This window comes from Amycolatopsis sp. WAC 01416 (assembly GCF_003947485.1).
Lineage (GTDB): Bacteria > Actinomycetota > Actinomycetes > Mycobacteriales > Pseudonocardiaceae > Amycolatopsis.
Genome location: NZ_QHHX01000002.1, coordinates 909,233 through 1,138,972, shown reverse-complemented (window position 1 = coordinate 1,138,972; position 229,740 = coordinate 909,233). Strand labels below are relative to the sequence as shown.

The following is a 229,740-nucleotide window of genomic DNA, read 5'->3' as shown; positions in this document are numbered from 1 at the left end:
GCGCGGGCCTTCGGGGCGCGTGGCCAGGTAGCGGTCGATGTCCCGGTGGAACTCGGTGAGCAGGGCCGGGAACTCCAGTTCACCGAGCCTCGCCTGGTACGGCGGCGTCACCTCGACGACCTCGGCGCCCGCCTTGACCAGCGAGTTCTTGGTTCGCGTCAGCACGGCGTCGACGTCCGGACCGAGGACCGGCAGACGCCAGAGCCCGATCCGGGAGCCCTTCAGCACGCCGGGCCGGAGGTGTGCGGCGTAGTCGGTCGGCTGGTTCGGCGGGTACGCGCCGGTGGCCGGGTCGCTCGGGTCACGGCCTTGGAGCGCGGACAGGGTCAGCGCGACGTCGACGACGTGCCTGGCCATCGGGCCCGCGGTGTCCTGTTCGGCCGAGATCGGCACCACACCGGTGCGGCTGACCAGGCCGAGGCTCGGTTTGTGCCCCACCGTCGAGGTCATCCCGGCCGGGCAGACGATCGAGCCGTCGGTCTCGCTGCCGATCGCGACCTGGGCGAGCGACGCGGCGATACCCGCGGCGGACCCGGCGGACGACCCACAGGGGTTGCGATCGAGCACGTACGGGTTGTTCGTCTGCCCACCGACGCCCGACCACCCGGAAGTGGGTTTGGCGGCACGGAAGTTCGCCCATTCGGACAGGTTCGCCTTGCCGAGGACCACCGCGCCCGCGTCACGCAGACGGCGGATCAAGGTCGCGTCCTTCGTGGGCTTGCTGCGCAGCGCGCGCGAACCCGCCGTCGTCTGCATGGAACGGGTGTCGACGTTGTCCTTCACCAGGACCGGGATGCCGTCCAGCGGCCCGCGCGTCTTGCCAGCGCGACGCCGGACGTCGCTCTCCGCGGCCTGCGCGATCGCGGCCGGATTGACCGCGATGACCGCGTTCACCTTCCGGTCGACCTTGTGGATGCGATCGAGATAAGCCGAGGTCAGGCTGACCGCGGTCAGCCTTCCGGAGGACATCCGGGCCTGGAGCGCGAGGATGTCGGCGGCGTCGAGATCGAGAGGCCTCCCGGCGGCGGATGCCGCCGGCGCGGCTGTTGCCGCGATGGTCGCGGCGACCAAGGTCGTCAGAACTCTGAACACCGGTCGCCGCACCATCAGGTCTCCTTCGTCTAGAGAACCGGAAGCAGGGTCCGCAGCTCGTACGGGGTCACCGCGCTGCGGTAGTTATCCCATTCAACACGTTTGTTGCGCAGGAAGAAGTCGTAAACGTGCTCTCCGAGCGCTTCGGGCAGAAGTTCCGATTTCTCCATCTCGGACAGCGCCTCGCCGAGGTTCTGCGGGAGCTGGGCGTATCCGGCCGCACGACGCTCGGCGTCGGAGAGCTGCCAGATGTTGTCCTCGGCGGGCGGAGGGAGCTCGTAACCCTTCTCGATGCCCTTGAGACCGGCGGCCAGGATGACCGAGTACGCCAGGTAGGGGTTGCACGCGGAGTCCAGCGTGCGGATCTCCACGCGACGTGACGACGCCTTGCCGGGCGAGTACATCGGCACCCTGACCAGTGCGGAACGGTTCGCGCGGCCCCAGGAGACGGTCGTCGGGGCCTCGCTGCCACTGATCAGCCGTTTGTAGGAGTTCACCCACTGGTTGGTGACCGCCGAGATCTCCTTCGCGTGGTGCAACAGCCCCGCCACGAAAGCTTTACCCGTCGCTGACAACTCGTACGGGTCTTCGGCGTCGTAGAAGGCGTTGCGATCACCTTCGAACAGGCTCACGTGGGTGTGCATCCCGGAACCCGGCTGGTTGGTGAACGGCTTCGGCATGAACGTCGCGCGGACACCTTGGGTGAGCGCGACCTCCTTGACGACGTACCGGAAGGTCATCACGTTGTCGGCCATGGTCAGCGCGTCGGCGTACCGGAGGTCGATCTCCTGCTGACCGGGCGCACCCTCGTGGTGGCTGAACTCGACCGAGATTCCCATCGCTTCGAGCGTCTCGATGGCGTGGCGGCGGAAGTGCGTCGCCGTCGCGTGGCTGGCCTGGTCGAAATAGCCGCCGTTGTCCGCGGGCTCGGGTTCGCTGCCGTCGTCCGGCAGGCTCGCGAGCAGGAAGAACTCGATTTCGGGATGGACGTAGCAGGTGAAACCCGCTTCGGCCGCCTTCGAGAGCTGCCTGCGCAGAACGTGCCGGGGATCCGCCCAGGACGGGGAGCCGTCCGGCATCGCGATGTCGCAGAACATGCGCGCCGAGTACGGGCCGCCGTCCGGGGTCTCCCACGGGAGGACCTGGAACGTGGCCGGGTCGGGCTTCGCGACCATGTCGGACTCGTAGACCCGGGCGAATCCTTCGATGGCCGATCCGTCGAAGCCGATCCCCTCGCTGAAGGCGCCCTCGAGTTCGGCCGGCGCCACCGCGACGGACTTGAGAAACCCCAGCACATCCGTGAACCAGAGCCTGACGAAACGGATGTCGCGCTCTTCCAAGGTACGGAGCACGAACTCCTGCTGGCGATCCATGGCCGCACCCTAACGAGAACGTGTTAACGACATGTTTCGCGACGCGCCGATCGACCGGAAGTGGTGGATCACCCCACGAGGACCGGTTCGGGTTTCGCGGCCTTGGTGATCGCCAGCGAAGCGACCGAAGCGAGCACGGCCAGGCCTGCCGCGATGTACCAGGCGAGCGCGTAGCTGCCCGACGAATCGCGGATCGCGCCGGCGCCGAAAGCCGCCAGACCAGCGCCGAGCTGGTGGCTGGCGAAGACCCAGCCGAAGACGATCGGCCCGGCGGCGCCGTATTGCCGGACACAGAGCGCGACGGTGGGCGGGACCGTCGCCACCCAGTCGAGTCCGTAGAAGACGATGAACGCCCACATGCTCGGCTCCACCGTTCCGCTCAACAACTGCGGGAGCAGGGCGAGTGAAACGCCGCGAAGGGAGTAGTAGACGCCGAGCAGGATCCGCGGGTCTACCCGGTCGGTGAGCCAGCCGGAGGCGATCGTGCCCGCGACGTCGAAGATCCCGACGAGGGCGAGCAGGCCGGCGGCGGTCGTCTGTGGCATGCCGTGGTCGTGCGCCGCGGGGACGAAATGGGTGCTGACCAGGCCGTTCGTCGTGGCGCCGCAGATCGCGAAACCCACGGCGAGCAGCCAGAACGTCCTTGTGCGTGCCGCCGAGCCGAGGACCGAGAGCGCGCGACGGGCGGAACCACCCTTGCGAGTGACGGGATCGGCTTCGCCGGGCTCCGCGCCGTACGCGGTCGTTCCGACGTCGGACGGGTGATCGCGGACCACCAGAAGGACGACGGGGACGACGGCCAGCGCGGCGATGGCGATGACGAGCGACGCCGTGCGCCAGCCTTCGTCGACGGCGAGGTTGGCCACGATCGGGAGGAAGATCAGCTGGCCGGTGGCGCCCGCCGCGGTGAGGACCCCGGTGACGACGCCGCGGCTGCGGACGAACCAGCGGGCGGCGACCGTCGCGGCGAAACTCATCGCCATCGAGCCGGTGCCGACGCCGACCAGGACACCCCAGCAGAGGATGAGCTGCCAGCTCGCGTTCATGAACACCGTGCCGCCCGCTCCGATCGCGACGACGCATAGCGCTGTCGAGGCGACGCGTCGCATGCCGAAACGCTCCATGAGAGCTGCCGCGAAGGGCGAGAAGAGGCCGTAGAGCACGAGGTTCACGGAGACGGCCGACGCGATCGTCGCGCGCGACCAGCCGAATTCGTTGTGAAGCGGGTCGATGAGCACGCCGGGGGCCGCGCGGAAACCGGCGGCGGCGAGCAGGGCGATGAAAGCGGCAGCGGCGACGAACCACGCGCGGTGGAGCCGGGTCTCAGGTTGCACAGGTACAGCGTCATCGGCGACGGCCCTCGACGGAAGCGGCTGGAAGGACACTGTGCGAAAGATTCGGGCCAAGGCCATAGGCTCTGGCCATGCGCTGCCGTCACCTCGTGCCGGCGCTGCTGCTCACCATCGGGCTCATCGGCGGCTGCGCGGGGTCACCCCCGTTGCCGCCTGCCCAGGACTACGTGAGCGCGGCGGCCGACTCCCTCGTCTCGTTGCGCAGCGTGCGGTTCACGCTCGGAGTGAACGGCGTCGTCACCGGGCTGCCGGTGCGCGGGCTCGACGGCGAGGTCAGTCTCGAGGGTGGCGCGGTCGGTAATGCCGACCTGCAGGACGACTTCGGACGGAGGAAGGTCCAGTACCGCCTGTCCGGCTCGGAGATCACGCTCAGTGGGCCTGGCGGGGAGCGGGTGCTTCCGGCTTCGGCGCCGTACACGCCTGAAGCGATGCTCGGGGCTGAAGGCGGGCTTCGGCGGCTGCTGACCGGGGCGACCGACCTGCGGGGCGAGCGGTGGGAGCGGGTGCAGGACACCGATTCGTTCCGGATCGCCGCGAAGGTGCCGGCCGCGGTGATCGGCGGGATCGTGCCGGAGATCAAGTCGGACGTGTTCGTGAAGCTGTGGATTTCGCGGGACGAGCCGCGGCGGCTGGTGCGGGTGTGGCTGCAGGTGCCGCCGACGAAGCCGGAGGAGTTCGCGGTGATGTTGGAGTTGGCGTTGACCAGGCATGACGCAGTGGTCGTCGGGGGCGGGCGATAGCAAAGGTCCCCTGCTCTCTTCGGCGGGAAAGGCCTGGTCAGGGGGTCGGCGATAGCAAAGGTCCCTTGCTCCCCCGCTAAGAGCAGCGGGTGTCGGGAGCGGGTAGTTCGCCGTCGATCAAGTACGCGAAGCCGGCGCTGTCGACGCACTCGTTGCCGTCGAGGAAGACAGTGTGCTGCGCGCCCTCGAACGTCAGCAAAGCTCCCTTGAGGTCTCGGGCCAGGTTCACGCCGGACGCGTACGGGGTCGCCGGGTCGTCGGTGGTCGAGATGACCAGCGGCCGCGGCAGGCCGTCGATGTCCGGCTTGTGGACCTTGGAAGTGGCGGGCACCGGCCACACCGAGCAGATGTCGAGTTCACTCATGTCCGGGGTGCCGCCGGCCAGGAACGGCGCGCCCTGGAGCATCCGCTGGTGGGCGCCCTCGATGACGCGTCTGTCGGCGATCCGCGTGCTGTCGACGCAGCGCACCGCGAAGTACACGTCGAAGATCCCGGTGTACCGGCCGTCCGTCTCTCGGCCGTAGTAGTTGTCGGCGAGCGCGACCAGGGTTTTGCCGCTCCCCCGTTTCAGCTCGGCGAGCCCGTCGTTGAGGAACTTCCACGCGTCAGCCGAGTACAACGCGGCACTGGTCCCGGTGATGGCGTCCTCGAAGGAGAGCTTGCGGGTCCCCGCGGGCACCGGTTCGGTGATCAGCGGCCGGACCAGATCCTGGAAGACCCTCGTCACCGCATTCGCGTCACGGCCGAGCGCGCAGTCCTCGCGAGCGACGCACCACTTGCCGAATTCGGCGAACGTGTTCTGGAAGCCGGCCATCTGCGTGACCAGCGATTCCGCGGTGTCGAGTTCGGGATCCACCGCACCGTCGAGGAGCAGCGCCCGCACCTTGTCCGGGTAGGCCTCGGCATAGGCGGTCCCGATCTGCGTGCCGTACGAAAAGCCCAGGTAGGTGAGCTTCTCGTCGCCGAGAGCCGAGCGCAGGACGTCGAGGTCGCGGACGACGTCCCTGGTCCCGATGTTGGCGAGCAGCTCTTTACCGTGCTTCGTGCGCTCGGCACACTTCGCGGCGTACGTCCTGGCGTCGGCCAGTTGCTTCGCGATCCCGTCGGGCGTCAAGTCGCTTTCGGAATCCTCGGCGCGGTCCGCGTCGCGTTCGGCGTCGGTGAGGCAGACGAGCTTCGGATCGCTGATCCCGACACCGCGCGGATCGAATCCGACGATGTCGAATCGCTCGGCGAGTGCCGCCGCCGGCCGGGACTTCGCGATCCGCGCGGCAGCGGAGACGCCTGATCCACCGGGACCGCCGGGATTGAGTACGAGGGAGCCGATCCGCCTTTCGACCTTCTTAGTCTTGTGCCGGAGAACGCCGATCGAGATCGTCTCGCCGTCCGGCTTCAGGTAGTCGAGTGGCACGGTGAGCTTCGCGCAGTCGAACGCCTTGTCCGCGAAAGACGCGCACGCGCCCCACGTCAGCTCCTGCCGAGTGAACTTCTCAAGCGCCTTCGGGTCCGGTGTCGGTGACGCGGTGGCCGTAGGAGACACCGTCGGCGCGGGCTGCGGCTGCTGCGTCGTGCAGGAAGTGACCAGCACGGCGACAACGAGCACGGCCGGAACGCGGCGAAGGCTCATCTCGCGATCTTCGCAGCGTCCCGGCCGGTCAGGGGCCTTCGCGCCGAACTCGTTACTTGGCGGTGCAGCGGGTGCCTTCGTCCGGCAGGACACCGTCCACCAGGTAATCGATGCCGATCTTGTCGACGCACGAGACGCCCTGGAGGAAGACCGTGTGCTGGTTGCCCTCGAACGTCAGCAAAGCTCCCTTGATCGCTTTCGCGAGGTTGACGCCCGCCTGATACGGGGTCGCCGGGTCGTTCGTGGTCGAGATGACCAGCGTCTTCGGCAGGCCTTCGACGTTGGGCTGGTGCGGCTCCGAGGTGTTCGGCACGGGCCAGAAGGCGCAGGCGTCGCGCGCGGAACCGTCCGGTTTGCCGTCGTCGAGGAACGGTGCCGCCTGCGCGTATCGCTTCTGCGCGTCGAGGAGCTTCGCCGGATCGGTGACCCGCGGGTCGTCGACGCACCTGATCGCGACGAACGCGTCCTGCGTCGTCCCGTAGCGGCCGTCGGCGCCGCGTTCGTTGTAGAGGTCGGCCAGTTTCTCCAGGCCGTCGCCGCGCTGACGCTTCAGGTCGTTGAGCGCGGTGTTCAGCGGTTCCCAGAGATCTTCCTGGTAGAGAGCCTGTATCACCCCTGTCGTCGCGTCCTCGTACGACAGTTTCCGGCCGTCGCTGACCGGCACCGGGAAGTCGATCAGCGGCCGCACCAGGTCCTGGAACGCCTTCGTCACGCCGGCGGCGTCGCGCCCCAGCGCGCAGTCCTCGCGCGCGGCGCACCAGTTCGAGAACTCCCCGAACGCCTTGCCGAAGCCCTGTCCCTGCGCGACGAGCGACTCCACCGCGTCCTGCTCCGGGTCGACGGCTCCATCGAGCACCAGCGCGCGGACGTTCGCCGGGAACGCCTCCGCGTAGGCGGATCCGATCCGCGTCCCGTAGGAGTAGCCGAGGTAGTTCAGTTTCGGATCGCCGAGGACCGACCGCAGGACGTCCATGTCTTTCACGACGTCACGGGTGCCCACGTTCGCGAGCATCGAGGGGCCGTGTTCGGTCCGCTCGGCACACTTGGCCGCGAAGTACTGGGACTCGGTCTCCTGCTTTTTCACTCCCTCGGGCGACCCGTCCGTCTCGCTGTCGTCCGCCCGGTCCGCGTCGCGTTCGGTGTCGGTCAGGCAGCGGATCTGCGGCTGGCTCGCGCCGATGCCGCGCGGGTCGAAACCGACGATGTCGAAGCGTTTGCCCAGCGCGTTCGTCGACGTCCGGGAGGCGAGACCGGCCGCGGCCGCCATCCCGGAAGCGCCGGGGCCGCCGGGATTGACCACGAGCGCCCCAATCCTTTCGTCGGTTTCCAGTGCCTTCCGGCGCAGGAGGCCGAGCGTGATCGAGTCGCCTTCAGGTTTCGCGTAGTCGAGCGGGACGGTCAACCGGGCACATTGTGCGTCCTTCACTCGAAACGCCGCTTTCGCGTCATCGGATGTCGCGTAGGGTGCACAGTCGGCCCAGGTCAGGCTCTGTCCGTAAAACTTCTCGAGGCCGGGCGGCACCGGCCCGGTCGGAGCGTGCGACTCGGTGGCCGGAGGCGGCGGCTGGGTTCTACCCTCTCCCGACGAGCACGCGGCGGAAGTGACGGCGAGCAGGCCGGACAGCGTGATCGCGGCGAATCGACGGGCACGGGACCTGGCGCTGACATGAGTGGACACGGTTGGATCGTGCCATCGGCCGTGGAACTCGGCCGCACCACCACCGCGTTGGTGATACGGGTGCGTACGGCAGAAGAGCAGACGGGAGCACAGGGGTGGCAGCACTGATCAGCCGGGTGGGCAAGAAGCTGCGCCGGATCATCCAGCGGCCGGGCAGCGTCGAGCTGACCCGCTACGAAGCGCTGCTGCCGGCCATCGAGAAGCTCGAGCCCGAGTTGGAGAAGCTCTCCGACGAGGAGCTGACAGAGCGGGCCGGCAAGCTTCGCGACGCCGCTTCCTTCGGCAACGACCAGCTGGTCGAGGTCTGCGCGCTCGGTCGTGAGGCCGCGCGGCGGGCCCTCGGCGAGCGCGCCTTCGACGTCCAGCTGCTGGGCACGATGGGCCTACTCAGCGGGCATATCGTGCAGATGGAGACCGGTGAGGGCAAGACGCTGGCCGGTGCGCTGGCCGGCGCCGGGTACGCCCTGCGCGGGAAGCACGTCCACGTCGTCACGGTGAACGATTACCTCGCCCGTCGTGACGCGGAGTGGATGGGTCCGATCTACGACCTGCTCGGCGTTTCCGTCGGCTGGATCGAGCCTGCTCACTCCCGCGACGAGCGCCGCGAGGCGTACGCGAAGGAAGTCACGTACGGCGCCGTCAGCGAGATCGGCTTCGACGTGCTGCGCGACCGCCTGGTGACCCGCGAAGAGGACCTGGTCCAGCGCGAGCCCGAGGTGGCGATCGTCGACGAAGCGGACTCCGTGCTGGTCGACGAGGCCCGCGTGCCGTTGGTGATGGCGGGGTCGATCGACCACACCGACGCCGATGAAGAGGTCGCGAACATCGTGCGGCGGCTGCGGCTCGGGCTGCACTACGAGACCGACGCCGACGGCCGCAACGCCTGGCTGACCAAGGCGGGCGCGTCGGTGGTCGAGAAGGCGCTCGGCGACGACATCAACCTCTATGACGAGACGGGCTCGGACAGGCTGCCCGCGGTGAACGTGGCGCTGCACGCGCACGCGCTGCTCACCCGCGACGTCGACTATCTGGTGCGCGACGGCAAGGTGCAGCTGATCAACGCCGCGCGCGGCCGCGTCGCCGAACTGCAGCGCTGGCCGGACGGTCTCCAGGCCGCTGTCGAGGCGAAGGAGCAGGTCAAGGCGACCGACCGGGGCGAGATCCTGGACTCGATCACCGTGCAGGCGCTGCTCGCGCGGTATCCCGAGGTCGCGGGGATGACCGGTACCGCGGTCGCGGTCGCCGAGCAGCTGCGCGAGTTCTACAAGCTCGAGGTCGCGGTCATCCCGCCGAACACGCCGAACATCCGCGAAGACCAGGAGGACCGGATCTTCGGGTCGCCGTCGCAGAAGCTGCGTGCGATCGAGGAGGAGATCCGGCGGGTGCACGAGTCCGGGCGGCCGATCCTCGTCGGCACCCAGGACGTAGCCGAGTCCGAAGAACTGGCCGAGAAGCTGGCGAAGGCCGACCTCGAATGCGTCGTGCTCAACGCGCGCAACGACGCCGAGGAAGCCGAGATCATCGCCGACGCCGGCAAGAAGGGCGCGGTCACCGTCTCGACCCAGATGGCCGGTCGCGGTACCGACATCCGGCTGGGCGGCAAGGACGGCGACGGCCGCGACGAGGTCGTCGAACTGGGCGGCCTGCACGTGATCGGCACCGCCCGGTACCCGTCGAGCAGGCTGGACGGCCAGCTGCGCGGCCGGTCCGGACGGCAGGGCGACCCGGGCAGCGCGGTGTTCTTCGCCAGCCTGAACGACGAACTCGTGCTGTCGAACGCGCCGGACATCCCCGAGGGCATCAGCTCCGACGTGGGCAGCGGCGAGATCGTCGACCCCGCGGCGCTGCGGCAGATCAACCACGCGCAGCGCGTCGCCGAGGGTGTGGACCTGGAGATCCACCGGAACACCTGGCGCTACACGCGGCTGATCGAGCGGCAGCGCGGCGAGCTGCTCGAGCACCGGGACAAGGTGCTGAGGACCGCACACGCGGCGGAGGTGCTGGAAAAGGCGCACCCCGAGAAGTTCAAGGAGCTTTCGGAGGCCGTCGACGACGAGGCCCGTGTCCACCAGCTGTGCCGAGAGGTGCTGCTGTTCCACATCGACCAGCTGTGGTCCGACCACCTGGCGTTCCTGACGGACGTGCGGGAGAGCATCCACCTGCGGGCGCTGGCGCGGGAGACGCCGATCGACGAGTTCCACCGCGCGGCGATCCCCGAGTTCCACAAGATCATTCCGGAGGCGGCCGAGCGGGCGGCAAAGACGCTCGAAGAGGCCGAGATCACCGAGAACGGGATCGACCTCGGTGACGCGGGCGTGCGGCGGGCGAACACGACGTGGACCTACCTGGTGCACGACAACCCGTTCGACTCCGACTTCGAGCAGACCATCAAGAAGGTGCGGAGCATGATCAAGCGGAAGTAGCGCGCGGTCCTGAGCAGGGAGCGGGGGACCTTTGCTATCACTCTCTTTCGGAGAGCGATAGCAAAGGTCCCCCGCTCTCTTTTCGCCCGGCCGTCCCCAGGTGGGCGATTCGGCACATCCAGTCGTCCCCGCGGACGCCGGTGGGTGAGAATGTCGGCATGCCGCAACTGCGCATCGCACTGGCCCAGGTCAACACCACCGTCGGGGACCTCGAAGGCAACGCCGAGCTCACCGTCGAGTGGACTCGCAAAGCCGCCGAAGCAGGCGCCCACATCGTCGTCTTCCCGGAGATGTCCCTCACCGGCTACCCCGTCGAGGACCTCTCCCTCCGCCCGACCTTCGCCTCTGCCTCGAAGCAGATGGTCGAAGCGCTCGCCAAGCGGCTCGAAGACGCCGGATGCGGCGAGGTGCTCACGTACGTCGGATACCTCGACCTGGACGAGACCGGCCCGCGCGACGCGGCGGCCGCGCTGTACCGCGGCGAGGTGGTCGCCCGTCAGTTCAAGCACCACTTGCCCAACTACGGCGTCTTCGACGAGCACCGCTGGTTCAAGCCGGGCCACGATCTCGAAGTCGTCCGCTTCCACGGCGTCGACGTCGGCATGGTGATCTGCGAGGACGTCTGGCAGGACGGCGGCCCGATCTCCGCGCTGGGCAAGGCCGGCGTGGATCTGGTGGTCGCGCCCAACGCTTCGCCTTACGAGCGCGCGAAGGACGACATCCGCCTGCCGCTCATCGCCCGCCGCGCGGCCGAGGCCGGCGCGCCGCTGGTGTACACGAACCAGATCGGCGGGCAGGACGACCTCGTCTTCGACGGCGACTCGATCGTGGTCGGCGCGGACGGCCGGTTGCTGGCGCGTGCGCCGCAGTTCGTCGAGCACCTGCTCGTCGTCGACACGGACCTCGAGTCGGGTGGGCACACCGCCGAGGGCGAGTTCGAAGGCCTCCGGGTCAAGCGCCGCGTGCTCAGCGAGGACCCGGTTCCGGCGTACAGCGCGAGCAACGAGTCCGCGATCAGCGAGCCGCTGTCGGACGAAGCCGAGGTGTGGCACGCGCTGGTCGTCGGCCTGCGCGACTACGTGCACAAGAACGGCTTCTCGTCGGTGACGTTCGGATTCTCCGGCGGCATCGACTCGGCGGTCGTGGCGGCGCTGGCCGCCGACGCGCTGGGCGGCGACAACGTCTACGGCGTTTCGATGCCTTCGGAGTACTCCTCGGAGCACTCGAAGGGCGACGCCGAGGACCTCGCCCGACGCATCGGCGCGCACTACCGCGTCGAGCCGATCGCGGACATGGTCAAGGTCTATGTCGAGCAGCTTCAGCTGACCGGCCTCGCCGAAGAGAACATCCAGGCCCGTGTCCGCGGCATGCTGCTGATGGCACTGTCCAATCAGGATGGTCATCTGGTGCTCGCCACCGGCAACAAGACCGAGCTCGCTGTCGGCTACTCGACGATCTACGGCGACGCCGTCGGGGCGTTCGCGCCGATCAAGGACCTGTTCAAGACCCACGTCTGGCATCTGGCCAAGTGGCGCAACGCGGAAGCCGAGAAGAACGGCGAAACCCCGCCGATCCCGGAGAGCTCGATCACCAAACCGCCGTCGGCCGAGCTGAGGCCGGGTCAGCTGGACAGCGACTCGCTGCCCGACTACCTGATGCTCGACGACATCCTCGACGACTACATCGAGGGCGACCGCGGTTACGTCGACCTGGTCGACGCGGGCTTCGAGCCGGAAACCATCGACCGCGTGGTGCGGATGGTCGACAAGGCCGAATACAAGCGTCGCCAGTACCCGCCGGGCACCAAGATCACGTTCAAGGCGTTCGGACGGGACCGGCGGCTGCCGATGACCAACGGCTGGCGCGAGGGAACTGTCGTGGCCCGCTCAGCTCAGCGCGACCTGCTTCCCGGCTGAGTTCGTCAGCACGGCCACCAGGCCGGGCTTCGTGTCACGCCGGACGAGCATGTCCATCCCGAGCGCGCGGACCGCGGCTTCGACCGCGGCCGGCTCGGGGTGGACGCCGGTGACCATGAGCAGCGGAATGGACGGAAGGCCCCGTGTCGTCGGATGCGGGGTGTTCCCCCAGTCGATGAGGAACGGCGCGAGTCCGTCGAGACCGCCCGCACCGGTGAGCCGCCAGGTCAGCAGTTCGCCGTCGTCGGTGGTCCGCGACATCTCGGACGCTTCGCCCGGGTCGTAACCACGTTCACGAGCTTCGGCGATCGCTGCGTCGATGCCTTCCGCCCGTGCTGCCCAGGTGACCAGCGCGGGCGCGGTCAGCTCGTCGATACCGAACGGGCGCGGTCCGATGTGCTCGGGCTGGTCCGGGTCGGGACCGACCACCTCGAGATAGGCGCCGGCACCCAGATCGGCCAGGTAGTTGGCCGTACCGAAACCGATATGCCTTCCGCCGCGTACAGGCGTGACGCCGGTCAGCTCGGCGACGCGCGCGACGGCCTCTTCGAGGTCCGGCCCGGCGTACACGAGGTGATCAAGCACGAGGTCGCTCATGCCCATACTCCTACCGCAGCCGCCGCTCCGGCGGCACCGCGGCATGGCGGTGAACCCGAAAACTGTCGGACCGGTCTCGTACCCTGGGCACATGACGGCACCGGGCTACTCCGTGTTCGGCACCGCGATCGGCGACTGCGGCATCGCGTGGAGCGAACGCGGGGTCGTCGCGGTCCAGCTTCCCGAGGGCAGTGAAGAGAAGACGAGGGCGCGACTGACCACGCGCCTTCCCGAAGCGGCCGAATCCACGCCGCCGGGCGAGATCCAGCACGCGATCGACGGGATCGTCTCGTTGATGGACGGCAAGCGCACGGATCTCACCGGTGTCGAGCTCGACTACGAAGGAGTACCGGACTTCCACCACCGGGTTTACGAGTTCATCCGCACGATCCCCGCGGGCAAGACGCTGACGTACGGCGACATCGCGAACATCCTCGGCATGCCCGGCGGAGCACAGGCCGTGGGGCAGGCGATGGGCCGGAACCCGTTCCCGATCATCGTGCCGTGCCACCGTGTGCTCGCCGCGGGCGGCAAGGACGGCGGGTTCTCCGCGCGCGGAGGGGTCGCCACCAAGCGCCGGATGCTGGTCATCGAAGGCGCTTTGGCGGACGAACCGACGTTGTTCTAGTCGCTAGGGGTTCTAGTCACCTGAGGTTCTAGTCGCTTTGGGCAGGCGACCAGGGCTTGAGCCAGGGCGTCTCCGGCCAGCCTTCCGCAGCGGCCATCAGCGGGATCGCCGTCGCGCCGTCGATGTGCTCGCGGATGATGTCGGCGTGCCCGGCGTGCCGCGCGGTCTCCTCGATGAGGTGGAGCAGCACCCAGCGGACCGACCACGCGTCGACGTCCTGCGGGTACCAGGGCACGCCCTTCGGCACCGGGACCGGCTGGCCGAGGTCGGCGATATTGGCGATGACGTCCGCGGTGCGGCCGGCGACCTCGTCGTAGCGCGCGAGGACGGTTTCGACCGTCTCGTCCGGGGTCATCACGTAGCCCGCTTCGTACTCCTTCATCGTCTCGTCCATCGGCTTCGAGGGCTTCTGGAGAAGGATGTCGATCCAGCCGTCTTCGACTGTCGCGGTGTGCTTGATCAGGCCGCCGACGCTCAGTGAACTTCTGGTCGGGACGGCTCTGGCCTGTTCCTCGGTGAGTCCGTGCGCCGCGATCCGCAGGACGTGGCGCTGCTGCTCCAGGTACGCGAGGAGGCCTTCGCGCTCGTCGGCGACCGGGGGAACGTTTCCAGCCATGGTGGCTCCTTCCGTCGGGAAGGGGATCATGGCATTCGGCACCGGCTTCTTGCGGCGATTCGGCCCGGAAGAGAGCAAGGGACCTTTGCTATCACTTCTCTCGACGTCGAGACAAGCGATAGCAAAGGTCCCTTGCTCCCCCGCTAGCCCTGCGGGCGGACGAACGGAAACAGCACCGTCTGCCGGATCGACGCCCCGGTCAGCATCATCAGCAGCCGGTCGACGCCGATGCCGAGCCCGCCGGTCGGCGGCATGCCGTGTTCTAGCGCGAGCAGGAAGTCCTCGTCCAGCTCCATCGCCTCGACATCCCCGCTCGCGGCGCGCAGCGACTGGGCCTCCAGCCGTCGCCGCTGCTCGAGCGGGTCGGTCAGCTCGGTGTAGGCCGTGCCGACCTCGGAGCCGAACGCGATCAGGTCCCAACGCTCGGCCAGCCGCGGATCGACGCGATGTTGCCGGGTCAGCGGCGAGACGTCGGTCGGGTAGTCGGTGTAGAACGTCGGCAGTACGGTCGCGCCTTCGACCAGATGCTCGTGCGCCTTCAGCACGAGATCGCCGTGCCCGGCGTCCTCGTTCACCGGCACTCCCGCCGCGCGGCAGAACCGCTGGAGTTCGGCGACAGAGGTGCCCGCGTCGATCTTCTCCCCGAGCGCCGCCGAAACGGCTTCGTGGACCGGGATCACCGGCCAGTCACCGGAAATGTCGTACTCGACGACCGTCCCGTCCGGCCCCGGACGGCGAACGACCTGCGCGCCGTACGCGGCTTCCGCGGCGCACTGCACGAGTTCCCGCGTCAGCGTCCGCATCGTGTTGTAGTCGGCGTACGCCTGATACGCCTCCAACATGGTGAATTCGGGGTTGTGCGTCGCGTCGACGCCTTCGTTGCGGAAGTTCCGGTTGAGCTCGAAAACGCGCTCGACCCCGGCCACGCACAACCGCTTCAGGTACAACTCGGGGGCGATCCTCAGGTACATCCGCATGTCGTAGGCGTTGATGTGCGTGATGAACGGGCGGGCGTTGGCGCCGCCGTGCACGGTCTGGAGCATCGGCGTCTCGACTTCGAGGTAGTCACCCTGGTGCAGCCGTTCCCGCACGGCGCGCACCACGGTCGAGCGCATCCGCAGCATCGCCGTCGAATCCGGGTTCACCGCGAGGTCGAGGTAGCGCTGCCGCACCCGCGTCTCCGGGTCGGTGAGGCCCTTTCGCTTGTCCGGCAAGGGATGCAGGCTTTTCGCCGTCACGGTCCACTCGTCGACGAGCACCGAGAGTTCACCGCGCCGCGACGTCACGACCTGCCCGCTCACGCCGACGTGATCGCCGAGGTCGACGCCCCGCCGCCAGCCGCCGAGGTCGAGCACGGAGGCGTCGAGCATGAGCTGGATTTCGCCGCTGAAGTCCTTGACCCGAGCGAAGCAGAGCCCGCCGAGGTTACGCATGGCGAGCACCCGCCCCGCGACGCGGACCCGGTGGCCGGTGTTGCTGTCCGGGCTCAGATCGCCGAACTTCGCGACGACGTCACCGAGCAGATCTTCCCGGGCGAAACCGACCGGATACGGGTCGATCCCGGCTTCCCGCAAGCGATCCAACTTCGCTATCCGCACACGAACTTGGTCGGGTCGCCGCACCTGTTTCGGCGCGGGAGTGGCCGCGTTCGCTTCGATGCGGTGGACCTCGGCCACGAATTCATCGGTGACCGTCTCAAGTTTCAACGCCCGTGCCGACCGTCCGGTGGGGACGAATCCTTCGAGCGCACCGGCGACGATGCCGACCCGCGGCAGCCGTCGAGCCGAGGAGTAGCAAAGGAATCGCGGCTCCCAGTCGGGGCCGTACTTGGCGTTGGACCGGTAGAGCGATTCCAGTTGGAAGAACCGCGACGCCATGCTGAGCACGCCGCGCCAGGCACGCAGCACCGGGCCCGCGCCGATCCGCTCCCCCTCGGAGAAGACCGCGCGGAACATCGCGAAGTTCAGTGAAATCCGTTGTGCGCCAAGGTGTGAACTGGCCGCCACGACCTCGGCGACCATGTATTCGTTGAGCCCGTTTTCGGCGTCGCGGTCACGCCGCATCAGATCAAGGGAAAGACCGCGACGGCCCCACGGCACGAAGGACAGCATGCCGCGAAGCTCGCCCTTGGCGTCGTACGCCTCCACCATCACGCTGCGGCCGTCGCTCGGATCGCCGAGCCTGCCGAGCGCCATCGAGAACCCGCGTTCGGTCTCCGCACCCCGCCACTGCTGCGCTTGCAGCAACAGCCTCGCCATTTCGTCGGCCGGGATTTCGCTGTGGCGCCGGACTTTCGTGGTGTATCCGGCCCGTTCGATCCGTTTGACCGCTTGGCGGACCGAGCGGCGCTCCGGCCCGGCGAGGCTGAAGTCACGCACGTCGAGGACCGCTTCGTCACCGATCTCCAGCGCGCGCAGGCCCGCGTCGGCATAGACCTTCGCGCCGCGTTCGCTCGCGCCGAGCACGCCGGGGGTCCAGCCGTAGGTGCGCGCCTCGTTCAGCCAGGCGCGGACCGCGTCGGGCCAGGCGTCGGGATCACCGATGGGATCCGCGCTCGCGACGCTGGTGCCCGCGAGCACGCGATAGGCCACGGCGGCGCGGCCGTTCGGCGAGAAGACGACACTCTTCTCGCGCCTCGTGGCGAAATAGCCCAGAGAGTCGTCTTCGCCGTGTTCAGCCAGAAGGCGACGTACGCGCAGTTCTTCCTCGTCCGTCCTCAAGCGACGGCTGCGCACGCCGCGGAACAGCGTGTACAACGCCGCCGTGGCGACGGCCGTCGCGCTGAGGTCGAGCACGAGGTCGAGCCAGGCGGGCCCTTCGCCGATACCGACCCGACGCAGCTGGATGTTCTCCCCGGTCGTGTGGTTGACGACCCAGGCGAAGCGCGCCCAGGTGTCGGCGAGCCGGCCGGGAAAGGCTTCGCTCAAGCCCCAGCCGACGAGAATGACCGCGGCCAAACCGCCGAAAAGCACCGTGAAGCCGTCGCGCCAAGCGCCCGGCGCGAGCCTGGCGGGGAACGCGGGACGCAGAATCCAGAGGAAAACGATCATGCCGACCGAGATCAGATCGGCGACGGCCAGCACCCACACCTGGTGCGGAATGTGCCGGACCTGCCACGGCCCCAGTTTCAGCAGCTCGGGCCACCACAGCAGGGCGGCCTGGAAGGCCAGCGTCACCGCCAGTCCGCCGACCTGGAACAGCAGGAGCGTGTAGAGGGCCGCGCGTTTGCGGCGGCGGAGCGCTGCGCCGAGGACGACAAGCAGCAGGACGATCACGAGGCTCGCGTTCGTCGGGATGCTCAAGGCCGAGAAGGCGACGTCACCCGTCCTGAGCACCGGGCCCTTCACGCCGCCGGCGAGCAGGAGGATCACCGAGAACACGGCCGCGAGCTGCACGAGGGTGGCGACGATTCCGCCGGCCCTCGCCTTCCACGGCGAGACTCGGCTCACTGGGTTTCCCATTCTGGCCCTTCGCGCTACACACAGGTGATCGACAGCTGTTCTTACTTGACGTCACACAACCCTGTGTGGTTGTCAACGATCATCATCCTCTGGTCTGAATTTCCTCATCCGGGGGCGTGACGCCGTGGTGTGAAGCTGGTCGCAGGGCCTTGGGACGGCCATATCCGCATGTCACGCTTGGCCTGTTCAGCTCCACGACCCGGGGACCTCTTCGAGGCCTCGAGGGAAGGACGGTCGACAAGGATGTCTGCCACCGAAAAGGATTCCGGCGAGCTCGTCGCTCCGTACGGGACCGGCGCGGCGCCCCAGCCCACATCTGGGAAGAAAGTCCGCGTACATCACCTTCGCGACATGAAGGAGCGCGGCGAAACCTGGCCGATGCTCACCGCCTACGACATGTACACCGCCGCGCTGTTCGACGAAGTGGGCATTCCCGTGCTGCTGGTCGGGGATTCCGCGGCGAACAATGTCTTCGGTTACGACACTTCGCTTCCGGTGACCGTGGAGGAACTGCTTCCGCTGGTCCGCGCGGTGACCCGGTCGGTGAAGCGGGCGCTGGTCGTCGCCGATCTGCCGTTCGGCTCGTACCAGCTTTCGCCGCAGCAGGCGCTGGAGACGTCGGTGAGGTTCATGAAGGAAGGCCGCGCGCACGCGGTGAAACTCGAAGGCGGGCGGAAATTCGCTCCGCACGTCGAGGCACTGACGTCGGCCGGTGTCCCCGTCATGGGACATATCGGATTCACACCGCAGAGTGAACACAATCTGGGCGGCTACCGGGTCCAGGGACGCGGCGAAGCGGCCGAAGCGCTGCTCGCCGACGCGCTGGCTCTGGAGGAGGCCGGCGCCTTCGCGGTCGTCATGGAGATGGTGCCCGCCGAAGCGGCGAAGCGGATCACGCACGAACTGAAGATCCCGACCGTCGGCATCGGCGCGGGGCCGGACTGCGACGCGCAGGTGCTCGTCTGGCAGGACATGGCCGGGCTTCGACGCGGCAAGACCCCTCGCTTCGTGAAGAAGTACACGGACCTCGCCGGCGTACTGGCCGGCGCCGCGTCAGCGTTCGCGGAGGACGTCCGGCGAGGTGAGTTCCCCGCTCCGGAGCACTCGTTCCACGACTGAGCTGCCTCTGACCTGCGAAAAGAGAGCAAGGGACCTTTGCTATCACTCCCGTTGAGGACGGGCGATAGCAAAGGTCCCTTGCTCTCCTCGGCGGCGACTGTGTGGATTTCGGGGCATCCAACACACCAAAATCCACACAGTCAGTCAGCACCGCTACGCGGCGTACAGGGTGTGTGGATATAGGGACACTCAACGTCCCTATATCCACACACCCCGCCCGCCGAGGGACGCGATAGCAAAGGTCCCTTGCTCTCTTTTCGGGTGGGCCGTGCACGACGACCCTCCTTTAGTCGTTCACGTATATGAACTTCAATCATGTCCTTGACTAGCATTCGTAAAGAGGCTTAACGTCTAGCCCGTCGCCGCCACGACCGAGCTTCGATCCCTCGACGAGGAGGACCACGGATGCGTGTTCGTGAGCGGGTTCTGGCCATCGCGACCGGTGCCGCCTTGCTGTCGATGCTGGCGGCGTACCCCGCACAGGCCGCGACGGTCCGCGTAGGGACTTCGGAGCAGCTGACGGCGGCGCTTGCTTCGGTCACTCCGGGCACCGTCATCGAACTCGCGGCCGACACGACCTTCGTGGGTAACTTCAAGGCGGCGAAGAGCGGGACTTCCAGCAGCCGCATCACGCTGAAGGGGCCGCGAAGCGCGGTCATCAAGGCCTCGGCGGGACGCACGCTCGAACTCACCGGCAGCTACTGGAACCTGACCGGCTTCACCCTTACCGGTGGCCAGAAGGGCCTGATGGCGACGGGAGTCAAGAACACCGTCGTCGACGGCATCAGGGTCACCGGCGTCGGCCACGAAGGCATCCATTTCCAGTACACGAGCACCGACAACGTCGTGAAGAACTCCGAGGTGACCGACACCGGCCGCGAGTACGCGGGCTACGGCGAAGGCATCTACTTCGGTTCCGCGAAGGGCAACTGGCCGGGCGGGACGCCCGACCGGAGCGACCGCAACAAAGCGCTGAACAACAAGATCGGCCCGAACGTGCGGGCCGAGTCGATCGACATCAAGGAAGGCACCACCGGCGGTGAACTGCGCGGCAACGTCTTCGACGGGACCGGGCAGAGCGGCGAGCACTTCGCCGACAGCTGGGTGGACATGAAGGGCAACAACTACGTGGTCGCGGACAACCGGGGCAGCAAGGTCTTCGTGCACGACGCGACCTACGGCGGCTTCGAGGTCCATGTCCAGCTGGACGGCTGGGGCCGCGGCAACACCTTCTCCGGCAACACCGCGGACGTGCGGTCCCCCTACGCGTACGGCTTCTATCTCGTGAAGGCCGCGACGGGGAACAAGGTCTGCGCGAGCAACAAGGTGACCGGTGCCGGGAAGGGATTCGCGAACGTGGCCGCCACGGCGGGCTGCTGACGCGACCGAAGACCGGGGGCCCGCTCAGCCCGGCGGCGGGGGCGGGCCCCCACCCTTCGGACACTCGCCGATTCAGGCAGAGTGTCCTCATGGATGACCTGTACCCGCCGATCCACGTGCGCGCCGAGGGCATGCTCGACGTCGGCGACGGGCACCGGATCTACTGCCAGGAAGCCGGGAACCCGGACGGCAAACCCGTGGTCGTCCTGCACGGAGGCCCTGGTAGCGGCATGTCCTCGATGGCCCGGCGGCATTTCGACCCTGAGGCCTACCGGATCATCCTGTTCGACCAGCGCGGTGCCGGCCGCAGCACTCCACACATCGGCACGCCGGACGTCGATCTGTCGGTCAACACCCTCTGGCACCTCGTCTCGGACATGGAAAAGCTGCGCGAACGGCTGAATCTCGACCAGTGGCAGCTCTTCGGCGGCTCGTGGGGCGCGACCCTCGCCCTCGCCTACGCCGAAACGCACCCGAGCCGCGTCAGCGAGATCATCCTGCGCGGCGTCTTCACCGTCCGCGGCAGCGAGCTCGACTGGATCTACAACGGCGGCGCTGCGAACCTCTTCCCCCGCGAGTGGGAAGCCTTCCTCGCGCCGATCCCCGAAGACCGCCGCGACGACCCGCTGTCGGCGTACCGCGAACTCGTCTATCACCCCGATCAGGCAGTCCGGGAGCGTGCCGCCATCGCCTGGAGCACGTGGGAAGGCGCGATCGTCTGCCTGCGCCCGGACCCGGCCTTCCACAACCAGTACGCGTCACCGGACTTCGCGGTCACGTTCGCTCGGCTGGCGCTGCACTACTTCTGCCATGGGGCATGGCTTGAGGAAGGACAGCTGATCCGGGAAGCCGGAAAGCTTGCCGGCATTCCCGGCGTGATCGTGCAGGGGCGGTACGACGCGGTGTGCCCGCCGGCGACGGCTTACGAGCTGCACCGGGCTTGGCCGGACTCGAAGCTGGAACTGGTGGAGGCGGCCGGGCACGCGGTGACGGATCCGGGGATGTTGGCCGCGCTTCGGGAAGCCACGGACTCTTTCCGACGAAGCTGACTCGGCCTGCGAATGGCCGATGACAAGCCGGGTTCAGACCAATAGCGTTCCCCTTGATCATCGTCCTTGGGGGGATCCGGGTGTCTTGATCGTCGCGTTACGTCTCGTCGTGGCCGCGGCACATCTTCGCTGTGGCACGCGCGCGGTTCGATGCCTTCTGGAGCTCTCTTCGCCACGAAGAAAGCAGGTCTGATGCGTTCTCGAAGATCCATCGCCGCCGCGACAGCCGTCTTGACCGCTCTCGGCACCACGGTCGTCACGGCACGCGTCGCCGAAGCGGCACCAGTGCTGCCACCCGGGTTCGTCTTGACCGACACACCGACCGGGCAGCCTGCCGGTGAGCTCACCGATGTGGCCTATCTGCCCGACGGCAGCGTCCTCACCACTGGCAGGCAGGGCTCCCTGCGCTGGACGCCGAAGGGCGGACAGCCGAATGAAATCGCGTCGCTCCCGGTCTACACCGGGGGTTCACTCGGCTTGACGAGTATCGCGGTTGCCCCGGATTACGCCATCAGCCGGACGATCTATACCGCGCGAGCAGTGTCGACCGGCGGCGACCGGGCTTTCCGGGTCAGCCAATGGCAGGTACAGGGGACGGACGCGCCAACCGGGCTCACCGACGAAAGACCTGTGCTTCAACTCCCCGCGAACTCCGACAGCCGGGGAATCCAGGATCTCGCCGTCGATCCGCTGGGCAACGTGCTCTGGATCGCGGTCGGCGACAACGCCGCAGAGCAGGCGCCCGGGACCGCCACCAAGGACACCGTGGACAAGTTCGCACTGCGCGCGCTGGACCCGGGCCAACCGACCGGGAAGATCCTGCGGGTCACCACCAACGGTGCCGGTGTCATCGGCAATCCCTTCTACGACGGGAACGCGCCGGATTCCTGGCGCAGCCGCAACTATCTCAGCGGACTCCGGGATCCGCGGATCACGCTCGACCAGCGTGGCGGGATCGTCGTCACGGATAGCGGATGGGCGGCCCGGGACGAGGTGAACATCGCCCTGCCCGGCCAGAACCTGAAATGGCCGTGCTGGGAAGGAACCGGCAAGACACCCGGTTACCGCGACCTGGCCGAGTGCGGCAACGTGCTGAACACCGCGCCGCTGACGGAAACGGCCCGCCAGGCGAACGGCGACATTCTCGGCGGGGTCTTCTACGCCGGTACGTCGTATCCGGAGCCCTACCGTGCACGCCATTTCGTGGCGGACAAAGGCGCGGGAACCCTGTCGACGCTGAGATTCGACAGTGGCGGGCAGGTGGTCGATCAGCCCGCGGTGCTCGCGTCCGGGATCGGCAACCCCGCCGCCCTCGCGACCGCGCCCAACGGGGACATCGTGATGGCCGACGCGAGCACCTCGACCCTGCGGCGGTTGAGCTACCGTCCGGCCAACAAGGCTCCCACGGCGTCCTTCGACGCCTCCTACGATCCCGGTCCACGCACGGTGTGGTTCGACGCGAGCACTTCGACGGATCCGGACTTCGACAACCTCGGTTATGAATGGGACTTCGGCGACGGCGCAACCGGGACCGGACGCCTGGTACCGCACGTCTACGACCCTGGGACTCAGAAGGTGACCGTCACCCTGACCACGAGGGACATCCACGGGACGGCGACGAGCACGACCCAGTCCGTGACCCCCGGAACCGCCGGCCCGACGGTCACGATGTCCTCACCGGGGCCGGACGCGCGCTTCCAACCGGGCGAGACGATCACGTTGACGGCGAAGGCGACCGATCCCGCCGACGGGTGGCTCAACGTCAGGTGGACCGCTGAGCAGGTGGTCTGCCCGGTTCAGGACAGCTGCACGACCAGCGTGCTGCGCACCGGGTCGGATGAGATCTTCTCGCCGACTTACCCGTCGGACAACGACAGCAAGGTCGTCATCACCGCGTACGCGAGCAACAGCCGCGGTGTCGTGAGCAGGGTTCGGTACGTCGCCCTGCCGCGGCTGATAAGGCTCTCGATCACCGGGTCGCGGGAAGCCCGGTACGACGTGGGCAACGGCCAGGGCCAAGCCGTCGACAGGCTGGTGACCGTCGGCTCCAGGGTCTCGGTCACCGCACCGTCCACCGCGTTCGACGGAGCGCCGTTCACCCGGTGGGCTGACAACTCCAGTACGTCACCGAATCGCGAGTTCATAGTGCTTCCGGGCGGAACGCAACTACGTGCCGATTACCAGTCGCCCATCGAAAAGCGCTACGCCGAAGACGCCACCCTTCCGGGGAGGCTGGGTGCCGCGACGGGGATCGAGGTCATCGAAGCCGGTATTCACTGGAAGCCTTACGCCTACGGTCGTCTTTACTGGACACCGCGGACCGGCGTAACCGCCGTTTCCGGCGCGATCCACGAAAAGTACGTCGCTCTCGGCGCGCATGCCTTCCTCGGAGTCCCGAGCACGGACGAAGCCCCGGGTAAAACGACTTACGGTCGCTTCAATCAGTTCGAGGGCGGGCCTGCGACCGGTACCGGGACGATCTATTGGGAACCGGGCTTCGGCGCGGTGGCGATCTACGGTCCCGTCCGCGACAAGTGGCTCGAGACCGGAGCGGAGGCTGGCCTGCTCGGTCACCCGATCACCGATCAGGCGACGACGCCGGACGGCACCGGCAGATACAGCCACTTCGTCGGCTCGTCGATCTACTGGACGGCCGCGACCGGAGCGCATTACGTCAAGGGCGAGATCCGGAACAAGTGGAGGGCGCTCGGGTGGGAGAGGTACTTCGGCTACCCCACCACCGACGAGAGCGGGACTCCGGACGGCGTCGGCAAATACAACCACTTCAGCCAGGCTGGTTCGATTTATTGGACACCGTCGACCGGTGCTTACGAAGTCCATGGGTTGATTCGCACACGCTGGTCGGCGGTCGGCTGGGAGAACGGACTCGGCTACCCGACCACCGACGAGACCTGGACGCCCGGCAACACCGGCAAGTACAACCACTTCGCGCAGGGCGGCTTCGCGCACTCGATCTACTGGCGTGCGGGAACGAACGTCGCCTGGGAGGTCAAGGGATTGATCCGTCAGCGGTGGCGCGAACTCGGTTGGCAGACGTCGTATCTCGGCTTCCCGATCAGCGGCGAGTACAACACGCCAACAGGTAAGCGAAGCGACTTCCAGTACGGCTACATCACCTACAACGGTTCAACGGGAGCGATCGAAGACCGTCGGTACTGAGTGAAAAGAACGCCGGTGCGGCTTTCTGGCCGCACCGGCGTTCGTCTACAAACGACCACCGGAGGTCGTGTCGCCGGAAAGCCGTTGCGCCAGATAGACCGGAACCGTCGAGGCCAGGATCAGGACCGCCGCCACGACGTTGACGATCGGTGCCTGGTTCGGCCGGAACAGGTTGTTCAGGATCCAGATCGGCAGGGTTTCCAGTCCGGTGCCGAGGGTGAACGTCGTGACGATGATTTCGTCGAACGACAGCGCGAACGCCAGCAGGCCGCCTGCAAGGAGGGCCGACCGCAGCATCGGGAAGGTCACCAGGCGGAACGTCGTGAGGCCGTCGGCGCCGAGGTCCATCGACGCCTCTTCGAGGTTCCCGCCCATTCGCCGCAGGCGCGCGACGACGTTGTTGAACACCACCACGATGCAGAACGTCGCGTGCGCGACGATCGCGGTGAACAGGCCGAGGTCGATGCCGAGGATCGTGCGGAAGGCGTTGTTCAGCGCGATACCGGTGACGATGCCGGGCAGCGCGATCGGCAGGATGATCAGCAGCGACACCTGGTTGCGGCCGAAGAAGCGGTACTTCTGCAGCGCGAAAGCCGCCATTGTGCCTAGCACCAAGGCGATCGCGGTCGCGGCGAGTCCTGCTCGGACACTCGTGCCGAGCGCGTTCAGCGCGCCCTCGTTGTCCGCGGCCCGGCCCCACCATTCGAGGGTGAAGCTCGACGGCGGCCAGCCGAAGGTGGTGTCGGCGTTGAAAGAATTGAGCAGGACCACAAGCAGCGGGAAGTAGATCACCGCGAGGCCGAGCACCAGCGCCACGAGCAGAAGGTATTTGGTCGTCCGGGAAAGCCGCATCGCGCGCTCCTACAGGTTGTCCAGCGCGCCCGTGCGGCGCACGGCGGCGAGGTAGGCGAGCATGATCACCACGGGTACGGTCGCGACGGTCGCCGCGAACGGCAGGTTGTTGGCCGCGCCGATGTTGTCGTAGACGACGTTGCCGAGCATCTGCGACGTGCCGCCGACGATCTTCACCGCGATGTAGTCGCCCAGCGACAACGAGAACGTGAAGATCGAGCCGGCGACGACGGCCGGGAACGTCACGGGCAGCACCACCGAGCGGAAGGTCCGGAACGGCCGGGCGCCGAGGTCGCCCGAGGCGTCCACCAAGGAGTTCGGCAGCCGCTCCAGACCCGCGTAGATCGGCAGGATCATGTACGGCAGCCAGAGATACGACAGCGTGATCACGGTCGCGAGCACGCCGTAGCCGGGGGTGTCGAGGCCGAAGGGGTTCAGCAGCCAGTGCAGGACACCGTTGCCGGACAACATGGTCCGCCACGCGTAGGCCTTCACCAGGTAGCTCGCCCACAGCGGCGTCATGACGGCGATCACCAGGAGCCGCCGCGCCCTCGGTGAGGCGAATTTGGCCATGTAGAACGCCATCGGGAAGGCGATGATCGCGGTGACCACCGTGACCAGCGCGGCGATCCCGACCGTCCGGAGGGTAATCGTGCGGTACACCGCGTCACTGAAGAGGGTGACGAAGTTGTTCAGCGACCACTCGGTCACGACCTGGCCGGTGAAGACGTCGGTGCTCCAGAACGCGGTCACGAACAACGCGGCGAGTGCGCCGAGGTAGGCGAGGCCGAGCCACAGCATCGGCGCGGAGAGCAGGATTCCCAGTCGCAGCTTGGGTTTGCGGTACAGGAAGGCAGAGGTCTTCCGCCGCGGCGAATCGAGGGTGGTCGTCATGTTTTTCCACCTAGGAATGGGACCGGGAGCGGCCGGCGTGGGGGGCCCACCGGCCGCTCCCGGAGTTCGGGAGTCAGCCCTTGATCTCGGTCCAGGCGCGGGTCCACTCGCCGTAGTCCTTGCACTTGACGTCGGTGCGGCCGTCGAGGCACTGCGTGATCGGCGTCGTCCAGTAGGCGATCTTCGAGGCGTACGCGGCGTCACCGGCGTGGAAGGTCTCGCAGTGCGCCTTGTTCTTGGTTTCGGCGCACGCCTTGGGGTTCGAGGGCGATTCGCCGAAGTACTCGGCCACCTGCGCGTTGGCGTTCGGACTGACGATGTGGTTCAGCCACTTGTAGGAGCACGTCTTGTGCGGCGACTTCGCCGACACCATCCAGGTGTCCGACCAGCCGGTCGCGCCTTCGGACGGCAGCACGGATTCGACCGGCGCGCCCTCGCTCTTGGTCAGGTTCACCGTCACCTGCCAGGCGGTGCCGACGACGGCGTCGCCGCTCTTGAGCGCCTGGCTCTCCTTCAGATAGTCCGACCAGTACTCCGCGACCATCGGGCGCTGCTGCTTGAGCAGGTCGACGGCGGCCTGGAACTGCTTGTCGTCCAAGGCATACGGGTTCTTGATGCCGAGTTCGGGTTTGTGCGTCTGCAGGTACAGCGCGGCGTCGGCGATGTAGATCGGCGAGTCGTAGGCGGTGATCTTGCCCTTGTACGGGCTGTTCGCGTCGAACATGACCGACCACGACGTTGGCGCCGGGTTCACCTTGTCGGTGCGCCAGGTGAGCAGGTTCGCGCCCCAACCGTGCGGCACGCCGTAGGAAACGTTGTTCACGCTGTTCCACGGGCGGTTCTTGAGGAAGTCGAAGACGTCGGCGTAGTTCGGCACGAGCGCGGTGTTCACCGGTTCGACGTCTCCGGACGCGATGAGCCGCAGCGAAGCGTCACCGGAGGCGGAGATGACGTCGTACTGTCCGGTCTTCATCAGGCTCACGGCCTCGTCGGAGGTGCCGAACGCCTTGACGTTGACCTTGCAGCCGGTCTCCTTCTCGAAGCCGGTGACCCAGTCGACGGCCGGGTCATTGGAGCCGTTCTCCGCGTATCCGGGCCAGGCCAGCACGTTGACCTGGCCTTCCGGCTGGCCGAGCTGCGCGAGCGCGTCGAGCTTCGGCGGGGTGAAGCCCTGCCCACCGGGCGCGGCCGCGGTCGAACTGGATCCGGAGGTTCCGCAGGCGGCCACGAGCAGGCCGGCGCCGAGCAGGCCGGCGAGCGCGAGTTTCCTGTTCTTCATTGAACAACCTTTCGGTGCTGGGGAGAGCTAACCGGCTTCGGGGACGCGGAAGCTGTGTTCGTGCCGCCAGCTCAGGCGGACACGGCCGCCATCGAAGTCCGCGGGTTCGGCGGTGTTCTGCCGGACCACGGAGAGCTGGCCGCCGGCGTCGAGGGTGACCTCGTAGCGCACGGTCGCGCCGGCGTAGACGGTGTTGGTGACGGTGCCGGTGGCGCTGGTTTCGCCGACGTCCGCGGATTTCGAGAGATCGGCGTCGATGCGGATCTTTTCGGGGCGGATGCTGAACACCCCGGGTTTGCCGATGATGTTCTCGGCGCCGCCGCCGCTGAGCAGGTTCGAGGTGCCGACGAAGCCGGCGACGAACGGCGAGGCGGGCCGTTCGTAGACCTCGACCGGTGAGCCGACCTGTTCGATGCGGCCGGCGTTGAACACCGCGATGCGGTCGCTCATCGTCAACGCCTCGTCCTGGTCGTGGGTGACGAAGATGAAGGTGATGCCGACGTCGCGCTGGATCTGTTTCAGCTCGGTCTGCATGGTGTGGCGCAGTTTCAGGTCGAGGGCGCCGAGTGGTTCGTCGAGCAGGAGCACCTTCGGCCGGTTGACCAAAGCCCTGGCGAGCGCGACGCGCTGACGCTGGCCGCCGGAGAGCTGGTCGGGTTTGCGCTCGCCGAACTCGCCGAGCCGAACGGTGTCGAGAGCGTCCTTCGCGCGTTGACGCCGCTCCGCGCGGGGGACACGCTTCACCCGGAGGCCGTACTCGACGTTCTGCTGCACGGTCATGTGCGGGAAGAGCGCGTAGTCCTGGAAGACGGTGTTGACGTCGCGGTCGAAGGGCGCGAGGCGGCTGACGTCGCGGCCGTGCAGTTCGATCTTGCCCGCGGTCGGCAGTTCGAAGCCGGCGATCATGCGGAGCACGGTCGTCTTGCCGGAGCCGGACGGGCCGAGCATCGAGAAGAACTCACCGGGCGGGATGTCGAGGTCGACGCCGTCGACCGCGTGGACCTGGCCGAACTCCTTGCGCAGCCCGCGCAGCCGGATGGCCGGAACCGCGCCTCCACCTGCGGAAGTGATAGCAAAGGTCCCTTGCTCCCCCGCGGCGGTCGTTGGCGCTTGATGAGGCATGGCGTGCCTTTCGGTGGTCGTCACAGCGCGCTCATCACGTGCTTGACGCGGGTGTAGTCCTCGAGGCCGTAGAGCGAGAGGTCCTTGCCGTAGCCGGACTTCTTGAAGCCGCCGTGCGGCATTTCGGCGACCAGCGGGATATGCGTGTTGATCCACACGCAGCCGAAGTCGAGCTTCCCCGCCAGCCGCATCGCCCGCTGGTGGTCGGTGGTCCACACCGACGACGCGAGCGCGTAGTCGACGCCGTTGGCCGCGGCGAGCGCTTCGGCTTCGGTCTCGAAGCGCTGCACGGTGATTACCGGGCCGAAGACCTCCGTCTGGCTGATCTCATCGTCCTGCCGGACGCCGGAGATCACCGTCGGTTCGTAGAAGTAACCCTCGTCCCCATGCCGTTTACCTCCACAGTGGACCGTCGCGTGCGCGGGCAGCCGGTCGACGAAACCGGCGACCCGGTCGAGCTGGGCGGCGTTGTTGAGCGGCCCGTAGGTGACCGACGTGTCGTCGGGTTTGCCGGTGGTCGTCGCCCGCGCCTGCCGGGTGAGGGCGGCGACGAACGTGTCGTGGACTTCGTCGGCGACCAGGACACGCGTCGCCGCCGTACAGTCCTGACCCGCGTTGAAGTACCCAGCAGCGGCGATGCCCTCAGCAGCCGCTTCGATGTCCGCGTCCGCGAAGACCACTACGGGCGCTTTACCGCCGAGCTCGAGGTGTACGCGCTTCACGTCCTTCGCGGCCGAAGCGGCGACTTCGATCCCGGCGCGGACGGAGCCGGTGATGGACACCATCGCGGGGATCTCGTGCTCGACGAGCGCGCGTCCGGTGTCGCGGTCCCCGCAGATCACGTTGAGCACGCCGGGCGGCAGGAATTCGGCGCAGATCTCGGCGAGGAGCAGGGTCGACGCGGGTGTCGTGTCGGCCGGTTTGAGCACCACGGTGTTGCCCGCGGCGAGCGCGGGGGCGATCTTCCAGACCGCCATGAGGAGCGGATAGTTCCACGGCGTAACCTGCGCGCACACGCCGATCGGCTCTCGGCGGACGAAAGAGGTATGCCCTTCCATGTATTCGCCCGCCGACCGTCCTTCGAGGACACGCGCGGCCCCCGCGAAGAACCGCAACTGGTCGACGATCATCGGCAGTTCCTCGGCCGCGGTGAGCGCGATCGGCTTGCCGGTGTTCGCCGATTCGACGAGTACGAGGCCGTCCGCGCGCGCTTCGACGGCGTCGGCGATCTTCAGCAGCGCGAGCTGGCGCTGCGCGGGCGTGGTGCCGCGCCAGGTTTCGAAGGCGGCGGCCGCGACTTCGAGCGCGCGGTCGACGTCTTCGGGGCCGGCGACGGCGGCGGTGCAATACGGGCGGCCGGTGACGGGATCGACGATGTCGGCGACCTGGCCCGACGCGGATCCGCTGTACTCACCGCCGATGAAGTGCTTCAACTGCTGCACGAGAGCTCCTGGCTACTGGGCCTGGGGGCGTGAGGCGATAGCAAAGGTCCCCTGCTCCCTTGTGGGGCGGCGCGGGAGCTAAAACATATAAGTCCAGATGTTAAATGACAAGACGATGGGGCAAGATTGGTTCCATCGGGTAGCGGTACGGGCGAAGGGCCACCATGCGTAAGGGGATGTCGCACAGCGCGCGATCAGCGATGTTCGCGCCGCTCGACCAGATCGGCCGGGCGGAAGCGGTCACCGCGCGGCTGGTCGACGCCATCACTCTCGGGCTGCTGGCCGACTCGGAGCAGCTGCCGAGCGAAGCCGAGCTGGCGTCGCAGTTCGGTGTCTCCACCGTGACGGTTCGCGAAGCGCTCGTGGCCTTGCGGCAACAGGGGCTTGTGGAGACGCGACGCGGCCGAGGCGGCGGAAGCTTCGTGAAGACGCCTGCCAACCCTTCGGCCGCTTCGTGGCGAGAGCGCCTTCGCACGGTTTCGCTGTCCGAACTCCGTGACGTCGGCGATCACTATCTCGCCATCGCGGGCGCCGCGGCCAAACTCGCCGCCGAGCGGAGTTCGCCCGAGGACATCGAGCGTCTCGAACTGGCGACCGAGGACATCCGCACCGCCACCGGCGCGGAGGCATCGCGCGCCGAGCGCCAGTTCCATCTCGAAGTCGCCGCGGCCGCCCAATCACCGCGGCTGACCAGAGAAGAAGTGCAACTGCAGAGCGAACGAGGCGGATTGCTGTGGCTGCCGCTCGAGCCGCACGGCACCCGCGAGAACGCCTACGCCGAACACCGCGCGATCGCCGCCGCCATCGCGGAGGGCGACGGCGAGCTGGCCAGAAAGCTCACCGAGGAGCACATCCTCGAAGCGATAGACCGGCTGGCGGACGTGCATTTAGACCTTCTGGCCCCTTAAGCTGCGGCATCCGCGCATCCGAGGTGAGCATCGTGAACGACACACCGTCCGCCGGTTCCGAGGTCGTGGAACAGGTATCCACCCTGGTCGAGGACGTCTTCGGCCGACTGAAGCCGGTACTGGCCGGCGCCGAAGGGCTCCTGGCCGCATCCGCCGATGCCACCGCCGGAGACCTGACCCGCCTCCGGCCGCAGGTCTTCGACGTCCTCGGCGGCCTGGTCGTCGGTGCCGGGTTCATCAGCGCGCCGAACGCGCTGACCGATCAGGAATTCGCCTTCGAATGGTGGACCGAGACCGGCGACGCCGAGCCGGCGCAACTGGTCATCAGCCTCGATCCGGCCAGTGAGAACTTCCTGGACTACACCCGGCAGTCGTGGTTCACCGTCCCGCGTGACACCGGCCGCCGCCACATCAACGGCCCATACGTCGATTACCTCTGCACCGACGAATACACGTTGACCTTCACGGTCCCAGTCCAGCGCGCCGGGACTTTCGCGGGGGTCGTCGGCGCGGACATCTACGTGCGCGAAGTCGAGCGCCTGCTGGCACCGAAGCTACGCGCGCTCGGCGGCCGCGCGGCGCTGGTCAACGCCCAAGGCCGGGTGATCGTGTCGAACAACGCGCGCCAGGCGACCGGTTCCCTGGTGCGCGACATCGACGTCCCGGCCTGGTGGTCCGCCGGCGCGGAGCCGGTCACGACGGAGACCGGCACGCACCTGCGACGCTGCGGAGACTCGCCGATCGCCCTGGTCAGGTCCGAGCGCTGACCTGCAGCGCGAGCCAGAATTCGGCGCGCACGCCAGGGGAATCGAGATCACGGCCGGTCAGTTCGGTGACCTTGCGCATGCGATTGCGCAAGGTGTGCCGGTGCACGCCGAGCCGCGCGGACGCCAGATCCCAATGACCGTGGTGTTCGAGCCAGCAGGTCAGTGAGGCGACCAGCTCGCCACGACCGGTCTTGTCATGGTGTCGCAGTGGCGCCAGCAGACTGTCCGAAAACGCTTGCGCCGCTTGGGAATCGACCATCTCCAGAAAACCGCGCCCAGCGTGTTCGGCGAACCGGACCAACGGGGACCGTTCGGCCTTCGCCGCTTCCGCCGCCTGTTTCGCCTGCCGGAGCCCGGCCGGGAAATCCACTGTGGACACCGGATCGGACAGCCCGGCGTGCAGCCCGCCGGTCCGGGACACCAGCAGGGTGACGGTTTCCACGTCGCCGAGCGCGACCACGAACGCCCCGGACTCGCCGAAGAACACCGACTCCCCGGACACTTCGGCGTCGAGCGAGTCGGCGAGCGACCGGCGCGCGCCCGCGGCACCGGTGACGGCGAGCACGGACCACGGCGCTTCCGGGACACCGCCCCAGAGTGACTTCATCGTGCGCGTGGCGAGCTCGGTGTGCCCGGCGGCGAGCAGGTCGATCGTCCCCGACCTCAGCCGTCGCAAGGCACCGACGTGCTCGCGGTTCTGTTCCAGGGCAAGGGAAAGCAAGGATACAGCGGTGTTGACGATGTGCTGCCCCGCGGCGTCGAGCGGTTCACGGGTGCCGACGGCGAGCACGCCTCGGGCACGGGTGTCCAGCGTCTGCAGGACGACCTCGTACTCCCCCGCCACCGTCACCAGCGTGCCCGCGCGCAGCCGCGCGAAGTCATCCTGGAGTCCGTCGGCGAAGGGTCTCGCGGATGGCGAAGCCTCAGTGACCGCACCGGACGAGTCGAGCAGGAGCACCCAGCCGTCGACCAGCTTCGCCAGTTTGCGCACCACCCCGCCGGGCCCGCCCTTGCCGACGGCCGTCCTGGTCAGCTCCTGCTGCCCCTTGCCGGTGCGCACGAGCGAGGCGTATTCGTCGGCGGCGACCGCACGGGAGACCGCTCGCGTGATCGCGATGAACGGCGTCTTTCTCGGCACTTCGAGCACCGGGAGCCCGACCTCTTCGGCGGTGTCCACAAGGGACTGCGGGATGCTTTCGTGGCTGAGGCCGACGCCGAAACCGAGCCCCGCCACGCCGGCGTCGACGAGCCGCCGGATGTACCCGGGCGACGTGGTCTCGTCGAGGGCGAGACCGGTGGTCAGCAGCAGCTCGCCACCTTCGAGGAAGGCCTGCGGATCGGTCAGTTCGGTGGGGTGGACCCAGCCGATCTGCCGGTCGAGCCCGGCCTCCGCCGCACGCACCCGCAGGCCGAGCGGGCGTTCCGCCACCAGTGCGGCGAGGGTCAGTGCCATGTTGTCCAACTCTACGCCTCGATATAGACAAGATGTCGAGCTGACGCGGACCGGGCGGGCTCCCATCCTGGAGGGCGACCCCGTCCCTCGCGTCCGCAGGAGTCTGGCCGTGACCGTCACCACCGAAACCCAGCGCAGGCTGCGCACCGAGATCCCCGGCCCCGCCTCGCGCGCACTGCAGGAGCGACGTGCCGCCGTCGTCGCCGCGGGCGTGAGTTCGGTGCTGCCCGTCTACGTCACCTCCGCCGAGGGCGGCCTGCTCACCGACGCCGACGGCAACGTCCTGATCGACTTCGGTTCCGGCATCGCGGTGACCAACGTCGGCCACGCCGCCCCGGCCGTCGTGGACCGCGTCCGCGAGCAGGTCGGCCGGTTCACGCACACGTGTTTCATGGTCACGCCGTACGAGGGATACGTCGAGGTGTGCGAAGCACTCGACAAGCTGACGCCGGGCACCCACGAGAAGCGTTCGGTGCTGTTCAACTCCGGCGCCGAAGCCGTCGAGAACGCGGTGAAGATCGCCCGCGCCGCGACCGGGCGTCAGGCCGTCGTCGTGTTCGACCACGCCTACCACGGCCGCACCAACCTGACGATGGCGCTGACCGCGAAGTCCATTCCCTACAAGCACGGTTTCGGCCCGTTCGCGCCCGAGGTGTACCGCGTGCCCGGCTCGTACCCGTACCGCGACGGGCTGTCCGGTCCCGAAGCCGCGCGGATCGCCATCGACCGCATCGAGAAGCAGATCGGCGGCGACCAGGTCGCGGCCGTCGTGCTGGAACCGGTTCAGGGTGAAGGCGGCTTCATCGAGCCCGCTCCCGGCTTCCTGCCCGCGCTTTCCCGCTGGTGCACCGAAAACGGCGTCGTGTTCGTCGCCGACGAGGTGCAGACCGGTTTCTGCCGCACCGGCGAGTGGTTCGCGTCCACGCACGAAGACGTCGTGCCCGATCTGATCGCCACCGCCAAGGGCATCGCGGGCGGGCTACCGCTCGCCGCAGTCACCGGCCGCGCGGAACTGCTCGACGCCGTCCCGCCGGGCGGGCTCGGCGGAACCTACGGCGGCAACCCGATCGCGTGTGCGGCGGCGCTCGGCTCGATCGAGGTCATGCGCCAGGAGAACCTCGCGGCGTCGGCGAAGCGCATCGAGAACACGGTGCTGCCGCGGCTGCGCGCGCTGGCCGAGGAGACCGGTGTGATCGGCGACGTCCGCGGCCGCGGCGCGATGCTGGCCGCCGAGTTCGTCAAGCCGGGCACCACCGAACCCGACGCCGACCTGACCAAGCGGATCGCGCAGGCCTGCCACCAGGCAGGCGTCGTCGTCCTCACCTGCGGCACCTACGGCAACGTCGTCCGCCTGCTGCCGCCGCTGTCCCTGTCCGCCGAACTGCTCGACGAGGGACTGTCCGTCCTCGAGCACGCTGTCCGCACGGAGGCCTCCAAGTGACTACATTCCCCTTCTGGGTAGCCGGAAAGCCGGTCACCAGCGGCGAGACCGTCGTCGTCCGTCACTCCTTCGACGGGAGCGAGGCCGGGTCGCACCACGTTCCGTCCACTTCGGACATCGAGACCGCCGTGCAGGCGGCGCACGACGTCCAGGAGGAGTTCGCGACGCTGCCCGCGCACGTCCGAGCGGGCGCGTTGGACCACGTGTCCCGAGTTTTGGGTGAGCGGTCCGAAGAGCTCGCACAGCTGATCACCGCCGAGTCGGGCAAGCCGCTGAAGTGGGCGCGCGGCGAGGTCGGGCGCGCGGCGTCGACGTTCCGCTGGGCCGCCGAGGAGGCCCGCCGGTTCTCCGGTGACCTGCAGCGCCTCGACACCGACCCGGGCGGCACGGGACGGCTCGCGCTGGTCCGCCGTGTCCCGAAGGGCCCGGTGCTGGGCATCACGCCGTTCAACTTCCCGCTGAACCTGGTGGCGCACAAGGTCGCGCCGGCGATCGCGGTCGGCGCGCCGATCGTGCTCAAGCCCGCGCCCGCGACACCGCTGACCGCACTGCTGCTCGGCGAGATCCTCGCCGAGACCGGCCTGCCCGCCGGAAGCTGGTCGATTCTCCCGGTCAGCAACGAGGAATCGGCCAAGCTGGTCTCGGACCCGCGGCTGCCGGTCGTGTCGTTCACCGGTTCCGTGCCGGTGGGCTGGGGCATCCGCGACAGCGTGCCGCGCAAGCACGTCGCGCTCGAACTCGGCGGCAACGCGGCGGTACTCGTCTGTCCTGATTGGACGGATCTGGACTTCGCGGCGCAGCGGATCGCGACCTTCGCCATGTACCAAGCGGGCCAGTCGTGCATCTCGGTGCAGCGCGTCTACGCGCACGCCGACGTCTACGACGAGCTCCGGGCGAAGGTGCTGGAGCAGGTGCGCGCGCTCGGGACCGGCAACCCGCGGACGGACGGCGTGGACGTCGGACCGCTGATCAACACCGCCGCCGCTTCCCGAGTGGAATCGTGGATCACGGCGGCCGTCGAGGCGGGCGGCGAGTTGCTGACCGGCGGGAAGCGCGACGGCGCGACCGTCGAGCCGACGGTGCTCGCGAACGTGCCGGAGGACGCGTCGGTGATGGCCGACGAGGTTTTCGGGCCGGTCGTGTCGATCACGCGCGTGGACTCGGTGGAGGACGGGGTGCGCCGGATCAACGACTCGCGCTTCGGCCTTCAGGCGGGCGTGTTCACACGCGACCTGCCGACGGCGTTCGACGTGTCCGCGAAGCTGCGCGTCGGCGGCGTGCTCGTCGGCGACGTGCCGAGCTTCCGCGCCGACCAGATGCCCTACGGCGGCGTGAAGGACTCCGGCGTCGGCCGCGAAGGCCCCGCGTCGGCGATGGCGGACTTCACCGAAGAACGCGTCACCGTCCTGACCGGCCTGACCCTCTGATCCCTCTCGCAATTCGGCACCTGGTTGCGATGGTTCGTTGCGCGAACTATCGCAACCAGGTGACCAGTTGCGTGAGGTGAGAGTGGGCTTCGACGAGCGAAGGGCCGTACCAGGTCAGATAGCGCCCGGAGACCAGGACGTGCTTCGCGCCGGGGAACGCTTCGGGGCCGTCGTCCGCGGTGAACTCGTAGGGCTCGTCGGGCAGCACGAGCAGGTTCGCGTCTCCGGCCGCGAAGCGCGCTTGGAGCTCGTCGAGCTTCGGACGCGGGTAGCGCGCTTCGTCGTCCGCGTAGACGTTTCCGATCCCGACGCGATGCAGGACGTCGCCGCCGAAGGTGTCCCTGCCGAGCACGATCCACGGCTTCCGCCAGACCGGCACGACCGCCCGGAACCGCTCCGGCAGCGTCTCCCGCCAGATCTCTTCGGCTTCGACCAGCCAATCCGGCTCGGCGAGGTCGTAGGCCTGCGTGAGGATCCGCCGGATCGAGGCGAGCGCGCCGGGCACGGTCGCCGACGCCTCCATCACCCAGACCGGAATCCCGTTGGCACGTAAGCGTTCTACGTCCTCCGGCCGGTTCTCCTCGGAGTTGGCCAGCACCAGATCCGGCTCGAGTTCGAGCACCTTGTCCACGTTCGGGTACTTCGAGCCACCCACCCTCGGGACGTCCAGATCGACCGGATGGGTGCAGTAGTCCGTGGCGCCCGCGAGCCTTCCCGGCGCGCTCACCTCGACAGCCTCGGTCAGCGACGGAACGAGCGACACCACCCGCGACGCCGGTTCGCGCAGCGGGACCACTTCGCCGAGATCGTCGATCATGCGCGCTCGAAGGACAGTTTCCGTTTGTCGACGTCCACTGCCGTGAGCCGGACCCGGATCCGCTCGCCTTCCGGCGGCTTCTCGCCCGCGCATTTGCCCATCACCGGCGGATTCTCGATCAGGATCTCCGACTTGGAGTCGTCGGCCCGTAGCACGATCGCGTCGAACTCCTCGCCGATGTGCTCGACCATGACCCACGCCTCGACCTGGTCGATGCAGGCACGTTCGACCTTCGCCGCCAGCGTGTCGGAGGCGGTCATCTGCTCCGGCACCTCCGAAAGCGCCGCGCGAACCCACGCGGGCACTTCACGACCGGCGCTCACGGCGAGGCAGATCTCGGTGGCGAATCGGTCGACCAGCCGCCGGATCGGCGCGGTGACGTGGGCGTACGCGCCGCCGATCCCGGCGTGCGTGGTCAAGGCGGGCAGTTCGCCGTCGAACGCGGTGTATCCGGCGCCGCGCAAAAGCCTGGTGGTGTCGGCGAAAAGTGCCATGGAGGCGGGCTGACCGGGGTCGAGCGCGGCCAGGAACTCCGACACGCTCTTGCCTTCGGGCCAGTCGATGTTCAGCGCCTGCGCGGACCGGCGCAGCCATTCGACCGCTTCGGCGTCGGGCTGGGGCAGCGTGCGCAGCACCCCGATCCCGGCGCCGATCATGATCTTGGCCGCGGCCATGCCGGTGAGCAGCGAGATCTCGGCGTTCCACGCGTCGACGTCGTTGCGCGGCCGCTGGATCAGCGCCCAGCCGCCGTCGGGATCGCCGCTGATCTCCTGCTCCGGCAACTGCAGTTCGACCGCGCCGCGCCGGATCGCGAGCTCGCGGCGAAGGCGGCCCAGCTCCGGCAACGCGGCGACCGACGGATGCGGACTCCCCGCGTCGATCGAAGCCTGGACGGTCTCGTAGTCGAACTGTTCGGTGGACCGGACGAGCGCCCGGCGGACGTTGGTCGCCGTCGGCTCGCCGCGCTCGTCGACGTCGATGGTCCACAGCACCGCCGGCCGGGTCTCCCCCGGCAGCAGGCTCGCCGCGCCCTCGGACAGCACCGGCGGGTGCAGCGGGACGTTCCCGTCGGGCAGGTAGAGCGTCTGCCCGCGGCGGCGCGCCTCCTTGTCGAGCGCGCCACCCGGCGGGATGAACGCGGCCAGATCGGCGATCGCGTAGTGGACGCGGAACCCGCCGCCCTCGGCGCGCTCGATCAGCACCGCCTGATCGAGGTCCTTGGAACCGGGCGGATCGATGGTGACGAAGGGCAGACCGGTGGCGTCCTCGCGTTCCCCCGCCGACTCGAGCGGGTCGACGACCGCCGCTTCCGCCTCGGCGAGCACGTCGGGCCCGAACGACTCCGGCAGCGAGAACTCGGCTCGAAGGTGACCGAAGTCCCCTCCTGCCGCGTGTGTCCTGATCACGAGTGGAGGCACCACCCAACCCTATCCCGATCCGGCGCCGTTGATCGCCCGTTCGGGTGCGGGCCGGTCGGGTGTACGTTACGGACCGAAATGAAAACCGATACCCTTTTCAAAACGACAGGAAGGTCCGTGGCGTGAAGATCGCGTTCGTCGGGAAGGGCGGCAGCGGGAAGACCACGCTGGCGTCGCTGTTCACCGCGTACCTGGCCGGCGGCGGGAAACCGGTTCTGGCGATCGACGCGGACATCAACCAGCACCTCGCCGTCGCGCTCGGCGCGAGCGAGGAAGAGGCCATCGCGTGGCCGACGCTGGGCGACAACATGGGCCTGATCAAGGAATACCTGCGCGGCGACAACCCGCGGATCGCCGACGCGGCCTCGATGATCAAGACGACCCCGCCGGGGCGCGGGTCGCGGCTGGTCCGGCCGTTCGAGGACAACCCGATCTTCCAGGCGTGCTTCCGCGAGTTCGGCGGCGTACGGCTGGGCGTCACCGGACAGTTCGACGAGGACGACCTCGGCGTCGCGTGCTACCACTCGAAGGTCGGCGCGGCGGAACTGCTGCTGAACCACATGATCGACGACGCGGGCGAATACGTGGTCATGGACATGACCGCCGGCGCCGACGCGTTCGCGTCCGGCCTGTTCACGCGGTTCGACGTGACCTTCCTGGTGTGCGAACCGACCGTGCGCAGCGTCGGCGTGTACCGGCAATACGCCGACTACGCGCGCGACTTCGGCGTGCGGCTGGTCGTCGTGGGCAACAAGGTCACCGAAGACGAGGACATCGAGTTCCTGCGCGAAGAGGTCGGCGACGCCCTGCTGGGCTGGATGGAGAACTCGCGGCACGTCCGCGCCGCCGAACGCGGCCGCGCGCGCCCCATCGGCGAACTCGAGACGCACAACCTCGCGACGCTGGACTCGATGCTCGCGACCGTCGACGGCGAGCAGCGCGACTGGGCGCGCTACCAGCGGCAGGGCGTCGAGTTCCACCTCCGCAACGCGCGGGCGTGGGGCAGCGGGCGGGCCGGGGAAGACCTCACGGCGCAGGTGGATCCGGAGTTCACGCTGGGCCCGGCTTTGGCGGGGCAGGACGCCTGACCTGCTGTTTTAGCGGGGAAGAGAGCAAGGGACCTTTGCTATCGCTTGGTTGCCTACGCTAAGCAACGCTAGCAAAGGTCCCTTGCTCTCCCGCCTGATCACGGGGCACGGGCGAGTGGGCCGACCGGTCTTGATCAACGGAGGATCGGGGACACTCAACGTCCCCGATCCTCCGTTGATCAAGACCGAAATCTGGCGCACGGGCGAGTGTGGAGGCCTGCTGCGACATCCCCGCGGAAATCCTCGTGAGTACCACTCACGAGGGTGACCTCAGGCGCTCAGTCACCGTTCCATTTGGCGTCCTCGGCGTCGGCCTGCCGCGTGCGTTCCTTGGCGATGTCCAGGGCGCGCCGGGCCGTCGCCTCGTCCGGGTACGGGCCGAGGAGGTCGACGCTCCGGCCGCGTTCCAGGTGCTCGACCTGGTTCGTCTTGGTGTTGAAGTACCAGCCCTGATCCGGGTTCGGGTCGCTCGACATACGACAAGCCTGACATCACCCGGACGTCCTGTCATCACTTGCGATAGCGGTACGGGATCTCCGTCGGATCACCGGTCGGGCCGAACTCGGCGCCCTCGGACCGCGCCACCTTCGAGCTTTCCGGCGCGTTCTCAGCGAGCTCGTCGAACCAGCCGCGGTTCATCGGGACGCCGCGCGGCGGGGTCGCGGGTTCCGGCGGAGGTGAAGCGGGCGACACGGGCTGCGGCAGAGGAGGAGCGATCGCGGACGACGGCGGAGTCGTGACAGGCGGCTCCGGTTCGGCTTGGGACGGCGCGGCGGACTGCGCTTCCGGAGTGGCCGGAGGCACGCTCATCTGCGGAGGCGGAGGCGGCGTCTGGTTCGTCGCCGGAGGCTGCATCCGGGTTGGCTGAGGCAGAGCCGGAGGCGAGGCAGGCGGGGGTGCCTGAGGCCCAGCGGGGGCAGAGGGCTGGGCCGGAGGTAGCGCTTGGCCGCCCGGCGACGCCGGCCCCCCGGGCGGAACAGGCGGAGCAGGAGGCACGGACGGGGTGACCGTGCGCCACACCGGTGCGGGTCCGATGTTCATCGGCGCCGGGGCGCGTGGCGGCTGCCCGGTCGCGGGCGGCGCGGCCTGCGAAGGCGGCGGAGGGGCCTGACGCTGCGCGGGCTTCGGGATCGGGTCGAGGCACGAGACGAGCACCGTGGTGTTCGCCGGGTCTTCGATCTTCCGGCCGCTGCGCTCGCGGTAGATCATCTCGCCTTCGGTGTCCATCTCGACCAGGTAGCCGGCCTCCGCCAGCTGTTCCTCGTCGAGGTCGACGAGCTTTTCGTAGCGCGACGGGACGACACGGTAGATCGGCCAGGCGAGACGGGCGTTCTCGTGATGGAACTGGGCCAGCAGGGCGGCCATCTGCTGCTGCCATGGCAGCGACATCCCCTCGGCCAGCGAACGCGGCAACACGACATAACCGGGGTCGACGCCCGGCCAGCCTTGGTTCAGCTGATCGGCCAACGGCGTGCTCGACGCCGGCCGGGCGGCGTGCCGCGCGGGTTGGGCGGTACCGAAAAGGTCGCGGGGATCGACCTCCGGGCCGTTGGCCGCCGCGGGCTTGCCTCGCCTTCCGAATTTCCGTGCCACGTTCTTCATCCTCTGCCAGTGTGCGGCCGCTTGCCGGTGGACAGGCCGCCACTTCGGGTGAATCCGATGGTCCCGCGTTCGCGATACCACGCTTTCACCATGCTAAACGCCAGGACGGACCGCCTGCGCGACCACTTCGGCCTCGTCGAAGGAGAAGTCCCGGATGTGCACCGGCACCCCGGTCTGCTGCGCCTCGACGATCTTGCCCTCGCCCAGGTACATCATCACGTGGTGGATGGTCGCCGGATTCGACGGCACGGTGGCGAGGAACAGCAGGTCGCCCGGCTGCGCCTGGCGGACCGGCAGCATCGCGCCGCCCTTGTACTGGTCCCGCGAAACACGCGGGATGATGATCCCGGCCGACTCGTACGCCCGCAGCATCAACCCGGAACAGTCGTAGCTGTTCGGCCCCGTGGCGCCCCAGACGTACGGCTTGCCCTGCTCGCCGAGCGCGAACTTGATGGCCTGCGCGGCGGCCTGGCTCGGCGGCACCACGCTGCCCACGCTCGACCCACAGCCGACGACGTCGACGATCTGGCCCTCGTTCTGCACGAGGAGGGCCGCCATCGGCTCCCAATTGTGGTACCGGTCGGGGAAGCCGGACCGCTCCACCCGCTGCGCGGCGTCACCGGGACGCATGTTCTCCCAGTTCGGCACCGCGAGCAGTACGTCGTAGAACTTGTTGACTTGGTACGGCGGGTCGGTGACCTGCGCGACGGTGCCCCAGCCCATCGACGGCCGCATCTGGAAGATGCCGAGCGAGTCGCGGTCGCCGTAGGTCAGGTTGCGCAGCTTGGACTCGGTCATCCCGGCCTGGATCGCCACCTGCCACGCCCGCGGGGACAGCGTCCGCTGCTTGCCGATCGAGATGATCAGCGCGACGATCCCCTTCTGTTCTTCGTCGAGTTTGTTCACGTCCGAAGAACCGCGGTCGGCCTGCCCTGGCAGGGTCGGCCCGATCGACGCGTCGCAAGAGGTCTTGACGACGCCGCCCGCCTGGGCCTCCATGTGGTCGGTCACCACCTCGGTGACCTTGCTCGTGGTGACCACCGCGGCGAAGACCGCGGCGATCAGCACGCCGACGATGATCCCGATCTTCATCGGGTCAGCCCGCTTGCGTGAACTTGGTGACCCGCCATCCCGGGTTCGTCTTGACGACGGTGACCCGGACCTTGGGCCCGTCCGTCGGGACGTCGACCTCCATCGATCCGGTGACCGAGGACGCGACCTGCGGCTCCCCGGAGACCCTGGTCGCGGTGATGTTCGCGGGATCCACGGTCGTCAGTTCCCCGGCCAGGTACTCCTCGGTGGTGTACGGCTTCAGTCCGTTCAGCCACTGGTCTGTCGTCGTGCCGTCGGGATGGTTCGCCCATGCCGTCACCCACTCCTTGGCGACCCGGACCCCGTCCTGGTCGACCGGCGCGGAAGACGGCGGCGGCTGGGTGGTGATCCTCGGCGGCAGCGTCGACGTCACGGTCACCGGCGCCGCGACGCCGGGACGCGAAGTGGCTGTCGCCGAAGCACCCGGCCCGGTGGCCGTCTGTCCCGGTTTTCCGATGGCCTTCGGCAGCACGATGCCCAGCGCGGTGAACAGCACCGCGAGGATCACCAGCGTGCCGATGAGGTGGCGGGGCGAGCGCAGCGGCCAGCCCCACAGTCTGCGGTAGACCGCGGTGCGCCCGCGGTTGGTCCGGATCGGCATGGGTCACCGACCCACTGCGTGGTCTGTGTCGCGGACTTCCTCGCGGACCTCGAGCCCGCGCGAAGGGCGGTACAGCACGTAGACCGGCTTGCCCGCGACGACTTCGGGATCGACGCGGCGAGGGCGCGGAGTCGAAGGCCCCGCCTGCGCCGGCACGGTGCCCGAGTGGTCGGGCGTGGTGTAGCCGCCGCCCGCGGTGTTCATCCGTGACGGCACCACGACCGGCTCCGGTTCGTCGCTCCAGCGCCGGTCGGCGACCGGCGAGGTGTCGACCCGGCGGCTCGGTACCTGGATGGGGCTCCGCCCGCCCGAGGTGAACATGGAGTCGCCCGGATTGCCCGCGGACGGGTTGTACTGACCGAACACCGGAACGCCTCCGCCGCCACCGGCGGGAAGCGCGGCCGTGCCGCCACCGCCGCCGACAGCGCCGGGCCACGGCGCTCCCGACCAGGCCGCGGCGGGCCGGATCGCGCCGGAGCCGTTGTCGAGCCGCTGGGAGCTGGCGAAGATCGTCGCTTCGGGCCGGAACCGGCCGCCGCCGACCGTCGCGCCCACGGGGCCGCGGAGGTCGCCGTCGACCACATCGTCGGTGTCGCGGACGTTCTGCCAGAACGCGTCCTGCGGGGTCGGTTCGTTGTTCTTCTTGCGGAAGCGGGAAAAGAGGCCGCCGCGGGGCGAGGGCACCGCGCCGCCGACCATGCCGACGGACATCTCGACCATCTGCCACAGCCGCCGCACGGGGCGGCCGATCATGAACAGCAACACGGTGATGATGCCCGCGAGCGCCATCTTCGTCAGCAGGGAAAGCGAGTTCCCCGCGGTGAAGATCGCCTCGAGCAGGAGCGTGTGCACGCCTGCCAGCACGGAAAGCACCATGAGGTTGAAGGCGACCGCGCCGACGACCTTGAGAATGCGCTGCATGATCTGCGGCTGGAGCAGCGCGATCAGCCCGATCAGCGGGGCCGTCAGGACGAAGATCCTGATCAGGACCTGCGCGAGCAGCACCGTGGCCTTGGCCAGCAACTGGAACAGCGAGTAGAAGATGCCCTGGCCGAGGGAAAGGAAACCGGCGCCCACGCGGCTGCCGTCCTCACCTGTGAAATAGCCCGTCGCCGGGCCGAGTTTGGTGGAGATGTCCTTGAACGCCGCCTTCTTGGAGTCGACCAGCGCGGTGTCGGCGTCGCCGCCCTGCTGGATCTGGCCCCAGGTGAAGGCACGCGCGTCCAGGAGGGCCGGGCCGTACTGGATGGCCTGCGGCGAATCCGGGCTGCCGAACTCCCCGCGGAGCCAGTTGTCGTAGACGACCCGGCAGTGCAGTTCGGTCGGGACCCGGTCCCACGGCTGGCGAGCCGCGACGGCCTCCGGGGTCGCCTGACACGGTTGCGCCGAGGGCGGCGGCGGCTGGGTCGGCGGCGGCGTCTTGGGCTCGTCGATGAAGCCGGCCTGGATGTTGGTGGTGGTCTGCACGATCGCGTTGTCGATCGGATCGAGGAAGCGCAGCAATGCCAAGGAGGACGCGGCCAGCCAGACCGCGGCGAGCCCGTACAGCGCCCGTTTGCTGACCGCCGCGAGATCACCGCGCCAGATGTTGCGGAACAACATGATGGACATGATCAGCGCGGCAAGGCCGAACAACTGGGCGTAGATGTTGTTGTAGACCTTCTCGGCCCCGGCCTTGACGGCGTTGTACAGCGGGCTGAGCAGGCTGCCCTGCAAGACGGTGTAGTGCAGCGAGTTCGTGGCACCGACGAGGTTCTTGCCGATGTTGAACAGCTGGTTGCCCGCCCAGGTGTCGATCGTCGAGTTCGGCGAGGTGATCCCGGCCAGCGGGCCGCAGTCGGTTTCGAACGTGTCCCAGACGTGCCCCGCGTACCCGTAGACGTTGTACGGGCTTCCGCCTTCACCGCGCGCCGTCGCGGGCGGGTCGAGCGCGCCGACCATGCCCGCGCCGGGCCGTTCCGGGTTCGGCGCCTCACCACAGGCGGCGGCCGAAGCCGCCGGAGCGGTCGCCACGGCCTGGAGGCCCAGGATCAGCATGACGACGAACATCGTCGCGCGGCGGCTGGGTCTGGTCTTGCCGGGCCGCGGCCCCTCTTTGAGGCGGCGGCGCAGCGCGTGCCAGCCGGCGGCGAACGCGAGCACGCACGCCAGCGTGATCACCGTGTTCATGCGGCATCCCTGCCGGTGCCGCCCTTGCCGGCGCGCGCGTGCTGCTCGCCCTTTTCCCCGTTCGTGATGTGTCCGTTTTGGACGGCGCCTTGCACTTCCCCGGTCTCGGCCGCCAACGGGTCCGGAGCGCCGAGCAGTTGCTCCTCGGTCAGCCCGACCTCGAGTTCGGCCGCGAGTTCGAGATCCTCTTCGAGTTCGAAATCGTCTTCCTCCGGCGGAGCGGCCACGAACTGCTTCTCCTCCGGGACGGCGAGTTCGTTGCCCGGCCTCGATGGTTTGGCGTCCGGCGAACCCGGCGTGGTGTCCATGACCCGGCGCAGGTGCTCCAGGTGCGGGCCGGAGAAGTCGACGCGGATCCGCTCCACGCCACCGGCACCGTCACCGAAGATGAACTGCCGGGGCTCGACGTCCCGCTGGAGATCGCGGGACGAGCCGGGACGGCGGCCCAGCGCCGCGACGACCTGCTCGTAGCCGACGCCGACCGGGACCTTCAGCAGGCGCAGCGCGTCGGCCTGGGCGTCGTCGTCGTCGAGACGCCCCACGAACACCGAGTCCAGCAGCGCCACGAAACCCTGGATCTTCAGGAAGTCCGCGGGGATCTGCGAGGACAGCAGCACGCGGACGTTCCACTTACGCGAGTCACGTGCGAAGCGGTTCATCAGCACGCGACCGGTCGGGACCTCGGAGAGGAAGAACGCCTCGTCGATCCAGACGCCCTTGCGCAGTTCCTTCGGCTTCTCGTACACCGACCGCTGCGTCAGCCACGCGGCGAGGTTCAGCATCTCGACGCCGAGCGATTCCGCGTCCGTCCAGTACTCGCGCGGGACGCCGTCCTTGGGCAGGGTCAGGCCCGCCATGGTCAGCACGGTCATCCGGTCGTCGCGGGTCTCGGCGTACGGGTCCGCGTCGGTCTCCGGGATGAGCAGCGCCATCCGCTCGCGCATCTCGTCGAGGAAGTCCGCGACGACGACGGCGTGCTCGTGGTGCTCGCTGGAGTCCCGGCGCAGCGCGTCGATGACCTGGCCGGGGTCGGCTTCGAACCGGCCGCCGACCGCGCGAACGGCGCGCAGCAGCACGATCCGGGTCTGCGCCATCCGCGAGACCTCGTACGGCAGGACACCGGAGAGGACGTCGAGCACGAGACGGCGGCGCGTCGCGCCCGCGAGGGCCTTCTCCCGCCGCCACGAGCGCTCGGGGTCGTCCTCGTCCATGAAGTGCTCGATCTGCGGCTCGGCGACCACCCGGTACGGGTTGAGGATGCCGGGCTGCGCGTTGAGCAGGTTGATGTTCCGCGCGTACGGCCGCAACTCGGGCAGATCGCACAGGCGCGACAGCGGGCCCGACGGGTCGAGGATCGTCCAGTGCGCGCCCGCGCGGAGCGTCTTGTAGACGATGCCGCCGCCGAGGAACGACTTACCGCCACCGAGACCGGCGACCATCGCGGTCAGGCCGGAACCGTCGCGGATCTCCTGCGCCATCCACGGGTCCCAGGCCACCGGGCGCCGCGTCGCGGTCACTGTCTCGCCGAGCAGGATGCCGCGGCGGTCGCCCACCTCGGCCGTCGCCGTCGGCACCGACGACGCCGCCCACACGACCGAACCGCGCCGCATGTACGCCGCCGAAGCCAGCGGCTCGCCGGGGATGAACTCCCTGGCCAGCGCGTACTGGGCTTCGGGATGCTCGACGGCGATCTTCGGCTTGTAGAGGTCCAGGAGCTGCTGGGCCAGGCGCAGCGCGTCCCGCTCCGTCGGCCCGGACACCGCGAGCCGCCACCACGAACGCACCCGGGTGGCCAGCGCGGTGAAACCCGACGTCATCTCGTCGTCGATCTCCAGCACCCGGCCCGCCTGGCGCGCCAGCGACTGCGGCGGCTCCAGCTCGTGCTCGTCGGTGTAGTGCTTGACCTGCGAGCGGACCTTGTTCATCTGGCGTTGGAGCTCACCCGCCACTTCCTCGGGGCGCCGGACGTAGATCCGCGCGGACACCTCGACCGCGGCGGGCAGCCGGTCCGCGTGCTGGATCCACGGGTCGTCGACCTCGGGGATCTGGAGACCGTGCATCTGGCCGACGGTGAGGACGGCGAGATGCCGCGAGACCCCGGCGTTCGACCCGGTGCGGCCGCGGACGGTGACCGTCGGCGCGTACGGCTCGGCGTGGAAATCCGCCGCGTCGGTGAAACTGGCGAGATCCTCGGGCTCCCAGGCGGCGCCGGGGACCGCGGGCATGTTGCGCGGCGCGGGCAGGCCCAGCGAGCACGAGCGGTGCATCAGCCAGGACATCTCCTCGGCGTGCACCGGACGGCCTTCGAGCCCGGCCGAGCCGATCACCTGATCGAGGTGCTCGACCTCGGAGTCGAGCGCGGCCAGCTCGGCGTCGACGGCCTCGGGCAGGATCTTGCGCAGCACCGGGGCGGCACTCTCGACCGCACGGTCGATCATCCGCCTGGTCTGCACCTGGACGCCGAGGTAGACCTCTTTTTCCGCCATCGAGCGGCCCATCAGCTGCTGCTGCTCGCCGATGAGGTAGTCGTCGAAGGACAACGCGCCCTGCACGTCCTGGGGACGGCCGACGGCGTTGTGCACGTGGGCCTCGGCCCACATGCGGATCGGGTACGGCCGGTTGGTCACCCGCAGGTGCAGCCAGCGGCCCTGAAGCTCCGCGTACTGCCCGGCGATGGCCGCGATCAGGTCGCGGCGCTGCGAATCCGACCGGAACGACCAGCGCTGCGGCGCGAGCCGATACCAGGCGTAGACCTCATAACCGGTGCGTAACAGGTGCCCGTCGATGCTTCGCGCCGCGATCGACGGGGTATAGGTGGGTATGGCCGCCTCGCCGGGCAGCCGCCTTCCCTTGCCGGCCTTCTTGGGCTGCGCGGAGCGGACCTGCTGGGGCGGGTTCCAGGCCCCTTGCTGCAGATCTCGATCACGTTTTCCTCGGCTTCCGCCGCGACCGAACAACGACTACCTCCCGGCCCGAGCCGCAGGGCGGCTCCGACGCGCTCGTGGTGTTCCCTGAGCTCCGGCGCCGCCGCCGTAGCCGTGCTGCTGGTACTGCCGTCTCCTGCGCTGCTTCGGTAGCGGGCGGGTCGCCCGTACCCGGACGCGGGACGCGCTGGCGGCGCCCCCCGTGCCCGTGGTCCGTTCTCTAGGAGTGTTGAGCTCTTTCGCCGCCATCCCGGCCACGGCGCCGAGTGGGCGCTCGTGACTGATCTTGGACGTGATCAATCTGGTGATCACGATTGTGGCGACGAAGGCCCAGGCGGTCGAGAAGAACCCGAAGCTCCAGCCCGCCCACCGTTCGACGGTGAGCACGAGCAGGAAGACCGGGATACCGACGAGCCACGCGACGTAGCGGGCTCTCCAGGGAAAAGTCGCTTTCGGCGGGCCGAGCCACACGGCATCGACCCGGTAAACCTCGTCATCGGTGCGGATACGCAACGCGAGCCCTGCCTCAGCCCGTGAAGAGGCCGGCGATCCACTGGCCCACGTTGACTCCGGCGCCGCTCACCGCGAGGCCGATGATCGCCAGCGCGATCACGACACCGGCGAGTCGGCGCATGACACCGGCGTTGTCTCCCTTGCCACCGCCCAGCCACAGCAGGAGGAGCGCGACGGCCAGCAGCACCAGGGGGATGATGTTGTCGATCAGCCAGGTGCGGACGTTGCCGGTGCCGAGCTCGCCGGCGGCCAGCGTGTCGAGGGTGGTCATGGTCATCATCGCATTACTCCCGGTGCGCGGAGAGGGGGTTCGCGCGGTTCTGGCTCGGTGGTGCTTCGAACATCATGGCGTCACGAGGCGTAGTGGTCAAAGCGCGCTCTGTAGATATCGATTTATCCACTGATCACAGAGCGAGGCACAGCACCACGACCATCCTCGGTCTCCATCATCGTTGCAAGGGTCGTCTGGTTTAACCCCGGCCACCCGTATTTCGCAGTGTGCTGACGGCCTCACTCGGTTGCGAGGCATCTTGCTCACTGTGAGTACGGGTCGGTCGCGGAGAATCGGGCCTCGACCAGTGTGACATGACTCGTTCGGTGGCTTCTCCCGAGTCCGCTGGGTGAACACGCATTCGACAAAAATCATGAGTGCCGATCAAGCGAAAGTCACACTTCCGTTACCCAAAGCGAAAACAGGGCAGGCATTTTCGCTACATAGCGTAATTATCGGCCGGTAGAGAACACATTCGCGGGAAAAGCGCCGGCTTCGACGGCCTTGCGGCTCAAAGGCCCGCACAGCTCGTGAAGGCGCTTGGTCTTCTCCTCGCCGAGATGCTCCCAAGGCCCCGCCGACGCCGCGTTCGTCGCGACTTCGAGCCGCTCGCGAAGATCGTTCCCGGCCTCGGTCAGACCGCCCTCGGCGTCCAGGATGCCCTGTTCGCGGAGCTTGGCGGCCGCGTCGTCCCACTGCTCGTCGCTCCAGCCGCGGGACGCCTTGGCGGCGGCGGGCAGGAACCCCTTGCCGGTGGCGGTGTGCGTGACGAGGGCGGCGAGCCCGTCGAGACCGTTGACGACCAGCGCGGCGATGTGGCCGTCACCGCGATGCTCACGCAACAGGGTGATGGCGTGCCAGAGCACGAGATGCGGCTCGCTCGGCCAGTCGAGGCCCGCGTGCCCGGCGTACAGCGGCCTGCCGTCGCGCTGGCAGCCCCCGGTCGCCTCGCGAGCCAGCTCGGCCGCCTCGGCGACCTCTTCGGAACCGAGAGTCTCCTTGCCGAGAAGCCTGGTCAACGCCGCGTCGACGGCCTCGAAGCGAGCCTCGATGATCCGGTCCGGGCCGGCCAGCGTCCACGCGCGCGGGATGTGGCGGGCGACCAGCTCGGGATTGAAGTTGTAGAAAGTGGCCGCGACCACGGCGGAACTCACCGCGCCCATGGGCGCCGCGCGGCCCGCGAAATAGGTCATGCGCCCCGGCCGGAGGCCCGCGTCGGTGAGCGCGGCTTCCGTCTCGGGGGCGAAGTAGGTAAGGGAATGCAGTACATCGAACGTCCCGCGGAACCGTCCCGTGACCCGACTCGCTTCACCCATGGGGGCACCCTACCGGCAAGTAGGCGAGGGGCGCAGCGTCCGAAGGGGCGGCGGGGGTGTGCGGCAGGGGCTGGGGTGGGCCGTGGCGGGAGCGGCTGCGGCGGGAGCAAGGGACCTTTGCTATCACTTCGCAGGTGGGGGCGGGTTCGGGAGTCCGTGAAGGCCTCCTTCACTACCTTGAGGGTAGGTAAGGAGGCCCTCACGGACTTTCCTACTCACCCCAGGCCTGGCTGAAGTCCGTGAAGGACTCCTTGAGGGACTCTGGGTCCCTCAAGGAGTCCTTCACGGACTTCGCGGACTTCGCGGCCCGGTCCCAAGTGTCAGAACCGGCACGACATATCGGCACAGCCCAGCACAAGCCCGGGCCCAAAGAAAAAGAAGTACGGACGAGCCGGCGTGTAAGCCGGATCCTGTCCTCGCCTCGCCTTGCGGCTGAGCGAGTGGCGGCCATCCATCTAGGCCCGCCGTCGCCGACGGGCTCGAGCGGCCTACCCGCAGGCTCGGGCGGGCAGCCCTCGATCGCCTGCGCAGGAGCCTCGCGGCTCCCTCTTGACCTTGCTCCGGGTGGGGTTTACCTAGCCGTCCTGGTCACCCAGGACGCTGGTGGTCTCTTACACCACCGTTTCACCCTTACCTCCGCCCGCGAAGCGAACGGAGGCGGTCTGTTTTCTGTGGCACTGTCCCGCGGGTCGCCCCGGGTTGCCGTTAACAACCACCCTGCCCTGTGGAGTCCGGACTTTCCTCGAACCGGTCTCCCGGCTCGCGGCCGCCCCGCCGACTCGTCCGTCGGCGAATCCTACTGCACGGGTGCGGGGAGGCAGTTCAGGTTGCGTTGCCCGTCGGGTTTGACGACGAACCAGAGGTGGTCGGTGCCCTGTCCGGTCCATTCGCCGGGGCGCGCGTTGGCGAACTTGTAGAGGGGCCTGCCCGCCAAGGTCACCTGTTCGGCGCCTTCGGGACGTTTGATGGTGTCGATGAGGGCCGGGTCGATGCCGGTCACCTGCGGCGTGCCGGTGGTGGTGATGGGGGTCCACACGACGGCACAGTCCCCGAGACACGCCGAGCGGGCCTTGTGCGGGTTGTCGCGTTCGTAGCGGAAGAGGACGGCGCCGGTCTCGTCGAGGATGGCCTGACCCATTCGTGTCATGTAGACGGCGGTGAGCCGAGTGCCGGACGGAGTGTCCGCGGGGGAGCTGGGCCGCGCGGTGCCGGGCGACGGGACACGCGGGCTGGGGAGGGCTTCGGTCACCGGAGCACTCGCCGTCCGCGACACGGGATCAGCCGCCTGCCACCACATCGCGGCGCCCACGACGAGCGCCGCGATGACGACGAGCATGGTCAACCGTGATCGGCGCATCGGGCGTCTCCGTTTCTTCCTGCGGGTCGACGGGGTTCTGCTCCGCGATCTCGTTGGTCCAGTGGAGGACGCCGGACGGGCTGTCGAGGCCGACGACGCCGACGAGGCGTCCCTTGCGGACGAAGCCGGTGACGGGCCGTTCGCCACCGACGGGCGAGGCGAGCGCGACGGTGTCGGTGCCGAGCTTCGGGATTCCGCCCGCTTGGATGCGCATGCCGTGCTGTTCGGACCAGAACCGCGGCACCGGCGCGAAGGGCCGCGAAGCCTGCGGGCCGGCGAGGAGGTTCTCGGCGGCCGCCCGGCCCATCTCGACGGCGTTGAGCCAGTGTTCGACCCGTCTCGGTGCCTCGTCGAAACGCAGGTTCGGCCATTGCGCGACATCGCCGGCGGCGACGATGTTGTTCATCCCCAGCACATGACACGTGGGCGAGCAGACGACGCCGTCGTCGAGCGGCAGCTTCGAGCCGCGCAGCCACGAGATCGAGGGCACGGTCCCGACGGCCACGACGACGCACGAGACGTCCAGGATCCAGCCGTCGGACGAGTGCAGCCGCAGACCGTTCGCCGTCGTCTGCCAGTTGTCGATGGACGCGCCCAGCGCGAGCCGCACGCCCCGCGACCGGTGCAGCGCCGAGAGCTTCTGCCCGATGTGCTTGCCGACGACCTCGCCGAGCAGGGTCGCCGACCGGCCGATGATGGTGACCTCGCGGCCGATCTCGCGCAGGCTCGCGGCGACCTCGCAGCCGATGAACCCGCTGCCCAGCACCGCGACGGGCCCGTTGTCGGCGGCGAGGTTGTCGCGCAGTTCCGCGGCGTCGGCCAGTGTCCGGACGACGACCACCCGCGGATGTCCGTGCGGCACACCGGAAAGCCGCCGCGGTTCGACGCCGCTGGCGATGACGAGCCCGTCGTACGGGAGCTCCTCCGCCCCGGGCAGATGGACGATCTGGCGGCCGGGCTGCAAATGCGTCGCCGGGGTGTTGAACCGCCATTCGGCGTCGATCTCGTCGGGCCGCGCGAGCATCATCTCCGCCGGACCGGTGGCGCCGGTCAGCAGCTGCTTGGACAACGCGGGCCGGTGATACGGCAGTTCGGGCTCGTTGCCGACGATGACCAGTTCGCCGTCGAACCGCAGTTCCCGCAACCGTTCCGCGCACCGCAGCCCGGCGAGCCCGCCGCCGATCACGACTATCCGTTCGCTCATTGTCCCGCCCCTTGCAGTCGGATCGCGCGCATCGGACAGGCTCGGGCCGCGGCCTGGACCAGCGGCACCTGTTTGGCGCCGGGTTTCCGGAGGTAGCGCAGCTGACCGTCGCCTTGTAACTGGAAGACCTGCGGAGCTTCGGCCTGACAGATGGCGTAGCGGTGGCATTTCTTGTCGTCGACGGAGATCCGCACCCGTTCGGCCCTGCCGGTTTCGCCTTCGAGCAGTCCCAGCCGGACCAGCGTCCGCGGCGGGAGCACGCGGAGCACGGAGAGCACGACGGCGGGGGTGAGCACGGTGATCCCGCCGAGCCAGACGGCCGCGAGCTGCCCGTTCGCGGACGCGCCGAGCCAGGAATGGATCGCCAGCAGCCCGACCGCGAAGTAGCCGGCCTGGTGGAACCGCTGCCCGCCGCGACCGTTCGCCCGGCGACCCAGCGCGGCGGTGACCGAGACGGCGATGAACAGTTCCAGCCCGACGACGCCCGCCGCGTGCCGTGCGACCCCGCCGCCGGCGAACGGGATCAGCAGCGCGAAGACGCCGAACGAGTCGTCGTCGAGGAAGAGGTAGGACAGACCGTGGACGACACCGGTGGCGAGGCTGAACGTCGCGAGGACGACGTGACCGCCGCGCAGTGCCTCGTGGCCGGTGACGCGCCTGATCCAGCCGGTGGCGCTCAGCACGCCCCACGCCAGTGTCAGGCACATCGTCACGTAGGCGAACCGGCCCGAAAGCGCGGCGATGTCCCGCACCCCGCTGTCGTGCGGCGACGGGGCCGGGATGACCGCCAGGAGCGAGGCCGTCATGCGCGCCTGCCCGGCGAGCCGAGAACCCGGACGAGCCCGAACGTCGCTCCGCCGGCGATTCCCGCCATGAGCACGCCGAGCAGGAGGTCACCGCCGTCGAGTTCGTTGCCGCCGGTCGGCACGACCATCAGCGACGTGGTCTCGGCGATACCGGTGCTTTCGAGCAGGGTCATATGCCGCATGACGGTGTCGACGGCGGTCTGCGCGAACGAACGCATCGCGTCGTCGCGGGTGGCGGCGCGGACCTGGGAGGCGAGCCCGAAAATGCTCCCGTGCGCGGCGCGGGAGCGATTGACGTAGAGGCGGTCGAAGTCGGCGCCGCCCGCCGCGGTGATCTCGCCGATCCAGGAGCGCTGTTCTTCGGTGGGCTCGGCGGGAAGTTCGACGCGGACCTTCGAAGCGAGTGTGCGGACCTGCGCGTCGAGACGGTCGTGGTCCTCGGCGAGTTTGCGGCCGACCTCCCGCACTCGCTGCCCGCTCCCGCGCTGTTCCGCCTGACGGCCGGCCGGGCCTTCCCACAAACTCCCTTGACGTACTCGCACGAGCAGTTCCCGGTCATGGGCGTCGATTTCCGCGAAGGCAGGGGCAGGCGTTCCCACCCATATCACCAAGCAGGCGATCACCACTCCGAGCAGTCGATAGATCATTTCACCCGTCCCCGTCATGGAAGTGCCTCACTGGAAGTACGGCGAACCGGAGCGGCCGGTTCGATCTCGATACTCGCAGCCAGTGTGATGTGCATCACACGACACATTTAGAACCGTTTCCCACTGGCATACGTACCGGCCGACTAATAGCGAACAGAGCACTACTGCACATGGCTCACGGCGATAGTCTGCGCTACGGTGTACGAACCTGTGAAATCCTCCACCGTTGGGGAGGTAGCGAACTTTATGGAAGCAGTGGGCAGAGGATGCCGGATCGGCGGCGACCACCGGCCGAACGAGCTTTCCGATGAGCTGGTTTCGTTGCTGTACAAGGATTTCCGGGAGACTCTGTTCAATCAGGTGCTCTATCTGACGGGTCATGATCAACAATGGACGGAGGATGTCGTCCAGGAAACACTGATCCGCGCCTGGCAGCATTCCGACACGTTGAACCGCGAGCCGGGAATGCTGCGCGGCTGGCTGCTCACGGTCGCCAAGCGGATCGTGATCGACGGCTGGCGAAACCGGCGGGCGCGACCACAGGAGGTGGAGCTGGACAGTTCCGAAAACGCCGAAATAGCGGACCGGACCGAGCAGTCACTGTCCGCACTCGTCATTTCCGAAGCGCTACGATATCTGGACGGCAAATACCAGGCCGTCATCTACGAGACGTATCTGACCGGACATACCGTCCGGGAGGCGGCGGTGATATTGGGAATCCCGGAGGGAACGGTCAAATCACGGCTGTACGCGGCCATGAGGACATTGCGACGGTCGTTAGGAGAACTGGGTTCGCGATGAGGAAGCGAAAGGTGAAACACACCGATGTGGCGGCGTACGTACTCGGTGTGCTCGATCAGGCCGAGGCGTACGCCTTCGAAAAGCATTTGGAGGGCTGCGGGCGCTGCCGCCGCCAGGTCGCGGAATTCACGTCGGTGGAAGTCGCGCTGGCGAGGGCCGATCCGCGCTACCTGTCCCCCGTCGCCACGCGGTGCCGCGGGCGGCTGTCGATGATCGCGGCCAACCTCGTCGTGGTCTTCCTGGCGTGCGTCGTCGCGGCCTTGATGTCGTCGCAACGGTCGGCCCGGCGGGTCTCGTCGGATGCGGACATCTCGACCCCTGCTCCCCTCGACGACCAGCGATTACTCCCGATACCGCTTACGTTGAAGTAGTCTGCCGCAAGCCGACACGAAGGTCTCTACGGTGCATACCGAAGTAAATCCCGAGAGCCCCTTCGGCGGGCCTTCGGTACCGAAGCGCCGAGCCGCCGGGCTACTGGGTCGAGACAGCGAACTCGACACGATCACCGGGCTGTTCCGGGCCGCCCTGCACGGCCGCGCGGTCAGCGCGGTGGTGGTCGGAGAGTTCGGCATGGGCAAGTCGTCGGTGCTGACAGCCGCCGGTGAACTCGCGAAAGCGGCGGGCTTCACCGTCGCGATCGCCACCGCGTCCCGGCTGGAGACGCATCTGAGCGGCGGTGTCGGCCGCCAGCTCCTCGAAGCGCTCACCCACGCGCCCGCCGAACCCGGATCGCCGCGGCCGCGCACGCCGCACGCGGCCGAGATCCTGCCGGACCGCCGTCCCCGGAACGAACAGGAACAGACGGAGGCGCTCGACGCCTTCTTCCGCACCGTCCGCCACGCCGCCGAACAGGGACCGGTCTTCCTCGGCATCGACAACATCCACCTCGCCGATCCGTGGTCGATGCGCTGTCTCGCCTACATCCGGCATCGCGTCGAGCAGTTGCCGGTGATGGTCGTGCTGACGTCGCTGATCGGACATCTGCAAACCGGCGAGGTCGCGCTGCTGGAGATGTCCGGGTGCACGCCGGCGACGATCCGGCTGCGCGGGCTGGGCGCGGGACACGTCGCCGAGTTCCTCCGCGTCTCCCCCGGACGGTTCGCCGAGGAATGCCGTGAGCTCACCGGCGGCAACCCGTTCCTGCTCAGCGCGCTGCGGCGCCGCCTGGTCCCCGGGATGGATCTGGACACCGCGGGGTCGGCGATGATCGGCGAGGTGCTGCGGGTGCGCATGCACGAGTACACCGCCGCGCCGAAGATGCTCGAAGCCGTCGCGATCCTCGGCGAGGACGCGAGCTTCGACCTGCTGGCGCGGCTCGCCGGGGTCGACGAGATCACCGCGCTGGAGGCCATCGACACGATGGTGCGTATGCATCTGCTGACCAACAGCCACCGGCCCGCGCTGTCCTACCGGTTCGTCCGCAACTCGGTGCTCGCCGACATGCCGCTCACCACCAGGGCGGTCAGCCAGTCGCGAGCGGCACGGCTCCTGCACGACTCGGGTGCCGCGCCGGAGCGGGTCGGCGCGCACCTCCTGGAGGCGACCGCGATCAGGATCCCGTGGGCGGTCGACGTGCTGCGGCTGGCCGCGCGGCATTCGGTGGAGGGCAACCCGGAGTTGGCGGTCCGGTTCCTGGTGCGGGCCCTGGAAGAACGGCTCAGCGAACGCAAGCGGATGGCGATCCTGCTCCAGCTCGCGCACGCGGAGTTCCACTGCGACCCGGACCTCGCGCCCGCCCGCGTCCGCGAAGCCATCGATCACATCGACGACCGCGAGACCGCCGCGTTCGTCGCGACGGCCATGATCCTTTCGCTGTGCTGCGGCCCGGACGCGCGGCTGGCGATCAACTCCGCGGGACAGTTCGCCGCGCGGCTCGACGCGGGCGGGCCCGACGCCGTCTGGCCGTTGCTGTGCATGACCTATCTCGCCGAAGCGGGCAGCAGGCTCGGGCCGCCGCCCGACTTCCGCGATTTCGAGCGGCAATGGGCACCGCTGAACGATCCCGCCGCGCGACAGAGCCGATCGGGCTTGCTCGCGCTCGACACGGTGCGGAGCGGGACGTCCTCGGCGAACGCCGTCCGGCATTTCGGGGAGGCGCTGTCCGGCGAACAACCCGAACTGTTCGAACAGCCCTACTTCTTCACGCTCGCGACGGCCGCGCTCGCCGACGAACCCGCGCTCACCGACCGGCTCTGCCAGGTGCTCGACACCAAACGCCTGCCTTGGGACTTCCACGTGCCGAAGGGGGCGCTCGCCACGCTCGCCCGCGGGATCGCCCTGCAAGCGGGCGGCGATCTCGCGCGGGCGAGCGTCCACTACGAATCCCTGGTGCGGCAGTTCGACGAACGCGGCGTCACCGGTCATTGCCCGATCGCGGTGCTGTGCGCGGCGAGACTGATCGAGGTCTCGGTCGACCTCGGCCGCCACGACGTCGCGAACGCGGTGCTGGACAAGCTGGATTTCGGGGCCACCCAAGCACTTTTCACGCACAACTACCTGCTCTACGCCCGCGGCAGGCTCCGGGCGGCCACCGGCGAGCCCGAACTCGGCTACGAAGACCTGCGCGGCTGCGGCCGCCGTCTCGAACACCACGGCATGCGCTTCCCCGGGTTCGCCCCCTGGCGGGCGCACGCCGCCCGCACCGCGCTGCCGCTCGAGCGCACCGACGCGGCGGCCCGGCTCGCCGAGGAGGACCTCGACGCCGCGGAACGCTGGGGAGCGCCGAGGATCCTCGGCGGCGCGCTGACCACGGCAGGCCTCGTCCGCGACGACGGTCTCGGCGAGGAGGCGGAACGCCTGCTCACCAAGGCCGTCGACGTCCTCGGCGGGTCGACCGCGAAACTGGCGCTGGCCGAGGCGCTGACCGAACTCGGCGTGCTGCAGGCCCGGCACGGGCAGGCCGAGAAGGCGGTCGGCACACTGCGGCCGGCGGTGCGGTCGAGCAAGCACTGCGGGGCCCGGCCGCTCGAGCGGCGGGCCACCGAGGCGCTGCGGAACGCGCGAACGAGCCTCGCGACGGCGAAGGACAACGAACACGGCCTCACCAAACAGGAGTACCGCGTCGCGCTGATGGCCGCACAGGGTCTCACCAACCGGGAGATCGCCGAGGCGCTGCACCTGACCCGCCGCACCGTCGAACTCCATTTGTCCGGGGCGTACCGCAAACTGGAGATCACCGGTCGTCCCGAATTGAGTTCCGCGCTCGGCCGTTCCCAGCGCGTGGACGGTGATTGACGGTTTCCGGGGGCGGCGGGTTCACTCCGCGACATGCCGGGAATCGAATCCGAACCACTCAAACTCGCCTATTGGGTCCCCAATGTGAGCGGCGGTCTGGTCACGAGCGACATCGAGCAGCGCACCGACTGGGGATACGAGTACAACCGGGATCTCGCCGTCCTCGCGGAGAACAGCGGGTTCGAATACGCGCTGAGCCAGGTCCGGTACACGGCCAGCTACGGTGCCGCCTACCAGCACGAATCGACCGGATTCAGCCTCGCGCTGCTGCTCGCGACGCAGCGGCTCAAGGTGATCGCGGCGATCCACCCCGGACTGTGGCATCCCGGCGTGCTGGCGAAGTTCATCGCCAGCGCCGACGTGATCTCCGGCGGTCGCGCGGCGGTCAACGTGGTCAGTGGCTGGTTCAAGGACGAATTCACGAACCTCGGTGAACCGTGGCTGGAACACGACGAACGGTACCGTCGTTCGGAAGAGTTCATTCGCGTACTGAAGGAACTCTGGACGAACGACCACGCCGAATTCACCGGTGATTTCTACCGGATCCACGATTTCGACATCAAACCCAAACCGGTCGGCCGTCCGCATCCGGAGATCTTCCAGGGCGGCAACTCCACCGCGGCGCGGAAGCTCGCGGGCCGGGTGTCGGACTGGTACTTCAGCAACGGCAAGGACTTCGACGGTTTCAGCGAGCAGGTCGAGGAGGTCCGCGGTTACGCGGCCCAGAACGACCACGCCGTCCGCTTCGGGCTCAACGGCTTCCTGATCGCGCGGGAGACCGAGAGCGAGGCGAAGGCCGTGCTGCGCGAGATCGTCGAGAAGGCGAACTCGGACGCCGTCGAGGGCTTCCGCAACGCCGTCAAGCAGGCGGGAGGCTCCACTTCGGACAAGAAGGGGATGTGGGCCGACTCGGAGTTCAAGGATCTGGTGCAGTACAACGACGGCTTCCGCACCGGGCTGATCGGCACGCCGGAGCAGATCGCGGACCGGGCCATCGAGTACAAGAAGCGCGGAGCGAACCTGCTGCTGCTCGGCTTCTTGCACTACCTGGAGGACGTCGAGCACTTCGGGAAGCACGTGCTGCCGGTGATCCGGGCTAAGGAAGCGGACCTGGACCGAGGCGCCGCCACCCCGGAACCCCTCGTCACTTCCGCCCCCTGACCCCTACGCAATTCGGCACCTGGTTGCGATCGTTGCGCGTGCAAGGATCGCAACCAGGTGCCGAATTGCGGGGTCTTACGGCAGGTAGACGGTCTGGCCGGGGTGCATCGTCGGGCCGCAGTCCTTGAGCGGGCCGCCGAAGCGCGCCGCCTCGACGTCCGGCAGGGTCTTCGCGGCGTACTCCTGGACGGCCTTCAGCTTCTCGGGGCTGGAGACGGCGTCCTTGCGCACGAAGTCCCCGTTGCGCGGCCCGCTGCCCGGGTACACGAAGATCGGCTCGTAGTCGCGGTCGATCCGCGGGTCGACGGTGATGCCGTTGCCCGCGGCCCACGGGCCCCACGAGTGGATGAAGGTCGGCTTGACCTTCTCGAACACGTAGTCGCGCAGCCCCGGCAGGTCGCCGTTCTTGAGGAAGTCCGCGACGTCCGCCTCGACCAGCCCGGCCATGTCGACCAGGTGCAGGCGGCTGGTCATCGACGAGCCGCCGAGGTCGGGCAGCAGCAGCGACGCCTGCTGGAGGCCGAGGATGTCGGCCATGGTGTTGAAGCCGCGGCCGAAGCGGTCGGCGATGAGGCAGGCGGGCACCGTCGGGACCTCTTGGAACTTCTTCGACGCCGACGCGAAGCCCATCCCGGACGGGATCGCGGCGGCGACCAGCACGAGCACCACGACGGTCCGGAGCACGGCACGCGACCGGCGCAGCAGTTCGCCCGCGGCGAGCGTTCCCGCCAGCACGGCGAGGATCCAGATCGGGGTCGCGAACCGGTGCTGGCCCATCCAGTCCGGGACCATCACGCCGTACGCGATGATGCCCAGCGCCAGCGGCACCAGCAGCGCGATCAGGCCGCGCCGCCACTCCGCGCGGATCAGCGCGTACCCGATGGTCAGCGCCAGCAGGATCGTTCCGGCGACACCCGCGTAGCCGACCAGTTCGAAGGGCTGCTTCAGCGCCGAAAGCCCGGGCAGGCCCTGGCCTTTCGCGATGGACGGGTTCGCCAGCAGCCTGCCGAACTCCGTGATCCGCCAGGCCAGGTACGCCCCGAACGGGATCGCGAACGCGACCACCGACACCACGACCAGTTTGACGCTCTGCCCCAGCAGCGGCTTCCGCAGCTGGAACAGGACGACGAGCGGGTACGCGCCGCCGTAGATCAGGCCCTCGGGGCGGGTCAGCGCGGCGAACGCGACCAGCACCCCGGACCAGATGGCGACCTTCGCGGTGAGCACCGTGTCCTTGCGCACGGCCACGAACAGCAGCGCGGCGAGCCAGGCGACGGCCATCCCGAACAGGGAGTTCTCCAGGCCGGAGATCGTCCAGATGACGAACGACGGGATCGCGGCCAGCGTCAGCCCGACGACCAGCGTCGCCAGCCAAGCGAAGCGCGCGAAGATCTGCTTCGCCACGATGTGGCACGCGGCCAGCGTCCCGGCGGTGAACAAGAGCCCCAGCAGCTTCGGGAACAGGACGTAGTCGGGAACGCCGAACAGCATGCCGCTGTCGAAGACTCCGACAAGCTTGCCGAGCACCAGCGCCACCAGCCACGTCGAGTTCGACCAGCCCTCGACCGACGGCTGCCCTTGCTGCAGCACCGGGCCGAGTCCGTCGGCGAAGCTGCGCGCGTACGAGAAGGTGATGGCCGCGTCGTCGACGATCCAGTGGCCGTAGAGGGTGGCGTGCCAGGCGACGGCCGCGACACCGGCGAGCACCGCCAGGTACGGCGCGACACGGGCGGCCAGGCCACGACGGGCCGGCGTCTCCGCCGGGTCGGGCACGTCTTGTTCGGAAGCTTCGCTGAGTGCGCTCGCCGTCATGTCCCCGTCTTTGCCTTTTCGCTCACGTGCCGTCGCCGAAACTGTAGCCAATACCCCATCGGCCGCCTTCGACACGTCATATCCAGGCGTGATCCGCGCCACACTCCCCTATCAGGAAAGATGCGAGATGTCGTTCACCAGCCGCACCGACGCGTTGCCGTCCGGGTAGAACTCGACGATCGAGAGCGACGCCAGGTCCAGATGCAGGCGGAACAGCAGCGACGGCCCGGCGTCCAGGCCCATCCGCAGCAGGGCCTTGATCGGCGTGACATGGCTGACCAGCACAAGCGTCCGCCCGCCGTACTTCGCGATCAGTTCGTCGCGGGCCTTGCGGACCCGCCGGTGCACGCCGTCGAAGCTTTCGCCGCCCGGCGCCGCGATCGAGGTGTCGGAAAGCCAGCTGGTCTGGAATTCGGGGTCGCGCTCCATCGCCTCTGTGAAGGTGAGGCCTTCCCAGTCGCCGAAGTCGGTCTCGATCAGCCCCGGGTGGGTCTCGACCCGGCCGCCGAGCGCGTCCGCGATCGCCTGCGCGGTCTGCTGGGTGCGGATCAGCGGCGAGGCGATGATCGGCGCGGCCTCTCCGTCGACGACCAGGCCCTCCATCGCGCCGAGACGTTTCGCGGCGGCGGCCGCCTGCTGTTTGCCGTGCTCGGTCAGGGGCACGTCGCCGCGGCCGGAGTAGCGCTTCTCGACCGACATCGCCGTCTGGCCGTGCCGCACGAGGAGCAGCTTGGTCGGCGTCCCGGTCGCGCCGGTCCAGCCGACCGGGCTGACCCTGTCCTGCTTCACGGTCTTCGGTGCTTCCGGCCGCTTCTCGGCCTCACGGCCCGCGTCCATGGCCTCGTTCGCGAGCCTGTCCGCGTGGGAGTTCTCCGCGCGCGGAATCCACTCGTAACGCACGCGGGAAAACCTGGCGGCCAACTCCTTGGCCTCGGCGTTCAGCGGCTGCATCGACGGGTGCTTGACCTTCCAGCGCCCGGACATCTGTTCCACCACGAGCTTCGAGTCCATCCGGACGTCCACTGTGGACGCACCGAGCTCGGCGGCCGCGGCGAGCCCGGCGATCAGGCCGGAGTACTCGGCGACGTTGTTGGTCGCGATGCCGACGTACGCCTTGCGCTCGGCCAGCACCTCGCCGGTGGTCGCGTCCTTGACGACCGCGCCGTATCCGGCGGGTCCGGGGTTGCCCCGCGAGCCGCCGTCGGCTTCGACGAGTACGTGGTCGGTCACAGGCCGGACTCCAGTGTGCGCACCAGGATGGCGCCGCAGTTCTCGCACTGGATGACGTTGTCCTCGGGGGCGGCCTTGATCTCGGCGATCTCGCGGCGGTCGATGTCGAGCTGGCAGGCACCGCAGCGGCGGGACCGCAGCAGCGACGCGCCGATGCCCTTCTGGGCCCGGACCCGTTCGTAGAGCTTCATCAGGTCTTCGGGGAACCGCGGCAGGAGCTTGGCGCGGTCCTCGTCGCGGCGCGCCGTCGTGGTGTCGAGGTCGGCGAACTGCTCGTCACGACGGCGGATGGCTTCGGCGACCTCGTTCTCGGCCTTGGCGACCTCCGCGCTGGTGCGCTGGGCGTCGAGCTCGAGCGCCTCGCGACGCTCCATCAGTTCGAGCAGGTCGTCCTCGAGCGCGGACTGGCGCCGGTTGAGGCTGTTCAGCTCGTGCTCGATGTCGGTCATCTGCTTCGCCGCGACGGAACCGGATTCGAGGAGCTTGCGGTCGCGGTCGCCGCGAGCGCGCACCGACTCGATCTCCTTCTCCTGCCGGGCGATCTCGCGGTCGAGGTCGGACGCCGCGGTCTGGACCGAGACCAGCGCGTCACGTCGTTCGCGCACCGTCTTCTCGCCCGCGTCGATCTCGGCGATCTCCGGCAGGGTGCGGCGGCGGTGGGCGGTACGCGAGAGTTCGGCGTCCACCTTCGCGAGTTCGAGCAGCTTGCGCTGGACGGCGGGGTCGGCCTTCACGGTGCTCCTTGGATTCTTAGTGCGCGGTTCGGGTGGCCCGTAGCGTCCACGGGTCGGTGCACCTCGTGGAGACGTGAACGCCGACGTTACCCGCAAAGGCGGCCCGGACGACGGCCGAGGCTTGCTCGCACCACGGCCACTCGCTCGCCCAGTGTGTGACGCCGACCAGGGCGGGGACTTCGGCGATCTCGGCGAGGTGCTCGCCGGCGGGATGATGCCGGAGATCCGCGGTGACGTACGCGTCGACACCGGCGGCGGTGGCACGCTTGAGATAGCTGTCGCCGGAACCGCCGGAAACGGCGACGCGGCGGATCGGGCGGGCCGGGTCGCCCGCGCCGTAGACGCCGGGTTCCGTGCGCGGCAAGGCGTTCGCGACGCGTTCGACGAAGACGGAAAACGGTTCGGGCGCGGGCAATTCACCGATGCGGCCGATGCCGGTGACACCGTCTTCGCGGGGGTCGAGCGGGCCGAGGACGGTCAGTCCGATGGCGTCGGCGAGCGCGTCGGAGACGCCGGGTGACGCGGAATCGGCGTTGGTGTGCGCGCAGTAGAGCGCGACGCCCGCGCGGATGAGACGGTGCACGAGACGCCCTTTGGTGCTGTCGGCCGGAACGCCGTGGACGCCGCGTAGCAGCAGCGGGTGATGCGCGACGATCAGCTGCGCGCCGCCTTCGATGGCCTCTTCGATGGTCTCGTCGACCGGGTCGACGCAGAACAGCACCTTGTCCACGTTCTCGGCCGGGTCGCCGCAGACGAGACCGACGGCGTCCCACGATTCGGCGAGTTCGGGCGGGTACGCCTGCTCGAGGGCGGCGATGACTTCGGCTAGCGCGGGCACCCGGCGATTTTCGCATGTAGCGTTTCCGGGCATGCGACTTCGGGTGCTCTACGCCGCTTCGTTGCTTCTTGCGGTGTTACCCGCGACGGCGTCGGCGTCTCCGGGACTCTGGAAGCTGACCGACCTTGCCGCTCAGCGCGTGCAGATCGCCGACAAGGTCGCGGCCGCGAAGTTCGGCACGCCTTCGCCGATCGACGATCCGGTGCGCGAACAGCAGATCCTCGACTCGATGGCCGCGAAGGCCCCGGGCCTCGGTCTCGACGCGGACGGCGCGGTGCGGTTCTTCCGCGACCAGATCGAGGCGAACAAGGTCGTGCAACGCGGCCTGTACGCGCGGTGGACCGAACACCCCGGCACGCGGCCGCCCGGACGACCCGACCTGGCGACCGAGGTGCGGCCGGTGATCGACCGGCTGAACGCGGGCCTGCTCGCCGAACTCGGCTCGACCCGGGACGCGCGGACGCGACGGTCGTGCGACGTGCGGCTCGCGGTCACGGTGCGGCTGGTCGACGCGCGGCGTGGCCAGGACCGGCCGCACTCGGTCGCGCTCGGGGAGTCCGTGCGGTCGGCCTGCTCGCACGCTTGATCGCGGCGGCGGGAGCAAGGGACCTTTGCTATCACTTCGGCCGCCGCGTGTTGCGAAAGCCACTTTCGCAACCTTCAACGTTGCGAAAGTGGCTTTCGCAACCTCCCAAGATGTCTCACCCGGGCCGCTCACCTGCGGAAAGAGAGCAAGGGACCTTTGCTATCGCCTCCGGGTCAGTCCAGCGCCTTCGCGTCCTTGTTGATCGCCCAGCGCCCGGCCGCGCGCATCACGCGGCCCGTCCACAACATCGCCCGGTAGGCCTTCGCCGGGTGATCGGGGACTTCGGTGTGGCCGACCTGGTACGGCGCGACGGACGCGTTCGACCGGAGGTGCAACGGCATCCTGGTCATCGCCTCTTTCGGCGATCTCGCCTGGACGAAGTGGTGCTCCGACAGGATCCGCCCGACCTCGTAGGGGTGCGGATGCGTGACGGTGATGCGATACCAGCGGAGCCCGGTTGCCGCGGACTCGACGATGGGTGTTGGTGCGCTCATACGCGACCTTCCTGCGTGTTTCTCTCCAGGAGGTCTACTCCCGCTTCGTCCCGGCTTTCCAGCTTCGCGCGCCCGGTAGCCGTTCGGAGCCGGTGAGCGGTCGATCTCCGTCGGCCTTCACACTGATCGGGTGCTGCACATCGTCTTCGTCTGTTCCGGCAACATCTGCCGTTCCCCGATGGCCGAGCTCGTCTTCCGCGCGAAGGTCGAAGAAGCCGGTCTCGATCACCTCGTGCGGGTGTCCAGCGCGGGCACCGGTGGCTGGCACGTGGGCGAGGCCGCGGACAAGCGGGCGCGCGCGAAGCTGGCCGAACACGGTTATCCGACCGGTCACGTCGCGGCCGAGGTCGACCGCGGGCATCTTGCCGCCGATCTGCTGCTCGCGGCGGACGAGAGTCACCTGTCGTTCCTCCGGCGAAAGGTCGCGGACCAGGAGAAGGTCCGCCTGTTGCGCGAATTCGATCCGTCCGCGCCCGAAGGCGCCGAGGTCCCGGACCCGTACTACGGCGAGGACGACGGTTTCGAGGACGTCCTCGGCATGATCGAGCGGTCTGTTCCCGGCCTGCTCGACTGGGTGCGCGCACACGCCTGAGGCGGACCGCTTACCGTGGTGGGGTGCGGTTGAAGTTCCTGCTGAAGCCCGGGTGGCTGGCGTTGACGTTGGTGGTGTTCACCTTCGCCGTCACCTGCTTCACCCTGCTCGCGCCGTGGCAGTTCTCCCGCAACACCGAACGCGAGCACCAGAACGCGGCGCTGCGGGAGTCGTTCTCCGGGCAGCAGCGGTCGCTGGACCAGCTGCTTCCCCACGGCGCCGCCCCTGATCAGCGCACCGAATGGCATCTGGTGGCGATGAAGGGGACGTACCTTCCCGAAGGTGAGGTCGTGGCCCGTCTGCGCTCCGTACAGGGCGAAGCGGCCTACGAGGTCCTGACGCCGTTCCGCACCGTCGAAGGCACGATCGTGCTGGTGGACCGCGGGTACGTCCGGCTCGACGACAAATCGCGCGCGCTTCCGTTCGCCCCGCCTCCCACCGGCACGGTCGACATCGTCACGCGGGCACGTCACGACGAGAGGGACGGCAAGAACCGCGACGCGTTCGCCGACGAGTCGACGGGCGGGAAACTACAGAGCTACGTCGTCGATTCCCAGGTCGTCGCGCGGGCCGCGAAGCTGGACATCCGGCCGGGCTACTTCCAGCTCGACGTGAACCAGCCCGGCGTGCTGGGCGCGCTGCCGCTGCCGCAGACCGACGCCGGACCGTTCTTCTCCTACGCGCTCCAGTGGATCGCTTTCGGGGCCATGGCGTTGATGGGCTGGCTGTACTTCACCGTCCGCGAGCTGAAGCCGGGTGGTGTGCTGACCACGGAACGGCCGCAGCGGCGCAAGAGTGTCGCGGAGATGCTGGCCGAAGACGAACGCTCCGAAGTGGCCACCTGATCCGACGTGAAAATGGCCCTTCTACAGGTCCATTTGGCGTGTTCGGATGCGATCATGCTGATTCACCCGTGGGACGCCGCCCACGACGACGGGGAATGGCAGGCCTGGCTCTCCGCACACGACTTCGGCCAGCTGATCGCCGGAGGCGCGGGCCGTGACCTGCCGATCGTCAACCCGGTTCACTTCGTCTTCGACGGCGACCGGACGGTCCTGCTGCACCTCGCGCGGCCGAACCCGGTCTGGCCGCTGCTGGAGGAACACCCGCGCGCGCTGCTGTCGGTGATCGACGACCACACCTACATCCGCTCCGGCTGGAACACCCCCGCCGACCCACCGCACGGCGTGCCGACGTCGTATTACGCGTCCGTCCAGCTCGAATGCGACGTCCGGCTGATCGACGACGCGGCGGAGAAGGCCGCGCTGCTGGACCGGCAGCTCGCGCACTTCGAGCCTTCCGGGGACCGGGTTCCGGTGAGCGCCACCGAGGCGCCGGACAAGCGGCTGCTCCCCGGCATCCGCGGGATCGAACTGACCGTGACCGGGGTGCGGGCGAAGTTCAAGTTCGGCGGCAACAAGCAGCCGGCCGACCGCGCGCGGATCGACGCGGAGCTGGCGCGACGGGACGGCCCGATGGATGCGCGGGCGCGGGCACAGCTGGCGCGGCGGGAGCGATAGCAAAGGTCCCTTGCTCCCTTTTCGCAGGTCAGCGCCCCCGGCGATAGCAAAGGTCCCCCGCTCCCCCGACCGCCGAAAACCGCAGGTCAGCGCCGCCGTCGCCGAAGCCCGACGAGACCGGCCAGCACGACCGAGCTGATCGCGCCCAGCCAGCCGACCACCCGCGAGAGTTCCACGGCCCGCGTCACGTGCCCGGCGTCCGGGTTGCGGCCGATGCCGAGCACCGGCAGTTCCTCGACGCCGTGCGGGTACACGGTCCGCCCGCCGACGCGGATCTCGAGCGCCCCGGCGAACGCTGCCTCGACGCGGCCCGCGTTCGGGCTCGGGTGTGCGGTCGTGTCCCGGCGCCAAGCGCGCCACGCCCCGCCCGCGGAGCCGCCGACGACCGGGGCAGCGAGGACGGTCAGGCCGGCCGCGACCCGGGTGGGGACGAGATGGACGATTTCGTCCAGCCGCGCGACGAACCAGCGGTAGCGCTCGGGTCGTCCCCTGCCGAGGCCGCGCAGCAGACTGATCGCGCGCGAGCCGAGGAGGCCGGGGACGCCGGCGAGCGCTCCCCACACCAGCGGCGCGATGACGACGTCCGCGGTGTTCTCGGCGAGCGTCTCCACCGAGGCGCGCGAGAGGCCGATGACACCGAGCTCGTCGGCGACGCGGGGGTCCAGTGTGGACAGTGTGCCGCGTGCGGTTTCGAGTTCGCCTTCTTCGAGGTCCCGCGCCAGCGACGTGCCGTGCGCGGCCAGGCCGGCGGCGCCGAGGACGGCCCAGGTGGTCACCGCGGTCGTGGTCGCCTGCAGAACGGGGCTGCGCCGCCCGGCGCGTTCGGCGAGCACGCCCGCCAGCACCGCGGAACCCGCGAGACCACCGGTCCAAAGTACTCCGACCGCCGGATGCTTCGACCGGACCTTCGCGTCCACCGCCGAAGCCGCCCTGGCGAACGCCGTCACCGGACGCCGTGACCGGGGATCCCCGATCGCCCCGTCGGCGGCCACCCCCAACACCAAGCCGATCGCGCGCGCCGCGCTCACCGTCGCCCCCCGCATGCAGTATCCCTCGAAGACCTGCAGAGATTACTCGAAGATCATCCGTCCAGAAGGACGGCCATCTCGTCACGCGCCTGGATGACGATGTCCCGCATCGCGCGTTCGGCCCGGTCAGGGTCACCGGCGTCGATGGCCGCCGCGACCTCGACGTGCAGCGCGACGGCCTCGGGCTGCGGCTCCTCCGGCATCAGCCCGTGCCCGGTGCGCCCGGCGAGCACTTCGGCGACGACCGCCGAAAGCTGCGCGAACATCGGGTTCCGCGACGAGGACAGCAGCAGATCGTGGAAGGCGACGTCGTGCCCCAGGAAGGTCTCGAGGTCCCGCTGGTGCGCCGTCTCCTCCAGTCGCTTCGCCAAGGCCCGGAGACGGCCGCCCTCTTCCGGTGTCGCCCGCAGCGCGGCGTACCGGGCGGCGCACGGTTCGACGCCGGAGCGCAGTTCGGTGAGGGTTCGCAGCGCGGTCTTCCGCTCGGATCCGTCGAGTTGCCAGCGAAGCAGCCTCGGGTCGTAATGGTTCCAGTCACGCGGCTCGCGCACGATCATCCCGACCCGGCGCTTGCTGCTGGTCAGGCACATCGTTTCGAGGACGCGCACCACCTCGCGCGCCACCGTGCGGGACGCGTCGAACCGTTCTTGGAGCTCCTCCGAACGCAGCACGGAGCCCGGCGGAAGCCGCCCGTTCGCGATCGCGGAGCCGAGCGCGTCGAGTACTTCGGCATGCCTGTCGTTGCCCACCAGGTGACCCTAACGTTCTGACTCGATTAAGTAGTACTTCATCTTGCTTAAGTAGTACTTTTGAGCTGTACTCGTCCCGGCTACAACGACGTGGGAGGTACGGATGACCGTCATCGTGGTGATGGGCGTTTCCGGCTCGGGCAAGACGACCGTGGGCACGGCACTCGCCGAACGCCTCGGCGTCGACTACGCCGAAGCGGACACGTTCCATCCGAAGGCGAACATCGACAAGATGAGCTCCGGCCACCCGCTGAACGACGAAGACCGGCAACCCTGGCTCGAAGCCATCGCCGCCTGGATCTCCGACCACCAGTCCTCCGGCGGCGTCGTGACGTCTTCCGCGCTCAAGTTCCGCTACCGCGACATCCTGCGTGGCGGCGGCGACGTCTGGTTCCTGCACCTGCACGGCGACCACGACCTGCTCGCCGCCCGGATGAAGACCCGCTCCGGCCATTTCATGCCGGTGTCCCTTTTGGACTCCCAGCTCGCCGACCTCGAGCCGCTGCGCCCGGAGGAGCGCGGCCTCGTCGCCGACATCGCGAAAAAGCCGGAAGAAATCGTCGAAACCGCCCTCTCCGCTTTCGAGGACCGCTCATGACCACCACCCTCGCCGCCGCCTGGACCGGCCACGACACCCGTCTCATCGGCGCGACGGTGCTCGCCATCGCCGTGATCGTCGTCCTGATCACCAAGGCGAAGCAGCATCCGTTCCTGGCCCTCATCCTCGGCTCCGGCGTGCTCGGGCTCGTCGGGGGCATGCCGGTGGACAAGCTGATCAAGAGCTTCAGCTCCGGCGTCGGTTCCACCGTCGCCTCGGTCGGCGTGCTGATCGCGCTCGGCGCGATGCTCGGCAAGCTGCTCGCCGATTCCGGCGGCGCCGACCAGATCGTCGACACCATCCTGCGCCGCGCGGGCGACCGCACCCTGCCGTGGGCGATGGCGCTGGTCGCCGCGCTGATCGGCCTGCCGATGTTCTTCGAGATCGGCCTGGTCATGCTGATCCCGGTGATCCTGCTGGTCGCCAAGCGCACCGGGAAACCGTTGCTGCTGCTGGGAATCCCCGCGCTCGCCGGGCTTTCGGTGCTGCACGGCCTCGTCCCGCCGCACCCCGGCCCACTCGCCGCCGCGGGCGCGTTGAACGCGAACGTCGGCCTCACTCTGGCCTTCGGCCTGCTCGTCGCGATCCCGACGGTGATCATCGCCGGACCGCTGTTCGGCAGGCTGGCCGCGAAGATGGTCCCGGACGCCGTCGCGCCGGAGCGGCTCGTCCCGGAATCGTCCTCTTCGGACGGACGGCGGCCCGGCTTCCTCGCGACGCTGTCCACGGTGCTGCTGCCGGTCGTGCTGATGATGGGCAAAGCACTCGCGGACATCCTGCTGGAAAAGGAAAACCACGTCCGCCGTGTGCTGGACTTCATCGGCGACCCGCTGGTGGCCCTGCTCGCCGCGGTCCTGCTCGGCATGCTCACCCTCGGCAAGTCCGCGGGCTTCACCCGGGACAAGCTGTCGTCCACGGTGGCCGATTCGCTCCCGCCGATCGCCGGCATCCTGCTCATCGTCGGCGCCGGCGGCGGGTTCAAGCAGACCCTCGTGGACGCCGGAGTCGGCAACGTCATCACCAGCCTGGCCACCGGCGCGAACCTGTCGCCGCTGCTGCTCGGCTGGCTGGTCGCGGTCGCGATCCGGCTCGCGACCGGCTCCGCGACGGTCGCGACCGTGTCCGCCGCCGGCATCGTGGCCCCGCTCGCCGCGACCATGGACCCGTCGCACAGCGCACTGCTGGTGCTGGCGATCGGCGCCGGTTCACTGTTCTTCTCCCACGTCAACGACGCCGGGTTCTGGCTGGTCAAGGAGTACTTCGGGCTTTCGGTCGGGCAGACACTGAAGAGCTGGTCGATCATGGAGACGGTCATCTCCGTGGTCGCGATCGCGCTGATCCTGCCGCTGGGCGCCCTCCTGTAGCCGAACGCGCGTGAAGGCCCCCTTCCCTCGGCTGAGCCGAGGGAAGGGGGCCTTCACGCGCTTCGCGAAAGTTCCGGTTGACACGTGACCTTTTGGTCACCTATTCTTTCGAAGTGCCCGACGACGACCTGGTTTTCAAGGCCCTGGCGGATCCGACCCGTCGGTTCCTGCTCGACCGGTTGTTCGCGCGTGACGGCCGCACGCTGACCGAACTCGAGTCCGAAGTGGACATGAGCCGGTTCGGTGTGATGAAGCATTTGAAACTGCTGGAAGAAGCCGGACTTGTCGTCACGCGCAAGGAGGGCCGGGAGAAGAAGCATTTCCTCAACCCGGTACCGATCCGGCAGATCCACGACCGGTGGATCGACAAGTTCACCGAGCGCAACGTGACCGCGTTGCTCGACCTCAAAGCCGAACTCGAAACCCCAGAACTCGAACCCGAGGAGCCGTCATGACCGACACCATCACCGCCGCCACCCAGGTCTACCGCGTCTACATCAAGGCCACCCCGGAGAAGATCTGGGACGCGATCACGAAGCCCGAATGGTCGCGGAAGTACGGCTACACCGGCCTCGTCGACTTCGACCTGCGGCCGGGTGGCAAGCACGCCACCCACCCCACACCGGAATACGTCGAGGCGGGGTTCACGAACGATCTGGTCGACGGCGAGGTCCTCGAGGTCGACCCACCGCGCAAGCTGGTCATCACCTGGAAGCTGCTGATGGACCCGTCCTTCGAAAAGGAGCCGTACACCAAGCTCACCTATGAGATCGAAGAGACGAAGACCGCGGGCACCCGGCTGACCGTCACCCACGACGTCACCGACGCGCCCACGACGGCCGCGCTGGTCAACGGCTCGCAGGAGGACGTCAACGCCGGGCCGGGCGAGAACGCCGGCGGCGGCTGGGCGTGGATCCTGTCGGACCTCAAGACGCTGCTGGAGACGGACGAGCCGCTCGTCCCCGCCGCTTCCTGAGACTTCCGGCAATGCGCATGAAGGCCTCCTTCCCTCGGCTGAGCCGAGGGAAGGAGGCCTTCACGCGTGTTCAGACCCGTTTGGTCGCGGCCTTAAGGGAGGCCTTCGCGGCGGTAGAAGCACCGATGGTGTCCAGTGCGAACAACGCCGCGCCGACCACGGGAGCCACGTCGACGACCCGGATCGAAGCCTGCGGCGCCACCTTCAGGCACCGCCGCTCGATTTCCGCGATCACCTGCGTGCCGACCCCGGTCAGCACTCCCCCGCCGAGGATGACTTCGGGCGCTTCCCCGGTCAGTTCGAGCCGCCGAAGGATGACCCCGACCAGCAGGGCGACCTCTTCGACGAACCGGTCGACCACGTCCTGCGCCACCTCGTCGCCGTCCGCCGCGACGGCGAACAGCAGCGGGCACAGGCCGTGGATCGCGTCGGAGTGCAGCTCCTCGAAGTGCAGTCGCTGCACCACTTCCAGCACCGAAGACGTCTCGAAGTGCGCGGTGACGGCGGCCTGCAAAGCCGTACCCGGACCACGGCCGTCCTCGGCGCGGACGGCCCACCACAGTGCCTCCTCGCCCAGCCGGTAGCCGCCGCCCCAGTCGCCGGAGATCTTGCCCAGCGCGGGAAACCGGTGCTCACGGCCGTCGGCGCTGACACCGGCGCCGTTGATCCCGGCGCCGCACACCACCGCCACACCCGTCCCGTCGGAACTGCCCGCGCGCAGCAGCGCGAGCGTGTCGTTGCCGACGATCAGCGTGTCGCTCCAGCCGCGTGCGGCCAGCGCGGCGTGCAGGATCTTCTCCTCCCGCGGGAAATCCAGCCCCGCGAGGTAGGCCGACGTATGTGTCGCGAAAGGACGTTCGTCGGGAATCCCCGCCCCGTGAAGGGCTTCCAGTACCAGTTTCTCCAGCGCGCGGACGCTGCCGTCGACCCCGATGTTCTGCGGGGAAGCGCCCGGCCCTCGCGACTGTCCGAGCACCCGTCCGTCCCGGGAGACGATCAGGACGTCGGTCTTGCTGTTGCCGCCGTCGATCGCGACGACGACGTCTCGTGAGCCGGCCGTCATGCCCCCGCCCACGGCAGGAACTCACGGTTGACCTGCACCAGCGTGTCGGCGAGCTGATCCGCCTTGGCGTACTGGCCGACGAGCGGATGCGCGAGCAACGCGTCGGCCACCCGGTCCCGGCCGCCCTTGATCGCCGCGTCCAGCGCGAGGTGCTCGTACGCGGTGACCCCGGCGATGAGCCCGGCGAACCGCTGTTCGACCCGCGGCTGCGCGATCGGGCGAGGACCGTTGCCGTCCACAAGGGACGGAACCTCGATGACGGCGTCGTCCGGCAGGAAGTCGAAAGTGCCTTCGTTGCGGACGTTGACGACGTGCTCCTCCGCGGGCCCGCCCGAGGTGAGCGCGTGCACAAGCTGCACCGCGGCCTCGGAATAGTAGGCGCCGCCCCGCTTTTCCAGCTGCTCCGGTTTGGTCACCACCTCCGGGTCGAGGTACACCTTGAGCAGTTCCTCTTCGACGTCGCTGACGACGTCCGCGCGCGGCCGCTCGGTGCGCTGCTTCATGACCTGCTCGTCGTGCCCGTAGTAGTACTTCAGGTAGTACGACGGCACGACGTTCATCCGCCGCATCCACTCGACCGGCGCGGTGACATGCTCGCCGAGGAATTCCGCGTGCTCCGCCAGCAGTTCCGGCAGCCGGTCCTCGCCGTTGACGAGCACCTTCCGTTCCCAGCTCAGGTGGTTCAGTCCGGTGTGGACGAGTTTGACCTCGTCGACGCCGGCACCGAGCAGATGCGCGAACGTGCGCTGGAGGTGGATCGCGACGTTGCACAGCCCGACGGCGCGGTGGCCCTCGTTCAGCAACGCGCGGGTGACGATGCCGACCGGGTTCGTGAAGTTCACGATCCAGGTGTCGTCACCCGCGACTTTCCTCACCCTGTCGGCGATGTCGAGCACGACCGGCACGGTGCGCAACGCCTTCGCGAGGCCGCCCGCGCCCGTGGTCTCCTGCCCGACACAGCCGCAGGCGTGCGGGAACGTCTCGTCCCCGCGCCGCGCGCGCTGCCCGCCGACCCGCAGCTGGATCAGCACCGCCGACGCACCGTCGACACCCTCTTCGAGACTCGCGGTGGTGCGGACGCGCGCCGGATGCCCGGCGTGGTCCAGTAACCGGTTGCTGAAGTCAGCGACCGCCTCCACCCGGTACGCGTCCGGATCGATCAGCACGATCTCGTCGACGTCCAAAGTGGACCGCCGTCCGGCGATCCCGTCGATCAGCTCGGGCGTGTACGTGGACCCACCACCGACGACTGCCAGTTTCATCCCTTGACCCCTGTGAATGTGATGCCCTTGACGAAGGACTTCTGCGCGAACACGAACAGCACGATCACCGGCAGCATGATCAGCGCGGTGGCCGCCATGGTGAGGTTCCATTCCACGTGGTGCATCCCGCGGAACGACGCGATCGCCAGCGAAAGCGGCCAGCTGTCGCGGGTCTCACCGGTGTAGAGCAGCGGACCGAAATAGTCGTTCCAGGTGAAGAGGAAGCAGAACATCGCGGTGGCCGCGATCCCCGGCTTCGCCATCGGGATCAGCACCTTGAGCATCGCCTGGAACTCGTTGCAGCCGTCGATCTTCGCCGCTTCGAGATAGTCCTTCGGAATGGTGAGGAAGAACTGCCGCAGCAGGAAGATCGAGAACGCGTCGAAGAAGAAGTACGGCACGATCAGCGGGACCAGCGTCCCGGTGAACCCGAGCCGCACCCACAGGTCGTACAGCGGCACGACGGTGACCTGCGGTGGCAGCATCATCGCGGCCACGGTCAGCATGAAGAACAGGTTCTGCCCGCGGAACTTCAGCTTCGAAAGCGCGTACGCCGCCGGGATCGCCGAGATGAGCGCCCCGAGGGTGGCCAGCGTCGAATACAGCATGCTGTTGCCGAAATACTGCAGCAGCGGCGCCTTTTCGAACACCTCGATGAAGTTCTCGAAGTGCCATTCCTTCGGCCAGAAGTTCGACGAAAGCGCCTGGTCGCTGGACATCACCGCGGTGAGGAACACGAACAGGATGGGCAGCATGAAGATCACGCCCATCGCGATGCCCACGCTGTGGGTCGCGATCCAGTACAGCTTCTTGTCCCATTGGCGCCGCACCCGCACCCTCGGCGGTTCGGTCACCGGCTCCCGCCTGCGGGTCTCCGAAAGCGTGATCATCCGCCTTCCTCCTGATGCTGGGACTTGCGGAGCTGACGCACGAGAATCCAGGTGAATCCCGCCGAGACGATGAACAACAGCACCGCCATCGCGGCCGCGTAGCCCATGTTGAAGTACCGGAAACCCTGGACGTACAGCCAAACCGGATAGGTCAGTGTCGAGTTCTGTGGTGCGCCGATGAACTTCGTGTTGCCCGCGACGTCGGCCGCTCCCGCGGCCGCGGATCCCGCGACGATCGCCTGCGTGAAGAACTGCAGTGCGAAGATCATCGAGTTGACGATGCCGAACAGCAGCACCGGCGAGATCGACGGGAGCGTGACGTGCCAGAACCGGCGGACCGGCCCGGCGCCGTCGAGCTGGGCGGCCTCGTACTGTTCCTGCGGCACGTCGAGCAGCGCCGCGAGGATGATGATCATCAGCTCGCCCGAACCCCACATCACCAGCAGGGTCAGCGCGGGCTTCGACATCGCCGGATCGTTGAACCACAGGCCGCCGTCGATGCCGACCGCTCCCAGGAACGCGTTGACCGGCCCGTATTCCGGGTTGAACAGGAACACGAACGCCAGGGTCGCCGCGGCGGGCGGGGCCAGCGACGGCAGGTAGCAGAGCGTCCGCACCAGGCCGACACCCGACTTGAGCCGCGAGATGATCGACGCCACGCCGAGTGCGAACACGACCCGGCAGAACGTCAGCACGATCACCAGCCACAGCGTGTTGTACGCGGCGGTGCCGACCAGCTGCTCGCTGGTGAACATGCGGATGTAGTTGTCGAAGCCGATGAACTCGGGCGCGTTGATCAGGTCGTACCGGGTGAACGAGTAGTACACCGTGGCGATCAACGGGTAGCCGAAGAAGATCAGGAACCCGAGCATCGCCGGGGCGATGAAGTAGAAGACTGTGCGACGGCGGCGCGCTGCGTTCCCCTTCCGCGTCCGGCTGGACGCGGAAGAGGAACCGACCGCCCTGGAGTCCAGGGTCGTGGTCATGCGATCAGCCGCCGGCGCGTTTCTGGGCCAGCTCGTCGTTGATCTGAGCGTCGACCTGCTTGAGACCCGCGACCATGTCCGGGATGTTGCCCGCCTGCCACTTCTCGGCGAAGTCGTTGACCGCCTTGAGGTGCGCGTCGCCGATCGGGGTCGACGGGTTCGGCGTCAGCTTGCCGCCGTTGTACAGATCGAGGAACGTCTTGAACTCCGGCGTGACCTCGAGCTTCGGGTCGGTCAGCGCGGCCTTGGTGCTCGGCACGTTCTTGAGGCCGTTGGACAGCTCGACCAGCGTCGCCGTGTCGAGGGTGACCTGCTTGATCAGTTCCCAAGCCGCGCCGGGGTTCTTGGCGCCCTTGGGGATCGCGATGATCGTGCCCGTGGTGAACGCGCCGCCGTAGCGGTCCGGCTTGCTGTCGAGCACCGGCGGGGCCGCCGTGCCGAACTTGAGCTCCGGCGCCTGGTCCTTGATGAAGGCCGTGCGGTACTCGCCGTCGATCATCATCGCGAGCTTGCCGCGCTGGAAACCGTGGTCCGCCGAGTACTCCTCGCCGAGACCGGCCTTGAACTGCTCGACCTTGGCGTGGCCGCCGTAGAAGTCGACGAGTTGCTTCTGGAAGTCGAACATCGCCTTCCACTCGGGGCTGTCGGCGATATGAGACTGCCCGTCCGGGCCGAGGTAATTGGCGCCGAAGTTCGGAGCCCAGTACTGCGCCATGTTGGCGTAGAAGGGCATCGACGGCATGAAGCCGGCGACCTTGATCGAGCCGTCCGGGTTGAACTCGGTCAGCTTCTTGGTGGCCTCGAACAGTTCCGAGGTCGTCTTCGGCGGCGACGTGATGCCCTTCGCCGCGAACATGTCCTTGTTGTAGTAGAAGCCGTAGACGTCGGCGAGCAGCGGCATGGCGCACCGCTTGCCCTGGTACTCGGTGTAGCTGCGGACCGCGTCGGGAATCTGCGTCAGGTCGATCTTGTCGCGGTCGATGTAGGGCTTGAGATCCTGGAAGCTGCCCGTGGAGCACCATGCGCCGAGGTTGTCGGTGAAGAACGAGATCGCCACGTCCGGCGGGTTGCCACCGCGGATGGACTGGGTGATCTTGTCGTCGTCCTGCTGACCTTCGTGCTTGATCTCGATGTTCGGGAACTTCGCCTTGAGCTTGTTGAGCCCGGCGGTCACCACGTTGTACTCGCGGTCGGTGAACTTGCTGTAGACGGTCAGCGTGAGCTTCGCGTCCGCGGCCGGGGCGGCCGCCGCGTCGCCCGACCCGCCGTTCGGGCCGCTTGCGGCGCCCGAACAGGCGGACACCAGCGCGGCGACGGTGACCGCGCCGAGCACTATCGAGCCGCGCCAACGGCGGCCACTTCTCCGAACCTGGGTCGTGGAACTCATGACCCTCCTCCTAGTTGGTTGGGGCGGGAGACGGTGGTTCTGTTCGTGAATCCGGGATCGCCACGATCGGATTTGGCTCTCCCGCCCCGGACCGTCTCGGCCCGAGGAGCGAAGGGGTGTTGACGCCGAAGACGTCCCTGCGGACGGTGGCGAGCGCCGATTGGAGCGCGCCCGCGCGGACCGCGTTGCCCTGCACCGAAGCGACCCCGACCGGGGTGCGGGGCAGGACCAGTTCGTGCAACCTTTTCGCGACCAGCGCGGCGAATTCGTCGCCACCGGCACGGCTGGTGTCACCGGAAAGGAGCACGAGTTCGGGGTCGACGACCGCGATGAGACCGGCCGCGCCACCCGCGACGCGACGGGCCAGGTCGTCGAGGAAAGGTTCGTTGTGGTTCTCGCGGGCCTTGGTGACCGCGTCCGCGCCGTCCTCGGCTTCGATACCGTGCGCGGCGGCCAGCTCGACGACGGCCGGGGACGCGACGAGGTCACCGAAGCGATCTCCGGCGCGGGGCTTTTCGTTCGGTGTGGCGACGGAAACCGGATCGGGCACCCGCATCCAGTCGATCTCGCCACCACCGCCGGTCGCGCCGCGCAACAGCCTGCGGCCGACCACCACCGCGCCACCGACGCCGTCGCTGAGCCAGATCATCACGAAGTCGTCGAGCCCGACGGCCTGGCCGACGGTCATCTCCACGATCGCGACGAGGTTGACGTCGTTCTCGATGGTGACCTCGACGCCCAGTTCGCGGCTGAGCCTGCGCGGCACGTCGAAACCGAGCCAGCCGGGGATGTGCGGCGCCGAGGACAGCAGGCCGGTGCGCGGGTCGAACGCGCCCTGCGCGCCGATGACGACATGGCGGAGATCGGTGGCGGCGAGACCGGCACTGTTCGCGACGCTGGTGAGCGCCGCGCCGAAGGTGCCGACGACGTCGGCGCCCTCGTGAACCGGCAGCGGGACCTGGTACTCGGCGAGCACCGCGCCCGTGACGTCGGCGACCACGAAATCGGCTTGCTGCGGCGTCAGGTCCACGGCCGCGACGTAGGCGACGCCGCCGTTGACCTGCCAGAGCTGCGCCCTCGGCCCGCGGCCCCCACCGCGCACGCCCGCCTTGGTGACGACGTCGTCCTGCTCGAGGCGGGTGAGCAGCTGCGCCGTCGCGGGTTTCGACAGGCCGATCGCGACTTCGAGCTCCGAGCGCGTCAGCGGGCCGTCCCTCAGGAGGACCTCGATGGCCGCGCGATCGTTGATTTCGCGCAGCATTCGCGGACTGCCGGCTCGCACTTGGGCTCGCTCCCGACTTCGTTAGGAAACTTTACAGACGGTTTCCGGGGACTGTAGTGAGCCGAACCACAGCCGTCAACGGCGCGGGGAAACGGGGAGGTAACGCTTGGCGTGTTCCGCACAGCGGGTATACGTACCGGTGCGGAGGGTGTCCGGTTCGAGGCAGGCGGGTGGACCTGCTTCGTGAGTGGTAATGCCGCACGGATCGCCGCTCACGGCGCCTCGGCGGGCGGTATCGCGTGATCAAGTGGACGACACGCGTGATCCGGCGGACGACACGCGTGACCAGGTGGACGGCACACGCGTGTCGTCCATCCAGACACGTGAAGGCGCCGCTCACGGCGCCTCGGCGGGCTGACGATGGAGGATTTGGGACGTTCAGCGTCCCAAATCCTCCATCGTCGCGAAGGGGCTTCGATCCTGGGCCTTGTTCAAGCTCAAGCCTGAGCCGCGTGCGCCAGGGTCAGACGCCTGCCCAGGCCGCCAGCATCACGCGCGCGATCGACGAGTTCCCCGGCAGCACCAGCTGCCGCGTACCACCGGCGATCGGGGTCGGCACGGCGCCGGCGTTCCGCAGCTGGCTGTTCGCGAAAGCGGCCCGCACCTCCGCGCGCGAAACCCAGAAGGCCTCTTCGATCTCGCCCTCCGCGGGCACGATCGTCGAGGAGATGTCGGCCCGCGCGGTGAAGCCGAGCATGATCGACCGCGGGAACGGCCACGGCTGGCTGCCGAGATAGCGGATGTCACGCACGTCGACGCCGACCTCTTCGCGGATCTCCCGCTCGACACAGCCTTCGAGCGACTCCCCCGCCTCGACGAAACCGGCGAGGATCGAGTAGCGGTCCGGCGGCCAGATCGGCTGCCGTGCCAGGAGGACGTGCTCGCCGTTGACGCCGGCGTCGTCGTGCACGAGGCAGATGACCGCCGGGTCGGTGCGCGGGTACTCCTCACGGCCGCAGCCGGTGCACTTGCTCGCCCAGCCCAGCTGGACGACCTCGGTCGGGCTCCCGCAGCGCGTGCAGAACTTCGCCTGCCGGCGCCAGGCCTGCAACGCCTGCGCGGTGGTGAACAGCCCGGCCGACGCGTCGTCGAGCAGGTCGCCGTAACCGCGCAGGTCGACCCAGATCTCGCCTTCGTACCGCGGGACCTCTTCGACGACACCCCAGCTGCCCGCCATTTCGACGGTCTCGGTCTCCCCGGAGGGGCGGCCGGGCAGCGACCAGTAGTCGATGCCCTGCCACTCCCCGAGGAACACCGCATCGACGGGCGGCTCGGGGCCGACGTCCTGCGTCTTGCGGGTCGCGAGCGTGCCCGAAGCCTCGATCACCGGAGTGCGCGCGTGCTCGTCGAGCAGCACGACCCGGGCGTTCGGCCAGCGCTCGGCGAGCCTGTCCGGGTTGGTGCGCAAGGATTCCTGACGGTCCGCCATGGAGCGCGAAAGCGTCGGGAGCGCACCCAACTCGAACGGTGTCTCCATCAGGAGGGCTCCCCGACCGTCACGTCGCCCAACGCCTCCAGCTTCGGTGCGAGGACGTCGGCGTCACCGACGACGACCCCGGTGAACCGCTTGGGCGCGAAGAACTCCAGTGCGGCGTTCGCGACGTCTTCGGCGGTGACCGCGGCGAGCCGTGCCGGGTGCTCGCCGAGCCACTCGACGCCCAGTCCGGTCGCGGCGAGCGCGGCCAGCTGTGCGGCGAGTCCGCCCTGCGACGACGCGGACGTGACCAGCGAGCCGATCGCGTACTGCCGCACCGACTCGACCTCGTCGGCGGTCGGCGGCACGAGACCGAGCCTGGCCAGCTCGTACCGGGTCTCCATGAGCGCGGCCGCGGTGGCGTCGGTGGCGGTGTCCGCGTCGATGTTCACCACGGCGGTCTGGTCGGTGAACTCGAATCCGGAGTGCGCGCTGTAGGTGTAACCCTTGTCCTCACGGATGTTCTCGACCAGCCGCGACGAGAAGTACCCGCCGTACACCAGGTTCGCCAGCTGAAGTGCCGGGTACCGCGGGTCCGTGCGCGACACGGTCTGCGCCGACAGCCGGATCTGCGACTGCACGGCACCGGCCCGCGGCACCAGCAGGACGTTGCCGCCGGCGAGATCAGGCAGCACGGGCAGGCGGACGGCGGAGCGGTCCGAAGCCCAGCCGCCGAACGCCTTCTCCAGGTCGCCGATGACGGTCTCCGGGTCGATGTCGCCGACGATCACCAGCACGGATCCCCGCGGCAGCACCGAAGCCCGGTGCAACGCGCGAACCTGTTCCGGCGTCACGACGGCCACGTCTTCGGCCTGCGGGACCTCCCGCACCGCGGGGTGGTCGCCGTAGCGGTGCTTCTGCAGTGCCTCGCGGGCGATCGTCCTCGGCTGCGTGCGGGAGACGGCGATCCGCTCGATGAGCCGCTCACGTTCCCGCTCGACCTCGGCGTCTGCGTACGAAGCGCCGGTGAGCGCGTCGGCGAGGACGTCGAGCATCGTCGGCAGGCCGTCGGCGAGCGAGGTACCGGTGATGGCGAGCCGCTCCGGGTCGACGCCGGACGCGAGGTCGCCGCCGATCAGCGCCAGATCGGCGTCGATCTCGATGCGGTCGCGGCGGGCGGTGCCGGTCAGCAGGGTCTCGGCCAGCACTTCGGCGGTGGCCGGGTGCAGTTTGTCTTCACCGGCGAACGGGATCCACACCCGCAGTTCGACCAGCGGCACGGTGGGCTTGCGGACGGCGAGCACCCGCAGCCCGTTGCTCAGCGTGGTGTCCACATGGGACAGATCGGCGGCGGCGCGCTGCGTCCCCAGCGGCGGGACCGGACGCGGCCCGGCGGCCGTGCGGCCGATCTCCTCGGCGGTGCGGTGCGGTGCGCTCACTGCTCGGTACCTTCCTGGTCTGAAGATCCACTGCCCGGGCGGACGACGAGCACGGCGCGCGAATCCGGCCGCAGCGCCTTCGCCGCCGCCGAAACGGCCTCCCCGGTGACCGCCGAGATCTTCTCGGCGAGCCGGTACACCAGCGACGCGTCGCCGTACAGCAGCTCGAAAGAGCCGAGCGCGAGCGTCCGGGACACCAGCTTGTCGTGCTCGGAGTGCAGGCTCGCGGCCCAGCGCGCGGTGACCTTCTTGATCTCCTGGTCACCCGGCGGCGTGGCCGCCAGCTTCTCCAGTTCCTCGTCCAGCGCGGTGAGGACCTGGTCGGTGCTCACGTCCGGCGGGTGGATCGCGGTGATGGTGAAGGTGTCCGGGTCACGGGCCTCGAACGGGCCGAACAGCCCGACGGCGAGGCCGATGTCGACCACCAGCGGCTCGCGGTGCACCAGGCGCTGCTGGAGCCGGGAGCCGTCGCCGTCGGTCAGCACGCCGGCGAGCACGAGGTTCGCCAGGTAGCCGTCGAGGTCGTTGATCGGATCCGGCATGCGGTAGCCGACGCCGACCGCGGGCAGCGGGGCGTGCGGATCCACCTGCTCGCCGCGCAGCTCGCCCTCGGGGGCGGGCTCGGCGAACGAGGGACGCTCGGGCGCGGGCCGGTGCGGCACGTCGCCGAAGTGCTTCTCGATCAGCTCGCGGGCCTGCTCGACGGTGAAGTCACCGGCGACGGTCAGCACCGCGTTCGCGGGCGAGTAGTAGGTGTCGAAGAAGGCCGCGCAGTCGTCCAGGGTGGCCTGTTCGAGATCCTCGAAACCGCCGTAACCGTTGTGCGCGTTGGGGAACGTGGAGTACAGCACCGGCGGGAGGGTGATCCACGGGAACCCGCCGTACGGCCGGTTCAGCACGTTGAGGCGGATCTCCTCCTTGACCACGTCGATCTGGTTGGCCAGGTTCTCCTGCGTCAGCTTCGGCGCCCGCATCCTGTCCGCTTCGAGGAACAGGGCACGCTCGAGAGCCGCGGCGGGGAGGACCTCGAAGTAGTCCGTGTAGTCCGGATGGGTGGAGCCGTTGAAGCTGCCACCACTCGACTGGACGTGCCGGAAGTGCGCGAGCTTCTCCAGGCTCTCGCTCCCCTGGAACATCAAATGCTCGAAGAGGTGCGCGAAACCTGTGCGCCCTTCGGGCTCGGAACGGAAGCCCACGTCGTAGTGGACGCTGACACCCACCACCGGAGCGGTCGCGTCGGGCGCGAGCACCACGCGCAGACCGTTGTCGAGGGTGAATCGGACAAGCTCGGGATCGGCCATGCGCACCACCCTACGGGCTACTCAGGCCTCCAGGCGACGACCCTGGCGGGTCGCGGCGAAGGTTCCCACGAGTGCGGCGGTGAAGTCGCTCACCCGCGAGAGGTCCGCCTCGTCGGTGCCTTCCCTGCCACACCAGTAGATCTTGGGCGGGCCCTTCAGTCCGGCGAATCCGCCGACCCAGTCTTCTTGTTCGCCGAGAGCGAGCGCATACGGCAGCGCCCGCGAGAGGAGCACCTCGCGTTCGAGCTTCGGGACGGCCGCCGCCTTGGTCTCCAGCAGCGCGTCACGGACGCCGAGCAGCCGCCGGTGCAGTGTGACGCCGGCCCCGGTGCGCGCCGGGAGCCACCGGGCGGCGACGGCGAGTACCGCGCCCGCGGCGATGACGATCAGCCCGAGCTGGGCGTAGCCGACGGTCAAGGCCAGCAGGACGGTGAGGAACAGCCCGTAGAAGCAGACGCGCAGGCCGATGCCGGTGAGCCTGCCGGGCAGCCGGGAGTACCAGCGGCGTTCGACGACGCTGGCGTCCAACGCGTCTCGCACCCTTTCGATCCCGACCCTCGCGGACTGGAGCTCCGACAGCAGCACCGACTCCCGTCCCTCCGGCAGCAGGACGTCGAACACCGCGCGTTCGTAAGCGGTCAGCTGCTCGTCCGGCGGATTGCGGCGGACGAGCCGCCAGCCGGTCAGCTCGCCGGGCTCCTCGGTCACCCAGAGGTAGTTACGGACGGCGAGGTCGACGACCGTCGCGGCCAGGTCGACGGCGTCGGCACGCCCCGTGAGCACGGTCCCGACCTGCCCGGGCAGCACGCCGTCGGGTGACGAGAACGCGGCCTGGTCGTCCTTCCCGGTGAGCAGCCGGACCGGAAGCGCGTCGCCCGGGTGCTTGTCGCGCCTTCGCAGCAGGCCCAGCGCCACGGCGGCCACGACCAGCGCGAGCGCGAAGCCGCCCCAAGCCCAGCCGACCGGAGAGGTGAGCACGAACGCTCCGGCGAAGGTCTTCGACGGCTCCAGCCGTGCGTTCGCCGGGACGGTGCCGCCGGGCAACTCGACCGAGATCTCCATCCGCTGTCCGGCCGCGAGACTCTGCTGGCTGAACCGGGTCAGCCCGGAATGCGCGATCTGGGCGGCCCCGCAGTGCGCGCGCGAACCCTCGGGCCCGGCGTAGCAGGTGACCGCGTTCGGGATGGACGGCGCGGCGAAGCTCGCGCGCACGAGTTCGAGCCGGGCGTCCCAGCCGCCCGCGACCTGCCAGCCGACCCGAACCAGGCCGTCCGCTTCGGTGACCGCACCGTCCACTGTGTACCGGACGATCGAGGTGCCGCCCCTGAGCTTGACGGTGAACTCGTCTTCGGTCAGCTCGGAGTTGCCCGCGCCCTCGATGACGACGTCGCGGATGCCGATGATCCGGTCGCGGTCGTGCGGGGCCGCCGTGCGGAGCGGGATCCGGCGGGTCATCGTCGCCTCGCTCGGCACGGACACCGCCTCGACGACCGAAAGGGCGCCGTCGCGTTCCACCTTGAGCGAGATCTCCGCGCTGTTGGGCAGCGAGGGCAGCTGCGGTTCGCCTTGCGCTCCCGCCGGTGCCGCGCCCAGCACCAGCAGAACGAGCGCCAAGACCACGCAATTCGGCACCAGCTTGCGATAGTTGCGCGTGCAAGGATCGCAAGCCGGTGCCGAATCGCGAGTCTTCATGATCAGGCGGGGACCGGTTCCGGGCGGAGCGAACGCAGGTGCCCGGATTCGGCGAGCAGACCGTCCAAAGCGGACAGGAACGACGGAAGGTGCGCGGCGAACCGGCGCAGATCCCGATCGCCCTCGAGGCCGCCGAACCAGTACAGCCCGGCCGAGCCGTCCGCCGACGGGTCGAGCCCCTCGAACGTGCGAAGCCAGTGCTCGGTGTCGCCGAGCACGATGGCGTACGGCAGCGACCGGGAGAACACCAATTCCCGGTCCGCCACGGGGATGTCGGCGACCTTCACGGTGTGCAGGTACTCGAGCAGGCCACGCACCTGGCCGACCAGCCGCCTGCCACGCGAGGTCCGCGGCGGCACCCACGAGGCGCCCAGCAACGCGGCGACCCCGGCGAGCACGACCGCCACGCCGAGCAGCGCGTGCCCGGCCGTGAAGGTCAGCACGACGGTGCCCACGAGACCGAGCGCCACCAGGCCGATGCCCGCCCACGCGAGCTTGCTCCTGCCCTTGTCCGGACGGCGGGAGAACCAGCCCTTGCGCACGACGTCCGCGTACATCGCCTCTCCGGCGACGCGGAGGTCGACGGTGCCGCGGCCGCGGAGTTCCGACAGCAGCACGGAATCGGTGCCCTCGGGAAGGAGCGCGGTGTAGATCTCGCGCTCGAAGGCGGCGAGGTGCTCATCGGGCGCGTTGCGGCGACTGATCTGCCAGTCGACCGTGCCCGCGCCGCGCACCTCGGCGATCCACAGATAGTTGCGGACCGCGAGGTCGACCACCGTTCCGCTGACGTCCACGACGTCGACCGTCTCGTCGACGACCGTGCCGACCTGACCGGGCAGGACACCGTCGGGCGAGGCGAAGGAGACCCGATCACCGTCTCGCATGAGGACGTCGACCGGGCCGGTTCCCGCCGTGAGCGCGCCCTTGTCGCGACGGCGCAGCAACCAGACGGCGAGCGCGCCGAGGATCAGCGACAGCGCCAGCGCCCCGAAACCGAGACCGGCGACGGTGGTGAGGGCGAACGCTCCGCCGACCGAGGCGATCTGCTCGAACCGCGCGTTCGCGGGCACCGTGCCGGCCGGAAGTCCGACGGCGAGGTCGACCCGTTCGCCCGCCGCGAGTTTGTCCTGCTCGACGCGGACGACGCCGCTGTGGTCGATCTCCGCGAGCGAACACTGCCGGTCCGAACCGAGCGGCCCGGCGAAACAGTCCACTGTGGGCGTTTCCTGCGTCGGCGCGCTGAACGAAGCGGACACGCGGGACAGTTCGCCGTCCCAGCCGCTCGCCACCTGCCAGCGCACCTGCTGCGCGCCGTTGACGTCCGCGACCGCTCCGTCCACTTTGTACTTGAGGGTGGCCGCTCCGCCGTCGAAGGTGGCGACCAGCTGCTCACCGTTCGACTCGGCCTTCCCCGCGCCTTCGACCGAGACGTCACGGACGCCGTAGACACGGTCCTGCTCTTCACCGGCGGGAACCTTCAACGGAATCCGGCGTACCAGGTGCTGTCCACCCGGGACGGTCACCTGCTCGGTGATCGACACCGAACCGTCGCGTTCCACCTTCACCGAGACGTTCGCGGCCGCGCCGCCCGGCGGCTGGAGCAGCCCGAGCTGGCCGCGTGCGCCGATCGGCGGCGGCTTCGGCAACTGCGGCGCGTTCGTCAGCGAAGGGCCCGCTTCGGGCGCCTCCGGAACGTTCGTATCCGACGGCGGGGCCATCAAGGCCGAGCTCGCCGCGACGGCCACGACCGCCGTCCCCCATTTCGTCAACACAGCCACACACCTTAGGGCAGCCGATCTATGCTGACCGCCGAAACGCCGAATCGCCCCACCTGGGCGAACGGCGTTGCCGAACCGCATGGGGGATCCACTCGATGAACCAGCAGCCGCCCGGCGCGCCTGATCCGCGGCGCCGGCCGACTCCGCCGCCACCGCCGCACGGTGGCCGCCCGCTTCCGCCGCCGGGCGCGCGTCCGCTGCCGCCGCAAGGTGGCCGTCCGCTGCCGCCGCCGGGCACGCGTCCGCTGCCACCGCAAAGCGGCCGCCCGCTCCCGCCACCCGGAGCACGGCCACTGCCGCCGCGCGGCGGTCCGGGCCCTGTCCCGCCCGGCCGCCCCGGGCAACCGCCGGTCTCCCGGCCGACGCCGGTCCCGCCGCCGTTCCGGCCGGGTCCGCCGAGCGGCGGGATGCCGCTGCCCCCGCCGGGCGCGGCCCCGCTGCCGCCGCCGCGGATCGGCGCACCTGTCCCGTTCCGGCCCGGCGCGGTCGGCCCGCCGCAGCTTCCGTACGGCCCGCGTTTCGCTCAGCCCGCGTTCACGCCGTACGGCGGATATCGCGCCAAGAAGTCCAACGGCGGGGTGATCGCGGCGGTCGCGATCGTCGCCGTGATGGCGGTCATGGGCGGGTTGCTGATGGTCGTCACCATCGCGAACGGCGACTCGCGTCACACCGCGGATGTCGGGTACTCCAGTTATTCGACGACGTCCTCTTCGGACTACACGACCACCACGTCCAGCGACACGTCGACGGCGACGAGCACCCGTTCACGCGATTCGACCGCCTCGCGCGAAACGTCGGCGGGCTCGACCCGGGAGACCTCGGCCAGCCGTGCCCCGTCCGGCCCGCAACCGCACTACAAGCTGGCGGACAACCCGCTGTGGCTCGATTCCCAAGTCGGCCTGCCGAACCAGCCGTGCAACCTCTCGCGCTGGGCGAACAACCCGGACGCGGCCGCGGCGTTCTTCGAAAGCGCGCGGCCCTGCCTGGACAGCGTCTGGCAGCAGGTCATGAAGTACACGAAACTGCCGTTCCGGGTCCCGACCGTGAAGTACCCGTCCGGCAAGAACTGGTCAAGCCCCTGCGGCGACGCCAGCAACGGCTCGGTAGCGGCGTTCTACTGCTCGCAGAACGAGACGCTTTACATGCCGTACGAAGGCCTTCAGGTCCCCCAGTACGGCAACCGGCCTGGGGTCTATCTGGCCCTCTACGCCCATGAGTACGCGCACCACATCCAGGCGCTCTCCGGTATCTCGAAGGCCTATTGGGACGCGCGATACGAAGCGGGCACCGACTCGGCGGCGGGCCTGGAGATGTCGCGGCGCAACGAACTTTCGGCGCAGTGTCTGTCCGGGACGTTCCTGGGCTCGACGGTCGGCCGCGGCGGCTCGGTCGACCAGGCGATGTACCGCGACGCCTGGCAGACCCAGGACCGCGGCGACCACAACGGCGGCCCGCGCGACCACGGGTCCGACGCGCACGCCGTCTCGTGGTGGCAGCACGGCGCGCAGAAGAACCGGCTGTTCCAGTGCAACACGTGGGCGGCCAAGCCGGCCGACGTCTCCTGACCCGCTCGGGTTTCGCGCGGCTCGGTCCGTGAAGGGCGCGAGCGGGGAATCGAGAGCCGGGCATGCCCCCAATGCGGCATTGGGGACACTGAGCGTCCCCAATGCCGCATTGGGGGCATCGGACCGGGGGCGTGGGTCAGCTGGGCGGTGTGAAGGGGTTCTCCGGGGCGGGGTCCGCGATCGGCTGCGGCGGGGCGACCGGCTGCGGCTGGGCGACCGGCGCGGGAGCGACGGGCTGCGGATAGTGCTGTCCAGGCGCGAAAGGCTGCGCCACAGGCAACACCGGCTGCCCAACAGGCGCCACCGGCGCGAAGGTCTGTCCCGCCGCGAAAGGCTGCGCCACCGGCGGCCCGTACTGAACCGCCGGTTGCAGCTTCGCCTGATCCCGCTGCCGCCGCTCCGCCAGCACCGCCGACAGGTACGCCCACGACGGCACTCCCGGCGGCACCGGCGCCCCGATCACCGAAGCGACCTGCTGCGCGAGCCCGTACCCGAGGGCTTCGACCGCTTCGGGGCGAAGCTCGCTCGTGCGGCTCAAGTACTGCCGGACGGCCAGCGCGAGGTCGTTCGGCAGCCGGGTCAGGTCCAGCTGCGAAGCCCAGTGCGCCAGCTGCGGCGGCATCCCGACATACGGCGTGCGGGAGGCGGGCATGCGTTCCCGGATCACCAGGGTGCCGGCGAGGTAGTCGCCGACGCGGCGGCCGTTGGGCGACAACAGCGACGTGACCACGGCCACGACGCCGAGCATGCCCAGCGCCCAGAAGTCGACGAAGAAGCCGGCGAGCCCGCGGACCAGCGCGTGCCGGAACCGGACAGGGCCGCCGTCGGTGCGGACCACCCGCAGGCCGAGCGCCATCTTCCCGAGGGTGCGGCCGCGGGTCAGTGTCTCGGAGATCACCGGGTAGCCGACCATGATCAACACGAGGGTCACCAGGAACAGGGTCAGCGCCAGCGCCTCGTCACCGAACGCGGCGACCTGGCTCAGGACCAGCATCGCGACGACCAGCGCGATCAGCTGGAGGGCGACGTCGAGCATCATGGCGAGACCGCGGCTGGCCAGTTTCGCCGCGCGCACGTCCAGGACGACGGCCTCGCCGGTGACGAGTTCGGACTCTTGTTCCACCTGGCAAGCGTAGTGACGAATAGGCTGGGCGACCAAAGACGATCGCCGGGAGGGCTCCGAGTTGGACGTGGACGTGTTCGTCGCCGCGCATCAGGCCGAATGGAACCGGCTGCGTGACCTCGTCGGCCGCGCCGGGAAACTCAGCGGCCCGGACGCCGACGAGCTGGTGACGCTGTACCAGCGCGTCGCGACGCATCTTTCGATCATCCGCTCGGTCGCGCCCGACCCGGTGCTCGTCGCTCAGCTGTCCGGTCTGGTCGCGAAGGCCCGCTCCGCCGTCACCGGCTCGCACAGTCCCGCTTGGCGTGAGGTCGGGCTGTTCTTCACCCAGCGGTTCCCGGCGGCCCTGTACCTGAGCAGGCGTTGGTGGCTGGCGTCGGCGGCGGCGTCGATCGCGGTGATGGCGATCGCGGCGGTGTGGATCGCGGGCGACCCGCAGGTGCTCGCGTCGCTGGCCTCACCCGAGGAGTTCAAGGACTTGACGGCGCCCGGCGGGAAGTACGAGACGTATTACTCGTCCGACCCCGCGGGGTCCTTCGCCGCGCGCGTCTGGACGAACAACGCGTGGGTGGCCGCGACCTGCCTGTTCCTCGGCGTGGTGCTGGGGCTCCCGGTGATCTACGCGCTCTGGGCGAACTCGCTGAACCTCGCGATCGGCGCTGCGCTGATGTCCTCGGCCGGACGGCTCGACGTGTTCTTCGGCCTGATCCTGCCGCACGGCCTGCTGGAGCTGACCGCGGTGTTCGTCGCGGCCGGGACGGGGCTGAAACTCGGCTGGACGGTCATCGACCCGGGGCGCCGGTCCCGGACGGCCGCGCTCGGCGAGCAGGGGCGATCGGTCGTGGTGATGGCGCTGGGGCTGACCGTGGTCCTGCTGATCTCCGGCGTGATCGAAGGCTTCGTGACCCCGTCGGGCCTGCCGACCTGGGCCCGCATCGGCATCGGAGTGGTCGCCGAGGTCGCGTTCTTACTGTACGTGTTCGTGGTCGGGCGCCGGGCCGCGAAAGCGGGCGAAGTGGGTGATGTCGACTGGCGATACGCTGGAGATTCTCGACCTGAAGCCGGCTGAACTGGTTAGCTCCTCCCATGGGGAGAAAACGGTTACGCGTTCTGGCGATCGTCGTTTTGTCCGTGCTCGCCTCGACGCTTCTCGTCGGCGCGTCCCAGGCCCGGACCGGATCCGCGCCGTCGGGCAAACAGAACTGGGTGGTGAGCGTCGGCGGATTCCGCACCGACGCCGACCGCAACTACATCCGCCTCGGCTACCTCGTGTTCAACCCGGCCGACAACACCGTCGCGCACAACTTCTGGACCTGGAACCAGGCGGATTTCCCCGCCCCCGTCAACAGCGGCGACGTCTATTACTGCGGCGACTGGGCGCCGGGGTCCAATCCCCGCAACAACTGCCCGATCAAGACCGCGCCGGGCTTCACCGGTGAACCGAACGGCCACTTCACCGGCACCTATGCCGAGAACTCCGGGCAGGTGGCCATCACCTGGACGAAGAGCACTGTCAACGGCACCACGACCACTGTGAACCTCGCGGAGACGTGGGCGGTTTCGGAACCCCGGCCGGGCCTCGGCCGATTGCAACTGGTGAGCGACGACTACTCCATCACCAGCGGCATCGCCTATGGCAGCAACGCCTCCCTCGCGCAGACCAGCAAGGCCCCGATGAGTTCGGTCCGCGCGACCCAGCGGTCGTACCTGCTCGAAGGGCAAGGGGTGAACCGCCGCGCGATCACCAACTGGACCAGAGGCGGCAGTGGCGCCCTCGGTGTCGGTCCGGGTTGGAACAAGTGCGACGACGGCTCGTGCCTCGGCTTCGTGCAGTACGACTCCGGCTGCGCCCCGACCTCCTGCTGCCTCCCAGGCGACGGATACGAGGCGTGCGCACAGAAGATCATCGATACCGGCGACAGACGGTTCTACTACCTGAGCGATGCCTTCGGCGGACGGCGCAACAGTTACGAGTTCTGGTGCGAATGCCTGTCCTACAACGGTTGCTACCTGGGCAACAGTCACGTCCGCCCGCTGCTGCAGGTGATCGACGACGCGGGGGCGTTCCAGGGCTGGGTCGGCGCCGAGGTCAGCCCCGACCGGAGCGGTTCGCGGGATCCCGCCGGCGAGTACTACTCGAGTTTCGCTCTGGTGGCCTAGGCCGGAAGCGCGTGAAGGCCCCCTTCCCTCGGCTGAGCCGAGGGAAGGGGCCTTCACGCGCCGCTCGGCAGGTGCAGCTGTCCGCTCAGCAGGTGCAGCTGCCCTCGAAGGTGATGCTGTTCCCGTCCTCCAGGCTCGCGCTGCCCGCGAACCGGATCTCGAATTCGCCCGGTTCGGTCAGGACGATCTTCGGGCTCGCGGCCGACCCGTCGGCGCCGGTCTTCGCGGTCGCCGTCTCGGCGCCGCCTTCGAAGACCAGCACGTTCTTCGCCCGCGCCGCGCGGACGAAGAAGTTCACCGGCACGTCGGCCGCGGGCTGCCCGCTCTCCCCGATCACGCGCACCACGAACGGCTGACCAGGTGTCTTCGTGGACAGTCGCTGCCCGTTCCCCGACAGGATCGCGAGGGTCCGTACCCCGGCCGCCCAGGTGTTGGACAGTCCTGGCAGTGAACAGACTTCCTGATACAGCCGCGCTCCGGCGATCGGCGCCTCCGCGGTGAGGCAGCGCGCGGTCGCCACGTTCGCCAGGAGCACCAGCCCGGGCAGCCCGGCGTTGCGGCGCCACTGCTGGTGACGGTCTTTGCCGTCGCACGCCGCGAGTTTGACGCCGACCCCATCGACGGGACTGATCGCCGCGAGGCACTGTCCACTCGCGACATGCTTGTACGAAAGCGCCGCCTTGTCGTACACCCATTGCGCGCTGGCGTCCTTCGCGTCGGCGAGGGCGAGCTTGCCGTCGGCCGCGGCCAAGGAGAGGTTCCCGCCTCCGTCGGCGAGGTGGACCGGTGTCCCGGCGGGTTGTGCGGAAGCGGGTGACACGAGCAGCGCCAGCGGCAGCACCGCGAGGAACAGCACGACCTTGCGCAAGCCTGACCCCAATCCTGTCGGTCCGGAACTCCTTCCGAGCTAACCGCCCGCGACACCCACCGCCAACCGGCACCACTCCATCGGGTTCAGCCGAACCGCACGTGGGTCTGCCACAGCTTGAACAGCTCAAGGTCGCCGACGACGTCCCCTGCGTCCCGACGCTGGTAGAGCGCCAGCAACAACTCCGTCAGCGAGCCACGCACGGTCACCGCGGCATCGCGTCGCCCCCGCTCCCAGGTGACCGCCGAGCCGTCGAGGTCGAGGAACCAAGCGTGCTCCCCCGACTCGAAACCCACCGACCGGCCTGCCCCGAGGATCTCCCGCTTCTCCGGCCTGAACTCGAAGTGCAGCGGCAGCGCTTCGAGCTCCATCCACTCGTCGATCGCGTCGAGCACGACCTCGGGGGTGGCGCGGAACTCCAGCTCCGCGGCCAGGGTCGCGTCAGCGCGGTGGACCAGCGTCTCGTGGGTGAAGCGGCGCGCGTAGAACGACGCGGTCCGGTAGTGGAACGGCACCCAGACCTCGGCTTCCGGTCCCGCTTCCCGCAGCGCCGACGCCAGCCGGGAAGCACCGTCCACCAGCCAGGATCCGGGCAGCTGCCCGGAATCGTCGCCGTCCACCCGGCGCACCTGGTCGTCGGGCACCGGCGACGTCGCCCGGCTCCGGACGATCTCGTCCGCCCATCGGTGCCCGGCACCGAGATGCCGAACCAACGCGCCCAGCGTCCAGCCCGGACAGGACGGCACGGGTGTGGTCAGGTCGGCGTCGGCCAGTTCCGTCGCAAGCAGTTCGGCCTGGGTGACGATCTCCGCGCAGTGCCGGTCGAAATCCATCGGTTCCTCCTGATGATCGGTTCACCAGGGGGTCGGAGCCGGTTCGCGGCTCTCGACATCAGAGCCGTCCGGCCGCCTTCAGCGCGAGATACCGGTCGGCCAGCCGCGGCGGCAGGTCCTCCGGGACGGCCTCGGCGACCTCGACACCGTGCCGCGCCAGCCGCGCGGTGACCTGGCGGCGTTCGGCCAGCACCCGCTCGGCCGCGGCCGCGTCGTAGACGGCTTCCGCGTCGCCGCGGCCCGCCGCCATCTCGGCGACCCGCGGATCCGCCACCGAAGCGATCATCAGCTGGTGTCGCGAGGTCAGTTTGGACAGCACCGGGAACAGGCCTTCTTCCAGCGGCGCCGCGTCGAGCCCGGTCAGCAGGACGACCAGCGCGCGCCGCCGGGTCCGCCGCAGGACCTCCGCGATCATCCCGCGCGCGTCGGTCTCGACGAGTGACGATTCGAGCGGCGCCATCGCGTTAACCAAAGCGGGCAACAAGTCGCTCGAACCCCGGACCGCGGCGTGGACCTGCCGGTCGTAGGCGAGCAGGTCGACGCGGTCACCCGCCCGCGCGGCGAGCACGGCCAGCAGCAGGGCCGCGTCCATCGCCGCGTCCAGCCGCGGCGCGTCCCCGACCCGGCCCGCCGAAACGCGGCCGGTGTCGAGCACCAGCACCACGTGCCGGTCGCGTTCGGGGCGCCAGGTCCGCACCATGACGTCGGACGCGCGCGCCGAAGCCCGCCAGTCGATCGACCGGACGTCGTCGCCGATCACGTACTCGCGCAGGGAGTCGAATTCCGTGCCCTGGCCCCGGATCAGCACCGCGTTGCGACCGTCGAGCTGTTGCAGCCGCGCCAGCCTCGACGGCAGATGCTTGCGGCTGTGGAACGGCGGCAGCACCCGCACGGTCCACGGCACGTCGTGCGAACCCTGCCGTGCGGCGAGCCCCAGCGGGCCTGTCGATCGGACGGTGACCCTGGCCGCCGTCCGGTCGCCGCGCCTGGTGGGCAGGAGCCGGGTGGTCACGACGCGGCGTTCTCCCGCAGGCAGGGTCAAACGGTGCCTGTCTTCCGCGCCGGCGCTGGGCGGCCAGGCGTCCCGCAGCCAAGCGCGCACGGGACGGCCACCGGGATTGGCCACGGTCAGCGTGACCTCGCACGCCTCCCCCAGCCGCACGGACGTCGCGCCGGACCGCGCGAATTCCAGCCGCCGCACGCTCCCGGCCAGCAGGAGATCCAGCGCCACCAACGCGAACAGCACCGCCGCGGCCAGCCCGATCCCGGCCCACGAGGGCAGCAGGAAACCGACCACCGGCGCCGCGAGAAGCGCCAGCAGTCCGAGCCGCCCGGTGACGGCCATCAGCGCGGAACGGGCACGGACGCGAGGACGCGGTCCAGCACACCGTCGGCGGTCGCGCCTTCGAGTTCGGCCTCGGGCCGCAGATCGAGCCGGTGCCGCAAAGACGGCCGTGCCAAGGCTTTGACGTCGTCCGGGGTGGCGTAGTCGCGGCCGGCGAGCCACGCCCACGCCCGGGTCGCGGCCAGCAGCGCGGTCGCGCCACGCGGCGAAACGCCGAGCCGTACGGACGGCATTGACCGCGTCGCCCGGCAGACGTCCACGATGTAGGCGAGCACCTCGGGGCGCACGGTGACGCCGGCGACCGCGCGCCGGGCGGCGTCGAGCTGGGCGACCCCGGCGACCGGGGTGATCCCCGCCGCGCCGAGGTTTCGCGGGTCGAAACCCTGCGCGTGCCGGGAAAGGATGCCGAATTCGTCCTCACGGGACGGCATCGGCATGGTCAGCTTCAACAGGAAACGGTCGAGCTGCGCCTCGGGCAACGGGTACGTGCCTTCGTATTCGACCGGGTTCTGCGTCGCGATGACGATGAACGGATCGGGCAGCGGCCGCGTCTTGCCGTCGCTGGAAACCTGACGTTCCTCCATCGCCTCCAGCAGCGAAGACTGCGTTTTCGGCGGAGTGCGGTTGATTTCGTCGGCCAGCAAAAGGTTTGTGAACACCGGACCCTCGCGGAACGAGAACTCGCCGCTGTGCGCGTCGTAGACGATCGAGCCGGTGATGTCGCCCGGCATGAGGTCCGGCGTGAACTGCACCCGGGTGGTCTCCAGCTCCAGTGCCGCGGCCAAAGCCCGCACCAGCAACGTCTTGGCCACGCCGGGAACGCCTTCGAGCAGCACATGTCCCCGGCACAGCAACGCGATGATGAGCCCGGTGACGGCCGCGTCGTTGCCGACCACGGCCTTCCCGACCTCGGCCCGCAGGGCGATCAGCGCCGCCCGCGCTTCGGCCGCACCATCCACGGTGCCCTGCTCGGACTGTTCGGTACTCAAGACCGCTCCACCTCTCGTTCCACGACATCGAGTCCGTCCGCCAGCCGCACCAGGGCGGCGTCATCCGCGGGCTGGTCCCCGTACAACAGCGCGCCGATCTCGGCCGGTGTCCTGCCGGTCCGCGCGGCGACGGATTCCACCAGCGCCGCGGGTTCGGCGTCACGGGTGAGCCCCAGCAACGGCCGCAGCCGCGCGCGGGCCGCCTCACGCAGGGTCTCCCCGGCGTGCGCGGCGGCCTTCGCCTTGCGATACAACCTCGCCCGTCCCTCGGTGGCCTCGGCCGCGCGCACCACGACGGGGATCGGTTCGGTCACCACCTGGCCCAGTCGCCGCGAGCGCCACAACGCCAGCAGCACCACCGCGACCCCGGCCTGCAACGCCGCGTACGACCAGCCCGCCGGGATCAGTTCGGACAGCGGCTTCTTCTCCGCTTCGAGCGACGGATCCGCCGGCGTCGGCAGGTACCAGACCAGCCGTTCGTGCTTCCCGAGCAACCGCATCGCGAGCGCCGCGTTGCCCTCGTTCGCGAGCCGTTCGTTGGTCAGCGGCTCGGGGGTGCCGAGTACCGTGACCGTCCCTTCCGGACCGGGCACTTCGAGATACGAGCCGCCGTAGCATTCCTGCGCTCGCGGCTGCGTGGCCGTGTACTTCAAGCCGCCCATCGTCGCGCTGCCCGCCGCGACGGGATCCACTGCCTGGCAGTCCGGGGAACGGGCTTCGGTTTCGAGCTGGCCGGTCGACCGCACACCCGGGAGGATTTCCTCGACCGTGGCAGGACTCGGCCGCACCAGCACGACATGCTTGGCGCTCCGCCGGATTTCGGCGAAGGTGTTCTTGGGCAGGTACGCGGGCTGGGTGATCAAGACGGTCGCGTCCCTCGCGACGCCCTTGGCCGCGGCGGCGGTGCGCACGACCGGGATCTTGACGCCTTCCCGTTCCAGCAAGGTCGCCAGCGCACGGCTGCCACCGGGCTCGTAGGACCCCGGTTCGAGCGCGCCGGTGGTCTGCTCGCCCTGGACGAGGACGAGCAGCGTCCCGGTCAGCACGAGCATGAGGACGACCGCGAGCGGCAACCGCACTCCGCGCCAGATCCGGCGGGCGTCGGGCGAAACCGAGGTCATCCGGCCGCCAAGGCGACCGGCCTGGCACGACGGCAGCGTTCGTCCAGTTCGGACAGTGACCGGTAGCCGGCCTCGGTGGCCGGGAGGCCGCCGTAGTGGACGTCGTCGAACAGCCGGGCGCCGGCGCGCAGGGCCACGGCGACGTCGGGGAGCAGCCGTCCGGCTTCGATGGCGGCCTCGTCGGCGGTCCGGCCGGACTTCTCGTCCAGCAACGCCCGTTCCTCCAAAGACCGCACCACGGCACGGAAGAGCTCACGGACGGCGTCGTCGAAGTCGCCCCGTGACGCGGCCTCCTCGGCCGCCTTGCGATGTTCGCCGGAAGCCTTGCGCTGCCCGGCGAACACGGCGCGGCCGCTCTTGGCCGACGCCGCCAGCGGGCCCGACTTCAGCCGGATCACCACGACCACCACGATCAGCACGACGACCAGCAGCACCACGTCGAAGATCCCGCCGGGCACGGCGCTGTCGACGGTTTCGAGGAGACCGAACAGCTTTTCGAGCACCCAGCTGAACGCCTCGGACAGCCAGCTCGGCTTCGCGGCTTGATAAGCCTGACCCGCGAGCTCCTCGGCGGCACGCAGCCGGGCGGTGTCCCGGTCGATGTCGACCGGGACCTCGGAGAGGAAACGCGTCACCATGCCTGCGGCGGGGGCGGCGTCGCGATCCCGGCCGCGCGGGCCAGTTCGATGTCCATGCCCTCGCGGCGCATCCGCTGATCGATGTAGAGGATCACGGTCACCAGCGCGGAGAACGGTCCGACGATCGTCTGCGCGATCACCGTGCCCACCGACTGCAGGATCAGGTCACCGGTCGAGGGGATGTACACCTGCTCGGGGTCGGTGAACAGGGTCATGAACGCGCCGAAGCTGAACGGCATCGTGATGATCATCGCCAGGAATCCCGAGATCACCGCGGCCAGCAGCAGGATCCCGAAGATCCGCCAGAACATCCCCGAGACCAGCTTCGCCGATCGGCGGAACGCCTCCCGCACGGTGCCGCGCTCCAGCAGCAGCGCCGGGCTGGCCAGCGCCCAGAAGGTGTAGGGGATGATCGCGGGCACGAAACAGAAGATCGCCGCGACCAAGATCGCCAGCGTGTAGAGCACGGTCAGCCCGAGCAGCGGCAGCAGCCGTCCCGCCGCCTCCTTCACCGCCTCCTTGAAGACGATCGGTTTGCCCAGTGCGGCCTTGCCCATCAAGACGGTCAGGAACCCGGTGAGCAGCGTGGTCCCGATCATCGTGGCGACCAGGCTGACGAAGCTCGCCGCCAGCGATCCGCCGAGCATGTCCAGCGTCTGGTTCAGCAGTTCCTGATCGGTGGCCGCCGGACCGAGATCGCGGAGCCGCTCGAGGTCCTCGGTCGTGTCGACCAGCAGGAACCCGATCAGGTCGATGGCCGCGGTCAGCACGGCGGTCACGGCGGCGGCGCCGAAGACCATCCGCCAGTACCGGCGCATGGTCGTGACCGCGCCGTCGAGGATGTCGGTGAGGTTCAGCGGGCGCAGCGGGATGACCCCTGGCCTGCCGAGACCGACCTTCCAGTTCGGATACTGCTGCTGCTGTTGCTGCGGCGGCTGGTAGGACGGCAGCGGCGGCGGCGTGGCCCCGGACGGGGACTGCCACTGCTGCTCAGGCGCCGGTGACGGCGGAACTTCACCCCGCGGCGGTGTCGGCATGTCCGCCTGCGGCTGTGCCGGTTCGCCCGCCTGCGACTGTGCTGGTTCGCCTGCCTTCGGCTGTGCCGGTTTGCCCGGAGTCTCGGTACCTTCCGGCCCGGACGGTCCGCCGGTCTCCGTCATGCGACAGCCCCTCTACCCGTTCACGTTGCTTACGCCCACTCTTCCAGAGGGTCCGACACCCGGCCAGAGCTGGGGTGACGACACTGATGGGTGACCACTCGCCTCATGGTGGATACCCTCTGCAGCCGAGCTGTGGGAAGGGACACCGTTAGCTCGTTATGCTGAACATCGGGCCGGGTACCCCCGGTTCGCCCCTAGAACCACCGGGACCGACTTGATGACGCAACCGCCCCACGGCCAGTGGCCGCCACGCGGCGCCGTCCAGCCACCGCCGGTGCACGGCCAGCACCCTGCCCAGTGGCACGGCGCGCCGCACCAGTTCCCGCCGCCGCCACCGCGTCGGCGGTCCGTGGGCGCGATCGTCGGCATCTGCCTCGGCGCGGTCGCCGTACTGGTCCTCGGCCTCGTCGCGATCATCTCACTCAATCGTGACGGCACCGATCACGTAGCGAACGCGGGCTATTCGACCCTGCCGAACCCGACTTCCCCGGCCGCGTTGCCGCCGAGCGGGTCTTCTTCGCCGTCGTCCTCGACGAACCCGTTCCCCTCGTCGCCGTCCTCGGCGCCGTCGTCGTCGAGCGGGCCGCAGAAGATCCTCAAACTCGGCGACCACCCGATCCTCCAGGACCCCAACGCGGGCCTGCAGAACCGGGTCTGCACGCTGCCGCAGTGGCAGAGCAGCCAGCAGGCCGCCGAGGCGTTCTTCACCGCGGCGGGCAAATGCCTCGACAACGCGTGGGGACCGTTCCTCGACGCCTACGACCTGCCGTTCACCCCGCCCGCGCTGCACTTCCCGACCGGGGCCAGCTTCGAAACCGAATGCGGCACGATCCAGGTGGGCATCGCGACGGCGGCGTACTACTGCGAGAACAACCTCTACGTGCCGTTCCGTGGTCTTCAAACCGACCAGTACGGCAACAACCCCGGCGTCTACCTCGCCCTTTTCGCGCACGAGTACGGGCACCACGTGCAGGAGGTCGCCGGGCTGATGGACGCGGCCTGGCAGAAGATCTACGACGCGGGCCAGAACAGCCCCGCCGGGCTGGAGATGTCACGGCGCAAGGAACTCCAGGCGCAGTGCTTCTCCGGGATGTTCCTCGGCGCACACGTCGACCAGGGCGGCACGGTCAGCCGGGACATGTACAACAAGGCGTGGAACGACCAGGAGACCCGGGGCGACAACACCTCGCGCAGCCAGGACCACGGGACGAACGCGCATTACGCGTCCTGGTGGCGGGCGGGTGCGAGCAACAACCGGATCGCCGACTGCAACACCTTCTCGGCCCCGGGGAACGCCGTTTCCTGACTTCAGCGCGGTGGGCGCCTCTCCCCCGGCTGAGCCCCAGGGTGCCGGCAAAGTCGCATATCCGCTGTTCGGTGGCGCTCTTGATGATTCGAACTGGATATCGTCGGCTGCCCGAAGGGGCAGAGCTCGAGTGGCGGTTCGGCTTGCTCAAGGGGCGGGGTCAAGGCCTTGTATGTCCACAAAGGACTTTGCCTGACGACTGCGTGTCCATTTTGTGCGCATATATACGGTTTTCGACAGGGGTCGTGAGTGTTTAGGAGCGTTCTAACCCTCCTAAACACTCACGACCCCTCCGCAAAACGCCCGAATCGGGCACTGTCATCCCGGAACTGTGACGAGCCCGCCTCCGCCGCTCCGGCACCCGCTTGAGCAGTGGTTATACGACTTTCGCCGGGGCCCTGGGCTGAGCCGGGGGAAGGGGCCTTCACGCGAGTTCCGTCTTCAATCACGCGTGTTCGCGGAATCAGGCCGTCGCGAGCCTCCGCGGCCCGCGCAACACCAGGTAGACGTACATCCCGCCGGCGAAGCAGCTGAACACCAGCAACGCCATCCCGAGCGGCCGCCGCGCGTCGCTGGCTCCCGCTGTCGCGTCGGCCGCGTGCACCGAGACGCCGTCGCCCGAGGCCCCGTCCGGGACGACGACCTCGATGCGCTCGCCCTTGCCGTGGCCGCAGCCGTTGAACGAGCCCTCCATCGGCTTGCCGCCGAATTCGAACTTGACCTTCTCGGTCGCGCCGCCGCCCGTGCAGGGCGCTGGCTCGACGACCTCCGCCCGCACGGTCGTCCCCTTGGGCTCGTTCGTGATGCCGAACAGCCCCGGCCCGGCGAACCAGGCCAGAAAGATCACCAGCAGGCCGGCACCGGCCGCCACGGCCAGGGAGTTCCACCCCGGCGTGAGCCCTCTGGCGGGGTCCGATCGCTTGCGCACGAACGCCATGCTCCCAGAACCCGGCGGCAAAACACAGGAGCCCTCTTGTCCGGGCAGCGCGATACCAGCGGCAGAACAGAAGAACCCTCTTGTCCGGTCAGCGCGATACCAGCGGCAGAACAGAGGAGCCCTCTTGTCCGGGCAGCGCGATACGAAAGGTCCCCCGCTACCGCTCGATCGTCTCCGCGGAGGTCACCTTCCGGACGTACAGCAGCTTGTCGCCCGGCTCGATGGCGTCGGCCTGCGGGGCGTCCACGCGGTACAGGACGCCGTCGCGGACGACGCCCAGCACGATGTCCGACAGATGCCGCGGCGAACCGCCCTCTTCGGACGGCTCCACCGGGCGTTCGGCGATCGCGAGACCGGACTCGGGGGTGAGGAGGTCCTCGACCATGTCGACCACCAGCGGCGTCGACGTCGCCATGCCGAGCAGGCGTCCGGCGGTCTCGCTCGACACCACGACCTGGTTCGCGCCCGACTGCTTGAGCAGGTGGACGTTCTCCGTTTCACGCACCGAAGCCACGATGTGCGCCTTCGGTGCCAGCTCGCGCGCGGTCAGCGTGACCAGCACCGCGGTGTCGTCCCGGTTCGGGGCGACGACCACGGCCTTGGCCCGCTGCACCCCGGCGACGCGCAGCACGTCGGCGCGGGTGGCCGAACCGTGCACGACCACCAGGCCGAGCGCGGTGGCCGCTTCGAGGGCTTGCTGGTCGGTGTCGACGACGACGATGTGGTCGGGCTCGACGTTCTCGTCCCCGAGCAGCGCGTTGACCGCCGACCGGCCCTTCGTGCCGAATCCGACGACGACCGTGTGGTCACGCACCTTCGTCCTCCACTTTTGGATCTTGAAAGCCTGGCGGGAGCGCTCGGTGAGCACTTCGAGAGTGGTACCGACCAGGACGATGAGGAAGAGCACCCGCAGCGGGGTGATCACCAGGACGTTCACCAGCCGCGCGGACGACGTCGCGGGCGCGATGTCACCGTACCCCGTGGTCGACAGCGACACCGTCGCGTAATAGAGGCTGTCGAGGAAGGTGAGCCCGTCGCCGTTGGCGTCGCGGTAGCCGTCCCGGTCGAGGTAGACGATCAGGACGGTCGCGAGCAGGGCGAGCATCGCGCCGATGATCCGCTTGGAGATGGCCCGCAGCGGGCTGACCGTCAGTTCCGGCATGCGGATCACGCCGACGAGCTCGTGGTCCGGGCGGTCGCTCAGCCGGACCGGGAAGCGCTTGAGAACCTTCATGCACAGGCTCCGGCCTGGTCCGCGTCACTCACGGTCGGGAGGATAGCCGAAGATCCTCACGTTGAGCGCGGTATGCGAAGCTCAGGGCATGTCTTCGGATTCCAAGCCGTCTCAGCGGCCCGCGTATTTCCTCGCCGGCCTGCTCGGCGCGGCCGGTGTGCTGCACTTCGCCCAGCCGAAGCCCTTCGACGCCATCATCCCGAAGCAGCTCCCGGGCTCCCCGCGGGCATGGACCTACGGCTCCGGCGTGGCCGAGCTGGGTGTCGCCGCCGCGATCGCCGCGCCGAAGACAAGGCGGCTCGGCGGGCTCGCGGCCGCGCTGCTGTTCGTCGTGGTCCTGCCGGGGAACGTGAAAATGGCCGTCGACGCCGACCGCCGAAAGGCACCGAAGCACTGGCGGGCGGCGTTCTGGGCCCGCGTCCCGCTCCAGATCCCGTTGGTGACCTGGGCGCTGAAGGTGCGCGACCGCGCCTGACCCCACCCCCGCAATTCGTCACCTACTTGCGGTAGTTGCGCGTGCAAGGACCGCAAGTAGATGACGAATTGCGGCCGGCAGGTGAGGTCACCTCTCGGTCGTGACCGGGCCGGTGATGCGGGCACCGTGTGGATTTCGGGGCGTTGGATGACCAGAAATCCACACAGTCACGGTCGCACCGCGGACCGCCCGACGCCTGAACCCCGCAATTCGTCACCTACTTGCGGTAGTTGCACGTGCAAGGACCGCAAGCAGGTGACGAATTGCTAGATCGTCGGGACGCTCCGTAGGAGCTGTCGCAGGCCTTCGGCGTCCAGCAGGTCCGCCGGGCGGACGGTCTTGTCGTGTTTCACGTAGTGGAACGCCGCTCGCACCCTCTCGACCGGCACCTTCTTGAGTGCCGCCCACGCCAGCCGGTACGCCGCCAGCTGCACGGCCAGCGGCGCGAGCCGGTCTTTCTCCGGTACCGCGCCGGTCTTCCAGTCGACGACGGTCCACCCGCCGTCGGCGTCGGCGAACACGGCGTCCATCCGACCGCGCACCGTCACGCCCACGGCGTCCGCCGAAAACGGGACCTCGACGGCGTGCGGCACCCGGTGCGACCACTCGCTCTTCTCGAACGCCGTCTGCAACGCCTCCAGTTCGGAGTCGGGCGCTTCGTCGACGTCCGCCGCGCCCGGCAGGTCGTCGATCTCCAGCAGCTGCTCGCCGCCGAACCGCTGCTCCAGCCAGCCGTGGAACGCCGTCCCCCGGCGCGCGTAAGTGTTGGGGCGCACGGGAAGCGGTCGCCGCAGCCGTTTCGCCAACGCGGCGGGGTCGGCCGACAGCTCGACCAGCTGACTCACCGAGAGATGCGCCGGCAGCACGACCTGCTGAACGCGGTTCTGCGCCCGCGCGCGCTCCTCCAGCAGCACCTTGGTGTCGGAGATCCAACCGTCCGGATCGCCCTCTTCCTCAGTGTCTTCACTGTCTTCCGCGTCTTCCATAGCGCCGACAACCAGATCGACGCCGTTAGTGACGCCTTCGCGCCGCGGCCACAGCGGATCGACCGGCCACCGCGACCGGCGGGAGTCGGCGACCAGCGGGTTCTCCCCGTCGGCTTCCGGCTCGTCGGCCCAGTGCTCGATCCGGCCGACCGAGTTCCCGCGCATCACCTCGCCGATTTCGAGCAGGAACTCCGAAGGCCCTTTCGGCCGCGCGCTGCTCTCGTTCCACCAATGGCCGGAGATCAGCATCGTGTGTTCGGAGCGGGTCAGCGCGACGTAGCAGAGCCGCCGTTCCTCGTCCGCTTCCCGCGCGATGAAGCCTTCTTCGTGCAGTTCCAGCGCTTCCTGCACTTCCTTGCGGTCCGAGCCTTCGGGAATCCTCAGCTCCGGCAGATCCTCCGAGTCACCGCGCAGCGCGGCGGGCAACGAGGTCGACGTCCGCAGCCACGACGACGAACGCCGCCGTCCAGGGAAGACCTCCTTGACCAGATGCGGGATCGCGACGATGCGCCATTCCAGCCCCTTGGCCGAATGCACGGTCAGCACCTGGACCCGATCCGGGACGACCTCCACCTCGCCGGGGGTGAGCCCGTCCTCCGCGTGCGCGGCCGTGTTCAGGTAGTCCACAAAGGACAAAAGAGTGGCCGTCGGCGACGTCTCGGCGAAATCCGTGACGACGTCCGCGAAAGCGTCCAGATGCGCGCGTCCGGCCGGCCCCGGGCGGGCCAGTGATTCGACGTCGAGCAGCATGGTGCGTTCCACGTCGGCGACCAGTTCGGGCAGCGACTGGTCGAGCCGCCGTCGCAACGCCGAAAGCTCGGCGCCGATCTTCCGGATCCGCCGGTAGCCCTCGGACGAATACCGGTCCGGCGTCCCGGGATCGTCGATCGCGTCGGCGAGCCCGGCCTGTTCGACCCGTTCGGTCACCAGCACCGGTTCGTCCACATCGGACTTCCCCGAAGGTGGCACCGGCGAGGACAGTTCGCCCGCGCGGCGCCACAATGCCGCGAGGTCGGCCGCCGCGATCCGCCAGCGCGCCCCGGTCAGCAACCGGGCGGCGGCACTGCCCGCGAGCGGATCGGCGAGCACCCGCAACGTGCTGACCAGGTCCGCGACCTCGGGTTCGTCGAGGAGGCCGCCGAGGCCGACGACCTCGACCGGAAGTCCGCGCGCCCGCATCTCCGCCGCGATCGGCGCCATGTCGGCGCGGCGGCGCACCAGAACCGCCGCGGTCGGCGGCTTTCCGGTCTCCTCCACGGTTTCGAACCAGCGCTTCGCCACCGCGTCGGCCACCCACTCGCGTTCGGCACGGACGTCCGGCAGCAACGCGGTGGCGATGTCGGCCGTCCCCGCGCCCTCCAGCGCACGCAGCCGCGCGACACCGAGCCCGCGCTCCCGCAGCGGTTCCGAGATCGCGTTCGCGAGTTCGAGCACCTCGGGCGGGTTGCGGAAACTGGTCAACAGCCCGAAATCCAGCGCCGGGACGAGTCGTTCGCCGTTGTCGCGCGGGAAGTCCGTGGTGAACCGGGGCAGGTTCGCCGCGCTCGCCCCGCGCCAGCCGTAGATGGCCTGCGCCGGGTCGCCCACCGCGGTCACCGGCATCGGCGGATGCTCGACGCCGCCGAACAACGACCGCAGCAGGATCCGCTGGGCGTGCCCGGTGTCCTGGTACTCGTCGAGCAGGACGGCGCCGTAGCGCTCCCGCTCCCCCGCGACCACCGCCGGATAACTGCTGGCGAGCTGCGCGGCCAAGGACATCTGGTCGGCGAAGTCGAGCGCGCCCTCGGCTCTCTTCCGCGTGTGATACGCCTCGACCAGCGGCAGCAGCGCGAGCCGAAACCGTTGCGCTGTCATGACTTCGGCCAGTTTCTGCGGCAGCGCCGCACGCTGGCCCTTTGCCCGCGGCGCGTTCTCGATGACCTCGCACAGCCAGGACGTGTACTGCGCCAGCCGTTCGGGCTCGACCAGATGCTCACCGAGTTCCCCGGCCAGCGCCAGCAACTGCGCGGTCACCGTGGCGGGCACGCGATCGGTGTCGAGGTCGTTGTCCCAAGTGGACACCACGCGATGCGAGAACTGCCACGAAGACGTCTCCGAAAGCAGCCGGACCCCTGGCTGGACGGGCAGCCGCAGGCCGTGTTCGGACAGCAACCGCCCGGCGTATGCGTGATAGGTGAGCACCGTCGGCTCGCCCGCCGTCACCGTCATGCGCAGGTCGCCGGTCGGGTCGATCCTGTCGAGCAGCCCCGATCCGACGAGGCGGCGCAGCCGGGTGCGGACGCGTTCGCCGAGCTGGCGGGCGGCCTTGCGGGTGAAGGTCAGGCCGAGGACGCGTTCCGGCGGCACGATGCTGTTGGCCACCAGCCACACCACGCGCGCGGCCATCGTCTCGGTCTTGCCCGCGCCCGCCCCGGCGACCACCAGCGACGGCTCGATGGGCGCGGCGATGACCTCGGCCTGCTCGTCGGTCGGGCTGTGCAGGCCGAGCGCGCGGGCGATCTCGCCCGGTTCGACCTGACGGCGCTGGAGTGCGGAGATCACGGCCCGGTCACCTGCCTGCCCTCGGGCCGCAGCGGACAGCAACCCCTTGCCGGGCAACGATCACAGTCCGGGTTTTCGGTGACCCCGTACTCCGGGCCCGCGGCGGAACCGGCCGCCGAACGCACCAGTTCGAGCCACTGCTTGCCGCCGTCTTCGTCCAACGGCGCCTGCTCGCGCTGGGTGGATCCGGTCTTGTTGTTGGACTTCGCGACATAGACCAGCCGCGCGCCACCGGGTTTCGAACCGCCTTCGACCGCGCCGAGCAGCACGGCGAGCTGGTACGCGGCGAGCTGGGGATGCTGTTCGGCGTCGGCGGCGGAGATCGGGACCTTGCCGGTTTTGATGTCGATGACGACCGGACGGCCGTCCTTGTCCATCTCGACGCGGTCGACGCGGCCGCGCAGGAGCACGCGAACGTCGTCATCTCCGACCGGGAGCTCGACCTCGATGTCCTGCTCGACCCCGGCTTCGATCAGCTCCTTACGGCTGGACTCCAGCCAGGAGATGAAGTTCCGCAACATCTGCTCGACCCGCGACCGCTCGCGGCGCGAGAACCACGGCGCTCCCGCGTCGACCCGCACCCACGCCTCGTCGAGTGCCGCGCGGATCTGCTCGTCGCTGCTGCCGCCCGCGACCGCCTGCGCGAGGCCGTGCACCAGGGTTCCCGTGACGGCCGCGAGTTGCGCCGGGTCGCTGCCGCCGTGGCGTTCGATCAGCCACCGCAGCGGGCATTTGACCAGAACCTCCACAGTGGACGGTGAGATGCGGATGAGGTCGCCCGGCCCGTGCACGGGTTCGCCGGTGGAGGGTTCCAGCAGGCCGTACCAGGTGCCCGGATGCGCGCCAGGCACCCCGGCGGCGGCCAGTTTGGCGAGCTGGCGCGCCGCCCGCTGCCGCCTTTCCGGCTCGCTCGATTCGTCGCAGACCACCTCGCGCAGTTCACCGACGAGTTCCGCGAGCACCAGCGAACGTCCGGCAGGCTTCATCCGCGAATCGAGGCCGCCGTCGTCCGCGCCGTTCTCTTCGAGGTCGTCGATGAACCGCGAGGGCTGCTCGTCCTCCCCCGCGACCGCGCTGACCAGCAACGTCTTCCGCGCGCGGCTCGCGGCGAGGTAGAACAGCCGCCGCTCTTCGGCGAGGATCGGCGCGGTGGCGGACACCTTCTCGTCGTCGACGCCGGACATGAGGTCGACCAGCCGCTCCACGCCGAGCACGGAACCGCGCAGCCGCAGATCCGGCCAGCTGCCCTCCTGCACGCCGGCGATGGACACCACCGTCCACTCGCGACCGGCGGCCGCGTGCGCCGTCAGCAGCGAGACGCCTTCGCTCTTCATGGCCGCGGGCGCCAGCGTGTCACCCGCGATGTTCTGCGAGGACAGGTAGTCCGCGAACGAAGCGACACTCGCCTTCGGCAATCTGTCGACATAGCGACCGGCCGCGTCGAAGAGGGCGACGATCGCGTCGAGGTCCCGATCCGCCTGCGAGCCGAGCGAACCACCACGATCGACCAAACGCAGTAAGCGCTGTTCCAGACCGCTGGCCTGCCAGAGATCCCACAGCACCTGCTCGACACCGTCGCCGCGCACCACGGCCTGGTGCGCGGCATGCAGCAGACCGCCGACCCGGCGCATCGGCAGCGACTCGGCATCGGCGAGACCGGTGAGGACATCGTTGGTACGCAAGGCTTCCACCAGCAACTCGTCGCTGGACCGCTGCCCGCCGCCGGCGAGTTCCAGCCTGCGCAGACCGCGACGCAGCCTCCGCAGGGCGAGCGGATCCGCTCCGCCCAGCGGCGAGGACAACAGCATCTCGGCGAGATCTACGTCGAGCAGGTCCGGATCCGCGGCGAGCCGCAGCATCGCCAGCAGAGGACGGACCGCGGGCTGCTTCGCGAGCGGCAGTTCCTCGGTGGCCGAACCGATCGGCACCCCTGCCGCCCGCAAAGCGCGTTGCAGGACAAGGAAAGTACGGGCGGGCGACCGGACGAGCACCGCCATCTCCGACCACGGCACGCCGTCGACGAGATGCGCGCGGCGGAGCTGATCGGCGATCCAGCTCGCCTCGGCGGCCGGGGTCGGCATCAGGCGGACGCGGACGGCGCCACCCTCGGCGTCCGGCGCGTCGACGAGTTTGCGCTGCGGCGACGAGCCGGGCAGCACGGAGCCGAGTTTCGTGACGGCCGTGCGGATCACCGGGGCGAGCCGGTGCGCCGTGGTCAGCAGGACCGTGCGTTCGCCGTCCTCGTCCGCGTCGGCGAACAGCCGGGGATCCGCGCCGCGAAAGGAGAACACGGACTGATCGGGATCACCCGCGACGACGAATTCTTCGGCCGCGTGCCCGATGAGCCGGATGAGCTGGGTCTGCAACGGGTCGAGATGCTGGGCGTCGTCGACGAACAGGTGCCGGACGCGCCGCTGCTCGCGTTCGCGCAGTTCGGGGTCGTCCTCCAGCGCGAGCAACGCGGAAGTGACGAGTTCCGCCGCGTCCAGCGCGGGCGCGCTCGCGACGCCGAGCGCGTTGCCGCCCGCGCCCTGCAGCAGCGTGACCTCTTCGTACTGGCTCCAGAAGCGCCCGGCCGCGATCCACTCGTCGCGGCCGCGCCGCCTGCCGAGTTCGACCAGATCCTCTGGGCCGAGCCCGCGTTCGGCGGCGCGGAGCAGGAGGTCTCGCAGTTCCTCGGCGAAACCCGGCACGTTCAGCGCGGGCCGCAGCTGTTCTGGCCAGTCGAGCGCGCCCGCCTCGATGTCGCCGGCGAGCAGATCGCGGACGACGACGTCCTGCTCCGCACCGGCCAGCAGGCGAGGCGGCGGAAGTTCGTCGGCCTGCGCCTCCATCCGCAACAACGCGTACGCGTACGAGTGCACCGTGCGCACGAGCGGCTCACGGATCGTGCGCGGCAGCGGATCCTCTTCCGGATCGGTCGTGAGCCGGTGGGTGATGTCGGCGCGCAGGACCTCGGCCGCCTTGCGAGAGGTGGTCAGGATGAGCACGCTCTCGGGATCCGCGCCCTCCGCGATGCGCCGCGAAGCCGCCGACGCCAGCAAGGCCGTCTTGCCCGTACCCGGGCCGCCGAGGACCCGGCGGAAGCCGTCCGGAGCGGCCAGCAGGCGCCGGGCGCCGGAATCCCACTGGAACGAGGGCGTGCCGGTGACCGGCGTGCGGACCAGCCGCGCGTCGGTTCCTGCCGCTGTTCGCCGCCCGTTCACGCCCACGATGGAACCACGCCCCGCCGACACAACCTCGCAGCGGCACGGCAAAGTGGTCCCATGGATGACGAACTGCACGAGCGGGTGCGCGAGGTCATCGCGAGCGTGCCTGCCGGCTCGGTCGCGACTTATGGGGATATAGCGTCGGTTTCGGGAGCCCCGTCACCACGGCTGGTCGGGCGGATCCTCGGCGAGGACGGCCAGGACCTGCCTTGGCACCGCATTCTGCGCGCCGACGGGACGCCTGCCCCGCATCTGGTCCACGAGCAGCTGGAGAAGCTGCGCGCGGAGGGCGTCCTGGCCGACGGACAGCGCGTCGACCTGCGAAAATACCGGTGGCAGCGTGATACCGGCGATGACGCTGGCCCCGGCGCTCTCTTTTAGGTTAGCCTCGCCTAATGAGTTTCATCGAGGCGAAGGTGACCGGCGTGCGGCGGCTGACCCCGCATATGAGCAGGGTGACCTTCTCGGGGGCGTCGCTGGTGGACCACGCTCCCGACCAGTACCTGAAGGTGTTCTTCCCGCAGCCCGGCCAGGCGGAACCCGTACTGCCCGCTCCGCTGAGCGGCGACGAAGTGCTGTCCTGGTACCGGACCTACCTCGCGATGCCCGACGACGTCCGGCCGCCGATGCGCACCTACACCGTGCGCGCGCTGCGGCCGTCGGCGCAGGAGGTCGACATCGACTTCGTGCTGCACGGCGACGAAGGCCCCGCCTCGGCTTGGGCGTCGCGCGCTTCAGAGGGTGACCGGGTGGCCTTCCTCGGGCCGCACGGGCTCTACGACGTGCCTTCGGACACGACCTGGCAGCTACTGGTCGGCGACGAGACCGCGATCCCGGCGATCGGCGCGATCGTCGAAGCGCTGCCCGCCGGAACGCGAGCGGTGGTCTACGTCGAGATCGGTGATCGCGAGGATCGGCAGGTCTTCGAAACGCGGGGGACGGTGGAGCTGCATTGGGTGGTGCGGGGCTCCGGCTCTGTCGGCGATGCGGTGCTCGAAGCCGTGCGGAAGGCCGAACTGCCGGGCGGGACGCCTTACGCGTGGATCTCGGGCGAGGCGAACATGGTGAAGCTGGCGCGACGGCACCTCGTGCGGGAGCGCGGAGTGGACAAGCGCGCGATCTGCTTCACGGGGTACTGGCGGCAGGGCGTGAGCGAAGAGGCCGCCGGGCGGGAAGCGATGCGGCAGGCGGAAGCCGGGGAGACTCCGGCTCCCGACGAGGACTGAGCGCTTTCGGCCGCGTGCTGCGGGACGGGTGCGGGGGTGCGGCCGTCGACGGCATGTCCTGAAGGTGCCCTTTGAGACGTTCAACGTCTCAAAGGGCACCTTCAGGACATCAGCACCCTGCCCCCCGACCTGCGAAAAGAGAGCAAGGGACCTTTGCTATCACTTACGTAGGCATGCTAAGCAAGCGATAGCAAAGGTCCCTTGCTACCGCTTTGGCCCCTCCGACTCGGTCACCTCGGTGCCACGCTGGACACGTGCCGTGAAGGCCCCCTTGCCTACCCTGAAGGTAGTGAAGGAGGCCTTCACGGACCGGCCGGTCACCTCAGGCGCCGCAGCCGTCACAGAAACCCCGCTCTGCACTTACAACTCAGTGCGGCACCCAAAGTGTCACCCTGGTCCCTCGCCCCGGATGCGAATCGATCGTCCCCCGCCCGCCGACCTCCGCCAGCCGAGCCATGATCGACTGGCTGATCCCGAACCCCGGCGGCCGGTCCAGCATGCTGAAACCGGTCCCCTGATCCCGCGCGATGACCGCGACGCCGCCTTCGGACTCCTCGACGCGAAGCACGACCTGGTTCGTTCCGGCGTGCTTCACGGTGTTTCGGAGCGCTTCGCGGACGGCGTCGCGGATGGCGGTCCGGCGCGCGTGCGAGAGTCGGTAGTCCTCTTCGGTCTCGGCGGCGACGAGTTGGGTGCGGAGGCCGTCGCGCGCCATTTCGGTGGCGACCTCAGCGAGGTCCGCGGCGAGGCCGCGCGCCGACGGCGCGTCGGGTCCGGCCAGTTCGCGACGCAGTTCGGCGGCCTGCGCACGGGCGGCGGCACGCATCTCGGCGAGCCGTTGCGCGGCGGCGGAGTCGTCGTCGGGCGCCTCCATGCCCATCGCTTCCAGCGTTTGGAGCACCGAGTCGTGCATGACCCGCTGGGTCCGCAGGCGTTCGGCGCGCTGCCCTCGGCGCATCCCGATGCCCAGCGCGAACCGGGTCCCGACGCCGAGCAGGATCAGGATCCCGGCCGTGGTCACCATCGCCACGACGAGCGCGACCATGCAGCCGACCGATCGGCTCACCGCGAGCGGATGGTCGATCGGGAGTCCGCCGATCCAGGTCAGGAACGCCCGGAACGGCAAGGCCGCGATCAGCAGCAGGCAGGCGGCGGGCAGCCCGAACGAAAGTGTCCACAACGCCACCGTCCCGACCATCCACGTCCACGCGACGTCGACGGCGAACGGCTGGATCTCGATGGGCGCGGCCACGGCCACGATCGTCGTGAGCACCACGCCCACGGCGAGATCCGCGTACATCAGCCGCCCGGACGTCTTCGCCCGGATCCCGCGGCCCTTCACGACCCACCAGACCGCGAAGACGTTGAGCAGCACCGCCAGCAGCGTCGTGCTCAGCACCGGGACGATCCCCGCCGAACCGTTCGCGACCAGGAAACCGATGTACACCTTGGGAAACGCGGCCACGCGGTAGAAGATCGGGCCGAGGGCGGAGTAACGCATGGCGCGCATCAGCAGCGAGTCCGCGGAGTCTTCCCGATAGCGCCAGTCGGGAACGGAATCGGGGTCGGGTGCTTCGTCGGCGGGGCTCGCGCCCAAGACCGAAGAGCCCTTTCGCAACATCGCGCGCACGAACGTGACCGATTGAGACTCGGACATCCGCCGCCCTCCCCGCGTCCGATGTGTCGAGCCTGGCAAAGCGGGCTAGCCGCGTCAAGACGGCCGAATGCGCAGTTCCGCGACGAGAAGTTTGACGAGCGCGCCGAGTCGCTGACGTTCGGGCTGGACGGTCGGCACCCCGGCGGCTTCCAACGGCGCCGCGGTCACCGGTCCGACACATGCGCACAACACCGGGCCTCGCAGTGCGGCGAGGAGTTCCTCGCGACGCGAACCCGCCAGCGTGAGCAGATTCGTGGCCGCCGGAGCGGAGGTGAAGGCCAAAGCGTGCACGCGTCCGGAAAGCACACTTTCGACGAGTTCGTGCACAGGTCCGACGTCGGCGGGCGAAAGCCAGCGGTACGGCTGCGCCTGGACGACGTCCGCACCCGCGTCCCGCAGCGAACCGGTGAGTTCGGGCAGCAGCGTTCCGTGCAGCTGGACGGCGACCCGTGCCCCGCGAACCCCGGCGTCGCGCAAGCCTTCGAACAGTTCGGCGTTGCTCTCTTCGGGCGCGGAGAATTCCTCGCGCAGACCCTCACCGCGCACCGCGCCCGCCGCTTTCGGTCCGCGCACGAAGATCCGTGACGCCGCCAGCCGCTCCAGCAACGGTTCGCGCAGCCCCCAGCCTTCGGCCGCCGAAAGCCAGCCGCGGAACCCGGCGCCGGTGGTGACCGCGGTGAACCCGACCGGTCCGGCCAGCACGGCGTCCGTCGCCGCCCGCAGTTCGGTGTCGTCGGGCAGCGGGACGATCCGGATGGTGGGCGCGTGCAGCACGGTCGCACCATGCCGCATCAGCGCGCCGATGAAGTCTTCCGCCCGCCGTTCCGCGGTGATCCCGATCGTGATGCCGGCCAGGTCAGCCATAACGCGCGCCCATCTTCCTGATCTCCTCCGCCAGCCGCTCGCGCAGCTCCGGCGGTTCGAGCACTTCGAGGTTCCCGCCGAACCGCAGCAGTTCGCCGACGGCCGATTCTCCCGGCTCCACGGGCAGTTCCATCGTGAGCCAGCCGTTTTCGTCCGGTTCGGCGTCCGCTTCCCGCAACGCCCGTGCGCCGACGGCTCCGAGATAGAACGGCACCAGTATGCGGGCGAACTCGTTCAGCCGGACCACCGCCACTCGCGAGTACATCCGCTTTTCGAACTGCTCCGACCACTCCTGCCAGTACCGCGCGAGGTCGAAGTCGGACGGCCGCTCGAAGGTCTCGCCGAGATCGTCGAGCTCTTCGATGCGGGAGACCCGATAGGTCCGGTCGGTCCCGTCGCAGCGCGCCGCGAGATACCAGTTCCCCGCCTTGAGGATCAGGCCAAGCGGGTCGAGGACACGATCGACCTTCCGCTGCCCCCAGCGTTCGTATCGGACCTTGATCCGCCGCGCGTGCCAGACCGCGTCGGCCAGTTCGGACAGTCGCGGCAGGCTCTCGATCCCGCGATGCCAGCCGGGAACGTCCAGGTAGAACCGGTCGGAGAGCTTGCTCGCCCCGGCGCGCAGTTCCGCGGGCATGGCCGCGTGCAGTTTGAGCTGCGCGGCGGCGAGGACCGTGCCCAGCCCCAGTTCGGCGGCCGCGCCCGGCAGGCCCGCCAGCGAAAGCGATTGCGCCTCTTCCTCGGTCAGCCCGGTCAGCCGCGTGCGATAGCCGTCGATGAGCTGATATCCGCCCGTGCGCCCACGGTCGGCGTACACCGGCACGCCGGCGGCGGACAGCGCCTCGACGTCGCGGTAGACCGTCCGGACCGAGACCTCCAGCTCGGTCGCCAGCTCCTCGGCCGTCATCCGGCCGCGGTTCTGCAGCAGGAGGAGGACTGACAGGAGTCTGCTCGCGCGCATGACTCCAGTATCCCCGAAAACCTGACATGATCTGACAGGTATGGCTGACAGGGTGAACCCATGAACACGTTCGCCATGAAGAACTGGGAAGAAGCCCTCGTCAGCGGCACGGAGGGCGGGCCGCGCGTGGCACACGCGCACGCCACGTTCGCCTACAGCGGGCTGATCGACGGCGAGGCGGCCATCGACTACCTGCTGTACTACGCGGGCGAGGGCTTCGACGGCGGCGGAACGACGTCCCCCGGCCTCGAACGCATCGAAGGCAGTGTGGACGGGCGCAAGGGAAGCTTCGTGATCAAGCACGACACCGGGTTCGACGCGAAGGGCATCTCGTCGACGTTCACGGTCGTCGAAGGCTCCGGAACGGGTGAACTCGCCGGGATCACCGGCACCGGCACCACGACCGGCGCGCTCGGTGAGCCGACGATGTCGTACACGTTCGACTACTCGCTTTAAGGAGGGCCAGTGCTCGAGGTCGATCGCGAGCAGGTGCTGGCGTACCGGATCGCGGCGCACGGACTGCACCGTGAGGAGACGGATCCGGCTGCGGCGGCCGTGTTCGACCTCGGGCTGCAGGATTCCGTGCGGGACACCGCCCTGCTGGGCCTGGCCGCCCGGATCGACGGCGACATCACACCCGAGGTCTGGGACGACGAGCGCTTCGTGCTCGCGTGGACGCATCGCGGCGCGCCGCATTTCCACCGTCGCGCGGAACTCGACGCGATCCGGGCCGCGCTCGTGCCGCTCGACGAGAAGGACGCGATGGCGCGGATCCTCTGGCAGCGCAAGCAGGTCGAGGACGCGGCCATGTCCGCGACGGACGCGCTGTTCACCGCCGCGAAGGCGATCCGCGAAGTCGTCACCGGTACGCAGACCAAGGGCACGGTGAGCGGCGCTGTCACGAAACTGATCCCCGAAGGCCTGTCGTACGCCTGCCGCGGCTGCGGCGTGGTGCACATCTACGAGCAGCTGATGCGGGTCGCGTCGATCCACGCCGGAGTCCGGCTGGAGGCGGGCGCGACCCCGGCGACGTTGGCGCCACTGGAAAAGCGCGGCCGGCTCAAGACGTCGCCGGACGTCGAGGCGGCCACCCGCGTGGTCGAGGGCTACCTGCGGATCAATGGCCCCGCCGCCCCCGGTGACGCCGCCGCCTACGTCGGAACGACCCGCACCGGCGTCGACGCGATGTGGCCGGACGGCCTGGTCGAGGTCCGGGTCGACGGCAAGAAGGCATACCTGCCGCAAGACCGGGTTTCGTTGCTCGAAAACCCACCCGAGCCGGACATGGTCCGGCTGTTGCCCCCGCTGGACCCGTTCGTCCAGGCGCGCGACCGTGCCGTGCTGGCGCCGGACAAGGCACGGCAGAAAGAAGTCTGGAAGATCCTCGGCAGTCCCGGCGCACTGCTGGCCGACGGCGAGATCGCCGGCGTGTGGCGGGCCAAGGCGAGCGGGAAGAAACGGCTCGACTTCACCGTCACCCCGTTCGACGCCCTCCGCCCGGCCGTGCGGAAAGCGGCCGAGGAGGAGGCGGCCCGTGTCGCCGCCGCCCGGGAGTTCCCCGACCACCGCGTCACCTTCGCCTAGCCCCGAGCCCGCAATTCGCGCCCAGCCGGAACTTGCCAGCCGACAGGCTTCGAGTAGTCACCACGCCCAGACCTGTACCCCCACGCGCAGCAAGAGTTGCCTCGCAAAGCAGCTTGCGCACGACAGACAATCTAGGATATGTCGCAAACTTGCCCGTAACGCAAACTTGCCCCAGTGGGACAAGTTCCACTTTCGGGCAAGTTTCGTTGACTCTCCGTATCCGTCTGTGCCATCATCGCCCCGTGCCCGCCGTCGAAAGCAACCCAGCCAGCCTGGTTGATCAGGCTGTACGCGTCCTACACGCACTACTTGGCGAGAGCTGGTCAGTGACACTCGCACCTTCAGCGGGTGACGACCAAGAAGACGGCAACGCGTTCGACGGCCGGGTGACAATCGCTCCACCCGATGCCAGCCCCTACACGGAGCTGCTGATAACGGCACGACAATCAGTCACGCCTCGCGAGGTCGAGACGCAACTCGGGGCCATCAGGAACATCCTGGCGCACACGCGCGCCTCGCCGACCATGCTGGTGGTCTCGCCATGGATCAGCGCACGAGCCCAACAGGACCTCCGGGACCGCCGAATCGGCTACATCGATCTGACCGGCAACGTCTTCCTGTCGGTCACATATCCTGCGATTCACCTTCAGTTACAAGGTGCGTCCCGCTCTCCTCGCGCGAACCTCGGGACAGCGACCGGCACCAAGCGGGTCACCCTGGCGGGCGAGAAAGCAGGCAGGATCGTCCGTTTCCTCGCGGATTTCAGGCCGCCGTACAAGGCCAAGGACATCGCGAACGCGACACAAGTCGACTTAGGCTGGGTCTCACGCTTGCTGGGCGCGCTCGACGACCAGCGCCTGATCGAGCGCACGAACCGTACGATCACCGACGTCGACTGGGCCGATCTTCTGCACGCTCGGGCCATGACGACCAAGTTGCTCAACGACAATAACTACGTCGGGATGATCGCGCCTGCCGGTACCAAGTCGGTACTGCGCGAGCTGACCACTTTTCCGCACCCTCCCCACGGAAATCCACAGGTGCTGGTGACCGGTCCGTATGCCGCGCGCGCGGTAGCCCCGATCGCCACCGGCGGCCAACTGATGCTCTACGTCGACAATTCTCCCGGCTCCATCGACTTCGTGGCCGACGAGCTTGGGCTGCTGCCTGTAGACCACGGCGCCGAAGTCCTGCTATTGCGCGCACGTGACGCAGTGATCTTCGACCGTTATCGCACGGTCACCGGCATCCCACACGTGGCGCTGAGCCAGCTGGTGATCGACAGCCTCTCCGGTCCTGGGCGAATGCCGGCCGAAGCCGAGGCAGTACTCGACCTTATGCGGGCCACAGAGGAAACCTGGCGACAACCCTGGCTCGCGAAATTCGAATCGAAACCTTCCCGCTAGCCTACTTCGCCATCCCGTTCTCTTCAGGAAGATGAGTCCAATCGTGGCCAAGGTCCCCGACGGGGTCGACGTTCAGGAACTGACCATCGTCGCGCGGAAGGTGCTCCTCGACGGACTGACCGCACTCAAGCAGCACCTAGACGCGCTGACCGTCGTCGGTGCCCAGGCGGTCTATCTGCAAACTGCGGAGGTACCACTAGCCGCCGCTGCCTACACATCCGACGGTGACCTCGGCGTCGACCCGCAACAGCTTGCCGACGAGCCGTTGCTGGAACAGGCACTTCGGAGCGCCGGCTTCGAACGACTTCAGCAGCACCAACCAGGGCTATGGGGCCGTACTGAAACGGTGGGCGGCACCGCCACAAAGGTCGAATTGGATCTGCTCGTCGGCCAAACTCTTGCCGATGGCGGCAGCAGAAGTGTCAAGATCCAGCCTCACGACAAGATGGCCGCGCGGCGTGTGCCAGGCCTGGAGCCCGCAGTGGTCGACCGGATGCCCATGACCATCACCGCGCTGGAGTCCAGCGACGATCGCCAGATCTGTGTACACGTCGCGGGAGCCGGAGCACTCCTGGTCGCGAAAGCTCACAAGATCCACGACCGGCTGAACGACAGTGCTGTCCGCCCGTACCGCTTGACCGACAAGGATGCCGGTGACGTCTATCGGCTCATGATGGGTACTCGCGCGCGGGAGGTCAGCGACACTTTCCGGACACTTCTCGCGGACCCGCGAGTTGGCGACGTGGCAGCCACAGGACTTGCCTATTTGCGCGAGCAGTTCGGTGGTGCGGACACTGCCGGAGTCAGGCTCGCCATCGAGGCCCTGGCCGGATCGGTCCCCGAAAGCACCATTCGTGCCGCGGCGCCCGCCTATGTTCGCGCGCTCCCCATTCCGTGATCTGACCCCGCAATTCGTCACCTACTTGCGCCACTTCCCCGCGCGACCACCCGCAAGTAGGTGACGAATTGCGGGAGTCACGAGTCGATGGCCAGGCGGTAGCCCCGTTTCACCACCGTCTGGACGAGTTTCGGTGACCCCAGAGAACTTCGCAGGCGTCCGATCGCGGTCTCGACGGCGTGCTCCTCGCCGCCGTCGGGCAACGCGGCGACCAGCTCCCGCCGGGAGAACACCCGCCCCGGTGACTCCGCCAGCGCCCGCAGCATCGCCATCGGCGCGGGCGCGATGTCACACCACTGCCCGTCGACCAACGCCGCCTGACCGCGCAGTTCGATACTCCGCCCGCCCGCCCGCAACCGTGGTGAACGGGCTTCGAGCGCGTCGGACACCGTCCGCGCCAACGCCCCGATCCGCGACCGCGCCGGCTGGACCGTCGGGATCCCGAGCGCGGCCAACGGCGCCGCGGTGATCGGCCCGACACAGGCGACCACGACGCGCTTTTCCAGTGCTCGCACGACTCCCGGCAGCTTCCCGGTCCGCTTCGCCACCGCCAGCAGCGACGCGGCCGCAGGCGCGCTGGTGAACGGCAACGCGTCCACCGAGCCGTCGAGGACGGCGTCCAGCAACCGGTCCAGCGGGCCGGGATCGGCCGGACCGACCCAGCGGTACACCGGAACCTCGATAACCTCGGCGCCCGCCGCGCGCAGACTGTCCACAAAGTACGGAAGCGGCTCGCCGTGCAGCTGCACCGCGATCCGCTGACCGTCCACACCGGAATCGAGAAGATGCCGCAGCACCTCGGCATTGCTCTCCGAAGTGGGTGAATAGTCCTCCGAGAGCCCGGCCGCGCGGATCGCTCCTTTGGCCTTCGGGCCGCGTGCGAGCAGCGCCGACTTCCCCAGACTGTCCAGCAACTCCTCCCCCAGCCCCCAGCCTTCGGCCGCCTCGACCCAGCCGCGGAAGCCGATCCCGGTCGTCGCGACGACGACGTCGACGCGGTCTTCCAGCAACCGCATGGTCGCCGACCGCAGTTCGGTGTCGTCGGCGAGCGGCACGATCCGGATGGCCGGACCGTAGCGCACGGTCGCACCCTTACGCACGAACAGCGCGCCGAGCTCGTCAGCTCGCCGCGCCGCCGTGATCCCGATGACGAATCCCGCCAGGGGAAGGGCTTCTGTCACGGTGAGAACTCCACCTCCACCACTCCCCCGGAGACCCGCACCCGGTACGCCTCGACCGAGACACCCTCGGCGTCGAGACATTCACCGGTCCGCAGGTCGAAGCGTTCCTTGTACACCGGCGACGCCACCACGGGGACTCCGCCCGCGTCGCCGACGATCCCCCGCGAAAGCACCGCGGCCCCGCTGACCGGGTCCATATTGGACAGTGCGTACCACCGATCGCCGGGAAGCCGGAAGATCGCCACCTGGACGCCGCCGTCGAGCAGGGCGGCGACACCGGACCATTCGGGGACCGCGCCCGCCGCGCAGACGACGGTCCAGGTGCGCTCGATCGAGGTCGTCACTGTTTCACCTCCGGGATGCCCAGCAGCACGGGCACCTTCTGGTCGCGTTCGGTGCGGAACGAGATCGTCGGATCCGGCGTGCCCGGCGCGTTGACGAACGAGCTGAACTTCGCCAGCTTCTCCGGGTCTTCCAGCACGCCGCGCCACTCGTCGGCGTAGTCGCCGACGTGTTTGGCCATCGCCGCGTCGAGGTCCTCGCAGATGCCGAGCTTGTCGTCGACGATCACCGCGCGCAGGTGGTCGAGCCCGCCTTCCATCTCCTCGACCCACGGCGCGGTGCGCTGCAGGCGGTCGGCCGTGCGGACGTAGAACATCAGGAACCGGTCGATCGTGCGGATCAGCGTCTCGGTGTCCACTTCGGACACCAGCAGATCCGCGTGCCGTGGGGTCGCGCCGCCGTTGCCGCCGACGTAGAGGTTCCAGCCCTTGTCGGTCGCGATGACGCCGAAGTCCTTGCTCCGTGCCTCGGCGCATTCCCGCGCGCAGCCCGAAACCGCGGACTTCAGCTTGTGCGGCGAGCGAAGGCCGCGGTAGCGCAGCTCCAGCTCGATCGCCAGCCCGACGCTGTCCTGCACGCCGTAGCGGCACCACGTCGAACCGACGCACGACTTCACCGTGCGCAACGACTTCCCATACGCGTGTCCCGACTCGAACCCGGCGTCGACGAGCCGCCGCCAGATCGGCGGCAACTGGTCGACGGTGGCACCGAACAGGTCGATCCGCTGCCCGCCGGTGATCTTGGTGTACAGCCCGAAGTCCATCGCCACCTGCGCGATCACCATGAGCTTCTCCGGCGTGACCTCGCCGCCGGGGATCCGCGGAACCACCGAGTACGTCCCGTTGCGCTGCAGGTTCGCGAGGAACTTGTCGTTGGTGTCCTGCAGGGTCGCCTGCTCGCCGGCGAGGATGTGCCCGTTGCCCAGCGTGGCCAGGATGGACGCGATCGCCGGTTTGCAGATCGCGCAGCCGGTTCCGGTGCCGTAGCGGTCGATCATCTCGCTGAACGTGGTGATCCGCGTGGCCTGGAGGATCTGGAACAGCTCCGCGCGCGACTGCGGGAAGTGCTCGCACAGCGCCTTCGACTGCTCGACGCCGCAAGCCGTCAGCAGCTTGCCCAGCAGCGGGACACACGATCCGCACGCCGTGCCCGCCCGCGTGCAGCCCTTGATCTTGGCGACCGAATCGCAGCCCTCTTCGGTGATCGCGTGCGTGATCGCGCCCTTGGAAACCGCGTTGCAGGAACAGATCTGCGCGGCGTCTGGTAGCGCGTCGACGCCGGCCGCCGCCCCGCCACCGGCCGGGGCGAGGATCGCGCCGGGCTCGGCGGGCAGCGGCCTGCCGACCATCGCGCGCAGGGTGTTGAACTCGCTCGCGTCGCCGACGAGCACCCCGCCGAGCAACGTCTTCGAGTCGTCCGAGATGACCAGCTTCTTGTACGTCCCGGCGACGGCGTCGTTGAACGCCACCTCCAGCGCGCCCTCGGTCGCCGCGTGCGCGTCGCCGAAGCTGGCGACGTCGACACCCATGAGCTTGAGCTTCGTGGACATGTCCGGCTCGGGGAACGTACCCTCGCCGCCGGTCAGCCGCGCCGCGACGATCTCCGCCATCGCGTAACCCGGCGCCACGATGCCGTACACCTTGCCGTCCACGGCCGCGCATTCGCCGATCGCGTACACCGCCGGATCCGACGTCCGGCAGGTGTCGTCGACCAGGATGCCGCCCCGCGCGCCGACCTCCAGCCCGGACGAACGCGCCAAGTCGTCACGCGGCCGGATGCCCGCCGAGAAGACGACCAGGTCGACGTCGAGTTCCGTACCGTTGCCGAGCTTCGCGATGTAACGCTCGCCGTCCGGCTCGATGGCGTCGGTCGACGTTCCCGTGTGGACGGTCACGTCGAGGTCGGTGATCAGCCGCCGGAGCAGGCCGCCGCCGCCCTCGTCGACCTGCAGCGGCATCAGGCGCGGCGCCATCTCGACCACATGCGGCGAGAGACCCATGTCCCGCAACGCCTTCGCGGCTTCCAGCCCCAGCAGCCCGCCACCGATGACGACCGCCGAACGCCGTCCGCGCCCGGGCCGCTGAGCGGCTTCCCGGATGGCGTCGAGGTCTTCGATCGTCCGGTAGACGAAACAGCCCGGAAGATCGTGTCCCGGCACCGGCGGGACGAACGGCCGTGAACCGGTCGCCAGGACGAGCGCGTCGTACGGCTGCTCGTAGCCGGCCTCGGTGACGACGACCTTGCGGTCCCGGTCCACCGAAACCACCGCGTCGCCGAGCCGCAGCTCTACCAGCGGGTCTCCCGCGTAGTCCGCTCCATCGAGAGCGAGGGAAGCCGGCTCCCAGGTGTCCACATAGGACGTCAGGGCGACGCGATCGTAAGCGGGGCGCGCCTCCTCGGCGAGGACCACGATCTGCCATTCGCCGGTCTTGTCCTCCGCGCGCACCGCTTCGACGAGCCGGTGCGCGACCATGCCATGTCCCGCGACGACGAGTTTCCGCATCAGACCTCCGCTCCGGCGAGCGCCAGACCCCGGACGCTCGTCACCTCCGACTGCTGCTTGCGCAGGTACACCGCCCACGTGACGGCGAAGCACAGCCCGTAGAAGACGAGGAAGGCGACGAACGCCGGCACCCCGCTCTTCGTGTCCGCGAACGACTGCCGGAACGCCAGGTTGATGAACAGCCCGCCGAGCGCGCCGATCGCGGCGGCCAGCCCGATCAGGGCACCGGAAAGCTTGCGCGCCTTGAGCATCTCCAGCGTCTCGTCCGCGCCCTCGCTGATCGCGACCTTCGCCTTGGCGCGGAAGATCGCCGGGATCATCTTGTACGTCGAGCCGTTGCCGATGCCGGTGAGCACGAACAACACGATGAACGCGACAGTGAACAACGCCAGCGAGTTCGACGTCGACGCCAGGATCAGCACCACGGTCGCCGCGGCCATGCCGACGAACGTCACGAAGGTGATCTTGCCGCCGCCGATCCGGTCGGCGAGCCAGCCGCCCGTCGGTCGTGAGAACGAGCCGAGCAGCGGGCCGAGGAACGTCACCGCGGCCGCCTGCAGCGGCGTGCGGCCGAACTGGTTCTGCAGCACCAGGCCGAAGGCGAAGCTGTAGCCGATGAACGAACCGAACGTGCCGACGTAGAGGAACGACATAACCCAGGTGTGCGGATCCTTGACGACCTCGCGCATCGCCTTCGTGTCGCCCTTCATCGAGGCGAGGTTGTCCATGTAGAAGTACGCGCAGACCGCCGCGACCACGATGAGCGGGATGTAGATCGCCAGCACCACCCGGGGCGCGGTCGCGCCGACGGTGCCGATCACCAGCAGCCCGATCAGCTGGATCGCCGCCACGCCGAGGTTCCCGCCGCCCGCGTTGAGCCCGAGCGCCCAGCCCTTGTGCTTCTCGGGGTAGAACGCGTTGATGTTGGTCATCGACGACGCGAAGTTCCCGCCGCCGACCCCGCCGAGCGCGGCGATCAGCAGGAACGTGCCGAGCGAGGTGCCCGGTTGCATCGCGATCGCCGCGAGGATCGTCGGCGCCAGCAACAGCAGCGCGCTGACGATCGTCCAGTTCCGGCCGCCGAACCGCGCCACCGCGAAGGTGTACAGCGGCCGCATCAGCGCACCGATCAGCGTCGGCGTCGAGACCAGCAGGAACTTGTCCGCGGCCGAGAACCCGTACTGCGGGCCCATGAACAGGACCATGACCGACCACAGTGTCCAGACGGAGAAGCCGATGTGCTCGGCGAGGATGGAGAACCAGAGGTTCCGCCGGGCGATCTTCTTCCCGGTCTCCTCCCAGAACCGCTCGTTCTCCGGATCCCAGTGCTCGATCCAGCGCTTGCCACGAGCGTGCATGAGGTCCTCCTTGGTGGATGCGTTCGGGTTCACTGGGCGGCCAGCCATTTCGCGACCCCGCCGACGGCGTCCTTGCAGCCGCCGCAGCCGGTGGTCGCCCTGGTCGCTCCGGCGAGGGCCGGGACGTCGGTGGCGCCGGCCCGCCAGGCCTCGACGAGCCGCCCCTTGGTCACCGCGTTGCAGCGGCAGATGACCGCCGACGCCGGCAGATCGGCCGGGCTCGCCGCAGACGGCGCACCGGGCGGAAGTGATCGTCCTAAAAGGACCGCCAGCCGGTCTTCGGGCACCGGAGTACCCCGGTCGTAGAGTTGGCTGATCGTGGCGGCCGCGTCCGGCAGGCCGAGCAGGATCGCGCCGGCCACCCGGTTTTCGCGGATGACGAGTTTGCCGTAGCGGCAGCCCGCCGGGTCGCTGAAAGTGAGTACTTCGGCGGCCGGGTCGTCCGCGCCGGTCGTCGTCTCGCCGAGCGCGGTGAGGTCGATGCCGCGGGCCTTGAGCCGCGTCACCGCCTGGGTGCCGCGATACCGTGACGCGGATTTCGTGCCGGTGACCAGATCCGCGACGACGGCGGCCTGTTCCCACGCGGGTTGCACGAGACCGCCGAACGCGCCCGGATGCTTCGCGCAGTCACCGATCGCGTGGATCCGGCCGTCGCTGGTACGCAGCAGATCGTCGACGACGATGCCGCCCTCGACGGTCAGCCCGGCGTCCACGGCCAGTTTCGTCTCGGGCCGGACACCGGTGGAGACGACGAGGAGATCGGCGGGTACGTGCGTGCCGTCGTCGAGTTTGAGCCCGTCGCCGCTGACATAGCGCGCGGCCCCGACACCGAGCCGGAAGCCGACGCCGAGTTCATCGAGCTTCCTGGTCAGCACCCGCGCGGATTCCGCGTCGAGCTGGCGCTCCATGATGTGCGGCATCGGATGCACGACGGTGACGAGGTTTCCGCGTCCGGCGAGGCCTCGCGCGGCTTCCAGGCCGAGCAGCCCGCCGCCGAGCACCGCGACCGGGGCACCCAGTTTGGCGGCGTCGAGGATGCGGGCGCAGTCGTCGAGGGTACGGAAAGCGACGACGTCCGGACCGGGTTCGAGTCCTTCGACCGGCGGCATCCACGGGTTCGCGCCGGTGGCGAGCACGAGCACGTCGTAGTCCACAGTGGACCCGTCGTCGAGATGCAGCCGCCTGGCCTCGCGGTCGATCGACGTCGCGGCGACGCCCCGCCGCAGGTCGGCACGGGTGCGCGAGGACCATTCGTCGTCGTGCAGCCGGACGGCCTCGGGCCGCATGGTCCCGGCGACCACCGACGAGAGCAGCACCCGGTTGTAGGCGGTGTGCTCCTCCGCGCCGACGACGGTGAGCCGCACGCGTTCGCCTTCGGGGTCGCGGCGCTGGATCTCGTCCGCGAGCCGCGCGCCCGCCATCCCGTATCCGGCGATGACCACCGACCGGGGGCTCACGCGACGGCCTCGGCCGGGGCGAGCGCGACCGCGCACACCTTGAACTCGGGCATCCGGCTCGTCGGGTCGAGCGCCGGGTTGGTCAGCAGGTTCGCCCTGCCCTGACCGGGGAAGTGGAACGGCAGGAACACCAGGTCGGGGCGCAGCGACGCCACGCAGCGGACCCGGGCGACGGTCTCGCCGCGCCGCGAGCGCACGACGGCGAGGTCGCCCTCGGCCAGCCCCGCCCTCGCGGCGGTGTCGGGGTGAACTTCCACGAAGGCCTCCGCTACGACGTCGTTCAGCTCCTTGACCAACCGGGTCTGTGCCCCGGACTGGTAGTGCTGCAGGACCCGGCCCGTGGTGGCCTGCAAGGGGAATTCGGCGTCGGGCAGCTCGGCCGGGCCGACGTGGTCCACCGGGACGAACCGCGCGCGGCCATCCGGGTGGGCGAAGGAGTCGAGGAACATCCGCGGCGTGCCGGGATGCGATTCCGCCGGGACGGGCCAGTAGAGGGCCTCCCCGTCCCGGAGCCTGTCGTAGGTGATGCCCGAGTAGTCGGCGACGCCGCCTTTGGACGCCTGGCGGAGCTCGGTGAAGACGGTCTCGGCGTCCGCCGGGAACCGTCCGTCCGGCTGGCCGAACCGGCGGGCGAGTTCGGAAAGCACATAGAGATCGGTCTTCGCGCCGGACGGCGGGTCGATCGCCTTGCGCCGCAGCAGGATCCGGCCTTCGAGGTTGGTCATCGTGCCGTCCTCCTCGGCCCACTGGGTGACCGGCAGGACGACGTCGGCCATCGCCGCCGTCTCCGAGAGGACGAGGTCCGAGACCACCAGGAAGTCCAAAGAGGACACCCGGTCCTGGATGTTCCCGGCACCGGGCGCGGAAACGACGAGGTTGCTGCCGAACACCATCAGCGCGCTCGGCCCGTCTTCGGTGCCGAGCGCCTCCAGCAGCTCGACGGCCGACCGGCCCGGTCCCGGCAGGGATTCCGGCGGCACACCCCACACTCCGGCGACGTACTCGCGGGCCGCTGGGTCGTCGATCTTGCGGTAGCCGGGCAGCTGGTCGGCCTTCTGCCCGTGCTCGCGACCGCCTTGGCCGTTGCCCTGACCGGTCAGGCAGCCGAACCCGGAACCCTTGCGGCCGGGCAGGCCGAGGGCGAGCGAGAGGTTGATCCAGGCGTTGACCATCGCGGTGCCGTTGGCGTGCTGTTCGGTGCCGCGCGCGGTGAGGACGTAGGCGTTGCGGGCCGCGGCGAGCTTGGCGGCGACGCGGCGCTGGTCCGCGGCGGAGACCCCGGTGACCTGCTCGACCCGCTCCGGCCACCAGGCCACGACCGAGCGCCACAGCTGCTCGAAGCCGTTCGTCCGCTTGTCCACATAGGACTGGTCGAGCAGGCCGTCGGCGACGACGGCGTGCAGGATTCCCTGCGCGAGCGCGAGATCGGTCCCCGGCGCGGGGGCGAGGTGCAATCCGGCCAGTTCGGCGGTCGGGGTGCGGCGCGGGTCGACGACGATCAGGTCCGCGCCGCGCAGGTGCTGCGTGAACGGCGGCATCGTCTCGGCCGGGTTCGCGCCGACGAGCAGGACGGCGTCGGCGTCGGCGAGATCCGTGACCGGGAACGGCATCCCGCGGTCGGCGCCGAACGCCTTGATCCCGGCGGCCGCCGCCGACGACATGCAGAAGCGGCCGTTGTAGTCGATCTGCGAGGTGCCCAGCGCGACGCGGGCGAACTTCCCCAGCAGGTAAGCCTTCTCGTTGGTCAGCCCGCCACCGCCGAAGACGGCGACCGAGTCCGCTCCCTTGGCCGCGCGGATCTCGATGAGCCGCTTCGCGACGAGGTCGAGGGCCTGCGGCCAGGTCGCGGGCCGGAGTTCGCCGTCGACCCTGATCAGCGGGGTGGTCAGGCGGGAAGGCGAGGTGAGGAGCTCCCCCGACGTCCAGCCCTTCTGGCACAGGCCGCCGGCGTTGACCGGGAAGTCACGCGGTGCGACCCGGGCGCCGTCGAGGCTCATCCCGCACTGCAGGGCGCAGTACGGGCAGTGCGTGTCCACCGCGGTCGCGGTGGGGGCGGCGAGCGGCACGGGCACCTCCTCCAGGCGTCGATAGCGCTTGAAGGTAGGTAGGCCGTGTTACCTGGAAAGTCCTGAATGTTTCAGGCGTTTGACATTGACCGCCGCCGATGGACGTCACACCGTGAGGTCACCGCACCCCCGCAATTCGTCATCTACTTGCGGTCGTTGCGCGTGCGACCGCCGCAAGTAGATGACGAATTGCGACTATGCGCTAGGTGTATAGCCGCACGTATACACACTGTGTATAGTCGCTCGCATGTCCATCGGGAACACGTTGCTCGGCCTGCTCGAAGCGGGCCCCAAGCACGGTTACGACCTCAAACAGCTCTACGACAAGCAGTTCCGGCAAGACCGTCCACTGCACTACGGGCAGGTCTATTCGACGCTGAACCGGCTCTTGAAGAACGGCCTGGTCGAGGAGAACGGCATCGAAGCGGGCGGCGGACCGGACCGGAAGCGGTACGCGATCACCGAAGCGGGCGTCACCAACGTCGAGGAATGGCTGAAGAGCCCGGAAAGTCCCTCGGTCTACCTGCAGAACACGCTGTACACCAAGGTCGTGCTCGCCCTCCTGTCCGGCCGGGGCGCCCAGGATCTGCTCGACGCCCAGCGGAGCTCCCACCTGCGCACCATGCGCGAGCTCACCGCCCGCAAGACCGACGGCGACCTTGCCGACCAGCTGATCTGCGACCACGCGCTGTTCCACCTGGAAGCGGATCTGCGATGGCTGGAACTCACCGCCGCCCGCCTCGACGACCTCGCGCGCCAGCTGACGCGCTGATCTGGGGACCACACAGTGGAAACACCGTTGTTACACGGGCTCGGCCTGCACAAGGCCTTCGGCCCGAATCAGGCGCTGGCCGGGGCCGGGCTGACGGTCGAAGCCGGTGAGATCGTCGCGATCATGGGCCCATCGGGATCCGGGAAATCAACACTGCTGCACTGCCTGTCCGGCATCCTGCGGCCCGACGGCGGCCAGGTGCTGTTCCGCGGGCGCGATCTCGCGATCATGCCCGACGCCGAACGCAGCGCCTTGCGCCGCACCGAATTCGGTTTCGTCTTCCAGTTCGGGCAGCTCGTCCCGGAGCTGACCTGCCTGGAGAACGTCGCGCTGCCGCTGCGCTTGGGCGGGATGAAACGCCGTCCCGCCGAGCACATCGCGCGCGATTGGCTCGACCGGCTGGAAGTCGGCGACTCGGACGACAGCACTCCCGGCCGGATTTCGGGCGGGGAGAGCCAGCGGGTCGCCATGGCGAGGGCGTTGATCACCGAACCGTCGGTGATCTTCGCCGACGAACCGACCGGCGCGCTGGACTCGCTGAGCGGTGAGCTCGTCATGCGCCTGCTGTCCGAGACGGCGAAACAGACCGACGCCGCCGTCGTCCTGGTCACCCACGAACCGCGGGTGGCCGCCTACTCCGACCGGGAGGTCATCGTGCGAGACGGCCGGACCCGCGAACCGGTGGTCACCCGATGACCGGACGCGAAGATCTGCTGCTCGGGTTCCGGCTGGCCGTCGGGGGCGGCCGGGGCTCGATCATCAGGCTCGTCCTGAGCACCGTCGGCATCGGGCTCGCGGTGGCGATCCTCCTGATCGGCTCCTCCGCGGGCACCGTCAAGGAGAACCGCGACCAGCGGGCGTACGCCGCTTCCCCGCGGAACGAACCGATCCCGGGTGTCACACCGCTGAACTACAGCGCGACCAAGACCGACTTCCGTGGCCAGGCGATCGCGCTCGTCCACCTCCAGCCCACCGGGCCGACCTCGCCGATCCCGCCGGGCGTGGACCGGCTGCCCGCGCCGGGTGAGGTCTTCCTTTCACCGAAACTGGAAGAACTCGTCGCGTCCGACACCAGTGGCCTGCTGCGGCCGCGCCTGCCCGGCAAACCCGTCGGGATCATCGACGCGGCGGCGGTGCTCAATCCGAACGACCTGGTCGCCTACGTCGGCACGGACGAACTGAGCGGTGGCATCGCGACCTACGCGTTCGGTTCCGACTACGGCTACGAAACACCGTTCGAACGGGGAATCCTTTCACTGCTGCTGGTCGGCCTTTTCGTCCTGCTCACGCCGGTGTTCATCTTCGTCGGGACGGTCTCCCGGCTCGGCGGTGCGTCCCGTGACCGGAGGCTCGCCGCATTACGACTGGCAGGCTCGTCCCTCAACCAGCTGCGCCGGATCACCGCGGCGGAATCCCTCGTGGGCGCCGTGGCCGGACTGGTCGCCGGTGGCGCGTCGTTCCTGCTCTTCCGCGGCGCGGTGGCGGACTTCCAGGTGTTCCGTTTCGGGGTGTATCCGAAGGACCTGACGCCGTCGTGGCCGTTGGTGGCGCTGATCGTGCTCGTGATCCCGGCCCTGACCGTCGCGACGGCTGGGGCGGCCCAACGGCACACGGTCGTCGAACCGCTCGGAGTCGTCCGCGAGACCACGCCGCCGCAGCGCCGGTTGTGGTGGCGGCTGCTGCCGGTCGTCGCCGGAATCGCTTTGATAGCCCCGGATCTGGGCGTCGCCAGCGAACTCGGCCGGTTCGCGCTCATCGGCGGCGCCGTCCTGCTGATGCTCGGGATCCCGGCGTTGCTGCCGTGGCTGCTGGACCGCGTCGTCTCCAGGATCAAGGGTGGACCGCCGTCGTTCCAGCTCGCGATCCGCCGTCTGCGGAACGACAGCGGGACCCCGTCGCGGGTGGTCGCGGGTCTCTGTGTGGTGCTCGCCGGGGCGATCGGGTTGCAAAGCCTGTTGACCGGCCAAGCGGTGCTGACGGCCGGTTACGAGGACAGAACCGAAGGCCGGGCCACCGTTCACGCGGACGGCCCGGTGGCCGACCGGGCGGTGGCCGCCGTCCGCGCGGTTCCCGGCGCGGCCGACTTTCAGACCATGCGCTCGATGTTCGTCGACGCGAACAGCGCGCTCGCCTCCTTCGCCGTCGCCGACTGCGCCACGATCGAAGCGGCCACCACCGCGACCGGTTGCCGCGACGGTGACGTGTTCACCGGCACCACGTCCATCCAAAAAGGACAGACGGTGAAACTCGTCGACAACGACAAGCGCGAGCGGCCATGGACCGTTCCGGTCACGCCGCGACCACTCGAGGTGAAACAGTCGGGGCTCGCCGAGCAGCTCGCGGTGCACGTGCTCGCGACACCCGCCGCGGTGGCGGGCGTCGACCTGGCCGCCGCGCCGGTCACGGTGAGCCTGCGCGGGACGACCGGGGATCCGGACTTCGTCGAACTGGTGCGGAACTCGGTGGCGCCGTACAGCGGACAGGTCACCGTGGCGTCCTACAACGGAAAACGGGCCTCCGACGAGGCCCGGATGTTCGACGACGCGCGGAACATCCTGTTCGGCGGCGCCCTGTTGGTCCTGCTGCTGGCCGGGGTGAGCCTGCTGGTGCTCGCCCAGGAACAGGTCCGGGAACGGCGCCGGGCGCTCGGGGCGCTGTCCGCCACCGGTGTCCCGGTGCGCGTGATCGTCCGGTCCCTGTTGTGGCAGAACGGGATTCCGCTGTTGCTGGGCATCGTGGTCGCCACGGCGACCGCGATCGCCCTCGCCGCGCTGGCCAGGCGGCTGTTCTGGGACGGGCTGTACGTCGAGTGGTCCGCGGTGGGGATGCTCATCGCGGCAGCGGTCGCGATGGTGCTGCTGGTGACGGCGTCGACCGTGCCGTCCGTGCGCTCGGCCGCGAAAGCGGAGAACCTGCGCACCGAGTGACCCGTCCGTGAAGGCCCCTTGCCCGGGGCCTTCACGGACCTACAACACGGCGCTGACGTCGCGGGCGGCGGCGCGGAGCCCGTCGTGCGCCGCTCGCGTCGACCGCGGGTCGAGAGCGTTGGCGGCGAGGCGGAAGAGGATCGCCCGCAGGAGAAGCTGGGGCCATTCGGGCAGATGCGCCCAGCGTTCGAGAAGATCGATGGTGGCGCCGCCCCAGGCCAGCGCGTCGACCGCGACGATCGCGGCGCCCCATTCACCTGGCCGGTAATACGGCACGAAATCGACGATGCCCGGGGCCGCGTCGCCGTCGAACAGCACGCCGGCGAGAAGCTCCCCGTGCACGACCTGGTCCGGCAGTTTGACCGGTCTTCGGGAGCCCGCCAGCACCTCGAACCAGCGGCCGCCCTTGTTCTCGTCGAGCGACATGTCCGCCTCGCCCCAGGCGAGTTTGTCGGCCAGCGCCTCGAGATCGGTGCGCCGCCCCAGGAAATCCGGCCGCGGCAACCCGGCCGTCGCCCGATGCAGTTTGACCGCCGCGTGCACGACCTCGTCGTAGCGGTGCTCGGCCGTACCGGACACGAACCGGTTCGCCGACCAGCCGCCGACCACCCACCGGCCGTCGCTGGACCGAACGGGTTTCGCGACCCGCAACCCCGGCTCGTCGATGGCCTCCAGCGCCCGCGCCGTCCACAGCGTCCGCGACTTGTCCACGACGGGCTTGAGCACGAGACCGTTGTAGCGCCAAGCGGTGGTGCCGGGCAGCGGTTCCGCGTCACCGATACGTCCGCCGAACGCCGAACAGACGTGTTCCGGAGGGCTTTCAAGGGTGGCACGCACGGCTCGGGACGTTACCCCGTCTTCCGCGCCACGAACGAGAAGACGCGCTGGTGTTGAGTAGCGATACTCAAGACAGGATCGCTTCTGACCTGCCATTCTTCGACCGTGACCCCCCGAACGGCGCAGCGCCGTCTCACCGACGGGCAGCTCGCCGCCCTCGCACTCGGCTCACTGTGGCTGCTCGGCACCCTGGGCTCGGTCACCGTGGGCCTGCTGCTCCCGCTCGCCGCGTTCCTGCACGCTCCCTGGATCGCGTTGCCGGTGCCGCTCGTGTCGATCGGCATGGTCTACCTCGTCGGATTCGCCGCGCCGGAAGCCTTTCCTGCCGTCGCGAAACCCTGGCCCCGGCTGGCGTGGGCTTTCGCGACCGGGATTTCCGGCGTTTTCGGCGCGATCTTCGTGGTGGAGGTGGCGGAGGCGTTCGATTCCTGGTTCGCGGTGCCGTTCCTCGGGGTGCCGGTGCTGCTCGTCGCGGGGCTGTTCGCGTACGACCTCCGGATCCGGGCCACCGCCGGGATCCTCTTGATCGCGGCGATCGCGGGCGGGATCGCCATCCCCGCGGCCCTGCCCGAAGACACCGCCACCCGGCGGCTGGCCGTGACCGGTGTTCCGCGCGACCGCACCCTCGCGGCCGACCTCGGTCCCCGGCGGCTCCCGACCAAGACGACCGAAGACTCCGGAGCGCTGATCGTCGAGTACGCGCCCCAGCTGTGGATCTCGCCCGTCTGGACCTTCGCGACCGACGCCGTCGAGAGCTGCGAGACGTCGGTGAAGACCGGCTGGCACCTCTCGAACGCGACGTGCACCCAAGTCGGCGACGGCGAATTCCTCCGGCGGAACGCGGACCGGATCGAATTCATCCAGCGGCGCGGCGCGCTGTCGGTGCACGTCGCGGGCAACCACAACTGGAAACCCGAGGAACTGCGCGACTTGGCCGCGAAGACCCATCCACTGACCGACGCCGAGATCATCGCCGCCGTGCCGAAGTCGTCCCGCGGGAACCGGACGGACGTCGTCGCGGGGTTCACGACCTTCGTGCGGGCGATCTTCGCGGGCGGGTCCGGTCCGTGAAAGCCCCCTTGAGGGCCCCAGAGTCCGTGAAGGCCTCCTTCACTACCTTCAGAGTAGGCAAGGAGGCCCTCACGGCACCGCCAAGAAGAGAGCAAGGGACCTTTGCTATCGCCGCACCGTGGGCCAGGGCGCACGAGGGGCCGCCGGTCCGCCAGCCCGTGAAGGTCGCCGTGAAGGCCGCGCGTGCAATGAAAGGCTCCTTCCTTGCGAAATTTGCAAGGAAGGAGCCTTTCATTGCATCAGCGGCGAGAGGTGCGCTCGCCGGACCGAAGAGAGCAAGGGACCTTTGCTATCGCCCGCACCCTGGGCCCAGCGAGAACCCTCAGTAAGTCGGCAGACTCTGGTCGATCTGCCGCGCCCAGGCAAGCACGCCGCCACCGAGGTGGGTCGCGTCCTTGAACCCGGCCTGGTGCAACGCCGCGAGCGCCTCCGCCGAACGCGCGCCCGACTTGCAGTGCAGCACGATCGGCTTGTCCTGCGGCAGTTCCGACAGCGCTTCGCCCGAGAGGATCTTGTCCTTCGGGATGAGCGTCGCACCCTTGATGTTCACGATCTCGTACTCGTGCGGCTCGCGGACGTCGATGAGGGCGAAGTTGTCGCCGTTGTCGAACTTGGCTTTGAGCTCCGCCGGAGTGATCGTGTGCCCCGAAGCGGCCGAAGCGGCTTCGTCGGACACAACGCCACAGAAGGCTTCGTAGTCGATGAGCTCGGTGATCTTCGGGGTCTCCGGATCCTTGCGGATCTTGACCTCGCGGTACTTCATCTCGAGCGCGTCGTAGCTGACGAGCCTGCCCAGCAGCGGCTCACCGATGCCGGTGATCAGCTTGATCGCCTCGTTCACCATGATCGAGCCGATCGACGCGCACAGCACGCCCAGCACCCCGCCCTCGGCGCACGACGGCACCATGCCGGGCGGCGGCGGCTCGGGGTAGAGGTCGCGGTAGTTGAGGCCCTTGCCGTTCGGCGCGTCCTCCCAGAACACGCTCGCCTGCCCCTCGAACCGGTAGATCGAGCCCCACACGTAGGGCTTGCCGGTGAGCACGGCGGCGTCGTTGACCAGGTAGCGCGTCGCGAAGTTGTCGGTGCCGTCGAGGATCAGGTCGTACTGCTCGAACAGCTCCAGCGCGTTGGACGACTCGAGCCGGTCGGTGTGCAGGTGCACCTTGACGAACGGGTTGATCTCGGCGAGCGACTCCTGCGCGGACGCCGCCTTGAGCTTGCCGATGTCGGACTGGCCGTGGATGACCTGGCGGTGCAAGTTCGATTCGTCGACCTCGTCGAAGTCGACGATGCCGAGTGTGCCGACCCCGGCCGCGGCCAGGTACAGCAGCGCCGGGCTGCCGAGGCCGCCGGCACCGATGACCAGCACCTTGGCGTTCTTCAGCCGCTTCTGCCCGGTCATCCCGACGTCCGGGATGATCAGGTGACGGCTGTACCGGGCCACCTCTTCCTTGGTGAGCTCGGCGGCCGGCTCAACGAGCGGCGGCAGCGTGCCTGACATCGGGTCCTCCATCTCGCGTGGATCGCGGTCGCATCCCAGTATCTACAACACCGACAGGCGGAAACGACTTCCCCTGTTTCAGATCCTGGGAAATTCCAGCAGATGGGATGGCGGGGCTAAGGTGTCTGGTTCGGCCAGGAGCCGGGTTTGCAGACCTTGCCGTCCGCGGGCACCTTGCCGCGGTCGCCGCCGGGAAGGTTGTTCAGCTGCGCCACGAAGTCGTTGGAGACGCCGAACGTCTGCTGCATCATCACCGGCGCGATCCCGCCGTTCTCCTTGCAGCCCACGTGTTTTCCGCCCAGGGCATGCCCGACTTCGTGATTGATGGCGTACTGGCGATATCCGGTCATGTCGCTCTCGAAGGCCATCGCCCCCCGCACCCAGCGGGCGAGGTTGATCACCACGCGCTTGTCGAAACTCGCGCGGTAACACGAGGTCTCGTAGGTGATCTGGAACATGCAGACGTCCGCGCGATGCGTCGTGTTCGGTGTGGTCAGACTCACGCGGAAGGTGGGGTTCGGGTAACTCGCGTCCACGCGCTGGAGTGCCTTCTTGCCGTCCCACGTCCAGCTCTTGGGATTGGACAGGGTGCCCTCCACCATCGTGGCGAAACTGTCGTCACCGAGGTAGCTGGTGGGATCGATGCCGTCCTCGACCTCGACGGTGTACGTGTACAGCTGCCCCGTCCCGACCTTCTCTCCCTTGCCCGGCACCACGTGATACGTGCCCTTGCCGGACTCGGTGAAAGGACCGCCCTTGGGCAGATCCGCGGTCGGGATCTTGAGATCGACCGGTTTGGCCGGATTCTCCGGGAGAACGTCGCCGCCCCCGTCGACACCCGCGCCCGGCTCGCCGCCGTTGCCGGCGGAACCGTCGGATCCATCGGCCGAAGCGAGGCTCGCCCCGTCCGTGGGGATCGGCTCGGGCGGGCCGGTGGCGGTGTTGAACACGACCAGCGCGGTGATCACCACGAGGATCGGCAGCGCGTACACGCGCCAGCCGTAGGTCTTGGCGAAGTGGCCGATGCCGCCCTTGCTCTTGCGCGTCTTGGACTTGGCGGCGCCCGGCTCGTGCGGCTTCCACGACGCGCTGAGCGGCTGGGCGCTGGTCCGGCGGCCGCCGGGGCGGTAGCGGTCCTCGTCGAGCCGCTGCGACGGCGGCGGTGTCGGCCGGTACTGGCCGGTGCGCGGCGCGTCGGAGGTCCGCGGCTGGGTACGCGGCGGACGGCGACCGGAGGCGGAGTACTGAGACCGCCGTCCTTCGCCCTGCGCGCCTTGCTTAACCCGGTCCACGGGAACCAGGGTGCCATAACCGAACTGTGATGTTGTGAGCGACCGGCGCTTCGCGCGGCGTGTCCTGCCCACCCGAATGGGCTACCAGGTGCCCGATTCGACCGATTCCCACATGCCCAAAACGGCCTGCGCTACGACATTCGGGCGTTCCATCTGCGCCACGTGGCCGGTTCGGGGGAGAACGAGCAACCGGGCGTGCGGAAGTAGCCGAGCGGTGCGCTCCGCGCGCCGGACGGAGATCACCCGGTCGTGCTGTCCCCAAACTACGAGTGTCGGCGCGGCGACGTTCGGCGCGACGGCCCACAACGACGCGGGACCGCGCGCGGACCACGTCCGGAAGATGCCGAACGTGCTGCGAGCGAGCGCGGGGGCGGCCCAGGCGAAGGCGGCGCGAGCGCTGTGCTCCTCTTCCAGCTCGTCCAGCCTGCTTTCGGCGAAGCGGCCCGGGTCGGCGAAGCAGAGCTTGATGACCTGCATGGCGCGTTCGCGCGGGCCCAGCGCGGCCAGCTGACGGCGCACCCGCGGGCCGATCAGCGGCAGATACGCGAACGCCATCCGCGGATCGGACAACCGCTTCATGCTGGGACGGAGATCCGGCATCGCCGGCGAGATCAGCGTCAGCGTCTTCACCAGTTCCGGATGCCTGGCCGCGACGAGCAGCGCGACCGCTCCCCCCATCGAGTTGCCGAACAGGTGCACCGGCCCGGCGTCGAGGCTCTTGATGTGGCTCGCGACGATCTCGGCGTGCGCGTCGAGGCTGAAGTCGAAAGCGTCGGGCGGCTCCGAGTAGCCGAACCCCGGCAGATCGACCGAAGTACCTGCCGCTTGGGGCGCCAGGAGGGCGGCGAGATCGGTCCAATTCGTGGACGAGCCGCCGAGCCCGTGGACGTAGACCGCCGTCTCGGGACCCCCAGGGGTCCGGCGGATGTGCAATTTCACCCCGCCGACACCTATTGTTTCCCCGGGCCACGGCGGCGGCGCGGGGTCGAGCGACGGCAACGACCTGCGCGACAGCGGTACGTGGGTCAACGACGGGCGGCCCCCGGCGGCACGGGAAACTGGAGAAGACACAGCACCAAGGATGCCCGACCCTTGGCGGTCCGGCTGTACCGGCGAGTAATCTCGAGGTCACTTCACGCGGCGGTGACCCCGCCCGGCGGAGCCCGCTCGACTGCGCTGATGAGTTCTCGGCGGTAAGGATCGCCTTGAACAAGGCTGATGCGTTCGCGGCGGAGACGAGTGCCTCGAACTGGAGGAACGATGACAGAAATGGCGCGACTGCAGGCACGAGGCGTCCGCCTGCCCAGAACGGAACGCCGCGCCCAGCTGCTGGCCGCCGCTCAGCGGGTGTTCGCCGCGAACGGCTACCACGCCGCCGCGATGGACGAGATCGCCGAAGAGGCCGGAGTCAGCAAGCCGGTCCTCTACCAGCACTTCCCCGGCAAGCTCGACCTCTACATCGCGCTGCTGGAGAGCCACGTCGACGAACTGGTGCGGCGGGTCAAGGACGCGCTCGACTCCACGACGGACAACAAGCAGCGCGTGCCGGCGACCGTCGGCGCGTTCTTCGACTTCGTCAACAACGACGCGGGCGCGTTCCGGATGGTCTTCGAGTCCGACCTTCGCGGCGAGCCCGCCGTGCAGGAGGCGGTGGACCGGGCGACGTCGGCCAGCGTCGACGCGATCACCGAGACCATCACCGCCGACGCGGGCCTCGACGAGGACAAGGCACGGCTGCTCGCGGTCGGCCTCGTGGGCCTCTCGCAGGTCAGCGCGCGGTTCTGGCTGGCGCACCACAAGTCGATGAGCCGCGAAGAGGCCGTCGCCCTCACCGCCAACCTCGCCTGGCGAGGGATCGGCGGTGGCTTCCCGCTGCAGCACTGACCCGCAATTCGTCACCTACTTGCGTTCATCTCGATCGCAAGTAGGTGACGAATTGCGTGGGTCACTGGGCCGACGCATTTGCCGAGTCGGCCGATGAGTTCCTTGTCGGCCGCGCAGCCGCGGATAGCGACTGCCACAGGTGGTTCTGCGGGTCGACGAATCCGGGCAGCACGATCTTGCCGCGGCCGGCGCCGGTGAACTCCGCGTCGCTCCCGGCTTCAGTGGTTTCGCCGCCGATGCCGGTAAGCAGGGCCGCGCCGAGGACCACGGCGATCACGCTGGCGCCTCCGGCGAGAGCAAGGGACCTTTGCTCTCGCTTTGGGCCATCCAGCGGCACCGGGCAGAGCCGCGATTCGGCTATGAATCAAGCGACCGCGTCCCGATCCGCGAGGAGTCTCCATGCCCCACATCGCGCTCGACGAGAACCTGCCCGGCATCACCGCCCTGTTCGCCTACCGGCCGGAGACGGCGGCACCGCTCGGGCAACTCGCCGAGGTCCTGCTTCGCGGCCCGAGCAGCCTCAGCGTCGGCGAGCGGGAACTGATCGCCGCGGTCGTCTCGCGCGGCAATGACTGCACGTTCTGCTCACGCAGTCACGGCGCCGTCGCCGCCGAAGCGCTCGAAGGGGGCATGCCGGTTGTCGAAGCGGCTTGGAAGGACATCGACGGCGCACCCGTGTCGGCGAAGGTGCGGTCGCTTCTGCACGTCGCGCTCGCAGTCCGCGAAGGCGGGAAGTCCGTGAGCGAAGAGCTGATCGAGATCGCCCGCGCGGAGGGCGCGACGGACGTCGAAATCCACGACACCGTCCTGATCGCGGCCGCCTTCTGCATGTTCAACCGCTACGTCGACGGGCTGGCCACGATCGCCATCGACGACCAGGACGCCTATCGGGAGGCAGGCGTCCGTCTCCTGGAGAACGGCTACACACGCCTCTGAAAAGAGAGCAAGGGACCTTTGCTCCCGCTTCTCTCAATGTCGAGAGAAGCGAGAGCAAAGGTCCCTTGCTCCCGCTTTCAGACCCTCGCGGCGCGGCGGACGAGTGCCGCGATGCGGTCCGAAACTTCTTGCGTTCGTTCCTGCGGCAGCATGTGCCCGGCGCCCGGGTAACGCACGAATTCAGCCTCCGGCAGCGCGTCGGCGATGACCTTGGCGTGCGGGGGCGGGCAGAGCCTGTCCCGCTCCCCCGTCAGCACGATCACCGGTTTGCCCTGCAGCGCGGAGAGGGTGACCCGGCAGTCGTGCCGGGAGATCGCGTCCTGGAATCCGGCGACGCTCGCCGGATGCGCGCAAAGCAACTGTTCGGCGACCGAGTCCACGTCGGCCCGCTGAGGCCGCCGCCCGAAGACGAGCAGCCGCGCGCCGGGCCGCACCACCGACAGCGGCAGCGGCAAGGCGTCCCGGCGGTTCTTCGCGAGCAGCTTCGCGAGCCTCCGTTCGAACCTCGCCGCGCCGCTGCCCGCGATCCCCGGCAGGCCGAGGGTGATCCGGTCCATCTCACCGGACGATGTGGCGACGAACGCGACCCCTGCGACGCGCCGGTCCACCAGATCGGGATGCCTGCGGGAAAGTTCCATGATCGTCATGCCGCCCATGGAGTGCCCGGCGAGCACGATCGGTCCGTTCGGGACGCGGTCCTCGATCAGTTCGGCGAGGTCGTCGGCGAGGGTCGCGATCGTGGCCGTTCCCGGTTTCGCCGGCGCGGAACCGCCGTGACCGCGCAGGTCGTAGCGCAGGATCCGGACGGAGTCGCCGAGCCGCGACGCCACGCCGTCCCAGGTCCGGTGATCCTGCGTCCAGCCGTGCACGAGTATCAGCGTGAGTTCGGAGTCGGCCGGGCCGCTCATCTCGACGTGCAGCGCGGTGCCGTCGCCGGTCACGAAACGGTGTTCCCGCGACGGGTCCCACGAGACGGCGTCGCGCTGTTTGACGCTCTTCATCGCTTCCCCGGCAGCAGGAAGGACTTGCGCCAGAAGTACATGCCGGGCTTGCCGACCAGACCGGATTCCTGCAGGAACGGCATGATCTTCTCGCCAGCCCACTGGATGCTTTCGCGCCAGTTGGGGTTGTTCAGCGCGGCTTCGACGCCGTCGCGCGGCCGGATACCGACGGCCTTGTAGACGTTCGGGTTGATGAAGGCCCGCGTCACGAAGTACGAAATGACCGCGATGATGAACTGCTGGTAGAGGATTTCCTTCTTCGACAGTTTCGCCATTCCGCGAGTGACCTCTTCGCGGGCGAAGGTGACATGCCGGGCTTCCTCGAGCACGTGGATCCGGTTCACCATGCGCACCAGCGGCTGGATGTCCGGATCGTTCATCTGCTCGCGCTGAAGCCGATCGAGGACCTCTTCGGCGACGAGGATCGCGCCGTACCGCGCGGGGCCGTAGCTGATCGACGGCATCAGTTTCGCCAGCCGCCGCAGCCACGGCACCGGCCCGTAGGACGGGCAGCCGATCCGCGAGGCCATCCGCGCGAACATCGTCGAGTGACGGCATTCGTCCGCGATCTCGGTCAGCGCGTACTGGGCGTGCGAGCTGGTGGGGTCTTCCTCGTAGACCTCCTTGAGCAGCATCTGCATCAGGAGGATTTCGAACCACAGTCCTGTCGTGGCGACGCTCGCGACCTCGTGCTTGCCGAGTTCGATGCGCTGCTCTTCCGACAGCGAGTCCCACAGCTCGGTGCCGTAGAGCGAAGAGCGATGTGCCGGGATGTAGCGCTTCCCGTCCACGAGCGGAGCGTTCCAGTCGATGTCGACGTCGGGGTCGTAGAACTTGTTTGCGGAGGACTTGAGCAGCCGCTCGGCTGTCTTCTCCCGGTCTGTTTCCTTCAGCGCCCGCGTCATTGCCGACACACCCCTATCTGTAACTCGCGGTAACAGTTACCTCTGGTAGCATGACTTGGGTGATCGAACGTGTCAAGCGCAACAGCAAGCAGTCGAGCAAGCACCCCACCGCGGGTGAGGCCGACACGGGCGACGCCCGCCGCGACCGCTGGCGCAAACACCGGATCGCGCGCCGCGCGGAGTTCGTCGAAGCGGCCCTCCGGGCGCTCGACGCGCACGGGCCGGACCTCGGCATGGAAGACGTCGCCGCCGAAGCGGGCGTCACGAAACCCGTGCTGTACCGGCACTTCGACGACAAGGCGGATCTGTACGTCGCACTCGGGCAGCGCGGCACGGAGATCCTCTTCCAGCGGCTGATCCCGGCCATCAACTCCGAACTCGCCCCGATCCCCCGGATCCGGATGGCGCTCGACGCGTTCTTCAGCGTCATCGAGGAGCACCCGAACCTGTACCGCCTGCTCGCACGCGGCGGCCTCCAGGAGAAGGTGGTCGTCAAATCCGACGTCGTCGCCGAGGACAAGGAACTGATCGCCACCGCGCTCACCGCGCTGCTCGGCGACTACATGCGGATGTTCAACATGGACTCCGGCGCCGCCGAACCGTGGGCGCACGGCATCGTCGGCATGGTGCAGAGCACCGGCGAATGGTGGCTGGACCGGCGCTCGATGGGCCGCGACAGCGTCGTCGAATACCTGACACAGATCATCTGGGCCGCGATCGACGGCCTCTCCCGGCAGCAGGGCATCGTCATCGATCCCACTCTGCCGCTCGAAGAGAACAAGGTCATCCAAATGCGGAAGACCCAGGAAAAGCAGGCGGAGGGGCAATGAGCGAGCACGACGAAGACGGCTACGCCGGCGAAGCGGTCCTCGTGATCGACGGAACCGAGATCGCCGCGACGGTCGACCTGCGGGGCTACTTCCAGCCCATCGACGGGTACTACCGCTGGTACGGCCGCGTGGCCACCAACGAGCAGGTGTCCGCGGCCGCCGGCGGCAAGAAGACCGCCGTCGAGATCCGCGCGGGCGAGTACAGCGCGAAGGGCGAACTCTCCGACCCGGACCCGTGGGACCGCTACCGCATCATGGGCACCAGCACGCCGCCCTTCCACGTGCCGACCTCACTGGAAGAACTGAACGAACTCAACGCCTGACCGCTGAGGCAGAAGTACATGAAGGCCCCCTTCCTTGCGCTAGACGCAAGGAAGGGGGGCCTTCATGTACTTGGGGACCAGCCTGCGGGGTGAGCGGCGTTAAGCCGCCGGTTCATGAGCGGCCGAAGGCTGACGATGTAGGAATCGGGACGTTCAGTGTCCCGATCCCTACATCGTCACGAGGTCGCGACCACCGCACCACCGCAGCAGCCCAACCCGCGCTTCAAGAGAACGTCAGCCCTGTCGTTGAGCGGGCACCCGAGTACGCGGCACCAGGTTCGGCCAGCTCGACAGCTTGTTCATCGCCCATTCCAGCGGCCCGCGCCCGACGAACCTCCGCCACAGCACGGCCGCGGTCAGCGCGACCACCGAGAACTCGACGAAGTGCAGCACGCTGAAGATCGAATCGCCGTCGCTCTCGTCCCACAGCAGCGCGATCGCCACGAAATGCAGCACGTACGCGCTCAGCACCCGCCCGCCCAGATCCGAAAGCGGCCGCAGCACGCGCTCGAACTTCGGCATCAGCAGCTGGCAGCCGCCGATCACCGCCGCCGCGATCCCGATCGAGATCAGCAGGTCGAACGGCGTGTACGAAGTGCCTGTCGGCAGCAGTTCCCAGGCCCAGCTGGTGGTCGGCGGTGTGCCGTGGATCCAGGTCTGGTGGAGCCGGAGGAATTCCGGCGGCGTCATCCCCATCTGCGCGGCGGCCGGTTCCAGTGAGCGGTAGACGGCCTGCATGCCGCCGAGCGGCCCGGTCGCGAGCCAGGACACGAGGTAGCCGCCGACCGCGAGCGCCGATCCGCCGAAGAACAGCCGACGGCACACGCTGCGCGACGTCAGATCCATCCGCCCGAGCGACATCCCCGCGAACACGTACGCCATCAGCGTCAATGCGGGGAAGGTCCCGGTCAGGACGAGAACGGCCGCGGCTTTCAGCAGCCCGGTCGAGGTGACATCGTCCGCGGTCAGGTCCGGCGCGAAGAAGAGCAGGTCGCGAGGAAGCAGTTGCGCTCTGATCAGATGTGAGAGCAGCGGGCCCGCCACGGCGACGACGACCGCCGCGATCGCCAGCGCCTTCGCACCCGCGCGCAGCCATGGGATCGCGAAGAGGAAACAGGCCCCGTAGTAGGCCAGGATCACCATGTAGCCGGTCTCAAGGCTGGTCAGCCACAGTCCCAGAGCCACCAGCAGCGGTGCCCGGGTCGCCAGCTTGAGCGCGACGCGCGTCCGGTCGCGGCCCAGTTTCGGGCGGCGTCCACCGGACATCAGCGCGATGGAGACTCCGGCCAGTACCGCGAACAACGCCGCGGAGTGGCCTTCGAACGGTTTGAACAGCAGCCCGACGCCGCCTTTGGCGGGATCGGGGCCGACATGCACCGCGTACATGCCGAGAACGGCCAGGCCGCGGGCGACGTCGATGCCGGTCAGCCGCCCAGCGGCCCGCTTGCCTTGTTCGGGAACTGTACGCACGCCGTCGACCAGCGCGCGGTCCATCACAGTGACGCCGTCCACCTCATTTCTCGGCTAGCCCCCTGCCGTCCCCGCCTTAGCGTGACGATCAAATCTGAGAGCTGGCTGAGACGCGGCGGTGACGCCACTGTGACATCCGACTACAACCCGATCGGGTTAGCCACCAACAGCGAAGCCGACCTTGCGAACGTCTGACGGCGCGATCTCGACGTAGGCGATCCGGTCGGTGGGCACGATGTACTTACGGCCCTTCTCGTCGTCGAGGCGTAAGATCCCGTCGCCGGCCCTCAAGGCGTTCGCGACCAGTTCCTCGACCTCGTCGGGCGACTGGCTGCTGGACACCACGAGCTCTCGCGGCGTGTCCTTGATGCCGATCTTGACCTCCACGTGGGACCTCCGCTTGAAAGTTCGAAACTACTGGCCCGCCAAGGCTAGCCGAAGAGACGTCAGCCGAGCCCCAGCACCTGCATGCGTTTGGTATGCCCCTGCTGCAACCGGCGGAACAGCGCGGCGATTCCCGAAAGGTCGCCGGAGCCCTCGACGATGAGCTCGGCGGGCCCGTCCCGCTCGGCGACGACGTACTGGGCCTGCGTCAACGCCTCGCCCAGCAGGCGACGGCCCCACAGCGCCAGCTTGTCCCGCGCCTTCGGGTCGGCCTCGATCCCGGCCGCGACTTCGCGTTCGGCGAACGCGGAATGCCCCGTGTCGGCGAGCACGGTGAGCACCAGATCCTTGGTTTCGGGGTCGAGCCAGCTGGCCATCTCGCGGTAGAGGTCCGCCGCGAGCCCGTCTCCGACGTAGGCCTTCACCAGGGACTCGAGCCAGGAACGCGGCGCGGTGGAGGCGTGCCAGGCGTCGATGTGCCCGACGAAGGGCCTCATGGCGTCTTCGATCGCGACGCCGTACCCCGCGAGGTGCTTGGTGAGCAGGTCGTAGTGCCCGATCTCGGCGGCCGCCATGGACGCCAGCGCGGCGCGGCCGGACAGCGTCGGCGCGGTGCGCGCGTCCTCGGCCAGGCGATCGAATGCGGACAATTCCCCGTAGGCGAGTACGCCGAGCAAATCGACTACGCCCTCGCTGATCTGCTTTGCCTCCGTCACGGCGGAAAGGGTATCGCCGAACACACCCGCCCGGACGGGAAGAGACCGATCCCACCTCCGGGCGCGGCGGGGGCTTCGGCCGGAAAGAGAGCCTTCCCACGTCCGGGCGCGGCGGGGACTATCAGAAAACCGCAGATCAGGTAGACTGACGGCCGGATACGACGGATCATCCGTCCCGGATCGGGACGCCGCTGCGGCTGAAGGACAGCCGGTGCGGCCCCGATCAGCGCAAGAATGATGTGCGTGCACGCCATCCTGCGGCATTCCCACGAAGGGCCGCTTCAGCGCCAGTAGCGCGGAGCCCGAGCGAATTTTCGTGGTCGAGTGTCGATCGGTGACCAGGGCAGTGCGCGCTGGTCACGAGAGAGGCGAGCACCCTGACCACGAACGAAAACACGCCCGAAGACAACCCCACCGGCGTTCCGGAGGCCGTCGCGCTGGAGCACAGCGAGTCAGGCCCGGCGGCGCTCGACGTGTCGCACCCGCTGCAGGCGGGCGCACCGGTGGAACCCGAAGCCCCCTCCTTCGCTTCCTTCGGCGTCAAGCCGGAGATCGTGAAGGCGCTCAGCGAGGCCGGGATCGAGCGCACCTTCGCCATCCAGGCGCTGACGCTGCCGCTGGCCATGGCCGGCGACGACCTGATCGGCCAGGCCCGCACGGGCATGGGCAAGACGCTGGGCTTCGGTGTCCCGCTGCTGCACCGCGTCGAGGTCCCCGGCGACGGCACCCCGCAGGTGCTGGTCGTCGTGCCGACCCGTGAGCTGTGCATCCAGGTCGCGAACGACCTCAAGGGCGCGGGCAAGCACCTCGGCATCCGCACACTGGCCATCTACGGTGGCCGCCCCTACGAGCCGCAGATCGCGGCGCTCCGCAGCGGCGTCGACGTCGTCATCGGCACCCCGGGCCGCCTGCTGGACCTGGCCGAGCAGAAGCACCTGGTGCTGGGCAAGGTCCGCGGTCTGGTGCTGGACGAGGCCGACGAGATGCTCGACCTGGGCTTCCTGCCCGACATCGAGCGCATCCTGCGGATGGTCCCGGACAAGCGCCAGACGATGCTGTTCTCGGCGACCATGCCGGGCCCGATCATCACGCTGGCCCGCACGTTCCTCACGCAGCCGACGCACATCCGCGCCGAGGAGAACGACGCCGGCGCCATCCACGAGCGCACCACCCAGTTCGTCTACCGGGCGCACTCGATGGACAAGCCCGAGCTGATCGCCCGCGCGCTGCAGGCCGAAGGCCGTGGCCTGACGATGATCTTCACCCGCACCAAGCGCACCGCGGAGAAGGTCGCCGACGAGCTCGTCGAGCGCGGCTTCGCGGCCGCCGCCGTGCACGGTGACCTTGGCCAGGGCGCCCGCGAGCAGGCGCTGCGCGCGTTCCGCGCCGGCAAGGTCGACGTGCTGGTCGCCACCGATGTCGCCGCCCGCGGCATCGACATCGACGACGTCACGCACGTGATCAACTACCAGACGCCGGAGGACGAGAAGACCTACGTCCACCGGATCGGCCGCACCGGCCGCGCCGGGCGCACCGGTGTCGCGATCACCCTCGTCGACTGGGACGAGACGCCGCGCTGGAAGATGATCTCGGACATCCTCGGGCTCGACATGCCCGAGCCCGCCGAGACGTACTCGTCGTCGAAGCACCTGTTCAGCGACCTGGGCATCCCCGAGGGCACCACCGGGCGCCTCCCGCTGTCGAAGCGGACCCGCGCCGGTCTTTCGGCCGAGGTCGAAGAAGACCTGGGCGGCAAGCGCCGCGGCCGTGGCCAGGGACAGAGCCAGGGCCCGAAGGACGAAGAAGAAGCGCCCCGCAAGCGCAACCGCACACCGCGCAAGCGGACCCGTGGCGGCGCGAACGCGGCCGCCAAGATCGAGGCCGCGGACGCCGCGGACGCTACGGCGGAAGGCACCGAGGGCGAAGCGTCGTCCGAGGGCCGCACGCGGGCCCGTCGCCGCAGCCGCGGCGCCGCGAAGCCGAGCCCGGAGGTCAGCGGCCCGGCGGTCGAGAAGGAGACAGGCGACAGCGCCGAGCGTCCGGCTCGCCGACGCCGCCGTCGCCGTCCCTCGGCGACTTCTGATACACCTGCGTCGGCAGACTGAGAGCTTCAGACCTCGACGTGGGGAGCTAGGGGCACGTGAGCGAACGCTGGGACGCCGCGCCGGACGACGAACCGGCGCGGCCCGTGCCCGCCGATCCCGAACCGCCGTCGAGCGGTGCCGAACCGCAGACGGCCGAAAACGCGATCGGCACGGAAGACGTGCTGGACGCCGAACCCGCCGCGGCGGTGGCCACCGAGCCACCGCTGGGCGGGAAACGCGCCCGGCGCTCGCCGTGGAACCGCACGAGGGATCGTGTGTTCGCCGCGGCGATCGTGGTGGTCGTCGCCGTCACCGGCGTCGTCATCGGCGTGAACAGCGACAACGCGGCGACCGTCGCGCAGGTCGCCAACACCATGCCGCCAGGACTCCCGCCCGCGCCGGCGGAGATGCCCGGCTCGCTGACCGAACTGTGGCAGGCACCGAGTTCGTCGACACCCGTCCCGATCGGCGAGGCCAACAGCGTCGTCACCGCGGACAAGGGCGAGGTACTCGGCCGGGATCCGCACACCGGCGACGTCCGGTGGCGCTATTCCCGCGATCTCGAACTGTGCACGGTCGCGCTCGCCGGGATCAAGGTGGACGCGGTGTACCGCAAGGACACCGGCTGTAGCGAGGTCACCCAGCTCGACGCCGGCACCGGACGCCGCACGGCGCAGCGCAACGGCGACGCCGAACTCGGGACCCGGCTGGTGGTCGACGGATCGCACGTCACCACGACCGGCAAGAAACTGCTGAACACCTGGCGCGACGACCTGGTCAAGAGCATGGAGTACGGCCAGGTCCCCGCCATCGTGAACCCGAACAAGCAGCCGAGGACCGGCTGCACCTACGGCACGGTGGCCGCCGCGGCGGGCAAGATCGGTGTGATCGAACGCTGCCCCGGCGACCCGGCCGACCGCTTCACCGTCTACCGCGCGACCAACGACGAAGCCGACGACCCGAAGGTCGACTACAGCACCGTGCTCGCCGGCAAGAACGCGAAGGTCGTCGCGATGTCCGGCGATCTGGCGCTGATCGTGCTGCCCGAACAGAAACTGCTGGTCATCTACGGCGGCGACGGCCTCCAGAAGTCGGCGTACCCGCTCGATGTGCCCGACGCGGACATCACGCAGGACCCGGTGGGCGGCGTCATGACGACCGCGTGGACCGCGCAGGGCGTCTACTGGTTCACCGGCTCGAAGACCATGGCGTTCTCGCGCGACGACCTCACGCCACGCTGGACGCTGAACAACTCCGCCGGCCCCGGCGTGACCTTCGGGGAACAGCTGGTCGTGCCCATCCAGGGCGGGCTCGCCGTGCTCGACGAGACGACCGGCGCCACCATCCGCACCGTCGGCGTCGACAGGCGTGGCTACACCGGCCCGGTGGTGCTCTCGTCGGTCGGTCCGGTGCTGCTGGAGCAACGCGGTCCGACCCTGGTCGCGCTCAAGTGACCGGCTGGCGATAGCAAAGGTCCCTTGCTACCGCCGGCCGTCAGCGCGTCGTCGTGGACTTGGTGCGCAGCCGGCCGATTTCCTTCCAGCACCAATTACCGCCCTCGGCGGCGAGCGTGCCGGCGGCGGTGCGGGATCGCCCTTCGACGCTCAGCGTGACAGCCACCGTGTACTTGGTTTCGGAGACCTTCGTGATCTCGCCGAGCGAAGCGTTCGAAACGTCGGCGACTCGATCGATGGCCTGCTCGACGTCCTGTTCCGCGTTCGCGCACTTGAGCGCCGTCAACGCGGCCTTGTCGTGGGCGTTGATACCGTCGACGATCGCGCGCGCGGTCCCTTCGGGGCCGGACGGCTTGTCGGCCTTGTCGTCACCGAGGAAGAACCCGGGAGCGACGAACCCGGTGATACCCAGCGTGAGCACCACCACGGCAGCGGCGGCGATGCCCACCAGGAGGCCGGTCTTGTTGTTCTTCGGCGGCGCGGGCGGCCCGCCGAAACCCTGTCCGTACTGCTGGTTCTGTCCGTACTGCTGCTGGCCGTAGCCGGGGTACTGCTGCTGCGGGTACGCGCCGCTCTGGTCGTAACCACCCTGCGGGTACTGCTGCTCCGGGTAGTGCTGTCCCGGGTGCTGCTGCCCTGGGTACTGCTGCTGTCCGCCGGGGCCCTGGTCGGGCTGTCCTGGCTGGGGTGGGTAGGTCATCGACGGTGCCCTTCGTCCTCGCTGCGGGCAGCGTGTTCATCTACGACGTGCCCAGTAAGCCATAGTTTCGCAGGGACGGGAGGCATTTCGCCGGTCAATGGCACTTTCCTGCCGCGGTCAGCTCCACCAGAACAGGCTCAGGGCGGCCGTCACGCTCACCGCGACGCCGAGACCCGCGAAGCCCGCGACGCGGCCAGCGCGCCCATCGACGACCCGCTGCGCCAGCAACGCGAGCGCCGCGGCCACCGGGTGGCCGATCAGCATCAGGAGACCCGGCCCCGGCGAGCCGGTGAACAGACAGACCGCGGCGATCGCGACCACGCACACCGCCAGCACGGCCATCCCGGCCGCGAGCGATCCGGTCAGCCCGCGCCAGAACCGGCCGCCGTCGGTCGCCGCGGGCGCGTTCCGCTCCGCGGGCGGCGGTGTGGTCGCGAGCTCTTCGGTGTCCGGTGACGACACGTCCTCGCCTGTCCAATCGTCGAATCTGGAGAATCTAGGGCGCCAGCAACTCCCACGGCTGAGCCGCGGGCCCGGCCTCTTGGCCTGCCGCGCAGCTGGGCCGGAAGTCGCACCATGAGCAACGGCGACCCGGGCGCGCCGGGAACAACACGTCCTCGTCGCCGCCGGCGTCCAGGGTATCCGTTGCCAGGCGCAGGTCACCGGCGGTCTCGTCGGCGCGTTGGAGATGCCGCTTGAGGCTCTCCTCGGTGTGCTCGGCGGCCGCGATGGTCCCGGTGGGCACGTGGTGCAGCTCGACCTGGTAGCACGGCGTCCGCAGCGTCCGGGCCGCGGCGACCGCGTACAGCGCCAAGGCCTGCGAAGAGCGCGCCTCGTACTCGTCCGGCTCACGACGGCCGGTCTTGTAGTCGATGATCACCAGTTCCCGGCCGCGCTGGTCGATGCGGTCGGCGCGGCCCTCGATGATGAGGCTGGGCCCGCTGCCCGGCTCGAGCGTGACAGGCGCGGAAACCCAGCGCTCCAGCCCGACCGGATCGACGCTGACGTCGTTGTGCTCGACGTACTCCGCGACCCACGCCTTAGCCCTGGCTCGATACCGGGCGGCCTGGTCGGTGTCTTCGAACCCGGCGTCCTTCCAGTGTTCGGCGACGAGCGCCATCGCCCGCTGCGGCACGCGCTTGATCACCGGCAGGTCGAACAACGCCCGCAAAGCGTTGTGCACCACCGCACCGAGCGTGCTGTGCGCCCACGCGCCGGTGCGTGTCGGGGACGGGCGGTCCAGATACGACATGCGATAACGGCGCGGGCAATCTTCGAACGTCGCGAGGCGCGCGGGCGAGACCTTCGTCAGCTTGCGCGGCGCCTCGACGCCGAAGTCGAAACCAATCTGCTCCATCGGATCACCCCGCCCGCAACGCTACGCACCCCCACCGACACTTTTCGAGGGGATCCCCAGGAAGGGAGCAAGGGACCTTTGCTATCACCGGCGCCCGGTCACGTACCCGCGATGAAGCCCTTCACCGAGTTCGCCACCAGCTCGACCGCGATCGCGGCCAGCAGCAGACCGGCGATCTTCGCCAGCAGCGTGATCCCGCTTTCCTTGATCAGCCGGATGACCACGCCCGAGTACCGCATGCACAGGTACAGCACGAAGTGCACTGTCACGATCGAAAGCGCGAGAGCCACGTACGCGCCGACGTGCCCGTCGGCCTGCCGTACGAAGACGATGGTCGCGGCGACCGCGCCCGGGCCGGCGAGCAGCGGCGTCCCGAGCGGCACGAGCGCGACGTTGACGTCGTCGCCCGCCGCCTCGGCCTCGCCGCCGGTCTTGCCGGTGAGCAGTTGCAGCGCGATGAGCAGCAGCAACAGCCCGCCCGCACCCTGCAGTGCCGGGATCCCGATACCGAGATAGGACAGGATCGCTTGTCCCGCAACGGCGAACAACGAGATCACCAGCAACGAGACCAGCACCGCCTGCCGCGCGGCCTTGGCGCGGAACGCCACCGATTTCCGGCCGGTCAGGCTCAGGAACACCGGCACCGTGCCGGGCGGGTCCATGATCACGATCAGCGTGATCGTCGCGCTCATGAACAGGCGCGCGTCGAAGAAGTCCGTGATCGTCACCGGGTCACGACCTCGTAGCCGGTCGCCCGCGCGACGAGTTCTTCGAAGGCGAGCGGATCGGTGGTCTCGTCGCCGAGATCGATGGTCTTGTTCGTGCCGTGATAATCGCTCGACCCGGTGCGCACGAGCCCCAGTTCCCCCGCCAGCCCGTGCAGCCGGACGCGTGTCTCCTCGTCGTGGTTCGGGTGGTCGACCTCGACGCCGGTGAGGCCGTGCTTCGCCAGCCCGGCGAGCACATCGACGGTGATGGTCGCGCCGCGCGTGTACGCGAAGGGATGCGCGATGACGGTGACCCCGCCCGCCGCCGCGATCATGTCGATCGCGTCCTCCACGAGCGTGTCCTGCCGCGCCACGAAGTACCCGCTGCCGTTTCCGAGGTAGCTCCCGAATGCCTCGTTCACCGACGAGACGACACCGGCCCGCACCAGTGCCTGCGCGAGGTGGGGCCGTCCGGCCGAACCGTCCTCGGGCAGCAGCGACATGACCTCGTCGGGATCGACCGGCAGGCCGTCTGCGGCCATCCGCTCGGCCATCACGCGCAGCCGCCATCGCCGCTCCGACCGCAGCCGGGTCTGCTCGGCGACGACCGCGGGCGACGCCGGGTCGAAGAGGTACGCGAGCAGATGGACGCTGATATGCCGCCCGGTCACCGGATCGACGGAGATCGTGGACAGCTCGGCGCCGGGCACCAGGGTGAGCCCCGGCGGGAGTGCCTCGGCGGCCGGGGCCCAGCCGGCCGTGGTGTCGTGATCGGTGATCGCGACGACGTCGAGGCCCGCCTTCGCGGCGGCGGCGACCAGCCCGGCAGGGCTGTCGGTACCGTCGGAGGCGGTGGAGTGGGCGTGCAGGTCGATGCGCATCGACTGTATTGTCTATCGCGCTGTTCAGAGCCGCGCTGCCAGGGCGCGGCCGGGTGGCCTGCGTTGCAGCTGACGATGACAGCGCCCTGCCATCACGCCTCTGAGGCCTGGCGGCCGGAAGGCGCGCGACCCCAAGGATCAAAGACCTCCTGGGTCACCGCCGAGTCGGGACCTGCGCTAACCGACCTTCTTCTTGCCGCGTGCCGCACGCTGTGCCTTGATCATCGAGAAGCGCTCGGCCTGCTTCTGCTTGTCGCCGAACACGAGCTCGGAAATCGTGTCGTAGAACTCTTCCGGCTTCGGCAGGTAATCGATGCGGTTCAGCGCCTGGATCTGACCGGCGGACTCGACCACCATGGTCCCGTACCCCATCATCCGGCCCCACGCCGAACGTTCGTAGGTGAGGTCGGTGACCTTGGTGATCGGCATCATCAGCACTTTCGTGGTGAAGACACCGGTGGTCATCACGAACCGCTTGTCCGTGACCACCAGGCGCTCGACCCACCACTCCATCACCACGTACGCGAAGCGCAGGATGATGAGCAACGCGGCATACCAGAGGATGTTCTGGATGACCCACGCGGCGGGCGGCAACAGGTAGGAGACCAGGACACAGACGGCCAGCAACGCGGCCGTCTCAAAGGTTTCCCACAACAGCACAGCCCAGTGCCGGCGGATCCTGATGACCCGCCGCTCGGTGTCGAGGAGATACTCGTCTGGATCGCGTGGGGCGAACATACCGATAGAGTATCCGCTCCCCCGCTAGCTGAAGACGTTGCTGACGAAGGTGATCACCGATTCGGCCGAGTCACGCAGGAAGCCGATGATGTTTCCCACGAGGCCCGCGGCCTGACCTGGCTGCGCGATCACGAAGAACAGCACCAACGCGATTCCTGCGAAAGTGAGGAGCTTTTTCGCGTTCACAGCGATCAATCCTGTCTCTTACGGTGACTGACTGCGGATACTGACTATTCATTTTGTACCGCACCTTCCACCCGCGCGGGAGGGAAGTCCCGCGCTTGGGTCAGCCGGCGAGGGGAAGTGTACCGTACGGCTACTCTCCGTGTACAGGACAGCCATTGTCAGGAAGCCCGCGTCTACCATTCGGGAATGAACACCGTTTCGGACAGCACCGTCCGCTGTGTCGGCGGCATCGTCCATGACGAACTCGGGCGGATTTTGCTGATCCGGCGCGCGAATGAACCCGGACGTGGACTGTGGTCGGTCCCCGGCGGACGGGTGGAACCAGGCGAAACGGACGAAGCGGCCGTGATCCGGGAGATGCGCGAAGAGACCGGGCTCGACGTGATACCGGGCACATACGTCGGCAATGCCCGCCGCGGCCCGTACGACATCCATGATTACGCCTGCGCGGTCGCCGGCGGCACTCTCCGTGCTGGGGACGACGCCGACGACGCCCGGTGGATCGACGCCGGAACCTTGATCGAACTCGACAAAGAGGGCCGGTTGGCCGAACTCCTGTTCGTCACTCTGCGCGACTGGGGAGTGCTGCCGACCGGGGACGTCACGCCGTCTTGACGACCTGCCGTGTCCGATTCGTCGAATGACGCGGTGATAAAGCGGCGCGGGAGGTGAAAGTTATCCTTCCCGATGCTTTGCCGACATCTTCGAAGAGCCGAATGGGTAAACCCGGAAGTCGGGTCGGCCGCCGCCGCCTCTCGCAGGCGGCGTCGCCGGTGAGGCTGCCCGCGCGGTGGTCGTGAGTGGCGTTTCGGGTTCTAACCCGAAACGCCACTCACGACCAGCTCGACCCATGCGCTCCTGTCACGGCTGCGTACCTCGCCCACGGAACGCTCTGGCCCTAAGCGAAGTCCCGCACCCCTAAACCGGGAGCCACGTCATCCGCTGCCCGTGCGGGGCCGTCCTGGCCAGCGCCCGCACGTCCGGGACACCGGCGTCCCAGCGGACGAGGCCGAGCACGGCCTGATCCGCGGGTTCGGCCAGATCGGCCCGGCCGGGCGCCAAGTGCTCCAGCCCGGCGCCGTAGAACTCCTCGCTGACCCACCACAGCGGCCGGTCCGCGGCGAGTTTCCGCAACGCCTCGAGGAAGTCCGCCCGCCGGTCCCCCAGGTACGCGAGCACGTGGCTGGTCAGCACGACGAGTGGCGCGTCGGCGGGCGCGGTGGCGGCCGCCGAGGCGAGATCGTCGACGGCGTCGCCGGCGATCAGGTCCGGCCGCTGTTTGCCCTGCGCCGCCGCGGCCGTACGCAGGAGCCGGATCCGGTCCGGCTGGTCGGCCCAGACGCAGGCTTCGAGCCAGGCCAGTTCGTCTTCGTCGGCGAGGTCCACCGGGGCGCGGTCGAGGCCGGCGCGGGCGGTGATCGTCAGCTTCTTCGGCACCTTCGGCGTGACGGCACCGGGCGCGAGGTCCAGTGCGCAGTGCAGGCCGACCGCGGTCTTCGCGGGACCGGCGGTGAGTTGCTCGCCGCCGTCGCACTGGTAGCGGTAGGCGTACTTGTCCAGGCCAAGGAGCAGCCCCGCGCTGCATCCGACCTCGAGCAGCGCGATCTTGCCGCCCGCTTCCTTCGCCGCCGTCGTCATCGCGGGGTAGAGCAGCGCGGCACGGCGGACCTCGTTGGTCTGCGTGTACCGCGAGGAGATGATCGCCCGCGCCTTGTCCGCCCGCTCCAGCAGGAACGAGCGGAACAGCGGCCACGTCTCCGAGTCCACGCCGTCGAAACCGCCGACGGACGGGTAGTACCGCGAGAGCGGGTGGATCGGGTCGGCCTGGATGAGCCGGTGCGCGGTCGCCAAAAGCAGCGTTCCGCGCGCTTCACCGCCGCGGGCGTCGGTCAGCAGACCGGCCACGTCGTCGTCCTCGGACGCCTTCGTCGCCAGGTGCTCGTACAGCGGCGAAACACCGGCCGCCTCGACCGTCGCGAACTTCCGCAGGCGGCTCTTGATCTCATCCAGCCCGATGGGCATCGACGCGCTCCCTCTTCCCGTTCGTGACACCCATTATTCGTGCGGGACGGGGCGACCGGGCTGTTCACCGCCCCTGCTGTCACCGTAGGACCGCTTCGGCACCATCACCTTGCGACGGAAGACACACACGATCGTGCCGTCCTGCTTGTAGCCGCGAGTCTCGACGTAAACGACACCGCGGTCGTCCTTCGACTTCGACGGCGTCTTGTCCAGCACCTCGGTCTCGCCGTAGATGGTGTCCCCGTGGAAGGTCGGCTTCACGTGCTTCAGCGATTCGACCTCGAGGTTCGCGATCGCCTTGCCGGACACGTCCGGCACCGACATCCCCAGCAGCAGCGAGTAGACGTAGTTGCCGACCACGACGTTCTTGCCGAAGTCGGTGGTCTCCTCGGCGTAGTGCGCGTCGAGGTGCAGCGGGTGGTGGTTCATGGTGATGAGGCAGAACAGGTGGTCGTCGTACTCGGTGACCGTTTTGCCCGGCCAGTGCTTGTAGACCGCGCCGACCTCGAACTCTTCGTAATAGCGACCGAACTGCACCCATTCCTCCTGCACGAGTAACGCGGCGTGAGCCTGGAACGACAGGCTTTCGTGTTGAGGAGTACCCTCGACCATTGGTGTCGGGTCGTCAACGCGACCCACACCACTGCGTAACCGTCCGCCGAGCCGAAGGAGGTGAGGAACCCGATGTCCAGTGGCGATAGTCCGCTTCCTAGTAGTCGCAGCGTTCCCCCCTTCACGTCTCGCCGGATCCCCACCTGGCAGGGCTGACGAAACCGGGAACGCTGGCCTAGCCGAGCGGCCCCCCGACCGCTTGGCCCGTCGTCTTCGCGCATCAACGCACGACGTCTGCCCAGGAGATCCCATGCCTGCCATTCCCTCGCTCGGCGGCCTTCGCGGCCGGAGCAACGGCCGCGCCAAGAGCGTCCCCGAACGCCCGCTGCCCGTCCCTCTTTCGGCGTACGTCGTCGATTGCGCGGTGTATGTGGAGGGCAAGCGCCTGCCCGGCCGTTGGACGCACGCCGAGGCGATCAAAGAGGTGCGCAAGCGGCACACGGGATTCGTCTGGATCGGCCTGCACGAGCCGGACGCGGTCCAGATCCAGGGCATCGCGGACACCTTCGGCCTGCACGAACTGGCCGTCGAGGACGCGCTGGAAGCACACCAGCGGCCCAAGCTGGAGCGTTACGACGACACGCTGTTCATGGTGCTGAAGACGGTCCGTTACGTCGAGCACGAGTCGCCCGCGACGGCCAACGAGATCGTCGAGACCGGCGAGCTGATGGCGTTCCTCGGCCGCGACTTCGTGATCACCGTGCGGCACGGGAACCACTCGGGGCTCGCCAGGCTGCGCCGCGAACTCGACCAGGACCCCGAGCGGCTCGACCTCGGGCCGTCCGCGGTGCTGCACGCGATCGCGGACCACGTCGTCGACCACTACCTCGACGTCACCACGGCGATCGAGTCGGACATCGACGAGATGGAGACGCACGTCTTCGCGCCGAGGTCCAAGGTGAGCGCCGAGCAGATCTACTTCATGAAGCGTGAAGTGCTGGAGCTGCGCCGCGCCGTCATGCCGCTGGGGACGCCGCTGCAGCGCCTCGCCGAGGGCTACACGCGACTGATCCCGGACGAGGTCCGCTCGTACTTCCGCGACGTCTCCGACCACTTGACGACCGTGGCGGAGCGGGTCGCGAACTTCGACGAACTGCTGACCACCCTGGTGGACGCCACACTGGCGAAGATCACTCTCCAGCAGAACACCGACATGCGCAAGATCACCGCGTGGGCGGCGATCATCGCGGTCCCCACGGCGCTGGCCGGCATCTACGGGATGAACTTCGACTACATGCCGGAACTGCACTGGCGCTTCGGCTACCCGGTGGCGATGACGGTCATCTTCGGCGTCTGCATCCTGCTCTACCGAATATTCAGGAAGAACCGCTGGCTCTGACCCTTCTTCCGCATTCGGCAGTTCTGGAGTTCCCTCATGCCAAGGATCCTGACCAACCTCAAGTTCTGGGCGCTGGCCTTCTGCGTCGTCTGGCTGGGCATCGTGATCGCGATCATCGCCAAGGACCCCGCGTTCGCGCACGGCCCGAAGTAGCGCCTCCGGCATTACGCTGGAGCGTATGAAAGCGCTGGTCGTCGCGGACGAGGTCGAAGAGCGGTTGTGGACGTCCGCCGTCCATCGGCTGCCTGCCGACCTCGGCCTTGTCGTCGGTGCCGGCGACCTGCCGTACGACTACCTCGAGTTCCTGGCCGGCGCGCTCGACGTGCCGTGCGTATTCGTCCCCGGCAATCACGATCCCGACCTGTCCGGTTACACGCGCTACGGCGGACTGTCCATGAAGGACGGTTTCCCCACGGTGTGGCCCGGTCCGGCGGGCGGGGTGAACGCGGACGGCCGGGTCGTCGACGTCGGCGGGCTCCGCTTCGCCGGGCTCGGCGGTTCGGTCCGCTACAACGACGGCCCGAACCAGTGGACGCAACGCCAGCAGGCCCGGCGCGCGCGGCGGCTGGTGCGCCGGGCCCGGTTCCGGCGCCGGCGGGACGGGCGGGACGTCGACATCCTGCTCACCCACGCGCCGCCGCGGCACTGCGGCGACCGCGAGGATCCGCCGCACCGCGGCTTCGACTGTCTCCATCGCACGATCGAGTTGCTGCGGCCGAAGTGGTTGCTGCACGGGCATATCCACCCGCACGGCGAACCCGTGCCGGACCGGGTGGTCGGCGGGACCACGGTACGCAACGTCGTCGGGCACCGGATCATGGAGTTCTCATGAAGGACACGGGTTTTCCCCGCGCGGACGCGGAACACGACTTCCTTCGCGCGCGACGGCGTCAGGTCCTCTCCCGGCTGGCGACCTGGCTGCGCCGCGAGCCCGACGACGTCAACATCATGCTGCCGTTCCACGAGGTGGTGGACGCTCTCGGCTACCTCGGCGAGCGGAAGATCGGGGCGCGGGTGATCCGGCTGGATTCGATCGTCGGCAGCGTCGACCGCGGCCGCGACTTCGACCGCCGTTTCCGCCCGACGTCCGGGCGCGTCCGCGAACGCTGGGAACGGCTGGCGCTCGCCACCAGGCGTGGCGAGTCGATTCCGCCGATCGAGGTGTACCGCGTCGGCGAACTGCACTTCATCATCGACGGGCACCACCGCGTTTCGGTGGCGCACGCGATGCGACTGTCCACAATAGAGGCGATGGTCACCGAGGTGCGCACCAAACTGGACCCGAGCGGGATCCGGTACCGCGGCGACCTGATCGTGAAGGACTACCGGCGGCTGTTCCTGGAACGCGTCCCGCTGTCCGGGCACGCGCGGGCTTCGGTCGTGTTCACCGATCCGTGGGACTACGCGCGGCTCGGCGAGCACGTGGAGGCGTGGGGCTTCCGGCTGATGCAGGACGAAGGCGCGTACTCGGACCGCGCGACGCTCGCGCAGCGCTGGTTCGACGAGGAGTTCGTGCCGGTGGTGGCGATGCTGCGGCAGGCGGACCTGATCGGCTCGCGCACGGACGCCGAGGCGTACCTGTGGGTGGCGTGCGAGCGGTACCGGCTGATCCGGACGCACCGGTGGGACGACGAGGTCTTCGAAGCGGTGCGGTCACAGTCCCGCTGACGTCGCCTCACCGTCGGCGCGTGAAGGCCCCCTTCCCTACCTTCAGCGTAAGGAAGGAGGCCTTCGCTACCTCACCGACCAGGCGCGGGAGCGTTCCCCCACAACCACGCCACGTGCAGGACGCCTTCCTCGCATGCCATGCGGCGAAAGTCTCCTTCAGCATCGAAATCTGAGATGAAAGGCCCCTACATTGCAAATTTTGCAATGAAGGGGCCTTTCATTGCACTCCCCCTACATGTGCACGGCGACCGGAGCACCCTCCGAAGCACCTTCAGGAGCGCGAGCCGGGGCACCGGACCGCAACAGCAGCCCGCAGATCACCGCACCGATGACGAAGATCCACCCGCCCCACACGAAAGCGGTCGTGTAACTGTGCACAGCCGCTTCAGCCGCGAGCTGCGGCGAAGCGACCTTCCCGACCAGGAACGACGTCGAGGCGTTCCCGGCCAGCGTGCTCAGCAGCGCGGTCCCGATCGAGCCGCCGACCTGCTGCGCGGTGTTGACCGCCGCCGACGCGACACCGGCGTCGCGGGTGTCGACGCCGAAGGTCGCGACGCTCATCGCGGGCGCCATGGCGAGGCCGATGCCGACGCCCATGATCATCAGCGGGAACAGCACGCCGCTGGCGTACGTGCTGGTGGTGTCGATGGCCGAGAGCCAGAAAAGTCCCGCGCCGGCGATCAGCATTCCCAGTGACACCAACGGTTTCGCGCCGAACTTCGGCAGCAGGATCGCGGTCGCCGACGTCGCGCTGATCATCAGGGTGGCGACCATCGGCAGGAACGCGACCCCGCTCTGCACCGGCGTGAACCCGAGGTTCAGCTGGATGTAGAAGGTGAGGAACAGGAAGATCGAGAACATCCCGATGGCGAGCAGGAACATCGCGAGATACGAGCCACCGCGGTCGCGGTCGAGCAGCACGCGCAGCGGCAGGAGCGGGTGTTCGGCACGTTGCTGGATCGCCACGAACGCGGCGAGCAGCACGACACCGCCGGCGAGGAAACCCCAGACCGTGATCGAGGACCACGAGTCACGCTCGGCGTTCGCGAAGCCGTAGACGAGCGCGAAAAGGCCGGCCGACGCGGTGATCGTGCCCGGGATGTCGAGCTTCGGGCGCGGGCCGTCGGTCTCGGAGTTCTTCAGCAGCACGGCCGAACCGGCGAACGCGATCACCGCGAAGACGATGTTGACGTACATCGACCAGCGCCAGTCGAGGTACTCGGTCAGCACGCCGCCGAGCAGCAGGCCGATCGCCGCGCCCCCGCCACCGATCGCGCCGAAGACACCGAAGGCCTTACCGCGTTCCTTCGGGTCGGTGAAGGTCGTGGTCAGCAGCGAGAGGGCCGCCGGGGCGAGAAGCGCGCCGAAGACACCCTGTGCGGCACGGGCGACGAGCAGCATTTCGATGCTGGTGGCGGCACCACCGATCGCCGACACGATGGCGAAACCGGCGAGCCCGACGAGGAACGCGCGTTTGCGGCCGAAGAGGTCCGCGAGCCGCCCGCCCAGCAGGAGCAGGCTGCCGAACGCGAGCGCGTAGGCGGTGACGACCCACTGGCGGGCGTCGTTCGAGAACCCGAGGTCCTGCTGCGCCGACGGGAGCGCGATGTTCACGACGGTGGCGTCGAGCACCACCATCAGCTGGGCGAGACCGATCATCACCAGGATCAGCCATCTCCTGGCGTGGTGCGGGTTGGCGTGCTGCGCGGCCGCGTCCCCCGGCGGCGTGGCGACAGCGGTGGATGAGTCAGACATACGGGCGGTTTCCTCACCGATAGTGACGAAGAAGCTATGTGGAGTAGGTATCTCCCCTTTCCGCGCCCAAGGTACACAAGAAGTGGAGAAGTGTCCTCTACTTCGTTTGTTAAGCTGGACGGATGGCTAGGGACCTCGCTCCCGCCGCACCGGCGCGGCCGCTGCGGCGCGACGCTGAACTCAATCGGCAGCGCATCATCGCGGCGGCACGCGATGTCTTCGGCGAACGCGGGCTCGAAGCGACGCTCGACGACGTCGCGCAGGTCGCCGGCGTCGGCGTCGGCACCGTCTATCGCCGTTTCCCGAGTAAGGAACACCTGGTCGAGGCCATGTTCGTCGACCAGTTCGAGACGATCCGCGAGTTCGCCGAAGAAGCGCTTCGTGCCGAAGATCCCTGGGAGGGCTTCGCGGGCTTTACGTGGCGCGCGGCCGAACTGCACGCCGGTGACCGCGGGTTACGTGAAGTCATGCTGTCGAACGTCTTCGGCCAGGAGCGCGTCGCCGAGGCGAAGTCCCGCATGGTGCCGTTGATCACACAGCTCGTCGAACGGGCTCAGGCGGCGGGTGCCCTCCGCGCCGATTTCGTGCCGACGGACATACCGCTCCTGCACCAGATGATCGGCTCGGTCATCGAGTTCACGCACGGTATCCAGCCGGACCTGTGGCGCCGGTGCCTCGCCATGCTGCTGGACGGTCTGCGCGCCGAACCCGGCCGCGCCACGCCGCTGCCGCATCCGCCACTGGACTTCGAGACGCTGGACGAGGCGATGTGCTCCTTCCGGCTGCCCAAGCTGCGCTAGCCCCCACGCAATTCGTCACCTACTTGCGACCGGCGAGCGTCCGCAGACGCCGCAAGTAGGTGACGAATCGCGTCAGGGGAGCTTCGGGAACACGGCGACGGCGACCTCACGGGCCGCCGCGCAGGTGGCGTCCTCCGGCGCCCCGTCGACGCCGACCACCGAGAGAGTCGCCTGTTCGACCCGCTCCGGGGTGCCCGGAATCGGCCGGTGCGTGGTCACCTGGCAGAACGCGCCCGACGTGGTGACCTGGACCTGCCGCCCGCCCAGCGCCTCCGTGGCGCCCGGCGTGGTGTCCGCCCCGACCGACAACGAGAAGCTGACCTTGCCGCGGATGCAGCTGTGCCCGGACAGCGCCGGGGCCGGTTTGGTCTCCGCGCCGGCTGCGGCGTCGAGTTCGTGCTGGTCGAGCGGCGCGCACGGGGCGACCCGGCCCCACGAGCGCTGGTCGAGGTTCAGCCGCCCGACCTGGCGCGCGCCGATCACCCCCGCCGCACTGCCGACCGTCGCGTCGGCGATCCGGCAGCGGGCCGTCTGGTCGGCCGGGGACGTGTTGTCGGACGTGACGGCGATGGACAGGCGGATCCCGTCGGCGAAGGTCAGCAGCCGCGTGCAGGCGGTGTCCTCGTTGAACGTCGACTGCTGGACGCTGACGCCTTCCGGCAGCGGACCACCGTATTCGTACGGCTGATTGTTCGGATCCTGCCCGGAAGTGATCGGGCCGGTGGTCACGGTGTAGCGATTGGCGCCCTCGACGAATTCGAGGCGGCAGAACTCGAAAGAGCTCAAAGGCGGCTTGACCGCGTTTCCGCCGCCGATCACTTTCCGCTGGTCGACGAGGCTGCAGTAATCGAGCGACGAGTATTCCCCGAGCGCCTCGGAAGCGGTCAGGGCCTCCTCGCCCGCCGTGGTCGACGGCGCCACCGCCGGTCCCGGGGTGGAACAGGCCGCGGCGAGGAACAGGCCGCAGAGTACTGCGCTGAGTCTCTTCGAGGGCACCGGAGCAGTATCGTCAAAAGATCGCGGAACACCAGCCCCTACGGGCGAAGAACACAGGGTCCGCCACGTTTTCCCAGGTGAATACCTCACCGCGATTTCACGCCCTTAAGGGTGCGTTTCGTTCCGCGGTGGGATGCGGTGCGGCCGTCACGAGACGAGAATGGGTTTCACACAACGTGACGACCGAGAGGGAAGAACCGTGACGAACCCCGTAGCCGCCCGCCTGACCCGACCGCGCCAGGGCCGCATGATCGGCGGCGTCTGCGCCGGTCTCGCCAAACGCTTCGGCACCACGCCGGGCAAGGTCCGCCTGCTCGCCGTGCTGTCCTGCCTGCTGCCCGGCCCGCAGTTCATCGTCTACCTCGTGCTGTGGCTCGCCCTGCCCGAGAGCGAGTACTGAGCCGGCCTCAGGCGTTGGGATCGAAGGGGATGCCCGCCGGTTTGGCCTTGCCGAGGTTGTACTCGAAGGAGCCGTCCTTGATCGCCAGGCTCGCGCTGCCGAAATCGGCGCGGACGAGGGTGTCGCGGATCCCGGGCGGGAATCGGTCCCAGCTGACGAGGTCCGGGTACTGCCAGGCGTTGTAGTGGTTCTCCGGCGGTTCGGTCGCGCTCGCGATGCGGAAGCAGTGGGTACTCGCGCCGTCCTTGTGATAGACGATCTTCGGATGGGTTCCCTCCCACGAGACCTTGGAGCGGTCGTAGGTGGAGTAGTTCCCGTGCGCGGACGTCGAGACGTACCGGGCCTGGCCCTCGTTGACCCAGACGACGACGTGTTCGATGTCGTGCCGGTGCCCGCAACAGTCGAGGATGGGGACGGCCTGGTCCTTCTCGAAGTAGAGGTCGTACAGGTGGGCGCACCAGCCGTTGTTGCACTTCGACCGCGCGTAGGAGTTGGTGTTGTCGAGGTCCGATCGGTCGCGGCACTGACCGTTGAGGGCCCCGGAGTTCTTGAGGCCGGTGGCCACCGCGCCGGTCGGCGAGATCGCGGGCGTCGGGTAGCAGCCGTCGGTGTCGTAGTCGAACGCGGGCTGCCAGGTGCTGTCGGCCTCCGTCGCGTTCGACGGCAGGGCCTGTGGGGGTTCGGCCCAGGCGACCGCCGGGGCGAGTGTGGTGATGAGGACCGCTCCGATGAGGCCCTGCAGGAGACGGCGTGGCAGCTTTTTCGTCAAGGCAGGCGCCCCTTCGCTCGGTCTCGGTGTTCCGCGCGTTGGGCTGAGGGTCCCGGATCGGCCGGTGATCGTAAACCGCCGAAGGTCGGAATCCGGATGTCCGAAGTGGACGAATTCTACGGATCGGTGACGTCGGCACGGGGCAGTTGATCGACGACCGCGCGGTACTCGTCGACGATCCGCCGGATGATGACGGCCGCGGGCAGGACGTCGGTCACCAGCCCCGCCGATTGACCCGCTTCGACCTTGCCGTTCGTCAGATCGCCGTCGAGCGCGGCGTCCCGCAGGGTCGAAGCCGCGAACACGCCGCGTCGTTGTTCGAGATCGGCGGCGCCGTCCTCGAGTTCGGCCATCCGGTCGGTGAAGTCGTTGGCCAGCGCCCTGATCAGGCCGAGTCCGCGGCCGACCGTGCGGGTCGAGCCGATGTCGGCTGCGACCACGGCGTCCTTGTACCCGGGATGCACGGTGGCTTCGGCGCTGGCGAGGAATCGCGTGCCGTATTGGACGGCGCCCGCGCCGAGGGCGAGCATCGCGGCGAGTCCGGCACCATCGGCGAGGCCTCCGGCCGCGACGATCGGGGTGCCCGGCACCGCGGTCGCGACCGCGCGAGTGAGGACCAACGTCGTGACGAGGCCCGGCGGTGGATGTCCCCCGGCCTCGGCGCCGACCACGACGAGCCCGTCGACGCCGGCGTCCACGGCCTTCCGCGCGTGCTCGGTACCGGCGACGACGTGCAGGCAGATCGTCCCGATGTCGTGGAAACGGTCGAGGTAGCGCCGCGGACCGCCCTGCGAGGCGATCAGCACCGGTGGGCGCCGCGCGAGCAGCAACTCGATCACCTCGTCGGCACCCGACCGGTACAGCGGCAGGTTCACCGCCCACGGCGAGTCGGTGCCGTCAGCCATCTCACCGAGGGTGCGGGCCAGGTCCGGCAGCCGCATCGGCCCGGCGGCGACGACACCGAGGCCGCCCGCGTTGCTCACCGCGAGCGGCAACGCGGAGGACGACGACGCCCAGGACATCCCTGCCTGCACGATCGGCAGCTCGATGCCCAGCAGTTCGGTGACGGCGGTCGGGATCCGGCTCATCAGGCAAGCCCCAACAGGGTGCGAGCGTGTGCCGCGAGCTGGTTCTTCCGCACCTTCGAACTCGCGGTCATGCCGATGCCTTCGAAGCCGTCGACGATCCGCAGATGGTGCGGCACCTTGAAGCCCGCCATGTGGACTTTCGCCCAGCGCAGGAGTTCCTCTTCGGTGACCGCGTCGGGCTCGCGGAGCACGACGAACGCGAACGGGACCTCGATCAGCCGTTCGTCGGGCACGCCGACCACGGCGGCCTGCCGGACCGCGGTGTGGCGATGCAGGACGTCCTCGATGTCGGCGGGAGCGACGTTTTCCCCGCCGACGCGGATGATGTCCTTCGTGCGCCCGGTGAAATGGAGCCTGCCGGTGTGATCGAGCAGGCCGACGTCCCCGGTGGACAGCCAGCCGTCGGCGTCGATCGCCGCGGCCGTCTGCTCGGGCGCGTCGAGATAGCCGCGCATGACGTTCCAGCCGCGGACGAGGATCGCGCCGGGGGTACCGGGAGCGCAGTCCTGATCCCCGTCGAGCGCGCGGATCCGGACCTCCACCCCGGGTTCTACGGCCATCGCGCCGGACGCCCTGATCTCCTCCGCTTCCCACCAGCACGACTGCGCGACGTTCGGCGACGCCTCCGAAAGGCCATATCCCGCAACGCATTCGCGGGCACCGAGCTCGTCGATCACGCGCCGGATCACCGTCGGTGAGGCGGCGACCCAAGCGCCGCGCAGATGGAGTTCCCGTGCGGCGCGGTCGGGATGGTTGAGCAGGAGCATCGCGATGGTGTCGTTGCCGGAGAAATGCGTGCAGCGTTCCTTTTCCAGCAGGCGCAACGCTTCCCCGGCCTCGAACTTGGCCATGGTCACCAGGGTGGCGGCGTGCTGGAGGCAGGCGAGCACCGACAAGGTGCTTCCGGCGACGTGGAAGAAGGGCCGGGCGCTGAGGAACCGGTCGGCGACGCGGAAACCGAGCCGGGCGCCCGAAAAGTACGCGTTGGCGCACATGCCGCGGTGGGTCAGCAGGACCCCCTTCGGCCGGGACGTGGTGCCCGACGTGTACTGCACGAGCAGGACGTCGTCCGGTTCCGCGGTGGCCGGTGCGTCATCGCCTGCCGCGGCGAGGAACGTCGCCCACGCCGTCACCCCGTCCGGCACTTCCGTGCCGAGTACCACCACGGAGGCAAGGTCGGGCAGCGTGGCGCAGCGCCCGTCGGCGCCGAGGCCCAGTTCGCGCAGCATCGCGATGAAGTCGACGCGCAGCACGCGGTCCGCGACGAAGAGCGTGGAGACCTTCGCCTTGGCCAGCATGTACCGCACCTCGTCCGCGGTGCATCGGGTGTTGACCGGCACGGTGACGGCGCCGAGCGAGCCGATCGCGACGAACAGCGCGACCCAGTCGGGCCCGTTGCCGAGGCAGACGCCGACCCGGTCTCCTCGCCCGACACCGTGTGCCACCAGCGCGGCCCTGATCCGCACGACGTGCCCGGCGAGTTCGCCGTAGGTGATCCGCGCGTCGGCGGTGACGACGGCTTCGACATCCGGAGCGGTCATCGCGGCGCGCTCCAGCGCCTCGTGCGCGGTGAGCGGGCAAACGGTGCGCAGGTCCATCACTCTGTCTCCTCGGGCGTGGCGGAGCGGCCGCGGAAGCGGTCGAGACCGGCACGCCAGTCACCAGTGTCCAGATTCTGTTCGATCGCGGCCATTTCGATGCGGATGCCGCGGTCGAGGTCGGTTTCGCCGCCGAGATCCACCGCGCGTTTGGTCAGCGCGATGGCTCCCGGTGGCGCCTTGGCGATGCTCCGCGCCGTCTCGAGGCCGACCTCGGTCAGCTCCTCCGACGGGACCACCCGCACGACCAGCCCGAGCTCGCGGGCTTCCGCCGCGTCCAGCGGGCGGTTGGTGAACAGCAGTTCCTTGGCCCGCCGTGGTCCGATCGCGCGCGGGAGCCGTTGGGTGGCGCCGATCGTGCCCCAATGCGGCTCGGGGAAGCGAAACGTGGTGCCCTCGGCGGCGATGGCGAAGTCGGCGGCCAGGGTGATCTCGCCACCCGAACCGACGACGGCACCGTGCACCAGCGCGACCACCGGACGGCGGCAGGCCTCGATGGCGGCGTAGGCGGCGAACGAGGCCACGCGACGGCGGCGCACCCACGAGGCGTCCTTGCCGACACGCTCCTTGAGGTCGGCACCGGCGCAGAAGACCGGGCCCTCTCCGGACATCAGGACGACGCGGACCGACTCGTCGGCGTCGATCTCCTCGAAAGCCGCGCGTAGCTCAAGGCACAGGGGCAGGTCGACGGCGTTGCGCGCGGCCGCGCGGGCCAGCCGCAGCCGAGCGATCCCGTCGGCGATGTCGAGCCGGATCCGCTCGTCCATTCAGATCACCCCCGCGCCGCGCAGGGCGGCGATCTCGTCCGTGCCGAGGCCCGCGTCCGCGAGCACGGCGTCGGTGTCGGCGCCCAGCATCGGCGGACTGGCCGTGTCCGGTGGCCGCGCGCCCGTCTCCCGCAACGGGGTGCGGAGCGCGGGGAACGTGCCTTCGGTGGGATGGGAGAAGGCACCAACGACGCCACGCGCTCGCGCATGCGGATCGGCCAGTGCCTCGCGTACGCCGCGCACCTCACCGACGGGCACGTCGGCCGCCCGCAGCTCTTCGACCAGCTTGTCGCTGTCACGGCAAGCGATCGCGGTGCGCAACGCGGTCATCACCCGGTCCCGTTGCGCGACTCGTCCCGCGTTGTCCCGGAGCGTGTGGTCGGAGCCGAGTTCGTCGAGGCGGAGCACCCGGCACAGGTCACGCCAGTGCTGGTCGCTGCAGCTGATGTGCACCCAGCGGCCGTCCGCGGCCTGGAACGCGGCGGACGGGACGCGACCGGGGTGCTGGCTGCCGGTCGGCGCGGGGTCCTCGTCGAGGGCGAACAGCCTGGCGGCGTTCAAGGCGTGCAGGCTGAGCTGCACGTCCATCATCGACACGTCCAGGTGACGGCCGCGTCCGGTGACGCCGCGTCCCGCCAGCCCGGTGAGCGCGGCGATGACCACCCAGAGTCCCGAAGTCAGATCCGCCACCGGGATCCCGGTCTTGACCGGCGGACCGTCCGGTTCACCGGTCATCGCCATGATTCCGGACAGGGCCTGGAAAACGGTGTCGTAACCCTTGCGGGCGCTGTCCGGACCGGTCTGCCCGAACCCGGTGGCGGACACGTACACCAGACCGGGGTTGTCCGCCGCCAGCTCCGCGTACCCGAGGCCGAGTCCGTCCATGGTGCCGGGCAGGAAGTTCTCCACCACGACGTCCGCGCGGGCGGCGAGGCGGCGGGCGACGTCGCGCCCGCGGGGATCCTTCAGATTGAGGGTCACCGAACGCTTGCCCCGGTTGACGGCGAAGAAGTAGGCGCTTTCCCCGGCAGGGAGCCGGGGTTCGAAGCCGCGGGTCTCGTCGCCGGAGCCCGGCCGTTCGACCTTGATCACCGTCGCGCCCAGTTCGCCGAGGATCTGCGTGGCCATCGGGGCGGCCAGCACGCGGGAGAAGTCGAGCACGGTGATGCCCTCGAGTGGCGGTGTCACCGGCGGAACCCCCGCATCAGCGCGTTGACGTCCTGTCCGGCGCGCATTGCGGCGTCGGTCGGCAGATCGCCGACCCGGTAGAACAGGTCCTTGGCCGCGCTCAGGGCCCGTGGCTCGACGGCCGCCCATGTCCCGGCGATCTCCAGTGCCGCGGTGAGGACGTCCTCGGGAGCGACCACCCGGTTGACCAGGCCGTGTTCGAAGGCCTCGGCAGCGGTGAGCAGCCTGCCGGTGCTGATCAGCTCGAACGCGAGCTTGCGGCCCAGATGCCTGACCAGGCCGGTCATCACCAGGGCCGGGACGAGAGAGTGCCGCAATTCCGGGTAGCCGAAGCGCAGATCGTCGCCCGCGACGACCATGTCGGCGCCGATCGCGAGGCCTGCCCCGCCGCCGACGGCCGCGCCGCGGACCGCGGTGACGACCGGGGTGCCCATCCGCTGCATCCGGGTCTGGAGTCCGGCGGTCAGCGCCGCCCGTTCGAGCACGGCGCCGGGCTGGTCGGGGGTGAGGGCGGAGAACTCGGAAAGGTCCGCGCCGGCACAGAATCCGCGCCCGTTGCCGGTCAGGACGACGGCGCGGACACCGGGATCGCGGTCGGCGTCGTCGAGGGCGTCCCGCAGCGCCAGGGTGAGGGCGGTGTCGAGCGCGTTGAGCTTCTCCGGCCGGTCGAGGGTGAGGATCCGGACCCGGTCGCGGTCTTCGGTGAGCAGGGTGACGGTCATCGGCGGCTTTCTCCTTGTGTGCGGGCGAAACCGGCTCGCGCGACCATGCTGTACAGCGGACGGCCGAGGGCTTCCTCGCAGGCGGCGGACGACTCGGCGAGTGCGTCGAGGTCCAGTCCGGTTCGGACACCCATCGCGTGGAAGAGGTCGACGAGGTCCTCGGTGCAGACGTTCCCGGTCAGCCCGGCGCCGTAGCCGATCGACGACGGGTGGCCGCCGACACCGCCCATCGCGCTGTCGAAGTGGCGGCAGCCCGCGTCCAACGCGGCGACCGCGTTGGCGATACCCGCGCCCCGCGAGTTGTGGAAGTGCGCGATCAGCGGCAGCGCGGGATGGGCCCGGCCGAGCCGTTCGAACAGTGCGGTCACGCTCTTCGGCGTCGCCACGCCGGTGGTGTCGCCCAGGGTCACCGCGTCGGCGCCGAGGTCGGCGAACCGGGCGACGTCCTCGGCGACCCGCCCCGGGTCCACGGCGCCCTCGAACGGGCAGCCGAACGCGACCGACACCACGCCGATCAGGCGGAAACGCTTGTCCGCCAGGCGAACCATCTCCGTGACCCGCTCCCACTGCGCGTCGCGGGTGGTGCGCAGATTCCGCTCGGTGTGGCTCTCGCTGGCGGAGACCAGCAGGCTCAGTTCTTCCGCCCCCGCACCACGTTCGAGGTCGTCCAGCGCGCGCAGCACGGCGCGGGGATTGGGGCACGTCGCCTTGAAGGCGACGCTCGGCCGCCGGTCGAGCGAGGCGAGGACGTCGCTCGCGTCCGAGAACGCCGGGACCCGCTCCGGATGGCTGTAACTCGTCGCCTCGATTCGCGTGAATCCCGCGCGGACGAAACCTTCCAGCAGGGCGACCTTCGTCGCCGTCGGGACGAACTCCGGCTCGTGTTGCAGACCGTCCCTGGCGAAGCACTCACAAACAGTGACCTCGTCGGTCATCGAGTCACCTCCTCTGGTGACTCCACAACTACTCGCCGACAGTTGATAATGTCAACACTTAGGGTTTCTCGTCACGCTCGCGCTCCTCCTGCTCGACGGCGAGCGCGGCGTCGGCGAGTTTGTCGAGGGCGCGCTCGAGAACTTCGGTCTCCTCCGAGGTCAGGATGCCAAGGAAGGCCGCGTCGCGTTCGTTCGCGGCGACGATGAGGCCCCGGTAAACAGCGAGACCGTCCTCGGTCAACGCCAGCCGTGAAGTGCGGCGCGAGGCCGCCGTCCGGCTCACGAATCCGCGCTCGACCAGCTTGGCGACCACCCGGCTCATCTGGGCTTTGTCCAGCCCCGCCCGGCGAGCCAGCCGATTCAAGGTGAGCGTCGGGTCGGCCGCGATGAGGGCGATCGCCCGCCATTCGCCGAGACTCACGTCGAACTCCCGGCGATAGCGCAGCGCCGCAGAACGCGACAGCGCGGCCGACGTGCGGGAGAGTCGGTAGGAGAGCAGCCGGGAGATCGGGACGAGCTCGTGTCCATCCGGACGTTCGGTCATGCCGGGCATCCTACCGATCATCCTTCGACTGTTGACAGTATCAACACTGGAGCGCATGCTACGCGTCGTCGCCGCACCCCGCGGCGGCACACGCACCTCGACAAGGGAGTCGAACACCGTGGCCGATTCCAGTCCCTCCACCGACCAGCCGGCCGTGCCGGACACCGCGTCGGTCGACCGCCCCGCCACTTACCGCGCGATCGCGCTGCGGATCATGCCCTTGCTCGTGATCTGCTACATCGTCAGCTTCATCGACCGGACGAACATCGGAATCGCGCAGGAGGGCCTCAAACGCGATCTCGGCTTCGGCCCCGCGGTCTACGGCCTCGGCGTGACGGTGTTCTTCATCGGGTTCATCCTCTTCGAGGTGCCGAGCAACGCGTTGATGGCACGCATCGGAGCCCGCAAGTCACTCGTGCGCATCATGGCGTCCTGGGGTGCCGTGACCGTGGCAACGATGTTCATCCAGGACGAGTTCACCTTCTACGTGGCGAGGTTCCTGCTCGGCGTCACCGAAGCGGGCTTCTTCCCCGGGGCACTCTTCTACCTGTCCCGCTGGTTCCCGTCCGCCCGCCGGACCCGCATGACCGCGATCTTCTTCATCGGGGTGCCGGTTTCCGGGATCGTCGGTTCGGTGATCTCCGGCGGGATCATGCATTCGCTCGGCGGCGTCGCCGGCTTGGCGGACTGGCAATGGCTGTTCCTCATCGAGGGAATCCCGCCGATCCTGCTCGCCCTCGTCGTGTTGTTCTGGCTCGCCGACGAGCCAGAGCAGGTTCGCTGGCTCACTCCCGCGCAGAAGGCCGCGGTCCGCGCCGATCTCGACGCCGATCAGCGGCTCAAGGGCGGCAAGGGCGGCACGCAGACCCACGCCGGGCTTCGCGTGGCGCTGAAGGACCCCAAGGTGTGGATCCTCGGGCTGTGCGCTTGCGGCGCGTACACCCTGGCCAACGCCGTTTCGTTCTGGGCGCCGAGGATCATCGCCGACGCCGGGGTGGGCAACGTGCTGAACCTCGGCCTGTTCTCCGCCGTGCCACCGCTGGTCGGCATCGGCGCGATGTTGCTCGTCGGACGGCATTCCGACCGCACCCTCGAACGGCGCTGGCACGCCGCGACGGCGTGGATCATCGCGGCCCTCACGATGTTCGCGATCTCCTTCTCCCACGGCAACGTGGTGGCGGTCGTGATCCTGCTCGCCGTCCTGGCGGCGGCACACTATTCGGGCTTGACGGTGTTCTACTCGATCCCGTCGATCTACCTGTCGGACCGCGCGGCCGCGACCGGCATCGCCGTCGTCACCTCGATGGGCTCCTTCGCCGCCGCCGCGTCACCGTCGCTGCTCGGCTTCATCCAGTCCTCCACCGGCAGTCTTTCCCTCGGGCTGCAGATCAGCGGCGGGATAGTGCTGCTCGCGGTGGTCGTCCTCCTGGTCGGCGTGCGAGCGAGCGACCTGAAGGAGAAGCGCTAGGTACAGGTGGTCGTGAGTGGCGATTCGGGTTAGAACCCGAATCGCCACTCACGACCCACCCGGCCCACCGTGTACCGGCGCCTACTCGGTGTAGGTCAGGTTCTTGCCGCTGGCCCCGTCGAACAGCTTGATCTTGTCCGCGTCGAACCACAGTTCCACGTTCTGGTTCTCCGCCGCCGAGGACGCCGCCGAGAGGCGGGCCACGATCTGCGACTCGGCACCGGGAACGTCCGAGGATCCGCTGTCGGCGGCGAGATCCGCGAGGTCGGACGACGACGCGGCCTCACCTTCGACCGTGAAGTGCGCGAACTTCTCCGAACCCATCGACTCGAGGACGTCGACGTGGGCGGTGAACGTCGCACCCTGACGGGCGGCGGCGTCCACCAGCGCGGCGTCCTCGAAGTGCTCCGGCCGGATGCCGACGATGACCTCTCGCGGCGCGTCCGCGGCCTCGACCAGCTGCCGCACCCGGTCGGTGAGCGGGATGTCGCCCAGCGCGCTGCGGGCGGTCCCGTTCTCCAGCGTCGCGGGCACGAAGTTCATCGACGGGCTGCCGATGAACCCGGCCACGAACAGGTTCGCCGGGTTGTCGTAGAGGAACTGCGGCGACCCGATCTGCTGCACGTAGCCCGCCCGCAGCACGACGACCCGGTCGCCGAGGGTCATGGCCTCGGTCTGGTCGTGTGTGACGTAGAGCGTCGTCGTGCCCAGCTGTTTCTGGATCTTCGACACCGAGGTCCGCATCTGGCCGCGGAGCTTCGCGTCCAGGTTGGACAGTGGCTCGTCCATCAGGAACGCCTTGGGGTTACGGACGATCGCCCGTCCCATCGCGACGCGCTGCCGCTGCCCGCCGGACAGGTTCGCCGGCTTGCGGTCCAGATGTCCGGTCAGGTCGAGGATCTGCGCGGCTTCCTCGACCTTCGCACGCACGATCTTGTCGTCGACCTTGGCCAGCCGCAACGGGAACGCCATGTTCTCCCGCACGCTCATGTGCGGGTACAGCGCGTAGGACTGGAACACCATCGCGATGTCGCGGTCCTTCGGCGCCTTCTCGTTGACGCGCCGGCCGTCGATCCGCAGTTCGCCGGAGGAGATGTCCTCCAGGCCCGCAACCATGTTCAAGGTCGTGGACTTCCCGCAGCCGGACGGACCCACCAGGATGATGAACTCACCGTCGGCGATCGTGATGTCCACTTCGGACACCGCGAGGGCGCCGTCGGGGTACTTCTTGGACACTTTTTCGAGAACGATTTCAGCCATGGGTCAGCCCTTCACCGCACCGGACGTCAGCCCCGCCACGATGCGACGCTGGAAGAACAACACGAACAGGATGATCGGGACGGTGATCACCACGGCGGCCGCGGAGATCGTCCCGGTCGGGTCTTCGAACTGCGACGACCCGGTGAAGAACGACAGCGCCGCCGGGACCGTGCGCGAGGCCTCGGTCGAGGTCAGCGAGATCGCGAACAGGAAGTCGTTCCAGCAGAAGATGAACACCAGGATCGCGGTGGTGAACACCCCCGGTGCCGCCAGTGGCGCGATCACCTTCCGGAACGCCTGTGCCGGGGTCGCGCCGTCCATCTTCGCCGCCTTTTCCAGCTCCCACGGGATTTCCCGGAAGAACGCGGAAAGCGTGTAGATCGACAGCGGCAGCGCGAACGTGATGTACGGCAGGATCAGCCCCGGCCAGGTGTCGAACAGCCCCAGCTCACGTTCGATGTTGAACAGCGGCGTCACCAGCGACACCTGCGGGAACATCGCGATCAGCAGCGACATCCCGACCAGCACCTGCTTGCCCGGGAAGTCCAGCCGCGCGATCGCGTACGCCGCCATCGTGCCGAGGACGACCGCGATCACCGTCGCGATGATCGCGATCCCGATCGAGTTCACCAGTGCCCTGATGAACTCCGTGGTCTCGAAGATGTCCGCGTAGTTCTGCCACGTCCATTCCGACGGGATGAAGTTCCCGTCGTCCAGGGTCTCCTTGGTCTTGAACGAAAGCGAGACCACCCAGAGCACCGGGAACAGCGCGAACACCAGGACGAGGATGTCGACGAGGCCCCATTTGAACTTGCGGCCGGGAGTGACCGCTCCACCGATCGCCATCAGCGCTTACCCCCATTGTCACTGCCGGGTGCGGCCGTGCCGAACACCTTGATGAAGATGAACGCGATGATCGCCACCGTGATGAAGATCAGCACCGCCATCGTCGACCCGATCCCGAGGTTCAACCCCTTGACCAGGTTGTTGTAGGTCTGCATCGACACCGAAGACGTATCTTGCGCACCGTTGGTGAGCACGAAGATGTTGTCGAAGATGCGGAACGCGTCCAGGGTGCGGAACAGCAACGCCACCAGGATCGCCGGTTTCATCACCGGCAGCATCACCTTGGTGAACCGCTGCCACGCGGTCGCGCCGTCCATCGCCGCCGCCTTCAGCAGGTCGTCCGGCACCAGCGCCAGCCCAGCCATCAGCAGCAGCGCCATGAACGGCGTCGTCTTCCACACCTCGGCCAGCACGATGATCGCCAGCGAAGGCCAGTATTCGGTCAGCGGCGCGCTGTCCGGGAAGAACAGGTTGGCCAGATAACCCGTGTCCGGCGTCCAGGCGTAGTACCAGGAGAACGCCGCGACCACCGTCACGATGCCGTACGGGATCAGGGCGACCGTCCGCACGAGGCCCCGTCCGACGAGGGTCCGGTGCATGATCAGCGCCAGGCCCATGCCGAGGACGAACTCGATCACCACCGAAACGATGGTCAAGCCCATCGTCGTCCCGAACGCCGTCCACCAGTAGCCGTTGGACAGCACCGAAATGTAGTTGTCGAGGCCGACGAACTCCTGCTGCGCCGGGAACCTGAGGTCGTAGCGCTGCAGCGAAAGCCAGATCGAGTAGATGATCGGATAGCCGGTGACGGCGATCATCACGAACGCCGCCGGGGCACACAGCCAGAGTCCGAGTCTGCGCTCGGCCTTCTTTCCCTCACTGAGCGCGGGTTTCTTCTTCTTGCCCGGTTTGCTCGCGGTCGCCGAACCGGCGGCTTCCTGCACGGTCACGGGATCACTCCCTTCGACTCGAGCGCGTCGGCGAGCTCTTCTTTCAGTTTCTCCGCCGTCTTCCGCGGATCGATTTCAGAAGGCGGGGAAAGCACCTTCGACAACACGGTCGAGGCGTTCTGGTACGCCGGGGTCAGCGGGCGCACCGCCGCGTCCTTGAGCGCGTCCAGGATCGTTTCCCGCATCGGGTACTTCGTGTCCATGCTCGGGTTGTCGTCGCTGACGCCTGCTGTGGCATCGAGCGGGACCGTGTCGGTGTAGAGCGACTCGATCGTCGGCGGGACACCGTCCTTGAGCGCGGAGAACTTCTGGTTCTTCTCGTTGCGCAGGCACAGCGCGACTTCGTAGGCCTCGGCCTTGTGCTTCGAAGTCGAGCTGACCGCCAGGTTGTAGCCACCGATCGTGGTCTTGGCGGGCTTGTCCGCTTCGAACCGCGGATAGGTCGCCCATTTGAAATGCTTCAGCTCGTCCTTCTTCTCCTTGGCGTAGGAGGCGTAGACGAACGGCCAGTTCAGTTCGAAGGCGGCGTTTCCGCGCTGGAACGCCTGGCGGACCTCGTCCTCCTTCGAGTTGGTCAGCGACGGGTCGGTGATCCCGGCCGTGGTGACCTTCTTGAGCATCTCCAGCGCCTTGACCGCGCCCTCGTCCATCACGACCGATTTTCCGTCGTCGGAAAGGATCTTGCCGCCCGCCGATTCGACGAGCGTGTTGTAGATGACGACGAGGCCTTCGTACTGCGCGCCGGTGAACACGACGTTCGCCGGCTTGCCCTGCGCCTTGAGCGCCTGCGCCTGCTGGATCATCTCGTCCCAGGTCTTCGGCGGCGTCGGGGTCAGCCGGTCGTCGTACCAGAGCAGCTGGACGTTGGTGTTCTTGGTCGCCGCGTAGAGCTTTCCGTTCCACGTGGCGGTTTCGAGCGGTCCCGGCAGGACACCCGCGGTCGCCTCCGCCTTGGCTTCACCCGTCCATTCGTCGACCCAGCCCGCCTCGGCGAACTCGGAGACCCAGGTGACGTCCAACCCCAGTACGTCGAGAGAATCGTCCCCGGCGGCCAGGCGCCGGACCATCTGTTCCCGCTGGCCGTCGGCCGGTCGCGGAAGTTTGTTGTAGACGACCTCGTAGCGTCCGCCAGAGGCCTTGGTGCAATCGTCCACAACGGACTGGAAGTTGTCTTCCGGCGCGTAGTAGACGTTGATCTTGAGTCCGGCATCCGAACCACAGCCCGCCAGTAAACCGGCCGTCAGCGCTGTCGCGCCGAGTAACGAGCCGGCGCGGCCTGGTGAGCGGCCCCTCCGGCTCGCGCTCATCCTCTTCCCCATGAGGCCTCCTCACCCGCGCACGCTCGGGAAGCGGCGGCACTAGGACGCGTTGAAGAAGCCCGCGCGCCAGCACCCCGACGTGCTAGTGCTCGGGCGGACACGCTGGAGTACGCGACCGCCCGACTGGTGTTGTGCAACCTATTCCGGGCGATCACCGCCCGCAAGCAGTATCGGTAACGATTCAGCGGACCGCACGACGAACAGGTGAACGAGTACCGCCGAATGTCATCGCACGGGGCGGCCGCCCAACGCCAGCTGGGCGAGGAGCTCACGCCCCTGTTCGGCCGAACGCGGCTGGCAGAGCACGTCGTAGCGGCCGGCGACCAGTTGGCTCGCGGAGGAGAAGTCGCGGCGGGACATGCTGTAGCTGATCGCCGCGAAGACCGTCCACGCCAGGATGCCGAGCAAGAGCCCGCCGATCATGGGCTGCCAGGCGAAACCCTGGTTGTTGAACATGCCGAGCAGTAGCCCGATGATCAGGCCGAACCACGCGCCCGACACCGCGCCGGTGCCCAGCACGCGGCCCCAGCTCAGCCGGCCGACGACGCGTTCGACGAGCATCAGGTCGACGCCGACGATGGTCACGTCGGCGACCCCGAACTCCTTCTCCGCGAGGAAACCGACGGCTTGCTGGGCTTCGCCGTACGTCGCGTAGGAACCGATCGGCCAGCCTGAAGGCGGTGTCGGCAGCCTGGGCAGCCCACCCGCGGCCCTGCCGCTTCCGCCAAAGGGAGCACTCACGTAATCACCTCTCGCCCGTCCTGGTCCATCTTCTCAAGGACGGGCGAAAGGCGCGAACGTTCAGGAGCGGGACTTGTACTCGCGGAGCAGGCCGCGGCTGATGATGGTCTTCTGGATTTCGCTGGTGCCTTCGCCGATGAGCAGGAACGGCGCTTCACGCATGAGGCGCTCGATCTCGTATTCCTTGGAGTAGCCGTAGCCGCCGTGGATGCGGAACGAGTCCTGGGTGACCTCGGCGCAGTATTCGCTGGCGATGAGCTTGGCCATGCCCGCTTCGACGTCGTTGCGTTCGCCGGAGTCCTTGAGGCGGGCGGCGTTGACCATCATCAGGTGCGCGGCCTCGACCTTGGTGGCCATCTCGGCGAGTTTGAACGCGATCGCCTGGTGCTCGGCGATCGCCTTGCCGAAGGTCTTGCGCTGCTGTGCGTACTCGACGGCGAGTTCGAACGCGCGGATCGCGATGCCGCAGGCGCGGGCGGCGACGTTCACGCGGCCGATCTCGACACCGTCCATCATGTACGCGAAGCCCCTGCCCGGCGCTTCGCCGAGGACCTTGTCTGCACCGATCTTGTAGCCGTCGAACACGGCTTCGGTGGTGTCGACGCCCTTGTAGCCCATTTTGTCGATCTTGCCGGGGATGGTGAGGCCGGGAGCGACCTCGCCGAAGCCCTCGGGCTTCTCGACCAGGAACGTGGTGAGGTTCTGGTGGGCCTTCTCGGCGCCTTCGTCGGTCTTGACGAGCAGCGCGATCAGGTTGGAGCTTCCGCCGTTGGTCAGCCACATCTTCGAACCGTCGATGACGTAACCGTCGTCGGTCTTGCGGGCGCGGGTCTTGATCGCGGCGACGTCGGAGCCGAGATCCGGCTCGGACATCGAGAACGAGCCGCGGACCTCACCGGTCGCCATGCGCGGCAGGAAGTGCTGCTTCTGCTCCGGCGTCCCGTGTTGCTTGATCATGTGCGCCACGATGAAGTGCGTGTTGATGACACCGGAGACGCTCATCCAGCCGCGCGCGATCTCCTCGACCACGAGCGCGTAGGTCAGCAGCGATTCGCCGAGGCCGCCGTACTCCTCCGGGATGGTGAGCCCGAACAGGCCCATCTCCTTCATCCCCTCGACGATGTCGGCGGGATAGGTGTCGGAATGCTCGAGCTCCTGCGCGCGCGGGATGACCTCCTTGTCCACGAACTGGCGGACCGTGGCCAGGATCTCGGACTGCACGTCGGTCAAGCCGGCGGTCTGGGCGAGGCGAGCCATCGCTGCTCCTAAATTCGCGCGCACCGGGCTCCCGGCGCTGGGTTACCGGTGAGTATGACGCCTGAGCGGAGACCTCGCTATGAGCGCAGTCACGCGTACGCCATCCGTGACCATGGCGTAGGCGTGACAAGCCGATCACAGTCCGAGGGGGACGAACATGGCTCAGCAGCCCTTTGGTGGATTCCCGCCGCAACAGCAGTACGTCTTCCCGAATCAGCCACCGGCGCGGAGCAAGGACTCCGGCCTGGCGATGGCCGCGCTGATCTTTTCACTCTTCGGGCTGATCGGACTGGTGTCCGTGATCCCCGGGATCGTCATGGGCCACGTCGCCTTCGCGAAGGCCCGGCGCGGCGAAGCGGGCGGCAAGGGCATGGCGCTCGCCGCGTTCGTCGTCGGCTACCTGATCATCATCCTGTACGCGATCGCGATCCCGGTCGCGCTGAACATCGCCGCGAAACACGGCGCTTTCCGTTAGCGATACGGTCCTCGACCTACGAGGGGACCGACATGACGAATCCGCACGACCCGTACGAGCAGCAGCCCTACGGTCTCCAGCCGTACCAGCCGCCGCCTCAGCAGTACTACGCCCAGCCCTACGCCTACGTTCGGCCGCCGGATCAGGGCATGGCGGTGGCGTCGCTGGTGTGCTCGCTGATCGGGCTGGTCATGTGCTTCCCCGCGATCCTGGGGATCATCTTCGGGCACATCGCGCTCTCGAAGGCCAAACGCGGCGAAGCGGGCGGCCAGGGCATGGCGCAGGCCGGGATGGTCGTCGGGTACGTCGTCACCGGGCTGTGGCTGATCCCCGTCATCCTGTGGTTCGTGTTCGCGGTGCTCGCGCTCGGAGCCGCGAGCGTGTCGTGACCCGTCCCCGGATACGGTGGTGTCCCGCACGAACCAGGGGGCCAACCGGATGAGCAGTTCCGACTCTCAGGACACACCGTCGACGTCGTCCTACACCGACTCGAACACCTTCTCGGACCCGACTGCGGCTTCTTCTGACGCTGTGGCAAGCCCGGCGGAACCGCAGCAGTTCCAGCCGCCGGCGCCCTTCACGCCGCCCGCGCCGTTCGAGCCGCCCGCTCCGTTCGAGCCCCCTTCGGCTGCTGCCCCGGACCCTGTTCCCGCTCCCGAGCCGCCTTCCGTTCCGGTTCCGGCCGAGACGTACGGGCAGGCCATCGACCCGTTGACCGCCGAGCCCGTTCCGCCGCCGTTCGCGGCTCCGGGCCCGCCGATTCCCCCGGTGTACGCGCCCGCGCCGCTGCCGGTCGCGTATCCGTCGCCGCAGCCGTACAACCCGTACGCGATGGCGGCGCCCCCGCGATCGCAGGACAACGGGATGGCGATCGCCGGACTGGTGTGCTCGATCATCGGCCTCTGCTCGTGCGTGACCGTGATCGTCGGCCTGATCCTGGGCCACATCGGGCTGGCGAAGGCGAACCGCGGCGAGGCGGGCGGACGCGGCATGGCGCTCGCGGCGGTGATCATCGCTTACATCGTCCTCGCGCTGTGGGTCGGTTTCGGCGGGACCTTCATCATCCTCGGTATGCGGGGCGAGCTGGATTAGCGACGGGGGTCGGCAGCAAGAACCACGGAATACCACACTGATCCTCGCGAAAATGCTCGCGGAGGCACCGATCCAGAGCGTTACGAAGCAGTGCCTCTTCGATCTCGACGGACGGCACGAACGCCCCAGTGTCACCTCTGATGCAAGCGCCTGGGGCTTCTCTATGCCCTTAGGGGCGCTGCTCCACATCGCCCGGCTCCCGGGGCGCCGGGGGCGCCACCTGACCGTTGTCCTGCGAAACCGGCGGCGCCTCCCGCTTCGGCGTATTCGCGTCGAGGAAGCGCAGCAGCTCCACCGGGAACGGCAGGACCAGCGTCGAGTTCTTCTCCGCCGACACCTGCACGACGGTCTCCAGCAGCCGCAGCTGCAACGCCGCCGGGGTGTCGGCCATGGTCGCGGCCGCCTGCGAAAGCTTGTACGACGCCTGGAGTTCCCCGTCGGCCGAGATGACCCGCGCGCGCCGTTCCCGTTCGGCTTCGGCCTGGCGTGACATCGAGCGTTTCATCGACTCCGGCAGCGCGACGTCCTTGATCTCGACCCGGTCGATGTGGATGCCCCAGTCCAGCGCCGGACTGTCGATCATCAGCTCCAGGCCCTCGTTGAGCCGTTCGCGGTTGGACAGCAGGTCGTCCAGGTCGCTCTTGCCGATGATGGACCGCAGCGAGGTCTGCGCGACCTGGCCGACGGCCGAGCGGTAGTCCTGCACGTTGACCGCGGCCAGCACCGGGTCGATCACCTTGAAGTACACGACCGCGTCCACCCGCACGGTGACGTTGTCGCGGGTGATTCCGTCCTGCGCGGGGACCGGCATCGTGACGATCTGCATGTTGACCTTCTGCAGTCTGTCCGCGAACGGCACCAGCAGCGCGAGCCCGGGCTGCCGGATGTTCGCGCGCACCCGCCCGAACCGGAACACGAGGCCGCGTTCGTACTGTTTCACCACACGAAGGCTGGCCGCGAGCCAAGCACCGCCCGCGACGGCGACCGCACTGAGAATCTCCACCACCATGGCTGCTCCCGGGGTTGTTCTCACTGTTCACGGTACGCCCGGCGGGTCACGGAGGAAACACGGTGGACGCACCTGCCAAGGTGGGTTCGTGACCGGTTTCAAGATCCCGCCCAAGTTCCTCGACCGCGCCGCCGGACTCGGCCCCGGAGCCGCCGAATGGCTCGATTCGCTGCCGTTCCTCGCCGAGAAGTACACCGCCAAGTGGCAGCTCGACTACGACGGCGAGGCCATGCACGGGTTCGTCGGCGTCGCGCAGCCTGTGCGCCGCGCGGACGGCTCCCCCGCGATCCTCAAACTCGGCTGGCCGCACGAGGAATCCGACGACGAACCGCTCGCACTGTCCACTTGGGCCGGTCAGGGCGCGGTCCTGATGTACGACAACGTGCCCGAGGACGGCGTGCTGCTCCTGGAGCGGCTCGACGCCACCCGGTCGCTGGAAACGGAGCCGATCCGGCAGGCCGTCGAGACGGTCGGCGCGATCGCGCGACGGCTGGCCGTCCCCACTCCCGAGACGCTGCGGCGCTCCCTTCGCGAGGAAGCCGCGGAGCTCGTCACCGAACTCCCGGAGTCCTGGAGCGAACTGGGCGAACCGTTCGACCGGAAGTACCTCGACGCGGCCGTGGAAATCTGCGTGAACCTCGGACCGGAAGCCGGTGAGCTGATGGTGAACGAGGACCTGCACTTCGAGAACGTCCTCGCCGGGGAACGCGAACCGTGGCTGGTGATCGACCCGAAGCCGGTTTCGGGGGATCTCGAGTTCGGCGCGATCTCGATCCTCTGGAACCGGGCGAACGAGTCCACAATGGACGAAAAGATCGCGTGGTTCGCCGCGGCGGCCGAGGTGGACGCCGAACGCACGCGCGCGTGGACGCTCGTCCGCGCGGTGCAGAACTGGATCTGGCTCCACGAAGACCTCGCCGAGGGCGAGTCGCCCGAAACCCTCGCCGAAGACCCGGCCTACGCCGCCGTTCCCGGAATCGCCGCCTGGGCATTGCGGTGATCACACGAATCGTCTCCCGCCCCGGGAGCCGATAACCTTCGGGCATGGCAGCCGTGAACAGGGTATTCGCAGCTCAGCTGGCCGGTTTGCCGGTTTTCGGACCCGATGGCGAATCGATCGGCAAGGTGCGGGACGTGGTGGCGGGCCTGCGCCTCGATCAGCAGCCGCCGCGGATCCTGGGCATCGTGGTCGAACTGACGACCAGGCGCCGGGTGTTCGTGCCGATGTTGCGCGTGACCTCGATCGAGCCAAGCGCGGTCACGCTCGCCACCGGATCGGTGAACATGCGGCGATTCCATCAGCGGCCCAACGAGGTGCTGGTGGTCGGGCAGCTGTTCGACGCGTACGCGACGCTCGCGGGCTCGCAAACCCGCGTCACCGTCGTCGACGCCGGCATGGAGCCGACGCGAACGCGCGACTGGGTGCTCGCGAAACTCGCGATCCGCGAACGGTCGAGCAGACTCGGCCTCGGCAGGCGGCGCGCGCCGATGCAGGTCCTGCCGTGGTCGGAGGTGTCCGGGCTGGGGCTCACCGACCTGACCGGCCAGACCCAGGGCGCCGCTCAACTGTTGATGCTGTTCGACACCATGCGCGCGGCGGACATCGCCGCCACGGTCCGTGATCTGCCGCTGAAACGGCGGCACGAGGTCGCCGACGCGATGGACGACGAGCACCTCGCCGACCTCATCGAGGAACTTCCCGAGGACGATCAGAAGGAATTGATGTCCTACCTCGCCGAGGAACGGGCCGCCGACATCCTCGAAGCGATGAACCCCGACGACGCCGCCGACCTGCTGGCCGAACTGGCACCCGCCGACCAGAACCGGTTCCTGGAACTCATGGAACCCGAGGAATCGGCGCCGGTGAAACGGCTGCTGGAGTACTCGTCCGACACCGCGGGCGGGCTGATGACCCCCGAACCGGTGGTGCTGACGCCGGACGCCACCGTCGCGGAAGCGCTCGCGCACATCCGCAACGCCGACCTCCCGGTGGCGCTGGCGAGCATGGTGTTCGTCAGCCGCCCGCCGACTGAGACGCCGACGGGCCGCTTCGTCGGTGTCGTCCACTTCCAGCGGCTGCTGCGCGAACCACCCGCCGAGATGGTGGCGAGCGCCGTCGACACCCAGTTGCCCGCGCTACGGCCGAACGCGACCTTGTCCGAGGTCACCCGATACTTCGCCGCCTACAACCTCACCTGTGGGCCGGTGGTGGACGCCGAGCACCACCTGCTCGGCGCGGTCACCGTCGACGACGTGCTCGACCACCTGCTGCCGGAGGACTGGCGCGAGACCGGGCTGCACGACATCACCGGCGAGATCGCCGAAGAGAGCGAGGAGGCCGAACGTGCCTGAACTGACCTCCGGGCGACGGCTCGACCAGCCCCGTGGCCAAGGCCGGTTCCGGCTGAACCTGGATCCGGACACCTTCGGCAGGCTCACCGAACGGGTCGCGCGGTTCCTCGGCACCGGCAAGTACCTGTTCTGGCAGACGCTGACCGTCATCGTCTGGATCGTGCTGAACCTGGTCGCGGTCTCCCTGCGCTGGGACCCGTATCCGTTCATCCTGCTGAACCTGGCGTTCTCGACCCAGGCCGCCTACGCCGCGCCGCTCATCCTGCTGGCGCAGAACCGCCAGGACGACCGCGACCGCGTCTCGCTGGAGGAAGACCGGAACCGCGCCGAACAGACCAAGGCGGACACCGAATACCTCGCCCGGGAGCTGGCGTCGCTGCGGATCGCGCTCGGCGAGGTCGCCACCCGGGACTTCCTGCGGGGCGAACTCGACCGGCTCCGTGAAGATCTTGATGCCAAGCCGCGCAAGGCCAAACCCGACCGCGCCGCTACCGGTACGTAACATGGTGGGGTGACCAGTACGCAGCAACTCCCCAGCGTCGACGATGTCCGCACCGCGCTGAAGGCCGTGTACGACCCTGAGATCAAGAAGCCGATCACCGACCTCGGCATGGTCAAGGGCGTGGAGGTGGGCTCGGACGGTGTGGTCACCGTCGGGATCTACCTGACGGTCGCGGGCTGCCCGTTGAAGGCGACGCTGACCAAGGACACGACCGACGCCGTCGCGAAGCTCCCCGGCGTCAGCGACGTCAAGGTCGAGCTCGACGTCATGAACGACGAGCAACGTACGGAACTGCGAAAATCGCTGCGCGGCGACGCCACGGAACCGGTGATCCCGTTCGCGCAGCCGGGTTCGATGACGCGGGTCTACTGCGTCGCGTCCGGCAAGGGCGGCGTCGGCAAGTCCTCGGTGACGGTGAACCTCGCGGCCGCGATGGCCGAGCGCGGGCTTTCCGTCGGCGTGGTGGACGCGGACATCTACGGGCACTCGGTGCCGCGGATGCTCGGCACGCACGAGAAGCCGACCAAGGTCGACACCATGATCATGCCGCCGCAGGCGCACGGCGTGAAGGTCATCTCGATCGGCATGTTCACCCCGGGCAACCAGCCCGTCGTGTGGCGCGGACCGATGCTGCACCGCGCGCTGCAGCAGTTCCTCGCCGACGTGTTCTGGGGCGACCTCGACATCCTGCTGCTGGACCTGCCGCCGGGCACCGGCGACATCGCGATCTCGGTGGCGCAGCTCATCCCGAACGCGGAGATCCTGGTCGTCACCACCCCGCAGCAGGCGGCCGCCGAGGTGGCCGAGCGCGCGGGCGCGATCGCGTTGCAGACGCGGCAGCGGGTGGCCGGGGTCATCGAGAACATGTCGTGGCTCGAAACGCCCGACGGCCAGCGGATGGAGATCTTCGGGGCCGGCGGCGGGCAGTCCGTCGCCGACTCGCTGTCGAAGTCGGTCGGCTCGACCGTGCCGCTGCTGGGGCAGATCCCGATGGACCCGCGCGTGGTCACCTTCGGCGACGCGGGCACACCGATCGTGCTGGCCGAACCGGACGCGCCGGCGTCGCTCGTGCTCAAGGAGGCGGCGAAGAAGCTGACCGTCCGGGCGCGCGGGCTGGCCGGGATGATGCTGAACGTCACCCCTGCGGGGCGCTGACCACCCTCTTCGCCATTAGTCACCTACTTGCGGTGTTCATCCATCGCAAGTAGGTGACGAATTGCGGGTTGGTCAGGTGGCGTCGGGGTCGACCGGCGGGCGCTCCCCCGGCTTCAGCGGCTCCGGCTGCGAAGCCGTCGCCGGGTAACCGTTGGGCTTCGCAGCCCCGTTGGCACCGTTGGTCCCATTGGCGGCACCATTGGTGCCGTTGACGTTGTTGAGCCCCAGCGGATCCGTGTCACCGTCGAACAGGTGCTGGGTGACGACCCGCTTCGGGTCGAAGTTCCGCAGGCCCCGCAGGTCCTCCAGCGGCTTGCGCAGCTGATCGAACTCCGGGCCCATTTCCTCGCGCAGTTGCGTCTTGGCCCCGGTCGCGAAATCCCGGACCTTGCGGACACTCTTCGCCATCCAGGCCGCCGCTTCGGGCAGCCGTTCCGGACCGAGGATGAAAAGACCCGCGACGACGATGATGAGGATCTCGCCCCAGCCGACACTCTCGAACACCCGTGTGAACCTCCGCCTCGGCGTCTTCCCCGTTCAGGGTACCCCGGCCGAACTCGCTAGTCCGAGGCCAGTTTCACGTCCACCACAAGCGAAGACCCATCCCGGACAAGGCGGACAGGGACCACTTCGCCGACTTCGCGCGCGCGGACCGCGACGAGCAGTTCCGCCGAGTCGCGCACGAGCCGTCCGCCGACTTCGGTGATGACGTCGCCTTCCTTGATCCCGGCCGAGGCGGCCGGGCCGCCCGGGGCCACATTGCGGACCTGCGCGCCCATGGTGCTTGAGCCCGCGACGGTGGACGAAGCGTTGATGCCGATGTCGGGGTGGACGACCTTGCCGTCCTTGATCAGTGTTTTCGCGATCTTCACCGCGTAGTCGCTCGGGATGGCGAATCCGATGCCGATGCTGCCGCCTTCGGCGCTGGACGAGCGGATCGCGGAGTTGATCCCGACCAGCGCGCCGGTCGCGTCGACGAGCGCGCCGCCCGAGTTGCCGTGGTTGATCGCGGCGTCGGTCTGGATGGCCTCGTAGATCACCGGCGCGCTGCCGCCGTCGCCGCCGGCGGTGACCGGGCGGTTGAGCGCGCTCACGATGCCGGCGGTGACCGAGTTCTGCAGCGCCAGCGGCGAACCGACGGCGATCACCGAGTCGCCGACGGCGAGGTCGGACGACTTCCCGACCTGCAACGCGGTCAGGTTGTCGACGTCGACCTTGACCACGGCCAGATCCGTTTTGGGATCGGAGCCGACGACCTTCGCCTCGACGCGCCTGCCGTCGAAGAACACGGCGGTGACCTTGGTGGCCGAGTCGGCCGTCGCGGCGGAGATCACGTGCTCGTTCGTGAGCACATAGCCCTGGGTGTCGATGACGACGCCGGAACCCTGCTGGCCTGCGTCCGCGCCCGGCTTGAACACCTCGAGCGACACCACGGCGGGCGCCACCCGGTGGGCGATGTCCGCGATCGAACCCGCCGGACGTTCCTTGGCCGCGTCGGCTTCGGAGATGCTGGCCTGGCCGGTCAGTTCGCTGCCGGTGTCGGCGAACCACCAGCCGATCAGCCCGCCGGCGGCGCCGATGACCAGCGCGACGGCGGCGAGCATCGCGAGCGCCTTGGTCTGCACGCGGCGCCCGAAGAGGACCTCCGGAAGGCTCAGCAGCGCACCTTGCGGGCGCTTCGCGTCCTTCTCCTCATCCGAGTCCTGCTGGACGGCCGGTCCGGCGAGCACCGCACCGGAGCCGGGGTCGCGCCACGGGTCCGAGGTCGTGGTCCAGAGCGGAGCTTCCGAACCGTTCACGGACGACTCGGAGCCGTTGGTCCCCTGCGGCCGCTCGAGCACGACACCTTCGGCACCCGGCGGGCGGCGGAAGGCCTCGGCGAGCGATTCCGGCGTCGGGGGTGCCAGGTTCAGACCCGGCGCGGCCTGCCCGTTCGTGCCGGGCTGGTACAGCTTGTCGAAGGCGCCGTCGACGCCACGCGGCCTGCCGAACGTGGCCGCCTGCGCCGGATCGACGGCGGGCCTGGCCAGCGGGCGCGGCGCCAGCCGATCCCGCGCCGGTTCACCAGGCTGCTGCGGATTCGCGTTCGGCTGCTCGGTCATCATTCCCCGGGGCTGAGATCAGGTTGGCCGGACGCGAGAGTACGCCAAGCCTCGTCCTGGATTCTGCCGTGACCACGGTGAAGTGCGCGTTGATTCCCCGGATCGGCCAAGAAGTGTGACACTTGAGGCAACCATGTCTCACGTCTGGCAGTCTAACGGGCATGTCGGAGAACCCGGGGGCTCCTTTTCCGCCCCAGAACGTCCCTCAGCAGCAGCAATGGCCGCAGCAGCAGTGGCCGCAGCACCAGGGCTGGCCGCAGCAGCCGCCCAAGAAGAAGGGCTTGTCCACCAAGGTGAAAGTGCTGCTGCTCGTCGCCGCGCTCGTCGTGGACGCGGGCGGGATCGGCTTCATCTTCGTGATGAAGGCGGCTGCCGGGCCGGAGAAGCAGGCCAAAGCCCTCACCGAAGGCGATTGCGTGGTACTGACCGGATCCGGCAAGGAGGCCGACGCGGTCAAGACGCCGTGCGATTCACCGCAAGCGCCCTACGCGGTGAGCCTCACCGGCGTCGACAAGGGCGACTGGAACTGCAAGGACGGTTTCTACAAGTACGCCGTCCCGAGGCCGGTACGCGGCGACGGCGTCGCCCTGTGCCTGGCGATCAACGCCAAGGTCGGGTTGTGCTTCGACGACATCGAGACCAAGACGCCGCCGCCTCTGAAGGACTGTGGCTCGGCGCGGCTGAGGATCAGTGAGGTCTTCCCGAAGATGAGCGTGGTGAACAGTCCGTGCGCGGAAGGCACCGCGGAGGTCATCTCCTACGCCAGCTACGGGACTTCGCAGTTCAAGAGCGCGACGATCTGCTTCGTCAAACCCTGACGAAGCAGATCAGCGGGCCGAGACGGGCATGGGCGCGCTCGACGTGCTCGGGCTCGGCGCGGGGCTGCGCGGCGGTTCCGGTTGGGTGCCGCCGCCCAGCTGCGCGGGCAGCAGACCGGCGTTGACCCCCTGCGGCGGGGTGAAGCCGGTGTTCGGCTGTTCTTCGCTGCCGTCACCCGAGGTCGCGACGAGGGCGAGGGCGCTCAGCACCAGCCCCGAAACGACGACGCCGGCGCCTTGCGCGTACTTCCGCCGGGCGACGCCGAAACGTCCGCCGCCGAGGACGTTCGGCGACTGGCCCAGCGGCGCCGATGATCCCAACGGGGTGGTCCCGCCCAGCACTCCGGTGTCACGAAGGCCGGCGACCCTGTCGGGCCGCTGGATGGCCACCAGCTGGCCGTCGGCCGTCATCGCCAGGTTGTCCGGCGTGCCGGGAAGTTCGGTGTTCTGTGGGATGGAGCACAGGCTGGCCAGGAAACCCGCCGACATCGACGGGGCTCCCGCCTGCTTCACGGCGTTGACGGCCTGGCGCTGCGCGGAGACCTCGGCCGCGCACGCCTGGCAGCGGGCGAGGTGCGCCGAAGCCCTGTCCTGGGCGCCGAGGGACAGCTCGCCGTCCACGAAGGCGACGATGGCGTCCGGAAGAAGATGCGACTCGGGGAGCCCCCAACCTCGCGGTGCGGTCATACCCCCACCTTCGCAGACTCCTGCGCCGCGGCGCGACGACGCTCCAAAGAAGCGCGAAGCGCCTGGCGGCCGCGGTGGATCCGGCTGCGCACGGTGCCGAGCTTGACACCGAGGGTGGCGCCGATCTCCTCGTACGAGAGGCCTTCGACGTCGCACAGCACGACCGCGGCGCGGAACTCGGGCGGCAACTCGTCGAGCGCGGCCTGCAGGTCCGGGTCGAGATGGGTGTCCGAGTAGACCTGCTCCGGGCTCGGGTCGTCGCCGACGATGCGGTCGGTGTCCTCGGGGAGGCCTTCCATCCGCACGCGCGAGCGGCGGCGGGCCATGTCGAGGAAGAGGTTCGTGGTGATGCGGTGCAGCCAGCCCTCGAACGTGCCGGGCTTGTAGGACGCGAGGGAGCGGAAGACCCGGATGAAGGTCTCCTGCGTCAGGTCTTCGGCGTCGTGGGCGTTACCGGTCAGGCGGTATGCCAGCCGGTACACGCGGTCAGCGTGCTCACGCACGACCTCGTCCCACGAGGGCGGCGTCCATGCGGCCTCGTCCACCGTCACCGGCGTGACCTGGTCCGCGTGCTGGTCCTGCATCGTTTCCTGCATCGGGGAAGTAGGCACCTCCATCAGCGTCTTCTCCCAACTACTCCACCCAACGCGGGCGATGAGCACGGTGTTCCCGTTGTCGAGGACCAGTCTGTCCGGCCTGCTTATGTTTCTAGTGAGACTGGACTGAGAGGAGGCTGAGAAGTCGGTACCAGGGAGTCTTCGCTCTTTTGGCGATAGGCAGCGCTAACCTCCGCGTGTGAATTCCGGGACGCATGCGGGCTCGCCTGCCGAGGCCGCCGACGCCGACCTCGTCGACGGGTACGCCCCCGACGACGAGGTTCTGGCCACCGCGCGGGCGCGGTCGGCCGATCTGGGGTGCGGTCCGCTGAGTGCGGGCGCGGGTGCGACTCTGCGTTTTCTCGCCACGACGCTGCGGGCGAAGGCCGTGGTGGAGGTCGGGACCGGGGCCGGGGTTAGCGGGTTGTGCCTGCTCCGCGGCATGGTCGACGACGGGATCCTCACCTCGATCGACATCGAGCCCGAGTACCACCGGGCGGCGAGGGCGGCGTTCCGCGAGGCCGGTTACCCGCCGGGGCGGACCCGGCTGATCCTGGGGCGCGCGCTCGAGGTCCTCCCCCGGCTCACCCCCGGCGGCTACGACCTGGTGTTCGTCGATTCGGCGCCGATCGAGTACCCGAGTTGCTACGAGCAGGCCGTCGCGTTGCTCCGGCCCGGCGGGATACTGGCGTTCCACAACGTCTCGGGGACGAGGGTGACCGATCCCTCACGACGCGATCCGGACACCCTGGCGCTGCGCGAGGTCGCGCGGGCCTTCCGGGAGGACGAGCGGCTGGTTCCGGCGCTGCTGCCGGTGGGCGGCGGGCTGCTGGTCGCCGCGATCGCGTAGCAAGGGACCTTTGCTATCGCCTCAGCGCCTGTTCCGTGAAGGCCTTCACGGAGGCCTTCACGGACTTGGGGACCACCGCGACCACGGCCACCGCGGCGATGGCCAGCCAGGCGGCGGTGAGCACGATCAGCCAGGTCCACCCCGCATGGCCGTAGACGGTCGCGCCGACGGCGCCGCCGATGCTGCTGCCCAGGTAATACGAAAGCGTGTAGAGCCCGCCGACCTGGCCCCGGGCGTTCTCGGGCGCCTCCGCCGCGGCCCAGCCGTTGGCGACGGCGTGCGCGGCGAAGAACGCGCCGGTCAGCACCACGAAACCGGCGACGACCATCGGCAGCGAGTCGGACAGCGTCAGCGTGGCGCCCGCGATCGTGAGCAGCAGGGCGCCGACGAGCGCCCCGCGACGGCCGAACCGGCCGACGAGTTTGCCCGCGGTCGCCGACGAGACCGAGCCCATCGCGTAGGCGAGGAAGACGAGCGACGCGATCGCAGGAGAGAGGTTCAGCGGCTCGCCGGTCAAGCGGAATCCGGCGGCGTTGTACAGCGCGACGAACGAGCCCATCGCCAGCAGCGCGACCGCGTACTGGACCAGCAGGACCGGCTTCCGGACCGCGGCGCCGAGCCCGGCCAGCACCGCCCGGCCCTGCTCGCGCAGCCGCTCTGACCTGCGCCGATCCGTCGAAGTGAGAGCAAAGGTCCCTTGCTCCCCCGGCGGCAGGGCCAGCACCGTGACCACCGTGCAGACCAGGCCGATACCCGCGACGACGAGCAGCGCGCCGTGATAGCCGAACGGCCCGGCGGTGAACCCGGCCGCGAGTCTGCCGATCATGCCGCCGACGGTGTTCCCGGCGATCATCGCGCCCACCGCGGCCGCGAGCCCGGCCTTCCCGAGCCGTTCCGCGAGATAGGCGGCGGCCACTCCGGGGAACCCCGCGATGGCGACCCCTTGCAACGCCCGCAGCACGAGCAGCGCCGGGTAGCTGGGCGCCAGCGGCAGCAGGAAGCCGAACACCACCGACGCGACCACCGAAGCGATGATCACCGGACGCCGTCCCACGACCTCGGAGAGCGCCGCGATCGGCAGTACGGCGATCGCGAGCGCGCCGGTCGCGACACTCACCGCGAGCGAGGCACCACCGGGATCGAGGTGGTACTGCTCGGCGAGCTGCGGCAGCACCGGCTGTGGCGCGTAGAGCAGCGCGAACGACGAGATCCCGGCCGCGGCGACGGCGATCGTGACGCGGCGGGTGGTTCCGGTGGCAGGCACGATCCCGAAGCTAAGCCTGGCTAAACGATACGTCTAATACGGTCATCTGCCACAATCGATACCGTGCTGAATGAAAGGATGACCGCCCAGCTAGCCCCCCAGCTCGCGTTGCTCACCGCACTGCGCCGCACGACGAACGTCACACGCGCGGCCGAACTGCTCGGTGTCCCGCAGCCCACGGTAAGCCGCCGGATCTCGGCGCTCGGCGAGGCCCTCGGCGCGCCACTGACGGTCCCCGACGGCCGAGGCATCCGGCTCACCCGTGCCGCCGAGTTGCTGGCCGACGCCGCCGAACGCGCACTCGCCGCTGTCGACGCCGGAGTCCGTCAAGCCCGCGAAGAGGTCGACCCCGAATCAGGGCACGTCGTCCTCGGCTTCCTGCACCTGCTCGGCAGGTCGCTGGTCCCCACGTTGCTCCGCGGCTACCGCGCGGACCATCCGGAAGTCCGGTTCACGCTGGTCCAGGGCTCACGTCAGGACATGGTCGACAGGCTGACCAGCGGCGAACTCGACCTCGCGCTGCTCGCGCCCGCCCCCGTGGACGACCCGCTGCTCGACACCGCCGTGCTCGCCGAACAGGAGATCTTCCTCTCCGTTCCGACATCGCACCGCCTCGCCGACCGGCCCAACGCCGCCATCGAAGACCTCAAGGACGAGGAATTCGTCCTCCTCGAAACCGGCTACGGCCTCCGCACCATCACCGACGACCTGTGCGCCGCGGCCGGCTTCGCGCCGAAGATCGCTTTCGAGGGACAGGAGTCCGACACCGTCCGCGGCCTGGTCGCGGCCGGGCTAGGCGTCGCGCTGCTCCCCCGGTTCGAACCCGGCAGCCCGGCGGGCGTCGCGGAAGTCCCGCTGGTGCCGCCGGTCGGGCGGACCATCGGGCTGGCTTGGCGTCGCGACGTGGTGCTGCCGCCCGCCGTGTTGCGGTTCCGTGAGCGGGTCCGCGCGCAGCATCGGTGACGATCGTCAGGGTCGGTCATTGCCGTTCGTCCATCCCGGCAGGGAAGCATTTTCGCTAACTTCGGGTGAATGTACGACGACATCGTGGAGTTGGCGGGCGCGAGCCCGAGCTGGCTTCAGGCGGCAGGAATCCTGTTCACCGAAGCAGGATTGCTCGCCTTCGCAGCGCTCTTCGCCTGGATGTCGTGGCGGGCCCGCACCTCGCCCGTCCGGCTGGCCGTGGCGTTGCTGCCGCCCGCCGGGACCGCGGTCGCGTACCTGATCAGCGAAGGGATCAAGAGCGTGATCCAGGAGGACCGGCCCTGCCGGGGCCTCGTCACACTCGTCGAATGCCCGCCGACCGGCGACTGGTCCTTCCCGAGCAACCACTCCACGATTGCCGCAGCGGCCGCCGTCGGGCTGGCACTGGCCTGGCGACGGCTCGTGCCGTGGGTGCTCCCGGGTGCTCTGCTGATGGGCTTCTCACGGGTCTTCGTCGGCGCGCATTACCCGCACGACGTGCTCGCCGGACTCGTCCTCGGCTCTGTGACGGCGTGGCTCGTGTTCCGGTACCTGAAAGGCCCGGCGACCAGGATCGCCCGCCGTCTCACCGCGCACGCCGGAGACGCGCCGACGCAGCCCATGCCCAGGGTGCGCCCGCGAGGCGATAGCAAAGGTCCCTTGCTACCGCCCCGCAGGTAACCGCAGGTCAGGCGTAGGACGCGACCAGTTCGACCAGCGTCCGCGCCGCGAAACCGGTGGCTCCCGGGACGACGTCGGCGTAGGTCTTGTCGGCCCGCGCGGGTCCGGCGATGTCGAGATGCGCCCACGGCACGTCGCCGACGAACTCCCGCAGGAACAACGCCGCGACGATGCCGCCGGGACCGCCGGGCGCCTGCCGGACGTCACCGAGCGAACCCTGCACGGACTCGGCGAGGTCTTCCAGCAGCGGCATCCGCCACCACGCCTCGCCGACTCGCTCGCCCGCCTTCGTGACCCGCTCCGCGAGCACGTCCTCGGTGGCGAAGACGCCTCCGGTGCGGACGCCGAGCGAGACCTTCATGGCGCCGGTCAGCGTCGCCGCGTCGATCACCGCGTCCGGTTTGTGCTTCTTGATGCCGTAGACGAGCGCGTCGGCCAGGACCATGCGGCCCTCGGCGTCGGTGTTGCCCACCTCGGTCGTCTTGCCGCCGTAGTGCCGGACGATGTCGCCGGGGCGGTACGACGAACCGGAAACGTGGTTTTCGGCGGCGGGCACCAGCCCGGTCACCTTGACCGGCAGGCGCAGCGCGGCGATCGCTCGGACCGCGGCGATGATCGCCGCTCCGCCGGCCATGTCGGTGCGCATGAGGTGCATGCCGTCGGCCGGTTTGATCGAAAGGCCGCCGGTGTCGAAGGTGATGCCCTTGCCGACCAGCAGCAGATGCGTCGTCGCCCCGCGCGGCCGGTACTCCAGCTCGATCAGCCGCAGCAGCGCGGCCGAGCCGCCGCCGACGGCGAGGACGCCGCCGAAGCCCTGCTCCGCCAGCCACTTCTCGTCCCTGGCCGTCACGGTCAGGTTCGGGATGCCGCCCGCGGCCCGGACGGCCGTGTCGGCGAGCCAGGCGGGGGTCTTGACGTTCGAGGGCGTGTTCGCCAGGTCGCGCGCGAACGCGGCGGCCGCGGCGAGTTCGCTTATCCGCTCCAACGCGCCGGCGGCGCCCTCGTGACGTGTGATCAAACGCACGGTCCGCAGGCTCGGCTTCGGCTCGTCGGCCGTCACGGTGAACCGGTAACCACCGAGCAGCAGCCCGAACGCGAGCTCCTCGATGTGCTCGGCGCCCGCGTCCTCTGGCAGTTCGACGGCGAAGGCGCGGAACGCCTTCTGCCCCGCCTTGACGTCGTCCTCCAGCACCGACGTGACGACGCGGACCAGCGCGGCACCGGCCTTGCGGTACTGCCTCGGCTCACCGTCTCCGACGCCCGCCAGCCAACGGATGCCGCCGGTCGGCACGGTCTGCACGTCGCCGGCCTTGCCGGTGGGCCGCACGCCGCCGATCTCCGCGAGTCCGGCGTCACCGTCCTCTTCGGACGGGGCGGCGATCAACGTGGCCAGCGGCGTACCGCGCCGTAGGTCATCCGAGACCTCGAGTTCGAGCAGCTTCCCCGGAACGGGGGGTAGCGGGTTACGCACAGTGAGCGACCTCCGGGCGCAGATGAACCGCGACCCCGGCCTCCGAAGGGAGACCGGGGTGCGGGTGGTTGAACGTTGGTGCGGTCCGGCTCAGCCGGTGACCTCCTGCAAGGCCGCGCCGAGATCCTTCGCTTCTTCCGCGGAGAGTTCGACGACGAGGCGCCCACCACCTTCGAGTGGTACGCGCATCACGAGGCCCCGCCCCTCCTTAGTCACTTCGAGGGGACCATCTCCGGTCCGGGGCTTCATGGCCGCCATAGCGTGCTCCCTCCGTCTCAACCGGCGCGCCCGGGTCGCGCTCGTCAAAGCCAGCCGGGTCTACTGTCCATTGTCCCTCATCAGCGGCCGGGCGCGAACGCGGACCGATCTTTTGCCGCCGTATCGGTGCTGGTATGCGGCTCGCGAGGCTGAAAGACTCTTCTCTGACCGCAGTTTCGCCGACTAGGAGATCCCGTGACCACATCCGACGTTCTGCTGACCGCCGACGCCGATGGCGTGCGCACCTTCACGCTGAACCGGCCGCAGGCGTACAACTCGCTGACCGTCGAACTCAAGGAACTGCTGCTGGCGGGCCTGACCGAGGCCGCGGCCGACGACAGTGTCCGTGCGGTCGTGCTGACCGGTTCGGGCAAGGCGTTCTGCGCCGGGCAGGACCTGAAGGAGCACGTCGGGCTGCTGCAGGCGGGTGACCCGGCGCCGCTACACACGGTCAAGGAGCACTACAACCCGATCGTCAAGACCATCGTCGGGATGCCGAAGCCGGTCATCGCCGCGGTGAACGGCCCCGCCGCCGGCGCGGGTGCGGCCTTCGCCTACGCGAGCGACCTTCGGATCGCCGCGACGTCGGCGAACTTCCTGATGGCGTTCGCGAACGTCGGCCTCGGCCCGGACTCGGGCGCGTCGTGGACGCTGCAGCGGCTGATCGGCCTCGGCCGCGCGGCCGAGCTGATGCTGCTGGCGCGTACGGTCGAGTCCGCCGAAGCGCTGACGCTGGGGCTGGTCGGCGAAGTCGTTCCGGACGAGGAACTGGCCGCCCGCGCGCAGAAGGTCGCCGCGAAGCTCGCGGCCGGTCCGACGGTCGCGTACGCGAAGATCAAGAACGTGCTGTCCGTCGCCGCGGAGTCGTCTCTCGAAACCGCGCTGGCGGCGGAGGACGAGGCCCAGACCGCGCTCGGCGCGACGGCCGACCACACGGAGGCCGTCGAGGCGTTCGTCGGCAAGCGCAAGCCGGACTTCCAGGGCAAGTAACCCCTCGCGACGTGCAATGAAGGACGCTTTCATAGCAAATTTTGCAATGAAAGCGTCCTTCATAGCGCTCCCGGGACCGGTACCGAACCACCGCGGCTAGCGTCCGGGAGTGATCCCGACCCCGCCCCACCTCAAGGCGACAGCCGCCGAGCGCGACCTCGGTGACTGTCTCCGCCGCTACCGCCGCAGGCCGGGCGCCATCGGGACCTTCTTCGCCTTCGCGCCACTAGCGGGCGCTCTCGCGCTCGGGATCCGCGAAGGTGATACGACCGGCGCGCTGGCCGTAGTGCTGTTCGTGTGGACGCCGCTCTTCCTGTGTTGGTGCATCTCCACACGGAGGCGCCTCGACGGAGGTCTTTACGTCTTCGACGGCGGTTTCGCCGACGTCCACGGACGCAAAGTCCTGTTCGCGATCACCTGGCCCGAAGTCCGCTCGGTCGAGTACGAGACCCGTTCCCTCTGGGCTGGCCTGATTCCCGTCGCGGCCACCACGAACTGCGTGATCGAACTGCGGAATTGCCACCGGATCGAGCTCAACGGCAGCTACCGCAAACTGAAAAGACTGGCCGAAGACCTCTACGCCCGCACGATCTATTGAGGGGTGTGGTGCCGGGGGTCGTGAGTGGCGTTTCGGGTTCTAACCCGAAACGCCACTCACGACCGACCCGGGCCACCACGAACACGACACGTTCGACCTTCTTCTCACTAAGTGGCCCGGAAGCAGTCCTTCACGTGGTCGTCGACCATCCCTGTCGCCTGCATCAGCGCGTAACAGGTCGTCGGCCCGAGAAACACGAAGCCGCGCTTCTTGAGTTCCTTCGCCATCGCCTTCGACTCGTCGGTGATCGCCGGGACGTCCGCCATCCGCCGCGGCCGGGTACGCGAGGAAGGCGCGAACGACCACAGCAGGTCGTCCAGCGAACCGTCCAGTTCCGAGATCGCCCGTGCGTTGTTGATCGCCGCCAGGATCTTGGCCCGGTTCCGCACGATCGACGCGTCTTCCATGAGACGAGCGACGTCGTCGTCGGTGAAGGCCGCGACCTTCTTCGGCTTGAACCGCTTGAACGCCTTCCGGAACGACTCCCGTTTCCGCAGGATCGTGATCCACGAAAGCCCGGACTGGAACGACTCCAGGCACAGCCGCTCGTACAGCTCTTCGTCGCCGTGGAGCGGGACGCCCCACTCGGTGTCGTGATACTCGGCGTAGTCCGGTGCCGAGTTGCCCCACGAACACCGCTTGATCCCGTCCGCGCCCAGCAGACCCGCCTCAGCCAACCCTGTACCCCTCCGCATACTTCACGAATCTCTGCAGGCACAACCGCAGTCCCAGTTCGAAACCCGGTTTCGCGACCGGCCAGCCGAGCCGTCCGACGACGCCGAACGGCGGCCGCAGATGCTCCGCCCAGACGAACGTCGACGAATGCGGCCCCTTCTCGATCACCTGGAAGACCCCGGTGCCCTGCACGATCTTGCCGGTATGCCGCACGACGCAGCGCAGCGGCGGTTCCCAGCTGGTGATCTCCATGGTGTCGGTGACCCCGACGCCGGCGACGCCGGTGAAGGCCGACAGCTTCGAACCCACACTGCGCCCGTTGCCCTCGACGACCTTGACCTCGGTGCCGAGCATCCATTCGCCCTGGCGTTCCCAGTCGGTCAGCGCGAGCCAAGCCGTCCCGGCCGGTACCGCGACGTCGACGGAGACGACGACATCCGTCACCTGGCACCCTCGCGCTCGGCCTGCAGTTCGGCCACCTTGGCCCGCAGGTCCTCGATCTCGACGCCGAGCCGTCGCATCACCCAGTCCACTTCGGACATCTTGTAGCCGCGCAGCACCATCTGGTAGCGGACGGCGTGGACGTCCTCGGCGGTGATGTCCTCGGCGGGCAGCCTGGTCGGCGAGCTGCCGGGCGGCAGCGGGGCCAGCTCCTCACCCCGGCCGAACACCACGGCGGCCAGCAGAAACACCACGGCGGCCACCAGCAGCATGACTACGAGATAGATCAGGGCGGTCGTCACGCCACGATCGTGGCACACGAACGCCACGATCGTCGCGCCAGCAACGCGAGTCGCACGCTGACCACCACCCAGAGGATCATCAGCAGCCCGCACGGCACGGACAGGAACAGCCTCGACGCGTCGATGACGCCGGTCGCGATCACCAGCAGCCCCACCGAAAGCAGGTTCAGCCCGACCGCCTCGCCGATCAGCACGCCGGCGGTCTTGACCAGCCGGGCACTGTCCATCCGCCGGGACAGCCAGCGCATGGAGACGAGGGCGATCACCCCCAGCACCGGCACGATGAAGACCGAACCGTGGGTGAATTGGGCGATGTACTTGTACCAACCCGGCGTCGGCGCGAGCTGCGACCATTCGCCGAAGGTCCACTTGCGGGCGAACTCCCAGGCGAGCTGCATCAGCGGCACGCCGAGGATCAGTTTCCAGAGGGTGCGGGTGCCGCTGTGCATGCCCAGTTCGGCCTGATAGTCGCGGGCGATCAGGTGCACCGGGCCGAAGTCGGCGACGGCGCGCCGCTGCGCGTCGTGCTCGCTCCAGCCGCCGTCGCGGTACGCGTCCGCCGCGTCGTTGAGCCCGTCCCGCGCCTCGCGCAGCAGATCCCGCTTCGCCGACGCCGGGCCGTCCAGCCGGGCGCGCAACTCACCGACATAGGCCTCGATCACCGTCATGCCGTGGTTCTCCCGAAGTTCCTCGCGGCGACCGTGAGCCGCATGCTGAACAGGATCCAGGTTCCGGACAGCACCGCGCACGGCACGCTGACGAGCATGCGGGCCGGCTCCAGAAGTCCGGTCGCTCCGCCGTACGTCACGACCGCGACGAGGTTCAGCCCCACGGCCGCGGCCAGCGTCCACGAAACCGCGCGGGCGACCGGCGGACCGGCCGTCCGCCGCGAGAGCAGTCGTGCCGCGAGCAGCCCGGCGACCGCGACGGCCGGGGACAGCGCCGCCAGTGTGTCGGCCACACCGATAGCACGGTGGTACCAGGAAGGCGAAGCACCGAGCCGCGACCAGTCGGCGAAGGCCCGCGCCAGATCCCAGGCGAGGATCAGGAGCGGGACACCGGCGATCAGCTCCCACAGCACGCGGATGTCGCGCCGCAGCCCCAGTTCCGCTTGATAGTCACGCGCGATCAGCTCGGCCGGGCCGAAATCGGCGACGGCACGGCGTTCGGCTTCCGCCTCGTCGACACCACCCGCGAGGTAGGCGTCGGCCGCGTCGACCAGACCGTCCCTCGCCTCGGTGAGCAGGTCGGCCTTCGCCGCCGACGGCCCGCGCAGGCGGGCGTCGAGATCGCCGATGTAGGCCTCGATCGCGTTCATGCGGCGAGCACTTGCCGGGTCCGGAAGGCGGGCGCGAGCAGCCAGAAACTGAAGGCCACCCAGCCGAGCGCCACCATGTTGCACACGAGGCTCACGTTCATCCGCGACGGATCGAGGACCGTGGTGCTCACGGTGAGCAGCAGCAGCGCCAGCAGGTTCGTGCTCGCCGCGGCACCCACCGTCCACCGCGTCACCTTCCCCAGGCTCACGCTGTCGAGCCTGCGTCCCAGCCGCCGGGCCCCGAAAAGCGAAACCGCTCCGATCACGGCCGGAACGAGGACCAGGACGCCGAAGACTTCGATGACGGCCGTGTACCACTCCGGATTCGGCTTCCCCGAACGGCTCCAGTCGCCATAGGTCCAGATCCGCGCCAGCTCCCAGGTCACCTGGATCAGCGGCACACCGACGATGACCTTCCACAACGTGCCGATGTCGGCGCGCAACGCCAGCTCGGCCTGGTACTCACGGGCGATCACGGCGGCCGGACCGAAGTCGGCGACGGCACGGCGTTCCGCTTCCGCCTCGTCGACACCGCCTTCTCGATACGCCTCGGCCGCGTCGACCAGACCGTCCCTCGCCTCGGTGAGCAGATCGGTCTTCGCTCCCGCCGGCCCGTGCAACCGCCTGTCCAGGTCGCCGATGTAGCCGTCGATCGCGCTCATGCCGTGCTCCCCCCGAGGACACCACCGATCACGGTGGTGAACTCCTGCCACTCCGCTCGTTCCGCCGCCAAGGCCTTCTGCCCGGAGCGGGTGAGCTTGTACGTACGACGTTTGCGGCCGGATACGACATCCCATTCGCTGGCGAGGTATCCGGCGCGCTCCAACCGGCGAAGCGCCGGGTAGACGGTGCCCGTCGGCAGGTCGAGCGCGCCGTCACTGCGGAGCTGGAGCGCCTCGATGATGGCGTACCCGTGCAGCTTCCGGCCGTCGAGGACGGCGAGGAGCAACGCGTCGAGGTGCCCGCGCAGGCTGTCGGCCTTCATAAATAGACAGTCTACACATCGCCGCATACCAGGGTAGCCGGGACTTTCCCGGACAGGCCTCAGGGAATGTCCCCGAGATCACCCCGATTTCATAGATTTAGTGGCTACATGTAGCCAGCCTACGTATACAGTGCATCGCCATGGACGCACTCCCGATCGCGAGACTCCAGTTCGCGACGACGACCTCGTTCCACTTCCTGTTCGTGCTGCTCACACTGGGGCTCGTGACACTCGTCGCGGTGATGCAGACACGCTCCGCGTTCGGCGGCAAGCCGGAACTCACGCGGATGACTCGCTTCTGGGGCAAGCTTTACGTGATCAATTACGCGCTGGGAATCGTCACCGGAATCGTGATGGAATTCCAGTTCGGACTCACCTGGACCGGCCTGTCCGCGGTCGCGGGCGACGTCTTCGGCGCACCACTGGCCATCGAGACGCTGGTGGCGTTCTTCGCCGAATCGACCTTCCTCGGGCTGTGGATCTTCGGCTGGGGGCGGCTGAACAAATGGGTCCACCTGACGCTGATCTGGCTGGTCACGCTGACCGCGTACGCCTCGGCGCTGTTCATCATGGTGGCCAACTCGTTCCTGCAGAACCCGGTCGGCACGCACGCCGAGAACGGCGTGCTGAAACTCGACGACTTCGGCGCGCTGTTCACCAACCCCGCACTCGTGTCCTCGCTGCCGCACGTGCTGAGCGCGGCGCTGATGACCGGCGGCTTCTTCGTGGTCGGCGTCTGCGCGTACCACTTCATCAAGCGCACCACGGAGATCGAGTTCTTCCGGCGCTCGATGCGGATCGGCGTGCTCACCTCGCTCATCGGCAGCACGCTGGTGATCGGCTTCGGCTTCGCCCAGTTCGGCCCGCTCGGGGAGTACCACCCCGGCAAGCTGGAAGGGGCGGATCCCCTCGTCGGCGTCTCGCTGGGCTTCATGATCCAGATCGGGTTCATCGCCTTCCTGGCGTCGATCCTCGGCACGCTGCTGCTGTTCCGGAACTGGATCACCAAAGTGCGGCCGCTGCTGTACGTGATGGTGCTGGCCATCCCGCTGCCGTTCGTCGCGGCGATCCTCGGCTGGCTGGTGCGGGAGATCGGCCGTCAGCCGTGGCTGATCCGCGGGCAGCTGACCACCGCCGTCTCCGTCGCGTCGATCCCGGCGGGCCAGATCCTGTTCTCCTTCATCGCTTTCACGCTGTTGTTCCTGGTGCTGGCGATCGCCGACTGGGTGCTGATGTCGCGGGTCGCGAAACGCGGCCCGGAACCCGTCGAAGAGGCAGCCACGCCTCGCGCCGAACTTCCCGTCCTGAGCGGAGTCTGACCGATGGTGATCCTCTGGTGGTGTGTGCTCGGTTTCCTGACCGCGGGCTACTTCGCGCTGGCAGGCTACGACTACGGCGTCGGGATGTTGCTCGGCAGGATCGGCCGTGACGAGGCCGGGCGACGGCGCGTGCTCGGCGCCTTCGGCCCGTTCTTCCTGGCCAACGAGGTGTGGCTGGTGGCCGCGGTCGGCGTCCTGTTCGGCGCTTTCCCGCATCTGGAAGGAAAAGTGTTCGCCGGGGCGTATCTCCCGGTGGTCACCCTGCTGCTCGGGCTGGTCACGTTCACCGCGGCGGTGCAGTTGCGCAGCAGGCGGCCGGACGCGGGCCGCGGCGCCTGGACGCTGGCGATCACCGTCGGCGCGTGGGTGACGGCGGTGTCGTGGGGCGTATTCCTCGGCAACCTCGTCCTCGGGCTCCCGCTCGACGCGGCCGGGAAACCGACCGGCGGCGTCCTCGCGGTGTTCAGCCCGTACGCGCTGCTCTGGGGTGCGGGGTTCGTCGCGCTGTTCGCCTTGCAGGGGGCGGCTTTCCTCGCCGTGCGGGCACCCGCGGAGTTCACCGCCCGCGCGAACCGGATCGCCAAGGCGCTGCTCGCGCCGGCGCTCGCGTTCCTGGTCGTGGCGGTCGCCTGGGGTGCCTTCGAGACCGCCGCGTCGTGGACCGTGCTACCCGCGATCGTGCTGGCCTTCGGAGCCTTGGGCGTCGCGTACGCGGCTTTGCGCGCGGGGCGGCACAAGACAGCGCTGATCGCCACGATGACCCTGTCCGCGTCGCCGGTGCTGGCCGTCGGCACGGCGCGCCTGCCGGAGGCACTGGTGTCCTCTGTGGACGGCGGGTTCTCGCTGAGCCTCACGGAAGCGGCCAGCAGCACCGAGATACTCGGCCTGCTCACCGTCGTTCTGCCGCCCGCGCTGCTGGCGATCGCCGCCGTGCAATGGGTGACCTGGCGCCGGAACGACGACCGCGTCGACCAGCGTTCGCTGCTGCACTTCTAGGAGCCCCAGATGCCTCCCCTTCCCGGATTGCGACGCCATTTCGGCGTACTGGCCGTCCTCGGAACGCTGACCGCCGCGGCGATCCTCGTCCAGGCGGACGGCCTCGCGACGCTGCTCACCGGCGGCGGTGTGACCTGGACGCTCGTGGCCGCCATCGCGGTACGGGCGCTGCTCGCGGGCGTACAGGGCTCCTTCGGCGGCCGGTTCGCGGCGACGGTCAAGGCCGGGCTGCGCAAACGGCTTCTCGGCGCGGAGGCGGAGAACCCCGGCGAGGTCGCGACACTGGTGACCAAGGGAATCGACGCGGGCGACGCCTACCTGACCGGCTATCTGCCGACGGTGGTGCTGTCGGCGATCGTGCCGGTCGCGGTGCTCGTCCGGCTGTTCGCCGCGGACCTTTCGTCGGCGCTGATCATCCTCGCGACGCTTCCGCTGATCCCGGTGTTCGCGATCTTGGTCGGACAGCACACGAAGGCGAAGACCGCCAAGCAGTGGTCGCTGCTTTCCAAGCTGGGCGGGCATTTCCTCGACGTCGTGCGCGGACTCGGCACGCTCAAGGTGTTCGGCCGCGCCGAGGCGCAGGCGAAGACGGTGCGGGCGATGGCGGACGCGCATACGGACGCGACGATGCGCACGCTGCGCGTCGCCTTCCTGTCCGCGCTGGTACTGGAACTGGTGGCGACGCTTTCGGTGGCGCTGGTCGCGGTGCCGATCGGTTTCCGGCTGCTGGAAGGCGGCATGGTCGTGCACACCGCGGTGCTGGTGCTGCTGCTCGCCCCGGAGGCCTACCTGCCGCTGCGGGCGGCCGGGGCGAAGTTCCACGCCAGCGCGGAAGGGCTCGCCACGCTGCGGGAGGCGCTGGCCGTCCGCACGGAGGACGTCACCGGTGGTTCGCGGGTGGCAGGCCGCGGTGCGCCGCGGATCGTGCTGGAGAAAGTGAGCGTCGCGTACGGCGACGAGACCGTACTGTCCGAAGTGGACATGACGATCGAGCCGGGTGAGCACGTCGCGCTCGTCGGGCCCAGTGGTTCCGGGAAGAGCACGCTGCTGGCGGTCTTGCTGGGTTTCGTCACGCCGACCTCCGGCAGGGTCCTCGTCGACGGCGTCGACCTGCGCGAACTGGATCCGGCGCGGTGGCGGACCGGGACGGCGTGGGTGCCGCAGCGGCCGACGTTGTTCACCGGGACCGTCGAGGAGAACATCGCCATGGGCCAGGTGCCGGACGTCCAGGCCGCGGCTCGTGCGGCGGCGTTCGACGAGGTCGTTCGTGGCCTGCCCGACGGCTACCGGACGCGGATCGGCGAGCTCGGCGCGCCGCTTTCGGCCGGGCAGCGGCAACGGCTCGGCCTCGCCAGGGCGCTGGCCCGCACGGAGGCCGGGCTCGCGCTGCTCGACGAACCGACCGCCAGGCTCGACGCGGAAACCGAGGCGGCCGTGCTCGGCGCGACCCGCGAACTGCTCACCGGCCGGACCGCGGTGCTCGTGGCCCACCGGCCCGCGATGGCCGCACTGGCCACCCGCGTCCTCGAAGTCCACGACGGCGCCGTAAGAGCAGTAGGCGGAGCTGAAGATCGAACACTGAGAGAACGGGAACTGGTGTGAACGTCTGGGGTGTGTCCACAAGGGACGCCGTGCGGCTGGTCCGTGCCGGGCTGATCGGCGCCGGAGCCGAACTGGCCGGGCTGGCGTTGATGGCGACCGCCGCGTGGTTGCTGCTGAAGGCGGCCGAACAACCGCCGCTGGCGTCGCTCACGGTCGCGATCGTGGCCGTCCGGACGCTGGCCCTGGCGCGTGGCGGATTGCGGTACGCGGAACGGCTCGCCGGACACGAGGTCGTCCTGCGTTATCTCGGCGCCCTGCGGACCCGCGTGTACACGTCGTTACTGCCGCACCGGGTCTCCCGGCATTCCGGTGGTGATCTCGTCACGCGGCTCGTGTCCGATGTGGACGCCGTGCAGGACGCCATCCTGCGGTGCCTGCTGCCCGCCGGGGTCGCCGCGTTCGTGGGCTCGGTGTCGACCGCGATCGCGCTGATCGTCAGCCCGGCGGCCGGGCTCGTCCTGGCGCTCGGGCTCGCCGTGGCGGGGATCGGGTTGCCGTGGCTGTGCGTGCGGATCACCCGCGCGGCCGCGGAGAAGAGCGCCCCGGCGCGCGCCGACCTCGCCGAACGATCGGTCGAGCTGATCACCGGGCGACGTGAGCTGATCGCCTACGGTGTGCATGAGTCCACTGTGGACGCCGCGCACACCGCTGTCGACTCCCTCGCTTCGAGGGACCGGGCGACTGCCAACCGCACGAGCCTGCTGACCGCGGCCGGGATCCTCGTCCAGCTGCTGACCTGCGTCACGATCGCGCTGACCGCCGGGGTTTCCCGGCCGCAGACGGCTGCCTTGGCCTTGGGCGCACTGGCCGTGTTCGAGCTGGTCCTCCCGTTGACCGCGGCCGCCCAGCGCTGGGTCGAGGTCCGCGCGTCGGCCGGGCGGGTGCGCGCACTGCTGACCGAACCGCCGCCCGCGCGCGGGAGCGCGGTGCCGGAACCGGGGCACCTGCGGCTCGAAGGGGTCGGCGTTCGTTTCGAGGGCAGGGCCCCCGCGCTGGACGGCGTCGACCTCGACCTGCCGCCGGGCAAACGGGTCGGCATCGTCGGGCCGAGCGGGGCGGGGAAGACGACGTTGCTGAACGTGCTGCTGGGTTCCGTGGCGCCGACGTCCGGACGTGCCGTTCTGAACGGAAGGGCGCTCGACGAGTACGACCCGGCACTGCTGCCCACGGTGGTCTCCGGCGCGCTCGCGGACGCGCACGTCTTCCACACGACGGTCCGGGAGAACCTGCTGCTCGCGAAGCCCGGCGCTGCTGATTCAGAGCTGCTCTCCGCATGCGCGACGGCTGGTTTCGATCTGCCGCTGGACCGCGAAGTCGGCTTCGACGGCGACACGCTGTCAGGTGGACAGCGTCAGCGGCTCGTGCTCGCGCGGGCGGTGCTGGCCGCGCCGCCGGTGCTCGTGCTGGACGAGCCCGTCGAAGGGCTGGACCCGGAGCACGGCGACGCCGTCCTGGCGGACGTGCTCGCGGCCGCACGCGGCACCGTCGTCCTGGTGACGCATCGTGAGTCGCAGGTGGCCGGGTTCGACGAAGTCGTGCGGCTGGGCTCGTGAGTGTTCTGGGTCGTTGTGGCCAAGGGTGTTTCAGGTACCAGCAGCATCACCAGCCACAACGGCGGCGCGAGCAAAGCCGCACGCCACGCGTAGGTGGTTCGTCCTAACGACCCGAAACACTCACGAGAGGCGGCGCACGTCGCGCATCGGCGGCCGGTCACTCACCGACACCTCGGCCACCTCCGGCAGCCATTCGTCACCTAGTTGCGCGAACTGGGTGAGCTGGGCCGGGTCGTCGGACTTGATGCCGCAGCGCGCGAGCGCCGTCCCGAGGATCTGGCGTGCCATCACACCCAGCTGAAGCAGCGAACGGTTGCGATGCTTGCGTACGCCGAGGTTGACCTGCGCGAGCCCTTCAAGGCCGTAGCGCGCTTCGGCGTCGAGAATGAGCCCGATCTCGACGCCGTACCCGGCCGCGAAGGGCACTGACTCGAGGAACTCCCGCGTCGCGGCGTACTCGCCACCCAAGGGCTGGATGAGTCCGGAGAGCGACGGGCGCAGCGCCGAAAGGACCGGTCTTGCCAGCAGTTCGGTGACCCGGCCGCCGCCGCTGCTCTCCAGCCGCAGCGGCCGCCGGTAGAACCCCTTGACCAGGTGGACGCCGTCCTCGCAGAGCAGCGGTCCGAGCAGCGTGGGCACGAACGCCGGATCCGGGTCGACGAGGTCGGAGTCGAGGAACACGACGACGTCACCGGTCGTCGCGGCCAGCGACCGCCACAGCACCTCGCCCTTGCCCGGCACCGGCGGCAGGTCGGGGAGCACGTCCTCGCGGTGCACCACCCGCGCGCCTGCGCGTGCGGCGAGCTCGGCGGTGGCGTCGGTGGACCCGGAGTCCATCACCACCAGCTCGTCGACGATAGTGCCCAGCATGGGCCGGACCGTGCCGACGACCTCGGCGACGGTGTCCTCTTCGTCGAGCGCCGGTAGCACGACCGAAACCGTCCGGTCACCCTTCGCAGCGACGATGTCGTCGAGCGTCCAATCGGGGTTCTGCCAGGTGCGCCGCTCGAACCAACTCATGAGTAGTGATCGTGCCATGCTGGAGTCCGACACCCTGTCGATGGAGGAACCCTTGCTACCGCTACTCGTCCGATTCGTGCTGGGCCCGCTGGTCAGGGCGCTGTACCGCCCCGAGATCCGCGGCGTGGAGAACATTCCCGCCACCGGGCCGGTGCTGCTGGCACCCAACCACCGCGCGGCCCTGGACACCGGCGTGATCACTTTCACGGCGATGCGGCAGGTCAAGTTCCTCGGCAAGGCGGAGTACTTCACCGGCCGCGGGCTCAGGGGCAAACTGATGGCCGGTTTCCTGGGCGGCCTCGGCTACGTCCCGGTCGAACGCGGCAACGCGCAGGCCGGTCTCGCCGCGCTGGAAGCGGCGCGGAAGGTGCTCGACGCGGGCGGCGCTTTCGCGATCTACCCCGAGGGCACCCGCTCCCTGGACGGACGGCTGCACCGCGGCCACACCGGCGTCGCCGCACTGGCGCTGGCGACCGGCGCGAAGGTCGTGCCCGTCGCCCTTTCCGGCACCGAAGACCTGCAACCCGCCGGAAAGCGCATCCCGCGGCGGGCGAAGATCACCGTCACCTACGGCGCGCCCCTGGACTTCTCGCGCTACGAGGGGCAGGACTCGTCGCCGGCGATCCGGCGCTCGGTGACCGACGAGATCATGTACACGATCCTGGAGCTGTCGGGGCAGGAGTACGTCGACTCGTACCACAAACGGCCTGATCAGAGCGCTGCCTGACGGTCGGCCGGGGTGGGGCGATAGCAAAGGTCCCTTGCTTCCCCGCTGTTCGGGCTCCCTGCATCGCCGCTTGCGCGCCGCTGCCTCGCCGCTGCAATGAAAGGCTCCTTCCTTGCAAAATTGGCAAGGAAGGAGCCTTTCATTGCACGCGCGAGTGGGACTTCAGGGACTAAAGGAGCGTTTCGGGCACGACTGGTCTGGGTGACGTGCCGTGAAGGCCTCCTTCACGGACTCTGGGTCCCTCAAGAGGTCCTTCACGGACTTGGCCGGTCACCTCACGAACCCCAGCTGCACCAGTGAACCCACACGTCACAAGCAGCACGCGTGAAGGCGCCCTTCGCGCCAGCCCAAGTACATGAAGGCCCCCTTCACAACGCTAGGCGCAATGAAGGGGGCCTTCATGTACCGAAGCAGCGCCAGAAAGCGTCGGTCGCGGTGGTCGTGAGTGGAGATTCGGCTTAGAGCTGACCCTGTTTAAGTTACCTACTCGTGACCTGGTGATTCTCGCGCTGCGGGGGCGGGCGAAGGTTTGCGCATGCCGCGCCTTGCTCGCCCCCGTGCGCGCGGACCTTGCAGACCACTTAGCTCGGCCGTGTGTCGGCTACGGCCGGGAGCTGCGGCGTGGGTCGACGTCTCGGCCCTGACTAGTTGTCGGGTCGCAGGGGTTGAAGCGATTCACCTGGCTTGTCGTCGCCATTGGCGATGACGAGGACTCGGAACGTGTAGCCGAGTACTCGCGCATACATTTGAAGTTCAGTGATGTTGCTTGCGTAGGCCGGGCTGTTCTCCCAGCGCCAGACAGTTGACGGATGCACGTTCAGCTTGTTTCCCACGTCGAGCAGGGACCAGCCCCGAGACTTGCGAATCCGGCCAAGTTGAGATTGAACCCGGATCACTTCGTGCATGGCTTCCGCATCGTCGTTCGCATCGTCCACACCGGCCACCACGTCGCACACCCTCATGTTCTGTTCCTGTTCTGTTTTGCCGTGGGTTACCGGCGATAGGTCAAGAGGGATGGCCTACTGCCCAGAGTCATGACCCGACCTCGGCAGTCTTGTGCTTGTCACCGTCGATCGCTGCCAAGACCAGAAGCAGCGGCAGCCGACTGAACATTGGCCAGCTATCCAGCGAATACACTTCGAACGCTTGTCGCGCATGGACCGAGAATGTAGGCGCAAGGCACGATTAGAAATCTTTGTCATCTTCGGGCCAATCATTAGTGCAAAGAGTCAATCTCTTGTTGCATTCGTGCGCGAATGCAAGTGCATTTAAGGCCAAGCTGATGGCGAATTCCCTGGCTGCTTGCGCTTCATGTCGCCGCACTCCCGCCGTGAAAGTAACTTGAGTCAGGCCATCCGACAGCATCAGTCCTGGTAACGCCCGCCGGTAACGCGGGAGGCACTGTGACCACGTCAGGCCGTCCACCGCGACCTCAAAACGGTCACCCGGAGGCTCGTGACTTGCTGCTTGACCCCCGAGTGCTTCAGCATTGCTCACGGCGCCGTCCCGCTTCCCACTCGCGAAGCATCCGGGCAGCGTCCGCCCAATCCTCAGGGGTCATGTCCGCGATCATCGTGGCGTGCTTGCGGTTCGCTATGTCTATCTCGCCACCTAGCCGATGGCCACGATTGTCGAACATGAAGCACAGCGGCCCATCGGTCGCAGAACTCGCCTGAGTCATCCTGTCCGCCCTCCTAAAGGGTTATCGGTCGAGCCGTACTTGCGTCTACGAAACAGCAGGTCAGCTCGACAAGACACCCCGTAGTACCGTGATCTTGTGGGACACTATGTCCCTGTTCAACCGGTACGTCTTGCAAGAGTGGACGTGGTACTACGGTCCATGCCCACAGGCGAGAGGAGACAGCCATCATGCCATCGGCTCTGCGAAGTCTGCGACAAGAGCAGCGAGAAGTGGTCGCCGCTCAACGTGCCGACCACAAAACATGGGTCGAAATCGCTGCCATATTTTGTAGCCGCTATGGCGTTAACCTTCGGGCCGCGATGCGCATGGTTCACGATTGGAGTCAACGCGATGCGGCCGATCAATGGAACGCCCGCTGGCCAGCAGACCCAAAGACTTTCAAGAATTTTTCATATTGGGAGCTGTGGCCTGGCTCAACCGGTCATGCGCCATCCCTTGATGTTCTAGGACGCCTCGCGGAACTTTATGAATGCAGCATATCCGACCTGCTCGACGATTGTGCCAACTTCCGCTCAAATGACTCAGCTTACAAAAGCAATGCAAATGGACTGGTTCGCATTCCAGGGGTTCCAAAGAAAGATGATCCATCGCTCGACAACGATGAAGCACAAGACCTCGGAGAGCTAATATCAACCTTGGAGCTGACTGATGTGAATGAATTGGCGCGCCTTGCTGCTGAATGGTCCAACTCGCTCGGAGAATCATCCAATCGGCGGGCATTATTACTGAAGTTGAGCGCCGGTCTGTCCCTTGCGGCCGCGTCGCCCGCCCTGGCGGACGACGTAAAACCGGCTGATTCTTCACTGGAATTATCTTCGCAAAGGGAAGGGATGACGGGCATTTGGCGTAGCCGGTATACATATCCCAGTAGTGGCCGTGGCAAGGATTTCGTGGGCGAACACTTTATTGTTATCCGTCAGCAGGGAAACAAACTAGTAGGCCAGAGTCTTCCGCATTCCACTGGTTCTAGTCTTCGAATTGAACTTGTAGTTGACGACTCCGTGGCGACCGGAAGCTGGCGAGAAACTACATCACCGCATGGCTACTACAAAGGAGCAACTTATCATGGCACCTTACAACTATTTGTCGACCCGAGTGCGCAACGCATGAACGGCATGTGGCTTGGATTCGGCCGGGAGTTTGTCATTAATAGCGGTCAGTGGTCGCTCAACCTGGAAAGCTCTTCTGTTGGGAAGAACGCTCAGCGGGAATATCACAACAGGAAGTAGCATTATGGCAATTAGGATATCAGGGCCACTATCGACGTTCCGGCTTTGAAGTGGTTACGGTCGATTAGGTCCATCAGTCCGTACATCATCTTTGCCTCGTAAACCCAGTCTAATTTAAGACCAAAACGCGACTCGAAGTCGGCAATGAAAAGCCTTAGCGTCTGATCTACTTTGGCGTACCCGCCAAAGTGGTATCCCAGCTCGATTGACCAGTCGTCGCTAGCGCACCCGAATGCCCGCTCTTGAAGTTCGCGAACGTTGTCTACCAGGAATCCCGCACCCTTAAGTACTGCAAACCCCTTGGCTTGCTGGTCTCCGCGCAATGCGCTAGCGATGCCCGCCAGAGTGCCGCCCGTGCCACATGCGCAGCAAATAACGTCGAAATCGACCGCAATTTCTTCAATCAACTCGGCGCAACCAGGTAGGGCGAGAGCATTACTTCCGCCTTCTGGTATCAGATAGAATCGCCCAAACTTGGCATTCAGGCTCCCAACTACGTCCGATTCATCTTTGTGCCTATAGGTCTCGCGGTCCATGTAGGTCAGCGCCATTCCGCAATCGACGGCGTACTCTAGCGAGGAATTGAGCGGCTTGCACTCCTCGCCCCTTATGACACCAATGGTGCTAAATCCAAAGTGTTTGCCCGCCGCCGCCACGGCTCGAACATGATTCGAGTAGGCGCCGCCGAAGGTCAAAAGTTTAGAGTGGCCATCCTTCGTTGCCGCATCCAGATTATATTTCAACTTGCGCCATTTGTTGCCCGGAAACTCCGCGTGAATAAGGTCGTCGCGCTTGAAGTAAAGGCGAACGCCTTTAGCGTCCAAGTGGCCGTCGTGGACCTCAATAAGGGGCGACGGTAGCCGCAAGTTCAAGCCGGTCATAAAGCACATGCTATGGGATTCTTGCCGCCATGCCACGGTGGAGATGACCTGACGACCCGCCCGTGAGCCGGACGCACACCCCAGCGACGGTAGTAACGCACAGTGACAAGAATCATCGTCATGATCACTCGAATGATCTATTGCGGATCAGATTTGATCATGGGAATACTGGAGGGTCCTAGGTTGCGTCGGCGAGTTGCCCGCGAGAGGACTGGGAGGAGCGTATCAGGGTGACCGGGCTAGCGCGACCGGGCGTCACTTTGGTTGATCGGCTGGAATAGCTCCGGAGTAGAGATCCCAGTGGCGCGCAGCGTTCCGATCGTGTCCAGTGCACGCGGCGCCCGCGTGGTGTGGGTGTCAGTTTCTTGGGCCTAGGGTTCATGAACCGGAGATGTGAGCCGGACCCCTTGTTTGCTCGTTCCCTCGAATAGTGCCCGTGGCCGGATGATCCCCGCGCTGCTGAACATGTCCCGCCGAACGGTGTTCTGCTGACCGATGTCCACGTCTGATGTGCGTGTGTTCCGGTCATCTGCCGTGGTCGGCTAATTCCCTTTTGTGCCAAGCGAAACAGCTATCCCGCTGTTGTCGGCTTGCCGTACCCCGCGCACTGCCGTGCGCGGCGTTCGGCGTCGACACGGACGGGGTTGCGTCGTGGCGCCGCCGCTGTTCTGCGCGGCTGCTCGTGACGCCCTAAGAGGAGTTGATTCAGCATGTTCAAGACTGTTCAGCAGTGGGACGCATTCGCGTTGGCGGACCCGTGTTCGGGGTCGGCGCTGGCGCGGTTGGTGTGTGATCCCTCGGCCGAGTTCAACGCGTTCATGGCGTGGGTGTCCTACACCCTGTGGGCCTGGGTCACGGTGTGGTGGCCGCTGCTCGTCGTGGCCGCCGTGCTGGCGTTGACGGTGGGTGCGGTGCTGGCGCGGGTGGTGCGGTTGCGCCACGACCGGGAGATGGCGGGAGCGCGGTTTTTCGAGATCACGCCGCCGCATCGTCTGCCCGCTGACGGGGCGGTGCCGTTGTGGCGGCTGCTCGCCTCGACGCTGGCCGGAGTGTCGACGCGGGCGCGGGTCGCGATGGTGTTGTGGGCCGATGATCCGGACGGCCGTGTTCGTGCGGGGTTGTGGGTTCCGGGTGGTGGCCCGGAACGGTCGGTGGCGCGGGCGGTCGAGCACGCGTGGCCCGGTTGCGGGCTGACCCGGACCGAGCCGCCCCGGTTGCCTGCGGGCGCGGTTGGCGCGACGGAACTGGTACCGCGTGAGGGACCGTGGGCGCCGCTGGTCGATCACCTGCACCGCCCGGAACGCGGCGTGGTGGCGGTCGAGGACGAACCGTTGCGCGCCGTGCTGGAAGGGATTTCCGACCACGCGGTGGCGGGTCGTTTCGCGTCGGTTCAGGTGGTGATTTCCCCTTCCCGCAGAAGTCGCCGGCGTGGCCGCGGGACGGGTCGCCGGCGGGGTCTGGCCGGGCTCGTTGGTGCGTTCCTGCTCGCGATCGTGCGCGGTGTCATCGACGCCGTGATGCTGTTGGTGTCGTCGTCTTCGGCGCGCGAGTCACGGCGGGACGCGCGGCCGTCGGGACGCCGCGAGGATCCGGTGACGGTGGCGCGTCGGCGGGCGCGGGAGGCGAAGCAGAAAGCGGGGCCGCACCTTCGTGCGACGGTCCGGTTGGTCGTCGCGGGCGCGAGCACGCCGCGCACGATGCGGCGTGCGTCGGGTGGGCTGGCCGATGTTTTGGCGGCGCTGGCGACTGACGAACACGACACCGCGCGGCTTCGGGTGTGGCGTGCGGCGGGCAAGGTGGCGCGGTACGCGCACGGGCGCGGTTTCGTCGCGAGCGTGCGTGAGCTGGCGTCGGTGTGGCACCTGCCGCATCAGCCCGGTAGCCATGGCTTGCCCCACCCGGAGGCGCCGTTGCGGAAGGCCGATCGGGCCTTGCCCCGGCTCGACGGTGACCGCTACCGCCGTCCCGGGCGGGGCGGGTTCGACGGGTTCGGCGGTGGTCGCAATGCGGCCTGACATGAACCTCCACGGTGATGGCGGGAACGGTCGGCGCGGGCTCATCGTGTCGCCGTGGGACGACCCGCGCCGCCAGTCACCGAAGCTGCTCGGCGCGACCACGACCGGGGTGTCCGAACTGGTCGGGGTGAGCGTCGCGGATGCCCGGCATCACCTTCACGTGCAAGGCGTGACCGGGGTGGGCAAGTCCACCTGGCTCGCCCATCACGTCCTCGGTGAAGCCGACGCGGGACGCGGTGTGGTGCTGCTCGATCCGCAAGGCGACCTCGCCGCGAACGTGATCGACCGGCTGCCCGCCGACTGCGGGGATCGGCTGGTGATCCTTGACCCGGACGAACGTGACGCCCCCGCCGCGTTCAACGTCCTCGACGCCACCGACCCGGCACAACGGGAACTCGTGGCGGACGGGGTGGTGTCGGTGTTCCGGCGTCTCTACGCCGCGTCGTGGGGACCGCGCATGGACGACCTGATGCGCGCCGCGTGCCTGACGCTGATCCGGCGTGAGGGTTCGACGCTGGCCGATATCCCGCCGCTGCTGCATCACGCGCCGTTCCGGCGTGCGGTGCTGGCGGAGGTCGGGGAACCGGACGGGCTGGAAGGATTCTGGGCCGCGTTCGATGAGGCCACCCCGGCACAACGTGCCCAGTTGTGCGCACCCGTCGTGTCCCGTCTGCGCGGGGTGCTGACCCGGCGGTTCGCCCGCACCCTGCTCGGCGCTCCTCGGTCGAGTTTCACGCTTGCCGATGTGCTGGACGGCGGCATCCTGATCGCCCGCCTGCCGAAAGGGAACATCGGTGAGGACGCGTCGCGGTTGGTGGGGTCGCTGCTGATCGCCGGACTGTGGCAGGAGATCACCCGCCGCGCCGTCCGGCCGCCCGAACGGCGGCCGGACGCGACGGTCGTGGTGGACGAGTGTCACAACTTCCTGCACCTCCCGATCGGCGTCGAAGACGCGCTCGCGGAGGCACGGGGATACCGGGTGTCGCTGGTGCTGGCACACCAGCACCAGGCACAGCTACAGCCGGATGTGCGGGAAGGGATCGACGCCAACGCCCGCACCAAGGTGTACTTCACCGTGTCGCCGGACGACGCCCGCCGCCTGGTGCGGCACGTCGCCCCCGATATCGACGAACACGGCCTACGGCGGCGCCCCGCGTTCCAGATCGTGGCCCGCGCCGTGGCAGGCGGACGGGACACCCCGGCGTGCACCTTGGACACCCTGCCGATGCCGCCCGCCCCGCCCGGCCGTGGCGCGATGGTGCGGCGGGCGGCGCGGGCACGGACCGGGCTCTCACACAGGGAGCGGGACGGCAGCGCTTCGGCCCGCAGGCTCGACACGACGCCCGCCGCCAGCGGCGCGGCGCAAGCGTTGCGGCAGCACTGGAACACCAGTGAGGGCAGCGCTTTCGGCGATGGCAACTCAGTGGGCAGCTCTATGGACAACTCGGTGGGCAACTCAAGGGGCAACTTATGAGTGGCCCACCGAGTTGCCGCCTGAGGCGCCCTGAAACCCCTGCGTACGGCCACCGTGGAGGAACCATGCCCGCATCCCGACTTCCTAGGAACAGCAACACCCACCCCCTCAAAGTGGAAATAGAACCGGTCAGTACCGGTGACGCTCTCGCCCGCTCACGCGGGCTCACCGACCGGGACCTGTCCCTGTTCGGCCACCTCGATCAGCACCGGGTGCTGACCGCGCTCCAGATCACGCGGCTGCTGTTCGGGTCACCGCACCACGCCCGTCACCGGCTGGCCGCGCTGTATCACCGTGGCGTGCTCGCGCGGTTCCGGCGCGAGGTCTGGCCCGGCTCCCAGTCGTGGCGTTACACCCTCGGCCACGTCGGCGCGGCAGTGCACGCCGCCGCGACCGACACGCCACTACCGAAACCGTCGGCGGTCACGGAAAAGGTGCTCCGGCTGGCGCACTCGCCACACACCGAACACCTGCTCGGCGTGAACGAGTTCTTCACCATTCTCGCCGGACACGCCCGCACCAACCCCGGCTGTGTCTTGCGGAAGTGGACGTCCGAAGCCGTCACCGCCGACGCGTGCGGCGGCATCGTTCGCCCGGACGGCTACGGCGAGTACAGCGACCCGCACGGAACCATCGGGTTCTTCTACGAACACGACACCGGAACCGAAACCCTCGACACCCTCACCGACAAGATCACCAAGTACGCCGAACTTGCCCGTTCCGGAATCCGTCGCCCGGTCCTGTTCGGACTTCCCAGCACTGCCCGCGAACGCAACCTTCACGACGCGTGGGCGCGCCGCTGGCCGACTGGGCCACCCGCCACCGTGGCCACCACCGCAACCGGCGATACGGCGGTCGCGACGGACCCGGTATGGCTGCCCGCAGGACACCGGCAACGCTGCACCCTGACTCAACTCGCGACGCCCGCACGCCGCCACTCACCGCGCCGGGAGGCGGCATGAACCAGCACACCCACAATCACGAAAGCACGGGCGGGTTGTCAGTGGCGCGGCTGGCCGCGATGGCCGACGCGCTGACCGTTCCGGACGGCGGGTTCACCGTCGATCCCGCGACCGGTGACGCCGCCCGCAACGGCTACGCCGTCGCCGTGCACCCCGAGTGCGAACACATCTGCGACGGCCGTGTCACGGCCGATGATCTCGCCGACTACCTCACCCGCACCCGGCATGCCCTCGCGTTGCCGGGGCGGGTGTTCGGCGGATGGTGCGACCCCGGCGACCGGCGGGTGTACCTCGACGTGTCCGCCGTCGTAGCCACACTTCCCGCCGCGCTGGAACTCGGCCGCGACAACGGGCAACGCGCCGTGTTCGACCTCGACGCCGCCACGTCGATACCCGTACCTCCCGCACCGTTGCCCGTCACAGGAAAGGAGACACCAGCCGACCCCACGCCGCCGATACCCGCACCACGCGCCGAGAGGACACCGCCGCCATGCCCGCCCGGCAACCACGCCCGCACCGCCACCTCAAAGCCGTCCCGGCCGACGCCCGAAGGAAGGAAACGTACGCCGAAGAACAAGCCCGGCTCGACGCCGAAGCAGTCGACCGGTGGGCCGCGAAAGTCGCCGACCTCCCGCCGCTCACCGAAGAACGGATCACCTCACTCGCGGTGATCCTTAACCGCATCGACAAACGCCGCCACGCCGCCAACGCTGAGAGGAACGACGAAGACCGACGCGCGGCCTGACACACCAACGACCCGAGGACACACCCGCCCCCGTTTCCGGGGTGGTGTGGCCTCGGGTCGTTGCTCTATCAGGCCGCGTGCTGGCCGCGCGTCCGGCGCTTGGGCTTGCGCGGGTCGATCCGCACCCGCTTCGGGTCGAACTGCCGTTTCCCGTTCTTGGCGGCAGGGTCCAAATAGAGGGTGTCGCCGCTGAGTGCGTCGGTGAGCATCGCGCGGCGTTCATCGAACTCGGCCGCGTCCCACTGCGCCGCCGCGTCCTCACTGCTCATCGCCTCGGTAGGACCGTCCGGGTTCCCACCGGTCAAGTCGTCCCGCTCCGCTTCCAACCGCGCGTGTGTGGCCATCAGCGGTTCATTGGCCGCATCGTAAGCGTCCTCGGTCATCTTCCCCGCCCCGAGCTTCGCCGCGATCGACTTCAACAAGCGCTCGCACTCACCGAGTTCCGTGTGGATCTCGGCCAACCGTTCCGAGACACGCGCACGCGCGGCCCGGATCGCCGCCGCGTGCTTAGCGTCCGACAAACGCGAAATCACCAGCCCGCGCAACTCACGATCCACCCGCCGCATATCGGCGCCGACCTTGCCGCACCCGCCCGAACTCTTCGAGCACCCGTACTGCCGCCGCCGCTCACCATCCGGGTAGTTCCCCGAATGCGGGCGCCCGCTCACACCCCGCCCACATAACGGGCACCGCAAGATCCCCGACCCCACGTAGACCCCGCTCGGATGCTGGCCCTGCGTCCGCCCCGCACACAACGCGCGCAGCTTCGTGAACGTCTCCGGTTTCACGATCGGCTCACCCGGCATCGTGCCCACCACCACGCCGTCATGCTCGATCAGACCAGCATTGATCGGCCTGAGCAGCACCTCCCCGACCTGACGCGGCAGCCACGTCTTACCCGTGATCGTCAGCAGCCCCGCCGCGTTCCACTCATCCGCGATCGTGGATTGGAACACCCCCGCCAACACGGCATCGGTGGCGTCGCTCAACGCCCTGCGTTCGCGTTCCACCAGCTCCGCCGGAACCGGCTTGCGGGTGTCCTTCCCGTCCGCGTCCAACCACTTCTCACGCGGCACGGTCCGGTCCAGACCCCCGAACCCGAACCGGCGCCCCTGGTGATGCGGGATACCGCGCTTGCGCAGCACCTCGAACCGGCGGGAGATCCGCTGAGACGCCTCATCGGAGTTGCGCTGATTGTGCGCGACCTCCTGCCGTAACTGGTACCGGTCGTTGTAGTCGGTGAGGTCATAGCGGCCGTGTGAGGACGCCACCGTGTACGAGTCATAGCCCGTGCTCTCGATCAGCTTGAACAGGTCCTCAAGATCCTGTGACTGCCGCCAACCACGGTCGGTGTTCCACAACACCACCCCATCCGACGCCCGCGCCGCGACCCGTTTCATGATCCGTTCCCAGCCCGGACGGCGCACCTTCGGGTTCCACGCGGACAGCTTCGGGTCCGAGATCTCCTCACCCAGCACGCCGCCCAACCGGTCGATCACATCCCGGTTGTCGGCGTGCTGGGTCTCGCACTTCTCCAGCTTCCCCGCCTGATTCCGCGACAGGCGCGCATACGAGTCCAACACCGGCTGACGCCCGCCCTGACCTGCACTAACCTGATGACTGAATCCCATGTCATCCACAGTAGGTACATAAGACAGGTTCAGCTAGAACCCGAAACGCCACTCACGACCCGCCAGACCCAAGACCCAAAACTCAAGCCCCTACTTAGCCCACTTGGGCCGCGGAGGAGGCACGTAGTCCGCGAAGGCGTCCAGAAGCACTGAAGCGTCCGAGTCGATCGAGAGCATGTCCCGGTATCCCGCCGACAGGAAGCCCTCCGACACCATGTGGTCGGCGAACTTCAGCAGCGGCGCGTAGTACCCGCCGACGTCGACCAGTCCGATCGGCTTCTCGTGCAGCCCGAGTTGCGCCCACGTCCACACCTCGAACAGCTCCTCCAGCGTCCCGGCCCCGCCGGGCAGCGCGAGGAAGCCGTCGGACAGCGCGGCCATCTTCGCCTTCCGCTGGTGCATGTCGGCGACGACGTGCAGTTCGGTCAGGCCGGCGTGCGCGATTTCGACGCTGCCCAGCGCCTCCGGGATCACGCCGATCACGCCGCCGCCCGCGGCCAGTGCCGCGTCCGCGACGACGCCCATGGTCCCGACCGACGCACCGCCGTAGACCAGCCCGATCCCCCGCGACGCCAGCAACGTGCCCAGGGCACGAGCCTCCTCGGCATACCGCGGGTCGAAGCCCATCGAAGAGCCGCAGAAGACACAGACCCGGCGCGGCACCGCCATCAGTGGGTGTCCTCCCATGCCTGGTACGACTCCTGGACGACGCGCACGGCGTCGTCGATGTCGTCGGTGACGTGCAGCAGGTCGAGGTCCTTCTCACCGATTTTGCCCTCGGCGACCAGCGTCTTGGCGATCCAGTCGTACAGGCCGCCCCAGTAGTCGCTGCCGAACAGCACGACCGGGAACTTCGTGACCTTCTTCGTCTGCACCAGCGTGAGCGCCTCGAACAGCTCGTCGAGCGTGCCGAAGCCCCCGGGGAGGCAGATGAACGCCTGCGAGTACTTGATGAACATGGTCTTGCGGGCGAAGAAGTACCGGAAGTTGACGCCGAGGTCGACCCATGGGTTCAGGCCCTGCTCGAACGGCAGCTCGATGCCGAGGCCGACGGAGAACCCACCCGCCTCGTTGGCGCCGCGGTTCACCGCTTCCATCGTGCCGGGGCCGCCGCCGGTCATCACCGCGAAGCCCGCGTTCGCGAGCGCGCCGCCGATCTTGCGGCCGAGTTCGTATTCCGGGTTGTCCCGTTTGGTCCGCGCCGAACCGAACACCGTCACCGCGCGCGGCACCTCGGCCAGCGCACCGAAGCCTTCGACGAACTCCGCCTGGATCCGCAGCACGCGCCACGGGTCGGTGTGCACCCAGTCGCTCGGCCCCCGTGAGTCCAGCAGGCGCTGGTCGGTGGTACTGCCCTGGTCACGGCGATCCCGCCGCAGCACGACCGGGCCCTTGTGGCGCTCGATCGGACGTTCCGGGTACTGGCCGTCGGGGAACTCGCTTGTCTCACTCACCCCGCCAAGCCTACGACGTCGTCACCGTCCGGAGCGGCGGCATCGCCGCGAACAGGAGTTGTCGGCTACGCGAACGCGGGGCCCGCCGGAAAGCGGGCCCCGCGATCACGCCTCAGGAACGTCCGGTCAGCGCGAACGCGAGCATGGCCGTCGAGGTGAAGTCGATGGCGGGCTCGTTGCTCGGCCACGACGCGAGGTCATCGGCGTAGCGGGCCTCGGGGGTGTCGAAGGTATCGAAGGGCTTCCTGCAGTCCTTCGAACCGGGCGGGAGCTCCATGTGCTCGAAGTTCTCCGCTCCGTTGGGGCCGTTCACGACAGCGCCGTAGAGCAGTTTCTCCTCGCCGGCGAGGTTCGCCGCCTGGTGGTGCGGGCACCGCGGGTACGTGGTGCCGACGCCGACGACCAGCGAGATGCCCCACGCGTTCGCGCCGAGGGTGAAGTTCCGCTGCTGCGAACCGAACGCCGCGTACCGGCGGTCACCGGTCAGGTCCGCGTACAGCCGCTCGGTCGCGGCGAACCCGAAGCTCTTGCTGGCCGCATCGAATTCCTTCACCGAGACGGCGGTCCGGAAAGGACTCTGCGCCGCGCTCGCGACACCTTCGTCGAGCTGACGGCGGAGGTCGCCGATCAGTTCCTTCGGGCCGAGCACGGCACCCGGGACGCCGTGCCGCAGGAGCTTCGCCAGTTCGGCGTGCGCCAGCGCGCTGGTGTCGTACAGGTTGAGCGTGCTCTTCTCTTCGAGGTCGATATAGGCCTTCGCCCAGTGCGCCGCCTGCCGCGTCCAGTCGGCCGACCGCGGGTCACGCAGGGCCTTGGCCGCCAGGGCCAGCTGCGTCGCGCCGAGTTCCATGTCGTCCCGCCAGGACGACTCCGGGTAGTACGCGTGCGGGAACGCGGTGACCAGTTCGCCGACGTTCTCGGTCTTGGCCTGCGCGAAGACCGACGAGGCCTCGGCGAGGTATTCCCTTGCCAGCGCGGGGTTCCGCTTCGCCTCGACCTGGGCGCCGAGCGCGAAGGCGGCGGCGACCCGGCCGGCGAGGTTCGGGCTCAGCGCCGAACCACCGGGGTTCGCCGGGAAGACCGGCCGGTGCTTGACGAAGTACTTGGGGTCACCGGGTTTCACGTCGAGCGGATCGTCGTCGTGCGGGTTCCGCCAGACGTCGTGGTCGCCGAGGAAGCCGAACTTGTCGCTTCCCGTCCCGATTCCGACCTGCGCGTAGAGCGTCTTGCTCTTCTCGTCCCACATCTTGTCGAGCCAGTCGAGGCCGAGCTTGACCTCCTTGGCCAGCGCCGGGTCGTGGCCCTCACGGAGCACGTAACCCAGCTCCGCCAGCGAGTACGCCGTGTTCGAGGTGAACTTGACGAAGTCGCCCGCGTCGACCCAGCCGCCCTCGACGTCGACCGGCCCGCCTGCCGGCTTCAGCGGTTCGGTGATCTCGTCGCCGAATTCACCGCCGAACGCGGGCCATTCGTAGACCGTGGCCTGCTTGTCGGCCAGATGTGAGGGTTTGCGGTCGAGCCTGCCGGGGATGATGTCGTCGCCGTCGCGCTGCGCCTGGAAGAACTCGTTGGTGGCGCGGACCAGCGGGGTGAAGAGCCGGTTCTTGGTGTCCACCCGGAACGTCGGCGAGGTCGCCTTGGTCTCGCCGCTGACCTCGATCCGGTACTTGCCCGGCAGCCAGACCCTCGACAGGTCGAGCTGGTACACCGCCGGATACTTCGCGTTCCACGCGCCGAGAGAGGCACCGGTCCGTCCACGATGGACGGTCCGGCCGCGTTCGTCGATCACCGAGAACGAACCCGGCGCGCTGGACAGGAGATAAGCGTGCTTGGTCTCGGTGATGCCGTAGCCGACCTGATCGACCCGGACCTCACCTTGTACCGCGGCCGCGGCCGAAACCGCCGGAACCGTCAAACCCCCGAGGACCAGTGCCGAAACCGCGGCCACCGCCCGGGACCAGGAACTCACCATCATCGGCGCCCCGTTCCAGAATTAGTTAAGAAACTTTCCTTTTTATGACGCAGGACGCTAGCGTCCGGAACACCACCAGTCAATATGTCCGTTTCGCCGAGAGGAACTCACCGGATCCGGACACTGTTGGCGGGTATCCGTCCAGCTCAGCCGGATCTCCGCCGGGAAATCGTCTACCGTGGATCGATGCCGTCCAGGGCAGAACCACTCGGCGCGCGGATCCGGCGGTTGCGCCGGGCACGCGGGCTGACTCAGCGTGAGCTCGCCGAACCCCGCTACGACCGCGGCTTCCTCGCCAAGGTCGAGTCGGGCGGGCGCCTGCCTTCGGACGACGTACTGACCCATCTCGCGCGACGGCTCGGCCTCACCGCGGACGAACTCCGCTTCGGCAGGCCGCCGGGCGCCGCCGAGGAACTCACCGACGCGCTCGAAACCGCATATCGAGAGTTGCAGAAAGGCGGACTCGAAGCCGCCGAACGCGAATTCACCCGCGTGGAACGGCGAGCGGCGGAGTACCGGCTGCCGGACGTTCAGTGCCACGCGCGGTTCTATCTCGGCGAAGTGCAGTGGCAGCGCTACGACATTCCGTTGGCGGACAAGGGTTTCGCCCACGCCATGGAACTCGCCGGCACCGCGTCGCCCCGGCTGCGCGCGATGATCGTCAACCGTGTCGCCGCCTGCCGCGCACTGTCGGGCGACCTTGGTGCGTCGGTCGCACTCGTCGAAACCGCACTCGCCGCACTCCGTGCCGAGGAACCGGTCGATCCCGACGCCGAACTGGCGCTGGTGACCGCGCTGATCCACCCGCTCATCGAAATGGGCGCGCTCCGCCGCGCCCGGCGGGCCGCCGAAGAAGGGCATCGCGCGCTCCCTTCCGCCCGGCGCAAGGACATCGCCGCCCGGTACCACCGGCAGGCGGCGCAACTGTGGCAGGAGATCGGCCTGGTCGACCGCGCGGAAAAGGATCTTTCACGGGCACTGCGGCTGTTCACCTCCCTCGGCTACGACCGTGACGCCGCCCGGAGCCGATGGGCACGCGGCTTCCTGTGGCGACGGCTGGGCAAACTCGACGAGGCACAAGCCGAATTGCAACTTGCACGCGACCTCTTGGCCAAGGCGGGTTCACGGGAAGGCGTACTCGGCGCGACCATCGAACTCGCCGACGTCCGCCGCCGCCAAGGGGAACTCGACGAGGCCACCGAACTCGCCGAGGGAATCCGGCCGCTTCTGGATCGATCCCCCGACATCGAAGCCAGGGCGGAGGTTCTCCGGCTACTGGGACTCGTCGCGCGCGCCCGCGGTGATCTGCCGGAGGCGACCGCGTTACTCGAAGAAGCCGCCACCGCACAGGAAAAGTCGGAACTGCGTGGCGCGCTCGTCGCCACCTCGCTGCATTTGGGCGACACATTGCGCGCTCGCGGATTAATCGAAGAGGCGGCGGAGGCGTATCGACGCGGCGTGCGCGCGGCCGCTATGTCCGATTCCGGGCCCACCGGATGAAAACCATACGAAAGTCGCCATATATCGCATATGGCGGGAAAACTCTTACTACACAGGCATTTCATTCCCTGCATGTCGATCTTCACCCGCTCCGCTAGGCCATCCGGCCCATTGACGCCTTCGTGACCGGCCTCCTTTACTCGGACGTGTCCATCGGGATAACTCCAGTTATCCGAATGGGCACGCTCCCCGTCCCCCGCCGTGCACCCGCTCCGGTCCCATTCCCCGCCGCGCCAAGGGCCTGACGGGTACACGGTCCTGCCCATGGAAGGTTTCCCATGACCGTTCAGCGAGGGCTCAGAACAGGGTTGGCGGCTGTCGCCGGCCTTGCCTTGAGCATGACGTTCCCGGTGACCCCGGCGAACGCGACCACCGCCACCATTCAACCCGCGAGCCCCGACGCCGTGGCCGCGAGCGCGGCCGACCAGGCCGCCGCGGCCGGTGTGGACCACTTGCGGAAGGGGGCACAGGAAGGCTTCCGTCGCGTCGGGCTGACCCCGGGTGGCGGCGGACTCTTCTACGCCGCTTACGAACGAACCTACCGTGGCCTGCCGGTGGTCGGCGGGGACGCGGTGGTGGTCGCCGACGGCGCCGGACGCGTCCGCGGCACCAGCGCCGCCGAGACGGCGGCGATCTCGGTCGACACCAAGGCCAAGATCACCGCGGCGAAGGCGACCGAGGTCGCCCGCGGCCAGCTATCCAAAGTAGACAGTGTCATCGCGCCGAAGCTCGTCGTGCTGGCGGGGAACTCGCCCAAGCTCGCCTACGAGGTCGTCGTCGCCGGGACCAAGGCGACGACCCCGAGCAACCTGCACGTGTTCGTGGACGGTGCCACCGGCGCGGTTCTCGAAACCCGTGACGACGTCAAGATGTCCAACTTCCCGGCCGCGGCGAAGACCACGTCGAACGAGGTCGGCACGCTGGGCGCCGGGAACAGCTACTACGTCGGCAACGTCACCATCGACACGACGAACTCCGGCGGCACGTACACGATGCGCGACCCGCAGCGCACCAACATCAGCTGCGCCCGCCAGAACGGCTCGCCCTACAGCGGACCGGACGACAACTGGGGCAACGGCTCCGGCACCGACCTGGAAACCGCCTGTGTCGACGCGCTCTTCGGCGTCCAGACCGAGTGGAAGATGCTGGGCGAATGGCTCGGCCGCAACGGCATCAACGGCAACGGCGGCGGCTTCCCCGCCTACGTCGGCCTCAACCAGGCCAACGCCTACTGGAACGGTTCCTCGACCACCTACGGCCGCTCGTCGGACAGCCAGCGCCAGGCCACCCCGATGGACGTCGTCGCGCACGAGTACGGCCACGCCATCTTCCAGACCACGCCGGGCGGCGCGGGAAGCGGCAACGAGAACGGCGGTCTCAACGAGTCCACCGGTGACATCTTCGGTGCCATCACCGAGCACTACGCCAACAACGCCAAGGACGTCCCGGACTACGACGTCGGCGAGGGCGTGAACCTGGTCGGCCGCGGGCCGATCCGCTACATGAACCAGCCGAGCAGGATCTCCGGCAACCCCGACTGCTACTCGTCGTCCATCCCGAACACCGAGGTGCACGCCGCCGCCGGCCCGCAGAACCACTGGTTCTACCTGCTCGCCGAGGGCACCGCGCCGGTGGGCAAGCCCGCCAGCCCGACCTGCAACAACACCTCGATCACCGGGATCGGCATCCAGAAGGCAGGCAAGATCTTCTACAACGGCCTGCTGAAGAAGACCTCCAGCTGGAACCACAAGGCGGCCCGCAAGGCCACCCTGGAAGCGGCGCTCGCGCTGTACCCGGGTTCCTGCACCGAGTTCAACACCACCAAGGCGGCGTGGAACGCGATCAGCGTCACCGCGGCGACCGGCGAGCCCGCCTCGTGCACCCCGCAGGGCGACGACTTCTCGGTCGGCGTCACCCCGGCGGCGGGTTCCGTCAAGCCTGGCGAGTCGGCCACGGTCACGGTGAACACCGCGACCACCAACGGTGCGGCCCAGTCGGTTTCGCTGAGCGCCAGCGGTCTTCCCGCCGGGGCGACCGCGACGTTCAACCCGGCTTCGGTGCAGTCCGGCACCTCCTCGACGCTCACCATCGCGACGTCGGCGAGCACCCCTGACGGCACCAGCACCATCACGGTGACCGGTACCGGGGCCAGCGGCGCGCGCACCGCGCAGTACAAGCTGACCGTCGGCACCGGCGGTGACGTGCGCACCTACACCAACGACACCGACTACGCGCTGAACGACTACGGCACGGTGAACAGCCCGATCACCTCGACCGCGACCGGCAACGCGGTGTCGCCGGTGAAGGTGACGGTCACCGGGACGCACACCTGCTCCGAGGACCTTCGCATCAGCCTGAAGGCCCCCGACGGCAGCACGTATTCGGTCAAGGCCACCGGTTCCCTGCCCTGCACCGATCTGGGCACCCGGAACTACTCGGTCAACGTGACCAACGAAGTCGCGGCAGGCACTTGGACCCTCGTGGTCTACGACGCCTACGCGCAGGACACCGGCACGCTTTCCAGCTGGTCGATCACCGTCTAGCGCCTCCCGCGCGTGAAGGACTCCTTCCCTCGGCTCGGTCGAGGGAAGGAGTCCTTCACACACCCCTCTCGAAAGGAACCCGGCATGAAGTGGGGAAAGCGAATAGGAGCGGCCGTCGTCGGCATGGCCGCCGTACTGGGTGTCGTCACGGCGCCCGCGCAGGCGGTCACGGCCGCCGCCGCACCGGACATCTCGCTCGCCAACGTCAAGGCGCACCTGAGCGCGTTGCAGACCATCGCCAACCAGAACGGCGGCAACCGCGCCTCCGGGCGACCGGGTTACCCGGCGTCGGTGTCCTATGTGGCACAGAAGCTGCGCGACGCCGGCTACAACGTCACGTTGCAGTCCTGCACGAGCTGCGCGGGTTCGAACCAGAACATCATCGCGGAATGGCCGCAGGGTGACGCCAGTCAGGTCATCATGCTCGGCGCGCACCTCGACAGCGTGAGCGCCGGCCCCGGTATCAACGACAACGGCTCGGGTTCGGCCTCGATCCTCGAAGTCGCGCTGACACTGGCCCGCGAGAACCCCACCATGGCCAAGCGGGTCCGCTTCGGCTGGTGGGCCGACGAGGAGTCCGGCCTGCGCGGCTCCAAGTTCTACGTCAACAGCCTGCCGCAGACCGAGCGCACGAAGATCAAGACCTACCTGAACTTCGACATGATCGGCTCCGACAACTGGGGCTACTTCGTCTATGACGACGTGGCTTCGGTCAAGGCCGTGTTCGACGAGTACTTCAGGACGATCGGCATCCAGACCGAGGGCGACACCGAGGGCGACGGCCGTTCGGACCACGCGTCGTTCAAGAGCGCGGGCATCCCGGTCGGCGGTCTCGCGACCGGTGCCGGATACACGAAGAGCGCCGCGCAGCAACAGAAATGGGGCGGCACCGCCGGAAGGGCGTTCGACAGCTGCTACCACCGCGCCTGCGACACGCTGTCCAACATCCCGGACACCCCGCTGGAGAAGAACAGCGACGCGATCGCGTACGCGCTCTGGAAGCTCGCCGTCGGCACGTCGACGGGCCCCGACTTCTCGATCGGCCTGTCCCCCGCCTCCGGCACCGTCCAAGCGGGACAGTCGGCGACCGTCACGGTCAACACCACGACGACTTCCGGTGCGGCGCAAGCGGTTTCGCTGAGCGCCGCCGGTCTTCCCGCCGGGGCGACCGCGACGTTCAACCCCGCTTCGGTGCAGTCGGGCGGTTCCTCGACGCTCACCATCGCGACGTCGGCGAGCACTCCCAACGGCACCAGCACGATCACGGTGACCGGTGACGGGACCTCGGTGGACCGCACGGCGCAGTACACGCTCACCGTCGGCGACGTCAGCGTGCGCACGTTCACCAACGGCACCGACTACGCGCTGAACGACTACGCGACCGTCAACAGCCCGATCACGTCCAGCGCGACGGGTACGGCGACCTCGCCGGTCAAGGTGTCGATCACCGGGACACACACCTGCTCCGAGGACCTTCGCATCAGCCTGAAGGCCCCCGACGGCAGCACGTATTCGGTCAAGGCCACCGGTTCCCTGCCCTGCACCGATCTCGGTACCAGGACGTACTCGGTGCCGGTGACCAACGAAGCCGCTTCCGGCACTTGGACGCTCGTGCTTTACGACGCCTACGCGCAGGACACCGGCACGCTCGACAGCTGGACCATCACCGTCTGACCACCCGAATGGCGAAGGCCATCTCACGAGGACACCCGGCCTCGTGAGATGGCCTTCGTGCGTGAGAGGGATTCACGGACAACTTTTCGATATCTGGTCTAGACCACCCGATCGTCGGTAGCGCCACTCGTGCGCGGCGACCTATGTTGAGCCGAACGGCCGCTTCCTGTTCGTTCAAACCGCTTTCGAGATGGGAGCTGGGTATGTTCGGTCGCGTCTCACGGCTGCTCGCAATCACCGGCGCGGCGGTACTCGCCGTCACCACGCTCGTCGTCCTGACCCCGGCGCAGGCCTCGGTGGACGCCGAGGTCTGCGCGGTCAAATCGAAGCCGGCGGGCAAGGTCCTGCAAGGCTATTGGGAGAACTGGGACGGCGCTTCGAACGGCGTCCACCCGCCGCTCGGCTGGATCCCGATCACCGACGCCCGCATCAAGGCCAACGGATACAACGTGCTCAACGCCGCCTTTCCGGTCATCCTGTCCGACGGAACGGCCAAATGGGAGGACGGGATGGACGCGACTGTGAAGGTCGCGACCCCGGCCGAAATGTGCGCCGCCAAGGACGCAGGCGCAACGATCCTGATGTCGATCGGCGGTGCCACCGCGGGAATCGACCTGAACTCGGCCACCGTGGCGGACAAATTCATCGCGACCATCGTGCCTATCCTGAAGAAGTACAACTTCGACGGGATCGACATCGACATCGAAACCGGCCTCGTCGGCAGCGGGAACATCACCACGCTTTCCGCGTCGCAGAAGAACCTCATCCGCATCATCGACGGTGTGCTCGCCGCGATGCCGCCGAACTTCGGGCTCACGATGGCGCCCGAGACCGCGTACGTCACCGGCGGCAGCGTCGTCTACGGCTCGATCTGGGGCGCGTACCTGCCGATCATCAAGAAGTACGCGGACAACGGCAGGCTGTGGTGGCTGAACATGCAGTACTACAACGGAAGCATGTACGGCTGCTCCGGCGATTCGTACCAGGCCGGCACGGTTCAGGGTTTCGTCGCGCAGACCAACTGCCTCGACAAGGGCCTGGTGATCCAGGGCCAGACGATCCGTGTTCCCTACGACAAGCAGGCTCCGGGCCTGCCGGCGCAGGCGGGCGCCGGTGGCGGCTACATGTCGCCGAGCCTGGTCTCCCAGGCGTACCGCAGCATTCCGGGGCTCAAGGGCCTGATGACCTGGTCGCTCAACTGGGACGGTTCGCGGAACTGGACCTTCGGCCAGAACGTGAAGTCCTTGCAGGGCCGCTGACCTCTCGTGTCGTCCGTCTGATCACGTGAGTTACGCCTCCAATCACGCGAGTTACGCCTCTGATCACGTGAGTTACGCCTCTGATCACGCGGGCCGGATGCTCGCTGTGCGGAAACGGCGAACTCGCGTGATCAGGCGGCGAACTCGGCCGGTTCGCCCGTATCGTTCTCGGGCATGGACGACGAGGTCGGCGGACGGCTGCGGCGGCTGCGCGCCGAACGTGGCCTCACCCAGCGTGAACTCGCCGAGCCGCATTACACCGCCGCCTACGTTTCGTCCGTCGAGACGGGTGCGCGGACGCCGTCCGGTGACGCGTTGCGCCATTTCGCCGCGCGGCTCGGGGTGGACACCGGCGAACTGCTCGGCGTGACCTCGCCGCGTGACGACGTCCGGCTCGATCTGGACATCGCGTCGGCCGCGTCGGACTTCCTCGCGGGGAAGGGCTCGGCTCCGAAGATGCGGCGGCTGGCTCGGCGGGCGGAGAAGATCGGCCGTGCTCGCCAGGCCGGGCTCGCCTGGCTGTGGCTCGCGCGGTTCACCGATGGCGACGCCCAGCCGCGATTGGTCGCCGCCGCCGAAGCCGCTCTCGGCGACGACATCCCGCCATATCGCGAACTGGCCGCCGCGCTGCGGGCGAACGTCCTGATCGGCCGGGGCGAGCCGCATCACGCGATGCACCTGCTCCGGACCGCGCTCGGCGCGAGCCTCGACGGCTATCCGCATCCGCTGCTCCTCCTGACCCTCCGCGCGTACCTCGCCGAAGGACACCTCCGCCTCGGCGAGACCGCTCAGGCCGCGCAGCACGCGAGCGAGGCGCTGCGGCTGGCTCGCGGCGGCGAGGAGATCCTGGCCGAACTCACCGACCACCAGCGTCGGCTGACCGAGGCCTACCTCGACGAAGGACGGGTGGCCGACGCCGTCACCGCCGTGTCGGTGCTGCACGATCTGCTCCACGAGCGTGCCCTGCGGCCGGTGCTGGCCCGGTGTCTGTTCGCGCGGGCGCTGGTCCGTCGTGCCGACGACCTCGAAGGCGCACTCGCGGACCTTCGCGCGTCGAGGGCGGCCGCGGCCGATCACGCCGTCACCCTGGAACTCGCCGACGTCTGCCGCGAACTCGGTCGTCTCGACGACGCCGCCGCGCTACTCTCCGAAGCGACCGAAGCCATCCCCGCGGACTCGCCGCTCTCCGCGTCACTCACGTTCCAGCAAGGCTCGCTGGCTCTGGCCCGCGGAGACCTCGAAGCAGCCGAAGCGGGCTTCGCGCACGCCATCGACGTGGCCGCGCTCCGTGACGCTCGCGGCGTCTTGGCCGCTTCGGTCGACAAAGCGGGAGAACTGCTTCTCGGCCAAGGGCGCACCGAAGAGGCCGCAGACCTGCTGCGGCGTGGACTACTACTGCTTGGCGCAGAAGAGGACGTTGCGAAGTGACCGAAGTGGACTTGGAAGATCTCAACACCCGCCTGGTGGGCCGATTCGGCTCTGCCGCCGAAGGGTGGGTCGCCGGTGTCCCGGCCCTCGCCGAGCGGCTGGCGTCCCGATGGGGCTTCGTGCCCGGCGAGATTTTCGACAGCGGCGCCTCGTCCGTCGTGCTGCGCTGCCGATGGACCGACGGGACACCGGCGGTGCTCAAACTCAGCCCGGATGGCGCGCTGCTGACCAAACAGCTCCAGATGCTGCGGGTGTTCGCGCCGACGGGCCGGGTGCCCGCCGTGCTGGCCGCCGACGCGGACGCCGGCGCGATGGTGCTGGAGGAGATCCGGCCGGGCACCCCGGCCGAGGACCTGCCGCTGCCGACCCTGCCCGGACTTTGGGGAGAGCTGCTGACCGCGCTGCATTCCGTCGCCCCGCCCGCGGACTGGCCGTGGAGCCTGCGCGGCCGGTTCGAGGAATCCTTCGCCCGGATCGGCAAGCGGATCACCGAGCCGGCCATCGCCGCCAGGATCGGCACCGACACCTGGCAGCGGGCGATCGAGCGCTGCGAGAAGTTGCTGGACACCCAGGCCGACGTCGTGTTGCTCCACGGCGATCTGCATCTCGGCAACGCCTTGGACGGCGGCTCGCGCGGCCTGATCGCGATCGATCCGAAGGCGTGCGTGGGTGATCCGTGCTTCGACGCCGTCGACTACGTGGTGAGCGGCGCCGGGCACGAAGGCGTCGAGGCCCGTTGCCATTCGGTGGCGAACGCCTGCGGGCTCGACGGGGACCGGTTGTACGCCTGGAGCCGGGTGGTCGCCCCGATGTTCGCCATCGCGCACCTGACCTATGGCGGCCCGGAGCGGGCACTCGACGAGCTGCTCGCCCTGATCAGCTGAGGAACGCGCGCAGCACCGCGGTCACCTGCCGGATCTCGCCCGCGCGGACGTTCTCCTGCCGGGTGTGCGCCAGCGTCGGGTCGCCGGGTCCGAAGTTCACCGCCGGAATCCCGAGAGCCGCGAAGCGCGCGACGTCGGTCCAGCCCAGCTTCGCGACCGCCTTGCCCCCGGCCGCGGCGATCAGTTCGGCCGCCGCCGGGGCGCTCAGACCGGGCAGGGCACCTGGCGACAAGTCGACGACCTTGACGTCGTAGCCCGCGAAGACGTCGCGAAGGTGCGCCTCGGCCTCCTCGGATGAGCGGTCGGGCGCGAACCGGTGGTTGATCGTGAGCACGGCCTCGTCCGGTACGACGTTGCCCGCGACACCGCCGCCGATCTTCGTGGCCTGCAAGCCTTCGCGATAGGTCAACCCGTCGATGTCGACCACCCGCGGCGTGTACTCGGCCAGCCTGCGCAGCGGTTCGGCGAGGCCGTGGATCGCGTTGACGCCCATCCAGCCGCGCGCGGTGTGCGCCCGGACGCCGTCGACGCGGATCTCGATCCGCATCGTGCCCTGGCAACCACCCTCGATCCCGCCGTTCGACGGTTCGCCGAGGATCGCGAGGTCGGCCCGCAACCACTCGGGTAGTTCGCGTTCGATGCGGCCGAGGCCGTTCTTCGTCGCTTCGATCTCTTCGCAGTCGTAGAACACGAAGGTGATGTCGTGCCTCGGCTCACGGAGGGCGGCGGCGAGGTGAAGGAAGACGGCGTCGCCGCTCTTCATGTCGACGGTGCCCAGCCCGTGCAGGATCTCGTCGTCACCGGCTCCCTCACGACGCACGGGCATGTTGTCGTTGACCGGAACGGTGTCGAGATGCCCGGCCAGCAACACCCGCGAAGGGCGGCCGAGGTTCGTGCGGGCGAGGACCGCGTCACCGTTGCGGATCACCTCGAGATGCGGCGCCTGCGCCTGGAGCGCGGCCTGCACGGTGTCCGCGATGACCTTCTCCTCTTCCGAGACACTGAAGATGTCCACCAGCGCGGCGGTGAGATCGACGGGATCGGCGTGCAGATCGAGCGAAGGCATGCCCGCACCGTACCGCCGTGGGCCCGGGGCTACCGTGAAGGAGTGCGCATGCGAACGATCTTGGTCGCCCTCCTCCTGGTACTCAGCGGCTGCGGATCGGGCGAAGCCCCGGTGAAGGTCCGGCCGACCCAGAGCACCGGGCCGGACGTGCTGCCGATCAAGCTCAAGGCGCTGACCACCGACCAGTGCTATCTGGCGCCGGGGACCGAGTCGCCGAAGGGCTGCCAGAAGTACGTCACCGAACTCTCCAGCGCCGCGGGCACCGTCCGCAAGCGCAGGCCGGACCTGTCGTCGCACGCCGACGTCCTCGATCGCCCGATCGCCGCCTTCCGCACCGCGAACTGCCAGGACCAAGCGGCTCCCGGCGGGCCGTGCGGCCAAGCACTCGCCGACATGGCGACGGCGCTGACCAGTGTGAAGAGCCTCGTCGGCGGTTGACGCGGGTCACTGGGTTACCGTTCAGGACGTGAGCGAGCAGACCCCTGATCCCGAAACGACCGGCGCCACCGGCGTCGGACTGGCCACCGTCACGACCGACGGCACGGTGCTGGACACCTGGTTCCCGCTGCCGAAGCTGATCGACGGCACCGACAGCAAGGCCGGCACGGTGCGGCTGACCGCCGAAGAGGCCTCCGAGGCCCTCGGCGAGGCCGCCGCCGCCCAACTCGGCCCGGA

Annotated in this window: 210 protein-coding genes and 1 other RNA gene (2 of these 211 only partly in view); 84 read left to right on the top strand and 127 right to left on the bottom strand. The window is 68.7% G+C overall.

All coding sequences use genetic code 11. The annotated features are described in order from the left end of the window. The 3 genes from DL990_RS09845 to DL990_RS09835 form a co-directional block, all read right to left on the bottom strand. Positions 1-1,107 carry the 5' portion of an amidase gene (locus DL990_RS09845; protein WP_125798442.1) on the bottom strand. The gene continues 456 nt to the left of window position 1, outside the view, so the window shows 1,107 of its 1,563 coding nt (coding positions 1-1,107); it begins with the start codon at positions 1,105-1,107; its stop codon lies beyond the left edge, outside the window. Positions 1,108-1,121: 14 nt separating this feature from the next. Continuing rightward, entirely contained in the window at positions 1,122-2,465 is a 1,344-nt protein-coding gene (gene glnA, locus DL990_RS09840; RefSeq protein ID WP_037303423.1) for a type I glutamate--ammonia ligase, read from the bottom strand. 68 nt (positions 2,466-2,533) lie between these two features. After that, positions 2,534-3,799 carry an MFS transporter gene (locus DL990_RS09835; protein WP_125798441.1) on the bottom strand — a complete coding sequence of 422 codons (1,266 nt, stop codon included), beginning with the start codon at positions 3,797-3,799 and terminating at the stop codon, positions 2,534-2,536. Positions 3,800-3,888: 89 nt separating this feature from the next. On the opposite strand from DL990_RS09835, the gene DL990_RS09830 reads away from it, so the two are divergent. After that, a complete protein-coding gene (locus tag DL990_RS09830) occupies positions 3,889-4,557 on the top strand; it encodes an LppX_LprAFG lipoprotein (RefSeq protein WP_125798440.1) in 669 nt (222 codons plus the stop codon). Between the two features lie 76 nt (positions 4,558-4,633). On the opposite strand, the gene DL990_RS09825 is transcribed toward DL990_RS09830, so the two are convergent. Both DL990_RS09825 and DL990_RS09820 read right to left on the bottom strand, forming a co-directional pair. Then, positions 4,634-6,184, bottom strand: a complete 1,551-nt coding sequence (locus tag DL990_RS09825) for an alpha/beta hydrolase (RefSeq protein ID WP_125798439.1) — start codon at positions 6,182-6,184, stop codon at positions 4,634-4,636. A gap of 52 nt (positions 6,185-6,236) precedes the next feature. Further along, positions 6,237-7,808, bottom strand: a complete 1,572-nt coding sequence (locus DL990_RS09820) for an alpha/beta hydrolase (RefSeq protein WP_199746294.1) — start codon at positions 7,806-7,808, stop codon at positions 6,237-6,239. Positions 7,809-7,957: 149 nt separating this feature from the next. Here DL990_RS09820 and secA2 point away from each other — a divergent pair, with 149 nt between their 5' ends. Beyond that, a complete protein-coding gene (secA2, locus tag DL990_RS09815; RefSeq protein WP_125781157.1) occupies positions 7,958-10,285 on the top strand; it encodes an accessory Sec system translocase SecA2 in 2,328 nt (775 codons plus the stop codon). Positions 10,286-10,443: 158 nt separating this feature from the next. Further along, complete coding sequence (locus DL990_RS09810) at positions 10,444-12,201, top strand: NAD+ synthase (RefSeq protein ID WP_125798438.1); 1,758 nt, start codon at positions 10,444-10,446, stop codon at positions 12,199-12,201. On the opposite strand, the gene DL990_RS09805 is transcribed toward DL990_RS09810, so the two are convergent. Beyond that, positions 12,172-12,798, bottom strand: coding sequence for a VOC family protein (locus DL990_RS09805; RefSeq protein ID WP_125798437.1), 627 nt, complete (start codon positions 12,796-12,798; stop codon positions 12,172-12,174). The genes DL990_RS09810 and DL990_RS09805 overlap by 30 nt on opposite strands. Positions 12,799-12,889: 91 nt before the next feature. Here DL990_RS09805 and DL990_RS09800 point away from each other — a divergent pair, with 91 nt between their 5' ends. Then, positions 12,890-13,426 (top strand): methylated-DNA--[protein]-cysteine S-methyltransferase, encoded by a 537-nt coding sequence (locus DL990_RS09800; protein ID WP_125798436.1) that lies wholly within the window; start codon positions 12,890-12,892, stop codon positions 13,424-13,426. Between the two features lie 28 nt (positions 13,427-13,454). On the opposite strand, the gene DL990_RS09795 is transcribed toward DL990_RS09800, so the two are convergent. Then, entirely contained in the window at positions 13,455-14,042 is a 588-nt protein-coding gene (locus tag DL990_RS09795; RefSeq protein WP_125798435.1) for a DinB family protein, read from the bottom strand. Between the two features lie 143 nt (positions 14,043-14,185). Then, the gene (lysX, locus tag DL990_RS09790; protein WP_125798434.1) at positions 14,186-17,503 is read right to left on the bottom strand and encodes a bifunctional lysylphosphatidylglycerol synthetase/lysine--tRNA ligase LysX; all 3,318 of its coding nucleotides are present in this window, start codon (positions 17,501-17,503) and stop codon (positions 14,186-14,188) included. Between the two features lie 243 nt (positions 17,504-17,746). On the opposite strand from lysX, the gene panB reads away from it, so the two are divergent. The 4 genes from panB (at position 17,747) to DL990_RS09770 (ending at position 24,231) form a co-directional block, all read left to right on the top strand. Continuing rightward, positions 17,747-18,622: a 3-methyl-2-oxobutanoate hydroxymethyltransferase gene (gene panB / locus DL990_RS09785; RefSeq protein WP_125798433.1), complete on the top strand. Its 876-nt coding sequence runs from the start codon at positions 17,747-17,749 to the stop codon at positions 18,620-18,622. A gap of 405 nt (positions 18,623-19,027) precedes the next feature. Next, positions 19,028-20,002 carry a right-handed parallel beta-helix repeat-containing protein gene (locus DL990_RS09780; RefSeq protein WP_125798432.1) on the top strand — a complete coding sequence of 325 codons (975 nt, stop codon included), beginning with the start codon at positions 19,028-19,030 and terminating at the stop codon, positions 20,000-20,002. Positions 20,003-20,091: 89 nt separating this feature from the next. Next, a complete protein-coding gene (gene pip / locus DL990_RS09775; protein WP_125798431.1) occupies positions 20,092-21,051 on the top strand; it encodes a prolyl aminopeptidase in 960 nt (319 codons plus the stop codon). Between the two features lie 192 nt (positions 21,052-21,243). After that, positions 21,244-24,231 carry a PQQ-dependent sugar dehydrogenase gene (locus DL990_RS09770; protein WP_125798430.1) on the top strand — a complete coding sequence of 996 codons (2,988 nt, stop codon included), beginning with the start codon at positions 21,244-21,246 and terminating at the stop codon, positions 24,229-24,231. A 45-nt stretch (positions 24,232-24,276) separates the two neighbouring features. On the opposite strand, the gene DL990_RS09765 is transcribed toward DL990_RS09770, so the two are convergent. The 5 genes from DL990_RS09765 to DL990_RS09745 form a co-directional block, all read right to left on the bottom strand. After that, on the bottom strand, positions 24,277-25,083 hold the full coding sequence (locus tag DL990_RS09765; RefSeq protein WP_125798429.1) for an ABC transporter permease: 807 nt from the start codon (positions 25,081-25,083) through the stop codon (positions 24,277-24,279). A 9-nt stretch (positions 25,084-25,092) separates the two neighbouring features. Next, complete coding sequence (locus DL990_RS09760; protein ID WP_125781132.1) at positions 25,093-25,977, bottom strand: ABC transporter permease; 885 nt, start codon at positions 25,975-25,977, stop codon at positions 25,093-25,095. Between the two features lie 73 nt (positions 25,978-26,050). Then, complete coding sequence (locus tag DL990_RS09755; protein WP_125798428.1) at positions 26,051-27,256, bottom strand: ABC transporter substrate-binding protein; 1,206 nt, start codon at positions 27,254-27,256, stop codon at positions 26,051-26,053. Positions 27,257-27,283: 27 nt separating this feature from the next. After that, entirely contained in the window at positions 27,284-28,378 is a 1,095-nt protein-coding gene (locus DL990_RS09750) for an ABC transporter ATP-binding protein (protein WP_370451286.1), read from the bottom strand. Positions 28,379-28,398: 20 nt separating this feature from the next. Further along, a complete protein-coding gene (locus tag DL990_RS09745; RefSeq protein WP_125798426.1) occupies positions 28,399-29,820 on the bottom strand; it encodes a gamma-aminobutyraldehyde dehydrogenase in 1,422 nt (473 codons plus the stop codon). A 164-nt stretch (positions 29,821-29,984) separates the two neighbouring features. On the opposite strand from DL990_RS09745, the gene DL990_RS09740 reads away from it, so the two are divergent. Further along, entirely contained in the window at positions 29,985-30,728 is a 744-nt protein-coding gene (locus tag DL990_RS09740) for a FadR/GntR family transcriptional regulator (RefSeq protein ID WP_125781124.1), read from the top strand. A gap of 32 nt (positions 30,729-30,760) precedes the next feature. After that, on the top strand, positions 30,761-31,495 hold the full coding sequence (locus DL990_RS09735) for a cache domain-containing protein (protein WP_125798425.1): 735 nt from the start codon (positions 30,761-30,763) through the stop codon (positions 31,493-31,495). Here DL990_RS09735 and DL990_RS09730 read toward each other — a convergent pair. Continuing rightward, a complete protein-coding gene (locus DL990_RS09730) occupies positions 31,479-32,948 on the bottom strand; it encodes a PucR family transcriptional regulator (RefSeq protein ID WP_199746279.1) in 1,470 nt (489 codons plus the stop codon). The two genes, DL990_RS09735 and DL990_RS09730, sit on opposite strands and share 17 nt — an antisense overlap. A 109-nt stretch (positions 32,949-33,057) precedes the next feature. Between DL990_RS09730 and gabT the strand changes: the two genes are divergently transcribed. Both gabT and DL990_RS09720 read left to right on the top strand, forming a co-directional pair. Next, positions 33,058-34,389, top strand: a complete 1,332-nt coding sequence (gabT, locus tag DL990_RS09725; protein ID WP_199746278.1) for a 4-aminobutyrate--2-oxoglutarate transaminase — start codon at positions 33,058-33,060, stop codon at positions 34,387-34,389. Further along, positions 34,386-35,816, top strand: a complete 1,431-nt coding sequence (locus DL990_RS09720) for an aldehyde dehydrogenase family protein (protein WP_125781118.1) — start codon at positions 34,386-34,388, stop codon at positions 35,814-35,816. Before gabT ends, DL990_RS09720 begins: the two co-directional genes overlap by 4 nt. Before the next feature lie 46 nt (positions 35,817-35,862). Here the strand turns inward: DL990_RS09720 and DL990_RS09715 are convergent, their stop codons facing one another. After that, the gene (locus DL990_RS09715) at positions 35,863-36,633 is read right to left on the bottom strand and encodes a helical backbone metal receptor (RefSeq protein ID WP_125798423.1); all 771 of its coding nucleotides are present in this window, start codon (positions 36,631-36,633) and stop codon (positions 35,863-35,865) included. Then, positions 36,630-38,039, bottom strand: coding sequence for an RNB domain-containing ribonuclease (locus DL990_RS09710; RefSeq protein WP_125798497.1), 1,410 nt, complete (start codon positions 38,037-38,039; stop codon positions 36,630-36,632). The genes DL990_RS09715 and DL990_RS09710 overlap by 4 nt, the downstream gene beginning before the upstream one ends. Before the next feature lie 134 nt (positions 38,040-38,173). Here DL990_RS09710 and DL990_RS09705 point away from each other — a divergent pair, with 134 nt between their 5' ends. Then, complete coding sequence (locus DL990_RS09705) at positions 38,174-39,139, top strand: AAA family ATPase (RefSeq protein ID WP_125781114.1); 966 nt, start codon at positions 38,174-38,176, stop codon at positions 39,137-39,139. Between the two features lie 278 nt (positions 39,140-39,417). Here DL990_RS09705 and DL990_RS09700 read toward each other — a convergent pair whose 3' ends face one another. From DL990_RS09700 to DL990_RS09635, 14 genes are all read right to left on the bottom strand, one after another. Then, positions 39,418-39,615 (bottom strand): hypothetical protein, encoded by a 198-nt coding sequence (locus DL990_RS09700; RefSeq protein WP_076163388.1) that lies wholly within the window; start codon positions 39,613-39,615, stop codon positions 39,418-39,420. A 34-nt stretch (positions 39,616-39,649) separates the two neighbouring features. Continuing rightward, positions 39,650-40,732 carry a hypothetical protein gene (locus DL990_RS09695; protein ID WP_125798422.1) on the bottom strand — a complete coding sequence of 361 codons (1,083 nt, stop codon included), beginning with the start codon at positions 40,730-40,732 and terminating at the stop codon, positions 39,650-39,652. A 102-nt stretch (positions 40,733-40,834) separates the two neighbouring features. Continuing rightward, positions 40,835-41,833, bottom strand: a complete 999-nt coding sequence (locus tag DL990_RS09690; protein ID WP_125781110.1) for a C40 family peptidase — start codon at positions 41,831-41,833, stop codon at positions 40,835-40,837. A 4-nt stretch (positions 41,834-41,837) separates the two neighbouring features. Beyond that, positions 41,838-42,434 (bottom strand): hypothetical protein, encoded by a 597-nt coding sequence (locus DL990_RS09685; protein ID WP_125781108.1) that lies wholly within the window; start codon positions 42,432-42,434, stop codon positions 41,838-41,840. 3 nt (positions 42,435-42,437) lie between these two features. Next, the gene (locus DL990_RS09680) at positions 42,438-44,603 is read right to left on the bottom strand and encodes a magnesium transporter (protein ID WP_125781107.1); all 2,166 of its coding nucleotides are present in this window, start codon (positions 44,601-44,603) and stop codon (positions 42,438-42,440) included. Then, the gene (locus DL990_RS09675; protein ID WP_125798421.1) at positions 44,600-47,560 is read right to left on the bottom strand and encodes an ATP-binding protein; all 2,961 of its coding nucleotides are present in this window, start codon (positions 47,558-47,560) and stop codon (positions 44,600-44,602) included. Before DL990_RS09675 ends, DL990_RS09680 begins: the two co-directional genes overlap by 4 nt. Positions 47,561-47,563: 3 nt before the next feature. After that, on the bottom strand, positions 47,564-48,040 hold the full coding sequence (locus DL990_RS09670) for a hypothetical protein (protein ID WP_125781103.1): 477 nt from the start codon (positions 48,038-48,040) through the stop codon (positions 47,564-47,566). Between the two features lie 13 nt (positions 48,041-48,053). Further along, positions 48,054-48,320 carry a hypothetical protein gene (locus tag DL990_RS09665; protein WP_007035338.1) on the bottom strand — a complete coding sequence of 89 codons (267 nt, stop codon included), beginning with the start codon at positions 48,318-48,320 and terminating at the stop codon, positions 48,054-48,056. 443 nt (positions 48,321-48,763) lie between these two features. Beyond that, entirely contained in the window at positions 48,764-49,627 is an 864-nt protein-coding gene (locus DL990_RS09660; protein ID WP_125798420.1) for a hypothetical protein, read from the bottom strand. Positions 49,628-50,010: 383 nt separating this feature from the next. After that, an RNA gene (rnpB, locus tag DL990_RS09655) (RNase P RNA component class A) lies at positions 50,011-50,409 on the bottom strand. 14 nt (positions 50,410-50,423) lie between these two features. Next, positions 50,424-50,984 carry a hypothetical protein gene (locus DL990_RS09650; RefSeq protein ID WP_233598657.1) on the bottom strand — a complete coding sequence of 187 codons (561 nt, stop codon included), beginning with the start codon at positions 50,982-50,984 and terminating at the stop codon, positions 50,424-50,426. Beyond that, on the bottom strand, positions 50,905-52,188 hold the full coding sequence (locus DL990_RS09645; RefSeq protein WP_125781099.1) for an NAD(P)/FAD-dependent oxidoreductase: 1,284 nt from the start codon (positions 52,186-52,188) through the stop codon (positions 50,905-50,907). Before DL990_RS09645 ends, DL990_RS09650 begins: the two co-directional genes overlap by 80 nt. Continuing rightward, positions 52,185-52,994 carry a ferredoxin gene (locus tag DL990_RS09640; RefSeq protein ID WP_125798419.1) on the bottom strand — a complete coding sequence of 270 codons (810 nt, stop codon included), beginning with the start codon at positions 52,992-52,994 and terminating at the stop codon, positions 52,185-52,187. Before DL990_RS09640 ends, DL990_RS09645 begins: the two co-directional genes overlap by 4 nt. Next, positions 52,991-53,641: a DUF4142 domain-containing protein gene (locus DL990_RS09635; RefSeq protein ID WP_125798418.1), complete on the bottom strand. Its 651-nt coding sequence runs from the start codon at positions 53,639-53,641 to the stop codon at positions 52,991-52,993. Before DL990_RS09635 ends, DL990_RS09640 begins: the two co-directional genes overlap by 4 nt. Before the next feature lie 246 nt (positions 53,642-53,887). On the opposite strand from DL990_RS09635, the gene DL990_RS09630 reads away from it, so the two are divergent. The 4 genes from DL990_RS09630 to sfnG are packed head-to-tail and all read left to right on the top strand — an operon-like array spanning position 53,888 to position 58,837. After that, entirely contained in the window at positions 53,888-54,442 is a 555-nt protein-coding gene (locus DL990_RS09630; protein WP_125798496.1) for a sigma-70 family RNA polymerase sigma factor, read from the top strand. A gap of 11 nt (positions 54,443-54,453) precedes the next feature. Next, on the top strand, positions 54,454-54,813 hold the full coding sequence (locus DL990_RS09625) for a zf-HC2 domain-containing protein (RefSeq protein ID WP_233598656.1): 360 nt from the start codon (positions 54,454-54,456) through the stop codon (positions 54,811-54,813). 31 nt (positions 54,814-54,844) lie between these two features. Beyond that, positions 54,845-57,676 (top strand): AAA family ATPase, encoded by a 2,832-nt coding sequence (locus DL990_RS09620; RefSeq protein WP_125798417.1) that lies wholly within the window; start codon positions 54,845-54,847, stop codon positions 57,674-57,676. A gap of 33 nt (positions 57,677-57,709) precedes the next feature. Beyond that, the gene (gene sfnG / locus DL990_RS09615) at positions 57,710-58,837 is read left to right on the top strand and encodes a dimethylsulfone monooxygenase SfnG (protein ID WP_125798416.1); all 1,128 of its coding nucleotides are present in this window, start codon (positions 57,710-57,712) and stop codon (positions 58,835-58,837) included. 75 nt (positions 58,838-58,912) lie between these two features. On the opposite strand, the gene DL990_RS09610 is transcribed toward sfnG, so the two are convergent. The 4 genes from DL990_RS09610 to DL990_RS09595 all read right to left on the bottom strand — a co-directional run bounded on the left by DL990_RS09610 (position 58,913) and on the right by DL990_RS09595 (position 63,451). Next, entirely contained in the window at positions 58,913-60,649 is a 1,737-nt protein-coding gene (locus DL990_RS09610) for a hypothetical protein (protein ID WP_125798415.1), read from the bottom strand. Between the two features lie 111 nt (positions 60,650-60,760). Further along, on the bottom strand, positions 60,761-61,879 hold the full coding sequence (locus tag DL990_RS09605) for a bifunctional RNase H/acid phosphatase (RefSeq protein WP_125798414.1): 1,119 nt from the start codon (positions 61,877-61,879) through the stop codon (positions 60,761-60,763). Continuing rightward, positions 61,876-62,613, bottom strand: coding sequence for a zinc ribbon domain-containing protein (locus DL990_RS09600; protein WP_125781084.1), 738 nt, complete (start codon positions 62,611-62,613; stop codon positions 61,876-61,878). Before DL990_RS09600 ends, DL990_RS09605 begins: the two co-directional genes overlap by 4 nt. Positions 62,614-62,629: 16 nt before the next feature. After that, entirely contained in the window at positions 62,630-63,451 is an 822-nt protein-coding gene (locus DL990_RS09595) for a Nif3-like dinuclear metal center hexameric protein (RefSeq protein WP_125798413.1), read from the bottom strand. Positions 63,452-63,482: 31 nt separating this feature from the next. Between DL990_RS09595 and aroQ the strand changes: the two genes are divergently transcribed. After that, the gene (gene aroQ, locus DL990_RS09590) at positions 63,483-64,037 is read left to right on the top strand and encodes a gamma subclass chorismate mutase AroQ (RefSeq protein ID WP_125798412.1); all 555 of its coding nucleotides are present in this window, start codon (positions 63,483-63,485) and stop codon (positions 64,035-64,037) included. A gap of 173 nt (positions 64,038-64,210) precedes the next feature. On the opposite strand, the gene DL990_RS09585 is transcribed toward aroQ, so the two are convergent. Next, a complete protein-coding gene (locus tag DL990_RS09585) occupies positions 64,211-64,531 on the bottom strand; it encodes a hypothetical protein (RefSeq protein ID WP_125798411.1) in 321 nt (106 codons plus the stop codon). A 130-nt stretch (positions 64,532-64,661) separates the two neighbouring features. Here DL990_RS09585 and DL990_RS09580 point away from each other — a divergent pair, with 130 nt between their 5' ends. The 3 genes from DL990_RS09580 to DL990_RS09570 are packed head-to-tail and all read left to right on the top strand — an operon-like array spanning position 64,662 to position 66,643. Beyond that, a complete protein-coding gene (locus DL990_RS09580) occupies positions 64,662-65,123 on the top strand; it encodes a low molecular weight protein-tyrosine-phosphatase (protein WP_125798410.1) in 462 nt (153 codons plus the stop codon). Positions 65,124-65,146: 23 nt separating this feature from the next. After that, a complete protein-coding gene (locus DL990_RS09575) occupies positions 65,147-65,968 on the top strand; it encodes an SURF1 family protein (protein WP_125781075.1) in 822 nt (273 codons plus the stop codon). Between the two features lie 54 nt (positions 65,969-66,022). Next, positions 66,023-66,643 (top strand): FMN-binding negative transcriptional regulator, encoded by a 621-nt coding sequence (locus tag DL990_RS09570; RefSeq protein WP_125781072.1) that lies wholly within the window; start codon positions 66,023-66,025, stop codon positions 66,641-66,643. 86 nt (positions 66,644-66,729) lie between these two features. Here the strand turns inward: DL990_RS09570 and DL990_RS09565 are convergent, their stop codons facing one another. Further along, on the bottom strand, positions 66,730-67,686 hold the full coding sequence (locus DL990_RS09565; RefSeq protein ID WP_199746277.1) for a CobD/CbiB family cobalamin biosynthesis protein: 957 nt from the start codon (positions 67,684-67,686) through the stop codon (positions 66,730-66,732). 38 nt (positions 67,687-67,724) lie between these two features. Beyond that, on the bottom strand, positions 67,725-68,420 hold the full coding sequence (locus DL990_RS09560; RefSeq protein WP_125798409.1) for a FadR/GntR family transcriptional regulator: 696 nt from the start codon (positions 68,418-68,420) through the stop codon (positions 67,725-67,727). Between the two features lie 103 nt (positions 68,421-68,523). Between DL990_RS09560 and DL990_RS09555 the strand changes: the two genes are divergently transcribed. The 4 genes from DL990_RS09555 (at position 68,524) to DL990_RS09540 (ending at position 71,358) form a co-directional block, all read left to right on the top strand. Beyond that, complete coding sequence (locus DL990_RS09555; protein ID WP_125781069.1) at positions 68,524-69,018, top strand: gluconokinase; 495 nt, start codon at positions 68,524-68,526, stop codon at positions 69,016-69,018. Then, positions 69,015-70,382, top strand: a complete 1,368-nt coding sequence (locus tag DL990_RS09550; RefSeq protein WP_125680330.1) for a gluconate:H+ symporter — start codon at positions 69,015-69,017, stop codon at positions 70,380-70,382. The genes DL990_RS09555 and DL990_RS09550 overlap by 4 nt, the downstream gene beginning before the upstream one ends. Positions 70,383-70,495: 113 nt before the next feature. Beyond that, positions 70,496-70,837, top strand: a complete 342-nt coding sequence (locus tag DL990_RS09545; protein ID WP_125798408.1) for a helix-turn-helix transcriptional regulator — start codon at positions 70,496-70,498, stop codon at positions 70,835-70,837. Next, positions 70,834-71,358, top strand: a complete 525-nt coding sequence (locus tag DL990_RS09540; RefSeq protein ID WP_125781063.1) for an SRPBCC family protein — start codon at positions 70,834-70,836, stop codon at positions 71,356-71,358. Before DL990_RS09545 ends, DL990_RS09540 begins: the two co-directional genes overlap by 4 nt. 70 nt (positions 71,359-71,428) lie before the next feature. Here DL990_RS09540 and DL990_RS09535 read toward each other — a convergent pair whose 3' ends face one another. The 11 genes from DL990_RS09535 to DL990_RS09485 form a co-directional block, all read right to left on the bottom strand. Further along, positions 71,429-72,433: an N-acetylglucosamine kinase gene (locus DL990_RS09535; protein WP_199746276.1), complete on the bottom strand. Its 1,005-nt coding sequence runs from the start codon at positions 72,431-72,433 to the stop codon at positions 71,429-71,431. Continuing rightward, a complete protein-coding gene (locus DL990_RS09530; protein WP_125781059.1) occupies positions 72,418-73,683 on the bottom strand; it encodes a 6-phospho-beta-glucosidase in 1,266 nt (421 codons plus the stop codon). Before DL990_RS09530 ends, DL990_RS09535 begins: the two co-directional genes overlap by 16 nt. Further along, positions 73,680-74,573: a carbohydrate ABC transporter permease gene (locus tag DL990_RS09525; protein ID WP_125781057.1), complete on the bottom strand. Its 894-nt coding sequence runs from the start codon at positions 74,571-74,573 to the stop codon at positions 73,680-73,682. Before DL990_RS09525 ends, DL990_RS09530 begins: the two co-directional genes overlap by 4 nt. Further along, positions 74,570-75,559 (bottom strand): carbohydrate ABC transporter permease, encoded by a 990-nt coding sequence (locus DL990_RS09520; protein WP_199746275.1) that lies wholly within the window; start codon positions 75,557-75,559, stop codon positions 74,570-74,572. The genes DL990_RS09525 and DL990_RS09520 overlap by 4 nt, the downstream gene beginning before the upstream one ends. Before the next feature lie 4 nt (positions 75,560-75,563). Next, on the bottom strand, positions 75,564-76,946 hold the full coding sequence (locus tag DL990_RS09515; protein WP_125781054.1) for an extracellular solute-binding protein: 1,383 nt from the start codon (positions 76,944-76,946) through the stop codon (positions 75,564-75,566). Positions 76,947-76,956: 10 nt separating this feature from the next. Further along, positions 76,957-78,207 (bottom strand): ROK family transcriptional regulator, encoded by a 1,251-nt coding sequence (locus tag DL990_RS09510; protein ID WP_125781201.1) that lies wholly within the window; start codon positions 78,205-78,207, stop codon positions 76,957-76,959. A gap of 484 nt (positions 78,208-78,691) precedes the next feature. Then, on the bottom strand, positions 78,692-79,705 hold the full coding sequence (nudC, locus tag DL990_RS09505; protein WP_125781052.1) for an NAD(+) diphosphatase: 1,014 nt from the start codon (positions 79,703-79,705) through the stop codon (positions 78,692-78,694). Further along, on the bottom strand, positions 79,705-81,081 hold the full coding sequence (locus DL990_RS09500) for a pitrilysin family protein (RefSeq protein WP_125781050.1): 1,377 nt from the start codon (positions 81,079-81,081) through the stop codon (positions 79,705-79,707). Before DL990_RS09500 ends, nudC begins: the two co-directional genes overlap by 1 nt. Continuing rightward, the gene (locus tag DL990_RS09495) at positions 81,078-82,382 is read right to left on the bottom strand and encodes a pitrilysin family protein (protein WP_125798406.1); all 1,305 of its coding nucleotides are present in this window, start codon (positions 82,380-82,382) and stop codon (positions 81,078-81,080) included. The genes DL990_RS09500 and DL990_RS09495 overlap by 4 nt, the downstream gene beginning before the upstream one ends. A gap of 21 nt (positions 82,383-82,403) precedes the next feature. Beyond that, complete coding sequence (locus tag DL990_RS09490) at positions 82,404-84,014, bottom strand: DUF2207 domain-containing protein (protein ID WP_125798405.1); 1,611 nt, start codon at positions 84,012-84,014, stop codon at positions 82,404-82,406. Positions 84,015-84,076: 62 nt separating this feature from the next. Then, on the bottom strand, positions 84,077-85,792 hold the full coding sequence (locus DL990_RS09485) for a DUF2207 domain-containing protein (RefSeq protein WP_370451284.1): 1,716 nt from the start codon (positions 85,790-85,792) through the stop codon (positions 84,077-84,079). Between the two features lie 155 nt (positions 85,793-85,947). On the opposite strand from DL990_RS09485, the gene DL990_RS09480 reads away from it, so the two are divergent. After that, on the top strand, positions 85,948-87,417 hold the full coding sequence (locus DL990_RS09480; RefSeq protein WP_233620427.1) for a neutral zinc metallopeptidase: 1,470 nt from the start codon (positions 85,948-85,950) through the stop codon (positions 87,415-87,417). A 136-nt stretch (positions 87,418-87,553) separates the two neighbouring features. Here the strand turns inward: DL990_RS09480 and DL990_RS09475 are convergent, their stop codons facing one another. Further along, entirely contained in the window at positions 87,554-88,540 is a 987-nt protein-coding gene (locus DL990_RS09475; protein WP_125798404.1) for an RDD family protein, read from the bottom strand. Positions 88,541-88,601: 61 nt separating this feature from the next. On the opposite strand from DL990_RS09475, the gene DL990_RS09470 reads away from it, so the two are divergent. Both DL990_RS09470 and DL990_RS09465 read left to right on the top strand, forming a co-directional pair. Then, complete coding sequence (locus tag DL990_RS09470) at positions 88,602-89,609, top strand: stage II sporulation protein M (protein ID WP_125781043.1); 1,008 nt, start codon at positions 88,602-88,604, stop codon at positions 89,607-89,609. Between the two features lie 17 nt (positions 89,610-89,626). Beyond that, a complete protein-coding gene (locus DL990_RS09465; RefSeq protein WP_125781041.1) occupies positions 89,627-90,700 on the top strand; it encodes a hypothetical protein in 1,074 nt (357 codons plus the stop codon). Between the two features lie 85 nt (positions 90,701-90,785). Here DL990_RS09465 and DL990_RS09460 read toward each other — a convergent pair whose 3' ends face one another. The 7 genes from DL990_RS09460 to DL990_RS09430 all read right to left on the bottom strand — a co-directional run bounded on the left by DL990_RS09460 (position 90,786) and on the right by DL990_RS09430 (position 97,654). Then, entirely contained in the window at positions 90,786-91,568 is a 783-nt protein-coding gene (locus tag DL990_RS09460) for an RICIN domain-containing protein (protein WP_125798403.1), read from the bottom strand. 86 nt (positions 91,569-91,654) lie between these two features. Next, on the bottom strand, positions 91,655-92,401 hold the full coding sequence (locus DL990_RS09455; RefSeq protein WP_125781037.1) for a maleylpyruvate isomerase family mycothiol-dependent enzyme: 747 nt from the start codon (positions 92,399-92,401) through the stop codon (positions 91,655-91,657). Positions 92,402-92,459: 58 nt separating this feature from the next. Next, positions 92,460-93,746 (bottom strand): DUF58 domain-containing protein, encoded by a 1,287-nt coding sequence (locus tag DL990_RS09450; protein ID WP_125798402.1) that lies wholly within the window; start codon positions 93,744-93,746, stop codon positions 92,460-92,462. Continuing rightward, on the bottom strand, positions 93,746-94,705 hold the full coding sequence (locus DL990_RS09445; protein WP_125798493.1) for a MoxR family ATPase: 960 nt from the start codon (positions 94,703-94,705) through the stop codon (positions 93,746-93,748). The genes DL990_RS09450 and DL990_RS09445 overlap by 1 nt, the downstream gene beginning before the upstream one ends. A 26-nt stretch (positions 94,706-94,731) precedes the next feature. After that, a complete protein-coding gene (locus tag DL990_RS09440) occupies positions 94,732-95,856 on the bottom strand; it encodes a DUF4350 domain-containing protein (RefSeq protein ID WP_125798401.1) in 1,125 nt (374 codons plus the stop codon). After that, positions 95,853-96,494 (bottom strand): DUF4129 domain-containing protein, encoded by a 642-nt coding sequence (locus DL990_RS09435; protein WP_125798400.1) that lies wholly within the window; start codon positions 96,492-96,494, stop codon positions 95,853-95,855. Before DL990_RS09435 ends, DL990_RS09440 begins: the two co-directional genes overlap by 4 nt. Then, entirely contained in the window at positions 96,488-97,654 is a 1,167-nt protein-coding gene (locus DL990_RS09430; protein ID WP_125798399.1) for a hypothetical protein, read from the bottom strand. The genes DL990_RS09435 and DL990_RS09430 overlap by 7 nt, the downstream gene beginning before the upstream one ends. A gap of 217 nt (positions 97,655-97,871) precedes the next feature. Here DL990_RS09430 and DL990_RS09425 point away from each other — a divergent pair, with 217 nt between their 5' ends. Further along, positions 97,872-98,960: a neutral zinc metallopeptidase gene (locus tag DL990_RS09425; protein WP_370451281.1), complete on the top strand. Its 1,089-nt coding sequence runs from the start codon at positions 97,872-97,874 to the stop codon at positions 98,958-98,960. 463 nt (positions 98,961-99,423) lie between these two features. On the opposite strand, the gene DL990_RS09420 is transcribed toward DL990_RS09425, so the two are convergent. Together DL990_RS09420 and DL990_RS09415 are read right to left on the bottom strand one after the other, a co-directional pair. Next, positions 99,424-99,831, bottom strand: coding sequence for a hypothetical protein (locus DL990_RS09420; protein ID WP_125798491.1), 408 nt, complete (start codon positions 99,829-99,831; stop codon positions 99,424-99,426). Positions 99,832-100,054: 223 nt separating this feature from the next. Beyond that, on the bottom strand, positions 100,055-101,131 hold the full coding sequence (locus tag DL990_RS09415) for a TrkA family potassium uptake protein (protein WP_125781027.1): 1,077 nt from the start codon (positions 101,129-101,131) through the stop codon (positions 100,055-100,057). 88 nt (positions 101,132-101,219) lie between these two features. On the opposite strand from DL990_RS09415, the gene DL990_RS09410 reads away from it, so the two are divergent. Then, positions 101,220-101,606, top strand: coding sequence for a MauE/DoxX family redox-associated membrane protein (locus DL990_RS09410; RefSeq protein WP_125781025.1), 387 nt, complete (start codon positions 101,220-101,222; stop codon positions 101,604-101,606). Between the two features lie 266 nt (positions 101,607-101,872). Here the strand turns inward: DL990_RS09410 and DL990_RS09405 are convergent, their stop codons facing one another. Together DL990_RS09405 and DL990_RS09400 are read right to left on the bottom strand one after the other, a co-directional pair. Further along, the gene (locus tag DL990_RS09405) at positions 101,873-105,133 is read right to left on the bottom strand and encodes an ATP-dependent helicase (protein ID WP_125798398.1); all 3,261 of its coding nucleotides are present in this window, start codon (positions 105,131-105,133) and stop codon (positions 101,873-101,875) included. Further along, positions 105,130-108,345, bottom strand: coding sequence for an ATP-dependent DNA helicase (locus tag DL990_RS09400; protein ID WP_199746274.1), 3,216 nt, complete (start codon positions 108,343-108,345; stop codon positions 105,130-105,132). Before DL990_RS09400 ends, DL990_RS09405 begins: the two co-directional genes overlap by 4 nt. A 54-nt stretch (positions 108,346-108,399) precedes the next feature. On the opposite strand from DL990_RS09400, the gene DL990_RS09395 reads away from it, so the two are divergent. Further along, on the top strand, positions 108,400-108,723 hold the full coding sequence (locus DL990_RS09395; protein WP_125781021.1) for an MGMT family protein: 324 nt from the start codon (positions 108,400-108,402) through the stop codon (positions 108,721-108,723). Between the two features lie 14 nt (positions 108,724-108,737). After that, positions 108,738-109,568: a siderophore-interacting protein gene (locus DL990_RS09390; protein WP_125798397.1), complete on the top strand. Its 831-nt coding sequence runs from the start codon at positions 108,738-108,740 to the stop codon at positions 109,566-109,568. Between the two features lie 367 nt (positions 109,569-109,935). On the opposite strand, the gene DL990_RS09385 is transcribed toward DL990_RS09390, so the two are convergent. From DL990_RS09385 to DL990_RS09375, 3 genes are read right to left on the bottom strand one after another with little or no spacing between them, the layout of a single operon-like run. Next, positions 109,936-111,225, bottom strand: a complete 1,290-nt coding sequence (locus DL990_RS09385; RefSeq protein ID WP_125798396.1) for a sensor histidine kinase — start codon at positions 111,223-111,225, stop codon at positions 109,936-109,938. 54 nt (positions 111,226-111,279) lie between these two features. Further along, positions 111,280-112,089: a uroporphyrinogen-III synthase gene (locus tag DL990_RS09380; protein ID WP_125798395.1), complete on the bottom strand. Its 810-nt coding sequence runs from the start codon at positions 112,087-112,089 to the stop codon at positions 111,280-111,282. Then, positions 112,082-113,050: a YafY family protein gene (locus DL990_RS09375; protein WP_125798394.1), complete on the bottom strand. Its 969-nt coding sequence runs from the start codon at positions 113,048-113,050 to the stop codon at positions 112,082-112,084. The genes DL990_RS09380 and DL990_RS09375 overlap by 8 nt, the downstream gene beginning before the upstream one ends. Positions 113,051-113,110: 60 nt before the next feature. Here DL990_RS09375 and DL990_RS09370 point away from each other — a divergent pair, with 60 nt between their 5' ends. From DL990_RS09370 to DL990_RS09355, 4 genes are all read left to right on the top strand, one after another. Continuing rightward, on the top strand, positions 113,111-113,506 hold the full coding sequence (locus tag DL990_RS09370) for a DUF3224 domain-containing protein (protein WP_125798393.1): 396 nt from the start codon (positions 113,111-113,113) through the stop codon (positions 113,504-113,506). A 9-nt stretch (positions 113,507-113,515) separates the two neighbouring features. Then, entirely contained in the window at positions 113,516-114,634 is a 1,119-nt protein-coding gene (locus tag DL990_RS09365; protein WP_125781009.1) for a DNA glycosylase AlkZ-like family protein, read from the top strand. A 242-nt stretch (positions 114,635-114,876) separates the two neighbouring features. Then, on the top strand, positions 114,877-116,040 hold the full coding sequence (locus DL990_RS09360) for a hypothetical protein (RefSeq protein ID WP_199746273.1): 1,164 nt from the start codon (positions 114,877-114,879) through the stop codon (positions 116,038-116,040). A gap of 43 nt (positions 116,041-116,083) precedes the next feature. Continuing rightward, a complete protein-coding gene (locus tag DL990_RS09355) occupies positions 116,084-116,938 on the top strand; it encodes a hypothetical protein (RefSeq protein ID WP_125781007.1) in 855 nt (284 codons plus the stop codon). A gap of 77 nt (positions 116,939-117,015) precedes the next feature. On the opposite strand, the gene DL990_RS09350 is transcribed toward DL990_RS09355, so the two are convergent. Genes DL990_RS09350 through DL990_RS09325 form a run of 6 tightly spaced genes read right to left on the bottom strand, consistent with a single transcriptional unit; the run spans position 117,016 to position 125,845 of the window. Continuing rightward, positions 117,016-118,119 (bottom strand): uroporphyrinogen-III synthase, encoded by a 1,104-nt coding sequence (locus tag DL990_RS09350; RefSeq protein WP_125798392.1) that lies wholly within the window; start codon positions 118,117-118,119, stop codon positions 117,016-117,018. Beyond that, positions 118,116-118,463, bottom strand: coding sequence for a nitrite reductase small subunit NirD (gene nirD / locus DL990_RS09345; RefSeq protein WP_125781003.1), 348 nt, complete (start codon positions 118,461-118,463; stop codon positions 118,116-118,118). The genes DL990_RS09350 and nirD overlap by 4 nt, the downstream gene beginning before the upstream one ends. Continuing rightward, the gene (gene nirB / locus DL990_RS09340) at positions 118,460-120,964 is read right to left on the bottom strand and encodes a nitrite reductase large subunit NirB (RefSeq protein ID WP_125798391.1); all 2,505 of its coding nucleotides are present in this window, start codon (positions 120,962-120,964) and stop codon (positions 118,460-118,462) included. The genes nirD and nirB overlap by 4 nt, the downstream gene beginning before the upstream one ends. Next, positions 120,964-122,322 carry a NarK/NasA family nitrate transporter gene (locus tag DL990_RS09335; protein ID WP_125798390.1) on the bottom strand — a complete coding sequence of 453 codons (1,359 nt, stop codon included), beginning with the start codon at positions 122,320-122,322 and terminating at the stop codon, positions 120,964-120,966. Before DL990_RS09335 ends, nirB begins: the two co-directional genes overlap by 1 nt. Positions 122,323-122,351: 29 nt before the next feature. Next, a complete protein-coding gene (locus DL990_RS09330; RefSeq protein WP_125798389.1) occupies positions 122,352-123,779 on the bottom strand; it encodes an FAD-dependent oxidoreductase in 1,428 nt (475 codons plus the stop codon). Beyond that, on the bottom strand, positions 123,776-125,845 hold the full coding sequence (locus tag DL990_RS09325; protein WP_199746272.1) for a molybdopterin oxidoreductase family protein: 2,070 nt from the start codon (positions 125,843-125,845) through the stop codon (positions 123,776-123,778). Before DL990_RS09325 ends, DL990_RS09330 begins: the two co-directional genes overlap by 4 nt. 247 nt (positions 125,846-126,092) lie before the next feature. On the opposite strand from DL990_RS09325, the gene DL990_RS09320 reads away from it, so the two are divergent. Genes DL990_RS09320 through DL990_RS09310 form a run of 3 tightly spaced genes read left to right on the top strand, consistent with a single transcriptional unit; the run spans position 126,093 to position 129,544 of the window. Beyond that, complete coding sequence (locus tag DL990_RS09320) at positions 126,093-126,617, top strand: PadR family transcriptional regulator (RefSeq protein WP_125780994.1); 525 nt, start codon at positions 126,093-126,095, stop codon at positions 126,615-126,617. A gap of 15 nt (positions 126,618-126,632) precedes the next feature. After that, the gene (locus tag DL990_RS09315; RefSeq protein ID WP_125798388.1) at positions 126,633-127,313 is read left to right on the top strand and encodes an ABC transporter ATP-binding protein; all 681 of its coding nucleotides are present in this window, start codon (positions 126,633-126,635) and stop codon (positions 127,311-127,313) included. Next, positions 127,310-129,544 (top strand): FtsX-like permease family protein, encoded by a 2,235-nt coding sequence (locus DL990_RS09310; protein ID WP_125798387.1) that lies wholly within the window; start codon positions 127,310-127,312, stop codon positions 129,542-129,544. Before DL990_RS09315 ends, DL990_RS09310 begins: the two co-directional genes overlap by 4 nt. 39 nt (positions 129,545-129,583) lie before the next feature. Here the strand turns inward: DL990_RS09310 and DL990_RS09305 are convergent, their stop codons facing one another. Then, the gene (locus DL990_RS09305) at positions 129,584-130,381 is read right to left on the bottom strand and encodes a TIGR02569 family protein (protein WP_125798386.1); all 798 of its coding nucleotides are present in this window, start codon (positions 130,379-130,381) and stop codon (positions 129,584-129,586) included. Positions 130,382-130,486: 105 nt separating this feature from the next. Here DL990_RS09305 and DL990_RS09300 point away from each other — a divergent pair, with 105 nt between their 5' ends. Beyond that, entirely contained in the window at positions 130,487-131,452 is a 966-nt protein-coding gene (locus tag DL990_RS09300) for a hypothetical protein (protein WP_125798385.1), read from the top strand. A gap of 322 nt (positions 131,453-131,774) precedes the next feature. Here the strand turns inward: DL990_RS09300 and moeZ are convergent, their stop codons facing one another. The 3 genes from moeZ to DL990_RS09285 form a co-directional block, all read right to left on the bottom strand. Then, positions 131,775-132,953: an adenylyltransferase/sulfurtransferase MoeZ gene (gene moeZ, locus DL990_RS09295; RefSeq protein WP_125780984.1), complete on the bottom strand. Its 1,179-nt coding sequence runs from the start codon at positions 132,951-132,953 to the stop codon at positions 131,775-131,777. Positions 132,954-133,069: 116 nt separating this feature from the next. Next, entirely contained in the window at positions 133,070-134,245 is a 1,176-nt protein-coding gene (locus DL990_RS09290; protein WP_125780982.1) for a DUF3152 domain-containing protein, read from the bottom strand. 81 nt (positions 134,246-134,326) lie between these two features. Beyond that, on the bottom strand, positions 134,327-135,184 hold the full coding sequence (locus DL990_RS09285) for an alpha/beta fold hydrolase (protein WP_199746271.1): 858 nt from the start codon (positions 135,182-135,184) through the stop codon (positions 134,327-134,329). 321 nt (positions 135,185-135,505) lie between these two features. Here DL990_RS09285 and DL990_RS09280 point away from each other — a divergent pair, with 321 nt between their 5' ends. Next, complete coding sequence (locus tag DL990_RS09280) at positions 135,506-136,129, top strand: TetR/AcrR family transcriptional regulator (RefSeq protein WP_039922912.1); 624 nt, start codon at positions 135,506-135,508, stop codon at positions 136,127-136,129. Between the two features lie 61 nt (positions 136,130-136,190). Here DL990_RS09280 and DL990_RS09275 read toward each other — a convergent pair whose 3' ends face one another. Further along, positions 136,191-136,406, bottom strand: a complete 216-nt coding sequence (locus tag DL990_RS09275; protein WP_233620425.1) for a hypothetical protein — start codon at positions 136,404-136,406, stop codon at positions 136,191-136,193. 122 nt (positions 136,407-136,528) lie between these two features. Between DL990_RS09275 and DL990_RS09270 the strand changes: the two genes are divergently transcribed. Next, positions 136,529-137,065, top strand: coding sequence for a carboxymuconolactone decarboxylase family protein (locus DL990_RS09270; protein ID WP_125780980.1), 537 nt, complete (start codon positions 136,529-136,531; stop codon positions 137,063-137,065). A gap of 77 nt (positions 137,066-137,142) precedes the next feature. Here DL990_RS09270 and DL990_RS09265 read toward each other — a convergent pair whose 3' ends face one another. Together DL990_RS09265 and DL990_RS09260 are read right to left on the bottom strand one after the other, a co-directional pair. Then, the gene (locus tag DL990_RS09265; RefSeq protein ID WP_125798384.1) at positions 137,143-138,066 is read right to left on the bottom strand and encodes an alpha/beta fold hydrolase; all 924 of its coding nucleotides are present in this window, start codon (positions 138,064-138,066) and stop codon (positions 137,143-137,145) included. Beyond that, entirely contained in the window at positions 138,063-138,971 is a 909-nt protein-coding gene (locus DL990_RS09260) for a diiron oxygenase (protein ID WP_199746270.1), read from the bottom strand. The genes DL990_RS09265 and DL990_RS09260 overlap by 4 nt, the downstream gene beginning before the upstream one ends. Before the next feature lie 50 nt (positions 138,972-139,021). Here DL990_RS09260 and DL990_RS09255 point away from each other — a divergent pair, with 50 nt between their 5' ends. Together DL990_RS09255 and DL990_RS09250 are read left to right on the top strand one after the other, a co-directional pair. Beyond that, positions 139,022-139,801, top strand: a complete 780-nt coding sequence (locus DL990_RS09255) for a TetR/AcrR family transcriptional regulator (protein ID WP_125780974.1) — start codon at positions 139,022-139,024, stop codon at positions 139,799-139,801. Beyond that, positions 139,798-140,124 carry a DUF4873 domain-containing protein gene (locus DL990_RS09250; RefSeq protein WP_005167612.1) on the top strand — a complete coding sequence of 109 codons (327 nt, stop codon included), beginning with the start codon at positions 139,798-139,800 and terminating at the stop codon, positions 140,122-140,124. The genes DL990_RS09255 and DL990_RS09250 overlap by 4 nt, the downstream gene beginning before the upstream one ends. A gap of 234 nt (positions 140,125-140,358) precedes the next feature. Here DL990_RS09250 and DL990_RS09245 read toward each other — a convergent pair whose 3' ends face one another. The 3 genes from DL990_RS09245 to DL990_RS09235 form a co-directional block, all read right to left on the bottom strand. Continuing rightward, positions 140,359-141,636, bottom strand: coding sequence for a heparan-alpha-glucosaminide N-acetyltransferase domain-containing protein (locus DL990_RS09245; protein ID WP_125798383.1), 1,278 nt, complete (start codon positions 141,634-141,636; stop codon positions 140,359-140,361). Between the two features lie 114 nt (positions 141,637-141,750). Then, positions 141,751-141,981 carry a DUF3107 domain-containing protein gene (locus DL990_RS09240; protein WP_125798382.1) on the bottom strand — a complete coding sequence of 77 codons (231 nt, stop codon included), beginning with the start codon at positions 141,979-141,981 and terminating at the stop codon, positions 141,751-141,753. Positions 141,982-142,040: 59 nt separating this feature from the next. Next, positions 142,041-142,694, bottom strand: coding sequence for a ferritin-like fold-containing protein (locus DL990_RS09235; protein ID WP_125798381.1), 654 nt, complete (start codon positions 142,692-142,694; stop codon positions 142,041-142,043). A gap of 503 nt (positions 142,695-143,197) precedes the next feature. On the opposite strand from DL990_RS09235, the gene DL990_RS09230 reads away from it, so the two are divergent. Next, positions 143,198-144,799 carry a DEAD/DEAH box helicase gene (locus tag DL990_RS09230; protein WP_125798488.1) on the top strand — a complete coding sequence of 534 codons (1,602 nt, stop codon included), beginning with the start codon at positions 143,198-143,200 and terminating at the stop codon, positions 144,797-144,799. A gap of 35 nt (positions 144,800-144,834) precedes the next feature. Next, a complete protein-coding gene (locus DL990_RS09225) occupies positions 144,835-146,232 on the top strand; it encodes a hypothetical protein (RefSeq protein ID WP_125798380.1) in 1,398 nt (465 codons plus the stop codon). A 40-nt stretch (positions 146,233-146,272) separates the two neighbouring features. Here DL990_RS09225 and DL990_RS09220 read toward each other — a convergent pair whose 3' ends face one another. The 7 genes from DL990_RS09220 to DL990_RS09190 form a co-directional block, all read right to left on the bottom strand. Then, positions 146,273-146,932 carry a hypothetical protein gene (locus DL990_RS09220; protein WP_125780966.1) on the bottom strand — a complete coding sequence of 220 codons (660 nt, stop codon included), beginning with the start codon at positions 146,930-146,932 and terminating at the stop codon, positions 146,273-146,275. Between the two features lie 117 nt (positions 146,933-147,049). After that, on the bottom strand, positions 147,050-147,394 hold the full coding sequence (locus tag DL990_RS09215; protein ID WP_125798379.1) for a hypothetical protein: 345 nt from the start codon (positions 147,392-147,394) through the stop codon (positions 147,050-147,052). A gap of 34 nt (positions 147,395-147,428) precedes the next feature. Then, the gene (locus DL990_RS09210; protein ID WP_125780963.1) at positions 147,429-148,289 is read right to left on the bottom strand and encodes a PD-(D/E)XK nuclease family protein; all 861 of its coding nucleotides are present in this window, start codon (positions 148,287-148,289) and stop codon (positions 147,429-147,431) included. A gap of 98 nt (positions 148,290-148,387) precedes the next feature. Then, on the bottom strand, positions 148,388-149,017 hold the full coding sequence (locus DL990_RS09205) for a MarC family protein (RefSeq protein ID WP_125798378.1): 630 nt from the start codon (positions 149,015-149,017) through the stop codon (positions 148,388-148,390). Beyond that, the gene (locus tag DL990_RS09200) at positions 149,014-149,877 is read right to left on the bottom strand and encodes a PHP domain-containing protein (RefSeq protein ID WP_199746269.1); all 864 of its coding nucleotides are present in this window, start codon (positions 149,875-149,877) and stop codon (positions 149,014-149,016) included. The genes DL990_RS09205 and DL990_RS09200 overlap by 4 nt, the downstream gene beginning before the upstream one ends. Before the next feature lie 177 nt (positions 149,878-150,054). Next, positions 150,055-150,615 carry a PH domain-containing protein gene (locus DL990_RS09195; protein ID WP_034313292.1) on the bottom strand — a complete coding sequence of 187 codons (561 nt, stop codon included), beginning with the start codon at positions 150,613-150,615 and terminating at the stop codon, positions 150,055-150,057. Positions 150,616-150,639: 24 nt separating this feature from the next. Continuing rightward, complete coding sequence (locus DL990_RS09190; RefSeq protein ID WP_005167589.1) at positions 150,640-150,801, bottom strand: hypothetical protein; 162 nt, start codon at positions 150,799-150,801, stop codon at positions 150,640-150,642. Positions 150,802-150,987: 186 nt separating this feature from the next. Here DL990_RS09190 and DL990_RS09185 point away from each other — a divergent pair, with 186 nt between their 5' ends. Continuing rightward, positions 150,988-151,416: an NUDIX hydrolase gene (locus DL990_RS09185; protein ID WP_125780957.1), complete on the top strand. Its 429-nt coding sequence runs from the start codon at positions 150,988-150,990 to the stop codon at positions 151,414-151,416. Positions 151,417-151,719: 303 nt separating this feature from the next. On the opposite strand, the gene DL990_RS09180 is transcribed toward DL990_RS09185, so the two are convergent. Together DL990_RS09180 and DL990_RS09175 are read right to left on the bottom strand one after the other, a co-directional pair. Then, a complete protein-coding gene (locus tag DL990_RS09180) occupies positions 151,720-152,823 on the bottom strand; it encodes a DUF2332 domain-containing protein (protein ID WP_199746268.1) in 1,104 nt (367 codons plus the stop codon). A gap of 33 nt (positions 152,824-152,856) precedes the next feature. Continuing rightward, the gene (locus tag DL990_RS09175) at positions 152,857-153,435 is read right to left on the bottom strand and encodes a MaoC family dehydratase (RefSeq protein ID WP_370305480.1); all 579 of its coding nucleotides are present in this window, start codon (positions 153,433-153,435) and stop codon (positions 152,857-152,859) included. A gap of 250 nt (positions 153,436-153,685) precedes the next feature. Between DL990_RS09175 and corA the strand changes: the two genes are divergently transcribed. The 3 genes from corA to DL990_RS09160 all read left to right on the top strand — a co-directional run bounded on the left by corA (position 153,686) and on the right by DL990_RS09160 (position 156,442). Further along, the gene (gene corA / locus DL990_RS09170; protein WP_125780955.1) at positions 153,686-154,774 is read left to right on the top strand and encodes a magnesium/cobalt transporter CorA; all 1,089 of its coding nucleotides are present in this window, start codon (positions 153,686-153,688) and stop codon (positions 154,772-154,774) included. 178 nt (positions 154,775-154,952) lie between these two features. Further along, a complete protein-coding gene (locus tag DL990_RS09165; protein WP_125780953.1) occupies positions 154,953-155,606 on the top strand; it encodes a metallophosphoesterase in 654 nt (217 codons plus the stop codon). Next, positions 155,603-156,442: a ParB N-terminal domain-containing protein gene (locus DL990_RS09160; RefSeq protein WP_125798377.1), complete on the top strand. Its 840-nt coding sequence runs from the start codon at positions 155,603-155,605 to the stop codon at positions 156,440-156,442. Before DL990_RS09165 ends, DL990_RS09160 begins: the two co-directional genes overlap by 4 nt. A gap of 231 nt (positions 156,443-156,673) precedes the next feature. Here DL990_RS09160 and DL990_RS09155 read toward each other — a convergent pair whose 3' ends face one another. Beyond that, on the bottom strand, positions 156,674-158,197 hold the full coding sequence (locus tag DL990_RS09155) for an MFS transporter (RefSeq protein ID WP_125798376.1): 1,524 nt from the start codon (positions 158,195-158,197) through the stop codon (positions 156,674-156,676). A gap of 122 nt (positions 158,198-158,319) precedes the next feature. Between DL990_RS09155 and DL990_RS09150 the strand changes: the two genes are divergently transcribed. Further along, entirely contained in the window at positions 158,320-158,997 is a 678-nt protein-coding gene (locus DL990_RS09150) for a TetR/AcrR family transcriptional regulator (RefSeq protein ID WP_125798375.1), read from the top strand. Positions 158,998-159,069: 72 nt separating this feature from the next. Here the strand turns inward: DL990_RS09150 and DL990_RS09145 are convergent, their stop codons facing one another. Then, positions 159,070-159,993, bottom strand: a complete 924-nt coding sequence (locus tag DL990_RS09145; protein ID WP_125780945.1) for a hypothetical protein — start codon at positions 159,991-159,993, stop codon at positions 159,070-159,072. 199 nt (positions 159,994-160,192) lie between these two features. On the opposite strand from DL990_RS09145, the gene DL990_RS09140 reads away from it, so the two are divergent. Further along, complete coding sequence (locus DL990_RS09140; RefSeq protein ID WP_034313416.1) at positions 160,193-160,393, top strand: PspC domain-containing protein; 201 nt, start codon at positions 160,193-160,195, stop codon at positions 160,391-160,393. A 7-nt stretch (positions 160,394-160,400) separates the two neighbouring features. Here DL990_RS09140 and DL990_RS09135 read toward each other — a convergent pair whose 3' ends face one another. The 8 genes from DL990_RS09135 to DL990_RS09100 all read right to left on the bottom strand — a co-directional run bounded on the left by DL990_RS09135 (position 160,401) and on the right by DL990_RS09100 (position 168,004). Then, positions 160,401-161,162, bottom strand: a complete 762-nt coding sequence (locus DL990_RS09135) for an NPP1 family protein (RefSeq protein WP_125780941.1) — start codon at positions 161,160-161,162, stop codon at positions 160,401-160,403. Positions 161,163-161,278: 116 nt separating this feature from the next. Continuing rightward, on the bottom strand, positions 161,279-162,250 hold the full coding sequence (locus DL990_RS09130) for a nitronate monooxygenase family protein (protein ID WP_125798374.1): 972 nt from the start codon (positions 162,248-162,250) through the stop codon (positions 161,279-161,281). Beyond that, entirely contained in the window at positions 162,250-163,848 is a 1,599-nt protein-coding gene (locus DL990_RS09125; protein WP_125798373.1) for an AMP-binding protein, read from the bottom strand. Before DL990_RS09125 ends, DL990_RS09130 begins: the two co-directional genes overlap by 1 nt. Next, positions 163,848-164,615: an enoyl-CoA hydratase/isomerase family protein gene (locus DL990_RS09120; RefSeq protein WP_125798372.1), complete on the bottom strand. Its 768-nt coding sequence runs from the start codon at positions 164,613-164,615 to the stop codon at positions 163,848-163,850. Before DL990_RS09120 ends, DL990_RS09125 begins: the two co-directional genes overlap by 1 nt. Continuing rightward, entirely contained in the window at positions 164,616-165,803 is a 1,188-nt protein-coding gene (locus DL990_RS09115) for a CaiB/BaiF CoA-transferase family protein (protein WP_125798371.1), read from the bottom strand. Continuing rightward, on the bottom strand, positions 165,800-166,525 hold the full coding sequence (locus tag DL990_RS09110) for an enoyl-CoA hydratase/isomerase family protein (protein ID WP_125780931.1): 726 nt from the start codon (positions 166,523-166,525) through the stop codon (positions 165,800-165,802). The genes DL990_RS09115 and DL990_RS09110 overlap by 4 nt, the downstream gene beginning before the upstream one ends. Further along, the gene (locus DL990_RS09105; RefSeq protein WP_125780929.1) at positions 166,522-167,460 is read right to left on the bottom strand and encodes a hydroxymethylglutaryl-CoA lyase; all 939 of its coding nucleotides are present in this window, start codon (positions 167,458-167,460) and stop codon (positions 166,522-166,524) included. The genes DL990_RS09110 and DL990_RS09105 overlap by 4 nt, the downstream gene beginning before the upstream one ends. 58 nt (positions 167,461-167,518) lie before the next feature. After that, positions 167,519-168,004 (bottom strand): MarR family winged helix-turn-helix transcriptional regulator, encoded by a 486-nt coding sequence (locus tag DL990_RS09100; RefSeq protein WP_125780927.1) that lies wholly within the window; start codon positions 168,002-168,004, stop codon positions 167,519-167,521. 118 nt (positions 168,005-168,122) lie between these two features. Here DL990_RS09100 and DL990_RS09095 point away from each other — a divergent pair, with 118 nt between their 5' ends. Beyond that, positions 168,123-169,472, top strand: coding sequence for an MFS transporter (locus tag DL990_RS09095; protein WP_125780925.1), 1,350 nt, complete (start codon positions 168,123-168,125; stop codon positions 169,470-169,472). A gap of 81 nt (positions 169,473-169,553) precedes the next feature. On the opposite strand, the gene DL990_RS09090 is transcribed toward DL990_RS09095, so the two are convergent. From DL990_RS09090 to DL990_RS09065, 6 genes are all read right to left on the bottom strand, one after another. Then, positions 169,554-170,732: an ABC transporter ATP-binding protein gene (locus DL990_RS09090; RefSeq protein WP_125798370.1), complete on the bottom strand. Its 1,179-nt coding sequence runs from the start codon at positions 170,730-170,732 to the stop codon at positions 169,554-169,556. 3 nt (positions 170,733-170,735) lie between these two features. Next, positions 170,736-171,578 carry a carbohydrate ABC transporter permease gene (locus DL990_RS09085; RefSeq protein ID WP_034313318.1) on the bottom strand — a complete coding sequence of 281 codons (843 nt, stop codon included), beginning with the start codon at positions 171,576-171,578 and terminating at the stop codon, positions 170,736-170,738. Next, entirely contained in the window at positions 171,578-172,528 is a 951-nt protein-coding gene (locus DL990_RS09080; protein WP_125780921.1) for a carbohydrate ABC transporter permease, read from the bottom strand. Before DL990_RS09080 ends, DL990_RS09085 begins: the two co-directional genes overlap by 1 nt. Continuing rightward, complete coding sequence (locus DL990_RS09075; RefSeq protein WP_125780919.1) at positions 172,525-173,847, bottom strand: ABC transporter substrate-binding protein; 1,323 nt, start codon at positions 173,845-173,847, stop codon at positions 172,525-172,527. Before DL990_RS09075 ends, DL990_RS09080 begins: the two co-directional genes overlap by 4 nt. 225 nt (positions 173,848-174,072) lie before the next feature. Next, positions 174,073-174,588: a general stress protein gene (locus DL990_RS09070; RefSeq protein ID WP_125780917.1), complete on the bottom strand. Its 516-nt coding sequence runs from the start codon at positions 174,586-174,588 to the stop codon at positions 174,073-174,075. A 60-nt stretch (positions 174,589-174,648) separates the two neighbouring features. After that, entirely contained in the window at positions 174,649-175,845 is a 1,197-nt protein-coding gene (locus DL990_RS09065; RefSeq protein ID WP_125798369.1) for an acyl-CoA dehydrogenase family protein, read from the bottom strand. 157 nt (positions 175,846-176,002) lie between these two features. Between DL990_RS09065 and DL990_RS09060 the strand changes: the two genes are divergently transcribed. Genes DL990_RS09060 through DL990_RS09050 form a run of 3 tightly spaced genes read left to right on the top strand, consistent with a single transcriptional unit; the run spans position 176,003 to position 177,412 of the window. Then, positions 176,003-176,320 (top strand): DUF4190 domain-containing protein, encoded by a 318-nt coding sequence (locus DL990_RS09060; protein WP_125798368.1) that lies wholly within the window; start codon positions 176,003-176,005, stop codon positions 176,318-176,320. Positions 176,321-176,352: 32 nt separating this feature from the next. Continuing rightward, the gene (locus DL990_RS09055) at positions 176,353-176,709 is read left to right on the top strand and encodes a DUF4190 domain-containing protein (protein ID WP_125780911.1); all 357 of its coding nucleotides are present in this window, start codon (positions 176,353-176,355) and stop codon (positions 176,707-176,709) included. A gap of 49 nt (positions 176,710-176,758) precedes the next feature. Next, positions 176,759-177,412: a DUF4190 domain-containing protein gene (locus DL990_RS09050; protein ID WP_125798367.1), complete on the top strand. Its 654-nt coding sequence runs from the start codon at positions 176,759-176,761 to the stop codon at positions 177,410-177,412. Between the two features lie 169 nt (positions 177,413-177,581). Here the strand turns inward: DL990_RS09050 and DL990_RS09045 are convergent, their stop codons facing one another. After that, complete coding sequence (locus tag DL990_RS09045; RefSeq protein ID WP_125780907.1) at positions 177,582-178,421, bottom strand: slipin family protein; 840 nt, start codon at positions 178,419-178,421, stop codon at positions 177,582-177,584. Positions 178,422-178,509: 88 nt separating this feature from the next. Between DL990_RS09045 and DL990_RS09040 the strand changes: the two genes are divergently transcribed. The 4 genes from DL990_RS09040 to DL990_RS09025 are packed head-to-tail and all read left to right on the top strand — an operon-like array spanning position 178,510 to position 182,430. Next, positions 178,510-179,421 (top strand): aminoglycoside phosphotransferase family protein, encoded by a 912-nt coding sequence (locus tag DL990_RS09040; protein ID WP_125798366.1) that lies wholly within the window; start codon positions 178,510-178,512, stop codon positions 179,419-179,421. A gap of 44 nt (positions 179,422-179,465) precedes the next feature. Continuing rightward, a complete protein-coding gene (locus tag DL990_RS09035) occupies positions 179,466-180,773 on the top strand; it encodes a magnesium transporter MgtE N-terminal domain-containing protein (protein ID WP_125780903.1) in 1,308 nt (435 codons plus the stop codon). After that, positions 180,766-181,275, top strand: coding sequence for a DUF1003 domain-containing protein (locus tag DL990_RS09030; protein ID WP_125780901.1), 510 nt, complete (start codon positions 180,766-180,768; stop codon positions 181,273-181,275). Before DL990_RS09035 ends, DL990_RS09030 begins: the two co-directional genes overlap by 8 nt. Before the next feature lie 9 nt (positions 181,276-181,284). Beyond that, on the top strand, positions 181,285-182,430 hold the full coding sequence (locus DL990_RS09025) for an Mrp/NBP35 family ATP-binding protein (protein ID WP_125798365.1): 1,146 nt from the start codon (positions 181,285-181,287) through the stop codon (positions 182,428-182,430). A 72-nt stretch (positions 182,431-182,502) separates the two neighbouring features. Here the strand turns inward: DL990_RS09025 and tatB are convergent, their stop codons facing one another. After that, the gene (tatB, locus tag DL990_RS09020; RefSeq protein WP_125780897.1) at positions 182,503-182,934 is read right to left on the bottom strand and encodes a Sec-independent protein translocase protein TatB; all 432 of its coding nucleotides are present in this window, start codon (positions 182,932-182,934) and stop codon (positions 182,503-182,505) included. A 56-nt stretch (positions 182,935-182,990) separates the two neighbouring features. Continuing rightward, positions 182,991-184,532 (bottom strand): S1C family serine protease, encoded by a 1,542-nt coding sequence (locus DL990_RS09015; RefSeq protein WP_125798364.1) that lies wholly within the window; start codon positions 184,530-184,532, stop codon positions 182,991-182,993. Between the two features lie 161 nt (positions 184,533-184,693). Between DL990_RS09015 and DL990_RS09010 the strand changes: the two genes are divergently transcribed. Further along, a complete protein-coding gene (locus DL990_RS09010; RefSeq protein WP_125798363.1) occupies positions 184,694-185,350 on the top strand; it encodes a hypothetical protein in 657 nt (218 codons plus the stop codon). A 9-nt stretch (positions 185,351-185,359) separates the two neighbouring features. Here DL990_RS09010 and DL990_RS09005 read toward each other — a convergent pair whose 3' ends face one another. Next, positions 185,360-186,037, bottom strand: a complete 678-nt coding sequence (locus tag DL990_RS09005; RefSeq protein WP_125780891.1) for an anti-sigma factor — start codon at positions 186,035-186,037, stop codon at positions 185,360-185,362. Beyond that, positions 186,034-186,633, bottom strand: coding sequence for an RNA polymerase sigma factor SigE (gene sigE, locus DL990_RS09000; RefSeq protein WP_016331450.1), 600 nt, complete (start codon positions 186,631-186,633; stop codon positions 186,034-186,036). The genes DL990_RS09005 and sigE overlap by 4 nt, the downstream gene beginning before the upstream one ends. A 199-nt stretch (positions 186,634-186,832) precedes the next feature. On the opposite strand from sigE, the gene DL990_RS08995 reads away from it, so the two are divergent. Continuing rightward, positions 186,833-187,483 carry an O-methyltransferase gene (locus DL990_RS08995; RefSeq protein ID WP_125780889.1) on the top strand — a complete coding sequence of 217 codons (651 nt, stop codon included), beginning with the start codon at positions 186,833-186,835 and terminating at the stop codon, positions 187,481-187,483. A 13-nt stretch (positions 187,484-187,496) separates the two neighbouring features. Here the strand turns inward: DL990_RS08995 and DL990_RS08990 are convergent, their stop codons facing one another. After that, positions 187,497-188,747: an MFS transporter gene (locus tag DL990_RS08990; protein ID WP_125798362.1), complete on the bottom strand. Its 1,251-nt coding sequence runs from the start codon at positions 188,745-188,747 to the stop codon at positions 187,497-187,499. A 78-nt stretch (positions 188,748-188,825) separates the two neighbouring features. Between DL990_RS08990 and DL990_RS08985 the strand changes: the two genes are divergently transcribed. Further along, entirely contained in the window at positions 188,826-189,710 is an 885-nt protein-coding gene (locus DL990_RS08985) for a LysR family transcriptional regulator (protein ID WP_199746291.1), read from the top strand. A 69-nt stretch (positions 189,711-189,779) separates the two neighbouring features. Continuing rightward, entirely contained in the window at positions 189,780-190,391 is a 612-nt protein-coding gene (locus tag DL990_RS08980) for a phosphatase PAP2 family protein (RefSeq protein ID WP_125798361.1), read from the top strand. Positions 190,392-190,398: 7 nt separating this feature from the next. Here DL990_RS08980 and DL990_RS08975 read toward each other — a convergent pair whose 3' ends face one another. Continuing rightward, complete coding sequence (locus DL990_RS08975; protein ID WP_125798360.1) at positions 190,399-191,862, bottom strand: M17 family metallopeptidase; 1,464 nt, start codon at positions 191,860-191,862, stop codon at positions 190,399-190,401. A 90-nt stretch (positions 191,863-191,952) separates the two neighbouring features. Further along, positions 191,953-192,120, bottom strand: a complete 168-nt coding sequence (locus tag DL990_RS08970; RefSeq protein WP_005155393.1) for a DUF3117 domain-containing protein — start codon at positions 192,118-192,120, stop codon at positions 191,953-191,955. A gap of 195 nt (positions 192,121-192,315) precedes the next feature. Here DL990_RS08970 and DL990_RS08965 point away from each other — a divergent pair, with 195 nt between their 5' ends. Beyond that, positions 192,316-193,110: an enoyl-CoA hydratase-related protein gene (locus tag DL990_RS08965; RefSeq protein WP_125798359.1), complete on the top strand. Its 795-nt coding sequence runs from the start codon at positions 192,316-192,318 to the stop codon at positions 193,108-193,110. 109 nt (positions 193,111-193,219) lie between these two features. After that, positions 193,220-193,708 carry a hypothetical protein gene (locus DL990_RS08960; protein WP_125798358.1) on the top strand — a complete coding sequence of 163 codons (489 nt, stop codon included), beginning with the start codon at positions 193,220-193,222 and terminating at the stop codon, positions 193,706-193,708. A gap of 107 nt (positions 193,709-193,815) precedes the next feature. Here DL990_RS08960 and DL990_RS08955 read toward each other — a convergent pair whose 3' ends face one another. The 7 genes from DL990_RS08955 to DL990_RS08925 are packed head-to-tail and all read right to left on the bottom strand — an operon-like array spanning position 193,816 to position 197,429. Beyond that, positions 193,816-194,385 (bottom strand): DNA-3-methyladenine glycosylase I, encoded by a 570-nt coding sequence (locus DL990_RS08955; protein ID WP_370451277.1) that lies wholly within the window; start codon positions 194,383-194,385, stop codon positions 193,816-193,818. Then, complete coding sequence (locus tag DL990_RS08950) at positions 194,378-194,827, bottom strand: SRPBCC family protein (RefSeq protein ID WP_125798356.1); 450 nt, start codon at positions 194,825-194,827, stop codon at positions 194,378-194,380. The genes DL990_RS08955 and DL990_RS08950 overlap by 8 nt, the downstream gene beginning before the upstream one ends. Further along, a complete protein-coding gene (locus DL990_RS08945; protein ID WP_125780873.1) occupies positions 194,824-195,126 on the bottom strand; it encodes a DivIVA domain-containing protein in 303 nt (100 codons plus the stop codon). The genes DL990_RS08950 and DL990_RS08945 overlap by 4 nt, the downstream gene beginning before the upstream one ends. Beyond that, on the bottom strand, positions 195,123-195,794 hold the full coding sequence (locus tag DL990_RS08940) for a permease prefix domain 1-containing protein (RefSeq protein ID WP_125780871.1): 672 nt from the start codon (positions 195,792-195,794) through the stop codon (positions 195,123-195,125). The genes DL990_RS08945 and DL990_RS08940 overlap by 4 nt, the downstream gene beginning before the upstream one ends. Beyond that, a complete protein-coding gene (locus DL990_RS08935) occupies positions 195,791-196,444 on the bottom strand; it encodes a permease prefix domain 1-containing protein (RefSeq protein ID WP_125780869.1) in 654 nt (217 codons plus the stop codon). Before DL990_RS08935 ends, DL990_RS08940 begins: the two co-directional genes overlap by 4 nt. Continuing rightward, entirely contained in the window at positions 196,441-197,106 is a 666-nt protein-coding gene (locus DL990_RS08930; protein WP_125780867.1) for a permease prefix domain 1-containing protein, read from the bottom strand. Before DL990_RS08930 ends, DL990_RS08935 begins: the two co-directional genes overlap by 4 nt. Continuing rightward, positions 197,103-197,429 carry a helix-turn-helix transcriptional regulator gene (locus DL990_RS08925; RefSeq protein WP_016331437.1) on the bottom strand — a complete coding sequence of 109 codons (327 nt, stop codon included), beginning with the start codon at positions 197,427-197,429 and terminating at the stop codon, positions 197,103-197,105. The genes DL990_RS08930 and DL990_RS08925 overlap by 4 nt, the downstream gene beginning before the upstream one ends. 140 nt (positions 197,430-197,569) lie before the next feature. On the opposite strand from DL990_RS08925, the gene DL990_RS08920 reads away from it, so the two are divergent. Genes DL990_RS08920 through cydC form a run of 4 tightly spaced genes read left to right on the top strand, consistent with a single transcriptional unit; the run spans position 197,570 to position 202,899 of the window. Next, positions 197,570-198,748, top strand: coding sequence for a cytochrome ubiquinol oxidase subunit I (locus DL990_RS08920; RefSeq protein ID WP_125798355.1), 1,179 nt, complete (start codon positions 197,570-197,572; stop codon positions 198,746-198,748). Between the two features lie 3 nt (positions 198,749-198,751). Continuing rightward, complete coding sequence (locus DL990_RS08915) at positions 198,752-199,744, top strand: cytochrome d ubiquinol oxidase subunit II (RefSeq protein WP_125780863.1); 993 nt, start codon at positions 198,752-198,754, stop codon at positions 199,742-199,744. Between the two features lie 9 nt (positions 199,745-199,753). Then, a complete protein-coding gene (gene cydD, locus DL990_RS08910; protein WP_125798354.1) occupies positions 199,754-201,346 on the top strand; it encodes a thiol reductant ABC exporter subunit CydD in 1,593 nt (530 codons plus the stop codon). Beyond that, the gene (cydC, locus tag DL990_RS08905) at positions 201,343-202,899 is read left to right on the top strand and encodes a thiol reductant ABC exporter subunit CydC (protein ID WP_125798353.1); all 1,557 of its coding nucleotides are present in this window, start codon (positions 201,343-201,345) and stop codon (positions 202,897-202,899) included. Before cydD ends, cydC begins: the two co-directional genes overlap by 4 nt. A 120-nt stretch (positions 202,900-203,019) precedes the next feature. Here cydC and DL990_RS08900 read toward each other — a convergent pair whose 3' ends face one another. Continuing rightward, positions 203,020-203,919, bottom strand: a complete 900-nt coding sequence (locus DL990_RS08900; RefSeq protein ID WP_125780857.1) for a glucosyl-3-phosphoglycerate synthase — start codon at positions 203,917-203,919, stop codon at positions 203,020-203,022. Between the two features lie 52 nt (positions 203,920-203,971). On the opposite strand from DL990_RS08900, the gene DL990_RS08895 reads away from it, so the two are divergent. After that, positions 203,972-204,646, top strand: a complete 675-nt coding sequence (locus DL990_RS08895) for a 1-acyl-sn-glycerol-3-phosphate acyltransferase (protein WP_125781176.1) — start codon at positions 203,972-203,974, stop codon at positions 204,644-204,646. Between the two features lie 644 nt (positions 204,647-205,290). On the opposite strand, the gene DL990_RS08890 is transcribed toward DL990_RS08895, so the two are convergent. After that, positions 205,291-205,593 (bottom strand): helix-turn-helix domain-containing protein, encoded by a 303-nt coding sequence (locus tag DL990_RS08890; protein WP_158632599.1) that lies wholly within the window; start codon positions 205,591-205,593, stop codon positions 205,291-205,293. Between the two features lie 922 nt (positions 205,594-206,515). Here DL990_RS08890 and DL990_RS08885 point away from each other — a divergent pair. Next, positions 206,516-207,577, top strand: a complete 1,062-nt coding sequence (locus DL990_RS08885; protein ID WP_125798351.1) for a hypothetical protein — start codon at positions 206,516-206,518, stop codon at positions 207,575-207,577. An 11-nt stretch (positions 207,578-207,588) separates the two neighbouring features. Here DL990_RS08885 and DL990_RS08880 read toward each other — a convergent pair whose 3' ends face one another. Then, positions 207,589-208,458, bottom strand: a complete 870-nt coding sequence (locus DL990_RS08880; RefSeq protein ID WP_125798350.1) for a 1-aminocyclopropane-1-carboxylate deaminase/D-cysteine desulfhydrase — start codon at positions 208,456-208,458, stop codon at positions 207,589-207,591. A 710-nt stretch (positions 208,459-209,168) separates the two neighbouring features. Here DL990_RS08880 and DL990_RS41230 point away from each other — a divergent pair. The 4 genes from DL990_RS41230 (at position 209,169) to DL990_RS08865 (ending at position 213,580) form a co-directional block, all read left to right on the top strand. Beyond that, a complete protein-coding gene (locus tag DL990_RS41230) occupies positions 209,169-210,473 on the top strand; it encodes a hypothetical protein (RefSeq protein WP_158632598.1) in 1,305 nt (434 codons plus the stop codon). Continuing rightward, complete coding sequence (locus DL990_RS08875) at positions 210,463-211,947, top strand: type IV secretory system conjugative DNA transfer family protein (RefSeq protein ID WP_158632597.1); 1,485 nt, start codon at positions 210,463-210,465, stop codon at positions 211,945-211,947. Before DL990_RS41230 ends, DL990_RS08875 begins: the two co-directional genes overlap by 11 nt. A gap of 113 nt (positions 211,948-212,060) precedes the next feature. Further along, entirely contained in the window at positions 212,061-212,909 is an 849-nt protein-coding gene (locus DL990_RS08870) for a replication-relaxation family protein (protein WP_158632596.1), read from the top strand. Beyond that, positions 212,906-213,580, top strand: a complete 675-nt coding sequence (locus DL990_RS08865) for a hypothetical protein (protein WP_125798347.1) — start codon at positions 212,906-212,908, stop codon at positions 213,578-213,580. Before DL990_RS08870 ends, DL990_RS08865 begins: the two co-directional genes overlap by 4 nt. Positions 213,581-213,722: 142 nt before the next feature. On the opposite strand, the gene DL990_RS08860 is transcribed toward DL990_RS08865, so the two are convergent. The 4 genes from DL990_RS08860 to DL990_RS08845 all read right to left on the bottom strand — a co-directional run bounded on the left by DL990_RS08860 (position 213,723) and on the right by DL990_RS08845 (position 218,714). Further along, a complete protein-coding gene (locus DL990_RS08860; protein ID WP_233620424.1) occupies positions 213,723-215,237 on the bottom strand; it encodes a recombinase family protein in 1,515 nt (504 codons plus the stop codon). Positions 215,238-215,375: 138 nt separating this feature from the next. Next, the gene (locus tag DL990_RS08855) at positions 215,376-215,954 is read right to left on the bottom strand and encodes a TIGR00730 family Rossman fold protein (RefSeq protein ID WP_125798486.1); all 579 of its coding nucleotides are present in this window, start codon (positions 215,952-215,954) and stop codon (positions 215,376-215,378) included. Beyond that, positions 215,954-216,739, bottom strand: a complete 786-nt coding sequence (locus tag DL990_RS08850; protein ID WP_125780855.1) for a TIGR00730 family Rossman fold protein — start codon at positions 216,737-216,739, stop codon at positions 215,954-215,956. Before DL990_RS08850 ends, DL990_RS08855 begins: the two co-directional genes overlap by 1 nt. 112 nt (positions 216,740-216,851) lie before the next feature. Next, positions 216,852-218,714: a glycoside hydrolase family 9 protein gene (locus DL990_RS08845; RefSeq protein ID WP_125798345.1), complete on the bottom strand. Its 1,863-nt coding sequence runs from the start codon at positions 218,712-218,714 to the stop codon at positions 216,852-216,854. 183 nt (positions 218,715-218,897) lie between these two features. Between DL990_RS08845 and DL990_RS08840 the strand changes: the two genes are divergently transcribed. The 6 genes from DL990_RS08840 to DL990_RS08815 all read left to right on the top strand — a co-directional run bounded on the left by DL990_RS08840 (position 218,898) and on the right by DL990_RS08815 (position 227,999). Further along, positions 218,898-220,211 carry a tetratricopeptide repeat protein gene (locus DL990_RS08840; protein WP_125798344.1) on the top strand — a complete coding sequence of 438 codons (1,314 nt, stop codon included), beginning with the start codon at positions 218,898-218,900 and terminating at the stop codon, positions 220,209-220,211. 278 nt (positions 220,212-220,489) lie between these two features. Continuing rightward, positions 220,490-222,754: a M4 family metallopeptidase gene (locus tag DL990_RS08835; protein WP_125780849.1), complete on the top strand. Its 2,265-nt coding sequence runs from the start codon at positions 220,490-220,492 to the stop codon at positions 222,752-222,754. Positions 222,755-222,838: 84 nt separating this feature from the next. Continuing rightward, positions 222,839-224,428: a M28 family peptidase gene (locus tag DL990_RS08830; RefSeq protein WP_125798343.1), complete on the top strand. Its 1,590-nt coding sequence runs from the start codon at positions 222,839-222,841 to the stop codon at positions 224,426-224,428. A 203-nt stretch (positions 224,429-224,631) separates the two neighbouring features. Further along, positions 224,632-225,687: a chitinase gene (locus DL990_RS08825; protein ID WP_125780845.1), complete on the top strand. Its 1,056-nt coding sequence runs from the start codon at positions 224,632-224,634 to the stop codon at positions 225,685-225,687. A gap of 174 nt (positions 225,688-225,861) precedes the next feature. After that, positions 225,862-227,115 carry a helix-turn-helix transcriptional regulator gene (locus DL990_RS08820; protein WP_125798342.1) on the top strand — a complete coding sequence of 418 codons (1,254 nt, stop codon included), beginning with the start codon at positions 225,862-225,864 and terminating at the stop codon, positions 227,113-227,115. Further along, positions 227,112-227,999 carry an aminoglycoside phosphotransferase family protein gene (locus DL990_RS08815; RefSeq protein WP_199746267.1) on the top strand — a complete coding sequence of 296 codons (888 nt, stop codon included), beginning with the start codon at positions 227,112-227,114 and terminating at the stop codon, positions 227,997-227,999. The genes DL990_RS08820 and DL990_RS08815 overlap by 4 nt, the downstream gene beginning before the upstream one ends. Here DL990_RS08815 and dapE read toward each other — a convergent pair. Further along, on the bottom strand, positions 227,992-229,065 hold the full coding sequence (gene dapE / locus DL990_RS08810) for a succinyl-diaminopimelate desuccinylase (protein WP_125798341.1): 1,074 nt from the start codon (positions 229,063-229,065) through the stop codon (positions 227,992-227,994). The genes DL990_RS08815 and dapE overlap by 8 nt on opposite strands. A 48-nt stretch (positions 229,066-229,113) precedes the next feature. On the opposite strand from dapE, the gene DL990_RS08805 reads away from it, so the two are divergent. Next, the gene (locus DL990_RS08805) at positions 229,114-229,503 is read left to right on the top strand and encodes a hypothetical protein (RefSeq protein WP_233598652.1); all 390 of its coding nucleotides are present in this window, start codon (positions 229,114-229,116) and stop codon (positions 229,501-229,503) included. A 28-nt stretch (positions 229,504-229,531) separates the two neighbouring features. After that, positions 229,532-229,740: the 5' end (the start) of a 2,3,4,5-tetrahydropyridine-2,6-dicarboxylate N-succinyltransferase gene (gene dapD, locus DL990_RS08800; RefSeq protein WP_125798340.1), read on the top strand. Its footprint extends 778 nt past the window's final position; 209 of the gene's 987 nt are visible here — the first part of the coding sequence; its start codon is at positions 229,532-229,534; the stop codon falls past the right edge of the window.

Bases quoted from the DNA above. Each gene is read 5' to 3' on its own strand.
- DL990_RS09015 (WP_125798364.1), bottom strand. From the start codon at position 184,532: ATGACCGAGCAGCCGAACGCGAATCCGCAGCAGCCTGGTGAACCGGCG.
- DL990_RS09335 (WP_125798390.1), bottom strand. From the start codon at position 122,322: ATGCACGCTCGTGGCAAGCGCTGGATCGAGCACTGGGATCCGGAGAAC.
- DL990_RS09690 (WP_125781110.1), bottom strand. From the start codon at position 41,833: ATGAAGATCGGGATCATCGTCGGCGTGCTGATCGCCGCGGTCTTCGCC.
- DL990_RS08855 (WP_125798486.1), bottom strand. From the start codon at position 215,954: ATGGCGGTGCCGCGCCGGGTCTGTGTCTTCTGCGGCTCTTCGATGGGC.
- DL990_RS09395 (WP_125781021.1), top strand. From the start codon at position 108,400: ATGGATGACGAACTGCACGAGCGGGTGCGCGAGGTCATCGCGAGCGTG.
- DL990_RS09430 (WP_125798399.1), bottom strand. From the start codon at position 97,654: ATGACGGAGACCGGCGGACCGTCCGGGCCGGAAGGTACCGAGACTCCG.
- DL990_RS09550 (WP_125680330.1), top strand. From the start codon at position 69,015: ATGACCACCACCCTCGCCGCCGCCTGGACCGGCCACGACACCCGTCTC.
- DL990_RS09110 (WP_125780931.1), bottom strand. From the start codon at position 166,525: ATGACCGTCACCCTGCTCACCGAAGACCGCGACCGGGTCCGGATCCTC.
- dapE (WP_125798341.1), bottom strand. From the start codon at position 229,065: ATGCCTTCGCTCGATCTGCACGCCGATCCCGTCGATCTCACCGCCGCG.
- DL990_RS09200 (WP_199746269.1), bottom strand. From the start codon at position 149,877: ATGCGCATCGACCTGCACGCCCACTCCACCGCCTCCGACGGTACCGAC.
- DL990_RS09485 (WP_370451284.1), bottom strand. From the start codon at position 85,792: ATGGCCCCGCCGTCGGATACGAACGTTCCGGAGGCGCCCGAAGCGGGC.
- DL990_RS09435 (WP_125798400.1), bottom strand. From the start codon at position 96,494: ATGGTGACGCGTTTCCTCTCCGAGGTCCCGGTCGACATCGACCGGGAC.
- DL990_RS09150 (WP_125798375.1), top strand. From the start codon at position 158,320: ATGGCTAGGGACCTCGCTCCCGCCGCACCGGCGCGGCCGCTGCGGCGC.
- DL990_RS09805 (WP_125798437.1), bottom strand. From the start codon at position 12,798: ATGAGCGACCTCGTGCTTGATCACCTCGTGTACGCCGGGCCGGACCTC.
- DL990_RS09280 (WP_039922912.1), top strand. From the start codon at position 135,506: ATGACAGAAATGGCGCGACTGCAGGCACGAGGCGTCCGCCTGCCCAGA.
- sfnG (WP_125798416.1), top strand. From the start codon at position 57,710: ATGCCGGGAATCGAATCCGAACCACTCAAACTCGCCTATTGGGTCCCC.
- DL990_RS09155 (WP_125798376.1), bottom strand. From the start codon at position 158,197: ATGTCTGACTCATCCACCGCTGTCGCCACGCCGCCGGGGGACGCGGCC.
- DL990_RS09825 (WP_125798439.1), bottom strand. From the start codon at position 6,184: ATGAGCCTTCGCCGCGTTCCGGCCGTGCTCGTTGTCGCCGTGCTGGTC.
- DL990_RS08865 (WP_125798347.1), top strand. From the start codon at position 212,906: ATGAACCAGCACACCCACAATCACGAAAGCACGGGCGGGTTGTCAGTG.
- DL990_RS09750 (WP_370451286.1), bottom strand. From the start codon at position 28,378: ATGCCTCATCAAGCGCCAACGACCGCCGCGGGGGAGCAAGGGACCTTT.
- DL990_RS09685 (WP_125781108.1), bottom strand. From the start codon at position 42,434: ATGCCGATCCGGACCAACCGCGGGCGCACCGCGGTCTACCGCAGACTG.
- cydD (WP_125798354.1), top strand. From the start codon at position 199,754: ATGCCTCCCCTTCCCGGATTGCGACGCCATTTCGGCGTACTGGCCGTC.
- DL990_RS09085 (WP_034313318.1), bottom strand. From the start codon at position 171,578: ATGGCGATCGGTGGAGCGGTCACTCCCGGCCGCAAGTTCAAATGGGGC.
- DL990_RS09105 (WP_125780929.1), bottom strand. From the start codon at position 167,460: ATGACCGACGAGGTCACTGTTTGTGAGTGCTTCGCCAGGGACGGTCTG.
- DL990_RS09050 (WP_125798367.1), top strand. From the start codon at position 176,759: ATGAGCAGTTCCGACTCTCAGGACACACCGTCGACGTCGTCCTACACC.
- DL990_RS09570 (WP_125781072.1), top strand. From the start codon at position 66,023: ATGCTGATTCACCCGTGGGACGCCGCCCACGACGACGGGGAATGGCAG.
- DL990_RS09055 (WP_125780911.1), top strand. From the start codon at position 176,353: ATGACGAATCCGCACGACCCGTACGAGCAGCAGCCCTACGGTCTCCAG.
- nudC (WP_125781052.1), bottom strand. From the start codon at position 79,705: ATGGAGACACCGTTCGAGTTGGGTGCGCTCCCGACGCTTTCGCGCTCC.
- DL990_RS09175 (WP_370305480.1), bottom strand. From the start codon at position 153,435: ATGGTCGAGGGTACTCCTCAACACGAAAGCCTGTCGTTCCAGGCTCAC.
- DL990_RS09415 (WP_125781027.1), bottom strand. From the start codon at position 101,131: ATGAAGGTTCTCAAGCGCTTCCCGGTCCGGCTGAGCGACCGCCCGGAC.
- DL990_RS09260 (WP_199746270.1), bottom strand. From the start codon at position 138,971: ATGACGCGGGCGCTGAAGGAAACAGACCGGGAGAAGACAGCCGAGCGG.
- DL990_RS09830 (WP_125798440.1), top strand. From the start codon at position 3,889: ATGCGCTGCCGTCACCTCGTGCCGGCGCTGCTGCTCACCATCGGGCTC.
- DL990_RS09380 (WP_125798395.1), bottom strand. From the start codon at position 112,089: ATGGCTGACCTGGCCGGCATCACGATCGGGATCACCGCGGAACGGCGG.
- DL990_RS08980 (WP_125798361.1), top strand. From the start codon at position 189,780: ATGTACGACGACATCGTGGAGTTGGCGGGCGCGAGCCCGAGCTGGCTT.
- DL990_RS09610 (WP_125798415.1), bottom strand. From the start codon at position 60,649: ATGACGGCGAGCGCACTCAGCGAAGCTTCCGAACAAGACGTGCCCGAC.
- DL990_RS08830 (WP_125798343.1), top strand. From the start codon at position 222,839: ATGAAGTGGGGAAAGCGAATAGGAGCGGCCGTCGTCGGCATGGCCGCC.
- DL990_RS08820 (WP_125798342.1), top strand. From the start codon at position 225,862: ATGGACGACGAGGTCGGCGGACGGCTGCGGCGGCTGCGCGCCGAACGT.
- DL990_RS09165 (WP_125780953.1), top strand. From the start codon at position 154,953: ATGAAAGCGCTGGTCGTCGCGGACGAGGTCGAAGAGCGGTTGTGGACG.
- DL990_RS09060 (WP_125798368.1), top strand. From the start codon at position 176,003: ATGGCTCAGCAGCCCTTTGGTGGATTCCCGCCGCAACAGCAGTACGTC.
- DL990_RS08985 (WP_199746291.1), top strand. From the start codon at position 188,826: ATGACCGCCCAGCTAGCCCCCCAGCTCGCGTTGCTCACCGCACTGCGC.
- DL990_RS09195 (WP_034313292.1), bottom strand. From the start codon at position 150,615: ATGTTCGCCCCACGCGATCCAGACGAGTATCTCCTCGACACCGAGCGG.
- DL990_RS09370 (WP_125798393.1), top strand. From the start codon at position 113,111: ATGAACACGTTCGCCATGAAGAACTGGGAAGAAGCCCTCGTCAGCGGC.
- DL990_RS08900 (WP_125780857.1), bottom strand. From the start codon at position 203,919: ATGAGTTGGTTCGAGCGGCGCACCTGGCAGAACCCCGATTGGACGCTC.
- pip (WP_125798431.1), top strand. From the start codon at position 20,092: ATGGATGACCTGTACCCGCCGATCCACGTGCGCGCCGAGGGCATGCTC.
- DL990_RS09450 (WP_125798402.1), bottom strand. From the start codon at position 93,746: ATGGCCGTCACCGGGCGGCTCGGACTGCTGGCGCTTCTCGCGGCGCCG.
- DL990_RS09755 (WP_125798428.1), bottom strand. From the start codon at position 27,256: ATGAAGAACAGGAAACTCGCGCTCGCCGGCCTGCTCGGCGCCGGCCTG.
- DL990_RS09495 (WP_125798406.1), bottom strand. From the start codon at position 82,382: ATGGCCGATCCCGAGCTTGTCCGATTCACCCTCGACAACGGTCTGCGC.
- DL990_RS09035 (WP_125780903.1), top strand. From the start codon at position 179,466: ATGGCAGCCGTGAACAGGGTATTCGCAGCTCAGCTGGCCGGTTTGCCG.
- DL990_RS09220 (WP_125780966.1), bottom strand. From the start codon at position 146,932: ATGACCTACCCACCCCAGCCAGGACAGCCCGACCAGGGCCCCGGCGGA.
- DL990_RS09665 (WP_007035338.1), bottom strand. From the start codon at position 48,320: ATGATGACCATGACCACCCTCGACACGCTGGCCGCCGGCGAGCTCGGC.
- DL990_RS09465 (WP_125781041.1), top strand. From the start codon at position 89,627: ATGGGGAGAAAACGGTTACGCGTTCTGGCGATCGTCGTTTTGTCCGTG.
- DL990_RS08875 (WP_158632597.1), top strand. From the start codon at position 210,463: ATGCGGCCTGACATGAACCTCCACGGTGATGGCGGGAACGGTCGGCGC.
- DL990_RS09555 (WP_125781069.1), top strand. From the start codon at position 68,524: ATGACCGTCATCGTGGTGATGGGCGTTTCCGGCTCGGGCAAGACGACC.
- DL990_RS08825 (WP_125780845.1), top strand. From the start codon at position 224,632: ATGTTCGGTCGCGTCTCACGGCTGCTCGCAATCACCGGCGCGGCGGTA.
- lysX (WP_125798434.1), bottom strand. From the start codon at position 17,503: ATGGGAAACCCAGTGAGCCGAGTCTCGCCGTGGAAGGCGAGGGCCGGC.
- DL990_RS09800 (WP_125798436.1), top strand. From the start codon at position 12,890: ATGACGGCACCGGGCTACTCCGTGTTCGGCACCGCGATCGGCGACTGC.
- DL990_RS09770 (WP_125798430.1), top strand. From the start codon at position 21,244: ATGCGTTCTCGAAGATCCATCGCCGCCGCGACAGCCGTCTTGACCGCT.
- DL990_RS08885 (WP_125798351.1), top strand. From the start codon at position 206,516: ATGCCATCGGCTCTGCGAAGTCTGCGACAAGAGCAGCGAGAAGTGGTC.
- DL990_RS09765 (WP_125798429.1), bottom strand. From the start codon at position 25,083: ATGCGGCTTTCCCGGACGACCAAATACCTTCTGCTCGTGGCGCTGGTG.
- DL990_RS09160 (WP_125798377.1), top strand. From the start codon at position 155,603: ATGAAGGACACGGGTTTTCCCCGCGCGGACGCGGAACACGACTTCCTT.
- DL990_RS09250 (WP_005167612.1), top strand. From the start codon at position 139,798: ATGAGCGAGCACGACGAAGACGGCTACGCCGGCGAAGCGGTCCTCGTG.
- DL990_RS08835 (WP_125780849.1), top strand. From the start codon at position 220,490: ATGACCGTTCAGCGAGGGCTCAGAACAGGGTTGGCGGCTGTCGCCGGC.
- DL990_RS09390 (WP_125798397.1), top strand. From the start codon at position 108,738: ATGAGTTTCATCGAGGCGAAGGTGACCGGCGTGCGGCGGCTGACCCCG.
- DL990_RS08935 (WP_125780869.1), bottom strand. From the start codon at position 196,444: ATGAACGCGATCGAGGCCTACATCGGCGATCTCGACGCCCGCCTGCGC.
- DL990_RS09760 (WP_125781132.1), bottom strand. From the start codon at position 25,977: ATGACGACCACCCTCGATTCGCCGCGGCGGAAGACCTCTGCCTTCCTG.
- DL990_RS09530 (WP_125781059.1), bottom strand. From the start codon at position 73,683: ATGAAACTGGCAGTCGTCGGTGGTGGGTCCACGTACACGCCCGAGCTG.
- nirB (WP_125798391.1), bottom strand. From the start codon at position 120,964: ATGCGGAAACTCGTCGTCGCGGGACATGGCATGGTCGCGCACCGGCTC.
- DL990_RS08805 (WP_233598652.1), top strand. From the start codon at position 229,114: ATGCGAACGATCTTGGTCGCCCTCCTCCTGGTACTCAGCGGCTGCGGA.
- DL990_RS08915 (WP_125780863.1), top strand. From the start codon at position 198,752: ATGGTGATCCTCTGGTGGTGTGTGCTCGGTTTCCTGACCGCGGGCTAC.
- DL990_RS09270 (WP_125780980.1), top strand. From the start codon at position 136,529: ATGCCCCACATCGCGCTCGACGAGAACCTGCCCGGCATCACCGCCCTG.
- DL990_RS09075 (WP_125780919.1), bottom strand. From the start codon at position 173,847: ATGGGGAAGAGGATGAGCGCGAGCCGGAGGGGCCGCTCACCAGGCCGC.
- DL990_RS09210 (WP_125780963.1), bottom strand. From the start codon at position 148,289: ATGGAGCAGATTGGTTTCGACTTCGGCGTCGAGGCGCCGCGCAAGCTG.
- DL990_RS09635 (WP_125798418.1), bottom strand. From the start codon at position 53,641: ATGATCTATCGACTGCTCGGAGTGGTGATCGCCTGCTTGGTGATATGG.
- DL990_RS09425 (WP_370451281.1), top strand. From the start codon at position 97,872: ATGACGCAACCGCCCCACGGCCAGTGGCCGCCACGCGGCGCCGTCCAG.
- aroQ (WP_125798412.1), top strand. From the start codon at position 63,483: ATGCGACTTCGGGTGCTCTACGCCGCTTCGTTGCTTCTTGCGGTGTTA.
- DL990_RS08925 (WP_016331437.1), bottom strand. From the start codon at position 197,429: ATGAAGGCCGACAGCCTGCGCGGGCACCTCGACGCGTTGCTCCTCGCC.
- DL990_RS09795 (WP_125798435.1), bottom strand. From the start codon at position 14,042: ATGGCTGGAAACGTTCCCCCGGTCGCCGACGAGCGCGAAGGCCTCCTC.
- DL990_RS09810 (WP_125798438.1), top strand. From the start codon at position 10,444: ATGCCGCAACTGCGCATCGCACTGGCCCAGGTCAACACCACCGTCGGG.
- DL990_RS08940 (WP_125780871.1), bottom strand. From the start codon at position 195,794: ATGACGGTGATCGAGGCCTATGTCGGTGAGTTGCGCGCCCGGCTGGAC.
- DL990_RS41230 (WP_158632598.1), top strand. From the start codon at position 209,169: ATGTTCAAGACTGTTCAGCAGTGGGACGCATTCGCGTTGGCGGACCCG.
- DL990_RS09715 (WP_125798423.1), bottom strand. From the start codon at position 36,633: ATGATCGACGATCTCGGCGAAGTGGTCCCGCTGCGCGAACCGGCGTCG.
- DL990_RS09640 (WP_125798419.1), bottom strand. From the start codon at position 52,994: ATGACGGCCTCGCTCCTGGCGGTCATCCCGGCCCCGTCGCCGCACGAC.
- DL990_RS09310 (WP_125798387.1), top strand. From the start codon at position 127,310: ATGACCGGACGCGAAGATCTGCTGCTCGGGTTCCGGCTGGCCGTCGGG.
- DL990_RS09700 (WP_076163388.1), bottom strand. From the start codon at position 39,615: ATGTCGAGCGACCCGAACCCGGATCAGGGCTGGTACTTCAACACCAAG.
- DL990_RS08845 (WP_125798345.1), bottom strand. From the start codon at position 218,714: ATGATGGTGAGTTCCTGGTCCCGGGCGGTGGCCGCGGTTTCGGCACTG.
- DL990_RS08920 (WP_125798355.1), top strand. From the start codon at position 197,570: ATGGACGCACTCCCGATCGCGAGACTCCAGTTCGCGACGACGACCTCG.
- glnA (WP_037303423.1), bottom strand. From the start codon at position 2,465: ATGGATCGCCAGCAGGAGTTCGTGCTCCGTACCTTGGAAGAGCGCGAC.
- DL990_RS08970 (WP_005155393.1), bottom strand. From the start codon at position 192,120: ATGGCGGCCATGAAGCCCCGGACCGGAGATGGTCCCCTCGAAGTGACT.
- DL990_RS09385 (WP_125798396.1), bottom strand. From the start codon at position 111,225: ATGTCCGAGTCTCAATCGGTCACGTTCGTGCGCGCGATGTTGCGAAAG.
- DL990_RS09455 (WP_125781037.1), bottom strand. From the start codon at position 92,401: ATGGATTTCGACCGGCACTGCGCGGAGATCGTCACCCAGGCCGAACTG.
- DL990_RS09375 (WP_125798394.1), bottom strand. From the start codon at position 113,050: ATGCGCGCGAGCAGACTCCTGTCAGTCCTCCTCCTGCTGCAGAACCGC.
- DL990_RS09780 (WP_125798432.1), top strand. From the start codon at position 19,028: ATGCGTGTTCGTGAGCGGGTTCTGGCCATCGCGACCGGTGCCGCCTTG.
- DL990_RS09410 (WP_125781025.1), top strand. From the start codon at position 101,220: ATGTCTTCGGATTCCAAGCCGTCTCAGCGGCCCGCGTATTTCCTCGCC.
- DL990_RS09320 (WP_125780994.1), top strand. From the start codon at position 126,093: ATGTCCATCGGGAACACGTTGCTCGGCCTGCTCGAAGCGGGCCCCAAG.
- DL990_RS09540 (WP_125781063.1), top strand. From the start codon at position 70,834: ATGACCGACACCATCACCGCCGCCACCCAGGTCTACCGCGTCTACATC.
- corA (WP_125780955.1), top strand. From the start codon at position 153,686: ATGCCTGCCATTCCCTCGCTCGGCGGCCTTCGCGGCCGGAGCAACGGC.
- DL990_RS09630 (WP_125798496.1), top strand. From the start codon at position 53,888: ATGGAAGCAGTGGGCAGAGGATGCCGGATCGGCGGCGACCACCGGCCG.
- DL990_RS09660 (WP_125798420.1), bottom strand. From the start codon at position 49,627: ATGGGTGAAGCGAGTCGGGTCACGGGACGGTTCCGCGGGACGTTCGAT.
- panB (WP_125798433.1), top strand. From the start codon at position 17,747: ATGTCTGCCACCGAAAAGGATTCCGGCGAGCTCGTCGCTCCGTACGGG.
- DL990_RS09265 (WP_125798384.1), bottom strand. From the start codon at position 138,066: ATGAAGAGCGTCAAACAGCGCGACGCCGTCTCGTGGGACCCGTCGCGG.
- DL990_RS09565 (WP_199746277.1), bottom strand. From the start codon at position 67,686: ATGCGGGGGGCGACGGTGAGCGCGGCGCGCGCGATCGGCTTGGTGTTG.
- DL990_RS09680 (WP_125781107.1), bottom strand. From the start codon at position 44,603: ATGAACACGGTGATCACGCTGGCGTGCGTGCTCGCGTTCGCCGCCGGC.
- DL990_RS09185 (WP_125780957.1), top strand. From the start codon at position 150,988: ATGAACACCGTTTCGGACAGCACCGTCCGCTGTGTCGGCGGCATCGTC.
- DL990_RS09125 (WP_125798373.1), bottom strand. From the start codon at position 163,848: ATGGACCTGCGCACCGTTTGCCCGCTCACCGCGCACGAGGCGCTGGAG.
- DL990_RS09525 (WP_125781057.1), bottom strand. From the start codon at position 74,573: ATGATCACGCTTTCGGAGACCCGCAGGCGGGAGCCGGTGACCGAACCG.
- DL990_RS09045 (WP_125780907.1), bottom strand. From the start codon at position 178,421: ATGGTGGTGGAGATTCTCAGTGCGGTCGCCGTCGCGGGCGGTGCTTGG.
- DL990_RS08840 (WP_125798344.1), top strand. From the start codon at position 218,898: ATGCCGTCCAGGGCAGAACCACTCGGCGCGCGGATCCGGCGGTTGCGC.
- DL990_RS09180 (WP_199746268.1), bottom strand. From the start codon at position 152,823: ATGCCCATCGGGCTGGATGAGATCAAGAGCCGCCTGCGGAAGTTCGCG.
- DL990_RS09005 (WP_125780891.1), bottom strand. From the start codon at position 186,037: ATGACCGCACCGCGAGGTTGGGGGCTCCCCGAGTCGCATCTTCTTCCG.
- DL990_RS09510 (WP_125781201.1), bottom strand. From the start codon at position 78,207: ATGCTGCGCGAAATCAACGATCGCGCGGCCATCGAGGTCCTCCTGAGG.
- DL990_RS09480 (WP_233620427.1), top strand. From the start codon at position 85,948: ATGAACCAGCAGCCGCCCGGCGCGCCTGATCCGCGGCGCCGGCCGACT.
- DL990_RS09120 (WP_125798372.1), bottom strand. From the start codon at position 164,615: ATGGACGAGCGGATCCGGCTCGACATCGCCGACGGGATCGCTCGGCTG.
- DL990_RS08930 (WP_125780867.1), bottom strand. From the start codon at position 197,106: ATGAGCGCGATCGACGGCTACATCGGCGACCTGGACAGGCGGTTGCAC.
- DL990_RS09740 (WP_125781124.1), top strand. From the start codon at position 29,985: ATGCGTAAGGGGATGTCGCACAGCGCGCGATCAGCGATGTTCGCGCCG.
- DL990_RS09440 (WP_125798401.1), bottom strand. From the start codon at position 95,856: ATGACCTCGGTTTCGCCCGACGCCCGCCGGATCTGGCGCGGAGTGCGG.
- sigE (WP_016331450.1), bottom strand. From the start codon at position 186,633: ATGCAGGAAACGATGCAGGACCAGCACGCGGACCAGGTCACGCCGGTG.
- moeZ (WP_125780984.1), bottom strand. From the start codon at position 132,953: ATGTCAGGCACGCTGCCGCCGCTCGTTGAGCCGGCCGCCGAGCTCACC.
- DL990_RS09650 (WP_233598657.1), bottom strand. From the start codon at position 50,984: ATGCGCCGATCACGGTTGACCATGCTCGTCGTCATCGCGGCGCTCGTC.
- DL990_RS09090 (WP_125798370.1), bottom strand. From the start codon at position 170,732: ATGGCTGAAATCGTTCTCGAAAAAGTGTCCAAGAAGTACCCCGACGGC.
- DL990_RS09730 (WP_199746279.1), bottom strand. From the start codon at position 32,948: ATGGCACTGACCCTCGCCGCACTGGTGGCGGAACGCCCGCTCGGCCTG.
- DL990_RS09065 (WP_125798369.1), bottom strand. From the start codon at position 175,845: ATGGCTCGCCTCGCCCAGACCGCCGGCTTGACCGACGTGCAGTCCGAG.
- DL990_RS09100 (WP_125780927.1), bottom strand. From the start codon at position 168,004: ATGACCGAACGTCCGGATGGACACGAGCTCGTCCCGATCTCCCGGCTG.
- DL990_RS09585 (WP_125798411.1), bottom strand. From the start codon at position 64,531: ATGAGCGCACCAACACCCATCGTCGAGTCCGCGGCAACCGGGCTCCGC.
- DL990_RS09515 (WP_125781054.1), bottom strand. From the start codon at position 76,946: ATGAGTTCCACGACCCAGGTTCGGAGAAGTGGCCGCCGTTGGCGCGGC.
- DL990_RS09010 (WP_125798363.1), top strand. From the start codon at position 184,694: ATGTCGGAGAACCCGGGGGCTCCTTTTCCGCCCCAGAACGTCCCTCAG.
- DL990_RS08880 (WP_125798350.1), bottom strand. From the start codon at position 208,458: ATGACCGGCTTGAACTTGCGGCTACCGTCGCCCCTTATTGAGGTCCAC.
- DL990_RS09130 (WP_125798374.1), bottom strand. From the start codon at position 162,250: ATGAGCCGGATCCCGACCGCCGTCACCGAACTGCTGGGCATCGAGCTG.
- DL990_RS09255 (WP_125780974.1), top strand. From the start codon at position 139,022: ATGACTTGGGTGATCGAACGTGTCAAGCGCAACAGCAAGCAGTCGAGC.
- DL990_RS09645 (WP_125781099.1), bottom strand. From the start codon at position 52,188: ATGAGCGAACGGATAGTCGTGATCGGCGGCGGGCTCGCCGGGCTGCGG.
- DL990_RS09520 (WP_199746275.1), bottom strand. From the start codon at position 75,559: ATGACCACGACCCTGGACTCCAGGGCGGTCGGTTCCTCTTCCGCGTCC.